The organism is Amycolatopsis sp. NPDC033938 (assembly GCF_055575975.1).
The window spans coordinates 171,163-364,699 of record NZ_JBVIRO010000006.1 but is presented as its reverse complement, the minus strand read 5'-3'; the positions used below and the strand labels follow the sequence as shown (position 1 = coordinate 364,699).

121 protein-coding genes and 2 pseudogenes are annotated in these 193,537 nt (G+C 68.9%); 65 read left to right on the top strand and 58 right to left on the bottom strand.

Annotation, left to right across the window (positions count from 1 at the left end; genetic code table 11):
- Positions 1–213: 213 nt before the first annotated feature.
- Positions 214–684, bottom strand: coding sequence for an Lrp/AsnC family transcriptional regulator (locus ACZ5ZX_RS19340; protein ID WP_465503372.1), 471 nt, complete (start codon positions 682–684; stop codon positions 214–216).
- Positions 685–846: 162 nt separating this feature from the next.
- Between ACZ5ZX_RS19340 and ACZ5ZX_RS19335 the strand changes: the two genes are divergently transcribed.
- Positions 847–4,323: an indolepyruvate ferredoxin oxidoreductase family protein gene (locus ACZ5ZX_RS19335; RefSeq protein WP_465503371.1), complete on the top strand. Its 3,477-nt coding sequence runs from the start codon at positions 847–849 to the stop codon at positions 4,321–4,323.
- Between the two features lie 59 nt (positions 4,324–4,382).
- On the top strand, positions 4,383–4,928 hold the full coding sequence (locus tag ACZ5ZX_RS19330; RefSeq protein ID WP_465503370.1) for a hypothetical protein: 546 nt from the start codon (positions 4,383–4,385) through the stop codon (positions 4,926–4,928).
- A 64-nt stretch (positions 4,929–4,992) separates the two neighbouring features.
- Here ACZ5ZX_RS19330 and ACZ5ZX_RS19325 read toward each other — a convergent pair whose 3' ends face one another.
- Both ACZ5ZX_RS19325 and ACZ5ZX_RS19320 read right to left on the bottom strand, forming a co-directional pair.
- Positions 4,993–5,676 carry a response regulator gene (locus ACZ5ZX_RS19325; protein ID WP_465503369.1) on the bottom strand — a complete coding sequence of 228 codons (684 nt, stop codon included), beginning with the start codon at positions 5,674–5,676 and terminating at the stop codon, positions 4,993–4,995.
- Positions 5,673–6,791: a sensor histidine kinase gene (locus tag ACZ5ZX_RS19320; protein ID WP_465503368.1), complete on the bottom strand. Its 1,119-nt coding sequence runs from the start codon at positions 6,789–6,791 to the stop codon at positions 5,673–5,675. The genes ACZ5ZX_RS19325 and ACZ5ZX_RS19320 overlap by 4 nt, the downstream gene beginning before the upstream one ends.
- Before the next feature lie 186 nt (positions 6,792–6,977).
- On the opposite strand from ACZ5ZX_RS19320, the gene ACZ5ZX_RS19315 reads away from it, so the two are divergent.
- A complete protein-coding gene (locus ACZ5ZX_RS19315; RefSeq protein ID WP_465503367.1) occupies positions 6,978–7,340 on the top strand; it encodes a DUF6223 family protein in 363 nt (120 codons plus the stop codon).
- A gap of 233 nt (positions 7,341–7,573) precedes the next feature.
- On the opposite strand, the gene ACZ5ZX_RS19310 is transcribed toward ACZ5ZX_RS19315, so the two are convergent.
- The gene (locus ACZ5ZX_RS19310; RefSeq protein ID WP_465503366.1) at positions 7,574–8,086 is read right to left on the bottom strand and encodes a MarR family winged helix-turn-helix transcriptional regulator; all 513 of its coding nucleotides are present in this window, start codon (positions 8,084–8,086) and stop codon (positions 7,574–7,576) included.
- A 104-nt stretch (positions 8,087–8,190) separates the two neighbouring features.
- Between ACZ5ZX_RS19310 and ACZ5ZX_RS19305 the strand changes: the two genes are divergently transcribed.
- Positions 8,191–8,973, top strand: coding sequence for an arsenate reductase/protein-tyrosine-phosphatase family protein (locus ACZ5ZX_RS19305; protein WP_465503365.1), 783 nt, complete (start codon positions 8,191–8,193; stop codon positions 8,971–8,973).
- Positions 8,970–9,350 (top strand): VOC family protein, encoded by a 381-nt coding sequence (locus ACZ5ZX_RS19300; protein ID WP_465503364.1) that lies wholly within the window; start codon positions 8,970–8,972, stop codon positions 9,348–9,350. Before ACZ5ZX_RS19305 ends, ACZ5ZX_RS19300 begins: the two co-directional genes overlap by 4 nt.
- A 19-nt stretch (positions 9,351–9,369) precedes the next feature.
- Here ACZ5ZX_RS19300 and ACZ5ZX_RS19295 read toward each other — a convergent pair whose 3' ends face one another.
- The 4 genes from ACZ5ZX_RS19295 to ACZ5ZX_RS19280 form a co-directional block, all read right to left on the bottom strand.
- Positions 9,370–9,969: a TetR/AcrR family transcriptional regulator gene (locus ACZ5ZX_RS19295; RefSeq protein WP_465503363.1), complete on the bottom strand. Its 600-nt coding sequence runs from the start codon at positions 9,967–9,969 to the stop codon at positions 9,370–9,372.
- Between the two features lie 28 nt (positions 9,970–9,997).
- The gene (locus tag ACZ5ZX_RS19290; RefSeq protein WP_465503362.1) at positions 9,998–11,086 is read right to left on the bottom strand and encodes a hypothetical protein; all 1,089 of its coding nucleotides are present in this window, start codon (positions 11,084–11,086) and stop codon (positions 9,998–10,000) included.
- Positions 11,083–12,582, bottom strand: a complete 1,500-nt coding sequence (locus ACZ5ZX_RS19285; RefSeq protein ID WP_465503361.1) for an FAD-dependent oxidoreductase — start codon at positions 12,580–12,582, stop codon at positions 11,083–11,085. The genes ACZ5ZX_RS19290 and ACZ5ZX_RS19285 overlap by 4 nt, the downstream gene beginning before the upstream one ends.
- Positions 12,583–12,645: 63 nt before the next feature.
- The gene (locus tag ACZ5ZX_RS19280) at positions 12,646–13,590 is read right to left on the bottom strand and encodes a LysR family transcriptional regulator (protein ID WP_465503360.1); all 945 of its coding nucleotides are present in this window, start codon (positions 13,588–13,590) and stop codon (positions 12,646–12,648) included.
- Between the two features lie 102 nt (positions 13,591–13,692).
- Between ACZ5ZX_RS19280 and ACZ5ZX_RS19275 the strand changes: the two genes are divergently transcribed.
- From ACZ5ZX_RS19275 to ACZ5ZX_RS19255, 5 genes are all read left to right on the top strand, one after another.
- Positions 13,693–14,982, top strand: a complete 1,290-nt coding sequence (locus ACZ5ZX_RS19275; protein WP_465503359.1) for a CitMHS family transporter — start codon at positions 13,693–13,695, stop codon at positions 14,980–14,982.
- Between the two features lie 8 nt (positions 14,983–14,990).
- A complete protein-coding gene (locus ACZ5ZX_RS19270; RefSeq protein WP_465503358.1) occupies positions 14,991–16,274 on the top strand; it encodes an acyclic terpene utilization AtuA family protein in 1,284 nt (427 codons plus the stop codon).
- Positions 16,274–16,642, top strand: a complete 369-nt coding sequence (locus ACZ5ZX_RS19265) for an AtuA-related protein (RefSeq protein ID WP_465503357.1) — start codon at positions 16,274–16,276, stop codon at positions 16,640–16,642. The genes ACZ5ZX_RS19270 and ACZ5ZX_RS19265 overlap by 1 nt, the downstream gene beginning before the upstream one ends.
- A 57-nt stretch (positions 16,643–16,699) precedes the next feature.
- Positions 16,700–17,242 carry a hypothetical protein gene (locus tag ACZ5ZX_RS19260; RefSeq protein WP_465503356.1) on the top strand — a complete coding sequence of 181 codons (543 nt, stop codon included), beginning with the start codon at positions 16,700–16,702 and terminating at the stop codon, positions 17,240–17,242.
- A gap of 401 nt (positions 17,243–17,643) precedes the next feature.
- Entirely contained in the window at positions 17,644–18,900 is a 1,257-nt protein-coding gene (locus ACZ5ZX_RS19255; protein WP_465503355.1) for an HNH endonuclease signature motif containing protein, read from the top strand.
- Positions 18,901–19,353: 453 nt separating this feature from the next.
- Here ACZ5ZX_RS19255 and ACZ5ZX_RS19250 read toward each other — a convergent pair whose 3' ends face one another.
- Both ACZ5ZX_RS19250 and ACZ5ZX_RS19245 read right to left on the bottom strand, forming a co-directional pair.
- Positions 19,354–20,142 carry a pectate lyase gene (locus ACZ5ZX_RS19250; RefSeq protein ID WP_465503354.1) on the bottom strand — a complete coding sequence of 263 codons (789 nt, stop codon included), beginning with the start codon at positions 20,140–20,142 and terminating at the stop codon, positions 19,354–19,356.
- A 130-nt stretch (positions 20,143–20,272) separates the two neighbouring features.
- Positions 20,273–22,111: a cellulase family glycosylhydrolase gene (locus ACZ5ZX_RS19245; RefSeq protein ID WP_465503353.1), complete on the bottom strand. Its 1,839-nt coding sequence runs from the start codon at positions 22,109–22,111 to the stop codon at positions 20,273–20,275.
- A 175-nt stretch (positions 22,112–22,286) separates the two neighbouring features.
- On the opposite strand from ACZ5ZX_RS19245, the gene ACZ5ZX_RS19240 reads away from it, so the two are divergent.
- Positions 22,287–23,300, top strand: a complete 1,014-nt coding sequence (locus tag ACZ5ZX_RS19240; protein ID WP_465503352.1) for a LacI family DNA-binding transcriptional regulator — start codon at positions 22,287–22,289, stop codon at positions 23,298–23,300.
- A 115-nt stretch (positions 23,301–23,415) separates the two neighbouring features.
- Here ACZ5ZX_RS19240 and ACZ5ZX_RS19235 read toward each other — a convergent pair whose 3' ends face one another.
- Entirely contained in the window at positions 23,416–24,405 is a 990-nt protein-coding gene (locus ACZ5ZX_RS19235; protein WP_465503351.1) for a LacI family DNA-binding transcriptional regulator, read from the bottom strand.
- Positions 24,406–24,598: 193 nt separating this feature from the next.
- Between ACZ5ZX_RS19235 and ACZ5ZX_RS19230 the strand changes: the two genes are divergently transcribed.
- Positions 24,599–25,771, top strand: a complete 1,173-nt coding sequence (locus ACZ5ZX_RS19230) for a Gfo/Idh/MocA family protein (RefSeq protein WP_465503350.1) — start codon at positions 24,599–24,601, stop codon at positions 25,769–25,771.
- Here the strand turns inward: ACZ5ZX_RS19230 and ACZ5ZX_RS19225 are convergent.
- Positions 25,761–26,672: a LacI family DNA-binding transcriptional regulator gene (locus tag ACZ5ZX_RS19225; RefSeq protein ID WP_465503349.1), complete on the bottom strand. Its 912-nt coding sequence runs from the start codon at positions 26,670–26,672 to the stop codon at positions 25,761–25,763. The genes ACZ5ZX_RS19230 and ACZ5ZX_RS19225 overlap by 11 nt on opposite strands.
- Positions 26,673–26,877: 205 nt before the next feature.
- Between ACZ5ZX_RS19225 and ACZ5ZX_RS19220 the strand changes: the two genes are divergently transcribed.
- From ACZ5ZX_RS19220 to ACZ5ZX_RS19190, 7 genes are read left to right on the top strand one after another with little or no spacing between them, the layout of a single operon-like run.
- The gene (locus ACZ5ZX_RS19220; RefSeq protein WP_465503348.1) at positions 26,878–28,158 is read left to right on the top strand and encodes an ABC transporter substrate-binding protein; all 1,281 of its coding nucleotides are present in this window, start codon (positions 26,878–26,880) and stop codon (positions 28,156–28,158) included.
- A gap of 2 nt (positions 28,159–28,160) precedes the next feature.
- Positions 28,161–29,144 carry a carbohydrate ABC transporter permease gene (locus tag ACZ5ZX_RS19215; protein WP_465503347.1) on the top strand — a complete coding sequence of 328 codons (984 nt, stop codon included), beginning with the start codon at positions 28,161–28,163 and terminating at the stop codon, positions 29,142–29,144.
- Entirely contained in the window at positions 29,141–29,977 is an 837-nt protein-coding gene (locus tag ACZ5ZX_RS19210) for a carbohydrate ABC transporter permease (RefSeq protein WP_465465539.1), read from the top strand. The genes ACZ5ZX_RS19215 and ACZ5ZX_RS19210 overlap by 4 nt, the downstream gene beginning before the upstream one ends.
- Positions 29,978–29,982: 5 nt before the next feature.
- On the top strand, positions 29,983–30,531 hold the full coding sequence (locus ACZ5ZX_RS19205) for a DUF624 domain-containing protein (RefSeq protein ID WP_465503346.1): 549 nt from the start codon (positions 29,983–29,985) through the stop codon (positions 30,529–30,531).
- On the top strand, positions 30,528–31,646 hold the full coding sequence (locus ACZ5ZX_RS19200) for a Gfo/Idh/MocA family protein (protein WP_465503345.1): 1,119 nt from the start codon (positions 30,528–30,530) through the stop codon (positions 31,644–31,646). The genes ACZ5ZX_RS19205 and ACZ5ZX_RS19200 overlap by 4 nt, the downstream gene beginning before the upstream one ends.
- Positions 31,634–32,581 (top strand): DUF6807 domain-containing protein, encoded by a 948-nt coding sequence (locus ACZ5ZX_RS19195; protein ID WP_465503344.1) that lies wholly within the window; start codon positions 31,634–31,636, stop codon positions 32,579–32,581. The genes ACZ5ZX_RS19200 and ACZ5ZX_RS19195 overlap by 13 nt, the downstream gene beginning before the upstream one ends.
- Positions 32,578–33,846: a pectate lyase family protein gene (locus tag ACZ5ZX_RS19190; protein ID WP_465503343.1), complete on the top strand. Its 1,269-nt coding sequence runs from the start codon at positions 32,578–32,580 to the stop codon at positions 33,844–33,846. The genes ACZ5ZX_RS19195 and ACZ5ZX_RS19190 overlap by 4 nt, the downstream gene beginning before the upstream one ends.
- Before the next feature lie 357 nt (positions 33,847–34,203).
- Here the strand turns inward: ACZ5ZX_RS19190 and ACZ5ZX_RS19185 are convergent, their stop codons facing one another.
- The gene (locus tag ACZ5ZX_RS19185; RefSeq protein WP_465503342.1) at positions 34,204–35,625 is read right to left on the bottom strand and encodes a BNR repeat-containing protein; all 1,422 of its coding nucleotides are present in this window, start codon (positions 35,623–35,625) and stop codon (positions 34,204–34,206) included.
- Positions 35,626–35,717: 92 nt separating this feature from the next.
- Complete coding sequence (locus ACZ5ZX_RS19180) at positions 35,718–36,656, bottom strand: pectate lyase family protein (protein ID WP_465503341.1); 939 nt, start codon at positions 36,654–36,656, stop codon at positions 35,718–35,720.
- 362 nt (positions 36,657–37,018) lie between these two features.
- Between ACZ5ZX_RS19180 and ACZ5ZX_RS19175 the strand changes: the two genes are divergently transcribed.
- From ACZ5ZX_RS19175 to ACZ5ZX_RS19130, 10 genes are all read left to right on the top strand, one after another.
- Positions 37,019–38,101 carry an SGNH/GDSL hydrolase family protein gene (locus ACZ5ZX_RS19175; protein WP_465503340.1) on the top strand — a complete coding sequence of 361 codons (1,083 nt, stop codon included), beginning with the start codon at positions 37,019–37,021 and terminating at the stop codon, positions 38,099–38,101.
- A 26-nt stretch (positions 38,102–38,127) separates the two neighbouring features.
- On the top strand, positions 38,128–39,924 hold the full coding sequence (locus ACZ5ZX_RS19170; protein ID WP_465503339.1) for a rhamnogalacturonan lyase: 1,797 nt from the start codon (positions 38,128–38,130) through the stop codon (positions 39,922–39,924).
- Positions 39,925–39,942: 18 nt separating this feature from the next.
- Positions 39,943–40,827 carry a GDSL-type esterase/lipase family protein gene (locus ACZ5ZX_RS19165; protein ID WP_465503338.1) on the top strand — a complete coding sequence of 295 codons (885 nt, stop codon included), beginning with the start codon at positions 39,943–39,945 and terminating at the stop codon, positions 40,825–40,827.
- Between the two features lie 14 nt (positions 40,828–40,841).
- Positions 40,842–42,146, top strand: a complete 1,305-nt coding sequence (locus tag ACZ5ZX_RS19160) for a Gfo/Idh/MocA family oxidoreductase (protein ID WP_465503337.1) — start codon at positions 40,842–40,844, stop codon at positions 42,144–42,146.
- A 193-nt stretch (positions 42,147–42,339) separates the two neighbouring features.
- Complete coding sequence (locus ACZ5ZX_RS19155) at positions 42,340–44,412, top strand: glycoside hydrolase family 2 protein (RefSeq protein ID WP_465503336.1); 2,073 nt, start codon at positions 42,340–42,342, stop codon at positions 44,410–44,412.
- 32 nt (positions 44,413–44,444) lie between these two features.
- Positions 44,445–45,722 (top strand): ABC transporter substrate-binding protein, encoded by a 1,278-nt coding sequence (locus ACZ5ZX_RS19150; RefSeq protein WP_465503335.1) that lies wholly within the window; start codon positions 44,445–44,447, stop codon positions 45,720–45,722.
- On the top strand, positions 45,719–46,603 hold the full coding sequence (locus ACZ5ZX_RS19145; protein WP_465503334.1) for a carbohydrate ABC transporter permease: 885 nt from the start codon (positions 45,719–45,721) through the stop codon (positions 46,601–46,603). Before ACZ5ZX_RS19150 ends, ACZ5ZX_RS19145 begins: the two co-directional genes overlap by 4 nt.
- Entirely contained in the window at positions 46,600–47,412 is an 813-nt protein-coding gene (locus ACZ5ZX_RS19140) for a carbohydrate ABC transporter permease (protein WP_465503333.1), read from the top strand. Before ACZ5ZX_RS19145 ends, ACZ5ZX_RS19140 begins: the two co-directional genes overlap by 4 nt.
- Entirely contained in the window at positions 47,409–49,652 is a 2,244-nt protein-coding gene (gene yicI / locus ACZ5ZX_RS19135) for an alpha-xylosidase (RefSeq protein ID WP_465503332.1), read from the top strand. The genes ACZ5ZX_RS19140 and yicI overlap by 4 nt, the downstream gene beginning before the upstream one ends.
- Positions 49,649–52,456 carry a beta-galactosidase gene (locus tag ACZ5ZX_RS19130; protein WP_465503331.1) on the top strand — a complete coding sequence of 936 codons (2,808 nt, stop codon included), beginning with the start codon at positions 49,649–49,651 and terminating at the stop codon, positions 52,454–52,456. Before yicI ends, ACZ5ZX_RS19130 begins: the two co-directional genes overlap by 4 nt.
- A 219-nt stretch (positions 52,457–52,675) precedes the next feature.
- Here the strand turns inward: ACZ5ZX_RS19130 and ACZ5ZX_RS19125 are convergent, their stop codons facing one another.
- Genes ACZ5ZX_RS19125 through ACZ5ZX_RS19115 form a run of 3 tightly spaced genes read right to left on the bottom strand, consistent with a single transcriptional unit; the run spans position 52,676 to position 57,090 of the window.
- Positions 52,676–53,683, bottom strand: a complete 1,008-nt coding sequence (locus ACZ5ZX_RS19125) for a LacI family DNA-binding transcriptional regulator (protein ID WP_465503330.1) — start codon at positions 53,681–53,683, stop codon at positions 52,676–52,678.
- Between the two features lie 49 nt (positions 53,684–53,732).
- Positions 53,733–55,943, bottom strand: a complete 2,211-nt coding sequence (locus ACZ5ZX_RS19120; RefSeq protein WP_465503329.1) for a glycoside hydrolase family 3 C-terminal domain-containing protein — start codon at positions 55,941–55,943, stop codon at positions 53,733–53,735.
- 49 nt (positions 55,944–55,992) lie between these two features.
- Entirely contained in the window at positions 55,993–57,090 is a 1,098-nt protein-coding gene (locus ACZ5ZX_RS19115) for a substrate-binding domain-containing protein (RefSeq protein WP_465503328.1), read from the bottom strand.
- A gap of 147 nt (positions 57,091–57,237) precedes the next feature.
- Between ACZ5ZX_RS19115 and ACZ5ZX_RS19110 the strand changes: the two genes are divergently transcribed.
- On the top strand, positions 57,238–59,250 hold the full coding sequence (locus tag ACZ5ZX_RS19110) for a glycoside hydrolase (RefSeq protein WP_465503327.1): 2,013 nt from the start codon (positions 57,238–57,240) through the stop codon (positions 59,248–59,250).
- A 289-nt stretch (positions 59,251–59,539) separates the two neighbouring features.
- On the opposite strand, the gene ACZ5ZX_RS19105 is transcribed toward ACZ5ZX_RS19110, so the two are convergent.
- On the bottom strand, positions 59,540–60,649 hold the full coding sequence (locus ACZ5ZX_RS19105) for an aldose epimerase family protein (protein WP_465503326.1): 1,110 nt from the start codon (positions 60,647–60,649) through the stop codon (positions 59,540–59,542).
- A 256-nt stretch (positions 60,650–60,905) separates the two neighbouring features.
- Between ACZ5ZX_RS19105 and ACZ5ZX_RS19100 the strand changes: the two genes are divergently transcribed.
- From ACZ5ZX_RS19100 to ACZ5ZX_RS19080, 5 genes are all read left to right on the top strand, one after another.
- Entirely contained in the window at positions 60,906–63,617 is a 2,712-nt protein-coding gene (locus tag ACZ5ZX_RS19100) for an exo-rhamnogalacturonan lyase family protein (protein ID WP_465503325.1), read from the top strand.
- A 308-nt stretch (positions 63,618–63,925) separates the two neighbouring features.
- On the top strand, positions 63,926–66,862 hold the full coding sequence (locus ACZ5ZX_RS19095) for a glycoside hydrolase family 3 C-terminal domain-containing protein (RefSeq protein WP_465503324.1): 2,937 nt from the start codon (positions 63,926–63,928) through the stop codon (positions 66,860–66,862).
- 30 nt (positions 66,863–66,892) lie between these two features.
- Entirely contained in the window at positions 66,893–69,310 is a 2,418-nt protein-coding gene (locus tag ACZ5ZX_RS19090) for a glycoside hydrolase family 95 protein (RefSeq protein ID WP_465503323.1), read from the top strand.
- A gap of 536 nt (positions 69,311–69,846) precedes the next feature.
- Complete coding sequence (locus ACZ5ZX_RS19085; protein ID WP_465503322.1) at positions 69,847–70,542, top strand: glycoside hydrolase family 12 protein; 696 nt, start codon at positions 69,847–69,849, stop codon at positions 70,540–70,542.
- 95 nt (positions 70,543–70,637) lie between these two features.
- Positions 70,638–71,924 carry a GDSL-type esterase/lipase family protein gene (locus ACZ5ZX_RS19080; protein WP_465503321.1) on the top strand — a complete coding sequence of 429 codons (1,287 nt, stop codon included), beginning with the start codon at positions 70,638–70,640 and terminating at the stop codon, positions 71,922–71,924.
- 485 nt (positions 71,925–72,409) lie between these two features.
- On the opposite strand, the gene ACZ5ZX_RS19075 is transcribed toward ACZ5ZX_RS19080, so the two are convergent.
- Positions 72,410–73,768, bottom strand: a complete 1,359-nt coding sequence (locus tag ACZ5ZX_RS19075; RefSeq protein ID WP_465503320.1) for an FAD-dependent oxidoreductase — start codon at positions 73,766–73,768, stop codon at positions 72,410–72,412.
- 104 nt (positions 73,769–73,872) lie between these two features.
- On the opposite strand from ACZ5ZX_RS19075, the gene ACZ5ZX_RS19070 reads away from it, so the two are divergent.
- On the top strand, positions 73,873–74,667 hold the full coding sequence (locus ACZ5ZX_RS19070; protein ID WP_465503319.1) for a helix-turn-helix domain-containing GNAT family N-acetyltransferase: 795 nt from the start codon (positions 73,873–73,875) through the stop codon (positions 74,665–74,667).
- Positions 74,668–74,709: 42 nt separating this feature from the next.
- On the opposite strand, the gene ACZ5ZX_RS19065 is transcribed toward ACZ5ZX_RS19070, so the two are convergent.
- Positions 74,710–75,834, bottom strand: a complete 1,125-nt coding sequence (locus ACZ5ZX_RS19065; protein ID WP_465503318.1) for a S1 family peptidase — start codon at positions 75,832–75,834, stop codon at positions 74,710–74,712.
- A 254-nt stretch (positions 75,835–76,088) separates the two neighbouring features.
- Between ACZ5ZX_RS19065 and ACZ5ZX_RS19060 the strand changes: the two genes are divergently transcribed.
- The gene (locus tag ACZ5ZX_RS19060) at positions 76,089–76,328 is read left to right on the top strand and encodes a hypothetical protein (RefSeq protein WP_465503317.1); all 240 of its coding nucleotides are present in this window, start codon (positions 76,089–76,091) and stop codon (positions 76,326–76,328) included.
- Positions 76,329–76,337: 9 nt separating this feature from the next.
- Here ACZ5ZX_RS19060 and ACZ5ZX_RS19055 read toward each other — a convergent pair whose 3' ends face one another.
- Positions 76,338–76,856, bottom strand: a complete 519-nt coding sequence (locus tag ACZ5ZX_RS19055; protein ID WP_465503316.1) for a glycogen operon protein GlgX — start codon at positions 76,854–76,856, stop codon at positions 76,338–76,340.
- Positions 76,857–76,895: 39 nt separating this feature from the next.
- Here ACZ5ZX_RS19055 and ACZ5ZX_RS19050 point away from each other — a divergent pair, with 39 nt between their 5' ends.
- On the top strand, positions 76,896–77,669 hold the full coding sequence (locus ACZ5ZX_RS19050) for a TetR family transcriptional regulator (protein WP_465503315.1): 774 nt from the start codon (positions 76,896–76,898) through the stop codon (positions 77,667–77,669).
- A gap of 9 nt (positions 77,670–77,678) precedes the next feature.
- On the opposite strand, the gene ACZ5ZX_RS19045 is transcribed toward ACZ5ZX_RS19050, so the two are convergent.
- From ACZ5ZX_RS19045 to ACZ5ZX_RS19030, 4 genes are all read right to left on the bottom strand, one after another.
- Positions 77,679–77,897: a hypothetical protein gene (locus tag ACZ5ZX_RS19045; RefSeq protein ID WP_465503314.1), complete on the bottom strand. Its 219-nt coding sequence runs from the start codon at positions 77,895–77,897 to the stop codon at positions 77,679–77,681.
- Positions 77,898–77,969: 72 nt separating this feature from the next.
- Positions 77,970–78,305 (bottom strand): cupin domain-containing protein, encoded by a 336-nt coding sequence (locus tag ACZ5ZX_RS19040; protein ID WP_465503313.1) that lies wholly within the window; start codon positions 78,303–78,305, stop codon positions 77,970–77,972.
- A gap of 51 nt (positions 78,306–78,356) precedes the next feature.
- The gene (locus ACZ5ZX_RS19035) at positions 78,357–79,370 is read right to left on the bottom strand and encodes a HEAT repeat domain-containing protein (RefSeq protein WP_465503312.1); all 1,014 of its coding nucleotides are present in this window, start codon (positions 79,368–79,370) and stop codon (positions 78,357–78,359) included.
- 9 nt (positions 79,371–79,379) lie between these two features.
- Positions 79,380–80,039: a HEAT repeat domain-containing protein gene (locus ACZ5ZX_RS19030; protein WP_465503311.1), complete on the bottom strand. Its 660-nt coding sequence runs from the start codon at positions 80,037–80,039 to the stop codon at positions 79,380–79,382.
- A 143-nt stretch (positions 80,040–80,182) separates the two neighbouring features.
- Between ACZ5ZX_RS19030 and ACZ5ZX_RS19025 the strand changes: the two genes are divergently transcribed.
- Entirely contained in the window at positions 80,183–80,752 is a 570-nt protein-coding gene (locus tag ACZ5ZX_RS19025; RefSeq protein WP_465503310.1) for a dihydrofolate reductase family protein, read from the top strand.
- 9 nt (positions 80,753–80,761) lie between these two features.
- On the opposite strand, the pseudogene ACZ5ZX_RS19020 reads toward ACZ5ZX_RS19025, so the two are convergent.
- A pseudogene (locus tag ACZ5ZX_RS19020) lies at positions 80,762–81,826 on the bottom strand (transcription termination factor Rho, short form); the annotation flags it as partial.
- Between the two features lie 393 nt (positions 81,827–82,219).
- Between ACZ5ZX_RS19020 and ACZ5ZX_RS19015 the strand changes: the two are divergent.
- Positions 82,220–83,545 (top strand): hypothetical protein, encoded by a 1,326-nt coding sequence (locus ACZ5ZX_RS19015; RefSeq protein ID WP_465503309.1) that lies wholly within the window; start codon positions 82,220–82,222, stop codon positions 83,543–83,545.
- An 80-nt stretch (positions 83,546–83,625) separates the two neighbouring features.
- Positions 83,626–84,216, top strand: coding sequence for a hypothetical protein (locus ACZ5ZX_RS19010; RefSeq protein ID WP_465503308.1), 591 nt, complete (start codon positions 83,626–83,628; stop codon positions 84,214–84,216).
- A gap of 135 nt (positions 84,217–84,351) precedes the next feature.
- Here the strand turns inward: ACZ5ZX_RS19010 and ACZ5ZX_RS19005 are convergent, their stop codons facing one another.
- Together ACZ5ZX_RS19005 and ACZ5ZX_RS19000 are read right to left on the bottom strand one after the other, a co-directional pair.
- Complete coding sequence (locus ACZ5ZX_RS19005) at positions 84,352–84,537, bottom strand: hypothetical protein (protein WP_465503307.1); 186 nt, start codon at positions 84,535–84,537, stop codon at positions 84,352–84,354.
- Complete coding sequence (locus ACZ5ZX_RS19000; protein ID WP_465503306.1) at positions 84,530–84,898, bottom strand: VOC family protein; 369 nt, start codon at positions 84,896–84,898, stop codon at positions 84,530–84,532. The genes ACZ5ZX_RS19005 and ACZ5ZX_RS19000 overlap by 8 nt, the downstream gene beginning before the upstream one ends.
- Before the next feature lie 63 nt (positions 84,899–84,961).
- On the opposite strand from ACZ5ZX_RS19000, the gene ACZ5ZX_RS18995 reads away from it, so the two are divergent.
- Positions 84,962–85,402 (top strand): MarR family winged helix-turn-helix transcriptional regulator, encoded by a 441-nt coding sequence (locus tag ACZ5ZX_RS18995; protein WP_465503305.1) that lies wholly within the window; start codon positions 84,962–84,964, stop codon positions 85,400–85,402.
- On the opposite strand, the gene ACZ5ZX_RS18990 is transcribed toward ACZ5ZX_RS18995, so the two are convergent.
- The 4 genes from ACZ5ZX_RS18990 to ACZ5ZX_RS18975 all read right to left on the bottom strand — a co-directional run bounded on the left by ACZ5ZX_RS18990 (position 85,399) and on the right by ACZ5ZX_RS18975 (position 89,771).
- The gene (locus tag ACZ5ZX_RS18990; protein WP_465503304.1) at positions 85,399–86,328 is read right to left on the bottom strand and encodes a DMT family transporter; all 930 of its coding nucleotides are present in this window, start codon (positions 86,326–86,328) and stop codon (positions 85,399–85,401) included. The genes ACZ5ZX_RS18995 and ACZ5ZX_RS18990 overlap by 4 nt on opposite strands.
- Positions 86,329–86,410: 82 nt before the next feature.
- Positions 86,411–87,145 carry a succinate dehydrogenase/fumarate reductase iron-sulfur subunit gene (locus tag ACZ5ZX_RS18985; protein ID WP_465503303.1) on the bottom strand — a complete coding sequence of 245 codons (735 nt, stop codon included), beginning with the start codon at positions 87,143–87,145 and terminating at the stop codon, positions 86,411–86,413.
- Entirely contained in the window at positions 87,142–89,070 is a 1,929-nt protein-coding gene (locus ACZ5ZX_RS18980) for a fumarate reductase/succinate dehydrogenase flavoprotein subunit (protein WP_465503302.1), read from the bottom strand. Before ACZ5ZX_RS18980 ends, ACZ5ZX_RS18985 begins: the two co-directional genes overlap by 4 nt.
- A gap of 2 nt (positions 89,071–89,072) precedes the next feature.
- Positions 89,073–89,771 carry a succinate dehydrogenase cytochrome b subunit gene (locus ACZ5ZX_RS18975; protein ID WP_465503301.1) on the bottom strand — a complete coding sequence of 233 codons (699 nt, stop codon included), beginning with the start codon at positions 89,769–89,771 and terminating at the stop codon, positions 89,073–89,075.
- Positions 89,772–89,853: 82 nt separating this feature from the next.
- On the opposite strand from ACZ5ZX_RS18975, the gene ACZ5ZX_RS18970 reads away from it, so the two are divergent.
- The 5 genes from ACZ5ZX_RS18970 to ACZ5ZX_RS18950 all read left to right on the top strand — a co-directional run bounded on the left by ACZ5ZX_RS18970 (position 89,854) and on the right by ACZ5ZX_RS18950 (position 94,519).
- On the top strand, positions 89,854–90,780 hold the full coding sequence (locus tag ACZ5ZX_RS18970; protein WP_465503300.1) for a LysR family transcriptional regulator: 927 nt from the start codon (positions 89,854–89,856) through the stop codon (positions 90,778–90,780).
- A gap of 56 nt (positions 90,781–90,836) precedes the next feature.
- Positions 90,837–91,298 carry a VOC family protein gene (locus ACZ5ZX_RS18965; protein ID WP_465503299.1) on the top strand — a complete coding sequence of 154 codons (462 nt, stop codon included), beginning with the start codon at positions 90,837–90,839 and terminating at the stop codon, positions 91,296–91,298.
- A gap of 419 nt (positions 91,299–91,717) precedes the next feature.
- Complete coding sequence (locus ACZ5ZX_RS18960; protein ID WP_465503298.1) at positions 91,718–93,169, top strand: amidase; 1,452 nt, start codon at positions 91,718–91,720, stop codon at positions 93,167–93,169.
- A 154-nt stretch (positions 93,170–93,323) separates the two neighbouring features.
- A complete protein-coding gene (locus ACZ5ZX_RS18955; RefSeq protein WP_465503297.1) occupies positions 93,324–93,875 on the top strand; it encodes a hypothetical protein in 552 nt (183 codons plus the stop codon).
- A gap of 263 nt (positions 93,876–94,138) precedes the next feature.
- Positions 94,139–94,519, top strand: a complete 381-nt coding sequence (locus ACZ5ZX_RS18950) for a CPCC family cysteine-rich protein (protein WP_465503296.1) — start codon at positions 94,139–94,141, stop codon at positions 94,517–94,519.
- Positions 94,520–94,597: 78 nt separating this feature from the next.
- On the opposite strand, the gene ACZ5ZX_RS18945 is transcribed toward ACZ5ZX_RS18950, so the two are convergent.
- Positions 94,598–96,037 (bottom strand): FAD-dependent monooxygenase, encoded by a 1,440-nt coding sequence (locus ACZ5ZX_RS18945; RefSeq protein WP_465503295.1) that lies wholly within the window; start codon positions 96,035–96,037, stop codon positions 94,598–94,600.
- A gap of 115 nt (positions 96,038–96,152) precedes the next feature.
- On the opposite strand from ACZ5ZX_RS18945, the gene ACZ5ZX_RS18940 reads away from it, so the two are divergent.
- The 3 genes from ACZ5ZX_RS18940 to ACZ5ZX_RS18930 all read left to right on the top strand — a co-directional run bounded on the left by ACZ5ZX_RS18940 (position 96,153) and on the right by ACZ5ZX_RS18930 (position 99,116).
- A complete protein-coding gene (locus tag ACZ5ZX_RS18940; RefSeq protein WP_465503294.1) occupies positions 96,153–97,118 on the top strand; it encodes an Lrp/AsnC family transcriptional regulator in 966 nt (321 codons plus the stop codon).
- A 115-nt stretch (positions 97,119–97,233) separates the two neighbouring features.
- Positions 97,234–97,656: a hypothetical protein gene (locus ACZ5ZX_RS18935; RefSeq protein ID WP_465503293.1), complete on the top strand. Its 423-nt coding sequence runs from the start codon at positions 97,234–97,236 to the stop codon at positions 97,654–97,656.
- Between the two features lie 485 nt (positions 97,657–98,141).
- Entirely contained in the window at positions 98,142–99,116 is a 975-nt protein-coding gene (locus tag ACZ5ZX_RS18930; protein ID WP_465503292.1) for a Kelch repeat-containing protein, read from the top strand.
- A 315-nt stretch (positions 99,117–99,431) separates the two neighbouring features.
- Here the strand turns inward: ACZ5ZX_RS18930 and ACZ5ZX_RS18925 are convergent, their stop codons facing one another.
- Complete coding sequence (locus tag ACZ5ZX_RS18925; RefSeq protein WP_465503291.1) at positions 99,432–99,749, bottom strand: hypothetical protein; 318 nt, start codon at positions 99,747–99,749, stop codon at positions 99,432–99,434.
- A 546-nt stretch (positions 99,750–100,295) separates the two neighbouring features.
- Here ACZ5ZX_RS18925 and ACZ5ZX_RS18920 point away from each other — a divergent pair.
- Positions 100,296–100,799, top strand: a complete 504-nt coding sequence (locus ACZ5ZX_RS18920; protein ID WP_465503290.1) for a hypothetical protein — start codon at positions 100,296–100,298, stop codon at positions 100,797–100,799.
- A gap of 34 nt (positions 100,800–100,833) precedes the next feature.
- On the opposite strand, the gene ACZ5ZX_RS18915 is transcribed toward ACZ5ZX_RS18920, so the two are convergent.
- Positions 100,834–101,505: a hypothetical protein gene (locus ACZ5ZX_RS18915; RefSeq protein ID WP_465503289.1), complete on the bottom strand. Its 672-nt coding sequence runs from the start codon at positions 101,503–101,505 to the stop codon at positions 100,834–100,836.
- 96 nt (positions 101,506–101,601) lie between these two features.
- Here ACZ5ZX_RS18915 and ACZ5ZX_RS18910 point away from each other — a divergent pair, with 96 nt between their 5' ends.
- The gene (locus ACZ5ZX_RS18910) at positions 101,602–102,018 is read left to right on the top strand and encodes a DUF6228 family protein (RefSeq protein ID WP_465503288.1); all 417 of its coding nucleotides are present in this window, start codon (positions 101,602–101,604) and stop codon (positions 102,016–102,018) included.
- Positions 102,019–102,527: 509 nt separating this feature from the next.
- Here the strand turns inward: ACZ5ZX_RS18910 and ACZ5ZX_RS18905 are convergent.
- Positions 102,528–102,968: a hypothetical protein gene (locus tag ACZ5ZX_RS18905; protein ID WP_465503287.1), complete on the bottom strand. Its 441-nt coding sequence runs from the start codon at positions 102,966–102,968 to the stop codon at positions 102,528–102,530.
- 175 nt (positions 102,969–103,143) lie between these two features.
- On the opposite strand from ACZ5ZX_RS18905, the gene ACZ5ZX_RS18900 reads away from it, so the two are divergent.
- Positions 103,144–105,303, top strand: coding sequence for a DUF6461 domain-containing protein (locus ACZ5ZX_RS18900; RefSeq protein ID WP_465503286.1), 2,160 nt, complete (start codon positions 103,144–103,146; stop codon positions 105,301–105,303).
- 16 nt (positions 105,304–105,319) lie between these two features.
- On the opposite strand, the gene ACZ5ZX_RS18895 is transcribed toward ACZ5ZX_RS18900, so the two are convergent.
- From ACZ5ZX_RS18895 to ACZ5ZX_RS18885, 3 genes are all read right to left on the bottom strand, one after another.
- Positions 105,320–106,078: an AAA family ATPase gene (locus ACZ5ZX_RS18895; RefSeq protein WP_465503285.1), complete on the bottom strand. Its 759-nt coding sequence runs from the start codon at positions 106,076–106,078 to the stop codon at positions 105,320–105,322.
- Between the two features lie 134 nt (positions 106,079–106,212).
- Positions 106,213–106,476 (bottom strand): hypothetical protein, encoded by a 264-nt coding sequence (locus ACZ5ZX_RS18890; protein ID WP_465503284.1) that lies wholly within the window; start codon positions 106,474–106,476, stop codon positions 106,213–106,215.
- A gap of 67 nt (positions 106,477–106,543) precedes the next feature.
- Positions 106,544–108,850, bottom strand: a complete 2,307-nt coding sequence (locus ACZ5ZX_RS18885; protein WP_465503283.1) for a PQQ-dependent sugar dehydrogenase — start codon at positions 108,848–108,850, stop codon at positions 106,544–106,546.
- Positions 108,851–109,152: 302 nt separating this feature from the next.
- Here ACZ5ZX_RS18885 and ACZ5ZX_RS18880 point away from each other — a divergent pair, with 302 nt between their 5' ends.
- From ACZ5ZX_RS18880 to ACZ5ZX_RS18870, 3 genes are read left to right on the top strand one after another with little or no spacing between them, the layout of a single operon-like run.
- Positions 109,153–109,584, top strand: coding sequence for a hypothetical protein (locus ACZ5ZX_RS18880; RefSeq protein WP_465503282.1), 432 nt, complete (start codon positions 109,153–109,155; stop codon positions 109,582–109,584).
- 1 nt (position 109,585) lies between these two features.
- Positions 109,586–110,545, top strand: coding sequence for a hypothetical protein (locus ACZ5ZX_RS18875; RefSeq protein WP_465503281.1), 960 nt, complete (start codon positions 109,586–109,588; stop codon positions 110,543–110,545).
- The gene (locus tag ACZ5ZX_RS18870) at positions 110,542–114,168 is read left to right on the top strand and encodes an nSTAND1 domain-containing NTPase (protein ID WP_465503280.1); all 3,627 of its coding nucleotides are present in this window, start codon (positions 110,542–110,544) and stop codon (positions 114,166–114,168) included. The genes ACZ5ZX_RS18875 and ACZ5ZX_RS18870 overlap by 4 nt, the downstream gene beginning before the upstream one ends.
- On the opposite strand, the gene ACZ5ZX_RS18865 is transcribed toward ACZ5ZX_RS18870, so the two are convergent.
- The 10 genes from ACZ5ZX_RS18865 to ACZ5ZX_RS18820 all read right to left on the bottom strand — a co-directional run bounded on the left by ACZ5ZX_RS18865 (position 114,151) and on the right by ACZ5ZX_RS18820 (position 135,421).
- Positions 114,151–114,723, bottom strand: a complete 573-nt coding sequence (locus ACZ5ZX_RS18865; RefSeq protein WP_465503279.1) for an HPP family protein — start codon at positions 114,721–114,723, stop codon at positions 114,151–114,153. The two genes, ACZ5ZX_RS18870 and ACZ5ZX_RS18865, sit on opposite strands and share 18 nt — an antisense overlap.
- Complete coding sequence (gene narI / locus ACZ5ZX_RS18860) at positions 114,720–115,445, bottom strand: respiratory nitrate reductase subunit gamma (protein ID WP_465503278.1); 726 nt, start codon at positions 115,443–115,445, stop codon at positions 114,720–114,722. Before narI ends, ACZ5ZX_RS18865 begins: the two co-directional genes overlap by 4 nt.
- The gene (gene narJ, locus ACZ5ZX_RS18855) at positions 115,442–116,053 is read right to left on the bottom strand and encodes a nitrate reductase molybdenum cofactor assembly chaperone (protein ID WP_465503277.1); all 612 of its coding nucleotides are present in this window, start codon (positions 116,051–116,053) and stop codon (positions 115,442–115,444) included. The genes narI and narJ overlap by 4 nt, the downstream gene beginning before the upstream one ends.
- Positions 116,050–117,615, bottom strand: a complete 1,566-nt coding sequence (gene narH, locus ACZ5ZX_RS18850; RefSeq protein WP_465503276.1) for a nitrate reductase subunit beta — start codon at positions 117,613–117,615, stop codon at positions 116,050–116,052. Before narH ends, narJ begins: the two co-directional genes overlap by 4 nt.
- Positions 117,615–121,304, bottom strand: a complete 3,690-nt coding sequence (locus ACZ5ZX_RS18845; RefSeq protein WP_465503275.1) for a nitrate reductase subunit alpha — start codon at positions 121,302–121,304, stop codon at positions 117,615–117,617. Before ACZ5ZX_RS18845 ends, narH begins: the two co-directional genes overlap by 1 nt.
- 241 nt (positions 121,305–121,545) lie before the next feature.
- The gene (locus tag ACZ5ZX_RS18840; protein ID WP_465503274.1) at positions 121,546–121,728 is read right to left on the bottom strand and encodes a hypothetical protein; all 183 of its coding nucleotides are present in this window, start codon (positions 121,726–121,728) and stop codon (positions 121,546–121,548) included.
- Between the two features lie 179 nt (positions 121,729–121,907).
- Positions 121,908–130,124, bottom strand: coding sequence for a SpvB/TcaC N-terminal domain-containing protein (locus ACZ5ZX_RS18835; protein WP_465503273.1), 8,217 nt, complete (start codon positions 130,122–130,124; stop codon positions 121,908–121,910).
- Positions 130,125–130,733: 609 nt separating this feature from the next.
- Positions 130,734–131,420 carry a hypothetical protein gene (locus ACZ5ZX_RS18830; RefSeq protein ID WP_465503272.1) on the bottom strand — a complete coding sequence of 229 codons (687 nt, stop codon included), beginning with the start codon at positions 131,418–131,420 and terminating at the stop codon, positions 130,734–130,736.
- 192 nt (positions 131,421–131,612) lie between these two features.
- Positions 131,613–132,404 carry a hypothetical protein gene (locus ACZ5ZX_RS18825; protein WP_465503271.1) on the bottom strand — a complete coding sequence of 264 codons (792 nt, stop codon included), beginning with the start codon at positions 132,402–132,404 and terminating at the stop codon, positions 131,613–131,615.
- A 203-nt stretch (positions 132,405–132,607) separates the two neighbouring features.
- A complete protein-coding gene (locus tag ACZ5ZX_RS18820; RefSeq protein WP_465503270.1) occupies positions 132,608–135,421 on the bottom strand; it encodes a helix-turn-helix transcriptional regulator in 2,814 nt (937 codons plus the stop codon).
- 360 nt (positions 135,422–135,781) lie between these two features.
- Here ACZ5ZX_RS18820 and ACZ5ZX_RS18815 point away from each other — a divergent pair, with 360 nt between their 5' ends.
- Positions 135,782–136,450 (top strand): O-methyltransferase, encoded by a 669-nt coding sequence (locus ACZ5ZX_RS18815; RefSeq protein ID WP_465503269.1) that lies wholly within the window; start codon positions 135,782–135,784, stop codon positions 136,448–136,450.
- A gap of 144 nt (positions 136,451–136,594) precedes the next feature.
- On the opposite strand, the gene ACZ5ZX_RS18810 is transcribed toward ACZ5ZX_RS18815, so the two are convergent.
- From ACZ5ZX_RS18810 to ACZ5ZX_RS18795, 4 genes are read right to left on the bottom strand one after another with little or no spacing between them, the layout of a single operon-like run.
- Positions 136,595–137,695 carry an HAD-IIIC family phosphatase gene (locus ACZ5ZX_RS18810; RefSeq protein ID WP_465503268.1) on the bottom strand — a complete coding sequence of 367 codons (1,101 nt, stop codon included), beginning with the start codon at positions 137,693–137,695 and terminating at the stop codon, positions 136,595–136,597.
- Positions 137,696–137,719: 24 nt separating this feature from the next.
- A complete protein-coding gene (locus ACZ5ZX_RS18805) occupies positions 137,720–138,832 on the bottom strand; it encodes an acyl-CoA dehydrogenase family protein (protein ID WP_465503267.1) in 1,113 nt (370 codons plus the stop codon).
- Positions 138,825–139,100 (bottom strand): phosphopantetheine-binding protein, encoded by a 276-nt coding sequence (locus ACZ5ZX_RS18800; protein ID WP_465503266.1) that lies wholly within the window; start codon positions 139,098–139,100, stop codon positions 138,825–138,827. The genes ACZ5ZX_RS18805 and ACZ5ZX_RS18800 overlap by 8 nt, the downstream gene beginning before the upstream one ends.
- Positions 139,097–139,969 carry a 3-hydroxyacyl-CoA dehydrogenase family protein gene (locus tag ACZ5ZX_RS18795; protein WP_465503265.1) on the bottom strand — a complete coding sequence of 291 codons (873 nt, stop codon included), beginning with the start codon at positions 139,967–139,969 and terminating at the stop codon, positions 139,097–139,099. Before ACZ5ZX_RS18795 ends, ACZ5ZX_RS18800 begins: the two co-directional genes overlap by 4 nt.
- A 254-nt stretch (positions 139,970–140,223) precedes the next feature.
- Between ACZ5ZX_RS18795 and ACZ5ZX_RS18790 the strand changes: the two genes are divergently transcribed.
- Positions 140,224–141,066, top strand: a complete 843-nt coding sequence (locus ACZ5ZX_RS18790; RefSeq protein ID WP_465503396.1) for an IS701 family transposase — start codon at positions 140,224–140,226, stop codon at positions 141,064–141,066.
- Between the two features lie 48 nt (positions 141,067–141,114).
- On the opposite strand, the gene dpgD is transcribed toward ACZ5ZX_RS18790, so the two are convergent.
- The 5 genes from dpgD to dpgA all read right to left on the bottom strand — a co-directional run bounded on the left by dpgD (position 141,115) and on the right by dpgA (position 146,939).
- Complete coding sequence (dpgD, locus tag ACZ5ZX_RS18785; protein WP_465503264.1) at positions 141,115–141,918, bottom strand: enoyl-CoA-hydratase DpgD; 804 nt, start codon at positions 141,916–141,918, stop codon at positions 141,115–141,117.
- Positions 141,919–142,386: 468 nt separating this feature from the next.
- A complete protein-coding gene (locus ACZ5ZX_RS18780) occupies positions 142,387–143,823 on the bottom strand; it encodes a benzaldehyde dehydrogenase (RefSeq protein WP_465503263.1) in 1,437 nt (478 codons plus the stop codon).
- A complete protein-coding gene (gene dpgC / locus ACZ5ZX_RS18775; protein ID WP_465503262.1) occupies positions 143,820–145,118 on the bottom strand; it encodes a (3,5-dihydroxyphenyl)acetyl-CoA 1,2-dioxygenase DpgC in 1,299 nt (432 codons plus the stop codon). The genes ACZ5ZX_RS18780 and dpgC overlap by 4 nt, the downstream gene beginning before the upstream one ends.
- Positions 145,115–145,786 (bottom strand): enoyl-CoA-hydratase DpgB, encoded by a 672-nt coding sequence (gene dpgB, locus ACZ5ZX_RS18770; protein ID WP_465503261.1) that lies wholly within the window; start codon positions 145,784–145,786, stop codon positions 145,115–145,117. Before dpgB ends, dpgC begins: the two co-directional genes overlap by 4 nt.
- Positions 145,787–145,829: 43 nt before the next feature.
- Entirely contained in the window at positions 145,830–146,939 is a 1,110-nt protein-coding gene (gene dpgA / locus ACZ5ZX_RS18765; RefSeq protein WP_465503260.1) for a 3,5-dihydroxyphenylacetyl-CoA synthase DpgA, read from the bottom strand.
- 528 nt (positions 146,940–147,467) lie between these two features.
- On the opposite strand from dpgA, the gene ACZ5ZX_RS18760 reads away from it, so the two are divergent.
- The 7 genes and pseudogenes from ACZ5ZX_RS18760 to ACZ5ZX_RS18730 all read left to right on the top strand — a co-directional run bounded on the left by ACZ5ZX_RS18760 (position 147,468) and on the right by ACZ5ZX_RS18730 (position 193,447).
- Positions 147,468–165,104: an SDR family NAD(P)-dependent oxidoreductase gene (locus ACZ5ZX_RS18760; protein WP_465503259.1), complete on the top strand. Its 17,637-nt coding sequence runs from the start codon at positions 147,468–147,470 to the stop codon at positions 165,102–165,104.
- Positions 165,105–165,115: 11 nt separating this feature from the next.
- Entirely contained in the window at positions 165,116–170,596 is a 5,481-nt protein-coding gene (locus ACZ5ZX_RS18755; RefSeq protein WP_465503258.1) for a type I polyketide synthase, read from the top strand.
- Positions 170,593–175,863 (top strand): SDR family NAD(P)-dependent oxidoreductase, encoded by a 5,271-nt coding sequence (locus tag ACZ5ZX_RS18750; protein ID WP_465503257.1) that lies wholly within the window; start codon positions 170,593–170,595, stop codon positions 175,861–175,863. The genes ACZ5ZX_RS18755 and ACZ5ZX_RS18750 overlap by 4 nt, the downstream gene beginning before the upstream one ends.
- A gap of 245 nt (positions 175,864–176,108) precedes the next feature.
- Positions 176,109–182,486: a type I polyketide synthase gene (locus tag ACZ5ZX_RS18745; RefSeq protein WP_465503395.1), complete on the top strand. Its 6,378-nt coding sequence runs from the start codon at positions 176,109–176,111 to the stop codon at positions 182,484–182,486.
- 55 nt (positions 182,487–182,541) lie between these two features.
- Positions 182,542–191,310 (top strand): annotated as a pseudogene (locus ACZ5ZX_RS18740) (SDR family NAD(P)-dependent oxidoreductase); the annotation flags it as partial.
- Positions 191,307–192,506: an FAD-dependent oxidoreductase gene (locus ACZ5ZX_RS18735; RefSeq protein WP_465503256.1), complete on the top strand. Its 1,200-nt coding sequence runs from the start codon at positions 191,307–191,309 to the stop codon at positions 192,504–192,506. The pseudogene ACZ5ZX_RS18740 and the gene ACZ5ZX_RS18735, both read left to right, overlap by 4 nt.
- Positions 192,503–193,447, top strand: a complete 945-nt coding sequence (locus ACZ5ZX_RS18730; RefSeq protein ID WP_465503255.1) for a quinone oxidoreductase family protein — start codon at positions 192,503–192,505, stop codon at positions 193,445–193,447. The genes ACZ5ZX_RS18735 and ACZ5ZX_RS18730 overlap by 4 nt, the downstream gene beginning before the upstream one ends.
- The last annotated feature ends 90 nt before the right edge of the window (positions 193,448–193,537 follow it).

Below are 193,537 nucleotides of genomic sequence, written 5' to 3'. Positions count from 1 at the left end.
AGCCCCCCGGTGGTTGTGGGGGGGGGGGTGTTGTGTGCAATGTGGTTTCAGACCCCCCCGCCCCACCCACCACCCCCCGCGGAACCGTGCATAGCGTCGTCAACCGGACACCGAGCCCTCGAAAGGTGTCCCTTGTGGACAGCCGGGGATGCGCCCCGCAGTGGGGAGCGCTTGTCCGCCACCACGGCAGCGGGCCGGTCACACGAGCGACCCTCAGACGTCGTCGGCGTGGGGCCATTGCTGCCCGCGCGTCCAGGAGTCCAGCACCATGAGGGTCTTCGTGCCCGTGACCTGGTGATGCCGCCTGATCTCGTCGATCGTCTGCTGAAGATGGCCCATGTCGCGGACCCGCAGCCAGACGAGCGCGTCGGGATCACCCGCGATGGTGAACACGGCCTGTGCCTCCGGCATCCGGGTGGTCGTACGGACGATCTCGCCGACCTTGGTGGTCCCGGTGAACCGCAGTTCGGTGAACGCCTCGATGCCCCAGCCGAGTTTGGCGTGGTCGATCTGGACGGTGTAACCGACGATGACGCCGTTCTCCTGCATGCGGTCGATCCGGCGTTTGACCGCCGCGGTGGACAGCGTGACCCGCGCCCCGATGTCGCCGAGGGTGCGCCGGGCGTCCTCTCGCAGCAGTTCGAGGATTTCTCGATCGGTCTCGTCGATGAGCTGGTCCGCCATGGTCCGGATGGTACGCAGACGCAACGGATCTCGCCCAGCGCTGGATATGGCCCGGATATTTTGCGTGTGGCGAGGCAATAGGCTGCGCCTTGTTGCGGCAGGCCTCCGACGTCCGGTGTCCTGTCCTGAAATCGCCCGGGGGCGCCGAAGGAGGCAGGTCTGGTGGAGCAGTTCACGTTGGAGGACCGGTATCTGGTCGAAGACGGCACCGTCTACCTCAGCGGGGTGCAGGCGCTGGTCCGGATGCTGTTCGACCGGGTGCGGCACGACCGCGCCACCGGCGCGTCCCCCGCGGTGTTCGTCTCCGGCTACGAGGGTTCGCCGCTGGCCGGCTACGACCTCGAACTCGGCCGCCGGTCCGTCCTGCTCGAAAAGCACAACGTCGTGCACCGCCCCGGCCTGAACGAGGAACTCGCCGCGACGGCGGTGATGGGCAGCCAGCTCACCGCGTCGGTCGGTTCGTCGGCAGGCGGTGTCACCGGGTTCTGGTACGGCAAAGCACCCGGCCTGGACCGGGCGACGGACGCTTTGCGGCACGCCAACCTCGCGGGTACCGACCCGGCGGGCGGCGCGGTGGCGCTGGTCGGCGACGATCCGAACGCCAAGTCCTCCTCGGTGCCCTGCGCCTCCGAACTCGCGCTGGCCGACCTGTCCCTGCCCGTGTTCTTCCCCGCCGATTCCCAGGACGTGCTGGACTTCGGCCTGCACGCCGTCGAACTGTCCAGGGCGAGCGGGCTGTGGTCGTCGATGAAACTCGTGGCGAACGTCGCCGACGCCGCGGGCACCGCGGTGGTCCGGCCACAGTGGACACCGCCAAAGCTGGCTCTGCCCGCCTACCGGCACAAGCCCAGCTCCCGGCTGCTCGGCACCACGCTGATGGCGCTCGAACGCAGCCTCTACACCGAACGCCTGCCGCTGGCCGTCGAGTACGTGCGGGCGAGCGGGGTCAACCGGATCGTCGCGCGAGGACCGGCGGACCGCGTCGGCATCGTCACCGCCGGAAAGTCCTATTTGGACCTGATGCAGGCCTTGCGGCTGCTCGGCCTGGACGCCGAAGCGTTGTCCCGGCACGGGATCCGGATCCTCAAACTCGGTGTCATCCATCCGCTCGAACCGTCGATCATCCGCGAGTTCGCCGACGGTCTCGCCGAGATCGTCGTGGTGGAGGAGAAGCGCTCCTTCGTCGAAGCGGCGATCAAGGAGGTGCTCTACGGCACCGCCGGAGCCCCGGCCGTCCACGGCAAAACCGGTCCGGACGGCCGCACCCTGTGCACCGAACTCGGCGAACTCGACCCGGACGCCATCGCCAGGGCGCTGGCCGGACGGCTGAGTGAGCACCACGAGATCCCGTCGGTGACCGCGTGGCGGCAACGGCGGCGCCGCGAGCGTATCTCGGTGCCGCTGCTGACCCGCACGCCGTACTTCTGCTCCGGCTGCCCGCACAACTCCTCGACCAAGGTGCCGGAGGGAACCGTGGTGGGTGGCGGCATCGGCTGTCACGCCATGGCGTTGTTCATGGAACCGGAACAGGTCGGGGACGTCGTCGGCTTGACCCAGATGGGCGGCGAAGGCGCGCAATGGCTCGGGATGGAGCCGTTCGTCGACGCCTCGCACTTCGTGCAGAACATCGGCGACGGCACGTTCACCCACTCCGGCAGCCTCGCGGTGCGGGCCGCGGTCGCCGCCGGGGTCAACATCACCTACAAGATCCTCTACAACGCGACCGTGGCGATGACCGGCGGACAGGACGCCGTCGGCGGGCTCCCGGTGGAGCGGCTGGCGTCACTGCTGCTGGTCGAAGGCGTCGCGAAGGTGGTCATCACCAGCGACGAGCCGAAGCGGTTCCGCGGTGTCCGCCTCCCCGACGGCGTCGAGGTCCGGCATCGCGACGCATTGCTGAGCACCCAAGAGGAACTGGCCGGGGTGCCCGGGGTGACGGTGCTCATCCACGACCAGGAATGCGCCGCGGAGAAACGCCGCAAACGACGTCGCGGCAAACTGGACACCCCGGCCGCCAAGGTCGTGATCAACGAGCGGGTGTGCGAGGGGTGCGGCGACTGCGGCGAGAAGTCGAACTGCTTGTCGGTACAGCCGGTCACCACCGAGTTCGGCCGTAAGACCGCGATCCACCAGTCTTCGTGCAATGTGGACTATTCGTGCCTCGCGGGGGACTGTCCCTCGTTCATGACCGTGGTCCCCACCGGGCGGAAACAGCGGCGGCAGGCGGGCGAGATCACCGCGGCCGAGCTCCCGGAGCCGGCCACCACGGGCACCGACTTCTCCGTGCGGATCACCGGTGTCGGCGGGACCGGCGTGGTCACCGTCGCGCAGATCCTCGCCACCGCCGCCGTACTCGAAGGCAGGCAGGTCCGGACGCTGGACCAGACCGGGCTCGCGCAGAAGGGCGGCGCCGTCGTCTCGGATCTGAAGATCACCGCCGAGCCGACGGCGCAGGCCCCGAAGCTCGCGGCCGGTGAATGCGACCTCTACCTGGCCTGCGACGTCCTCGTGGGCGCCGACCCGGCGCATCTGTCGGTGGCCGATCCCGGCCGCACCACCGCCGTGGTCTCCACGACCGAGGTGCCGACCGGCCGGATGGTCGTCGACACCACCGTGTCCTTCCCCGACGCCGCCGCCGTACGCGGCGCGATCTCGGAGAACGCGGCGCGCACCGTGGCGCTCGACGCCAGGGCGCTGGCGGAGACGCTGTTCGACGACGACCAGTTCGCCAACATCCTCCAGCTCGGCGCGGCGCACCAGACCGGCGCCATCCCGCTGGCCGCGGCCAGCCTGGAACGCGCGATCGAACTCAACGGGGTCGCCGTCGCGGGCAACCTTCAGGCGTTCCGGCGAGGACGGCAGCTCGTCGCCGATCCCGGCGCCCTGCACGACGCAGTCACGCCTCCCGCCGTCGCCACGACACCGGCTCCGTCGGAGGCGGCTCTCCGCGCTCGCGCGCTCGTGCACGCCGAGCCGGGTTCGGAACTCGCCCGTTTGCTGGACATCCGCGTCCCGGAACTCGTTCGGTACCAAGACGTTCGCTACGCGCGGGAGTACGCCCAGTTCGTCGAGCGCGTCCGGGTCCTGGAAGGGGACTCGACCGCAATCACCGAAGCCGTGGCGCGCAATCTGCACAAACTGATGGCGTACAAGGACGAATACGAGGTCGCTCGGCTTTCCCTCGATCCGGCCGTGCTCGCGGGGATCGAGGCGGAGTTCGGCGTCGGCAGCCGCTACGCCTACCGCCTGCACCCGCCGGTGCTCCGCGCGCTGGGGATGAAGCGGAAGATCGCGCTCGGACCGGGGTTCCGCCCGTTGTTCGTCGCGCTGCGCGCCGCCAGGAAAGTGCGCGGCACGCGCTGGGACCCGTTCGGCAAGGCCAAGGTCCGGAAGATCGAGCGGGAGCTCGTCGGCCAGTACCGGGAGACGATCCTCGCCGCGTTCAGTGCCGGGGACCTCGACCGGGACAAACTGCTCGCCCTGGCTGAGCTGCCTGACCTGATCCGCGGCTACGAGGACGTCAAACTGGCGAACGTCGAGGTCTATCGCCGGGAACAGGCGGCGCTTCTTTCCCGGCCGGAGCCGCCGCTGGGCCGAACGGCACAGGAAAGTGGGGTCGTTGTACCCCAAACGCGCTAGCCGGGGATGACGACTGACCGGGTACAGAAGAAAAATCCTGCTCCCGGAGGTCGTTCTACATGAAGGTCAACCGCAAGATCGCCGTTGTCACCGGAATCGCCGCGAGCGCCGCGCTCATGTTCGGCGGGGTCGCCCAGGCCTACACCCTGGACACGGCCACCGGCACCGGTTTCGTCGGCAAGGGCGAGCTCCAGACCCCCTTCGGCTGGAACAACGCCAAACTGCAGGCCAACGCCGCCGGAGTGACCTTCAGCTACGACGTGACCGACAGCTACTCGGCCGTCTGCACCTGGGTCACCGGCGAAGGCACCAAGGGCGAGAAGATCCACAACGTCGACCACACCACCTCGACCTCCGTCGCCAGCGCCGTCAGCTACGACCCGCGGGTGAAGACCCAGATCACCGGGTTCACCCTCAAGGGCTTCGGCGCCACCACCACGACCGGCGTCGTCCCTGTCGTCGGCGGGTCCTGCCCCGGCAGTTCGGGTACGGACGGAGAGTGGACCAGCGTGACGGAGACCGGCTCCACCGGCGGCCTTTACGCGCACTACGACATCCAGACCACGCTGCTGGTGCCCGCCGTCCCGGCGGTTCCTGCGGTCTAGCCCTCACACGGCGAACTGTCCGTGAAGGCCTCCTTCCCTACTCTCAAGGTAGAGAAGGAGGCCTTCACGGACTTTCGTGTCTTGAGGCCTTCGCCCCGGGGGCGACCAGTCCGGCTTCGTAGGCGAGCACGACGAGTTGGGCGCGGTCACGGGCGTGGAGTTTCGTCATGGCCCGGTTGACGTGGGTCTTCGCGGTCAGCGGGCTGATCACCATCCGAGCGGCGATCTCGTCGTTGGACAGGCCTTGAGCCACCATGACGACGGCCTCGCGTTCGCGGTTGGTCAGCTCCGCGAGTCCGGTGACGGTCCCGGTGGCGGGTGGCAGGGTGAGGTACCGGTCGATCAGCTTGCGGGTGATCGACGGGGCGAGCAGCGCGTCACCGCGCGCGGCGACACGGATGGCGTGCAAGAAGTCGTCCGGCTCGATGTCCTTGACGAGGAATCCGGCGGCTCCGGCCCGCAACGCCTTGAACACGTACTCGTCCAGACCGTAGTTGGTCAGGATGACGACGTGCACGGAAGCCAGCGCCGGATCCGCGGCGATGCGCCGGGTCGCCTCGATGCCGTCGACCAGCGGCATCTGGATGTCGATGAGCGCGATGTCGGGCAGGTGCTTTCTGGCCAGCGTGACCCCTTCACCGCCGTCCGCGGCTTCGGCCACGACCTCGATACCGTCTTCGGCGTCGAGGAGCGCGCGGAATCCGCTGCGGATGAGCGGCTGGTCGTCGACCAGCAGGACCCGGATCACGACGACCGCGCGACGGGGAGTTCGGCCTCGACGGTGAAACCGCCCTCGCCACGTGGCGCGGCCCGGAGACGGCCGCCGAGCGCGGTGACCCGTTCGCGCATGCCGAGCAGCCCGACCCCGGGCGCCGAGCCGGTGCCTGGAACGGCTTTCCCGTCATCGTCGACCTGGATGACGAGTGTGTCCGGGCGGTAGCCGATCCGGATCGAAGCGGAAGCGGCGGCGGCGTGCCGGGTGATATTGGTCAGGGACTCCTGGACGATCCGGTACGCGGCCCGGTCCACCGCGGCCGGTACGTCGGCACGCTCTCCTTCGACGGTCAGTTTCGCGTCCAGTCCGGTCGTTCTGGCCTGTCGTACCAAATCCGGGACGGAGTCGAGGCCACGCGGCGGATGTTCGGCGTCGTCGCGCAGCGCCTCCAGGGTCGCGCGCAGTTCGCCCGCCGCCTCACGACCGGCCTCCCGGATCGCGAGCAACGCCTCCGGGACCTCTTCACCTCGTTTGCGGGCAAGGTGGACGGCGACTTCCGCCTGCACCTTGATGACCGAGATCTGGTGCGTGAGCGAATCGTGCAATTCCCTGGCGATGTGCAGGCGTTCTTCGTCGGCCCGGCGCCGCGCGGCCTCCTCGCGGGTGCGCTCGGCTTCGTCGGCCCGTCGCTCGGCCTGACGCAACGCTTCGCCCGCCGCCGCGGCGGCGATCAGCCAGGCCAGTTGCAGGACTTCGCGGCTGTGCATGAAGGCCTCGCCCAAGGACACCACGCGCGGAGAAGCCAGGATCGCGAACGGAAGCGCGAGCACCATGACCACCGAACCGGCCAGCGTGGCGATCCGGTGCCCGGCCCGCATCGTCGCGTACACCGCGAACAAGTACGCGACGGCCGGTACGTCGAAACCCACGAGCTGGCAGGCCAGCGCGGCCAGCCCTGTCGTGGCGAGCACGGCGACGGGCGCCCGGCGGCTCGCGGCCAGCGCTACGCCTCCGATCACGAAGAACGCGTAGCCGAGTGGCTCGAGATTCGTGTCCGAGGGCAGGCGGGACACCACCGTGACCACGAGGACCGCCAGCACCCCGACGGCGATCGCCCAGTCTCTCGCCCCGATTCGTGCCTTCCGCATCTCCGAACCCTAGCCGGACGGCGGCTCGAAGTGATCCTCCGTGAAGACCACGGCGGACTACCGCGTCCGTGGTAGTTCCCGGGTTTCTGCCGCGGCGATGGCAGTGCCGGATGTCCACCTCCGCGCGACGACGAGTGGTGGGGGCGGCGGACAGGATCGGCGTGTCACCGAGAGAAGGAAGAACTCATGTCCGTTCATGTCTTCGCCCAGCAGACCGCCGACCTCTACACACTGAGCCCGGGGAGGATCGGATCCATCGTGGCCGGGGTGCTCGGCCTGATCGGTGTCGTCGCCGGTGGGCTCGCCCGTGCTCGGTCCGCCGGCCGCTTCGGCAGTGGTTCCGGACGGCGCGGCGCCATCGTGGCCGTGGTGACGGCGGCGGTCGGCATGGTCATGGCGGGGCTGGTCGTCGCCACTTCCGACGGAGGAATCGGGACCGGCAACGGGCTGGCCGGGGCCTTCGTGGCACTGATCATCGGGCTGGTCGCCCTGCTTCTCGGCGGGCTGACCCTGGCTCGCTCCCGGTCCCACAGCGGGTCCTCCCGGTAGGGGCCGGGCTGTGAAGGACCCCTTGATGGACTCGTCTTTGTTTACTCACTGGTGTGGAGCTTTGTGTGGTTTGCCGGTCCACAGGTCGTGAGCGGCACGGGCTTGATCAACGGAGCCTCAGTAGCACCACCAGTCACACCGGCCGCGCGTGAAGGCCCCCTTCCCTCGGCTCAGCCGAGGGAAGGGGGCCTTCACGTCTTTCCCCATACGGAACTCGCGTGCTACGACCCGAATCACTCCCGAGACCGCTCCGCTTGCCCGACCGGACACACCGCGCCGTCGACGCAACTCGCCCTGTCGCACAACCGGCACAACAGATCGGCGTTGCCGACGTCCGCGTAGAGGCGGGTCAGCAGTTTGCCCAGCAGTTCGGCGAACTGGGCCTGCTCCTGCGCGCTGAGCTCTTCGAGCAAGCCGGTCAGTCCCGCGCCGCGCGCCTCCAGGAGGGTGCTCGCCGCCTGTCGCCCCTCCGGGGTGAGTTCGACGGCCACTTCCCGGCCTTGGCGAGGGCGCCGTTCGAGTAACCCGCTCCGCTCCAGTGAGTCCACCATGCGGGCGGCGGCGGATTGGCTCAGACCCACCCGCCGGCCCAGCTCGGACACACTCAACCCCGAAGCGGCCGACGTCACCACCAGTGCCGCCGCGCCACTGGCACTGACCCCGACCTTCCGGTGCGCATCCGCCAGCACCCGGTCGGATACGGCCAGCGCCGCCGCGCCCAGCAGATTCGCCGTCCTTGCTTGCATGACTCATGCATAACCGGTCCAGTATCGGCCCGGCAAGTCGGCCGCTCGAAAAGCCCATCAAATCCCATTGATACATCAAGCTGGTTTGATGTAAAATTCGACGCATGGTGCCCACGGGGCAAGTCGTCGATCCACCGGCCTTCGTCCGGCTGGCGGCCCATCCGCTGCGGTGGCGGTTGCTGGCCGAACTCGCCGACAGTGACTACCGGGTGCGAGAGCTGGTGGCGCGGATCGGCCAGCCGCAGAACCTGGTGTCCTACCACCTGCGGCTGCTGCGTGACGGCGGGCTCGTCGCCGCGACGCGCAGCAGCTTCGACGGCCGGGACAGCTACTACCACCTGGATCTGGACCGCTGCGCCGAGGCGCTGACCGGCAGCGGGGCCGCGCTGCATCCGGCACTGCGTCTGGACACCGCACCACCCGCTCCGCCGGGCGGTCGGCGCTACGGCCAGGTCTCCGTGCTGTTCGTCTGCACCGGAAACAGCGCCCGCTCACCGATCGCCGAAGCCCTGCTGCGCCACCACACCGCGGGTCAGGTGGCCGTGACCAGCGTCGGCAGCCGCCCCAAACCCAGGCTGCACGCCGGCGCCGTCCGGGTGCTGCGCGAGATGTTCGGCATCGATGTATCCGGCCAACGCCCCCGGCACCTGGACACGCTCGCCGCTCGCCGGTTCGACCACGTGATCACCTTGTGCGACAAGGCTCGCGAGGTCTGCCCCGAGCCTGGCCACCATGCGCGCCGGGTCCATTGGAGCATCCGCGACCCGGCCGCTGCCGGTGAAACCGACTATTCCGCCTTCGAACGGGCCGCGGTGGAAATCGACACCCGCGTTCGGCATCTGCTGCCCGTTCTCGCCGCCACCAACGGATCGGAGAAATCGCCGTGACCACACCAGACAGCACCGCCAGCGTCCGTTACCTCGTCGACGACGTCCAAGCCGCCATCGACTTCTACACCACTCGGCTCGGCTTCACGCTCAACACCGATGCCGCGCCCGCCTTCGCCGACGTGGTCCGCGGCCCGCTGCGGCTGCTGCTGTCCGGGCCCGCGAGCTCCGGTGCGCGTGCCACCCCCGACGACGTCAACAGCGCCGGCCGTAACCGCATCCACCTCATCGTCGACGACCTCGACGCCGAGATCGCCCGTCTCGGTGACGCGGGGCAGGCCTTCGTCAGCGACGTCGTCGCCGGTCCGGGCGGCCGCCAGATCCTGCTCGCCGACCCGGCGGGCAATCTCGTCGAGCTGTTCCAACCCGCCCGCTGACCCGGATCGGGCCCAGCGGTCATCCGCCCAAAGCCGGTCCGATCCACCGGCGGACGAGTTTCCGCAGCTCGTCGTCGCTGAGCGTCGCCGCCGAGGGGTAGCGCAGAAAAGACAGGAAGAGCCGCATCAGGATCTCGGCGAGCCCCTGGAGTTCCTCGTCGGTGGTGACACCGACGGCGGCCCAATCGACCGGCACGTTCCGGAGGATCCGCGCGCCGAGGGCGAAGGCCGGGGCGGAGGCGACTTCGACGGTGAAGAAGTCGGTCTCGCCCGCTTCCAGGAGCAGGCCGAGGTAGGGCTCGCCCGGGACCGTCCGGACGGCGAACACCACGGATTCCACGGCCGCCTCGGCGGCGCTGCCGAACGAGGCCAGATGACGCTCCATCCGCCCGGCGAACTCCTCGACGCCCGCCAAGGCGACAGCGCGGAGGATCTCCGCCAGGCTCGGGAAATAGCGGTAGACGGTCTGCCGGGTCACGCCGGCTTCCGCGGCGACGTCGGAGAGGCTGGTCTTGGCGAGCCCGACACGGTCGATGCAGGCCGTCGCCGCCTCGACGATCCGGCGGCGTGCTTCGTCTTCGGTGCCGGGTGGGTTGCCCTGCCATCCATGGTGCCCCATGCGCTCCATCTTCCCCGAGGGGGACGCCTCAGCCAGTGGCAGGTGTCTTCCGGTACACCGCGGCCAGCACCAAACCCGCCCCGAGGAAGCAGATGAGCGCGTAGAGGCCGCTTCCGATCGGGGTGCCGTCCTCGGTGACGCCGTTCTTCGCGGAGAAGTACGCGGGGAGCGCGCTCAGCCAGAACGCGGCCATGCCACCCAGGTAAAGGGCGGGATAGAAGCGGGCGAAGGCGGACAGCGGTTCACTCGGTCCACGATCCGGGGATCGCAGGTGTGACACGAGAATCCACGCGCCCGCCGCCCAGAGCAGGGCGAGCTCGACGCCGAGGACCCACGCCTGCGCGGTCGTGTCGGGTTCGTCCCCGCCGAACAAACTCGACGGGATACCGGCGATCGCCATCGTCGGCGGCGTGAGGACACCGGCCACCAGGATGCGCAGGGCCAGCGATCGCCCGCCTCGCATGCCGCCGGTCAAGCGCACGACCAGGTAGGTCATGGCCCCCATCGAAACGGAGGCGAACAACAGCATGCTGTTCATCGGCACCGACGCCATCGCGGGATGGTTGACGATCCGGTTGTCCCCGTTCCAGGCCCACCATTTCAGTTGCGGGCCAAGGTGATCGAAGACCTCGTAGAACACCTGGCAGGCGAAGGCGACGGCCACCGATCCGGTGAGCGCGCCGCGACGCCGGAAAATCCCGAGTGACCGCACGAGTTCGTACGCGACCTGACTGATCACCGGATAGAACGCCACGATGTAGAGCGGCAGCCGATCCCACATGAACTGCACGGTGAACTGGTTGTGGGCGAAGATGAAGCCGTACTGCCGCTCGAGACCGAACCACTCCGGGAAGTACAGCGGAGGTTCGATCACGAAGAGATAGACGAGCGAAGCGAACCACAGCGCCAAGTTCGTCGAATCGCCTGAACGGTGGCGGCGAATGGCGTGCACCAGAGCGAATACGGCGCCGCCGACGACGAGGATTTCGAGCAGCGGCATCGTCGGCTCGGCGAGATCCCACGGGAAGCGGAGCGAGACCACGGGGGAGACGTCGTGGCAGTCGAAGCCGAGATCGCGGGTGACGGCCTCCGCCTCCGGCCCGCAGACGGCCCTCATCGCGCGGGTACCGACGCCGAGGCGGTGGCCGTGCTGTCCGGCGAGTAGTCGGTGGCGGGCGGTTCGGCCTGCGGATCGAAGCCGAAGGGAACCCGGTGCTTGCCCAGTGCGGCGCGGACGCGGTAGCGCAGAAGCCCGGCCAGCACCCGAGGGTTCCGCAGCATGGCACCCAGCGACTCGTCGAGATTGAACACCTTGGCGAAGTGTTCGTCGACCACCGGATCCTCACGGGCCGCACCGACGATGAGGCTGAACGCCGGACTGGACATGGCCGCGACGACGCGTCGTCGCCACTCGGGCAGCTTCTCGGTCCCCGCCGCGCACTCGTAGCCGCCGTCCCTGGCCATCGCGAGGCTCCACGGGACGCTGAGCAGTTTGCGCTGCGCCGTAAGGAATCTTGAGGAGAACTTCAGGTCGAGGCGATCGGCACGTGCGAGATGTTCGCGCAGCAGCAACGCCGAACCCGCCGCGGAACTGATGCCTTGCGCGTAGAACGGGTTGAACGCGCAGATCGAGTCGCCGACGAACACCAAACCCTTCGGCGGGGTGCGCAAAAGGTCGTAGCGTCGCCATTTGTTGCCGGTCGAGCGGGTCAGGTGCACCTCCGAGGTGGGGGAGCACCGGTCCATCGCCTCGGCGAACAACGGCGTCCGCACCCGGCGGGCCGCTTCGACGAACGTGTCGGTGGTGCGGGGCATCTCGATTCCCCATGAGCCCATGCAGGCGATGGCGCGGTTGCCTTCGATGGGGAAGAAGTTGACCAGGAACTCGTGTTCGGCGGGGTGCTCGCCCTTGTCCGGGGTCGGCATGATCACCAGGTGCCGCCACCACCAGGAGGGAGGCCGCTCCGCCGGCGAGGGCAGGTCGTACCAGCGTGAGGTGTAGGTGACCTTGGCGTCGAGGGTCCGCACTTCGGGCTCGGGCCAGCCCGCGGCCGTCAGCCAGCCGCTGACCGGGGAACCGCGCCCCATCGCGTCCACCACGAAGTCGGCGTCGATCCGCTCGGTGCCGTCGGGAGTGGAGAAATCGACACCCGTGACGGCCCCGTCGGGGGTGCCGCCGTTCCGTACGGTCAGGCCGGTCACCGCGACCCCTTCGCGGATGGTCACGTTCGCCAAGCCCCGCACCTTGTCGCGCAGCACGCGTTCGATGAGGATCCGCGAGCTGTAGATCATCGTCATCGTGCCGCGTTTGCGTGCCGACCAGCCCTCGCCGTCGAGATAGGCGGCGTCCATGGACGGCATCAGATGCAGGCCGCCCGCGGCGATGAGGTCGTCTTCGAAACCGGGGAAGAGCTCCCCGATCGCACGACGGCCCGAGTTCAGCAGGAAATGCGGGTGTTTGCTCTGCGGCACGCCACGCCGGTGTTCGGCTTCCGCCGGGAGCTCGTCGCGTTCCAGCACCAGTACTTCCTCGAAGTGCGGGGCGAGCGCTCCCGCGGTGCACAGACCGGCGGCGCTGCCACCCAGGACGACGGCGGTCTTGCCGAGCCGCATGCGGATCAACTCCCGTCATTCATACAAAGTGACGTCGAATGTATGAATGACGGAAGGCTGGTGTCAAGGCTGGTCGCCGACACTCCACCGGGCCTCCGCAGGTAACCGCGTCGCGGTGTCCCTCGCTTGGAGCAGCGCGGCGAGGAAGTCACCGACAGCGGGGGCTTGCGGCCGGTGCGGGTCGCGCACCACGGCGATGGCTCGTTCCAGCGGCGGGTCGTCGAGGGGCAGAACGCCCAGTCCGGCGAACTCGATCAAGGGCAGGACCAGACCCGGCACCACGGAGACGCCGAGGCCTGCCGCGGCCAGTCCGGCGACAGCGGCGATGTTGCGGGCTTCGATGATCCGGCCGGGTACTGTCCCCGTGTCACGCAATGCCTGGTCGACCAGACCGCGGATACTGCTTTCGACGGCGAAGGTGATGAACGGTTCGTCCGCCAGATCCGTCCATGACAGTGTCCGCTCGGTGGCGAAGCGATGGGACGGCGGGAAGACGCAGCAGAACCTGTCCGAGGCGAGTGCGTGCACCGTCAAGCCCGGCAACGGTTTCGTCACCACGGAGACGGCCAGATCGGCGTCGCCGCCGCGAACCTGATCGAGTACTTCGTCCGACAGCGCGTCCACAATAGACAGTTCGACCCCGGGATGACGTTCCCGGTAGGTCGCGACGACCGGCGGCAGCAGGATCGCGGCGAGCGAGGGCAAGGTCGCGACCCGCACCCTGCCCCTGGTGCCGTCGAGGAATCCGGCGAAATGCCGCATCCCCGTGTCGAACGACGTGACGACGGTGCGCGCGATGCGCACGAACTCTTCGCCCTCGGTGGTGAGCACGAGACTGCGGGTGGTCCGTTCGAACAGGGTCACGCCGACCCGTCGTTCGACCTCGCCTATCGCGCGGCTGAGCGAGGACTGCGCCAGATGCAACCGCTGAGCGGCGGTGGTGAAGCCACCCGAATCGGCCACTTCGACCACGGCCCGGAGCTGGTGGATGGTCAGATCCATGCGCATACCGCATGAGTCTATGCGAAACCCTTGCTTGACCTCGATATACCGGCTGGCTCACAGTCAGCGGGTCAACGATGACCTGTCGTCCGTCGAAAGGCCCGGGAAATGCTTGCTGTGGCGGGTTTCCTGACGATCGCGGTATTCCTCGCCGGGGTACTGTCCCGGCGGGTGTCCGTGCTGCTGGCGCTGACCGTCATCCCGATCCTCGCGGCGTTCGCCGTCGGCGCGGGCGGGCGGATCGGTGAACTGATCGGGAAGGGACTCACCACGGTCGCCCCGGTGGCCATCATGATCACCTTCGCGGTGTTGTACTTCTGCCTCATGATCGACACCGGCCTGTTCGATCCGGCGGTGCGCCGGATCCTGCGCTGGGCCAAGGGCGATCCGCTGAAGATCGCCGTCGGCACGGCGGTGCTGACCCTTCTGGTGGCGCTGGACGGCGACGGCGCGTCCACCTTCTTGATCACGGTTTCGGCGTTGCTGCCGATCTACCGGCGGATCGGGATGCGCCCGCTCGTGCTCGCCGGGGTGGTCGGCCTCGGCGCGGGTGTGATGAACATGATCCCGTGGGGCGGGCCGACCGCGCGGGCGATGGCGGCACTCGACCGCGACAGTGGGTCGATCTTCCTGCCGCTGCTGCCCGCCATGATCGCCGGGATCCTGTGGGTGCTCGTCGCGGCCTGGCTCATCGGCCGCTCGGAGCGCCACCGGCTCGGCGTCGTCACCCTCGAAGCAGGCGACGACGAAAGCCAAGGCTCCGAGCGCGATCGCGAGGACCGGATCCGCTTCTGGTGCAACGTGGTGCTGACCTTGGCGCTGGTCGTGGCGCTGCTCGCGCAGCTGGCGAAACTCGAGGTCCTGTTCATCGTCGCGTTCGTGCTGGCGCTGCTGATCAACCGGCCGAAGTGGACACAGCAGCAGGAGCTTTTCGAGAAGCACGGCCACAACGTCGTCTTGGTGACCACGATGATCTTCGCCGCCGGCGTGTTCACCGGAATCCTTTCTGGCACCGGCATGATCGACGTGATGGCCCGGACACTGGTCGGCGTCATCCCGGGCTGGGCCGACGGTGCCCTTCCGCTCCTCACGGCCATCACCAGCATGCCGCTGAGCCTGGTCTTCACCCCGGACTCCTATTACTTCGGCGTGCTGCCGGTCCTCGCGGAAACCAGTGCCGCGCTCGGCGGTGACCCGGCCGAGGTCGCCAGGGCGGCGCTGCTCGGGCAGATGACGACCGGCTTCCCGCTCAGCCCGCTGACGGCGGCGACGTTCATCCTGCTCGGAATGACCGGGGTGCAGTTCGGCGAGCATCAGCGGTTCATCTTCAAATGGGCGTTCGGCACGACGATCGTGATGACCGTCGTCGCCCTGCTCACCGGTGCGATTTCGTTGTGAGAGGGCAAATGCGGGGAACACGGGTGCGGATCGGCAGCGGAGCGGGCTTCGCGGGCGATCGCTTCGAACCGGCCGAAAGACTGGTACGGGAAAGTGACTTGGCCGATCTGGTCCTCGAATGCCTCGCCGAGCGGACGATCGCTCTCGGCCAGCAGCGCAGGCTCGCCGATCCGGACACCGGCTACGACCCGCGGCTGGTCGCGCGCTTCGAGCGGCTGCTTCCCCTCGCCGCCGAGTACGGAGTGCGGGTGCTGAGCAACATGGGTGCCGCGAACCCGCTGATGGCGGGGCGGGTGACGGCCGGGCTGCCGGGCGCGCGGCGCGTCGCCGTGGTGACCGGTGACGACGTGTTCGCCCGCCTCGACCAGGGAAGCCCGGCCATGGAAGACGGCCGCCCGCTCCACGCGCACGGCGAACTGGTGTCCGCCAATGCCTACCTCGGCGCCGACGCCATCATGCCCGCGCTCGACACCGGCGCGGACGTCGTGCTGACCGGCCGGGTCGCGGATCCGTCGCTGTTCCTCGCCGCGCTCGCGCACCGGCACGGCTGGGATCCGCTGTCGCCGGGCACCGCGGCCGCCGGGACCCTCGTGGGACACCTGCTCGAATGCGCCGGGCAGATCACCGGGGGCTACTTCGCCGACCCCGGGTTCAAGGACGTGCCGGGACTCGGCGAACTCGGCTTCCCGTTCGCCGACGTCGACGCCGACGGCTCGGCGGTGATCGGCAAACCGGCGGGCAGCGGCGGCCTCGTCTCGAAGGCGACGGTCCGCGAGCAGCTGCTCTACGAGATCACCGACCCGACCGGGTACGTCACTCCTGATGTGACGCTGGACCTGCGCGAGGTGATCGTGGACGAGATCGGACCGGACCGGGTCGCGGTCAGGGGCGCCATCGGACGCCCTAGGCCGGACCAGCTGAAGGTCAGTGTCGGTTACCGTGCCGGTTTCCGCGCGGAGGCGGAAATCTCCTACGTGGGCCCGAACGCGCCTCGGCGGGCGCGGCTGGCCGGCGAGATCGTGACCGCACGCCTGTCCGGCAGCGGGGTGCGAACCCGCGTCGACATACTGTCCACTGAGGACTCAGGAGAGTCGCGGCTCCGGGTCGCCGCGCTCGCTCCGGGGACGGAACTCGCGGAGCTGGTCTGTCACGAGGTGGAATCCTTGTACACCAATGGTCCCGCCGGTGGCGGCGGGGTGCGGACCACCACGTCGGAAGTGATCGGCATCGTATCCACGCTCGCCGACCGGGAGATCGCCGAACCGGCCGTGACCGTCTTCGAGGAGCCGTGATGGTGATGTTGCACGAGATCGCCCACTGCCGGGCGGGCGACAAGGGCGACACGTCGATCCTGTCGCTCTTTCCTTATCATGACGAGCTTTTCTCGCAGCTGGTGCGGGAGGTGACCGCCGACCGGGTGCGCGAACACCTGGCCGGGCAAGTGCGTGGCGAGGTCGTGCGGTACGTGCTGCCGAACCTGTGCGCGTTGCAGTTCTGCTGCCGTCAGGCGCTCGACGGTGGGGTCACGACCTCGCTTGCGCTTGATACCCATGGCAAGGGGCTCAGCTTTCGCTTGCTGTCCATGGTGATCGACCTCGGGGAGTTCCGCATTCAGCCGAGATCGCCGGATGAGGTTGACCGCGATGATCATGCCCTCTAGTTTGTCGTCCTTATGGGATTCTGGGGAACGCTTGTCGTGTGTCGGTCGCCTGAGCCGGTGGCCGAGCTGATATCAGCCGGTGAACGTGCCGGTGTCGAATCCATCGATGACTCGCGATGGACCGAGCCATGGCGTGGTTGGCGGGTTTGGGGCGGACTGCCCGACGGCGCCTGCGACACGCTCGCCGAGACCGGTTCCGTCCTTGCTGCCGAGGTCTACGACAGCGACGGCGCACGACTCACGGCGGTCAGCCACTCCTCGGGTCGCTGGATGACCTATCTCAACTTCGAGAGCGTGCTCAGTCACCTGGTGCTGCCGCCCGCCCCGTTCGACGTGGACGGCAACGAGCTGACTGGAAAGGCGCTCGACGAACAAAAGGTCGCCTATCAAAGCGAGGTGGCGCAAGTTCGGCAACGCCTCCTGGCGACGGTTCCGATGGGCCTGGCCGCGGCTCAACGGGCTTCGGCGTGGGCGTACGAGTCGGGCTTGACCCCGGCTTCGGTCGATGAGCTTCAACTGGTCTTCGACGGTACTGAATTGTTCGTGGAAGAGTTGTTCTTCCGGCTTCTGGGCTGCCTCGGTATAGCGCAAGCCGGTTAATTGGCCGACTACGAGTTCCTGGCGAGATGATGTGTTGATCTGCCGATGCGGGGCAGTGAGGAGTCACCGTGGATCGTGTCGGACGGGATGCGGTAGCGCATCGAACCGCTGCCGCCCCGGTCGGCGTGTAACCCCCGGTTGACCGCGCCCGTCCGGCTTCAAGCACCACGTCTTGACCGAGGGCCCCGGCATTCCGCTGTCGATTTCGCTGACCGGCGGCGACCGTCCCAGTCTGGCCACCTGCATCATCGCCTGGCGCCACGTCAAGCGACTTCAAGTGCGATGACTTCGCGAAGTAGCCGACTTGCCTGGCGTTATCACCCTTCAGTGGTCAATGTGCCGATTCATTGTTACGTAAAATTACGAACACCTGTTCGAGCATTGTTTGGTATTATTGAGGGGTGTCCGAGACTTTTCTTCCTGAACTCCCGCAGGAGTTGTGGCGTGCCGGCAGGCTGGAGCTTGCCCATGGCGTGCAGCAGACCCTGCAGGTGATCCGGATCGCCTCCGCCGCGCTGGGGCAGTTTCTGGCGGAGGTCGAGTCCCGGGGCCCGAAAGACTTGTACGGCTACGGTTCGACGGCGTCGTGGCTTGCTGATGTGGCGGGGTTGACCCGGGGTGAGGCGGGCGCGATCGTGCGCCGCGCGATCGCGCTGAACCCGACCCGCGCACTTGATGGCACGGAGATTCCGGCGTTCGCTCCGGCGACCGCGGCGGCGGCTGCTGAGGGTGTGATCGGGGAGCATCGGATCGATCAGATCCTGGAGATTCTGAAGAAGATCCCGGCGGATACGGCCCCAGAGGACCGGGAGTACGCGGAGAAGGTCCTGGCTGATCTTGCCCGCGAGGCAGGGCCGAAACAGCTCGGGAAGGCGGAGGAGAACCTGCTGGGCTGGCTCGACCCCGACGGCAAGGAGCCGAAGGATCCCGAACCGGCCCAGCCCGTGCGGGAAGTCACCCTGGAACGCCGCAAGGACGGCTTCTGGAAGCTGACCGGCCTTCTCGACGATGAACTCGGTGCCCGGACCGCGGCCGTGCTCGATGCCTACGCGAAGCCCCGTCCGGTGGATGAGTTCGGCCAGGCGGATCCCCGCACGAAGGCAGAACGGCAAGGCGATGCGTTCGCGGAGGTCTTGGATTTGGCGATCGCGTGCCCGGACCAGCCCGGCACTTCTGGCTACCGGACCCTGCTCCACGTCACCATCGGGCTTGAAGAGCTGAAGTCTGGGATCGGGACCGCGTGTCTGGATTTCGTCGGCCAGATGACCGCCCGCGAGGCACGACTCGCGGCGTGTGATTGCCTGATGTTGCCGGTGGTGCTGAGCGCTTCCGGGGAACCGTTGGACATGGGGCGGCTGCGACGGTTCGTCACCCCCGGACAACGACGGGCGTTGAACATCCGAGACCGGGGTTGTGCGTTCCCGGGCTGTCATCGGCAGCCGAAGCACTGCCACGCCCACCATATCGATCACTGGGCCGATGGCGGACCCACCGATCTGCGGAATCTCACCCTGCTCTGCGGTTTTCATCACCGGCTGATCCACCACGGCGACTGGGAAGTCCGCATGGCTCCTGACGGGCTACCGGAGTTCAGGCCGCCCCAGTATTTGGACCCCTTGCGAAGACCCCGGCGCAACACCCTGCATCGCGCCGCCTAACCCCCGCATGACCCGAGGAGCCCGCCAGCCACACCGGCGACGGGCCCCTCGGCATGCCCGCAGAACGTGCTCGGGTGCCCGCCCGGCCGCAAACAGGTTGAGTGGTAGCGACGGCTATGGACAGGCAAGGCAAACGTGGCTTAGTGCGATAGCGGCTTCCACCGCGGTCCGATTTCCCCAACGTGGCATTTGGGCAAGCGCAGCGTACCGAGCCTCTGTCGCGAAAGTGTTCTTCGCTGTGGCTTCAAGGAGAGGAAAGCCGCCGTGCGTCCACGCTCGGCTTACCGCTCAAGAGAAACCCGAATCGCCACTCACGCCCAGCACCCCTCAAGCCGGGAAGTCCGTGAAGGCCTCCTTCCCTACCCTCAGAGTAGGGAAGGAGGCCTTCACGGCGTCGCTCGCCGGTGCCCGCACGCCGGGCACGAACGAAAGGGAGACGAGGACACTCAACCCCTATTTGTAGATGATGTCCGAAGCGGAGTAGATGCAGTTCTTCCCATCCGCCCCGGTGCCGACCTTCTTGGACGAACCGTCACCCTTCTTGACGCCGTTGTACTTGTCGCAGATCGAGACCTTCTTGCCGCTGTCCCCGACCAGGGTGACCTTGCTCAGCCGTGCGGTGTCGCCGTAGTTCACGTTGATGCTGACGACGTTCTTCGCCGACATCTCGATCCGTACGTTCTCCACCCGCACGTGCCGGTTCTGCGGGTTGTTGCTGCAGTCGCCGCAGGCACGGTAGAGCTTGCCGATACCCTGTGCGGCGAAATTCCGGATGATCATCGTGCCGGGACCGTTGTGCTGGAAGACCTTGTCGCTCGCGCTCAGCGCGCCGCCTCCATCGATGGTCATCGTCTGCGAGGCCGAGGTGCCTTTGAAGGTGGCGGCGTCCTCGCCGACGTCCTCCCACCACACGTTGCGCAGCGTGCAGGTGCCGAGGCAGTGCACGCCGTCGGCGCCGGGTTTGCCGATGATCACGTTGGAGAGGGTGGCCCCATCGGCGAGTTCGAAGACCGCTTTCTGGCTCTCGCTGCCACCGCCGCCACCCAGCCCCTGCGGGATGATCCGTTTCATCCCGTAGTCCCGCGAGCCGGAGAGTTTGACCGTGCTCGTCACGGTTTCCTCGCCGTTCGCTTTGGGTGGGGTGAGTGCTTGCGCGGGCTGCGCGGCGAGCACGATCGTGCTCGCCGCGAAGGCCACGGCGGCTCCGCTCGACAAGACGCGGCGCCATCCCTTGCTGCTCATGGAAAACCTCCGGTCGTACCTCCTGGTTCGGCTATCCCCGCGGGAAAGCCTCTTCAGCATGCAAGCCGGGCTTGATGGAGAGAGTACGGGTGGGAAAGCGCTTTCCGCAAGGGTCGTGCCGCATGCGGGATCACGGGAATTTCGTTGCCACCCAAGTGGTCAGCTCCGCCTGCGCGGCCCGCAGGTCGGCGGGAGCCACGGCGGATCCGTTGCCGACGAAGGCGAAGTGGACGTGGCCGCTGTCGGCGGAGGAGAGCATCAGCCGGTTCACGCCGGGCTCTCCCGGTTCGGGAGCGATCGAGACCGGTTCGGCGCCGGTGTACGCCGGCAGGCCGGTGCTGGAGCCGAGGTCGCTGACGACGGTGGTCTGCGTGCGGGAGAACGACGACGGCAGATGCAGTTCGGTCGGTGCCTTTCCGCCGTTGGAGCGCCAGACGAGCACCCCGTACTGTCCGGTGCCGGCGACCCGGTTGAGCGCGGGCATCGAATCGGGGATCCGGTTCCAGGACGCGACAGCCCGGTCTTCGTAGGTGAAGGCCTTGGTGTCACCCGCGACGGCGCGGGGGAAGACCCGGTCGACCAGTTTGCCGTCCATCGTCAGTTTCGCGTCGCCACCGTCGGTCCGCACCGCGGAGAAGTGCTCGTCGTTCATGGCGTCGCCCTCGGTGCGGACCTTGTCCGGGTTGTCGTTCATCAGCTCGTGGTGGCGGTTGTAGTAGATGTCCCAATGCCACTGACTGCCGGACAACGGCCGTCCGGAGCCCGCCGCGCCGGACCACCAGTTCGCGCCGGTGACCCGGGAATCCAGCGCCTGATACATGGCCTTCAGTACCGTGGGCGTCTTGTCGGAGGTGAAGCCGGCGACCGGGTGGCCGAACTCGGACACGATCCCGGCCGTGCTCAGCGCCTGGGAACGGTCACGGATCAGGCCGAAGTCCTTGACGTACTCACCGTCCTTGGCCAAGCCGGGTTTGAGCACCCCGGACTGCGCCTTGCCGTCGTAGAAGTGTGAATTGAACACGTAACGGTTGCCGAGGGTGGGTACGCCGGTCAGCCCGCCGGGTTCGGCGACGAGGTCCACGTTCTGGTTCCAGAACATGTGCGGTTCCACGAAAGCCGCCTTGTCACCCCAGCCCGATTGGTCCATCCGGCCGCGGAACTGCTGGTAGAACGGCCAAAGCAGGTCGCGCTCCCAGGTCGGGCCGGTCTGGCCGGAGTCGTAGCGTCCGGCGTAGGGCTCGTTGATCGGGTCGGCGCCGAGGATGAGCCGGAACGCGGCGGGGGAGAGGTTCTCCTTGAGGTAACGCATGGTTTCGCCGGCCTGGTGGACGAACTCGTCCCTGATCCGGATAGGCCCCGCCTCGGTCGCGAGTTCCCGGTTGTGCCAGAAGTCGTACGTCGCGCTGGTGACGGCCTGGTTGTTCTTGACATTCTGTCCCCAGTGGAAACAGATCCCGCAGGATTCCGGCGGGTAGCCGCCGGCGCGGATCAGCCAGGCGGGTGCGCCGTCACCGGTGTACCAGCTCCCGGGGTTGAACAGGTACCTCGAGTACAGGTCCTGGTGGAAATCGAGGTAGACCCGGATGCCTTGGGCGGCGAAGGCGGAGATCTGCTCGGTGACCTTGGCCAGGTACGCCCGGTCGATCTTCCGCGGTTCCGGTTCGATCCACGCCCACGTCACCAGGAATCGCACCGCGTTCGCGCCGGTCAGCCGCCGCATGGCCGCGGCCGAGGTCCGGGCGTCGTCCACCGTCGCGAAGGGCAGGCCCCGGAATTCGGCGAGCTTGGCCTCCCCGGACACGTTGAAGCCGCGTAGGACCACCTCGCGGCCGTGCTCGTCGCGGAACACCTCACCGGAGACTCCGACGGATCCGTTGTCGAACCAGAGTGGCGACTCGGCCGCGGCCGCTCCGGCGGGAATCGGCGCGAGCAGCAGAAGCGCCGACAGGAGAAAGAGAATTCGTTTCATGGCTTCACCTCGGTAGGTAGGACCGCAAACCTGGTCGCTCATCCCGATCCGGAAACGTGAGAAAAAATCGCGTTAGTGCACTGTAGTGGCCGTGGTCGCCACGCGCCAGAGTGTTCCGTGAGGATCGGCCCGGCTTTGGGTATGATGGGAAACCGGTTTCCGGAGCGGGGGCGGCGTGGGTTCGCAGATCACTTTGGCGGATGTCGCCGAGAGGGCCGGCGTTTCGCTGGCCACGGCGTCGAGGGTCGTCAACGGCAGTGAACGTGTTGTGGGCACGCGTTTCCGCGAGCGTGTCCTCGCGGCCGCCGCCGAGCTCGGCTATACCGCCAACGCCTTCGCGCAGGCTGTCGCGCGAGGTCGCAGCGACGTCGTGGGTCTCGTGGTCGCCGACATCCAGGACCCGTATTTCTCGGTGATCGCGGCGGCCGCGCTCACCGTGGTCGAACCACACGGCGAGCTGATGCTGGGTACGACCCTGCACCGGCCGGAGCAGGAACTGCGCTACGTGACGACGATGCGGGCGCGTCAGGTTCGGGGCATCGTGATGGTCGGCAGCCGGACCACAGACAGCGGGCACACCAAGCGGCTGGCCGAGGCGATCGCGGAGTTCGTCTCCGACGGCGGCCGGGTGGCGGTGATCGGCCAGGACAAACTGGGTGCCGACACCGTGCTGCCCCAAAACCGGTCCGGTGCCAGGGAATTGGCGTCGGCGTTGACCGAACTGGGGCATCGCTCCTTCGCCGTTCTCGGCGGCCCCAAGAATCTGCTGACGGCACGGGACCGCGTCGACGGTTTCGTCGACGGACTCGCCAAACGGGGCAGGCGGGCCGAGGTCGTCGTGCCCAGCGAGTTCACCAGGGACGGCGGATACCAGGCGATGAACGAACTCCTCGATCGGACGAGGCGGCCCGGCTGCGTTTTCGCGGTCAACGACGTGATGGCGATCGGGGCGATCGCCGCCGCCCGTGACCGGAACCTCCGCATCCCGGAGGACGTCGCGATCGCGGGTTTCGACGACATCCCGTCCCTGCGGGATCTCGCGCCCACGCTGACCACGGTGCGCCTCCCGCTGGAGGACATGGGCCGGATGGCCGCGTCACTGGTGCTCGACGAGGAGCGGCAGGGCGGTCGCAAGCGAGTGATCCGGGTCAAGGGAGAGGTCGTGCTTCGCGACAGCACCTTGCGCTGAGTCGTTGAGTAGTCACCGTGAACGCGATAGCGTGAACCCCTCTCGTGGTGTTAACGCTAACGTTCGAGGGGGACCGATTCGTGGCGGAGCATGCGCGGGTTCGCCGGCAGCCGGCTCAGTGCTGGCCCGCGGACGGCGGCGCGGTGGTCGCCCGGACGATGAGGTATGTGTCCAGCGATTGGTTGGCCGCCACCCGATGGTCGTCTTCGAGCAGGGCGAGCAGGACATTGACCGCGGCGCGGCCCGCCGCCTCGGCCGGGATGGACACCGTGGTCAACGGAGGAGCCGAGATCGCGGCGAACACGAGATCGTCGAAGCCGACCAGGCTGATCTCGTCCGGTACCGGGACCCCGCGGGCGTTGAGCCTTGCCAGCACACCGAAAGCGACCATGTCGTTGTACGCGACGATCGCGGTCACACCGGCGGCGAGCGCCAGATCCGCGCCCTGCAGCCCGCCTTCGAACCGCGCCGGGAACGGTCCGAACTCCGCGATCTCGATCCCGTGTTCTTCGGCGGCGGGCAGCAGCCCGCGTCTGCGGGCGGCCGAGGACCAGGAATCCTTCGGTCCGCCGATGAACGCGCATTTCCGGTGGCCGAGCGCGGCGAGGTGCTGGACGGCCTGGCGCATCCCGCCAGGGCTGTCCACCACCACCGACGGGATGCCTTCGACCTCCCTGTTCAGCAGGACCATCCAGGTGTGCGCGGCCAGTTCGTGGAGCTGCTCGTCCGACATGCTGGGGCTGCAGAGCACCAGGCCGTCGACCTGTTTGGCCATGCTGCGGGCGAGGTTCTCCTCGACGATGGGGTCCTGGTCGCTCTTGGCGAACAGGACGGCGGTGTCGGCCTGCCTGGCACGGGATTGCGCTCCGTCGAGGACACCCGTGAAGAACTGGTTGTCGAGATCGGAGACGATGATCCCGATCTGGCCGGTGCTCTTCGCCGGTTTGCGAGGTCCGCCGACGGGGGAGTAGCCGAGTTCGCCCGCCGCGGCGAGAATGCGGTTCCGGGTCTCGGCCCTGACCAGATCTGGGGTCGTGAAGGTGCGGGAGACCGTGGAGATGGACACCTTCGCCCGTTGAGCGACGTCGTAGATGGTGACGGTCACGGAACTCCCTTTGCGCAGACTTGCACAACATCATGTAAATGGTCTGCCGCCTTGTCAATTCGCTACCCCCTGCCGCCCTCCCGCCTGCCCATAAAACCGCGTTCTACCTGCGATTTCGTCCTTGACATCGAGAAGATGTCACCCGTACGGTTTGCTCGCAGAAAACGCGCAAACTCGCAGGATCGGAGACCCAATGGCGGGTACCGCACGCCTTGCCGTCGTCGGCACGTCGGGATACGCGGCCACCTACGTCCGCAGAGCCCGTGACCTCCACGACGAAGGCTTGATCGAGTTCGCCGGGCTCTGTGACATCCGCGAGCCGTCTTCCGCCGCACTCGACCTGCTCCCCGACGGCGCCTCCGTGCACCGGGACGTCGACGCGCTGATGCGGATGGTGAGCCCGGATGTCGTGGTGATCGCCTCGCCTCCCCATACGCATCGGGCGGTGGCCGAGTCGGTGCTGCTGGCAGGCGGGGACCTGCTGATCGAGACACCGCCGGTGCTCGACCTCGACGGGTATTTCGCGCTGACCGAACTCGCCGCCCGCTCCGGCCGGATCTGCCAGACGGGGTTCCAGAGTTTCGGGTCGGCCGCGCTGCCGCCGCTGACGGCCGCGATCGCCAGGGGCGAGCTGGGTGAGGTCACCGGGGTCGGCGCGGCGGGCGCGTGGGTCCGCACCGACGCCTACTACGCGCGTAACCCGTGGGCGGGTCGCCGGTGGCTGGACGGCGAAGCGGTGGTGGACGGGGCGTTGACGAACCCGTTCTCGCACGCTGTCGCCACCGCGCTGCTGGTGGCAGGCGTCGGGGAGCAGGATCCGGCGGACATCGCCTTGGAACTGTTCGGCACGCGGGACCTCGAAGCGGACGACACCGCTTGCCTGCGGCTGAAATTCGACCAGGGGCCGGAGATCGTCGTGGCCGCTTCCCTCTGCGCGGAACAGGATCACGAGCCCTACGTCCTGGTGCACGGCACCGGCGGGCGGGCGAAGTTCTGGTACAAGACCCATCGGCTCGAGATCAACGACGAGCGGATCCCCGTCGCGCCCCCGGCGGATCTGCTGCGCAATCTGATCGAACACCGGCGAGATCCGGAACGGATCCCGTTGCTCGCCCCGCTGAGCCGGACCCGTGCGTTCGCTTCGGTGGTGCAGGCGGTGCGGGACGCGCCCGAGCCGGCGCCGATCCCCGACGGCTGGATCCGCAGTGTCGGCGCGGGTCCGGGACGGCATCCGGTGGTGCGGGGGATCGCCGAAGAGGTCGCCGTCGCCGCGGAACGGCTCGCCCTCTTCTCGGAACTCGGGGTGCCGTGGGCGGGGCCGAACCGGTGGTGGCGTGGTGTTCACCGGGTGCCCGTCATTTCGTGACACCGGTGGTCCGCCGGACGACCAGCTCGCTGCCGAGCCGGAGCACCCCGGTCCGCGGCCGGGCGCCGATACCGCAGGCGAGCCGTCCCGCTTCGACACCGGCCTCCTGAAGTGGAAGCCGGACGGTGGTCAAGGGCGGCCGGGTGTCCCGGCAGAATCCGGCGTCCCCGAAGCCCGCGACGGAAAGCCCGCCGGGGACGGCGTACCCCAGTGCGCGGGCGGCGGCCAGCGCACCCCGCGCCATCAGGTCGTTCGCCGCGACGATCGCGGTGACCTCGTTGTGCCGCAACAGTTCCTGGCCTGCCCGCCAGCCCGAATCCAAGGTGAACGCCCCCTCGACCACCAGGCTTGGGTCGTGCTCGCGGGTGGCGGTGCGAAATCCGCGCAGGCGTTCCCTGGTCGCGGTGTCGTGGGGTGGTCCGGTGAGGTAGCCGATCCGGCGGTGACCGAGGCCGGTCAGGAATTCGATCAGCCGGATCGTCCCGCCGATGTTGTCGAAGGTGATGGCCGTCGCCTGCGGGAGCCCGGGGAGCGGCGGTCTGCCGCAGAGGACGACATCGGCGCCGCGGCGGAGAAAGTCCTTCAGCAGTTTGGAAAGTTCGAGCCGGTGCCGCAGGCCACGGACGCTGCCACCGACGAGGATGACGCCGCGGGCACGCAATCGCCGCAGCCGCTCCAGTTGCGCGATCTCGCGAAGCGGGTCGTTGCCGGTGCTGCACACCAAGGCCAGGTGATCGGCGAGGAACATCTGGTGCTGGACGCCGTCGATGATCCGCGCGGAGCACGGGTCGGTCAGGTCGGCGACGAGGACGCCGATCACGCCCGACGCCGTGGCCCGCGGGACACCGACGCCCGGAATGGTGTGGTCGGCGGACGTCGGCCCGCCGAGATCTTGGCGCATGCCGTACTCCTCTCCGCTCCCTTGCAGAAAGAAATGACATGATCGCGCGCTGCGACATCCGTTGTCAATCGGCTGCGTAGCCACCTGTTCGGCCGTTGACAGCGGCTTTGCGTCAGCTTTACGGTTCACGCTCACAGTCACACTTTCTGAAAGTTGTGCAAGTTGCGCGACTGTGTGTGTTGCGTGACTGGGGATGGAGCTGGGTATGAGCTCACGGAGACTCCGGCTGCGGTCGGCGATCCTCGCCCTCGCGGTGTCGCCTCTGCTGGCCGCGTGCGGATCCGGTGCGGACGGCGGGAGTGGCGAGGTGACCATTTCCTTCGCCTGGTGGGGCAGCGACGGGCGGGCGACGATCACGAAGAAGGCCGTCGAGCTGTTCGAACAACGCAACCCGGGCATCAAGGTGAACACCACCTTTTCGGCGTACAACGCCTACTGGGACAAGGTCGCGACGCAGACCGCAGGCGGGAACCCGCCGGACGTGATGACGATGGACACCCGCTACCTGTCCGAGTACGGGGAGCGGAAAGTGTTGCTGGACCTCAACGAGGGCGCGGGCAAGGAGGTGTCGCTCGCCGACATCAACCCGGAGCTGGCCGCGACCGGGACGCTCGGCGGCAAGCGATTCGCCGTCCCGTGGGCGCAGAACGCTTCGTCACTGGTGTACGACCCTGCCGCGTACCAGGCGGCCGGAGCGGATATGACCAAACCGATGACGTGGGAGGACTTCCGCGCGGCCGCCGAGAAGGTCAGTGCCGCCAGCGGGTTCACGAAACGAGGCGTGACCGACTTCGGCCTGCTGGACAGCGCGCTGGAGATCTGGCTGCGGCAGCACGGGAAGTCCTTCTACACCCCGAACGGCGAACTGGGTTTCGGCGCCGAGGATCTGCGTGCCTTCTGGGAACTCGCCGGGAGGTTCCGGACCACGAGGGCGGGATCGCCTGCCGACGTGACCGCGTCCAACAACACCTCGCCCGAGCAGTCACCGCTCGGCAAGAAACTGACCAGCGCGGAATTCGCTTATGACAGCGTGTATCCCGGCTACCAGAAGGCACACGGCAAGGATCTCGCCGTCGCGCCCTACCCGACGGACGATCCAGCCAACACCGGCCAGTACCGGCGTCCGGCGATGTTCCTGTCCGTTTCGGCGAGGGGCAAGGCACAGGAGGCTTCCGCGAAACTGGTGAACTTCCTGATCAACGACCCCGAGGCGGGCAAGATCCTCGGCGCGGAGCGGGGACTGCCGCCGAACCTGAAGATCCGCGCTCAGCTGGCCGCGGAAGCGACCGGGACGAACAAGGTGATCTTCGCCTACGAGGCGGCTATCGAACCGAAGCTCGGCCCCGCACCCGCCGTGCCGCCCAAGGGGGCGGGCGCCATCCAGAAACTGTTGCAGCGCACCTACGAGGAGGTCGCGTTCGAGCGGCTCCCCGTGGACGCCGCCGTCAGCAGGTTCATGGCCGAAGCACAGAAGGACCTGAAGTAGGTATGACCGTCCTTCGTGGAACACCACCGTCCGAGTCGGTGGCGCCGACGGCCCCACGGGATCGCCGCCCCCGTGGGGCCGCACGGCGCCGGGTCGATCACCAGCCGCAGGCGTACGTCTTCCTCACGCCGTGGATCATCGGCGCAGTCGCGCTGACGGTCGGGCCGATGATCGTCTCGCTGTACCTGTCCTTCACCGAATACGACCTGTTCACCGCGCCGAGCTGGGTCGGGCTCGACAACTACGTCCGCATGTTCACCGAGGACGACCGGTACCTGCAGTCGGTCAAGGTGACGCTGCTGTACGTCCTCATCGCGGTCCCGCTGAAACTGCTCGTTTCGCTCCTGATCGCGATGATGCTGAACACGCGCGCCGCGTCGAACGGCTTCTACCGCGCGGCCTTCTACGCTCCCTCGCTGCTGGGGGCGAGTGTGGCCGCCGCGCTGGTATGGCGGGCGATGTTCACCGAGGGCGGGTCGGTGAACGCCCTGCTGGAGGGGCTCGGCTGGGACACCCCCAGCTGGGTCGACGACCCCGGGTACACGCTCTGGTCGATCATCCTCCTGACGATCTGGCAGTTCGGCGCGCCGATGGTGATCTTCCTGGCCGGGCTCAAGCAGATCCCGCGTGAGCTGTACGAAGCGGCCGAAGTGGACGGTGCCGGCGCCGTCCGGAGGTTCTGGCACATCACGTTGCCGATGCTCTCACCGGTCATCTTCTTCAACCTGGTACTGGAAGCCATCCACGCGTTCCAGGTGTTCACCCCGGCCTTCGTGATCGGCGGCGGCCGTGGCGGGCCTGCCGATTCGGCGCTGGTCTACACGTTGTACCTGTATCAGGCGGGATTCGAGGACTTCGAAATGGGCTACGCCTCGGCGATGGCGTGGGTGCTGCTCGCCGTGATCGCGCTCGTCACCGCCGTGATCTTCCGGACCGCCCGCCTCTGGGTCTTCTACGGCGACGAGCGTTCGGGGACCAGGTCATGACCGTCCGGCTGAAAACGATCATCTGGCACCTGCTGTGCGTCGCCGCCGTCATAGTGGTGCTGTATCCGCTGGTGTGGCTGGCTTTCGCGTCGGTCAAGCCGCCGTCCGAAGTCCTGTCCAGTCTCAGCCTGCTGCCCAGCGAGATCGTGCTGGACGGTTACCGGCAGGGCTGGGAGGGCGCGGCGGGCATCGGGTTCGGGACGTTCTTCCTGAACTCCTTCATCGTCGCGTTCGGCTCGGTGCTCGCCAACCTGATCTCGTGCACCTTGGCGGCGTACGCGTTCGCGCGTCTGCGGTTCCGCTTCTCCGGTCCGCTCTTCGTCTTCATGATCGCGACCCTCATGCTGCCGCATCACGCCACGCTGATCCCGCAGTACGTGATCTTCAAGCAGGCCGGGTTCGCCAACACGTTCCTGCCGTTGATCCTGCCGAAACTGCTCGCCACGGAGGCGTTCTTCGTCTTCCTCATCGTGCAGTTCATGCGCGGCATTCCCCGAGAACTCGACGAAGCCGCCACCATCGACGGCTGCGGTGTGTACCGGACCTTCTGGAACGTGGTGCTGCCGCTGGCGAAACCGGCGCTCGTCACGACGTCGATCTTCACGTTCATCTGGACGTGGAACGACTTCTTCACCCAGATGGTGTACCTCAACGACGCGGAGAAGTTCACCGTCCCCTTGGGACTCCGGCTGTTCGTGGACACCAGCAGCCAGTCCAACTTCGGCGCGATGTTCGCGATGTCGGCACTGGCGCTCGTGCCGATCGTCTTGTTCTTCCTGGTGTTCCAGCGGCTGCTCGTCGAAGGCGTGAACACCAGCGGGATGAAGGGGTGAGGTCGATGAGGGCGACGCGGTACGACCGGCTGACGGAGTTCTCCGACTGTCTTCTGCTGGGGATGCTGGTGTGCCTGGGTTCGGTGCCCGTGGTCACCGCCGGACCCGCCTTCGCGGCTGGTTGTGCCGTGGCCCGCCGCTGGCGGGACGGCGACTCGCCACCGCTGGTCCCGGCCTTTCGCGACGCGTTCGTCCGCCACTTGTCCGGGGGCGTCCCGTTCAGCGTCGGTGCCGGTGTGGTGATCGCCGTCCTGTGCGCCGACCTTGCCCTGTTCGGCGCGGGTCTGCCGGGCGGGCGGGCGCTCGCGGTGGTGCTCGTGTTCCTGCTGGCAGCGTCGGTGGTTGTGGCCTTGCGAACCTGCTCCGTGGTGGCTCCCGGCGAGGGGTGGCGTGCGGCGTTGCGGACGGCTTTGCGGCTCAGCCTTGATCCGCGCCGCTCGGCGTTGCTCGCGGCGGCGGCCGGCGTTGCCGGAGTCGTCGTCTGGATGCAGCCGCTGATGTCGCTGGTCGTCGCCGGGCCGCTGGTCCTGGCCGCGGCGGGGACGGCTCCGTGACGGCGCCGAAGGTCGTCGTCTTCGGGACGGCCGGGTACGCGCTGGTGCATCTGCGCCGGGCGCGGGCCCTGCACGACGACGGGGAGATCGTCCTGGCCGGTGCCTGCGACGTGCGGGAACCTTCACCGGAGTCGACGGACCTCCTGCCGGCCGAAGCCGTGATCACCCGGGACATCGGGGAGCTGCTCAGGCAGGTCGCGCCGGACATAGCGGTGATCGCCACCCCTCCGCATACACATCTGGCCGCCGCGCTCCTCGCGGTGGACGCGGGATGCCACGTCCTGCTGGAAAAGCCGCCCGTGCTGGACCTGGCCGCCTTCGACCTCTTGTCGGAGCGGGCCGGTGCCGCGGGTGTCTCCTGCCAGGTCGGTTTCCAAAGCTTCGGATCGGCGGCCTTGACCGTGTTGCGTGACGCGATCGCGGCCGGGGCCGTCGGCGAACCGCGCGGAGTGGGCACCGCCGGGGCGTGGATCCGCCGGGACTCGTACTACGGGCGCAACGGCTGGGCCGGACGGCGTGTCCTCGATGGAATGTCCGTTGTGGACGGATCGCTGACCAATCCCTTCGCCCACGCGGTGGCCACGGCGACCCTCGTGGCGGGCACGGCCGGCCTGCTGCCGCGGCGGATCGACGTCGAACTCCATCGCGCCAGGCCGATCGAGGCCGACGACACCGCCTGCGCGCGGTTGAGCTTCGAGAACGGGGTCGACGTGGTCGCCGCGGCCACACTCTGCGCCGACCAGGTCTTCGAGCCGTATGTGGTGCTGCACGGCACCGAGGGGACCGCGAGATGGTGGTACCGGTCCGACCGGCTGGAGATCAACGGTGAGACCGTGCGTGCCGGACTTCCCGTCGAACTGCTCCGGGATCTCGTCCGGCACGTCGAGGAGAAGACCTCACTGGTGGCACCGCTGGCGCGGACGCGGGCGTTCACCGCCTTCGTCGAAGCGGTGCGTGACCACCCCGGGCCGAAACCCATCCCGCCGGAATGGGTCGATCTCGCCGACGCGGGATCGGAACGCCGCTACCTCGTGCGTGGAGTGGAGAAATCCGTGGAATCCGTGGCCGAGGAGATGGCCCTGTTCTCGGAACTGGGCGTTCCATGGGCGACGTGACCAACGCCGCCGGCCAGTTGAGCCTGTCCGAAGGCGCCGGTCGCGTGCGCGTCGCGGCCGGTGACGTCGACCTGGCGGAGTACGTTTTCGAACCGGACGTCCCGCGCCCGGAATCCCCGAAGCCGTACTTGCATCCGCTCAGGACGACCGCGGGCGACGTGGTGAGCGCGGTCCGGCCGCACGACCACCCCTGGCACAACGGCGTGCAGTTCACCGCGGCCAACCTGTCCGGGCAGAACTTCTGGGGTGGCCGGACGTTCGTCCGCGACCGGGGTTACGTCCCGCTGGACAACAACGGCTCGACGCGTCACGTGCGGTGGCACCACACGGAGTGCGAGGACGGCCGGGTGCGGTTGCGGCATCACCTGGACTGGGAGACCAGCGCGGGGGAGCGCTGGCTGGCCGAGGACCGGACCATCGAGATCAGCGACGTCGACCTCCTCGACGGTTCGTGGCTGCTCACTTGGAAGACCTGCGTGCGGAACACGAGCGGCGTGGGCCTGCGCTGGGGCAGCCCGGTGACCGAAGGAAGGTCGACAGCGGGCTACGGTGGACTGTTCTGGCGCGGGCCGAGGTCTTTCACCGGCGGCGACGTCCTCACGTCGACCGGCATCCGGGACGACGACGCGATGGGGAAGCGCGCGGCGTGGCTCGCCTACACCGGACTGCACGACGTCAGCCTCCGCGCGTCCACTGTGGTCTTCGTGGACTGTCCGGCGAATCCCGTGTACCCGACGCCGTGGTACGTCCGCACGACGCCGTTCCCCGTGGTCAGCTTCGCGGTGACGTTCCACGAGCCGCTGCTGCTCGAACCCGGCGAAGAACTCGGACTGACCCACCACGCCGTCATCGCCGATGGCCGTTGGGAGGAGGACCGCATCGAAGACTATCTCGCTCGGCGAATTCGTCCCCGCTGGCTCGAGGAGAACAGATGATGCTCGCCAAGACCCTACCGCTCGTTCTCGCTCTGGGACTCGTTTCGGCGGCGCCCGCGAGTGCCGACTTCGAGCACCTCGGCCGTCAGGCACTCGGTCCGCGCGACGGCTGGGCCGCCGCCACGACCGGAACCACCGGTGGTTCGGCCGCCGCCCGCGACCATGTGTACACAGTGGACACCCGTTCGGAACTCGTGGCCGCCCTGCGCAACGACGGTCCGAAGATCGTCCAAGTACGCGGCACCATCGAAGGCAATTCCGATGACCTCGACCGCCCTTTGCCGTGCGAGCAGTACGCCGATCCCGGGTACAGCCTGTCCGCTTATCTCCGGCAGTACGACCCCGCCACCTGGGGCAAGGTCGCGCCTTCGGGGCCGATCGAGGAGGCGCGCGCGAGGTCGCAGGCCAACCAGGCGGGCCGGGTCGTGATCGACGTGGGCTCCGACACCACGATCGTCGGTCTCGGAGACGACGCGACCTTCCGCGGACTGACCCTTCGGGCTTCTGGTGTGGACAACGTGATCGTCCGCAATCTCAGGTTCGAGGACGCCCACGACTGCTTCCCGCAGTGGGATCCGCTGGACGGGGAGACCGGCAACTGGAACTCGGAGTACGACAACCTCGTCCTGTCGGGCGCCACCCACGTGTGGATCGACCGGTGTGAATTCAGCGACGGCGGCAACACCGACCGTCCGGTCTACTTTGGACGCCCGTACGAGGTGCACGACGGTCTGCTCGACGTCGTGCGCGGTTCGGATCTGGTGACGGTGTCCTACAACAACTTCCACGACCACGACAAGTCGCTGCTGATCGGCAACACCGACCGGCCGGGCGCCGACGTCGGCAAGCTGCGCGTCACCCTGCATCACAACCTGTTCGAGAACCTCGGTTCGCGCGCTCCGCGAGTCCGGTTCGGGCAGGTGCACGTGTATAACAACCTGTACGTCGTGCCGAAGGCCGCCGAGTACGAGTACTCCTGGGGCGTCGGCTTCGAGTCGAAGCTGTACGCGGAGAACAATTTCTTCGTGACCGGTCGTGGCGTGGAACCGAGTGCCTTCGCGAAATGGTGGAAGGGGACGGCGCTCCACGTCACCGGGACATTGGCGAACGGACGGCCGGTGGATGTGGTCGCGGCGCACAACGCGGCGTTCGATCCGGATCTCGGGACGGACGTCGGCTGGACACCCGTGCTTGTTCCGAGGCTGGATGCCACTGGGAAGGTGCCGGGGGAGGTCCGGAACAAGGCGGGTGTCGGCCGGAATTAGGCGCGGTGAGGGTCGTGAGCGGTGACGTAGCGCAAACTGTGGCGCGGCCCCGGGTCCCCGTTCGGAAGGGAACTTTCGAGACGTTCAACGTCCGAAAGGGAGCCTTCAGGACACCCAGGCCACGAGCCCTCGCCCGGTCCCGGCGGGCACCAACCCGCAATTGAAGCCAGCGAAGAGAGGGCAAACGTGAAGCGTCAGGCTTCGACGCTGGGACATGGTCGGCGGGCGCAGAGGCGTCGGTACAGCTGGTCGTGAGTGGCGTTTCGGGTTAGAACCCGAATCGCCACTCACGACCAACCCAGCCCACCCCTCACTGGAAGCCTTACCCCTCTATAGAGGCAACCACGGCGGGCGCGCTTACCCCAGGCGGAAGTCGGCGACCCGGATCGGCGACGGCGTGGTGCCGCTCGAACGCTGCTGATAGAACATCGACAGCACGCCTTCCGTCGCCACGCGCGAGTAGTCCACGGTCACTTCCCCGAACACGTTCATCGCCGGCCGTTCGAACACCACCGCCCAATCGGTCCACCCGCTGGCCTTCGAGGCGGACACGATCCGGCCGAACGGCATGACGAGGTAGGCGTTGTCGTCGCGGTCGAAGACGATCCGCGTGCGGCCGGTGGCGTTCGGCGGGATCGGGATCTCGCGTTTCGTCCACGAGCCGTCGGCGTTGCGGACCAGGTGGAACGTCCGGCCCCAGCGCGTGCGGTCGGCGGCATAGCTGGTGACGCACTGGGTGAACCGGCCGGGTACGTAGCTGATCACCACGTGCGGGGTGCCGGTCGAATCGATGGCCTGGCTCTCTTGGTTCATCAGCCCGTGGTTGGGATCGAGCGGATCCACGATCAGCTTCGACGAGACGCCCACCGGCGTCCCACCGGTCGTTCCGGCGACGGCGCCGGTGTTGTCGCGCCAGGTCCGGCCGCGGTCGTCGCTGTAGACGTAACCCGTGTCGTGGTTGGTGAGGCCGCCGTCGTCGCACAGTACCTTGGCGTTGCCTTCCCGCCAGGTGAACGCCGCGTAGAGCCTGCCGTTGCGGCCGTAGTTCAGCCCGTGCAGGTACATGTTGCGGGTGGTGCTGGTGACTCCGTTGGGCGCGGTCCACGAGCCGGTCGCCGAGGAGAACTTGCCCAGTTTGCGCCACGAGGTCCCGTCGTATTCGGCGAGCTCGTTGGTGCCGTTGCCCGAACCGCCGGTCCGGTAGCTCAGCTGGAGCCGCCGTTCGGGGGTGAGCACGAACTGCGGATAGGTGATGGCGCCGAGGTCGGTGCCGTCGACCGTCCGCTGCACCGCGCCGAACCGGACGGAGGACCAGGTGCGCGACGCGGGGGACGTCACCAGGCCGGCCTCGGACTTCACGTAGAAGACCTTGGTGTTGTGCGTGTCCATCGCGACGTGCAGGCGCCCGTCGGTGGGGGAGATGCCCAGTGAGATCACGTTGTGCGAGTCGTTCACGCTCAGCTTGTGCGGCAGGACCGCTTTTTCCCAGGTGCCGGCGGGGAGTGCGCGGCGCGCCACCACCACGCTCCGATCGGCCGTGTACCACGTCGCGTACTGGAAACCCGCGTGGCTGACGATGGCGTCCTGCTGGAACGAACCGTTGTTCACCAGGCCGTCGTAGGACACGAAGTAGAGGGCCGACGAGTCGAGCTGGGTGTCACGAAGGAGGGACACGGAGGGTGCGGCGGCCGCTGTATGTCCACTATGGACCATTGGTGCCGCGATGGCGGTCGAAGCGGTCAGGATGGCGCAGGCGATGAGGATGGCTGGCAGTTTCATGGTCGGACTCCCGGATACGGTGGAGTCGCCGAGGTGCGGCGCCCTGAAACTCCAGGGCGCCGCACCTCGGCGACATTGTCTTCTCGATCGGGTCAGAGCTTGCCGGTGCCTGCCCCGTTCCGGACCACCGAAGCGACGTTCGCCGCCGAGTCGAGGGAGTAGGAATAGGGAATGCTCTTCACGCTGCCACCGGCGTCACCGGCGCCGGAGTTGACGAAGTGGTTGCCGCGGGCGACCAGGCTGCCGCCGGGCGAGCTGCCTTCGCCGCGGTGGAACGGGTCCTTCGTGTTCTCGAAGTAGTTCCCTTCGACCAGGACACCGGCCTCCATCGTGGACGCGACGCCGTAGGCGCCGACGCTGGCGTAGTAGTTGTTGTACACGTGGACGGGGTTGCCGAACCGGACCCGCGGGTGGCGCTGGTTCGTGCCGGCGAACCAGTTGTGGTGGTAGGTCACCCGGAGCTTACCGCGATCCTCGCCGCCGTTGTCGTCGCTGTGTCCCAGCAGCATCGTCTTGTCGTGCGAGCTGAACTTGTTCCAGGACACGGTGACGTAGTCCGACGCGCGTTTGACGTCGACGGCGCCGTCGTAGCCGTTCGAGAAGCCGTTGTGATCGATCCAGACCCTGGTCGAATACTGGACGTTGATCGCGTCGTCCGACCAGTTCCGGAAGTTCAGGTTACGGATGATCACGTTGGAGGCGTTGGCGACGTTGAGCCCACCGCCGGTGATTTCGGAGCCCGAGCCGACGCCGACGATCGTCTTGTTGGCCGTGACCTTCTGCATTCCCGAGATGGCGATCGACCCGGAAACCCGGATCACGGCCGGACTCGAGGACTTCATCGCCGAGATCAACGCCGACGACGTCGTGACGGTCACCGGTGCGGCGCTGCCGCCGCCGGTCGTGCCACCTCCTTGTGTCGCCCAGCCGGCGAGGTCGAACGGTGCCGCGATCGCCGGTGGTGAACCGAGTACGGTCGCCGCCGCCAGTACGGTGACGGCGATGGCCGCACGTAGGGTTTTCTTCGTCATGTTGGATCCTCCCGCCCAGGCGGGCCACGATGCCGGCCTGGGTTCGCAGGGATGGGGGAACGCACTTCTCGACAAGTTCGGAAAGCGCTTTCCCGATCGACGGTAAACAGGCTCGGCGGTGACTGTCAACAGGCCGGTCAGGTGGCGTCCGCGAACCGGTCACCAAGAATCGGACGAACGAGCGAACCATTGTCTCGGTGTGTCTCCTCGGTTAGCATCGTCGGGACAACGGTGAAAGCCGGGTCGACGCCGCACTCTCCTGAACCACCGTTGGCGGCGGAGTTTTCACTGTCGCCGCAGTGAATCCCTCGAACATCGTCGAAACGTTCGCATGTAACTCTGCAGGCTCGATGGGGTGCCTTATGAGAACCAGATCGGTATCGCGGTCCGGAGCGAGAAAGCGCTTTCTGAGACTGAGCGCGGACCCTCCGCGGTGGCGGCCGAGGGCCCGTGCGGTCCTCGCCGGGGTACTGGCGGCGGTCGCGATGGCCGCGGCGGCACCACCGGCCGCCGCCGTGACGGGAGACGGCTCGCCCACCGACTCGAACATCAAGTACTTCGGCCGATGGGACACGCGGTCGGCGAGCGCTTATGTCTCCGAGTGGGCCGGTGCCTACGTCGTGGTCGGTTTCACCGGGACCACGGTGAAACTGCGCCAGCGGGGGACGATCGATCTGTTCGCCAGTATCGACGGCGGCCCGTTCGTGTCCTATGTGAACGTCAGCGGCACGGTGAACCTGACGCCGAAGCCGCTCGCGGCGGGGACGCACACCCTGCGGGTGTCCTACCGTCCGGTCGCGGGTTCGTACCACGGCGACGCGGTCTTCCAGGGTGTCACCCTCGACCCGGGTGCGAAGACCGTGGTGCCGACGGTCCCATCGCGGGTCATCGAGTTCATCGGTGACTCGATCACCGTCGGACAGCGTTCCTCCAGGCAGGCCTTGACCGCGTACGGCTGGCTGGTCGGGGAGCGGCTGCGTGCCGGGCACACTCAGATCGCGGTGGGTGGGGCGTGCCTGTATCCGGCTTCCGACGGGTGCATCGGGATGAGCCAGCGATTCCTCCGGACCGGTCTCGCGGCGAACTCGCCGGACTGGAATTTCTCGCGCTACCAGGCCGACACCGTGGTGATCAATCTCGGCACCAACGACGTCGGGCACGGGGTGACCTCGGAGCAGTTCCGCGGCGCGTACGTGACCCTGCTGCGCAATGTCCGGGCGAAGTATCCCAACGCGACCATCCACGCGATGCAGACCTTCCGGAAGCGCTACATCACCGAGACGAAGGCGGCGGTCAAGGCGGTGACCGACGCCGGTGACACGAAGGTCCGCTACATCGACACGACCGGCTGGATCGACGAAGCCACCGATACCGCGGACAACGTCCACCCGAACGACACCGGTCACCGCAAGATCGCCGACCGGCTCGCGCCGCTGCTGGGCTGAACCCAACCACAGAACGGGAGTGATCGATGCGTACGCTCGTAGCCGCCCTCGTCGGCGCGCTGACCGTCGCGCTGGCACCGGCCGCCGTCGCGGCGGCCGCAGCACCGGCACCGGACAAACTCGGCCGGGGTGTCCTCAACGTCCATGGCGCGGAGGGGAACCGGGTCAGCTGGCGCCTCCTCGCCGATGATCCACCAGGGGTCCGGTTCAACGTCTACCGGGACGGCGTGAAGGTCGCCGAGGTCGGCGGGCCGACCACCTACCAGGACAAGGGCGCCCCGGCGAACGCGCGCTATTCGGTGCGGGCGGTCGTCGACGGCGTCGAGCGGACCGCCGCGGCGAGTGCCGAGGAATCGCTGACCTTCGACGCGGGTATCGCGGCCGCCACCAGGGACGTGCCGTTGCAGATCCCGCCGGGCGGCACGACTCCGTCGGGAGAGGCGTACACCTACTCCGCCAACGACGCGAGTGTCGGCGACCTGGACGGGGACGGGCAGTACGAGATCATCCTGAAATGGGATCCCAGCAACGCCAAAGACAACTCGCAATCCGGCTACACCGGGAACGTCTACCTCGACGCGTACAAACTCAACGGTACGCGGATGTGGCGGATCGACCTCGGGCGCAACATCCGCGCGGGCGCCCACTACACGCAGTTCCAGGTGTTCGACTACGACGGTGACAACCGGGCCGAAGTCGCGGTGAAGACCGCGGACGGCACCCGTTCGGGCACCGGGCAGGTGATCGGCAACGCCGGCGCCGATCACCGCAATTCGAGCGGCTACATCCTGTCGGGGCCCGAGTTCCTGACGGTCTTCCGCGGAACCGACGGCGCGATCCTCGATACGGAGAACTACGTTCCGGCGCGCGGGAACGTCGCCGATTGGGGCGACAACTACGGCAACCGGGTCGACCGCTTCCTCGCCGGGACGGCCTATGTGGACGGTTCCCGGCCGAGCATCATCATGGCCCGCGGCTACTACACCCGCTCCGTGGTCTCCGCGTGGGACTTCCGCGACGGGCAGCTCACCCGTCGCTGGACCTACGACTCCGGGAACAGCAACACCGGCGCGTACGGTCAGGGCAACCACAACCTGTCCGTGGCCGACGTCGACGCCGACGGCAAGGACGAGATCGTCTACGGATCGGCGACCATCAACGACAACGGCACGCTGATGTACCGGACCGGGTTCGGCCACGGCGACGCGCTGCACGTCGGTGACCTGGTGCCCAGCCGCGCCGGGCTCGAGGTGTTCACCGTCCACGAGTCCAAGACCGCGCCGTCGATGGACGTGCACGACGCCCGGACCGGCCAGGTCATCTACCGGGCACCGACCTGCGGCTGCGACACCGGACGTGGCGTGGCGGCGGATGTCTGGGCAGGCAGCCCCGGCGCGGAGATCTGGTCGTCGACGGACGGCGGGCTGCGCAGCGCGGCGACCGGGGCGCAGGTGGCGAGCCGTAAACCCGGTTCGATGAACTTCGTGGTCTGGTGGGACGGCGACGCCCAGCGCGAGCTGCTCGACGGCACCCACATCGACAAGTACGGCACCGGCGGCGACACGCGGCTGCTGACCGCCTCCGGGGTCCGCTCCAACAACGGTACGAAGTCGACTCCGGCGCTTTCGGCGGACATCCTCGGTGACTGGCGCGAAGAGGTCATCTGGCCGACGACCGACAACCGGGCGCTCCGCATCTATTCCACGACCGATTCGACGAGTATTTCCCGGCCGTCGTTGATGCAGGACCGCCAGTACCGGGTCGCTGTCGCCTGGCAGAACACCGCCTACAACCAGCCGCCTCACCCGAGTTTCGCGATGTGACCGAGTCAGGAGTGTCCGATGAGGATTCTTTCGAGGAAACGGCTTCTTGCCCTTGTCGTGGGCGCGCTGTTGCCGGTGGCGGTCTGCGGCGGGGCACCCGCCGCCTCGGCCGCCCCGGCGGCGCCGTCCGCTCCGGTCTGTACCCCTGGCGGTGCGAGCCAGGGTGGCGCCGCCGCCCCGGCCGCGGCCAAGATCAAGGTATGGCTGGCGGGTGACTCCACCATGGCGGACCCCAAGACCAGTTGCCCGGTCGGGTGGGGGAACCAGTTCGATCCGCTGTTCACCGGCGACGTCACCGTGGTCAACAACGCGGTGAGCGGCCGGAGCGTGCAGACGTGGCTGTACGAATCGAACGTGAAGAGCACCATGGATTCCAGCGGGGAATGCGTGGTCAGCCCGAAGACCTACGCCCAGCGCTGGACGTCGATGCTCGATCCGGCCAACGGGATGCAGGCGGGGGACTACCTCTTCATCCAGTTCGGGATCAACGACGGGAGCCGCACCTGCCCGCGGCACGTGGGCCCGGCGCGCTATCAGGAACTGCTCGGTGTCATGGTCAAGGCCGCCAAGGACCGCGGGGTCCGGCCGGTCCTGCTGACCCCGGTCGCGGCGATCACCTGCAGTGGGGCGACCGCCGTCGGGAACAGGGGATTCCTCAACGAGACCATGGCCGCGGGCCGCGCCGCTGGTGTGCCGGTGATCGACCTGCACAAGCTCAGCTACACGCTGTACAACTCGCTGAAGCTGTGTCCCAACGACGGGAACTACAGCAAGGGCCCGGTCGGCGCCTTCTTCTGTGACGATCACACGCATTTCGAAGCCGCGGGCGCGCGGCAGATCGCGGGCGTGGTCGCGAAGGCGTTGCGGGATCAGCAGATTCCGCTCGCCTCCTATCTCAAATGAGGAGGTGATCGAGGATGGCGTCCTCGCCACGCCGGTACGCGATCGTCGGGCTCGGGTCGCGCGCGGAGCTGTTCGTCCGCGCGCTGGCCGAGCACGCCGAACTGGCGGCGTTCTGCGACCGGAACCGGACGCGGATGGCCGTGCACAACCGATGGCTGGCGGAGGAGACCGGCCGGGCGCCGGTCCCGTCGTATCCGGCGGAGGAGTTCCTGACCATGCTGGACAAGGAACGAATCGACGTCGTCGTGGTGTGCACCCCGGACCACACGCACGCGCAGCTGATCGCCGACGCGCTCGACGCGGGTCGTGACGTGATCACCGAGAAGCCGATGGCCGTGGACGCGCCGGGATGCCGCCGGATCCTCGAGGCACGGCGGCGGACCGGCGGCAGGGTGATCGTCGGGTTCAACTATCGCTACAACCCGGTACACCGGCGGATCCGCGACCTGCTCGCGGACAGGGTCGTCGGCGACATCGGCTCGGTCCACTTCGAGTGGCTGCTGGACACCCAGCACGGCGCCGACTACTTCCGCCGGTGGCACCGGGACAAGGCGGCCTCCGGCGGGCTGCTCGTGCACAAGGCGAGCCATCACTTCGACCTGGTGAACTGGTGGCTCGACGGCAGGCCGGAGTCGGTCTTCGCGATGGGACGGTTGTTCTTCTACGGCGAGGACAACGGCGATCGCCGCGGTCTGCGCCGGGAGTACGAGCGAGCGACCGGCGAGCGCGAGGCGGACGACGACCCTTTCGCGCTCGACCTGAGCCTGTCGCCCAGGCTGGCCGCGTTGTACCGAGACGCCGAGCGGGAGGATCACTACCTGCGGGATCTGAACGTCTTCGGACCCGGCGTCACCATCGAAGACGACATGACCGTGCTCGCGCGGTACGAGGGCGGGCCCCAGCTGAGCTATCACCTGGTCGCCTACTCGCCGCGTGAGGGCTACCGGGTGGCGTTCACCGGCAGCGAGGGCAGGCTCGAACTCGAAGTATGGGAGAACGACCACGCCCGGCCGGCCGCCCGTGGCAACGTCCCGGTGAGCCGTCCGCCGGGCTCCGACCAGGAGGCCGGAAGCCGGGCGAGGCTGACGGTGCAGCGGCACTGGGAGCCGCCCGAGACGCTCTTCGACGGCCCCGTCGGCGCGGGCCATGGCGGCGGTGACGAGCGCATGCTCGCCGATCTGCTGGACGGAGGGCGGGAGAACGCCGACCACCTGGCGGGGATGTGGTCACTGGTGGTCGGGCTGGCCGCGAACCGGTCGATCGCGACCGGTGCGGCCGTCGACGTCGGGGATCTCTTGACGGAGCTGGGAATGCGGTGATGACGCAGGGGATTCGAAGCCGATCAAAGGTGGCCTGCACGGCCCTCCTGGCCGGGCGATGGGCAAAAGTGCCTCGACACTAGAGGCGCCGCCGTCCCCGGTCAAGACGTTGTGTTGAGCGGCCGCGTGGTCCTATCGTGTCGTCGAAGCGCTTCGACAGTTCGGGTCACCGCAGATGCCGAGGGAGGCCACCATGGCCAACGGACACCGCCGCAAGACGGCGGTTTCGCTCCTCGTCGTGGCTTTCCTCCTGTTGAGTGGCACTGTCGTGACCGCGTCGCCCGCTCCGGCACGAGCGGGCCGTCAGACTGTGGACCTCGACCGGGACTGGCGGTTCTTCCGCGGGGACGTACCCGGTGCGGCGAACGCCGGATTCGACGACTCGGCCTGGGCGCGAGTGACCGTGCCGCACACCTGGAACGCCGAAGACGGACAGGACGGCGGCGGTGACTACTACCGCGGGGTCGGCTGGTACCGCCGGTCGCTCGTGGTGCCGCCGCAGGCCGCGGGCAGGAAGCTCTGGCTGCAGTTCGACGGTGCGAACACCACCGCGGTGGTCTGGGTCAACGGCGTACGGCTCGGCGAGCACAAGGGCGGCTATTCCCGGTTCCGGTTCGACGCGACCTCCGTGCTGCGGCCGGGACGGGACAACCTGATCGCGGTCAGCGTCAGCAACGCGCCGGACGCCGCGGTCGCGCCGCTGTCGGGCGACTTCACCATGGGCGGCGGCCTGTACCGCGACGTCAGCCTGGTCATGACCGACCGGGTGCACGTCGACATGCTCGACTTCGGTGGTCCGGGCGTCTACCTGCGACAGCGTGACGTTTCGGCGCGCGGCGCGGTGATCGACGTGACCACCAAGCTCGCCGGCGGCGACGCGAAGATCCGCACCCGGATCACCGGGGAGCACGGCATTCCCGTCGCACAGGGAACGACCGGAGTGCGTCCGGCGGGGGCCTCGGTCGCGCAGACCCTCGTCATCGACCGGCCCCGGCTCTGGGCGGGACGCACGGACCCGTTCACCTATCAGGTCGTCGTCGACGTGCTCGACCCGAGAACCGGGCGGATCGTGGACACGGTGACCGAGCCGCTCGGCGTCCGCACCGTGACGGTGGATCCGGACGAAGGCTTGCGTCTCAACGGAAACCACCTGCGCGTCCAGGGCGTGAACGTGCACCAGGACCGGATCGGAAAGGGTTTCGCGATTTCGCCGTCGGAACTGGCGGAGGACTTCCGGCTGATGTCCGAAATGGGCGTGAACGCGGTGCGGACCGCGCACTACCAGCACGGGCCGCGGTTCTACGACCTCGCCGACCGGTACGGCTTCCTCGTGTGGACCGAGATCCCGCTGGTCAACCTCACGGGCGCCACCCGGGGCTTCACGACCAACATCGAGCAGCAGACGAGCGAGCTCGTCCGGCAGAACTTCAACCATCCATCGGTGGTGTTCTGGGGACTGGGCAACGAACTGTGGAACGACACTCCCGAGGTCAACGAACTCGTCGCCGCGCTGACCCGGCAGGTCACGGCCGAGCGGCCGGGCGGCATGACCGCGTATGCGAGCTGCTGCGTGTGGGACCGCGGCGTGCTGAACTCGCATACCGAGATCAGCGGCTACAACAAGTACTTCGGCTGGTACACCGACTCGACCGCGGACTTCGGGAAATGGGCCGACGAACTGCACGCCGCCGACCCGTGGCGCAAGATCGGCATGAGCGAGTACGGCGCGGGGGCGAGTGTCCACCAGCACGAGGAGCGCCCGGCCCGGCCGGTGCCGGATTCGGACTGGCATCCCGAGGAGTACCAGGCCACATTCCACGAGGACTACTGGCGCGCCATCGAGAGCCGCCCGTATCTGTGGGGTGGATTCGTCTGGGTGATGTTCGACTTCGCCTCCGACGGTCGCAGCGAAGGGGACACCTACGGCCGCAACGACAAGGGCCTGGTGACCGGCGACCGCCAGATCCGCAAGGACGCCTATTACTGGTACCAGGCGAACTGGACCAAGAGTCCGGTCGTCCACCTCGCGAGCGGCCGCTGGACCACCCGAACCGCTTCGAAGACCGACGTCAAGGTGTACACCAACGCCGACACTGTCACACTGCGCGTCAACGGCAGGCAGATCGGCACCACGCGCAGTGGTGCCGACCGGGCCGTCGTCTGGCCGGAAGTCTCCCTGAACCCCGGGCCCAACGTGGTCACGGTGTCCGGAGTCAAGGACGGCCGTATTCACACCGACCAGGCCACGTGGACCCTCACGGGCTGACGATCACCGATTTTTGTGGAGGAAAACCCCTGATGTCCAAGCGATTACTGGCCGCCGCGATGGCCGCCATGCTGGCCATCGCCGGCTGCGGCTCCGGAGCAGGCAGCGGCGATTCGAAAACGCTGAAGCTGTGGCACTACGAGGCGCCGGACAGTGCGATGGGCGTGGCCTGGGCCGAAGCGATCAAGCAGTTCGAAGCGAGCCACCCCGGGGTCAAGGTCACCTTCGAGGAGAAGGGGTTCGAGCAGATCCAGAAGACGGCGCCGATGGTGCTCAATTCGAGTGACGCGCCGGACGTCCTGGAATACAACAAGGGCAACGCCACCGCGGGACTGCTGTCCAAGCAGGGGCTGCTGACCGACATCAGCGACGAGGTGACCAAACGCGGCTGGGACAAGCAGCTCACCCCGGCGCTGCAGACCACCGCCCGGTACGACGAGAACGGCGTGATGGGGTCCGGGAACTGGTACGGGGTCCCGAACTACGCCGAATACGTGAAGATCTTCTACAACAAGGACATGTTCGCGCAGCAGGGTCTCGAGGCGCCCAAGACCATCGAGCAGCTGACCGCGGCCATGGACAAGTTCGCCGCCGCCGGGGTCACCCCGCTGGCCGTCGGCGGATCGGAGTACCCGGCGCACCAGGTCCTGTACCAGCTCGCGCTGACCAAGGCCGACCGCGCCTGGGTCGACCGCTACCAGCGCTACACCGGCAAGGTGGACTTCCACGACGCCGCGTGGACCTACGGTGCGACGACCTTCGCCGATTGGGTGAAGAAGGGCTACATCAGCAAGGACTCGGCCGGGGTGGACGCCGAGGGCATGGGCACCTCGTTCATGCAGGGCAAGTACCCGATCATGATCAGCGGCAGCTGGTGGTACGGCAGGCTGGTCCAGAGCATCAAGAACTTCCAGTGGGGTTCGGTCCCGTGGCCGGGGATGACCTCCGGGTCCGCCGGCAATATGTGGGTCATCCCCAAGGGGGCGAAGAACCGGGACCTCGCGCTCGACTTCATCGCGATCACCATGTCCCAGCCCATTCAGGACAAGCTGCGTGAGGCCGGTGGTGTCCCGGTGGTGAACAGCCCGACGCCGCCCGCCGACCCGCAGTTGAAGGAACTGGTGGAGGACTTCACCGCACTGTCCACACAGGACAAGCTGGCGTTCTATCCCGATTGGCCCGCTCCCGGGTATTACGACGTCCACGTTTCGGCGACGCAGAAGCTCATCACGTCGAGCGCCTCGCCGTCACAGGCGCTCGACGAGCTCGCCAAGCCCTACGAGGAGAATCTGGCGAACATCGGGAAATGACCAGAGGACGAGGAAGTTATCTGCTCTTCCTGATCCCCGGCGCGCTGCTGCTGATCGCGGTGATCCTGGTGCCGTTCGCGATGAACATCGGCATCAGCTTCACCCAGTGGTCCGGCGCCGGCGATCCGAAGTGGACAGGACTGGAGAACTACCGGCGGTTGTTCGCGGACGACGTCTTCTGGGCGTCGTTCCGCCACAACCTCGGGCTCGTGGTGGCGATGGCCATCGTGCCGACGGTGCTGGGGCTGATCGTGGCGGCCGCGTTGTTCGATTTCGTGGCCAAGCGGTTCGGGACGCGGGCGGCCAGTGTGCTGCGTGCCTGTGTCTATCTGCCGCAGGTGCTGCCGATCGCGGTGGCAGGCGTCGTGTGGAGCTGGATCTTGGCGCCCGAGGGGGCGGTCAACGAACTCCTCTCCGCCGTCGGCCTCGGGTCGCTCGGCCAGAACTGGCTGGGCGACCCGGATGTCGCGCTGTGGAGCGTGATGGGCGTGATGGTGTGGATCCAGGTCGGCTACCCGGTGGTGATCTTCATGGCCGGGATGCAGCGGGCGGATCCGTCACTGAACGAGGCGGCCGAACTGGACGGCGCGTCGTGGTGGGGCCGGTTCTGGCATGTGACCGTGCCGCAGCTGCGGCCCGAGGTCTTCGTGGTCCTGCTGACCTGCACCATCGCCGCGTTGAAGGTGTTCGGGCCGATCTACGTGCTGACCAGGGGAGGTCCAGGAGGTTCGACGAACGTGCCGTCGTACTACTCGTTCCAGAACTTCTTCGAGAAGACCCAGGTCGGCTACGGCGCGGCGATCGCGACCGTGCTCACGGTCCTGATCCTCGTCCTCACCACGATCTTCCTTCGTATCCAGAGGCGGGGTGAGCGCGCGTGAAACGGCATCTGACGCTTTGGTCGTTGATCGTTCTCGCGGTCGTGATGCTCGCGCCGTTCCTGATCGTGGCGGTGAACGCGCTGAAGTCCCCGGCGGAGTACGCCGCGGACGGCCCGCTGTCCTTTCCCGACGGGGTGTACCTGCAGGGATTGATCGACTTCTGGGTACGGGTGGACTTCGGGCAGAAGCTGCTCAACAGCGTCGTGATCAGCGGGTCGGTCGCGGTGCTCGCGGTGGTGATCTCGGTGCTGAACGCCTACGCGCTGGGCATCGGGCGGGTCCGCGGCCGGACGTGGATCCTGGTCGCGTTCCTCATCGCGAACACGCTGCCGCAGGAAGCGCTGGCCTACCCGCTGTACTTCCTCGCCAACGAGACCGGTCTGTACGACACGCAGCTCAGCGTGATCATCATCTTCACGATCATCCAGGCCGCGTTCGGTACCTACCTGCTGTCCTCGACCTACGTCGGGTTCCCGCACGAGCTGCTCGAGGCCGCCTATCTCGACGGCGCGAACAAATGGCAGACCCTGGTGCGGATCGTGGTCCCGATCAGCAAGCCGACCCTCGGCGTGCTGTTCGTGTTCTTCTTCATCTGGACGTGGAACGAGTTCTTCCTGCCGCTGATCCTGCTGATCTCCAACGACACCCAGACCGTCCCGGTCGCACTGGGTGTGCTGCAGGGGCAGCGGATGATGGACGCGACCATGACCAGTGCCTCGGCGTTGCTCGGGGTCATCCCGGCGATCGCCTTCTTCCTGATCTTCCAGCGGACGTTGACACGTGGCATTACGGCAGGGGCGGTCAAATGAAATTCAGCAACGGCTACTGGCTGCTGCGTGACGGAGTGCAGGCGGCGCATCCGGTCGAGGTGTACGACCTCACCGCCGGGGACGGCCGGATCGTGGTGCACGCGCCGACCCATCGCATCCGCCATCGCGGCGACCTGTTGAAGGGTCCGGTGGCGACGGTCGGGTTCTCCTCGCCGATGCCGGACGTGATCGGAGTGAGCGTCACGCACTTCGAGGGCGGATTGCCGCAAGAGCCCAGTTTCGCACTGTCGACCGTCGACGAGGAGGCGAAAGTCTCCGAGGACGGCCACACGCTCACCGCCGGCTCGTTGTCGGTCCGGTTGCACCGCGGCGACGGGTGGAAGGTCGACTTCGTCGCGGGCGACAAGGTGCTCACCACCAGCGGGGCCAAGGGCATGGGCTTCATGAGCCTCGACGGCACACACCATGTCCGTGACCAGCTGGACCTCGGCGTGGGCGCCCAGGTCTACGGGCTCGGCGAGCGGTTCGGGCCACTGGTGCGCAACGGCCAGGTCGTCGACATCTGGAACGCCGACGCGGGCACGAGCAGCGAACAGGCCTACAAGAACGTCCCGTTCTACCTGACCAACGCCGGTTACGGCGTGTTCGTCAACCATCCGGGGAACGTGTCCTTCGAGGTCGCCTCGGAAGCGGTGTCGCGGGTGCAGTTCAGCGTCGAGGGCCAGTCGCTGGAGTACTTCGTCATCTACGGTCCGAGCCCGAAGGAGATCCTGCGCAAGTACACGGCGCTGACCGGAAGGCCGGCGCTCCCGCCCGCGTGGTCGTTCGGACTGTGGCTGTCGACGTCGTTCACCACGTCCTACGACGAAGAGACCGTCTCGAGCTTCGTCGACGGCATGATCGAACGCGACCTGCCGCTGAGCGTGTTCCACTTCGACTGTTTCTGGATGCGCGAGTTCAACTGGTGCGACTTCGAATGGGATCCGCGGACGTTCCCGGACCCCGTCGGCATGCTGGAGCGACTGAAAGCACGGGACCTGCGCATCTCGGTGTGGATCAATCCGTATGTGGCGCAACGGTCGCCGTTGTTCGCCGAGGGGGTCGCCGGCGGTTACCTGCTGCGCAAACCGAACGGTGACGTGTGGCAGTGGGATCTTTGGCAGCCGGGGATGGCGCTGGTCGACTTCACCAACCCCGCCGCGCGCGAGTGGTACGCGGGCAAGCTGGCCGCGCTGCTCGACCAGGGCGTGGACTGCTTCAAGACCGACTTCGGCGAGCGGGTTCCGACGGACGTCGTCTACTTCGACGGATCCGATCCCGAGCGGATGCACAACTACTACACCTACTTGTACAACAAGACCGTCTTCGACGTGCTCCGCGAACACCGCGGCGAAGACGAGGCCGTGGTGTTCGCCCGCTCGGCCACCGCGGGGTCGCAGCAGTTCCCGGTGCACTGGGGCGGCGACTGCGAGTCGACCTACGAGTCGATGGCCGAGAGCCTGCGCGGCGGGCTTTCCCTCGGCCTGTCCGGTTTCGGGTACTGGAGCCACGACATCGGCGGCTTCGAAGGCACTCCGGATCCGGCGCTGTTCAAACGCTGGATCGCGTTCGGGATGCTGTCCTCGCACAGCAGGTTGCACGGCAGTTCGTCCTACCGGGTTCCGTGGTTGTTCGACGAGGAGGCCGTCGACGTCCTGCGGGTTTTCTCGAAGCTCAAGGCGCGGCTGATGCCGTACCTGTGGCACGCGGCGACACAGGCGTCGGCCGAGGGCATCCCGATGATGCGGGCGATGGCGCTGGAGTTCCCGGCCGATCCGGCGTGCGCGCATCTGGAGCGGCAGTACATGCTCGGTGACTCCCTCCTGGTCGCCCCGGTGTTCTCCGACGAAGGCGAAGTGACCTACTACGTTCCGGACGGCGTCTGGACCGACTACTTCACCGGCGAAGAGATCCAAGGGCCCAGGTGGGTGACCACGGTCTGCGACATGCTCACCGTCCCGTTGCTCGTGCGTCCCAACACCGTCCTGCCGCTGGGCGCGGTCGACGACCGGCCGGACTACGACTACGCCGACGGCGTCACACTGCGGCTGTACCAGCTGGAGGACGGCGCCCGGATCACCACCACCGTCGGCGGCTCGACGTTCCACACCCGCCGGGAGGGCGACAGCGTCCACGTCGACGCCGAGTCCGCGCCCCGATCCTGGCAGGTGGCCTTCCCGGAGGGTGAAGATCCGATCGTGGCGACGGGAAACGCCTTGACGATCGAAGGTGTCCAATGAGGATCTTCGCCGCCTTCTTGATGCTGCTGGGTCTCGTCGTCGCGCCCGCTCAGTCGGTGAGCGCGGCGCCGGTCGCGCAGGCGCGTGAACAGCACCAGGTCGGCTACGACAAGTACTCACTCACCGTGGACGGCCGCCGGATCATGCTGTGGTCCGGCGAGTTCCACTACTTCCGGCTGCCCAGTCCGGAGCTGTGGCGGGACGTGCTGGAGAAGATCCGGGCCGCCGGGTTCACCGGCGTCTCGCTGTACTTCCACTGGGGCTACCACTCTCCGGCCCCCGGCGTGTACGACTTCAGCGGCGTGCGGGACGTGGAGCGGCTGCTGAGGATGACCGAAGAGCTCGGGCTGTACGTGATCGCCCGGCCCGGCCCCTACATCAACGCCGAGACCACCGGTGGCGGTTTTCCCGCGTGGCTCAAGACGGTCGACGGGCGCGCGAGGTCGAGCGACCCGGGCTACACCGCCGCCTACCGGGAATGGCTCGGCCGGATCAACCCGATCCTGGCCCGCCACCAGGTCACCCGTGGCGGTTCGGTCATCGCGTACAACGCGGAGAACGAATACGGCGCCAACGTCGACCCGCTCTACATGGAACAGATCCAGCAGAAGGCCAGGGCCGACGGGATCGACGTGCCGATCGTGCACAACAACTGCTGCAACGGCGACCTGCCGAACTGGTCGTCCGGCCAGGGCGCCGTCCAGATCCCCGGTGTCGACGACTATCCGCAGGCGTTCAACTGCCCCGATCCGGATACCTGGGGGACGTGGGGCGAAGGGGTCACCCGGCGGTTGCGCGACGACGCCCCGGTCTACGCCGCCGAGTATCAGGCGGGCGCCATCGACCTGAACAACGCGGGCTACGAGAAGTGCCGGGAACTGACCGGCCCGGACTACATGAAGGTGTACTACAAGTCGAACGTCGTCGGCAGCGGCGCGACGATGTTCGGCTACTACATGCTGTACGGCGGCACGTCCTGGGGCTGGTTGCCGCAACCCAACGACGTCTACACCTCCTACGACTACGGCGCGGCCATCACCGAGTCACGCGGGCTGACCGAGAAGTACGACGAGTTCAAACGTCAGGGCTACTTCATGACCACGGTCGCGCCGTTGCGGAAGACGGACGCGGCCACCGCGCCGAAGTCCGCGGACCCGGCCGTCTTCACCCAGGCGAGGTCCAATCCGGACACCCGTACGCAGTTCGTCCTCGTCCGCCACGCGGATCGGCGCGCGGCCACGGATCTTTCGACCACTTTGGACTGGTCGACCCCGGACGGCGACTACTCGGTGCCGGTCCGGGTCGACGGACGGGACGCCAAGGTCCTGGTCGCCGGATACGATCTCGGCGGGCAGCGGCTGGTGTGGTCGAACTCGGAGATCCTGACCCACGTCACCGCGGACGGCCGCGATGTCGCGATGCTGTACGGGCGGCAAGGTGAGCAGGGGTCGACGGTGCTGCGGTATTCGTCGGCGCCGGACGTGCGCGTGCTCGAAGGTGACGTGCGAAGCTCGTTCGACGGCAAGGATCTGCGCCTCGACTACACCCACTCGGGGCTGGCAAGGGTGCTCGTCTCGGGTGGCGGACGGCCGCCGATGCTGCTCCTGCTCGGCACCGACGAGACCGCCGCCCAGTTCTGGCGGATGGACACCGAGGCCGGGCCGGTGCTGGTCCGGGGCACCTCGGTCGTGCGTGAGGCCAAGATGGCGGGCGACAAGCTCGTGCTCCGGGCCGACACGGACGCACCGGGCGACGTCGAGGTCTTCGCTCCGGCACGACGGCTCGTCGTCGGCGGCAGGCAGGTCGAGACCAGGCGCACGCCGAGTGGTTCACTGCTGGGGGCTCTGCCGGGGCCGCGTGCGGTGACCCTGCCCGCGTTGTCCGGCTGGCAGTACCGGGCCGAAGCGCCCGCCACCGGTGACACGGGCTGGACGGTCGCGGACAAGACCACGGCCGCGAGCCCGATCAAGCCGAAGACCCTGCCGGTCCTCTATTCCGACGAGTACGGCTACCACCACGGCAACGTCTGGTACCGCGGGGACTTCACCGCCGACGGCAGCGAGAAGAAGGTGTCGCTGAACGCCATCACGGGTAAGGGCGGCAGCTATCTGGTGTGGCTCAACGGGCGTTATCTCGGGTCCGCCCTCGGCGGTACGCAAGCCGATTCGGAACCGCCAGTGAATCCCGACCCCGGCCGCGGTGACTTCGCGGTGCCGGAAGGGTTGCTGGCCAAGGGAAAGCCGGCCCGGCTCTCGGTACTCGTGACCAATATGGGCCACAACGACGACTGGACGGCCGACGACACCAGGTTCAAACAGCCTCGCGGCCTCTTCGGGGCGGCGATTGGCGACGCGAAGATCTCCTGGCAGATCCGAGGCGGTCGCACCACCGACGCCGAACGCGGCCCGCTGAACGCCGGCGGTCTGTACGGCGAACGCGAGGGCTGGCATCTCCCCGGCGGTGGTCACGGTCGCTGGGAGCGGCCGCCCGCCACCACGGAGCCGGGGGTTTCCTGGTACCGCACCACGTTCCGGGCCGACACGCCCAAGAACCAGGACGTCTCGGTGGCGCTGCGGTTCGGGGAGCGGGCAGGGAAGTACCGGGTGTTCGTGTTCGTCAACGGCTGGAACATGGGCCAGTACGTCAACGGCGGTCCGCAACGCGACTTCGTGCTGCCGGCCGGGGTGCTCAAGAACGCGAACACCCTTTCGCTGGCGGTGGTCTCGACCGAAGCCGGGGCGGGCGCTCCGGTGCCGGTGAGCCTCGTTCAGCTGGGGAACCACTGGACCGGGGGTTCGCGGTAGGGGGAGCGGTGAGGCGTGGGCTGGGTTGGCGGCACCTTCCCCAGTACATGATGGCCCCCTTCCCTGCGCCTAGCGCAAGGAAGGGGGCCATCATGTACTTTCCGCGAGCAACCCCGCAGGCCACGCATAGGTGCGTAGGAGAGGTCCGTTTTGACCCGAATCGCCACTCACGACCACCTGTACCGACGCCACACCGCCAGGCACTTACGACTCAGGCCGCTAGGAAGCCGCCGGACCGGTGCTGCCCCGTTCGGTCAGCCGGGGTGACAGCAGCCGGACTTCACCCTGGCTTCCGTCGTCCAGATGCCGCATGGCCATCTCGACGGCGAGGCTGCCGAGTTCGGCGGCCGGTATGGCGATCGACGTGAGCTGGACCGACTGTGCCTCGGCCATGTCCTCCGGGCAGACCGCCAGCACCGAGATGTCCTGCGGTACCTGCTTGCCGCGGCGGCTCAGTTCGGACAGCAGCGGGCCGAGGATGGCCTCGTTGTGCACGACCAGCCCGGTGACGCCTGGGTGTTTGGCGAACACGTCGTCGAGGCAGGCCCGGAGCGCGTCGTAAGAAGGAGCGCACGGGAACGAGCCCGCGCGGATCTTGCGTTTCGAGGCGGTCTGGCGGAAGCCACGCAGGAAGCGTCCCGCGTAGCTCGTGCCGCGCTTGTAGACCGCGGGGGAGGGGCCGATCAACACGACCTCGCGATGCCCGAGGTCGGCCAGATGCGTGACGCTCGTGGCGCCGGCGGCGGTGAAGTCGAGATCGACGCAGGTCAGGTCGCCGGGGTCGGCGGGAACGCCGATCAGCACCACCGGCCGGTGCAAGGATCTCAGCACCGGGAGGCGGGGTTCGGAGGTCTCGACGTCCATCACGATCAGCGCGTCCGCGATGGCGGACGCGGCGATCCGGCGCAGGCCGTCCGGGCCTTCGTTCTTGGTCAGCAGCAGCACGTCGTGGTCGTAGGTGCGGGCCTTGGTGACCGTGCCCGCGACGAACTGCATGACCACCGGGACGTTCAGGTCCGTCCGCAGCGGGACGACGAGCGCGAGCACGTTGGTGCGGCTGCTGGCCAGCGCGCGGGCGCCGGCGTTCGGGTGGTACCCCAGTTCGCTGATGCTGTGCTGGACGCGGCGACGGGTGTCCTCGGAGATCGAACGCCTGCCCGAAAGCACGTAGGACACGGTGCTCGGGGAGACCCCGGCCGCTCGGGCGACATCTGCGATGGTGACCATGCTTCGATGATAGTGCGGAGTCGAATCGATTCGACGACCTCGGGCCGTCTCACGCGCCGCCCTTGCTCAGCTCGATCAGTCTCGGCAGGCTTTCGGACGGCAGCTCGACCCCCCGATAGGCCATGAGCTTGCTGAACTGGCGCATGGGCATCGACGCGACCATGCGCATCCAGTCGGCGCTGTCCCGCGCCTGCTTGCTCTGACCGTCGGGCAGGTTCGCGGCGAGCAGCGCGCCGAGTTCCGGGCCGACCAGAGGGTGGCCGAACCACTGCTCGACCGTCGAATCGAGCGACAGAACCGGGACGATGACGTCACCCGCCAGCGTGATCGGCGTTTCGGCGACGATCCGCGCCGCGTCCCGCCCGATTTGGACGGTGTAGTCGCCGGGGGAGACCACCCACCGGCTCAGTTCGATGTCGTACCAGGCGAAAGCGCGGCGATCGAGGGTGAGCTCGACCCGGCGGGTCTCACCCGGTTCGAGGGAGATCTTGGTGAACGCGCGCAGTTCCCGTGCCGGGCTGCGCACCGGAGCCGCGCTGGTGGCGACGTAGACCTGGACGACGTGTTTCCCGGCGCGGGTCCCGGTGTTGGTGACGTTCACCGCGACGGTGGCGGAGTCGTCGCCCGTCGTGGTGACCGTGAGGTCGCCGGTCTCGAAGGTCGTGTAGGACAGGCCGTGGCCGAAGGGGTAGCGGACGGCGACCTCGGCGGTTTCGTAATAGCGGTAGCCGACCATGACCCCTTCGCCGTACCGGACGTGGCCCGATTCGCCGGGGAAGTTGAGGTAGCTGGGGTTGTCCCGCAGCCGCAGGGGGATGCTCTCGGCGAGATGGCCCGACGGGTTGGTGATTCCGAAGAGCAGATCGGCGATCGCGCTTCCGCCCGCCTGGCCGAGCAGCCAGCCGTCCAGAATGGCGTCGACGTCGTCGTGCCACCCCTCCAGCGAAACGACGCCACCGTGGGAGAGGACGACCACGGTGCGCCTGCCCGTCGCCGCGACCGCCTTGATGAGCTCGATTTGTGCCGCCGGGAGGTCGATGGTCTCCCGGTCGAAGCCTTCGGATTCGTCCCGTTCACCCAACCCCGCGAACACCACCGCGACGTCGGCCTGGCGGGCGATTTCGACGGCGTTGTCGGCCAGGCCGCTCGCGTAGGTCACGGAGTTGCTGAGCTCCCGGATCGCGTCGAGCGCGGCGTCGACCCGGGTGGGGTTGACGTGGGAGCTGCCGCCGCCCTGGAAACGCGGGCTCGCGGCGAACTCGCCGATGACCGCCACCGCCGACCGCGTGTTCAACGGCAGCACGTCCCGGTCGTTCTTCAGCAGGACCGCGCAGTCGGCGGCGACCTGTTTCGCCACCTTGTGCTGCTCCTCAGGATCGATGTCGCCTGCCGGGGGCACCGACCGCCCGATGAGGCCGAGAACGCGGCGGACACTCCGGTCGACGACGGCTTCGTCCAGCTCGCCGTTCCGGACCGCCGCCACGATCTCGGCGTCGCCGCTGCCGCCGGTACCCGGCATTTCGAGGTCCAGCCCCGCGGCGAGCGCCGCGACCCGGTCGTTCACCGCGCCCCAGTCCGAGACGACGGTGCCGTCGAAACCCCACTCGTCCCGCAGGATGTCGGTGAGCAGACGGCGGTTCTGTGACGCGTAGACACCGTTCACGCGGTTGTACGAGCACATCACCGTCGCCGGACGCGCCTCTGTCACGACACGCTCGAACGCCGGGAAGTAGATCTCGCGCAGGGTCCGCTCGTCCACGTCCACGCTGACCCGCATCCGGTCGGTTTCCTGGTTGTTGGCCGCGAAATGCTTCACCGACGCGCCGGCGCCCTCCGCCTGCATGGCCCGCACGTAGGCGGTGGCGAGCACCCCGCTCAGGAGCGGATCCTCGGAGTAGTACTCGAAATTGCGGCCGCACAACGGGGAACGCTTGATGTTCACGCCGGGGCCGAGCACCACCGAGACCCCGGCGGCCCGTGCTTCCCGGCCGATGGCCGCGCCGACGCGCGTCGCGACCTCGGGATCCCAGCTGGAACCCACCGCGACCGACGGCGGGAAACAGGTGGACGGCACGCTGTCGTGGACGCCGAGATTGTCGGCCTCGCTGTCCTGCCGTCGCAGGCCGTGCGGGCCGTCGGAGAGCAGGATCGACGGGACACCCGCCTCCTCGATCGCTTCGGTGTGCCAGAAGTCGCGGCCGGACAGCAGCGACGCCTTCTGTTCGAGCGTGAGGTCGGTGGATTCGATCGGCGAGGTCAACGGGTTTCCTTTCCGGCGGTGATCTGTCCACTGTGTACTCGGCTGGTCTTCATGGTGGGGAGCCGCAGGAATCGCGCACCGCGAGGGTCGGCCAGAGCACGACGCGGTGTACCGGCCGGTCGATCGGATCGTCCGCCCTGGCGAGCGCGAGTTCGGCGGCCAGCGCCCCGAGACGGTGCTTCGGTGGCCGGACCGCGGTCAGCGGCGGATCGGCCACGGCGGCCACTTCGTCGTCGTAGGACACGATCGTGAGCTCGTCCGGGATCCGGATACCCCGCTCCTGCGCGCGTTCCACCATGCCGATGGCTTCCCGGTCGGCGTGCACCAGGAGGGCCGTCGTGCCCGTGCTCCGACACCGATCGAGGAGTTCGTCGGCCTCACCCGGCCAGCCCGGGAGACCGTATGGCGGAATGTCCATCGCGGGCACTTCTTCGGTGCCGATTCCGAGCGACTTCAGCGTGGTGCACCAGCCGATCCGGATTTGTTCGCTGTGCGGGCTCTGCCGGGACAGCACCAAACCTATCCGGCGGTGCCCCAACGCCGCCAGATGGCGGACGGCCACTCCCGCGCCGATCACGTGATCGGTGACGACGGCGTCCAGCGCGATCGAAGGCAGTTCGGGCGGCGGGAGGCGTTCGACCAGTACGACGGGTACGGAGAGGCCGCCGAGCCACCGCAGCAGTTCGACGCCCGCCCGGCCGGTGGTGCTCGGCGCGACCAGCAGGGCCTGCACGCCGCGGTCGAGCAGTTCGCCTGCCCGGCGCCGGTCTTCGGCGGGGTCGTAGCTCGACGCCCGCGTGAGGAGCCGCCCGCCCGCCGCGGCGAGAGTGGCCTGAGCACCCCTGATGACCGCGGGCCAGTAGTACTCGACCGACGGGGCCACCATCCCGACGAACGCGGTGGCGACGGCGGGAACGGGACCGGAGTGCGGTCGTGGTCGTTCCGAGTGGCGCGGTGCGCTGATACCGCCGTGTACCCGCACCACGAGCCCGCGATCGGCGAGCACCATGACGTCCCGGCGGACGGTGACCGCGGACACGCCGAGCAGTTCGACGAGGTCGGTGAGCCGGACGGTGCCCTCCGCCCGCACGGCGGCGAGGATGAGGTCACGGCGCTGGGTCGCCAGCTTCGGACTTTTTCCGGCCATCGTTCGATTCCGTTCGAGGTTGAGCGCTTTTGATCGTTTCGTTGACCAGTGACTATGCCAGGCAGTGAGCTGATCCTCACGACTCCACCAGGAGGAACGGCAAAGGAGCCACCTCGATGATCGTGGTCTCCTGGAAAGGAAGTGCCTGTGGCCAGAAGACTCTTGGGCGCGATCGCGCTGGCTCTGACACCAGTGCTGAGCGGAGGCCTCGCCCCGCCGGCGGGCGCCGACGTGCCGGCGAGTTCGGTCACGATCCGGGTGGATCCCTCGTACCGGCAGCAGCCGTTCGAAGGGTGGGGGACGAGCCTGGTCTGGTTCGCCAACGCCACCGGCGGTTACCCCGAGCCGATCCGGCGACGGCTCGTCGACCTGCTGTTCGGCGAGAACGGCCTGAACCTCAACATCGCGCGCTACAACATCGGTGGTGGCAACGCGCCCGACGTCCGCAAGGACTACATGAAGGCGGGCGCGACGATGCCCGGGTTCTGGCAGGCGCCGCCGGGGACCACGCGTGAGAACACGGACTGGTGGGAGCCCGCGAACCCCGCACACTGGAACTGGGACGCCGATGCCGCCCAGCGGTGGTGGGTGGACCAGATCAAGCACAAGGTGACCAAATGGGAGGCGTTCAGCAATTCGCCGCCGTGGTTCCAGACCGTCAGCGGGTACGTGTCCGGCGGTTTCGACTCCAGCGTCGACCAGATCCGCGCCGACCGGGTCGACGACTTCGCCGAGTATCTGGTCCGGGTCACCGAGAAACTGGAACGGGCGCACCACATCAAGTTCGACACCATCGCCCCGCTCAACGAGCCGAACACCCCGTACTGGGGGACACAGCTCGGACCGGACGGGCAGCCGACCGGCGGACGGCAGGAAGGCGCGCACGTCGGACCCGAACTGCAGCAGAAGGTCCTTTTGGCACTGCGTAACGAGCTGAACGGGTCATCGACGCGGGCGAAGGTGTCCGCGATGGACGAAACCAACCCCGGCGTCTTCACCCAGAACTGGAACGCCTACGACGGCGCGGTGCGGGCGGCCGTCGAGCAGCTCAACGTGCACACCTACGGCACCGGCATGCGCACGAGCGCGCGGGACATCGCCAAGGGTGCGGACCGCGAGCTGTGGATGAGCGAGGTCGAAGGCACCTGGGGGACCGGTACCGACTTCACGAGCATGGAGCCCGGACTGGGGATCGCCACCCGGATGGTCGGCGACATGCGGGAACTGGAGCCGTCGGCCTGGGTGTTCTGGCAGCCCATCGAGGACTCGATCCCACAGGCGGCGGCGGGGAAGAACTGGGGAAGCATCCACATCCCGTTCAACTGCACCGCCGCCGACACCCTCGAGACCTGCCTGATCAAGCCCAACACCAAATTCCACACCATCCGCAACTTCACCCACCACATCCGGCCCGGCGACCGGTTCGTCAAGGTCGACGAGCCGTCGAGCGTGGCGGCGGTGAAGTCCCACGGGCTCGGGGCCACCGTGGTGCACGTCAACAACTCCGCGGACACCCGGAAGGTGACCGTGGACCTTTCACGGTTCGGTTTCGCCCTGCCTTGGGCTTCCGTGACGCCCGTGGTGACCAGTGCGGCCGGCGCGCTCGTCAAAGGCGCGCCGGTGCGGGTGACCGGACGATCCGCCACCCTCACCGTGCCGGCGAAGTCGGTGACGACCTTCCTGGTGGACGGTGTCGCCGGAGTCTCCCCGGACGCCGCGGTCGTCCAGCCGGGACAGGTCCAGCGGTTGCAGGGGATCGCGAGCGGCAAAGCACTGGCACCGAACGGCGACGCGTCCGGTGTGGTGATCCGCGCGACGGACGCCGCCGACAAGGCGCAGCGGTGGAAACTGCGGAAGCTGACGCCCGGCGACAGCAACCGGGAACGTTACGCCGTCGTCAATGTGGCCACCGGCAAGGAACTCGCGGTGAACGGGGCCGACGCCGTCCTGCGGCCGCCGTCCGCCGGCCCACCGGACCGGGCCGGGCAGTGGATCATGTCGACCTCCGGTGACGACAGCTGGACGTTCGTCAACGCGGCGACCGGGAGGCTGCTCGACGTGTCCGGGCAGTCCACAGTGGATGGTGCGAAGGTCTCGACGTGGACGCCGACCTCGGGGGCGAATCAGCGGTGGGCGGTGACCGGCGGGGCGGGTAAGTAGCGGGCGGGTCGTGAAAGCCACTTTCCGAGCAAAAGTGCCCGATTTGGGCCGAGTCGGTGGTTTCGCGTGGCTGGATGGATGGCGCGTGTGATCAGACGGAGGACATGTGTGACTGGATGGATTACACGCGGGAGCGGCAGGTTTCGTCGCGTGTTCTCCGTCGGATCACGCGTGCTCTCCGTCGGATCACGCGTGTCGTCCGATGGTGAGTACCTAAGGCACGATTGGCCTTCACGCGAATCGCCACTCACGACCAACCCGACCCATACGGCACCGGCGCCTCACCGCCTCACCGCGTGTTTTCGGTGACGCCGAGTTCGTAAACGGTGGTCTGCCGGTAGGTCTCTCCCGGCCGGAGGACGGTGCTGGGGAAGTCCGGCCGGTTCGGCGAATCGGGGAAATGCTGCGCTTCGAGGGCGAAACCGGCACCGGGGCCGTACGGACGGCCGCCGGTGCCGGTGAGCGCGTCGGTGAGGAAAGTACCCGAATAGAACTGGATGCCGGGTTCGGTCGTCAGCACGGTGAGGACGCGGCCGGACACCGGATCGCAGGCGCGCGCGGCGACGCTGAGCGACGTCGTGTCGCTCCGGTTGAGCACCCAGTTGTGGTCGTATCCGTGTCCGGCGCGCAGTTGGGGGTCGTCCAGGTGGAGACGGGCGCCGATGCGTTCCGGACGGCGGAAGTCGAACGGCGTGCCGTCGACCGGTGCCGGGTCACCGGCCGGGATCAGATCCGGACCGACAGGGGAGAAATGGTCGGCGTTGATGGTCAGCCAGTGGTCGTGGACGTCGCCGGAGCCTTCGCCCGCGAGATTCCAGTAGGTGTGGTTGGTGAGGTTGACGACCGTCGGCGCGTCCGTGGTGGCCTGGTAGCCGATGGTCAGCCGGTTCCGGTTGTCGAGGCTGTAGACGACCTCGGTGGTGAGGGTGCCGGGATAGCCCTGGTCCCCGTCCGGGCTGACGTGGGTGAGCCGGACACCGGCGGCGTCCGCGTCGGCGAGGCCGGTCGCGGCCCAGACCTTGGTGTCGAAGCCTTCGCTGCCGCCGTGCAGGCTGTTCTCGCCGTTGTTCAGCGGGAGCCGGTACTCCTGGCCGTCGAGGGTGAAGCGGCCGCCCGCGACCCGGTTCGCGTACCGCCCGACGATGGCGCCGAGGAAGACCCGCGCGGCATCGGGACGGTTGTTCGCGACGTAACCGGCGAGGTCGCCGAAGCCGAGGACGACGTTGGCACCGTGTCCGTCGCGACCGGGCGCGTGCACCGACTGGACGACCCCGCCGTAGGTGAGGATCCGCACGGTGACGCCGTGGTCGTTGGCGAGGACGTACCGGTGCACGTCCTCGCCGTCGACGGTGCCGAGGTGCTCCTTGCCGACGGTGGGGGCCTTCGTGACCACACCCATTCCCGAGCCTCCGATGTCCGGTTCGCCGGTCTGCGTCCGGCGAGCGCTGTTAACGCTAACACGGGCCGAGTCAGGTTCGGGTGAGTCGCTCGTGGAGCGGTGACCGGCGGCCAATGTCCTCAGTGGACGGTGTGGCGGCCACCTGGGTGACGACGAAGAAATTGCCCCTTGTGCCCACCAGAGGAAAGCGCTTTCCTGTTCTTGCCGGAATTCGGCCGTCCGTGTGCGGACGCCAGAAATCCCTTGGAGGTAAGGCATGTCTCCACTCACTCGACGGACGCTGTTGAAAAGCGGTGTGGTCGCCGGGGCGGGCGCCGCGCTGCCGCTGACGGTCCCCGTTCCGGCCGCGTACGCGGCGGAACCCGGCGAACCGACCGAGATCCGCTGGCTCGACGGTCGCCCTCCGGGGGAGATGGTCGGGGTGACCTGGGGAGTGCCTTGGCCGAAAGGCCGGATACGGCCGGGTTCGCCGTTCGGGCTGCGTACCGAGGACGGTGCCGAGGTGCCGGTGCAAAGCTGGCCGATCGGGTACTGGCCGGACGGCTCGCTCAAGTGGAGCGCCCACGCCGTGCCTGCCGGCGCCCCGGCCGCCGAGCGGTACCGGCTGGCTCCCGGGCCCGCGGCGGCTCCGGCCAAGGCGGTCACGGTCACCAGGCGGAACGGGAAGATCGTGGTGGACACCGGCGTGCTGAGGTGTGTGCTCAACACGGCCGGAAAGGTGCTGATCGACGAGGTGGCTCGCGGGGGCAGACCTGTCGCCAAAGCGGGTGAGCTGGTGTGCTTCCGTCAGAACGGTACCGACGAACTGGACGAAGGCGCGTCCAAACGCGAGCGCTACACCGGTGCCGTGCGTCAGGTGATGGTCGAGCAGAACGGGCCGGTGCGTGCCGTCGTGCGGATCGACGGCGGCCACCGCGCCGAACACGGCGGCCGTGAATGGCTGCCGTTCACGATCCGGCTGTACTTCCACGCCGGCGCCGAGAACTTCCGGATGGTGCACAGCTTCGTCTTCGACGGCGACGCCGACAAGGACTTCATCCGCGGGCTCGGAGTCCGTTTCCGGGTCCCGATGACCGACGAGCCGCACAATCGGCACGTGCGGTTCGCCAGTGCGGACGGTGGCCTGTTCACCGAGGCGATCCGCGGGATCACCGGGCTGCGCCGCGATCCGGGTGCGGCCGTTCGCCAGGCACAGGTCGAGGGCAGGCGCACGCCTGAGGTGTCCACCTGGGACACCCGGGTGAGCAAGCGGCTGGAACTCATCCCCGCGTGGGGTGACTACACGCTCAGCCAGCTGACCGCCGACGGCTACGCCATCCGCAAGCGGACGAAGGCGGGCCGCGGCTGGATCCACGCCGCCGCAGGTGCTCGCGCGGGCGGCTTCGGGTACGTCGGGGGAGTGAGCGGCGGCTTCGCGTTCGGCATGCGGGACTTCTGGCAGCTGCATCCCACTCAACTCGACGTCCGCGGGGCCGCGGGGGACTCGGCCGAGGTCACGCTGTGGCTGTGGTCGCCCGACGCCAAACCCATGGACCTGCGCTTCTACCACGACGGCATGGGTATGGACACCTATCCCGAGCAGCTCGAAGGCCTCGAAATCACCTATGAGGACTACGAGCCGGGGTTCGGCAATCCCTACGGTGTCGCGCGCACCAGCGAGCTGACGTTCTGGGCGCTGGACGCGACGCCGCCGGCCGAGCGGCTCGCCGCACAGGCCGCGGTCGTACGCGCCTCGCCGCTGCTGGTGACCACGCCCCAGCGGATGCGGGAGGCGGGTGTGTTCGGCGACTGGTCGCCGGTCGACCGGTCGACGCCGGCCAAGGCCCAGCTCGAAGACCGGCTCGACTTCCTCTTCGACTTCTATCGGCGTCAGGTCGAGCAGCGCCGGTGGTACGGCTTCTGGAACTACGGCGACGTGATGCACACCTACGACGAAGACCGGCACGAATGGCGCTACGACGTCGGCGGGTACGCCTGGGACAACTCGGAACTGAGCACCGACCTGTGGCTTTGGTACAGCTACCTGCGCACCGGCCGGGCGGAGGTCTTCCGGATGGCCGAGGCGATGACCCGGCACACCGGGGAAGTGGACGTCTACCACATCGGCAAGTACGCGGATCTGGGCACACGGCACGGCGTGCAGCACTGGGCGGACAGCGCCAAGCAGTTGCGGATCAGCACGGCGGCCAACCGCCGGTTCCTCTATTTCCTCACCGCCGACGAGCGGGTGGGTGACCTTCTGCACGACCTCGTCGACGCCGACAAGACGTTCCTGGCGCTCGACCCGCTGCGCAAGATCCGCACCGAGCCGTACGAGCCCGATCCGAAGGCGCTGGCGGTCGGGCTGGGGACGGACTGGGGTGCGCTCGCGGCCGCCTGGTTCACCGAATGGGAGCGCGGCGGCGACCCGATCGCGAAGACGAAACTGCTGAACACCTGTACCGCGATCGGCAAATTGCGGAACGGGTTCATCACCGGGGAAGGCCGGTACGACCTCACCACCGGCACCTTCGCGACCGACACGGTCGCGGTGTCGGTCTCCCACCTCAGCGCGGTGTTCGGGCTGGTCGAGATCTGCGGCGAGATCATCGCCGCCACGAGCCTGCCCGAGTTCGAACGTGCCTGGCTGCAGTACTGCACGTTGTACAACGGCACGGCCGAAGAGCAGATCGCCGCGGTCGGAAAGTCATTCGGCAGTCTCAACCTCAAGCAGGCGCATTCCCGCCTCACCGCCTACGCCGCGGCGAAGAAGAACGACCCGGCGCTGGCGGCGCGGGCCTGGGCCGAGCTGGCCAAGGGGGAGGCCGGATATCCGGCGACGTCACCATGGCGGAGCACCAGGATCACCGGCCCGGCGGTGCTGAATCCGGTCGACGAGGCCACCTGGGTGTCGACCAACGCGACCGCGCAGTACGGGCTGGCCGCGATCCAGTGCCTGGCGCTGGTGGGGGACCGGATTCCCGGGTGACACCCGACGGGAAAGCGGTTTCCCGAACTGGCGGCGGCCGCCCCGTGCGGCCGCCTGCCAGCGCTCGCGGGCCGGAAGACGAGCCATTGTCTCGCCGTGACCCGTCCGCTAACATCGCCGTGACACAGGACCGAATCGTTTCGACAACCCGATTTCCCCTTCCCCTGATCACCGATTGATCACCACGCCCGAAAATCGCCCTGATGGGCCTCAGGCCATTCGTCGAAGCGCTTCGATTTCCCCGCGATGGAGTCCCGATGAGCAGAGCAGCTCTCTTTACCCGCCTACGCAGGACGGGAATGTTCGCTATGGCGGTGGCCCTCACCATAGGCCTCGCCTCACCCGCTGTCGCGGACGAGCTGAACGATTATCCGTTCCGCGATCCCGCACTGCCGTTGAACACCAGGGTGGACGACCTGGTGAAGCGGCTGACACTGGCGGAGAAGGTTTCGTTGCTGCACCAGTTCCAACCGGCGATCCCGCGACTGGGCGTCCCCGAATTCAAAACGGGGACCGAGGCGCTGCACGGCGTCGGCTGGACGACGGAGCGGAAGAACGGCAACGTCGTGACCGCCAACGCCACGGTCTTCCCGCAGGCGATCGGGCTCGCCTCCACCTGGGACCCGGCGTTGATCAAGCAGGTCGGCGCGGTCGTCGGTGACGAGGCGCGGGGCTACCACTCCCAGGACCCGGGGTTCTGGGGTCTCCAGCTGTGGGCGCCGGTGGTCAACCTGCTGCGTGATCCGCGATGGGGGCGCAACGAAGAGGGCTACTCGGAAGACCCCCTGCTGACGGGGGCCATTTCGACGGCGTACGGCAAGGGGATGTCGGGCGATCACCCCCAGTACCTCAAGACCGCGCCGGTACTGAAGCACTACTTGGCCAACAACAACGAGATCCGCCGCGACACCACGTCGTCCAATCTGCGCCCGCGGGTGCTGCGTGAATACGACGAGCAGGCGTTCAAACCGGCGATCGCGGCCGACGCGGCCACGGGCGTGATGGGGTCGTACAACCTCGTGAACGGCCGTCCGGCGACGGTCAACCCCGACCTGAACGACGTCGTGCGGAGCTGGACCGACAAGACGCTCTACAACGTCAGCGACGCGTCCGCGCCGTACAACCTCACCGGCTCCGAGCAGTACTTCAAGACCAACGAAGAAGGCTTCTCGGCCGCCCTCAAAGCCGGTCTCGACGGCTTCACCGTCGACAACCAGAACCCCGCGCCGACCATCGGGATCATCAACTCCGCGCTGGCCAAGGGACTGCTCGCCGAGTCGGACATCGACAAGGCGGTGAAGCACGTCCTGAGCGTCCGCTTCCGGCTCGGTGACTTCGACCCGGACGGCGGTCCGTACGCCAAGATCGGCAAGGACGTGGTGAACAGCCCGGCGCACCGGCAGCTCGCCCGCAAGTCGGCGGCCGAGGCCATGGTGCTGCTGAAGAACGACCGCGGTGCCCTGCCGCTGGACCCGAAGCGCAGCGTCGCGGTCATCGGGCCGCTGGAGAAGACCCTGTACACCGACTGGTACTCCGGCGGGCTGCCGTACAAGGTGACCCCGGTGGACGGGATCAAGGCGCGGCTCGGCGCCGGGGCGAAGGTCAGCGACACCGAGGCAGTCGACCGGATCGCCCTGCGCGAAGCCTCCACCGGCAGGTACCTCAGCGGTGGGACGGGTGACACCGGCGCGGTGCTCAAGGCAGGCGCCACCAGCGTCGGGGCCACCGAGCAGTTCGACGCCTTCAACTGGGGCGAGGGCGTGCTGACCCTGCGCAGTGTCGCCAACGGGAAGTACGTCGAGCGGCAGAACCTCTCCAACGCCACCAGCCCGTTCGTCAACCAGGCTCCGCAGCCGCGCGACTGGTTCGTCCAGCAGCAGTTCAAACTGGAGGACGCGGGTGACGGCACGGTCGTGATCAAGTACGCCGGGTACGAGATCCCGAACGACTGGGACGGGCCGAACAGCTACCTCACCGTCGCCGCCGACGGCACGCTGACCCTGGGCTCGCCGAACGCGGCCGGAGCGACCAAGTTCCGCAAGGAGCAGCTCACCTCGGGGATCGACAGCGCGGTGAACGCGGCGCGATCGGCCGAAACGGCGGTCGTGGTCGTGGGCAGCATGCCGTTCATCAACGGACGGGAAGACCACGACCGCACCACGACGGCGCTGGCGGAGAGCCAGAGCGAGCTGATCAAGGCCGTGCGCAAGGCGAACCCGAACACCGTCGTGGTGGTCGAGAACAGCTATCCCACGACCTTGAACTGGGAGCAGGAGAACGTCCCGGCGATCGTGTGGACCTCGCACGCCGGACAGGAGACCGGCAACGCGCTCGCCGATGTGCTCTACGGCGACGTGAACCCGGCGGGCCGTCTCACCCAGACCTGGTACCGCTCGGATGCCGACCTCCCGGACATCCTCGACTACGACATCATGAAACGCGGCACCACCTACCAGTACTTCAACGGTGACCCGCTCTACTCCTTCGGGCACGGTCTGTCGTACACGAACTTCCGCTACAGCGATCTGCGGCTGGGCAAGCCGGGTCCACAAGGGACGTTCGAGGCGACCGTGAACGTGACCAACACCGGGAAGCGCGCCGGTGACGAGGTGGTCCAGCTCTACACTCGCCAGCTGGTCTCCCGCGACAAGCAGCCGAACCAGCAGCTGCGTGGCTTCGAGCGGGTGAACCTGCAGCCGGGACAGACCAAGACGGTGCGCCTGTCGGTGCCCGACCTCAGGCATTGGGACGTCACCCGGGGCAAGTGGGTGCTGGAGTCCTCCGTCCACGAGGTGATGGTGGGCGCGTCCGCCGCCGACATCCGGCTGCGGTCGGCGCTCCCCGTCCGGGGCGAGCAGATCCCGCCGCGTGATCTGGCCAAGGACACCAGGGCGATCGACTTCGACGACTACTCGGGTGTCGAGCTGGTCGACGAGAGCAAGGCCCGCGGTGAAGCGGTCGGTGTCGGCGCGGGCGACTGGCTGCGCTTCAGCGACGTGGACTTCCGTTCCGGGGCGAAGACGTTCACGGCCAAGACGGCTCGTGTCCAACCGGGAACGTCCACAGTGGAAATCCGGCTCGGGAGCCCGCGCGGACGAGTGGTCGGCACCGCGCAGATCGCCAGCACCGGTGACAAGTACCAGTACTCGACCACCTCCGCGACGGTGTCCGGGCTGAGCGGACGGCAAGACGTCTACCTCGTCTTCACGTCCGATTCGAGAATCAGCACGTTCTCGTTGCGGTAGCGGTCCCGAAGTGAACGAAGGAGGCGTGCCGTGGTGAGAGTCCGGATTCCGCTGCTCGTCGGCGCCTTGCTGGCAGGCGTCCTCGCGCCGCTGCCCGCGCAGGCTCTGCCGGGAGCTCCGGCTTGCGGCACGCCTCCGACCCGGGAACGGCAGATGCTCTGGTACGACCAGCCCGCCAAGGACTGGGAAAGCCAGACCCTGCCCATCGGCAACGGCGCGCTCGGCGCCACCGTCTACGGCGGGATCGCACAGGAGCATCTGCAGTTCAACGAGAAATCGCTGTGGTCCGGCGGTCCCGGCGCCGATCCCGCCTACACGGGCGGCAACTGGGACTCGCCGCGGCCCACCGCACTGGCCGAAGCGCGGAAGGCGATCCTGGAGAACGGACCGCAGCAGCCCGAAGCGATGGCCGCGTTGCTGGGACAGCCCAAACGGGCGTACGGCAGCTATCAGAGCTTCGGCGACGTCTACTTGGACGGAGCCGAACCGGCCGAGGTCAAGGACTACCGCCGGGAGCTGGACATCTCCCGGGCACTGAGCCGCGTCGGTTACGTCGCCGATGGGGTGCGGTACACGCGGGAGTCGTTCGTGAGTCACCCGGACGGCGTGATCGTCGTCCGGGTGAGCGCGGATCGGCCGGGCGTGGTGTCGTTCACCACGAGGCTCACCTCGCCACATCCGAAGTCGACCGTGTCCGTCTCCAACGGCCGGATGACGCTGGCGGGCAAGCTGGCGGACAACGGGATGGCGCTCGAGGCGCAGCTGCTCGTGCGGAACCAGGGCGGGAGCCGGACCGATTCCGCCTCCGGGGTCACGGTGTCCGGTGCCGACTCGGTGACCTTGGTACTGGCCGCGGGCACCGACTACGTCCACCGGTATCCGGACTACGTCGGCGTGCCCCCGCATCGGCGGGTCGGCGCGACGGTCGATTCCGCGGCGCGGAGGTCGTTCGACGATCTGCTCGCCCGGCATGAGCGCGACTATCGCGCGCTGTACGACCGGGTCACACTCGACATCGGCCAGCAGGTGCCGAACGTGCCGACCGACAAGCTCCTCGCCGCCTACACCGGCGGGCCGAGCGCGGCCGACCGGGCGCTGGAGGCGCTGTTCTTCAACTACGGCAGGTATTTGCTGGTCAGCTCGTCGCGACCAGGATCGCTCCCGGCGAATCTGCAGGGCGTCTGGAATCCGTATTCGTCGGCGCCGTGGTCGTCCGACTACCACGTCAACATCAACCTGCAGATGAACTACTGGCCGGCCGAGGTGACCAACCTCGGCGAGACCACGCCGCCGCTGTTCGACTTCATCGACCGGCTTCGGCCGCGTGGCAGGGAAACCGCCAAGACCATGTTCGGCGCCGGTGGTTTCGTACTGCACAACGAAACCAACACCTTCGACTACACGGGCGTCCACGACTGGCCGACCGCGTTCTGGTTCCCCGAGTCCGCGGCCTGGCTGTCGAGGCACCTCTGGGAGCACTACGAGTTCACCCAGGACCGCGCCTTCCTGCGCGAGAAGGCCTACCCGATCCTGCGGGACGCCGCGCGGTTCTGGCTGGACTCGCTCGTGGCCGACCCCCGGGACGGGAAACTCGTCGCGGTTCCGTCCTATTCACCCGAACACGGCCCGTACACCGCCGGAGCGGCGATGTCGCAACAGGTCGTGTGGGACCTCTTCACCAACGTGCTGGAGGCGGGAGAGGCCCTCGGTGGCGATCAGGCCTTCCGTGCCCAGGTCGCCGCGGCACGGGCGAAACTGGATCCAGGCCTGCGCGTGGGATCATGGGGACAGCTGCAGGAATGGAAAGAGGATCTCGACGACCCCGCCGACACGCACCGGCACGTGTCGCATCTCTACGGGTTGCATCCGGGTAGGCAGAGTTCCCCGCTCAGCACGCCGGAACTCGCCGCGGCCGCCGAGAAATCGCTGACCGCGCGTGAAGGAGGCGGAAGCGCTGGGGCACCAGGCTGGAGCCGGGCATGGAAGGCCAATTTCTGGGCCCGGCTGTTGAAGGGCGAATCGGCGTTCGCGGCATTCCGCGACCAGTTACGTTTCCAGACGTTGCCGAATTTGTGGGACAACCATCCGCCTTTCCAGATCGACGGCAATTTCGGCGCCACCGCCGCGGTCGCGGAAATGCTGGTGCAGAGCCAGACCGGAACGGTGCATCTGCTCCCGGCGCTGCCGCCGGCCTGGCCCTCGGGGCAGGTGAACGGACTGCGGGCACGTGGCGCGTTCACCGTGGGCGCCACCTGGCGAGCCGGTCAGGCCGTCGAGCTGAGGCTGTGTTCCGACCGGGGTGGCGCGGTGTCGTTGAAGAACGACCTGCTCAAGAAGTCTTTCCGGGTCCTCGACGCGCATACGGGCAAACCCGTGCGGTGGACACGGACCGGAACCGACACCATTCGGCTGGACACGCGACCGGGCGGTGCCTACCTCGTCTCGTGAGTGTTTGGGTCGTTCTGGCCAAGAGTGATCGGCAGCAGCGGCTTCGGGAGAACGCGCAGTCGGGGGTATCGGTCACGACAACTTTGCCTTACCCCTCAATTAAGTACCCACGGCGGGCGAGCCTGGTAGCGGCCGGGCCTCACCCGTCGCGGACGACCATCACGAGCCTCAGTAGCACCACTCGCCGCAACGGCTGCGCGTGAAGGCCCCCTTCACTCGGCTGAGCCGAGGGAAGGGGTCCTTCACGCGGATCAGCCGAGGAAACTCGACCTTCACGCCTTCCCCAGCACATGATGGCCCCCTTCCTTGCGCCTACCGCAAAAAAAGGGGCCATCATGCACCTCACGCCAGCAAGTCCGCAGGATACGAGTAGGTACCTAAGAGAGGGTTCGCTCTGACGTCCCGGATCACCCGCGACCCCCCAAGCGGCTCTTGACCATTCAGCGTAATTGCTGCTTCACTTTGTCGAAGCGCTTCGATATCCGGCGCCTAATTCACCACTATCCGCGCAATGGTGCACGGAAGGAAACCCGGCCATGCGTAGTTCAGTACGATCCCTGATGAGCAGTGTCGTCATGGCGTTGGTCGCCACCCTGGTGATCGGGGGGACGGCACAGGCCGCCACTTGGAGTTCCTCGGACAAGTGGGCGTCCTGGTCCAACAATGGTTACACCGTCCGCAACAACGTCTGGGGCGGCGGCGCCGGCGCGCAGTCGATCTGGGCGAACTCCTCCAGCAACTTCGGTGTCTGGGCGGACCACCCGAACACCGGCGGCGTGAAGTCGTATCCGCATTCGGCCAAGAACATCGGCCGCCAGCTGAGCGGGCTGCGGAGCCTTTCCAGCAGTTTCAACGTATCCAGGCCGGGAAGCGGCGCGTACGCGACGGCGTACGACATCTGGGCGAACAACAACGCTTACGAGATCATGCTCTGGATGAACAAGCAGGGCGCGGTGGGCGCGATCGGGTCGAAGCAGACCACGGTCTCCGTCGGCGGCCACACCTGGGACGTCTACCGGGGGAGCAATGGCGCCAACGCGGTGTTCTCCTTCCTGCGGACCTCCAACACGAACGCGGGTTCGGTGGACGTGCTGGCCATCATGAACTGGATCAAGAACCGCGGCTGGTACGGCGACGTGACGGTCGGTGAAGTCCAGTTCGGTTTCGAGATCACCTCGTCCAGCGGCGGGATGAACTTCACCTCGAACAGCTATTCCGTTTCCTCGTCCTGATCAGCTCCTGACGGGCATCGGCCGCGCGAAGCGCCGGTGCCCGTCAGGGACCAACCCCGTATCGGTATCGGTATCGTCGGCCTGGGAGTGTCTCCATGCGAATGCGTCGAACGGTCGCTGTTCTCGCCATCGCCGCGTCGGTTCTGACCCCGGCGACGGCGGAAGCCGCGCCGTCGGGTGGTGGCCGGCCGCACGCGGTCACGTTGACCGAGTCCTCCCTGCAAGGGGTGCACGGCACGGCTCCCGACGTCACGGTCCGCAACGTCCTCACCGTCACCGGGAACGGGGCGGCGCTGCGTATCCGGCTGGGCAATCCGTTCGGCGGCACCCCGCTGGTCGTGCGGTCGGCGTGGGTCGGTTTGCAGCCCACGACGCATTCGCCCGCCCTGGTGCCCGGTTCGAATCACCGTGCCACGTTCGGGTTCAGACGGACGGTGACGGTGCCGCCGGGCGGCACTGTCTGGAGTGACCCGCTGCCCATGACCGTGCGGTCCGGCGACCACGTCGCGGTGAGCGTGTACGCGCCGGGGTCGCCGATCAACGACCACACCTTCCCGCCGCCGGAGACCAACACCCCCGGTTCGTTCCTGTCCGCCGGACCCGGTGACGCGGGATCGGACGAGTCGGGGACCGCGTACGGTGCTTTCTCGCCCGGCAACCTGTGGTGGGTGGACGCCGTCAGCGCCGTCTCCGCCGCGCGCGGCACCATCGTGACACTCGGCGATTCGATCACCGACGGCTACAACGCCTTCGGTGGCGGCCCGCGCTGGACCGACGTACTGGCGGCGCGGATCGGGCAGCTGCCGCCGGGTCGACGGCTCTCGGTGGCCAACGCCGGCATCAGCGGGAACACGGTCAGCGTCCAGCCGAACCCGTACGACCCGACCAACCAGTGCTGCGGCCCGCCCGCCCCGTTACGGCTCGACCGTGACGTCCTTTCACTGCCCGGCGTGAGCCACGTACTGCTCTTGGAAGGCACCAACGACCTCGGCGGCGGCGACCACGCGCCGGCCGCGCCCGCGGCACAGGTCATCGACGCCATGCGGACCATCGCGGCGAGGGTGCACGCCGCCGGGCTGAAGATGATCGGTGCCACCGTCCTGCCGATGTGCAACGCTGCAGGCGGCTCGAAGGAGCAGGCCCGCCTCGCGGTCAACGAGTGGATCCGTACGTCCGGGACGTTCGACGCGGTGCTGGACTTCGACGCCGTGATGCGCGATCCCGCCGATCCGACGGTGATCCGTCAGGCCTGGCGGAGCGACTGCTACCACCCGAACGCCGCGGGCGACCGCGTCCTGGGCGAGTCGATCGACCTGTCGGTGTTCGGCCTGCCCCGGTCCGCCGCGCTCGCGCCTGCCGGTGAGCAGCGCCTCGCCGGGTAACCGGTGGCGATGGTGGTGCTCGGCTTCATGCCGGTGACCTGAGCGCGTGTCCTTGAGCAACATCCGAGCCGGCCCTTGTGTCCATGAAGGAATTGGGACACTCAACGTCCCAATTCCTTCATGGACACGCTAGGCGGCCCGCCGAATCGCCGGTGGGGTTTCAACCCCGCGAGCCAGGCCGCAGGCACGAGCAGGTCCGAAGAGAAGGTTCGCTTCAAGCCCTTTGCTACTCACGACCCCCTGCAGAACCGCGCAGAGCGTCATCAATCGGACGCTAAGCCTCGAAGATCAGTAACGCGGCGCACCCCCCTCAGCAGGGAGCTACCTGCCCGCCGCCAGGCAGCGAAGGCCTCCTTGAGGGGCTCGCCTTTGCTTACCCACTGGTGTGGAGCTTGTGCGGGTTGCCGGTGTGGTCGGGTGGGGAAGATTCCGGCCGTTGAGCGTCCGGAATCTTCCCCGCTCGGTCACCGGTCCACCGGTCGTGATCAAGATGCGAGACCGGACGACGATGCCCGCCGCGCTGACGGAGCCGACAGCGTCAGTACCTCCGGCTGCGGAGCCGCGCAGCAGCCGCTGCTCGTCGCCGCTTCGGCCGGTTCGTCGAACAGGCCCGAACCGCCGCAGACGCCGGTCTCGGTCATGCGCAGTTCGACGCGCGCGGCGGCGTCGTGGTCTCCGGCGAGCTGCGCGGCGATGCTGCGCACCTGCTCGTAGCCGGTCATGGCCAGGAACGTCGGTGCCCGGCCGTAACTCTTCATCCCGGCCAGGTAGAAGTCCCTCTCCGGATGGGCGAGTTCCTTCGCGCCGTGCGGGTACACGGTGCCGCAGGAGTGCACGTTCGGGTCGATCAGCGGCGCGAGGGCGACCGGTGCCTCCAGCGTCGCGTCCAGGCCGAGGCGGATCTCGGAAAGCCAGGTCAGATCGGGACGGAACCCGGACAGGGTCACGACTTCGTCCACCTGCTCGATCCGCTGCCCGGAGGACGAGACCAGGGACAGGCGTCCATCGCCGTCGCGTTCGACGACCTCGGTGCGGAACCCGGTCACCACCCTGATCTGCCCCGAGTCCACGGCCGCCTTGGCGCGCAGCCCGAGCGCGCCTCGTGCGGGGAGCTGGTCGGCCTCGCCGCCGCCGAAGGTGTTGCCCACCGCGCCACGTCGCAGGACCCAGCTGATCCGGGTGTCGTCGTTCGCCAGTCCGGACAGCGCCACCAGCGCGGTCAACGCCGAATGGCCGCTTCCCGCGACCACCACGTGTTTGCCCGCGTACCGCGTCCGCACCGTCTCGTCGGCCAGATTCGGGACCCGGTAGGCGATCCGGTCCGACGCGGCACGTTCTCCCACCGCCGGAAGCCCTTCGCCGCCCAGTGGATTCGGGGTCGACCAGGTGCCGGACGCGTCGATCACCGCCCGGGCGGTGACGCGTTCCTCGGAACCGTCGGCGGACCGGACGTGCACCGTGAACGGCTCGTCGTCGCGGCCGCTGTCGACGACCCTGTCCCGTCCCCGGCGCGCCACCCCGATCACCTCGGCGCCGAACCGCACCCGGTCGGCGAGCGCCTCGGCCAGCGGACGCAGATACGAACCGGCCCACTCCGAACCCGTCGGATACCCCTCGCTGCCGGGTCGCGTCCAGCCGGTCTTCTCCAGTAACCGCCCGGCAGCGGGGGCGACGAGTTCGGACCACGGCGAGAACAGCCGCACGTGATTCCACTCCGCCACGTCCGCGCCTGCCCGCGCGCCTCGTTCCAGCACCAGTGGTTCGAGGCCTCGCTCCACCAGTTCGGCGGCCGCCGCCAGCCCTACCGGACCGGCCCCGATCACCACGACAGGCAGCTCGTTCATCCCCATGCACCTTTCATCGATCCATCTCGATTAAGTCGATGCGGGGGACTGTATCGACCGGCGTCGATTGACGCAACCATCGATTCTGGTCGATACTGTGCGGTATGACCTCGGTTGTGCCCGTTCCCCTTGCCGGTCTCCTGCCCGAGCGTGAAGCCGCGACCTACGCGGGGTGGTTCGCCTGCCTCGCCGAACCGACGCGGGTCAAACTCCTGCACGCCGTCGCGACCTCGCGCAGAGGGCTGACCGTCGGTGCGCTGACCGAGATACTCGGGACCAGCCAGTCCACCTGTTCCCACCACGTGCGGAAACTGGCGGAAGTCGGCTTCCTGCACCTGCGCAAAGAGGGCACGGCCACGGTCGTGACGATCAACCAGGCCTGCTGCAGCGGACTCCCGCACGCCGCCGACGCGGTCATGGGCCTGCTCGCGCCGCGTCCGTGCTGCCCGGACAACTTGCCGGAGGACGTCACCATCCGTGCCCTTCGCGACGACGACCGGGATGCGGTTCACCGGCTCCACGGCGAGGGGATCGAGGGGGAAGGGCTGCCCGGACATCGTTGGGTCGCCGAACTCGATGGCGAGGTCGTCGGCTGGACCGCCGCGATTCCGGTCTCGGCGGGCGGGTGCTACCAGGGTGTCGCCGAGACGTCGGTGTACGTCGGCGAAGGTCATCGCGGCCGAGGTGCGGGGAAAGCCTTGCTGTTCAAACAGGTCACCGAAGCCGACGCCGCCGGGCTTTGGACACTTCAGACTTCGGTCCTCACCGACGATCGCGCCGGTATCGCCCTGCACCAAAGTGCCGGCTACCGCACCGTCGGCATCCGCGAACGCGTCGCGCGGCTCGACGGCGTTTGGCATGACGCCGTCTTCCTCGAACGCCGCAGCCCGGTCAACTAGCTCCGGCGTGGACCAGGTCCCGTGGCGGCGGGACCCGGCGCGTTACGCGGTGACGAGCGAGAGGCCGTAGGTCTGCAGGATCTCGTTCACCGGCTGGAACCAGGTTTCCCCGCCGGATCCGCAGTTCCCCCAGCCGCCGGAGGTGACTCCCTGCGCCTGGTCACCGGTGATGAAGGAACCGCCGGAATCGCCGGGTTCCGCGCAGACGTTGGTGCGAGTCATCTGGTAGACGGCGCCCTGCGCGTAGTTGACGGTTTCGTTGTGCCCCAGCACCGTCCCGCAGTGCCAGTGCGTCGTCGAACCCGACCGGCACACCGAAGTGCCGACAGGCGCGACCCAAGATCCTCGGACGAGTGCGTCGCTCACCGTGCCCCAGCCGAGGACGACCGGCGCGGTCCACCAGCCGTTGCCGATCCGGATGAACGAATAATCGTTGCCGGGGAACGACGAACCGGAGAAGCTGCCCATCGCCGAGCCGTCCCAGCCCACGACCGAGCTGCCGGCTCCGCCGCAGTGGCCGGCGCTGACGAAGCCACCGTGGACGGAGAATCCGATCGAGCAGCGGGTGTTCCCGTTGATGTAGTAGGGATCCCCGCCGACGGTGCCCGCCGCGAACGGAGCGGGCGCCGGTGCTGCGACGACGGTGATCGGCCCGGATTTCCTTGCCGTGGCGAGGAAATCGTCGAGGTCGGCACCGTGTGCGCCGGGACGTACGGCGACCACCACGGTGCCGCTGCGGGTGTCGGTGCGCCAGCCGCTGACCGCGGCGGGAGCGGGTTTGGTCTGGACCGACGAGTCGATCGCGGCCTTCGCGGCGTCGAGTTTCGCCGCGCTGACCGCGACAGTGGCCGGTTCGGCACCGGCTCGCCGGACGGCGGAAGCGGCCGCGGGGTCGGTCACCCCGACGACGAGCTTGCCGCGGGCCGGATCGAACCAGGCGCCGCCGAACGCCGCGCCCGCGGCGTCCCGCGCGGCGGGCATGACCCGGGTGGCGGTCATTTCCTGGGCGAGCCGGGTTTCCGCCTGTGCGGCGGTGAGCCCCAGATCCCGCTGCATGGCGGCGATCAGCCCGGGTGACGCCAGTGCGACGGGAGCGAGGACGGCGGCCGTGAGGCTCGCGGTCAAGGCGGCGGCGCCGCCGAGTGCCAGGGCGATTCTTCGACGCATGGAGGACTCCTTCAAGGTCGGGGGAAAGAAACACACTGCTCGCCGAGTGTGCGGCCCTGGTGTGGAGCGAGTCGAGAATTGTCCGGTCTTCTGTCCGGACTTCCGAGATCCCTTGCCGGCCAAGGGAAGAAAGTTCTTCACCGGCTTCGCCGCGACAGTGGCGACAACATTCGCGCCATCCGCCCTGATGCGGCAACGACTTCGGGGTTCGCGGTACCGTATGGCGGTGATGGGGGGAGGAGGGTTCGTTGGTGATGATGATCGTTGACCGCAGAAACCTTTGCCGCCGCCTGAACTGCGAGGACGCGGAGTTCTGGCTGGGGCTGTGCGCCCCGCATTGGGCGCGCTGGCACGACGGGCTCGATGCCCTCGACCAGTCCGACGACGAAAGGCCCGCCCCGCCGCGCAGCGTGTTCACCGCTCCGGTTCAGGCGGGCAGTGTGTCGCGGCGCGCACGGGCCGTGACCGGGATGTCGTACGAAGTCAGCGCCTGACGCGTCGGTTCACCGGCAGGCGTGGATACCGGCGAGGACGGCGCTCAGACTGGGAAGCCACCGCTGCCGCGGGTCGGGCGCCGTCACCCATTCCGGCGAGGAGTCGACTCGCCGGTTCCCGACCGGCAGCGGGAGCAGCGCGCCCCCTGCGAGCACCTCGACGTCCCTCGGCAAGGCGGAGCGAGGGGGAATGAGGCCGTCGGTCTCCGCGAGCATGGCCACGCGCCGCCCCTGTCGTGAGGGGACGACGAAAGCGGGCCCGTCGCAGCCGGTGGCCGCGAGACGGTCGAGGACCGGTCCGGCGCTGAGCTTGGGGAGCGTCGCGGCGCAGATCCCGTTCTCCAGCGCCAGGAACGGCCGGGACCCCAGCCATTTCACCGACCAGCCGAAGAGTTTGCCGTAGTAGGCGTCGAAGTCTTCGGCGGTCGCGTCCCGCAGTGTGGACTCGGTGGGCTGTACCTGCTGGTCGAGGGTCATCGTCGACGCCTTCAGCTCGGCGGAGTGGGGTACCTCCCAGCCTAACGGCACTGAGTGTCACTAGCAAGCCGGACTGTTACCGTTCCGGCCATGACGGATTCGTCGCGTCGCACGCCGGTGACCCGGGTCGGGGCGACCCCCGCCGGACGACGGCAGCTGCGTCGCTCGCTGGCCTCCGCGGCCGTGGACCTGTTCGTGGCACACGGCTACGAGGCCACCACCATCGACGAGATCGCCGCCGCCGCGGGGATCGGGCGCCGCACGTTCTTCCGGTACTTCGACGCCAAGGACGACGTGCTCTTCGCCAACCACGACGAGATCGTGGCGGAGATGGAGGAGGCCTTCGCCGCCGCCGATCCCTCGCGGGACCCGGTTGAGGTGGCCTGCGCCGCGGTCAGCCTGGTCCTCGATTCCTACGCCGCCGACCTCGACGGCTCCCTCAAGCGCTTCACCCTGACCCGTACCGTGCCATCGTTGCGGGACAAGGAGGTCGCGACCGTCGACCGCTACCAGCGCGTCCTCGCGCGCTACCTGCAGCGGCGGTTCGAGGAGCAAGGCGACACGATGGCGGCCTTGCGCGCGGCCGTGGCCGCGGCGGCGATCGCGGCGGCCAACAACCACGTACTCCGCCGATGGTTGCGCAGTGGCGGCCAAGAGGACATCGAGGCCGGTGCCGCCGAAGCGTTCGCGCTGGTCATCGACGCGTTCCGGACCACCCGGCCGTCGACGGGCGGCGGCGACGGAACGGTGGTCGCGGTGATGAGTTCGTCGGCGTCCTTGCCCGAGGTGATCGCGCAGGTCAGCGCGGCGCTGTGCAAACAAGAGAGGGGCCAGGGCGACGGCAAGACGGCCGCCCCGAATTGACACTGAGTGTCATTGGGTGGCCGGAACGCTTCCGAGGCGGTGGACCCGCTTGGCGGGAGTCCGCTCCGGGACCGCGGTCCAGCCGGTCGCGGTCTCGCGCCGGGCAGGACGAGTTCGAGTCCGGCGCTGGTCGTCGCGGGCGGCGCGGAGTCTCGTCGGCACGGTCGCTTCCACGCGTTCCATGGCCAAGGTGAAGGTCATGATCACCATCGGTGTCAGCAGCGCCATCCACATGATCAGAGAGGTACCCGGCCGGCCCCGGATTCAATCGGCGTCCATCGTTCGTGGGGGTTCCGCCGCTCAGCGGAGCGCGACGGTGAGCAGGACGGCGCTGTCGACGAAAGCGGTCAGGCTGTGCCGCTCGGGCGGGACGGCGGTGAGCTGACCGCGGTCGAGGAACCGGTCGTGGTCGTGGGTGCTCAAGCGAACCCGTCCGGTGACGACGTGCAGCGTGGCGGCCGGGGGCGAGTCGTGCTCCGCCAGCTCGGCGCCTTCGGCGAGCGCGATGAGGGTGACTCGCTGGGCGACCCCCGCCACCAGGGTCTTGGCGGCGCGCCGGGAGTGGTGTTCGCGAGCCTTCAGGAGCAGCTCGGCGGCCAGGACTTCGACGTCCGCGACTTCGGGACGGTCGTTCATGGCGTCGAGCGTAGTGGCCGGCCGGCGCGGTCGCAGATCGTCGGCGGGGTTTCAGCCGCCGGCGCGCTCGGCGAGGACGGCCGCGAGTGCCGAGGCGAGCCGGGCGACCGACTGATCGTCGTCGTGGGCCAGCCGCCGCAGGACGTCCCGCGCGGCGCTCGTCGGCATTTCGGCGAGTGCTTGGGTGAGCCGCATCCGCGCGGCGGGCTCCGCGTCGGGCGCGGAGAGTGCGTCGATCAGCGCGCCCATGATCCGGTCCGCGCACCCCGGGGCCGAGGACAGCGTTCCCAGGACCTCGGCCGCCTCGACGTCGTTGGTGCCCTCGACCACCATGCGGACGAGTGACGGCACGGCCGAGGTCTGGCCACGGTTGCCCAGTGCCAGAGCGGCCTGTTTGCGGACCGTCGTGTCCGGGTCCTCGAGCGCGTCCGTGAGCACCTGGGTCGCCTCGGCGTCGGGCAGGTCGGCGATCGCGAGGATCGCGCGCCGCCGGACGTCGACGTTCTCCGAACGCGCTCCGGACACCAAACTCGCCAGACCGTCGGCGCCGGCTCGGGCGAGGGCCCACCGCAGGGCGCCGGCGACGTTCGGATCGGATTCGGTGAGGACCGCCCCGGCCAGCAGCTCGGCGGGAACCGGCACGTCCTCGGCCGGGGCGAGGACGGCCTGCTGACGGCGTGCGGCATCGGGGGAGTTGAGCCCGTGCAGGAGCTGGACGATCCGCAAGACGTCCTGCCAGTCGAAAGGCGCCGAGGCGTCGACAGAGCGGAGCCGTTCGAGCAGCTCCTGCTCCCGCTTCAGCCTGTCCTCTGTCCTCCGGATGAGGTCACCGACCAGCGTGGACGGCGCGAACGCGGGATCCTCCAGCGCGCGTCCGATCTCGCTGAGCGACATGCCGAGGGACCGCAGGCATTCCACGTGGAAGATCCGGCGGATGTCCTCGGCGGAATACTCCCGATAGCCGCCGACGGTGCGACCTGTCGGCCGCACCAGCCCGAGGGTGTCGTAATGCCTGAGCATCCGGGCACTCACCCCCGAGCGGCGCGCCACCTCGCCGATCAGCATGTCGCTCCCTCACTGCCCTTCCGCGCCGAGCGCGACGATCCGTTTCGCCTCGTCGAACCCGGCGTCCGGGTCGCGAAGAAGCCGCTCCGTGGCACGGGCGTGCGCACAGACCGCGAGGTCCTCACTCGCCAGTCCCTTGCGCAGGACGGGCTCGATCACGTCCCCGAGCGCGGTGAGCGCTCGGCTGAGACTCAGTCTCACAGTACGGTCGCCGCGACCGAACTCCGCCGCCAGCTCGACGGCCAGTCCGTCCCGCTCCCCGTCGGGGACGAGGACGACAGCGGCACGCCAGGCGCTTCGGGCCACCTCGTCGTCGGCGTCGTGCAGCAAGGACCGCGTGATCGCGGGCCACACGGCCTTGTCCCCGATCTTGGACAGCGTGTGCAGGGCCTGGCTCCGGGCCTGAGCGAGCTCGGAACGCAGCTCCGCGCGGAGTTTGGGCACCGTGACCGCCGAGGGCAGCCGGGTCAGCGCCCAGGTGAGCATGTCCCGCACGAAGAAATCGGGCTCGATCGCGCACCGTGCCAGCAGGACGTCGGCGAAGCCGGGATCCGGGTGCGTGCCCGCCGCGAGCGCGGCCTTGAGCCGCGTCGACGAGTCGTCCGCGCTCAGCGCGTCGAGTAGCCGCGTGTCCTGTGGGGTCTTGGGTGTCGTGTTGATCGTGACCACCTCCTGCACCCAGTGAAGACGTTGTCACGGTGTCAAGGTCAAGTCCGCGAAAAAAATTCTGTCCGGGATGTCGAGACCGGCGGGACGGCTCCGTCCCCGGGGCGGATGCGGCCGGAGTGGCCGCACGGACAGGGAGGACAGCCATGCGAAAGCTCGTAGTCCAGCAGTGGGTCACCGTCGACAACATCGTGGCGGAGGAGGACGGTGGGCTCGGCTTCGTGACGCCGGAACCGTTCGACGACGAGGTCACCGACAATCCCTTCCAGAACACCTTGATGGGATTCATCGATTCGGTCGACACGCTGATTCTCGGCGCCAACACCTACCACGCGGCCAAGGACGGCTGGGCGAACGCAGAGGGGCAGGGCGAGTACGGCAGGAAACTCAACAACCTCACCAAGTACGTCGCTTCGTCGAAACTCGACGAGGCTCCTTGGGGTGGCTTTCCCGCCGCGACCGTGACGCGCGATCCCGCCGCCACCGTCCGGGAGCTCAGGGAGCAGGACGGCAAGGACATCTGGCTGTGGGGGAGTTTGACACTCATGCGCTCGCTGCTGGACGCCGGTCTCGTCGACGAAGTCCGGATGCTGGTCTGCCCGGTCTCACGCGGCAAGGGGACGCGCCTTTTCGAGGACCGGCGAGACCTGAAGCCGATCGAGGCCACCTTGTTCGAAAACGGACTGACGATTCTGCGCTACGAAATCAAGAAATAACGCAGCGGTCTACGGGCGAGTCAGCTGGGTCAGGAATTCGTGGTTGGTCTCGGTTTTCCGGAGACCACCGAGCAGGGTCTCGATGGCGTCGTCCCGGCCATCGAGGGCCCGGCGAAGAGCGCTGACGGCGGCTGTTTCGCCCGCGGAGACCAGTAGGTCCTCCCGGCGGGTGCTGGATTGCGCGAGGTCGACGGCCGGCCATACGCGTTTGGTCGCCAGCCGCCGGTCCAAGCGCAGTTCCGCGTTGCCGGTGCCCTTGAACTCTTCGAAAATGACGGTATCGCCGGTGGAGCCGGTATCGACCAACGCGGTAGCGAAAATGGTCAGCGAGCCGCCGTTTTCGATATTGCGCGCGGCGCCGAGGAACCGTTTCGGCGGGGTGAGCGCGGTGGAATCCACGCCGCCGGAGAGGATGCGGCCGGAGGCCGGTGCGGCCAGGTTGTAGGCACGGCCGAGCCGGGTCAGCGAGTCCAGGAGGACCACGACGTCCTGGCCCTGTTCGACCAGCCGTTTCGCCCGCTCGATGGCGAGTTCGGCGAGTGCGGTGTGCTCGGCGGGCGGGTGATCGAAGGTGGCGGCGATCACCTCTCCGGGTACCGCGCGCGACAAGTCGGTGACCTCTTCCGGTCGTTCGCCGACCAGCACCAGCATCAGGTGGCATTCCGGGTGGTTCTTGCTGATGCCGTGCGCAATCGCTTGCAGCACCGTGGTTTTCCCGGCTTTCGGCGGTGCGACGATGAGGGCGCGCTGCCCCTTGCCGACCGGCATCACCAGGTCGATCACTCGGGTGGTGAGGGCGTGGGACTCGGTTTCCAGCCGCAGTCTTTCGTTGGGGTAGAGCGGAACGAGGTCGGCGAAGTGGGGTCGGCGCCGCACCGGGTGCGGGTCGCGGCCGTTGACCGCGGTCACCTCGTCGTTGTCGCCGAGGCAGATCAGGTCGCCGCGGCGCAGGCCCAGGGCGCGGACCACTTTCTGCGGGACGGGTACGTCGCCGGGACCGGGCAGGTAGCCGTCCGCCCGGACGTGTGCGCGGTCGCGCACGATATCGAGTATTCCGTTGATGGTCATGATGAAGTTCTTTCTGTACTGGGAGAAACGGCGAAGACACGCCGGAAGAAACCTTCAAGGTGAGAAGGGAACTGAGAGATGCTCTCGCGGGAGGCTCTGCCTGCATCCGCCAAGAGGAACATCGCAACGGTATCCCAGCCGGGAGTCGCCGCGCAACCCGGTAAGCCCGGGCGCGACTGCGCTGGCATTGGGGGGAACCTGTCCACGTATGGGTGGCCGGACGCGATTTTCCTTGCCAGCTCGGGTAAAAGGGCGAAGGGTCGGTCATATCGAGGGTGTTGGTTGATCCGGTGCCCTCAGCCATGCGGCACCGGGCAATGGCCCCAGACTCCGGTCATCACACCACCTCGCAGGTCCGTGGCATCAGTCGCGGACTCCCTCATGGGTGGAAGGTTGATCATGACGTCGACAGCACGTATCAGCACGGCGGGCCGGGCGGGCCGGGCCCTGATCGGTTTGGGTACCGCGGCGGGGTTCGCGCTTCTCGTACCGGCCCAGGCATGGGCACTGCCGCCGGGGTGTACCCAAACCGGCGACAACTTCACCTGCACCGCAGGGGTTCCCTCCGGGCAGGTACTGGACGGCACCTCGGCGAACAACATCATCACCATCACCGGCGGTGCCGTGAACGGCACGGTGAACGGCCTCGGCGGTAACGACACGATCAGAGTCACCGGCGTCGCCGGTGTGGCGGGCGGCAACGGGCCTCCAGGAGCGGCCGGGGACGCCGGCACCCCCGCGGGTTCCGCCGGAGGCAACGGCGGCGCCGGGAGCGTCGGCGGCGCCGGCGTGGGGACCGGCGGTGTCATCGACGGCGGGGCCGGTACGGACAGCATCACCGTCCTCGGCGGTGCCGGAGGTCAGGGAGGCAACGGTGGCGTGGGCGGCGCCGGATTCGCCAGTGGCGCCGGTGGTGCCGGAGGCAGCGGTGGCGTCGGCGGGATCGGCGGTGCCGGGAACGCCGGGAATGTCACCGGTGGTGCGGGCAACGACACCGTCGTCTTCACCGCGGGCAAGGGCGGCAACGGTGGTCTCGGTGGGCTCGGGGCCAACAGCGGCATGGTCGCCGGTGGCGCGGGTGCCGGGGGTATCGGTGGCGCGGGTGCGGCCGGTGGCGTCGGGAACTCCGGAACCTTCACCGGTGATCTCGTCGATGCCGGTCTCGACAACGTGACCGCCAACGGTGGTGCCGGGGGTGTCGGCGCGGCCGGGGGTGTCGGCGGTTGCGGACACGGCGGCGGTGCCGGGGGTGTCGGTGGTGCCGGGGGAGCCGGTGGTGTCGGGAACGCCGGGACCATCAGCGGTGGTGCCGGAGTGGACACGCTCAAGAGCAATGGCGGACTCGGCGGTAACGGTGGCGTGGGTGGCAAGGGCGGCAACGGTTCCGCCGCTGTCCAGCCTGGTGGTGCCGGCGGTGTCGGTGGCGCCGGCGGTGCCGGCGGGATCGGGAATTCCGGCACGCTCACCGGCGGAACCGGTGTCGACAGCATCACCGCCACCGGTGGCAAGGGCGGCAACGGCGCCAACGGTGGTAACGGTGGCACCGGTTGCAGCGGTCCCGGCGGTCCTGGTGGCATCGGCGGCGCCGCGGGCGCGGGCGGTCTCGGGAATTCCGGGACCATCAACGACGGCGCGGACACCATCGCCACTCCGTCCGGTGCGAGCGGTCTCGCGGGCGCCAGTGGCATCGCGGGCGTCAACAACGGCGGCGTCTGCACCTGCTGACGGGTAGACCAGCGGTAACAAACGAGCGGCGGCGACATTTCCGGTACATCGGAGATGTCGCCGCCTTATAGGGTGGCGCGGTGACGAGTTTTCCCGCCGCGGCTCGTCGGGTTCGCGACACCGACCTGGCGCCGCGCGACAGGTTTCTGTCGCTGCGAGAGTGCGTGTTGTGTTTCGCGCCGTACGGCTTCCGCGCCACCTGGCACCACTTGGTCGTCAGCGCGGACGGGCGGGAGGGGGTCGCCGAGGGCCCGCTGCCACTGCTGCGCATGGTGGGCGAACTGGAGGAAGCCCGCTTCGTCTGGCGGGCGCAGGTCGAGGCCTACATCGCGCGCCGCCGCCGGGAGAAGGCCGCCGGGCACCGGACACCTCCCCGTGCCGACCGGTGGCGTAGCTGGGCCGGAACGATCGCCTACTGCCCCGACTTCGAAAGACACCCGACAGACCGGTTGGCCGTCGTGGTCCGGCGGGTGATCGCAGCCTATGACTCCGGGGTCGATCCGGCGGAGACGTGCCGCGCTTGTGGACAGTCGCTGGCCGCGGACTTCCCCTGTCTCGTTTGTGGCGTAGACCCTCGACTTTCCGCGCATCGCCCCGAGTTCCAGACCTTGCTCGCGCACCACCGATGGCGCGAGTTGTGGTTGCGCGGCAGAACACGCGCGGCACTGTGAAGCGGCCGCCGCTCGTGTCCCGAAGGAGAACCCGCATTTGTGTAAGGGGCTTCGCGACACGCTCCGACGTGATCCAGAGGCGCTGATCGGGAGCGGGGACGGCGCGAGCCGATTGGCCCGCGCCGTCCCCGCGGTTCACGCTGCCTTCAGTCCCTCGACGAGGCTTGTCGTCGCCCTGCCGAGGAGCGGGGAGGGATCGTCACCGACCCGGGCGAAAAGCCCGGCGGCGATGGTTTCGTCGAGACTCGCCAGGAACCCTGCCACGTCGCCGTCCAACCCCGAAGCGATGAGCCCGAAAACCAGGATGCTCGCCTCAGCCACGGTCGTGGAGAGTGATCTGGTAGCCGTCGGGGTCGGCGAAGGTGAACGTCCGGCCGAAGGGGCCGTCGATCGGTGCGGAGACGATGGTGTGGCCGTCGGCGACGAGAGCGTCGTGAATGGCCTGGACGTCGGTGGCGTGGAGCCAGATCGCGGCACCGATGCCGGGCTGGGGGACCGAGGCGAGATCGGTGCCGGGAATGACCTCACGGAGAGCGAAGGCGATCGGCTTCGTCTCGAACACCACGGCGTGCGGAGGTCCGGCCTGCGAGCGGACGAGGCCGAGGTACCGCTCGTAGAACGCCTGCGAAGCGTCCAGGTCGCGCGCTTGCAGTGAGAGGAAGTCGGGGCCGGTGGCTGGCAAGATGCTGCTCCTTCTTTTCGTGTCAGGTTCCTGACACGAAGCACTGTATGTCAGAATACTGACATGAGTCAAGACGGGGTCGACCTGGACAAGTCACTGGGCTACCTGCTGAAGGAGGCGTCAAGCGCGTTGCGCGCGGCCATGGAGGAGGTGCTGCGCCCGCTCGGGATGAGCGTGACGCACTACTCCTGCCTCGAACTCTTGGCGCAGCGGCCGGGCTTGTCCAATTCCGAGCTCGCGCGGGGCGCGTTCGTGACCCGGCAGTCGATGAACGTGCTTCTCCAGACCCTGGAGCGAGAGGGCCAGGTGATCAGGCCCGCGGAAGCGCCCGTCGGGAAGGCCCTTCCCGCGCGGCTCACACCTCGCGGCAGGCGGAGTCTGGAGAAGGCGACCGCGGCGGTCCGGTCCGTGGAGGTCAGGATGCTGGCAGGCTTGAGCGAGACCGAGCAGGCAAACGCGTTCCGGATCCTGCGGAGCATGGTCCTTTCCCTGCGCGAAGGCTAACTCGTTCGCCGGGTCACCAGGGCGACGCCGACGGTCGCGAGGCCGAATCCGAGGAGCGCGCCAGGGGTGAGGCGCTGGTCGAGCAGGGGCGCTCCGGCGAGGGCGGTGACAGGTGGGACGAGGAACAGGTAGCTGGTGGCGCTCGCGCCCGGCTGGCGTTCGAGGAGTGAGAACAGCAGCACGAAGGCGGCGATCGAGCCGATGAGGGCGAGCCAAATGACGGTGCCGATGGCGACCGGGGTGAGCGGGAGAGCGAAGCCGCCGGAGACCGCGGTGAGCGGCGTGATGCCGATGGTGGCGGCGGCCAGTTGGAGGAACATGCCGGTGCGCAGGTCCATGTGCTCGCCGAATCGCTTCTGGTAGAGCGTGCCTCCTGCGGATCCGGCGAGACCGCCGACGGCCGCGAGGATGCCGGTGGTCGTGCCGAAGCCGGCGAGGTCGGTGCTCACGGCGGCGGCGACTCCGGCGAAGCCCAGGACGAGTCCGATGATTTGCCAGGGGTGGAGGCGTTCGGCGAACAGAGGGACGGCTGCCGCGGCGACGACCAGTGGTGTGGCGTCGGTGATCAGTGAGGTGATCCCGGCGGACACGCCCAGCTGGAGCGCGAGGAAGACCCCGGCGAATTGGCAGGCCTGCAGGAGGAACCCGGTGACGAACAGGTGGATCCACGCGGCAGGCCTGCGGGGCCACGGTGCTCTGCTGAGAAGGACGATGGCGCCCAAGACGGCCGTGGCGACGAGGAATCGCCAGAACCCGAGGGTGCCGGGGGCGACGGTTCTGGTACCGATGGTGCCGACGATGAACCCGCTGCTCCACACGCAGGTGAACAGGACAGCGAAGCCTGCTTTCCACCACACGCCCGCGGGTGGCGAGGTGCTGGGCCGCACCGCCGTGGCCGGTTCGGCGGGATAGGCCGACGATCCCACGGCTCCGCCTCCCTCGTTCGCCGATGGGTCAGGGGTACCCCGCTCCGCTACGGCGTATGCGACCTCCTCGCCGAGGACAGTGTCAGCGTGAGGCCCGCAGGTACTCCCGGTTCAGCCTGGCGATGCTGTCGAACGGTATTCCCTTCGGGCACGACGCCACGCACTCGCCGGTGTTGGTGCAGCCGCCGAATCCTTCGTCGTCCATCGCGGCGACGAGGTCGAGCACGCGCTGTTCCCGTTCGGGCTGTCCTTGCGGTAACACGTTCAGGTGGGTCACCTTCGCCGAGGTGAACAGCATCGCCGACCCGTTCGGGCAGGCCGCCACGCACGCGCCGCAGCCGATACAGGTGGCGTTGTCGAAGGCCAGCTCGGCGTCCGGTTTGGGGACCGGCGTGGCGTGCGCGTCCGGGGCGCTGCCGGTCGGCGCGGTGACGTAGCCGCCTGCCTGGATGATCCGATCGAAGGCCGATCGGTCGACGACCAGGTCTTTGACCACCGGGAAACCCTTGGCACGCCAAGGTTCCACGTCGATGACAGCGCCGTCGCGGAACGCCCGCATGTGCAACTGGCAGGTCGTCGTCCGCTCCGGACCGTGTGCTTGCCCGTTGATGACCACCCCGCAGGAGCCGCAGATCCCCTCCCGGCAGTCGTGGTCGAACGCCACCGGCGTCTCACCGCTGGTGATCAGGTCTTGGTTGAGGACGTCCAGCATCTCCAGGAACGACATGTCCGGGCTGACATCGTCGACGGCGTAGGAGACCATCCGCCCGCGTTCCTCGGGTCCGGACTGGCGCCAGACGCGCACGGTGATTTTCACGTGTAGCTCCGTTGCGTGGGGTGAACATGGTCGAAGGTCAGTTCTTCCTGGTGCAGCACGGGTTTCTCGCCGTACTCCCAGGCTGCGACGTGGCTGAAGCGGGTGTCGTCCCGCAACGCCTCGCCGTCGGCGGTCTGGTGGTCCTCGCGGAAGTGGCCGCCGCACGACTCCTCACGCACCAAGGCGTCCAGCAGCATGAGCTCGGCCAGTTCGAGGAAGTCCGCGACGCGGTTGGCCTTCTCCAGCTCCTGGTTGAGCTCGGTGGCCGTGCCGGGGACGCGGACCGAACGCCAGAACTCCGCCCGTAGTTCGGGCACGCGGGCCAAGGCTTCGCGTAGTCCCCTCTCGGTGCGGGACATACCGCAGTGGTCCCACATGAGCAGGCCCAGTTCACGGTGGAAATCGTCGACGGTCCTCGTGCCGTTGACCGAGAGCAGCCGGTCCAGCCGGTCCCGGGCTTCGGTTTCGACCACCGTGACCGCCGGATGCGTGGGACTGATGGCGTCGAGCGAGGTGCCGCCGAGATAGTCGTTGATCGTGGTCGGCAGCACGAAGTAGCCGTCCGCCAGGCCCTGCATCAGCGCCGAGGCCCCGAGCCGGTTCGCGCCGTGGTCGGAGAAGTTCGCCTCGCCGATCACGAACAGTCCGGGGATGCTGCTCTGCAGGTCGTAGTCCACCCACAAACCGCCCATCGTGTAGTGGATCGCGGGGTAGATGCGCATCGGGACCTGATACGGATCCTCGGCGGTGATCCGCTGGTACATGTCGAAGAGGTTGCCGTAGCGGGCCTCGATCGCGGGGCGGCCGAGGCGGGCGATCGCGTCGGCGAAGTCCAGATACACGCCCAGCCCGCCCGGCCCGACCCCGAAGCCGTCGTCGCAACGGTTCTTCGCCGCCCTGGACGCGATGTCGCGCGGCACGAGGTTACCGAAGCTCGGATACATCCGTTCCAGGTAGTAGTCCCGCTCGTCTTCCGGGATCTGCCCAGGCGGCCGGTTGTCGTCCCGGCGCTTGGGCACCCAGATCCGGCCGTCGTTGCGCAACGACTCGCTCATCAACGTCAACTTCGACTGGTGCTCGCCGGTGCGGGGGATGCAGGTGGGGTGGATCTGCGTGAAGCACGGATTCGCGAAGTAGGCGCCGCGGCGGTGCGCGCGCCAGATCGCGCTCGCGTTGGAGCCCTTGGCGTTGGTGGACAGATAGAACACGTTGCCGTAGCCGCCGGTCGCCAGCACGACGGCCTCGGCGAGATGCGTCGTGACCGCTCCGGTGATCAGGTTTCTGGCGACGATTCCCCGCGCGCGGCCGTCCACGACGATCAGGTCCAGCATCTCCGTGCGGGCGTGCAGATCGACGCCGCCGGCGTCGATCTGCCTGGACAGCGCCTGGTAGGCCCCGAGCAGCAACTGCTGACCTGTCTGGCCCCGGGCGTAGAACGTGCGCTGGACCTGCACGCCGCCGAACGAGCGCGTGTCGAGCAGGCCGCCGTACTCACGGGCGAACGGCACTCCTTGGGCGACGGCCTGATCGATGATCTGCGTGGAGATCTCCGCCAACCGGTACACATTGGACTCCCGCGATCGGAAGTCACCGCCCTTGACCGTGTCGTAGAACAGCCGATAGACGGAGTCGCCGTCGTTGCGGTAGTTCTTCGCCGCGTTGATCCCGCCCTGCGCGGCCACGGAATGCGCCCGGCGAGGAGAATCCTGGAAGCAGAACTGCGTCACGTGGTAGCCCTGCTCGGCCAGCGTCGCGCCGGCCGACGCGCCCGCGAGCCCGGTGCCGACCACGATCACCCGATGCTTGCGCCGGTTGGCGGGATTCACCAGTTTGGCGGTGAACTTCCTTTCCGCCCAACGCCGCTCGAGGTCGGTGTCCGGTGCTTTGGTGTCGGCGATGGGGGAGCCGACGCTGTGCTCGATCATGGTCAGGCCACCAATCCGGTCATCACGGCGATCGGGACGGCGAGAAAGCCGCCGGTGATCACCACGGCCACGAGAGTGCCGACGGTCTTCATCTCGGGCCTTGCGGAGCCCAGTGTGCGGGCCGCGCTCCAGAAGCCGTGGTTGAGATGCAATCCGAGCATCAGCTGCGCCACGATATAGATCACGTTGACCCACCAGACGCTGAAGTCGGCGACGATGTTGTGATAGGGCTGGCCGTCGACGTAATCCCGGTTGGCCACGCCCACGGTCAGGTCCAGGATGTGCCAGACCACATAGACCGCCAGCGTCGCGCCGCCCCAGCGCATCGTGCTCGTGGCGAAACTCGCCCGTGCCCGCTGCCGGTGTACGTACCGGACCGGTCTCGCCTTGCGGTCCCTGATGGACAGTTGAGCGGCGGCGGTGATGTGCAGGACCACCGCGACGACCAGGCCGACACGCATGATCCACAGGAAGACCCCGTACGGCAGCACGGGCTCGCCGATCGTGCGCAGCCAGGCGGCGTACTCGTTCATCGCGGCGGCGCCGAGGAAGACCTTCAGGTTGCCCAGCATGTGTGCGAACAGATAGGCGACCAGCCCCAGGCCGGTCACCGCCATGACGGTCTTCTTCCCGATCGTCGACGCCCAGAACCGGCCGATCGCCGAGGGTTTTCGTGGTGGGACAGCGAGTTCCGTGGACACCTGACCGACGCTAGGACCACGTTGACCAGAGGGCAAACAGAAGAAAAGTCTCATCACCATAGGCTGTGTCTATGATGGTGTGGTGCAGTTCCATCAACTCGCCTACTTCGTGGCCGTCGCCGACACCCGGCACTTCACCCGGGCCGCCGAGCAGATGCGGGTCGCCCAGCCCTCGCTCTCACAGCAGATCCGCGCGCTCGAACGCGACGTCGGCGCCGAGCTTTTCCACCGGATACGGGGAAATCTCTCGCTGACAGAGGCGGGGGAGACGCTGCTTTCGTACGCCAGGCGCATCCTGGCCGACACCGAATCCGCCTACCAGGCCGTGCGGGAACTCGACGAATTGGGGCGCGGGCGAGTGCGATTGGGGGCCACTCCGAGCCTGTGCACCGGTCTGCTGCCGTCGATGCTCGCGGGCTTCCGTGCCGCCTACCCTGGGATCGAGCTCACACTGCACGAGAGCGGTTCGCGCGACCTGCAGACCGATTTGTCCGAAGGCGCGCTGGATCTCGCGTTGATCGTCGACTCCCGGCTGCGGGACCAGAGCCGGCTGTCGACTCAGCCGCTGCTGATCGAGGAACTGGTCGTGATCTCGGCCAAGGACCGGCCGGCGCCGGTACGCCGCGCGCGGATGCAGATCCTCGATCTCAAGGACAAACCGCTGGTGATGTTCCGCCGCGGCTACGACCTGCGCGACGCGACCATCAACGCCTGTCGTGCCGAGGGATTCGAACCGTCGTTCGCCATCCAGGGCGGTGAGATGGACGCCGTGCTGGAGTTCGTCCAGGCCGGGATGGGGATCGCTGTCGTCCCGAGCACCGTGGTCAGGGACAGGTTCCGCGTGACCCGCTTCGCCGAGCCGGGGCTCAGCCGGGTCGTGCGGCTCGCCGGCCGCGAGGATGTCGAACCGTCCAAGGCCGTACGGGCTCTGCGCGACGCGGTCACCGGCTATCTCGCCAATGCCGCCGCCCTTCCCCGAGGCACCCGGTCTCTCCTGCGACAGGGGTGAGCCTTGGCTATCGCCTGGCGAGGCCCGCGACATCGTGGAGTTGGTAGACAGGACGGGTGAACAACTTCTACCACCTGTGCTTCGTCGTCCGGGATATCGAGCAGGCCACCGACGACCTCACCCGCACCTTGGGCGTGGCCTGGAGCCCAGTCCGGGCGGGCACCCTCGGGGACTGGGACTACCGCATCGTGTTCTCCGTCGAGGGGCCGCCGTTCTTCGAGGTGATCCAAGGCCCCGCGGGCAGTCCGTGGGATGCGACCGACGGTTCCCGATTCGACCACATCGGCTACTGGTCCCAAGACGTCATGACGGACAAACAGCGCCTGGCGGATCGAGGCGCACCGATCGAGTTCGACTCCTGCCCTTACGGTCGCTCCTTCACCTACCACCGTCTCGACAGCATCGGTGCCAGGGTGGAGTTGGTCGACCTCGCGGTCCAGCCCGGATTTCGGAGCACCTGGGCGCCCGACGCGACGGCGATGCCGCCGCTCGACTTCGACGAGCCGGGCCCTGGCTAATGCTCGCGAGCGAGTTCAGTCCGGGCGGTGCGAGCCGGGCGAGCAGGCGGATCATCGGCGCGGTGACCGAGGCTTCTTGGCAAGTTTCGAATACTCGGCATTCGTAATCGCGGCCGAGCTCTTCCTCAGCCGACAGGGCGTCGAGTATCACGGGAGCACGACTGTTCAGCGTCGCGGCTTGGCCTCACCGGTTTCTTCCCGCCTCTGTCGAGTAGTTTCGGCTTCCGGGGAAGAATTGAGACATCCATCCTGTTGTGCGGTGCGTCCTTTCATGGCCTGCGCGGGTGGATCTTACTGTCTTTCAGTGCTTTGACCTGCGGTTTTTCGTCTTCGGTGGCGGCGCGAAGGAATCTGTCCGGTTTTCTGTTGCGGGGGTCGAGGTTTCGTGTCTTCTGAGCCGGCCCGATAGCTTCGAATTCATGGAATGGAGCTTTCAGGCGGCCGAAGAACTTGTCGCCGCGTTGCGGACCGGTGCGGTGACGTCAGTGGAACTGACCGAAGAGGCGATCGCCCGTATCGAACGCGACGACAAAGTGATCAACGCGATCTGTGTGCCGGACTTCGACCGTGCGCGGGCCGCCGCGCACAATGCCGACCAGGCCCGCGCACGTGGTGAGGACCGGCCGCTGCTCGGTGTTCCGGTGACGGTCAAGGAGTCCTACAACGTCGCCGGGCTGCCCACGACCTGGGGCCTGCCGCCGCACCGGGACTACCTGCCGCCCGAGGACGCGGTACAGGTGGCGCGACTCAAAACCGCCGGTGCGGTGATACTCGGCAAGACCAATGTGCCGTTGGGGCTGCAAGACATTCAGAGCTTCAACGAGATCTACGGCACCACCGACAATCCTTGGGCGCACGGCCGCACGGCGGGCGGGTCTTCCGGCGGCTCGGCGGCGGCGCTGGCGTGCGGTTTCGGGGCGCTCTCCATCGGCTCCGATCTGGCCGGTTCGCTGCGCACCCCCGCGCATTTCTGTGGTGTCTACGCGCACAAGCCAACTCTCGGGCTGGTGGCCACGCGCGGTATGGTCCCGCCGTCCGAGCCGGCGTTTCCCACCGACCTCGACCTCGCCGTGGCCGGTCCGATGGCGCGCACCGCCCGCGACCTCGCGCTCCTGCTCGACATCATGGCCGGACCCGACCCGCTGACGCGCGGTGTGGCGCACCGGTTGGCGTTGCCGCCCGCCCGCCACGAGCGACTCGGTGATTTTCGCGTGTTGGTCATCGACGAGCATCCGCTCATTCCCACCGGGGCAGCCGTGCGTGCGGGCGTGGACCGGGTGGCCGCCGCGCTCGTCGACGGCGGTGCTCGCGTCGAACGGCGCAGCCCACTGCTGCCTGATCTGACCGAAGCCGCGACGCTCTACATGCAGTTGTTGATTTCGGGCTCCGTCGCACGTTTCCCCGTCGAATCGGACGAGCAGCTGCGCGCCCGGGTCGCCGGACTGAGCGCGGACGACCAAAGCCTCGAGTCGGTGCGGCTGCGCGCGATGCTGTTCAGCCACCGCGATTGGCTCGAGGCGAACAACCTCCGCGAGCTCCACCGCCACGGCTGGCGGCAGCTGTTCACCGAGTTCGACGCCGTGGTGTGCCCGATCACGCCGACGCCCGCGTTCCCGCACGACCACGACCCCGATCCGCTGGGACGACGTGTCGACATCGACGGCGTCGAATACCCGTACTTCGACCAGCTCGTCTGGGCGGGCCTTGCCACCATGCCCGGTCTGCCCTCGACAGCCATCCCCACGGGCCGCTCGCCCGAGGGTTTGCCGGTCGGCGTGCAGCTCATCGGTCCGATGTTCGAGGACCGCACCCCGCTGCGGCTGGCCGAACTGCTGGAGCGGAAGATCGGCGGCTTCCAGGCACCGAAGTAGGGCGTACTGGCCTGCGTGCTCTGCCCGTTCCGGGAGGCGACCTCGTAGCATCCGCGGGGTGAGCGTGCCGGACCTGGGGGAGTGTGGTGGTCCATCGGGTGGATCAGGAACTTCGTGGCGGCTTCGGCATCGGCGAGGTTTGTAGGCTGAGGTGATGGACGCGGAATTGGCTCGCGAGCTGGAGCGGGTGGGGGCGGTCGCTCTGCGGGCGACGGCGTGCGCCCTGGCCTGGGTGGTCGCGCTGGTGGTCCTGCTGATCTCGCACGGCAGCGACCTCTTGTCTGTCGGTGCGTCTGTGGTGATGGCGGTATCGGTGTGCTTCACGCCGGGGGCGGTGCTGTGGTGGATGCGCTATGAGTCGGTCCGGCGCACCGGCTGGCGAGTTGTGACGGCCCAGGCGGTGATCGTGCACGAACCAGGAGGGTGCCTCGCCGCCGTTGCCGCGCTCGTCGGGTCGGGGGTGGATCCCGGGCGGAAGCTCGACTACGTCGTGCGGTACCGCGACGGTGAGGGTGCTCGGCTGCGAGGTGGAGCCAGCTTGTGGCACCGCCCTCCGCTGCCGGCGTTCGATCGCGCGCAGCCTGGATGGGTCGGTGGCACGGGCCGCTCGTGCGTCGTCCTGTTCGCCGGTGGCGGCTGGGGACCCCGCCGTCCGCGTGCCGTGCCCGCGACGTTCCTCGCCGACCTCCCCGCAGGCGCGCGGTAGGCGGCGGGCACCGAGCTCAGGCGCGGGCCGCTTGTGGTGAAGCAGGCCGTCGCCGCGATCCGGCAACGCCCCAGCACCGTGGTGCCGGCCGGGGAGCGCCTCCGGATGCGGAAGAGCCGGTGTGCGAAAAGCGGCATGAGCGCGTGTCACCGCGGCGAAACTCGATCGCCGTGGCACGTGCGCCGGGTCCGGGGAACTCACGCTTCGGCGGGAGGTGTCGGGGTTCCCGCACCAACGCGCTCATCGGCATGCATCCTTATCGCGTGCCCGATGACCGATCCGAAGATGATCCGTCTCAGCCGGACGAGAAGTCGACCGACCAGCGAACGGCGTGGTTCCAGGCCTACGCGAAACAGCGGAATGTGTTCGCCCCGCCCGGCATCGGGGCATACACCTGTCCCTGCTGTGGCCACATGACTCTCAGCGAGAGAGGCGGATACGAGATCTGCGATGAATGCGGCTGGGAAGATGACGGGCAGGACGACCACGACAGCGCCACCGTCCGCGGCGGGCCGAACGGGCGGCTCAGCCTTGACGCCGCACGATCCCGATACGTCGCCAACGGCGGCGTGCGGCGAACTCACCCGCCCCCCCAACCCACCCACCTGACCCACTTGCCGCTGGGCGTCACGCAAACGCAATGACGACGTTCACGAGGGCGGACACCCGCTTCGCGGCATGGGCAGACGTTCGGCGTCGTCAGATCGATCGGGCGCCGGTGATCAACGCGGCTCGCCGAACCAGTGCCTGAGCGCGGGTTCGAGGGCGTCCGGGTTGCCTGCCCAGCAGACGTAGCCGTCCGGCCGGATGAGCATCGGCTCGGTACCGGCGCCCTGACCCGCGCGGTCCACCCGGTCCTGCCAGGGGGCGGCGACCTCGGCGAACCTGCCCGCCGGGTCGATCAGGACGCCGTGTCCGCGCCGAAGCAGCTCGTGTGACCGGACCGGACCAAGGTCCAGATCGGGCGAGGGAAGGCCGACGAGCGGCTGCTCTTCGGTGCCCGGCATGGGGTAGCGGAGGCCCATCCCGGACAGCATGTCGTCAAGGTGGTACTGCACGTCCCGCAGTTGCGTCAGAGCCACGAACAGTTCCTTGGCGGCCAGCAGATCCGGGTCGCGGGTGCCTTCCTGGTCCATCAGCAGGCTCTGTGCCTGGACGTTGCGCAGTACGGCGGCCGCGACCGGATGACGTTCGGTGTGGTAGGTGTCGAGCAGGTGTTCCGGAGCCCAGCCGTGCACCGCGGCACCCAGTTTCCATCCGAGGTTGAGCGCGTCCTGGATCCCGGTGTTCATGCCCTGCGCGCCGATCGGGAGATGAACGTGGGCGGCGTCGCCGGCGAGGAACACCCGTCCGTGCCGGTAACGCGCGGCTTGCCGGGCCGCGTTGGTGATGCGGCGTGCGTAGCGAACTTCGAGCAGTTTCACCCGGGAGCCGAAGACGGCGCGCAGCCCTTTGCGGATCTCCTCCTCGGTGACCGGGACCTCCCGGGGCAGAGACCGGCCCGGCCCGCCCAGCGAGAGCCGACGCAGTGGCCTGCCCTGCGGGTCGGTGCCGAGCGGGAACACCATCGCCCAATGCCCGTCCTCGCTCCGAGTGTGCGTCATCGCTTGTTCGTCATCGCTCAACCGCACGTCGGCGGCGACGGTGGTCCGTGTGCCCGCTCTGCCGGGGAACTCGGCCCCCAGCAGTGATCGAACTGTGCTGTGGCCGCCGTCCGCGGCGACCAGGTAACGGCAGCGGACGACATCGCTGTTCGCGAAGGTCGCGGTGACCCCGTCCCCGTCCTGGGCGATGCCGGTCAGTTCATGGTCGCGCCGCACATGGATGCCTTGTGCCGCAAGGTGCCGCTCGAGGAACCCCTCGATCACCACCTGCGGGATGGACCGCCACGGATTGCGGTGCCTGTCCCGGGTGAGCGGGAGCGCGATACCGGCGAAGTGGGCGGTGCCTGCCGGGTGATTTCCGAGAGCCAGCAACGGTTCCAGCAAGCCGCGCTGGTCGAATGCCTCCTGTGTGCGGGACTGCACGCCACCCGCCTTCGACAACGTACTGCGCTGCGGCAGCTTGTCGACCAGCACGGCTGACACCGCCGCCAGCCGCAGTTCGTTGGCCAGCGTCAGTCCGGTCGGACCCGCGCCGACGATGAGCACATCGGTGTCCATGAGTTCTCCCCTGTTTGTGTCGATCGGGACGAGAGCAACGCTCCGCCTGCAGGCGCAATCAAGCCAGAAATAAGCTTGATTGCGCCGATACCCGACGCCGATTACGCTTGTTTCGGTGGAATCCGACTACGACGAGCTGGATCGTCGGATCGCGCACGCCTTGCAGATCAACGGCCGGGCCCCGTTCAGCACGATCGCCGAGGTGCTCGGCGTGTCGGATCGCACCATCGCCCGCCGCTACGCCCGGTTGCGGTCGGCTGGGGTGCTGCGCGTGCTCGGCGGGGTCGACCCGACCGCGCTGGGCGCGGTGCTGTGGTTCCTGCGGGTGCGCTGCGCGCCCACCGCGTCGATCCAGGTCGCCGAGGCGCTGGCCCGGCGACCCGACACGTCGTGGGTCAGCCTGACCTCCGGAGGAACGGAGATCACCTGCACGGTCCGCACCGAGAGCGAGACCGACAGCGAGACGCTGCTGCTGGCCAAGCTCCCGCGCACCCCACGTGTGGAGGGAGTGACCGCACACTCCGTGCTGCACGCGTTCTACGGCGGCCCGGACAGTCTGGTCGCCAAGCTCGGATCACTCGACGAGGAGACGATCGCGCGGCTGCGCCCGCCCCCGGTGCCGCACCGACCGGGACCGGTACGGCTCGACGACGGCGACCGGAAACTCCTCGCCACACTCGCCACGGACGGCAGGGCCGAACTCGAGCAGCTGGCCGCGGTGACCGGCTGGTCACCGACGACGGTCCGGCGCAGGATGACCGAACTTCGCGAGCGCGGGGTGCTGTACCTGGACATCGACGTCGACGGAAGCCTGTTCGGCCTCGGCCCCCGAACCCTGCTCTGGCTCTCGGTCGCGCCCGCGCACCTGGAAGAGGCCGGCGCAGCGCTGGCCGGGCACCCCGAGATCGCGTTCGCCGCCGCCACGACCGGGCCGACGAACCTGTACGCGAGCGTGGTGTGCGCGAACCAGCGGGAGCTGTACCGGTACCTGACCACCCGGGTGGCCATGCTCCCCGCCATCACACATATCGAAACCGCACCGGTAATCAGAACCGTCAAGCGGGCGGCGAACCACCCATAGCGACACCAAGCCGCATCAGAGGTGCTGTCAGGGCCGCGGCTGCCTCGGCACTCTGCAGACCGTTGATCTGTGCGGAAGCTGCTCACCGTGCGACGCATGCGACATACTCTGCGACGTGGATATCTTCACCCTCTTCCCGGTCGTGGTCGTGGCCGTCCTTCTCGGCGTGTCGCTACTGGTGGCGTTCACCAGAAAAGGTTCGGTGACCACCATCGCGATGACCGCTCGGCGAATCAAGCTGCATACGGCGGCACCGCCGGAGATGGTCTATACCTGGCTCACCCAGCACTGCCCGACCGGCTACTCGGTCGAAGATCACGATGCCGCCCGCGGCATCGTGATCCTGTCGTCCCGACCGACGGCCTTCACATGGGGCTTCTTCTACCCGGCCGTCATCCGCGCGGAGGGTGCCGGGACTCGCGTGGACCTCGGGATCAAGTCGAAGCTGTTCCAGTACGGGCCGTTGGTAACGCGAGCACACGGGAAACTCGCGTACGCACTGGCCGGCCTGACCCAAGGCCACATCGAAGGCGACTGACCCAAACACGCAGAGTATCGGCGCGCCGGGTCTTTGCGGAGGGGTCGCCGTGGTGGTTGGGGCACGCACAGCGATCGCCAGCGCGGCGCTGCCGATCGACGGCGGCGCCACCGCGCAGTAAGCGCTCGCCGAGGCAACGGGCTGTATGCCGTACGAGGCCCAGCGGTCGACCGAGCAAGGAGCCCGTTGACTTGAGCGTGAGGTGAGCGGCTAGGTGTGCAAGCCTGGACAGCGAAGGCACGCCAAGTCGTTCTGACGTGGCGTGCAGTGAGGGCATGCGCCTTCGCTTTCGCTGAGCTCCAGCTTGTGGGGCTGAAAGTGCTGTCCTCGCCCAGTCCAGCGTGCGGCCTTGAAGTACGTCAGAAACCAACCATCATCACCTTTCGCCGTCGACTTGCCTTACTCCATCAGGGTGGAATTGACAGCAAAATGTGCTGTTAAGCGTGCCTGACGCGACCCATCGAAGAGAGGGAAGAGGGGCAGAAATGACCGAACCTCAGCGCGACACGACCGACCGAGATACAAGTAATGCTCATCAGTGGGTTTCGCGACCTCCGCTGCGGCAAGCCCGCGGAGGATTGGAGGTCGTCACGGTCGACGGCAAAATACTCGCAATGGGTGGGTTCAGAGGCGACGATGTGTTCGCCGATGTCGAGGTCCGCCGAACGACGGGAAACGGCTCGTGGAGCAACCTGCACCCGATGGAAGTCGGCAGAGCCAACTTCGCCGCAGCGGTCGTACGTGGGCTCGTCTACGCGGTCGGCGGCATAGATGTCCACAGCAAGGGCCGGGATGTCGTCGAAGTGTTCGACATCGCAAGGAACCAGTGGAGTACCAGTACACCGCTTCCTCTGCCGAGGGACAGTGCGGGCGCGGCAAGCTTGAACGGCTTGCTCTACGTGGTGGGCGGCTCGGTCACACTCGGCGACGACAATTTCGAAGTCACCGCGTCGACGCTGGTCTTCAACCCGGATGACCGTTCGTGGCGACCTGTCGCCCCGTTATCCGTCCCGCGCCAAAAACTGCGAGTGGTGGCGTCTGGACGTCACCTGTATGCCATCGGGGGGCAGGTACCGACCGGGGAGACAGTCACCACGGTTGAACGCTACGACCCGGACTCCGAAAGCTGGACAACCATGAGTCCGATGCACGAATCTCGCGCACTCCACGGTGTCGTCCAGGCTTCTCTCGGGAATCGACGCGTCCTCGTGGTGGTCGGCGGAAGCGAAGTGACCGCCGGAGCAGCCGCAAGAGACGCACGACGGACCACTGAAGTATTCGACATCGAACACGACAAATGGAGACTTCTCGACGTTCTCCTCCCGACAAAACGTGGCTCGAACGAATGCGCCGTAGAGGAAAGCGGCACAATCGTCACAATTGGCGGCGTTACCGTCCTCGACGGACAGCTGAAGTTCCTGCCGGATGTCGACGCGCTCCACCTCACGCCGCATCCTTGACCCGCCGACTATTCGCTGTCCTGTAGTCCGTTCGATCGACCACAACGCAAGCCCGGTCGCTGCGTATCGACCGCGTCGCGGCATGAGCGGACGTCACTGCTCAGTGCGCAGACACACATGGAGCTTCACCACGACACCAGTCGACGAGCACTGCTGCACCGTTCCGGCTGGTAGGCCTGGTGGGGATTGGAATGGCGGAGCATTAGAGAACCGCCGAACAGGGTCCACATCGAGCGGAAGCCACGCGGCCGGCCCCACCGCAGCAAGGCGGCACGGCTCGGGAAACATGACGTATACGTTCGCACCGAGGCCGCGCTATCGCGGAGGAAGAGCCTCCATTTCGCGCTTCCAATGTTCGTTGAACACCTCGTTGATTCGGATGCCCATCTCTACGAGTTCCCACCCGTTCACCTTCACGACAGTCAGCTTGTAACCGAGACTGGGGCCTTCGAGGACAAGCCACGGCTGAATCTCGCCGCACCAACCATCACCGAAGCAACGGCCCAACTCTTCGAGCGACAGACGCATGACCCGTTGAGACAGCGCGTCTACGAACTCCTCCGAATACCTGTGCTTCTGCTTGGGACTGGGCAGGAGAAGCGTCACATCACTTTCGCGTGCGCTGGGTGGCATCAGGTCCCCTTGCGCGTCAAGACCGTAGGGGCGCCGAAGCTTGCTAAGAAGTCTTCTCAGAACCACGTGAGCACACTTCCTCATGACAGTAGGGACCGGTCCCGAACCTCCGCTCGCCGATCGACTGCGCGTCGGGCCGCGTCGCCCCAGCGTGCCGCACTTTTCCCGAGCCGGCCATGCTCGAGCAGAGGAAGGTGTCGGCCGAACTGTCACGCGCGCCCGGGTTGGGGCCGAGCCGGCTGGGTGACAACTGCATAGTATGCAGGCTCGCGCGATGGGCTCCTGCCACACTGTGCGGTGGCCGGGTGACAGGAGGAGGTGTTTCTGTCCAGGCCGACCATGGCATCCACACGTGGCCACCGCCATGGAGTGCCGACGGCAAGGACCTCTCGTCTTGACCGCCTGCACGAAAGCGAGACGCCGGTCCGCTCATTGGCATGAGCGGATGTACGACGGGGCGCGCCATGCGGCATGAGCGGATGTTCGGGAGGCAGCACGGCTCTCCTGTTTGCGCAGCACGAGTTCTTTCGAGAAGATGTAGCCGCGATGAGCCGATTCGAGACCGCGTCTTTGGCCCTGATGCCTGGCCAGAGGGTCCGCGTGAAGGTCGTCAGTCACCAACGGTGGGGCGTGCTCGCACAGATCGTCGGTCATGAGCAGGTAGGCGCCTCCATTGACATGATCGAGCAGTTCGGCCGGGCGGCTCCTGGCGACGAACTCCTGGCGCTGTATCCCCGGGTCGGCACAGAAATCGACGCCGTCGTGGAAGAGGTTCGGCGTTGGCATCCACCGGCGTGGGTCCGACTCAGCATCCGCCGCGCCGACCTGGAGTCCTTGCAGCGGCCATGCGACTTCTGCGGCCAGCCAACAAATCTCGGCCCGGGAGGCGAGGGCCTGGTGCTCGACGTTCGCAGCAATGAGGGCCCGGGAAGCACCACCGTCCTATCCCATCGCACCTGCCTGGCGGACCGCATCACACCGGAGAACATCGGCGAGCGTGCAAGAACCCTGCGAATCGGCCGAGACACCGACTTCACCCGCCCCGCATAGCGTGCGCTCATCGGCATGAGAGTGCGTTGCAACTCTAGAGGTGACGGTTCCAGCGACGTCCGATGCCTGTTCGTGTCGCGCTGCCGCCGGGTGGCAGGTCGAGGGTGTCGATCAGGCTTTGGTCTTTGTCGATGGCGTGGTGCAGATGCCCGATCTTGCCGGTGGCGCCGTCCGCGTCGGAAGCGCCGATGAGCTGCCATGTGCCGTCATCTGCGTCGTGCTGGACAAGCAGAATCGGCTCGCTGTGCTCGAAGATCTCAAGGGTCTGGATACAGGTGGTGCGCTGAAGCCAGTGCTTCATCCACCAAGCCCGGCGATCGCGCTGCATGATCTGGTCGGCGACCCACCAGATGAACGGCAAGTCCTCGTGGGCGCGTGCTTCGTCCGCGGTGAGGTCCGGGCCGCCCTGCGGCACGCGCTCGAACGGCTCGTCGGTCAGGGAGAACGCATGTCCGTCGTCGTGTTCGAAGATGACGGCATGGAAGGTGCCGCCGCCGGGGTTGCCCGCGCCGATCCCGACCGACAAGTGAGCTACATGCGGGTCTGACCCGGTCGTCCAGCCGAGCGCGTACGACGCCAGCTCACCCTGCGGGCCGACGAACTCCCCGAACGCGCGCCGGTCCATTCCTGTCGCTGTGCCTGTCGGCACCTCGACCAGCGCACCCTCCAGCACCTGGATATCCACCACCGCAAGATAGCCGATCAAGAATCCACCCTCGCGGGTACGCGCACATCGGCATGAGAGTGCGCTGTACGCCAATTTCGGTTGTCGTGTCAGCGGTCGAAACGCCATGATGCGACCGTGACCCAGGCACGGATTGGCTCCGACCACGACTTTCTGCAGCTGACAGCTGATGTCGCAGAGGGCAGCCCGCCAGGGTACTTGCTCGCTGAGCTACAACTCCTCGGCTTGTCCGCGTCAGTTCGGGTCGTGCACCACTATGCGACCGGGTTCGCCGATCTCGCGGAGTTCTTCCAGCAGCACGCGGATGACTGGCGTGGCTGGGACGGGGTCCGGACTTGGGAGTCCCTCGAAAGGGAACTGAAAATCGATGCGTCCCACCAGTACGGCCACGTGCAGTTGCGGGTCACGCTCCAGAGGTTTCAACCCAATTGGGGAAACGAGGGCTGGACCGCGACCGGTGATTTGACGATCGAGCCCGGAGAGCAACTGTCGCAAGTCGCCCAAGAGATCAAGGTGCTGGCGACCGGCTCTTAGCATCCGGAACGAACCCGTCGGGAAGCGCGCGACCGTCCGCACCTCGCTCGATGTACGGCGACGTCAACCCCGCGTCACCGCACGACCACCCGCCGGATCACTCAGGCACTTCTCGGTTAGAGAGCGCTGGGGATGAATGGTGTTCCACTGGGTCGTGGCCGTGCGGGTTAGTGCTCGCCGGGGCCGGTGTCCCCAAGGCCACATTGGAGACCTCGAGCGTCCCCAAGGGGAACCCGCATTTGTGTACCTACGCCTGACCTGGACGAGGGTGGTTCCGAGGCATCGTTGCCCGGCTCGCCCCTTGTGCTCGGTCACGACCGGTGGACCGGCGATCGAGCGGAAAAGATTCCGGACGCTCAACGACCGGAATGTTCCCCACTCGGACCGCCCCGGCAACCCGCACAAGCTCCACACCAGTAGGTAGACGAATACGAGTCCTCAAAGCCACATTGGCGACACCGAACGGGCCAGAGGCGCGCCATATTGCCCCTGTTTCTCGACCATCGGGGTCAGCGGCGCCCGGCGGCCAGGATGACGAGGAACTGGCCGCCACCCGGTTCGATCGTCGCGGTCACCGGGAGCCCTGGTACCAGCCGGGAGAACCGGTCCACCAGCCAATCCGCCGCTTCTTGGGCGTCCTGCTTCGTCGGGCAACGGGCCACCATTTCGCGGCCTCCCTTGCGCTCCAGCCGCCCCGCGACGGTGATCAGCGGAGCGGGTTCGACCACGTGCAGGCGGTCCGGCCAGGCGATGACCACCTTGACCGCGCCCTTGCGGGTGTTGCACCCGCGGTGGGCGAGGCGCTCCGCGATCTTGGCCTTCCGGTCGGCGGTCCGGCTGTCGACACTGGGTCCGCGCGGGTCGTTCACCGACATGTCGGGGTCGACCGGTTCGTCGCACACCCAGCATCGCCAGCCGTCGCGCTCGGCCACATCATCGAGGAGACTCACCCGAGCAAACTAGCCTGCCCGGCCGGAGCCCCGGGCACCGCATCGCACGACTCCGGATGTCGGTCCGGGTACCAGACCTCTGTGGCACCGTGAAAATCCGTCCACTTTGGACCGAACACCGATTTGTCGGTGGCCGCCGCTACCGTGTCCGCGTTGTCGAACCTTGGGGGTTGAGGTGGAGAAGTACACGGAAGTACCGTCCGGCCTGGCGGACGCGCTCGTGCCGGTGGTCACGGAACTGGTCCCGCTGCTGCGCGGGCGGATCCCGCACGGCCCCGCGGCGGCGCTCGGCAGGCTGGGCGCCCCGGACGCGAAGCCGGACGCCTTCGGCCTGGTGGTGGGACGGCCGGTAGCGGGCCCCGGTGAATCGGCGGCGTTGAGCCGGCTGCGTTCGCTCGGAGATCCGGTTTCCGAGAGGTTGCTCGGCGCGCTCGAACTGACCTTGGACGGGCTGGCCGTCGCGGTCCCGGTCGAGGTCGAGGCGGCGGTGCCGGGGCCGGACGCGACACCGCGCTCCTTCGGCTTCGGGATGATCGGTGGGCCGAACGCCGAGACCGTCACCGCGGTGCGCCTGCTCGATCAGCTCCGGCCGGGGATCTCCGGGCTGGTCGTGGCGCTGGTCGAGGAACTGGCCGGGCACGAGGCGGTGGTCCCGCTGCTGGCGGCCCCGCCGGGGCTCACCGGCGAGGAGGAACTGGCGGCCGCGCACGGCGCGGCGCATCTCGCACTGGCCGTCGCGGTCGCCGCGCCGGTGCTGAGGAGGGCAGGCGCTCCGCTCCTCGCCGGGACGTCCGCGGCCGTCGTCGGTGTCGCGCTGGGTGCGGTTTCGGCTTTGTTGAGCGAAAGTCCGATGCCGCCCGCGTATGCGGCCGCGCTGCTGGAGAAACGCCGGGCCGAATACGTGTTGCCGGTCGCGGCGTCGGGTTCGGCCGAGGTGCGCGATCATCGGTTCACCCTGGCCGAGCGTCCCCTTGTCGATGAGGCCGACTTCAGCGGGAACGGCCTGGCCGCCGTGGTTCCTGGCGGGGTCGCCGTCCGGACCGGGCTGGGGGAGGGCCACGTGTCCGTGTCGATACGGATCCTCGAAGGGCCGCCGGAGGAACTGGAACTCGACTGGTGGGACGAGGTCGTCGAGATCTCCTGGCGGGCCGAGCGGGGTGACGCCACGTTGGGCGTTGGTGACTCGCGGCACCTGAGAACACCCCCGTGGCCGGGTGATTTCCGGGTGCGGGTGCACGCGATCGGACGGGACGGCGAGGAGCGCGAGCGCTACGAACTCATGCTCTGGCAGGCACCGCCGGGTCCGGACATCGTGCACAAACGCGGTGACAGGCTCGGTTACGTCGTCCGCGGTGAGCCCGTGCCGGACCTCGTCGCGCCACCGGAGGCCGCCTATCGGTGGATTCGCGAAAGCGTGCTCGGTGAAGCGGCGACGGTCACGGTGGTCAGGGACGCCGCGCCCGCCGAGGTGCTCCGCGCCTTCGGTGCCGATGCGGCCGAACCGGAGTCCGCGCAGGAGTTGGCGCGGGAATTCGATCTTGATCCCTGGGTGGCCGTGCTTCCGGTCGAGGGTGGGGTGCTCGCCGTCGAGTTCAACGGTTTCCAGGGTTCGCACCGGCCGGTACTGGAGCCGTTGTCACGGGAAGGCCGGACGGCGAGCCTGTTCTGGAACATCAACGCGTTGACCCGGCTGTCCTTCGCCGACAACGGGAACGTCCTCGCTTCGTCAGAACTCGGATACGCGGAGGAGGTCGACGATCCTGAGGTGAACCAAGCGCTGGCCGGTCTCGACTTCGGCAGTTATCGCGACAGGCTGGAAAAAGGCCTCCTCGCCGTCGAGCGGTACACCGGATACCGGCTGCGGAAGGAAGACCTCGAGCGGATGGTCGAGGAGGATGTCGCCTACCGCATCCTGCCGCACCTTCCCGAGCTTTATCCCGAGGCGCGTACCGCCGACGGTTCGCGCGCGTTCCCGGGCAGGGGTCCTTTGGGCGCCGAAACCGATCGGCTGGCCTTCGTGCCCGAGGAAACGTTGCTGGACCTGGCCTGGCGGGCGGCATCGGCGGTGGTCGAGCACACCGGTGTCGCCGGAGACCCCGTCATCGCCGCCGTGCTCACGGAGCGCAGATTGAGTCCGGAGGCGGAACTCCTGGCCAGGCGATCGCAGCTACGGGCGTACCGGGAACACGCCTGGGTGTGGCAGGCGCTCCACAAGGCGACCAATCCGGACCCGCTGGCCGCCGCGATCGGCGCACTGTCGGCGGCGCGATCCGAGGCCGGACCGCTCGGGGAGGAGCTGCTGGAGTACGCGCGGCGAGTGGCGCGGGAATCATAGATCGGCCGCCCGCGAATCAGTCGTCGGTGAGGAGGTGGCGCAGATACCGGTCCGGGTGCGCGAGGAAGCCGCGGGTCCGGGTGACCGGCTCGGCCTCGTCGTAGCCGACTCGCTCGATGTCGCCGTCGCCGTCGATCTGCAGGATCCGCGCGCCGGGCACCGCCAGCAGGATCGGTGAGTGGGTGGCCACCACGAACTGACCGCCCTGTGCGGCCAGCTCGACGATCCGGGCTATCAACGCCATACAGCCGCGTGGGGACAGCGCCGCTTCCGGTTCGTCCAGCAGATACAGCCCGCCCGGCCCGAATCGGTGGGTGACGAGGTCCAGAAAGGACTGTCCGTGGGAGCGTTCGTGCGGGGAGACGCCGCCGTAAGCGGGCAGCAGCGGCGACGATCCAGGGGCACGGTCGAGGCGTTCGATCTCGGAGGCGACGTTGTAGTAGGACTCGGCGCGCAGGAAGAACCCGGTACGCGGCTTGCGGACGCCCCAGCGCAGCACCAGCTGGTCACCGAGGCTGGACTCGGTGGCGCGGGTGGCGAACCGGAACGACTGGGATCCTCCTTCGGCGTTGAAGCCCGCCGCCACCGCGATCGCTTCTACGAGCGTGGATTTACCGGTGCCGTTGTCGCCGACCAGGAACGTCACCCCGGGATCGAGGGCCAGCCCACCGGTGCGGGCCAGCTGCCGCACGACGGGCAGGGTGAAGGGATAACGGCCGGTGTCGGAGCCTGGTGCCAGCCGGATCGACTGGACGAACCCGCCACCGCTGCTCACGCGGGGCTCCCGACGGCGGGTTCGAGTGCGACGCACACGTGGAGCGGGTCGTCGGTGATCACCGGTGGGCGCACAGGAACGGTCATGATCCGATTCTCCGGTACCCGTCGCCGTCGGCGGGTACCGGAGATGACTTACCCGGCCGTGCGGAAGACGGTGACGTCGTCCACGGTGACGGTGATCGGCGCGTTGGTGGCGGAGGCGGACAGGTTGGTGAGGAGGCCCGCGTTCCCGGCGCCCTGAAGTGCGGCGGTCTGGTCTGTCGCGGTCGCCTGCCAGCCGGGTTCGGTGGTCCCGTTCGCCCATACCTTGGCACGCAAGGTGGTCGGCCGTGATGTCCTGAAGGACCCCGGTGAGACCTTCAACGTCTCACCGGGGGCCTTCAGGGCACCCCACATTTGAGTTACCTCTCAATAACCTATTCGCCACTCACGACCCCTCGCCGGCGGCCTGCCCCAACTCGGCTCAGCAGGGTTGCAACAGCCAGCAGAGCCGGTAGTCGGCCCGGTAGGTCGTGGACGTGCCCGGCGCGATGATGTTCTGTGTCCTCGGGCCGCCGTGCGCCCAGGCGGTGAAGGCGTACTTCAGGTTGAGCGGTGGCAGGTTCTGCGGGCTGTCCGCGCTGATCGAGTTGGTGGAGCCGGCGATCACCGTCCGGGTGAACGGCGTGCGCTGCCCCGTGCCGCCGACGGTGAGCATCGCCTGGCTGGGGCTGGAGGTGAAGTTCAGCGACACCGTCTTCGGCTGCAGGTCGACGGTCCTGCTGCCGGTGCGGCCACTCGAGTCGGTCGCGGTGAGGGTCAGCTGCAGGTATGACGGGTAGTCGTGATCCGGTGCGACGAACGAGCCGGACGCGACGCCGGGGAAATCCTGGACGTTGTGCGTATGGCAGGTGCCGTTCGCCGCGCAGTGCCGGATCGCGAGCCGCCAGGACAGCGCCGACGCCGGGAGCTGACCGTCCTGGGCGTCGACAGCGCGGCCGGAGAAGGGCACGGTCTGGCCGACCGACCAGGTCAGCGCGCTTGCCGGGCTGTCGATGACCGGCACCGGATCGAGCCCCTCCGGATTTCCGACGGTCACCCGCACCGTGGTGGTCGCGCTCGCGCCGTGGGAGTCCGTCACCCGCAGTCCGGCGTCGACGGCGGCGGCCGCGGTGTAGGTCCAGGTGGGGCTGGAGGCCGACGAGTCGTCGTACGCGCCGTCGGCGTCGAGGTCCCAGGCGTAGGACAGGGTGTCCCCGGCGTCCGGGTCGGTGGAGCCGGTGCCGTCGAACTGGACCGTCAGCGGCGCCGGGCCGCTCGCCGGACTCGCCGTGGCCACCGCGACCGGGGGCCGGTTGGTGCCGCCGGGGTGGCTGACGCGATGGAGTTCACCGCTGCCCAGCGCGACGTAGAACAGGTCACCGCCAGGGCCGGTGAGCACCTGCACCGGTGTGCTGACGCCGGTCACGAACGGCACCAGACGGCTCGCGCTCGGCTGGCCGCCGACGGTCTGCATGGCCCAGATGCAACCCCTGGAGGAGTCGGCGAAGAACAGCGCGCCGGAGTACTCGGCGGGGTAGTTGCTCCCGGACTCGAAGGCGATGCCGCTGATCGAAGAACCGCCGGTGGGGCAAGGATCGGTCGCCACCACCTTGGCCGAGTGGTGGTAGGCGTAGTGCGGCGCCGCCTGCCCGCCGGAGGTGTACAGGGACTCGCATCGGTCGAGGTTCGCGCCGTCGTAACCGGCTTGCCTGGCGTTGCCCTCGAAACAAGGCCAGCCGAAGTTCTCCGCCACGCCGTCGCCGACGTCGGCGACGCGGTTGATCTCCTCCCAGGTGTCCCAGCCGACGTCACCCGCCCACAGCTCACGGGTGCCCGGCCGGAAGCCGAAGCGGAACTGGTTCCGCGCGCCGTAGGCGATCACGCGCCGGGCGTTGGCGTCGGCGCTGCCCGCGAAAGGGCTGCCGGGCAGGCCATCGCCGGTGTCGGGGTCGAGGCGCAGCAACGCGCCGTTGAGCAGTACCGGCTGCCCGGCGGGACGTCGCGGCGATTGCGAACGCAGCGCGCCGCCTTCCGCCGTCGGTGGCGCGAGGTTCGTCCCGGCGGGCGACGGTGGGTCGGCACAAGGGTTCTCGACCTGACCGTAGTCGGTGAAGCCGAAGCTGGCGCCGTCGCCGCCGCCCGCGTACAGGGCACCGTCCGGTCCGAAGGCGAGAGCGCCGACCGAGTGGCTGGGGAACTGCTGGCACCAGCCCGTGACCAGTGGCTTCTCGCTGACGGCGGTGCCGGCCGACCCCATGGTCAGCCGCGAGACGCGGCCCGTGACGACACAGCCCTTGGTGGTGGCGCCCGGCGGAGTCGGACAGGTGTCACCCCACCGCGGCGGGGTGCCGCCGGGTTCCGCGTCGAGGGTGTAGGAGACGTAGACATAGGGCCTGGCGGGGAAAGCGGGGTCGACGGCCAGTCCGAGGAGGCCGCGGTCCCAGAAATCCTGTGTCTGCGGACGGAGATCGGCGAAGACCGTCGCCGTCGTGTCGGCGAGCGAGTCGAAGACCTTGACCAGACCGCTCTTCTCCGCGACGAACACCCGGCCGTCCGGCGCGAACGCGGTGGCGGTCGGTGAACTGAGCCCGCCGATCGCCACCGTGTCGGTGAAACCGGTGGGTACCGCGGCTTCGGCGGGTGCCGCGGTGACGAGCGCGACCGTGAGCGCGCCGACCAGCGGACCGACCACGCCGGCCGCGAGCGTGCGTCTTGATCTTCGTGGGAACAAGGGACGACGAGAACTCATCACACGAACTCCTCCTGCGCAGGGACCGGAAAGAAGTCGACAGCTGCCCGGTATGGCGCGAGAAGACCGAAAGTTGTTACGCGTATGACAGAAATGCGCACAACTCGCTAAAGAGGCCGTGTCGGCGGAGCGCCACCGGCGAGTGGCCCGCCGCGTACTTGGAAAAAGAATCACCACATCAGACAGAATGTTTGCCATTCGGATGTCGTTTCGAAGACGTATTTCCCCGGCTGTAGTGTCCTCCTTGATTGAGTAGGCCGAACGGCGTACGACATAGGCGTCGGTGTTTTCGGGAGGGTGGCATGGACGCGGTATCGGCGGCGGCGATCACGTCGTTTTTGATCAGTTATGGGCGGCATTTGGCCGGAGTCGCGAGCGAGGTCGTCGACGAAGGGGTCACGCGAGGACTTCGCGCGTTGTGGGACAAGGTACGTGGCAGGTTTTCGGCCGACCCGCAGGCGTCGGGAGCGTTGGAACGTCTTGCGGAGCAACCGGAAAATCAGCGGAGGCAAGCCGCTGTCGAAGATCACCTCGACGAGTTCATGGCCGCCGACGCCGAATTCGCGGCCGCGCTTTCGGAACTGGCCGAGCAGCTGAAGACGGCCGGTTATCGCACCATTCAGGTGCGCGACGCCGGAGCGCTGGCCATCGGCGGGAATGTGTCGATCAAGGGGACCCATCAGGTCGCGGGGCGCGACATCACTGTCTCCGGTGAGCCCGCTCCGGGGAAATGACATGGTGAATACACGCAGAGCCGGGAGTCTCGCCGCCGGGCTCCTGCTGGTCGCGGCGCTGACGTCCTGTGGCCGCGATAAGCGGGCCGAGGACCTCGATCCGCCGCAGTTTCCGGAAACCTCCGCCGGCACCACCTCGGCCGAGCCGTCGCCGGATGCGAGTCCGGTACCCGGCGCGTCGACGTCGGCGACGCCGGGTAAGCCCGGCGGGACGGCGGGCAGACCCGGTGGGACGGTGGGGCGGTCGCCGGACCAGCCGGCCCGGCCCGGTGCCGGAACACGGCCCGCCGGTCCGCCCTCGGAACCCGGAGACCCGGCCAACCCCTGCGGGACCCCGCCCGCCGGTCGCGCCGCGGATGGGAGGGCACAGCAGCGGATCGTCTTCCCTGCCCTCGGCACCCATCAATGGCCGGACGACGAGGTGACCATGCGCGCTTGCGCCACGTCGGGACTCCCCGTTTCCTATCAGCTGCCGAACGGCGGCCGCGGTGGCGGTTGCTGGACGTCCCAGATCACCAACGGCACCACCCGCGCGTATTTGGTGCCGGTGACCTGCGCGATCACCGCCACGCAGGCGGGGAACGCCGCCTTCGCGCCGGCTCAGCCCGTCGTCGTCACCTGGAAGGTGGACAGGCTGGCGGTCAAGATCGGCTGGCTGGGTTCGGCGGACACGCTGGTCTATTCGCCGGCCAACCCCGTCGTGACACTGCAGGTGCGAGTGACGGCCATGCATCCCATCCCGAGATTGTCGATCTACGGGTCCGCGAGGGGGGCCTGCACCCTCTCGCAGATACCGAGGAACATCGGTGGGACCGGCGGCGCGGCCATCACCTTCGACGTGCGGGTCGCCCTGGAGGATCCGGGGGCGCAGGGCGGTTCTTGTGACCTGCAGGTGAACGTGGATTCGAACCAGATCGCCAACGGCAGTCACGACGATCGCCACTACGTCGTCAGGAGATGAACCAGGAGGACGAGACCGACCCGGCGGCGACGCTGTCGGTCGAAAACGCGGGTCCGGTCGTTCAGCACGGCGATCTGGCGCTGTCCGGCGGGCTCGTCGCGGGCCGGGACCTCACGGTTCACGGCCCCGTCAACGTTCTCACGGACGACGGAGCCCCGTTCGGCGACCAGGTCACGCGGCCGGGCCGGGCCGCGGATCTCTGCCCGTATCCCGGTCTGGACGCGTTCGACGAACGATCGGCCGGGTATTTCCACGGCAGGGAAAGAGATGTCGACGCCGTACTCGCACTGCTCCGCCGGGCGGCACTGGTGGCGGTGGTCGGGTCGTCCGGCAGCGGTAAGTCGTCGCTGCTGTCAGCCGGTGTGCTTCCGGCCCTCGCCGACGGCGCTGTCGCGGGCTCGGCTGAGTGGACCGCGGTGCCGGTCCGGCCCGGTACCCAGCCGATCGAGCAGCTGGCGGCCGTCCTGGCGAAGTTCACCGGCGCCCGCGCGAACGAGATCGCGGCGGCACTTCGTGCGAAGCCCGCGTGTTTCGGCGAATTCGACGCACAGGTCCGGGTCGCCGTCGGCGGACCGACGATCTGGGTGATCGACCAGCTGGAGGAGGTGTTCGACCCGGCGGTGGATCCCGGCTCACGGGCCGCGTTTCTCGCCGCGATCGCCGGGGACTCGTCCACCGAGACGAAGGTGCTTGTCGCGTTGCGGTCGGACTTCTATCCGCACCTCGATCAAGAACCCGTACTGGCGGCGGCGGTCTCGGCTGCCCAGCACCGGGTGCTCCCCATGGGGCCGCGCGCCATCCGCGAGGTGATCGAGAAACCGGCGGACCAGGTCGGATTGCGCGTGGAGCCCGAACTGGTCGACCGGATGCTCGCCGACACCGACGCCGCCGAAAACGCGTTGCCGCTGTTGTCGTACGCGTTGGCGCAAACCTGGCGACGCCGGCGCAACGGTTGGCTGACCCTCGCCGAATACGCGAAGGCGGGCGCGCTCGACGGCGCGATCGACCACGCCGCCGAACTCGTGTGGGAGTCGCTGAGCCAACGGCAGCAGGCGACGGCTCGCCGCATGATGTTGCGGCTGTCCCATCTCGGCGAGAACACCGTCGCGGTGCGCCGCCGGGCCCGGCTCGAAGATCTGGTGACCGACGCCGACGACGAGTCCGCCGTCCGCGTGGTCGCCGATCGGCTCGCCGCCGCCAGGATCCTCACGATCGATTCGGACCCGGCGACCGGTGCCTCGGTCGTCGACATCACCCACGAGGCGGTGCTGCGTGCCTGGGCCCGGCTGCGGAACTGGCTGACCGAGGACAGGGAGACGAAGCGCGCGCAGGACGACCTCAGCAGTGGCGCGGCGGCGTGGGAGCAGCACGGCGCCGACCCGAGTTATCTGCTGCGGGGCGCGCGGCTCGCCGCCATCGAGGTCGCACGCCGCTCGGGAAGCCTGACGGCGAACGACGTCGAACAGCGGTTCCTCGCGTTGAGCGGTCGTCTTGAGCATCGGCAAAGATGGCGGTCCCGGCTGCTCGGTCTCCTCGCCGCGGCGCTGGCGGCCGCGGTGGCGATCACGCTCGTCGTCGTGGCCCAGCAACGCCGCATCAGCAGGGAAAAGACCGTCGCGGACGCCGTTTCACTCGCCGCGAGGTCGCGTTCAGTGAGCGGTCAGGAACGAGACCTCGCAGCCCTGCTGGCCGTCGCAGGGGCGGAAACCGACGACAACCCCGTCACCCGCGCGGCCGTCATGGACGTGGTCTCCTCGCGCGGTGGCCCGCTCGCCTATCTTTTCCCGGCGGGACGTCGCGCCACGACCGTGGCGGCCAGGTTCACCCGCGACGGGGCCGCGATCGTCGGTGCCGACGATGGTTCGGTCTGTGCCCTTTCGCCGTCCGACGGCCACCGGATCGGCCCCTGTTTCACCGGCCATCGTGCCAACATCAGCGCCGTCACGGCGAACGCCGACCTGGTCGCGGCCGCGGACGCGACCGGTCTGGTGACATTGCACCGGACAGGCGTCGCGGCACCGGTCCTCGACCCGGTCACGGCGACTTCCACCGTGGTCGGCGTGGCACTCGACCCGGCGCACGGCCAACTGTTCGCGGCCACCCGCTTCGGTGCGGTCGAACGCTGGAGCCTGACCGGCCGGACGACGCCGCTGCCGCCGCTGGCACAGAGCACCGATGTCGTGGCGCTCGCCGTCGCCGACAAGACCGACCAGGTCATCGCCCTCACCACCGCGGGGGAGCTGAAGCGCTGGCGCCTCACCGACGGGGCCGAGCTGCCCGGACTCGCCGGACCGGGCACCGTCTCGACCGGCACCACCATGGGCTTGGACGTCGTCGGCGGCACGCGTGTGGTGACGGCCGACGAAAGCCGGATCGGCGTATGGGATCTCCGCGCCGAGCACCCGCCATTGTGGACGGACGCGGCGGGCGGAACCGCGGTCGCGTCCTCCGGTGACGGCGAAACGGTGTTCGTCGGGTCGGATACCGGCACGATCACTTCATGGCGGCTCGCCCCGGAACCCTTGGGTGTCGAACCCACTCGCCCCGGCCTCGTGTCGGCCGTCGTCGCGCTCGGCAGCGGAGACGGGTTCCTGGTCGGGGCGGATCGCGACGGCCGGGTGATCTCGTGGGACCTCAGTGGCAGACGGTCTCCAGCGGGTACGCGGCTCGCCGAGGCGGCCGGCCCCATCCAGGCCGTCGCCAGGAACCCCGGCGGTGCCATCGCGTCCGGGGGTGCGGACGGTGTCGTCCGGGTCACCCGTGACGGGTCCACAGTGGATGTCCGTGCGTTCGAGGGCACCGTCGTCGGTCTCGCCTGGCGACCGGGGGGAACGATCGCGGTGGGCACCGACCACGGAGTCCTGTACGAACTCGACCCGGCCACCGCGGGGACGCGGACGGTGTTCGACCGGCCGGGCACGGCGGTCACCGCTGTCGCAGCCGACGGCAGCGGGAGGGTGGCCGTCGGCTTCACCGACGGCCAGGTGCTCTTTCCCGATTCGCCGGGTACCTCGTTCACCGCCGCGAAAGGCGCCGTGACGGCGCTCGCGCTGAGCGTGGACGGGAACACGGTCGCCGTCGCTTCCGGTGACGGTGTCTCCGCGCCGCCGCAGATCTCTTTCGCCACGAAGAGCGACCGGTTCCGAGACGTCCAGACCCGCACCGGGCACACCCTGCCGATCACGAGCCTCGCGTTCAGCCCCGATGGGCGATCCCTCGCCAGCGGCAGCGACGACAGGACCATCGACATCCGGAGCCTGGCCGACGGCACGGTGAAAAGCACGCTCCGCGGGCACACCGACATGGTCCTGGCCTTGGCCTACTCACCGGATGGCACGACGCTGGCCTCCGGAAGCCAGGACGGCACCCTCCGCCTGTGGGATGTCGCCGGCGGACTCCAGATCGGGCGTCAACTCGAGTCCGGCGCAGGCTACGTCTGGTCGCTCGCTCCCTCGCCGGACGGCGCGAACCTCGTCGCCGCCAACGGATCGACGGTCGTCGAATGGCCGTTGAGCAAGAAGGCCTGGCTGGCCCGTGCTTGTCGGCTGGCCGGGCGCGGCCTGACCGACGACGAGCGGAATCGCTACCTGCCTGGAGGGACGTCTCTACGGCCCTGCGCGTGATCGGTGTACTTCCTGGCTTTCGTCAGTGCTTCGCGGACGAGCCTCCGTCCGCGGCGCCGGTGCGCGCCACCAGGGATAAGGCACCCCGAACAGCTTGTTGATCAGTACGGCGAGCAGCGCGATGAGAAGTACTCCGATCAGCACCGCGAGGACCTGTGACGGGGTGTGCAGGAGGCCCAGCGCGATGATCAGGGTGGTGGCACCGGCAGGCGGATGGGGTGTGCCGAGGGCCGCCATCGCGGCGCAGGTGATGCCCAGCGCCAGCGCCGCCGCCCCGATCCTGGCCCACGATGGATGCGTCAGATCCGGGGCGGCGGTGAGCAGCCCGGTGGCGGCGAGGCCGGTGAGGCCCGCGAGGACACCGGCCAGGTGACCGAGCACCGTGTTGCGCGGGCTCGCGCCGGGGGCGTCCGGACTGGCGAACACCAGGAACGCGGTGGGCCCGAGTGAGGGGAACAGCAGCGGCGCGTCGGTGAGGACCGCGCAGAGGCCGATGAACACGATGCACCCGAACGCGCTCAGTGCCACGTACGCGGTGCGGCGGATCCGGTTCATTCCCAGCCACGGCGCGGGTTCCGGGTCCCGACGGCGCCGGGCGCGCGCCGCCGGTAGACCACGTACGGACGCAGCAGGTACTGCACCGGAGCACTGAACGCGTGCACCAGCCGGGAAAACGGCCACAGCGCGAACAGCAGCATCCCCAGCGCGGTGTGCAGCCGGTAGTCCAGCGGCGCCGACGCCATCAGGTCCGGCTGAGGATCGAGCAGGAGGATGCCGCGGAACCAGGGCCCGACGGTCTCGCGATAGTCGTACCCGCCCCGGACGCCGTTGTCGACCAGCGTGGTCGCCAGCCCGGCGAGCATCACCAGCACGAGCACCACGTACATGTACCGGTCGCTGACCGAAGTCGCGCGGCGGACCGCCGGGACCCGCAGCCGCCGCCACAGCAGGAGCCCGAGGCCGCCGACCGCGACCAGTCCGGCGAGACTGCCCATCCCGAGCGAGATCAGGTGGTAGGCGTGTTCGTCGAGCCCGGCGAATTCGGTGAGGCCCTTGGGGACGAACAGACCGAGCACGTGGCCGCCGATCACCATGAGCAGCCCGACGTGGAAGACCGGGCTCGCCACCCGCAGCATCCTGGACTCGTGGAGCTGGCTCGACCGGCTCGTCCAGCCGAACTTGTCGTACCGGTAGCGCCAGATCGTGCCGAAGACGAGCAGCGCGATCGACGCGTAGGGCGCGGCGCCCCACAGCAGCAGGTCGAGTCCGGAACTCATCGGCCACCTCCGGTCGGGAACGGGTCGAGGCCGACCAGCTCGGCCGGGGGAGCGGCGGGTCGTGGTGCGGGGGCGGCCGGAAGGGTGGCCAGTACCGCGCCGACGACGTCGCGATAGGGAGTGTCCATAGTGGACATGTTGCGGTGTAACAGGTCCAGCGCCGGATGGAACCGGTCGAGTACCTCCGTGGCCGCGGCGGGATCGGCCGCCGCGGCGAACTCCAGTATCACCGGCAGGAAGTCCGGCAGCTCGTTCTCGGCAGGCGCGAACCCGTTGGCACGGTAGAACCGCCGCAGGGCGGCCAGTGTTTCCCCTCGGCGGCGGGTGTCGCCGTCGAGGAACCAGCTCAGATGCAGCGTCCGCCGCGGCTTGCGGTCGAAGACCTCGATGTAGTGCGAAGCCAGCGCGCGAGGATCACCTTGGCTCAGGTAGGTCACGGCGCGCGCGAGTCCGTCGTGGCCGGGACCGCCGGTCTCGCCGAGGCAGGCGCGCAGCAGCGGCAGTTTGCCGAGGACGGCGTCGTCCGGATATTGCAGGCACCAGCCCGCGATCTGGCGCAACGCCGCGTGATGCCGCGTGCCGACGGCGCGGGAACGGGTGAGCCTCACCGGTCCTGCCCGCCCAAGGTGGGGAACAGCGCGTCCGGCCTGCCGCCGTCCGCCCAGCTCACGAGGTCCACTGTGGACTCACCGCCACCCATTCCCGGGCCGCCGTCGACGTCGAGGCTGCAGCGGGTGGCGATGGCCTCCAGATCGTGGGCCTGCCCGACACCCGCGGTGGGGATGACGTAACGCTCGTCGTATTTGGCCAGCGCGAGCAGCCGGTGCATCGCGAAGATCTGCTCGCCGGTGAGGCCGACCGAAGCGGGGATATCCTCGTCGGTCTCCTGCCCGAGGTTCACCGCCCGCATGTAGGACCTCATGGCGGCCAGCCGTCGCAGTGACCGCCGGACGGGACCGGTGTCCCCGGCGGTGAACAGTTCCGCCAGGTACTCGACCGGGATGCGGAGCGCGTCGATGGCGCCGAACAGGTTGTCGCGGTGCTCGCCGTCGTGGCCACTGCCGCTCACCGCGTCGACCACCGGCGACAGCGGCGGGATGTACCAGACCATCGGCATCGTGCGGTACTCCGGATGCAAGGGCAGCGCCAGCCGGTAGTCGTGGATCAGCTGGTACACCGGTGATCGCCGGGCCGCGGTGAGCCAGTCGTGCGGGATACCGGCCGCTTCGGCCGCCCGGATCACCGCGGGGTCGTGCGGGTCGAGCAGCAGATCGAGCTGGGCGGGGTAGAGGTCGTGTTCGTCGGCGACGGACGCCGCTTCGGTGACCTTGTCGGCGTCGTAGAGCAGCACGCCGATGTAGCGCAGCCGTCCGACGCAGGTTTCGGAGCAGACGGTGGGCTGGCCGGCTTCCACCCTCGGGTAGCAGAAGGTGCACTTCTCGGCTTTGCCGGTCTTGTGGTTGAAGTAGACCTTCTTGTAAGGGCAGCCGGTGACGCACATCCGCCAGCCGCGGCACTGGTCCTGGTCGACCAGCACGATCCCGTCCTCCTCGCGTTTGTACATCGCGCCGGAGGGACAACTGGCCACACAGGACGGATTGAGGCAGTGCTCGCAGATCCGCGGCAGGTAGAACATGAAGCTCTGCTCGAACTCGAATTTGATCCGGATCCCGAGTTCCTCGCGCAGCTTTTCGGCGATCGGGTCCTTGACGCCGTGTTCGGTCGAGCCGCCGAGGTCGTCGTCCCAGTTCGGGCCCCAGGAGGGTTGCGTGGGTTCGCCGGTGATCGCCGAGCGGGGCGCGGCGGTGGGCACGTCGTCGCCGAGCGGCGCCTCGATCAGGGTGGCGTAGTCGTAGGTCCACGGCTCGTAATAGTCGGAGATCTCCGGCAGGTCGGGATTCGCGAAGAGCTTCCCGAGCTTGCTCAGCCGCCCGCCCGCGCGTAGCCGGAGGCGGCCCTTCGACGTCCGTTCCCAGCCGCCCTTCCAGCGTTCCTGGTCCTCGTAACGGCGTGGATATCCCTGCCCCGGCCGGGTTTCCACGTTGTTGAACCACGCGTACTCGGTACCTGCCCGGTTGGTCCAGGCCTGTTTGCAGGTCACCGAGCAGGTGTGGCAGCCGATGCATTTGTCCAGGTTCATCACCATGGCCAGTTGCGCCAGTACCCGCATCAGTAACGCACCTCCTGGGAACGGCGGCGGATCACGGTGACCTCGTCGCGCTGGTTGCCGGTGGGGCCCAGGTAGTTGAACCCGAAGGACAATTGGGCGTAGCCGCCGATGAGATGGGTGGGTTTGATGAGCAGCCGTGTCAGCGAGTTGTGCGTGCCGCCGCGTTTCCCGGTGGCCTCGCTGCGCGGCACGTTCACCGCCCGATCCTGCGCGTGGTAGAGGAAAACGGTGCCCGCGGGCATGCGGTGGGAGACGATCGCCCTGGCCACCACGACACCGTTGCGGTTGACCGCCTCGATCCAGTCGTTGTCCTTGGCGCCGATCGCTTCGGCGTCGGACGGGCTCATCCAGATGCCCTGCCCGCCGCGCGACAGGGTGAGCATGTGCAGGTTGTCCTGGTAGGTCGAGTGGATCGACCATTTGCTGTGCGGGGTCAGGTAGCGGACGGTGACCTCCGCGCCGTTCCCCGGTTCGCCGGAGAGGTGGTGCGCGCCCAGTGGCGGCCGGTAGACCGGCAGCGCCTCGCCGAGTTCGTGCATCCAGTCGTGGTCGAGGAAGAAGTGCTGACGCCCGGTGAGCGTATGCCAGGGTTTCCCGTGCTCGACGTTGATCACGAACGCGGAATACCGCCTGCCGCCGCTTTCGCTGCCGGACCACTCCGGACTGGTGATGACCGGAGCGGGCCGGGACCTGGTGTCGGCGAAGGAGATCCGCTTGCCCTCGTGCTCGGCCGAAAGATGCGCCAGTTCGGTGCCGACGCGTTTCTCGAGATCGCGGAAGCCTTGGGTGGCCAGCCGTCCGTTGGTGGTACCGGACAGGGCGAGCACGGCGTCCGCGGCCTTGATGTCGGTGTCGATCAGCGCGTGACCCAGAGCGGCTCCTGTCGTCGCGACGCCGTTCTTCGCGCGCAGCCAGTCCAGTTCCTCGCCGACGTCGTAGGTGATCCCCTTGCTGGTGGCGCCCAGCTTCTCCAGCAGCGGCCCGAGGGTGGCCAGTTTCGCCGCCACGGCGGGGTAGTCGCGTTCGACGACGGTGAGCCGCGGCATCGTGACACCCGGGATGGGTTCGACGTCCCCGTCGCGCCAATCACGTACGACGCCGCCGGGCTGCGCGGTTTCTCCCGGCGTGTCGTGTGTCATCGGGGTGGCGACGAGATCCTTGCGTACGCCCAGATGGCGTTCGGAGAGCTCGCTGAACCGCTTCGCGATCGTGTGGAACGCCTCGAAGTCGGTGCGGGTCTGCCACGGTGGATCGACGGCGGCGTTGAAGGAGTGGATGAACGGATGCATGTCCGTCGACGACAGGTCGTGCTTTTCGTACCAGGTCGCGGCGGGCAGCACGAGATCGGCGAACAACGTGGTGCTGGTCATCCGGTAATCGATTGCCAGCATAAGATCCAATTTGCCGACGGGGGCGGTGTCATGCCATTTCACCGATCGCGGCCGGGCTTCCGGCGGTGCCTCCTCGCCGCGGAGGTTCGCGTCGGTGCCCAGCAGATGACGCAGGAAGTACTCGTGTCCCTTGGCCGAGGAGCCGAGCAGATTCGACCGCCACACCGTGAGCACCCGCGGCCAGTTCCGTGGCTCGTCCGGATCCTCGGCGGCGAAGCCGAGCGTGCCCTCGCGCAGCTTCGCGGTGACGTGGCGGGCCGGGTCGATGCCCGCTTCTTCGGCCTCGTCGACCAGGTCCAGGGGATTACGGTCGAAAGTGGGGAAGGAGGGCATCCAGCCCAGCCGTGCCGACTGCGCGAGGGTGTCGGCGGCGCTGGTCCCGGCGAGCGCGCCGGGAGCCAGCGGTGAGGTCAGTTCGTCGTTGCGCAGCGCGTCGTAGCGCCATTGGCCGGTGTGCAGGTACCAGTAGGCGGTGCCGATCATCTGCCGTGCGGGCCGTGCCCAGTCCATCGCGCCCGCCAGGGTCGCGTGCCCGGTCAGTGGGCGCACCTTCTCCTGTCCGACGTAGTGCGCCCATCCGCCGCCGTTGCGGCCCTGGCAGCCGGTCATCGTCAGCAGCGCCAGGAAGGAGCGGTAGATGGTGTCGGAGTGGAACCAGTGGTTGGTGCCCGCGCCCATCAGGATCATGCAGCGGCCGCGGGAGGCCTCGGCGGTCTCGGCGAACTCCCTGGCGATCCGGGCGACCCGCTCGGCCGGGACCGAGGTGATCTCCTGCTGCCATGCCGGAGTGCACGGTTCTGCCGGGTCGTCGTAGCCGGTCGGCCAGCGGCCGGGGAGGTCGGCGCGGCGCACGCCGTACTGCGCCATCAGCAGGTCGAACACCGTGGTGACCAGCCGCCCGCCCGCTTCCACGGCGGGCACACCCCGGCGCAGCACGCCGTCAACGTCGAACCGCGGCAGCAGCACCTCGACACCCCGGTGGCCGGGATCGTCGAGCAGGCTCAACCGCGGCACGATGTCGCCGAGGTCGAGGTTCCAGCGGCCCTGGTCGTGCTCGTTCCAGCGGAAGCCGACCGAACCGTTCGGCACGACCGGTTCCCCGGTGCGGTCGTCGACCAGCATGGTCTTCCAAGCGGGCTCGGCCGCATCGGTGTCGCCGAGATCCGCCGCGGTGAGGAACTTCGAAGGTACGTAGGCGCCGTCTCGTTCGGTCAGCGTGACCAGGAAGGGGAGGTCGGTGAACCGGCGGACGTAATCGGTGAAGAACGGGACCTGTCGCTCGGCGAAGAACTCGGTGAGGATGACGTGCCCCATGGCCATCGCCAGCGCGGCGTCGGTGCCGGGGTGCGGGGCCAGCCATTCGTCGGCGAACTTGGTGTTGTCGGCGTAGTCGGGGGAGACCACCACGACCTTCTGCCCGCGATAACGCGCTTCGGCCATCCAATGCGCGTCCGGTGTCCTGGTGACGGGGACGTTCGAGCCCCACATCATCAGATACGCCGCGTCCCACCAGTCCGCGGATTCCGGGACGTCGGTCTGGTCGCCGAACACCTGCGGCGAGGCCACCGGCAGATCGGCGTACCAGTCGTAGAACGAGAGCATCGGGGCGCCGATCAGCGCCATGAACCGAGCCCCGATCGCGTGCGAGACCATCGACATCGCCGGAATCGGGGAAAAGCCGGCGACCCTGTCCGGGCCGTAGCGGGAAATGGCGTGCACATGGGCTGCGGCCGCGATTTCCGCTGCCTCGTCCCAGCTCACCCGGACCAATCCGCCTTTTCCGCGGGCACGTTGATAGGACAGCCTCTTCATCGGGTCGTCCATCACCGATGCCCAGGCGACGACCGGGTCTCCGTGCTGCCTCAACGCCTCGCGATACATTTCGACCAGTACGCCTCGCGCATACGGAAAACGTACCCGGGTCGGGGAATAGGAATACCACGAAAAAGAGGCGCCTCGCGGGCAGCCTCGCGGTTCGTACTCGGGCTTGTCCGGTCCGACGGAGGGATAGTCCGGGTCCTGGCTCTCCCAGGTGATGATCCCGTCGGAAACATAGACGTTCCAGCGACAGGAACCGGTGCAGTTCACGCCGTGCGTCGACGGGACCACCTTGTCGTGGCTCCATCGATCCCGGTAGAACGCGTCACCCTCCCGGCCTCCGGTGAGGTGTACCGAGTGCAGGTCCGCCGATCCTTCGGTGCGGGTCAAATAGCGGCCGAGGCGGAGCAGGGCGGAGGTCGCCGCACCTTCGGCGTGGCTATTCACGCTGTTTCCGTTGGTCTTTCGTGGCGAGCGCACGCTCGCGACCTCCCGACTAAAGTCGTGAATGAGGCGGACAGCACGAACAAGACATGCTCAGTCTGTCCGGGAACGCGGCAATGCTAGCCGCACCGGACGTGTGCTGTCCTTTCGCGAAGGTGACCATCGGTTGTGGATCACTCGAAAAGACCAATAAGTAAATGTATTGGTAATGTAGTGGTAATTGCCGCGAGAAACTCGATTATTCCGTTTGGTCGGCCGATCGAAAAAGACCTGTACCTCAGGCGGCGGTCGCGGTCGCGGTGAGCACCGCGGTGGCGATCATCGGGGCGTGCCCGCCGGTCGGTCGGCAGGCGGAATCTCGATCCGGCTGCCGATGGAGCTGCCCGAGGTACGTGACCTGTTCCGGCGGGCCACCCTGCAGGGCGCGCCGTCCGCGCCCCGAGGAAGTCGCGCTGACCAACCGGCGGCGCTGGGAACCCGATGGAACCCGGGTTCCCAGCGCCGCCGGGACCTACTCGGCAAGGTGCCCTGGATCGAGGTCGGCCCCTTCGGCCCCGGGCCCCGCACCGGCACCCTCGATCCCACTCCGGTGGCGGACCACCCGGTGCCCGTGAAAAGTACGGGCCAGGCGAGTCGATTTCAGTTTCCGCATACCCACCTCCGCTGTGAGCAGTCGGGGGGTGGTGCCGTGTATTCGTACCCGCCGTTCGGTCCGAGCATGATCGTGTGTCTGCCGTTGTAACCGCGGGGACTCGTGACCGCGAGCAGGATCGCCTGCTCGAGCTCCGCGTGGGTCGGTGGCCTGCCTAGAGCGTTTTCGAGATCGGTATAGGTATTCCGACCGACGGAATTGTTGTGCAGGTCCATCAACTCGTTATGGCGGTCGTTGCCCAAAAACGCCTCGTGTGCGTCGGTCAACGCCTTCGCGGTGCTCGGGCCGACAATACCCGTCAGCAGGCCGCTCCAGTACGCGTGCTGGAACGCGTTGCCGATCGTCCCGTCCGGCGGGCCACCCTCGTCGTCATCGGTGCCTCCTCCGCCGAAGTGTGCTCTCGCCCGGGCAACGGCGTCCTGCTTCGCGTCGAACAGCTGCCACATGGTGGCTGGGCCCGTGACGGGAGTTGCGAGAATATCGAGGTACAAGACATGTTCCCGGTTGGTCAGCGGCGGGGTTTCTCTTTCGGAGAAAGGAATCGGGCGGTATGTCTTCCTGGGCCCGGTGCCCGGGAATTGGGTCGGGTACTTGGCCTCCAAGTCCCTTTGTTCCACCTCGGTGACCGTTGGCCACTTGCCGGTGGGGTCGGTCAGCCTGACCGGGTTGTTGTGGGCATAGGTGTGGGTGGCGAGGTTGCGGGGGTTGGTGATCCCGCCCGCGGCCTTGGATCCGGACATGAAGTCGGCAACAGCCGGATCCGCGCTCGCCCACAGTTGCGTTCTCGGGTTGTAGTAGCGAGCCCCGTGGTAGTAGAGACCGGTTTCCTCGTCGAGTTCCTTGCCGGTGAACTTGTACGGCGTACCGCTTTGGCCCGTCTTCTCTTCCACCCACGTCTCGCCGAACGGCAGGTACTCGAGGTGCTCGGTGACGTTGCCTTGCCGGTCGGTGACGTAGCCGGAAGAGCCAAGGTGGTCGGCATGGAAGTAGGACTGGGCGTTCTCGGGGCCGTCGGCGGCGACGGTTTTGGTGGTGAGGCGACTGTCGCCGACGAAGATGTGTTTGAAGCCGGTCCCGTTACGTTCGCTGTAGCCACGGTTGGGGTAGAGAGACAGGCCGTCACCCTGTTTGATGACGCGTTCGCCTGCCATGTCGTAGGTGTAGCCGACAGTGGCTCCCTGGCATCCTGCCGGGGTTTGCGGGACCGTCGCCGTGGCGGCGTCCTGGTTACAGGCGAGCCGGTTCTCGTCATCCCACACGTACTGGCGTCGTTTCCCGCTCTCGGCGATGTTCACCGTGTCGGTGAGGTTGCCGTTCGGGTCGTAGGCCTGGGTGATCGGGCCGACCGTGCTCGGCGCGTGCGGTTTTCCACTGCCGTAGTCGTATTTGTAGTCGTAGCTGGTCTCGTCCTGACCTCCGACCGGTTCGATCGGTCCGACCGTCAGCGGGCCTGGCGACGCCGGGCTCCCTCCGCCACCACCGACCGGCGACTCAGGACTCAACCCGCGGTTCAGCGACGCCGCTTGAGCGGTCGTGCCGGTGATCTCGTGATGCTGGGTTTTGGTGGTGGTGTTGTGGATGGAGTCGTAGCTCAGCGCCAGGGTGTATTTGTCCTGCTGGTTGGTCTTGGTCGTGTACTGGCCGCTGGCGGAGGTGAGCTGGTAGAGGTCGTCGTAGCCGAATGTCTGGCTGCTCGGGCCACCGATCGTCGGGTTCTGTGGCGTGTTGTTGGTCAGGGCGGTGACGTTGCCGACCTTGTCGTAGGTGTAGCCGAGGTTCTGGAACTCGGTGGCACCCGGTGTTTTCGACTTCAGGGTGGCGAGCCGGCGGTCGGCCTGGTCGTAGGTGTAGGTGGTGCGCACCCCGTTCCCGGCCTGCTGCAGGACTTTCTGGCCGAACTTGTCGTAGTCGAGGCGGCCGAGGTAGCTGTAGTCGGTGCCGTTCTTGGTCCCCGTGGCGCGGGTGACCTCGCCGCCGGTGTCGTAGTCGTAGCGGAGGATCTCCCCATCGGGGTAGGTCATCTGCAGGACCCGGTTGAACGCGTCGAAGCGCCATCCGGTGGTGTAGCTGCGATCCGCCTGCCCGGCGATCTTGATCGTGCGGGTTTCCCGGATGGTTTCACCCAGCGGTCCGTAACCGCGGGTGAGGGTCCCCGCCGCGTCGCGGATCTCGGTGATCCGCCCGGCGGCGTTGTCCGGCGCACCGGATGCGCCGTGGGTGTAGGTGACGTTGTTGGCCGGGAAGGCCGGATAGCGGACCGCGGTGAGACGGTTGTGGTCGTAGTCGTACTCGACCTGCTTGCCCGTTGCCTTCAGGTTCGCGGTGATCTTCGCCGTCGGGTTCCCGGCCAGGTCGTAGCGCGTCTCGGTGTGGCCCGCGTCGGGGCTTTCCAGGACGGTGCGGCGGCCGAGAGCGTCGTAGCCGGAGCGCGTGGTGTTGGTCTTGTCGTCCACCACGGTGGTGAGCTGACCCAGCGAGTCGTAGTCGTAGCTGGTCCAGATCACCGGCTGGCCACCCGCCGGGTTGAATTCCTTGACCGCGGTGGTCTTTTCCCGCAGGTCGGTGTAGCTGCGCTTCTGTTTGCCGTTGCCGTCGGTCGCGATGGTTTCGAACCGGGTGACTCCGGCGCGGTCGGGGCCGAACCCGTAGGCCATGGTGGTCGTGACCTCATCCGGCAGGACCGTCTTGACCGGCCGGTCCAGTACATCGAACGACACGCGAGTCGGAACCACCGTGTCGAAGGCGGCGTTGAACGCGGCGTTGCCCTTGCCCTTGGGTTCGGTGACCGGGTGGTACTGCTCCACGGCGCGGCCGAGGAAGTCGAACTTGGTGCGGCCGGACACCGTCATGACCTCTTCGGGTGTGTCACCGGGATTGTTCGCGACCGACGCGTCCTTCTTCGTCTGCAGCACGCGTTTGAGACCGTCGGTGAAGGTGACGGTGTCGATGGTGTCCTCACGGACACCGGCGGCGTCGCGGTCGAGGTGCCGGGTCGTGGCATAGGGGACCGCGGCTTCGGGGTGATAGTCGAAGTCGATCGTGACCTTGCCCGACCCGATCTCGTACGGTCCGGTGACCGTGTCCAAGCGTCCGGCACTGTCGTAGCCGCGCAGCACCTGCTGACCGTTCTGATCGGTGGTGCGTTCTGGTTGCCCGTACTTCAGGTTGTGCGTCGCGCCCGACCGCAGTCCGAAGCTGTCCACAATAGACTCGACGTGGACGCCGACGATGGTGTCGTAGCCGTACTCCAGCCGGTAGCGCTGACCGGTCTTGTTGGCCGGTTTGGTGACCGACTTCAGATTCCCGTCAGGGAAGTACTCCAGGTCGGTGTCGGCCGAAACGGTGTCGGTGAGGTACTGGCGGACCTGCCGCACCGCACCCGTCACACAGTCCACCGTGGATTCACTGTGCCTCGACGCGGTGCTGCCGGTGGTGCCGCGCTGGTTGAGCAGATTGGCGGTACCGACCAGGTTGAGCGCCCGGCAAGCCGGGTCGGACGCGGTGTAGCCGTAGGTGGTCTCCACGTCGTCGGAAACACCCTCGTCGGCGGCGTCGAACGAGCGGATCAGGTTGCCGTAGTCGTCATACGACATTTCGGTGTAGGTGGACTTGCCGGGTTTCTCGGCGCCCTCGTAAAAACGTTTGTCCACTCGGGAGAGTCCCACGAACACGCTGCCCGGCGCGACATCGCGTGTCTGATAGGTGTTGACCGTTTCGGCGAAGGGCCGCCCCGTGCCGTCGGTGGTGAGGGTACGGGCGAGCAATCCACGGGTGTGCGGGCTGTCCGTGCGGTACTCATCGGTGGTCGAGCGGTAGAGCGCCTCGGCAGCGCTGGGGTCGCGCTGTTCGGTGACGACCTTGCCGAAGCCGTGGAATTCGCGTTCGAGCCGATCGTATTTGCCCTGTTCGTAACGATAGGTGGTGAGCTGGGAGTCGGCGCCGTCGCCGGGGTGGCCGTCGGACACGGTGGTACGGGACAGGACCCAGTGGGACTCGGGCATCGCCTGAGTGTTGCCGGTACGGGCGTAGTCCAGCTCGACCCGTCCACCCAACGGCCGGTTCACCGCGCGAAGCAGATTGGTACGGCCGGTCTTGTTGACCGCGACCAGCAACTCGTTGTCACGAGTGGATTTGACGTGATCCGCCAGCCCGTCGCCGTTGACGTCACGCAAGCCGATCTCGGCGCGGCCGATGCCGGTGGAAGCGTTGACGCCGGGATTGAACACGAAGGTGCCGATCGGCGTGGGGACAGGGAACGTGAAGTAGACGCCCGCGCCGAGAGTGGCGTTCTTGTCCACGGCGATGTCGGTGAAGCTGCCGCGGAACGGGGTGGGGGCGGTGAAGCCGGTGCCGGTGTTGATGGCCACCTTGATCGGGTTGGCGCCGTCGGTGAAGACGCGGTCGGTGAGCCCGTCACCGTTGACGTCGAGCATGCTGGCGTTGGTGAACGAGGTGCCGAGTTCGGCGGAGAGACCTCCGGCGAAGCCGTAGTTGTCGACGTTGAACCCGAGGTTGACGCCCAGGTTGCGGGTGGAGGCGTCGTTGATCGGGCCCGCCGGCCAGGGTTCCTTGGCCGCGAAGCTGTAGCCGAGGTTGAGTTGGGCGTCGCCGTTGGCGAAGACCTTGTCCGGGAGGCCGTCACCGTTGATGTCGATCAGATCGACGCGGGTGTCGGACTCACCCCCGCCGAGGCTGCCACCGATCCCGAGCGCCGGTTGGACCGGGCCGTTGGTGGCGGTGTTGTTGCTGCTGCCGGCTTCGGGCGCGGCCAGGCCCAGCGCGCTGGCCAGGGTCGCGGCCTCGCTGCCCGCGGAGTACGAGACGTTGCCGGACAGGTTGTCGGTCTCGCGGACGTTGCCGCCGAGAGTTCCCCGCCGGGAGCCGAGCGCGCCGTTCATGTCCGTGAACTGGATCTCCTTGGCGCCGACCACATCCGGGAACCGGTCACCGTTGAGGTCGACGTAGTCAACCGACCCGGCGGTGATGCCACCGACGACGGTGCCCCCGAATGGACCGGCGGACAGCGTGCCGGACACCTGACCGGTCACGCCGCGACGCATCACCGTGCGGTCACCGGCGACATCGGCGTCGGTGACCACGTCGATGGTGTCCGCGCCGAGCCGGGAGCTGGTCGCCATGGTGCCGGTGAACCAGGACGATTCGTCCTGCGCCGCCCAGCCGCCTTTGGCCGGGTTCGGAGCGAAGATCGCCAGCCGGGGCATGGGGATCCGGGGGTTCGCGGCGAACCCCGGGATGTCGGCTTCCTTGGGTTCCCGGGGCAGGGCGTCCTTGAAGCTCTGGTCGATCGCGAGTTCGGCCTGTTTGATCGGTTGGGTGGCGCGGTCGCGGTTGGCCTGGTATCCGATCACACCCCAGCCGCGGTACGGCTGCGGGAACGCGCCCTGCTGCGCGGAGCCGTGTGCCGCGCTCGGCGCCGGGCTGAACGTCGGCCATGGGGACGTGAGGTCGTAGGTGACCTTCGCGGACTGTTCGGCGACCAAACCGAACAAAGTGGAATCCGTTGTGGAGTGGTCGAAATACAGCTCGTCGCCCTCGGTGACCGGGACGACCACGTCCAGGTCCTGGCCGGGCGAGCCGTACTGCCCGTTGACGATGTCGACGACCCGCTTGCCCAGCAGTTGCCCGCCGCGTTTCTTGACGGTGAACGCGATCTTGGTCGCCCCGGGGAAGCCGAAGTTGAGCTTCACGCCCGGCCGGACCCGTAGCTTGCCGGTCTTGGTCACCTTGTAGGTCTGCTGCGGCGCTGTGAGGGTGTCGGCGGGGTACATGTCCACGTCGACCGGCGGGCTGATCACCAGCGTCGGCTGACCCTTGTCGTCGACAAGGGACTCCACCCCCGGCGCGGCCGTGTAGTGCGCCCTCGGTACCCAGGACACCGCGGAAACGTCGATCGGGGAGTCGGTCCTGATGTGCCATGACATCTTCTCGAACTGGCTCACCGGGAGGCTCACGTCGATCGCGGTGGTCCCGGTCGACCCGGCAGGCAGGACCTTGCGGAACACCTCCGCCGGAGCGTGCACCCCGTTGCCCTTCGTGATCACCACGGTCACGTCGTCCGAGGTCACCTTGCTCTTGACCACGTCACCGGTCAGCCGGAGCGTGCCGGTCACCGGCACCATCACCTGCGATGAGCGGCCGCCGAGCGTGAAGTCCGACGACGCGCGGAACACGGTGTTCGCCAGCCCGTTCACGTCCGTGCCTGCCGCCAGGTCGGTGTAGGTGATCGTCGGATCCCACGCCACCGTGTCGTACTTCCCGTCCAGAATGGACTGTGTGCGGAAGTAGAGCGCGTCGCCCTTCTTCACCGCGATCGCCGACACATTGGCCGGGGTGAACTCGGTGTGGTCGTCCGGGCCGATTCGTTGCGCCCAGAGTTCGGTGTCCTTGGCCTGGATGGTGACCCGCACACCGTCGGCCTTGGTGTACGCGGCGCGCGCGGGCGAGGGGTCCACGGTCAGTTGCACCCGGCCGTCGACGCGCACGGTGCCGCTGAACGGCGCGACCCAGCGGCGCACGGAGTCCAGCAGCGGCGAGTTGTCGACCTGCTGGTTGAACTGGGCGGTCTGGTCACCGACGATCTCGCCGGTCACCGCGCCACCGCCGACCGGCACCGGGGTACGGGTGGAATCCGCGCTGTAGGCGGGCTGCCCGTTGGCGTCGAGGTAGCCGAACAACACCCCGCCGTTGTTGACCAGGTCGGTGATGCCGTCACCGTTGACGTCGCTGAAGAACCGGTCCGACGTGGTCGTGGTCCCCACGAAGTCCAGCTGCGCGGCGACAGCGAGGACGAACGCCTCGACACCGATCGTGCCCGACAACGTCCGCTCGGTGGAAATACCCGGCAGGTCACGCAACTTCAGCGGTGTGTCACCGAACTTCGGCGTGCCGCCCGGCGCGGCCAGATTGGGCCGGTAGTACACGTCGTTGTCCTTGCGGAACACCTTGTCCGGCAGGTTGTCGCCGTTCACGTCCACCAACGCCGACAGGCCATCGGATTGGCCGGCGTTGAACCCGACCTTCAGCCCGACGCCACCCTGCTTGACCGGCAACCCCTGCACGTTGTAACCGGCGAACAGGTGCGCACCGAACCCGACGGAGGTGTTCGCCGAGATCGCGCTCGCCTCACCTTCACGGATGTTCACGCCCAGGTCGTCATCCGGGACCGACCAACCGGCGGCATCGGCGAACCCGGTGTAGTTGCCCGCCTGGTCACGCACGTCGTCGAAATAGTCGAACGAGTGGGTGTTGAACAGCTTGTCGTCCTCGCCGAACTGAGACACCGACGCCAGCAGCGTTTTCGCGAACGCGCCGGTCCGATAGTTCAGCTCGTAGGCCCGGATCAGCTGGTCGTCCAGCTTGATCTCGACCCGCCGCAGCAGATCGGCGGTCACCTTCTTGAACCCGCCCCTGGCGTCGATCTGCACATCGCCGCGACGAGGCTCACCGCGGTCCCGGTCACGCAGGAACGTCACCGAGTATTTGCCTTCGACGTCACCGTGGCCGGTGTAGGTGATCCGCTGCGGATACAGGTTGCTGCCCGCCACCGTCGACTTCTCGGTCCCACCGTCGTTCACCCGCGCGTAGCGGTAACGCATGAGATTGTCGTTGGCGTCACGGACCTCGCGCACCGCCCACGTCGCGATGCGGCCCGCGTTGTCGGTCAACGTCGTATCGGCCGCTCCGCCGAACAGCATGCGAGTGCCCGCCTTGTCGGTGACCTCCCACCAGTAACCGGCCGGATTGTCCCCGTGGCGCACGATCCGGTCGAACCGGCTTTCCACGCGTGCGTGGAAAACCTTCTCCGCCGTCCGCTTCTGCAACTCGCCCCGGTGGGCGACGGGGGTGAGCTGCTCACCGTTCAGGAGGTAGGTCTCGGTCTCCAGGGCAGCGTCATACCGCGGTACTCCCCAGCGGGTGTCGACCGTGACCGTCGGCATGGCGACGTCCCACCCGACACCCAGCCAGCCGTTCGCGCCTCCGGAGCTGTACGCCACCGCCAGCTTCGGCTCCAGACCCGCCCGTCCCTTGGGCACCTCGAGCGGGTAGGACATCCGCGCGTCGCCGGAGTTGTTCGCCGACGGTGGCGCGATCAGGTTCACCCCGGTCCCCGGATCGGCCGCTTTGATGTCCTTGATCTGGTTGGGGTTGAACGAGGTTCCCTCCGGATGTTCCGGAGCGGCCACCGCCCCCTCCGCGCCTGATGCCTGCCCTGTCCCGCGCACCGAGGCGGGTGGGACCACCATCGCCACCAACGCCAAGATCAAGGCCACCATCACTGCCTTGTGGTGATGACGAACCGGACGAGCCCACGCGAAGGCAGACATGCCCTCGACCCCCTCTGGATCAATGAATGTGGCTATCAGGCCCGGCGAAGAGCGACAAACGTTGTCGCGCACGGGATCGAGCGGTGATGCGGGCAAAGAAAGGCGATCGATCAAATGGTCGTTGCCGGATTAGTGCATCCGGACGAACATCCCCTTCTGTGCCCAGCCCATTCATCCGCGAGGGCGGGGCATCAATCTCCCGGCCAGACGCTATCGAGGGTCGATTAAATTCCGATGAAATACCTGTCTGCGGAACTGCCGTGCGGCCGATCGGCCTACCTGCGAGGTCAGGTCACTCAGGACCCGTGACACTCGCACGACACCACATCTCTGAACCCTGGCTTGAAAAAGGGGGCCAGGCATGAAAGAGCCCGACGTCACGCCGTCCGAATCTTCGACCTGCGCGGTCGTCGAGTCGAAGTCGTGCCGCCGGGCGCTGTTCAGTCCCCGCCGCGGGCTAGGGCGTTCTCACACGCCGTCCGGCTTCGGGATCGGGACACACGGGAACCGGGTGACGTCGACCTCGATCTCCTTGGTCGGCCCGCAGAGCTGGAGGCCGTCGGTGTTCGTGCCGTCCGCCACGCTGAAGCCGACCACGCCGATCGCGCTCTCGCCCCGATCGAGGTTCTTGCCCATCAGGGAGTCCGCCGACCAGGTGGCTTCGCGCCAGGTCTTGTCCGCGATTTCGGTCCTGAGGTCGCTGGCGGGCCACGCCTCGGTGAAGCAGTACTGGGGGACTTCCTTCGGCTCGTAGGGGTCGCACGATTCCCCGGCCGCGTTGTTGCGACGAAGCTGCAGGTATTTGATCCTGGCTCGCTGCACGCCACGATCGGCGAGTGCTCCGGTGACAGCCACATACACCGCGACGTAGTGCTTTCCCGCCTTCGCCGACACGCCTGCCAGTTCGGGCGTCCACGCGACGTCGATGGCCTTCACCTGGATCGCCTGGTCCAACCCCGGTTCCGTGGTGACGAGGGCCTGACCGGGGAAGTCGGCGAACTGCGAGTACTTCGGGCCGGACTGGGCCGTGGCCGAGTCGTCGGACGGCGAATCACCGGTGGTCGCCGCCGTGTCGGTGCCGCCGCCGTCGCCGGAACACGCGGTGAGCAGCAGAGCGAGTCCCGCGGCGAGCACGGGCAAGAACCGGGTTGACATGTGACGCCCTCCGTCAGAGTGATGTGACACCGTAGCATCGAATGTCACTCTGACGTGGCCGGAGGCGGTCAGGTTCCCCCGGATGTGTTCAACGCGGGCCGAGCGAAGCCGGAGCCCCGCAGGGCAACGTTGCCCCGACCAGACAATCCGCGGTGGCCGGGGTGTCACGACAAGCGTGTCGGCGCTGGGGGACTAACGGCGGAACCAGCGCCGCCGCTTCGGCGGATCTTCCGCGGAGTCGGTCGGCTGTAGTCCCAATCTTCCGGTCAGGAAGAAGGTCCCGGTCACGATGTTGCCGCGCGAGGGTGGCCGCCCAAGGTCGGCGGTCGCGATCGCGACGTCCAGTTCGATCGCGGCGATGGTGCGGACCCGGACCCGATGGAATGCCGTGCCGGTAACGGTGTTCGCAGGCGTATCGACTTCGACGACCTCGCCGGCGAACAGCGCGTGGGCGGAGGGCGTCCGGTCGGACGAGGATTCCGCGAGCGTGAAAGTCCCGGAAGGGATGAAGTGGTCGGCGGCGAACTTCGGCCCGCCGCCGTCCTGCGAGGCGAGGTAGGTCTCGGCGTCGGCGTGCACGGCGACGTCCTCGGCCAGCGCCGACAGCACCAGGGAGCCGGTCTCGAGCCGACCGCCGGAGTGGGCGAGGACCGCTCGGTCTTCCAGTTCCACCGCGATGGGACAGACCATCTCTCCATCGACGCTGTCGAGGAGGTCGAGCATCGCTGTTTCGGCATCGACGAGGTGCACGTCGCGCACCGGCACCGCGGACGTCGTACCGGCCAGGCACGGCAGGAGGAACTCGATCTCGCCGTCCCGAACCTGCGCGACCAGCCGGGCGCCAGAGGGATCGGTCCACACATGTTCGCTGATCTTCTTGTCGATCCGCCGGACGGTGCCCGCGCCGATCAGGGAGAGCACCCTTTCCCCGAACTCGTCCTGGCTGGTGACGCCGATCCCGATCGCCTCGAAGTGGCTGGACACGATGATTCCCCCTGCTTTCACTGTCCACTCGAGACTACTTGCCAGACCGGGCAAGGTCATCCTGATTTAGTGAGGGGTAAGGCAAAGGTGGTGTGTTCTGGCGGGATCCAGGCATGCGAGTTACGCCACCCCGCCACCCTGGCGAACGGGCCGCTCACCATCACGACACATTCGACTTACCCCCCAATAGGGTATGAAGTGGGTTAGCTGGCGACGTTCGTCGGGCGCAGTGAGGTGACCGTCGCGGTGTGGCCGGGCCGTGGTTGCAGGGGCAGTCCCACCGGCAGCTCCGCGCGGCTGTTGACCTGCAGCTTCCGGTAGACCTTGGTGAGATGCTGTTCGACGGTGCTGATGGTGATGCCCAGTTTGCGGCCGATGGCCCGGTTGGAGTTCCCGAGCGCGGCGAGTGAGGCCACCCGCCATTCGGCCTTGCTCAGCGACGACAGCTGGTCGGGCGCCGGCACCGTCTTCTCGTCGACGTCGGTCGTGTCCTGGCAGGCGAGCAGCTGTTGATGCAGGATGTCCGCCTGGCAGTCCTTGGCCAGTTCGATGGCCTGTGTGGAGAATTCGCGCGCTTGGGAGAGTTCGCTCCTGGCACGATGGGCGGCACCCAACTCGGCCAGCGCCGCGGCCAGCTCCAGCCGGTCCCCGGAAGCACGCAGCTGCTCGACGGACTCCCGCAGCCGGGGTAGCCGTTGCTCTTCGTCGCCGGCGGCCGCCAGCAGCCGTAGTGAGATTCCCGTGACGCGGCAGCCGGTTCCTGGCAACGCCAGCTGGTCGGTCAGCAGCTGAGCGGCTTTCGCCCGCCGGTTCTGCAGCAGCAGCGCCTTGGCCATGCCGCCGCGCCACGGGGCCAGCGCCGGATGGTCGATGTCCCAGCGCCGCATCAGTGCCCCGCACTGGTGAAAGTCGTTGAGCGCGACCTCGATCCGGCCTGTGGCAAGGAAGAATTGACCACGGGCGAAGAGGTATTGGGGCCCGAGCCAGGTTTTGAACATGCTTTCCGGCAGCGCGCGCTTGAACAACGTGGCGTCAGTGGTGAAGTCGCCGGAAGCCGCGGCGGCCAGCAGCAGCACCGAGATCGGGCCTCCGACCCAGTCGTCCCAGCTCGGCGGGACCATTTGCCGTAGCGCCGAGCGAGCCAGCTCCGCGGCCTGCAGCGGATCTCCCTGTCGTAGCGCGAGCTCGGCGCGCACCGTGCTCAGCTGCGACTGCCACACCACGGCCCCTCGCCGGATCGCCTCCTCCAGCAGCAGGTCGCACAGCGGAGCCGCCTTGTCGGGACGATCGGCGTACATCAGCGCCTGCAGCGCGCAGAGCAAGGTGTCCAGGGTGTCGTCGGCGAGTGCGCAGGTCTGCAGCACGTGTTCGGCGGCGTCGATCGCGGATTTCACCGGGCCACGGGTGAGCACCGTCGCCAGCGCCGACGCGGCGCGCATCCACGGCTCGCCGGTCACGGGTTCCTCGTCCGTGCCGGGCAGCGCGGCCGACGACTTCGGGAAGGCGAGCGGATGTGAGTAGGAAAGCAGGAAGTAGGTCACCCGCAGGTGGGGCCTGCCGCGGTCGTCCGGCGAATCGGGGCGGCCGAACAGCATGCTCATGGTGTCCGCCGCCTCGTCGGCCCGGCCGTGCCAGAGCAGGTACTTGATCAGCACCAGTGCGTCGCGGTCGTCCAGGTGGCCTTCGCGGGCCGCCGCCTGTAACCGGGAGATCCGCAGACTCGCCGTGGCCGGGCGGAAACGCCACTCCACGAGCGCGAGCTGCGCGGTGAGTGAGGCGCGTCGCCGCTCGTCCTCGCACTCCCGGTGCGCGAGCTCCAGACAGGACACCGCCAGTTCGGTCCGGTCGACGGCGAGCGCTTCCGCGGCGGCCTCGCGCAGCACGTCCACCGCCCAGGGCCCGCGAGCGGAGTTCGCGGCGATCAGGTGCCTGGCGACCGTGGCCGCGGGTCCGCCCTCTTGATGCCGGAGCTCGGCGGCGCTTCGGTGCAGCTTCGCGAACTCGTCGGCGGACAGGCTGCTCAGCACCGCCTTGCGGACAGCCTGGTGGCGGAAGCCGCCGTTCCGAAGCAGTCCGGCCGTGGTCAGTACATGAAGCACCTGGGTCGCGGCGTCCGCGGTCATCCCCAGCAGGCGGCCGAGCAGATGCGGGGGAGCGCCGGAACCGAGCACGGCCAGCCCCTGCGCCACCTGGAGCAACCGGGGTTCCCAGCGGTGCAGACAGGAGAGCACGGCGTGCTCGAACGCGTCGCCGACCACCGGCTCGCCGTGCACACCGGCGGCCGCGGTTTGGCCTGCCGCCAGCAGGTCCTCGAGCAACGCGTGCACCAGCAGGGGATTTCCGCCGCTGGCCTCGTGGCAGGCGGGTGCGAGCTGACGCACCGCCGGGGTGTCGAGATGACGGGACAGCACCTCGGCCACGCCGGTGCGGGACAACGGTGCGAGCCGCAACCTGTTGAAGTACGGCAGACGCGCGACCTCGGCGTGGAAGGGCAGCTGCCGCGGGCGTGGCTGCTGCCATTCGTTGAGCACTATGAACAAGCGGGCCGAACGCATCCGCCTTTGCAGGTACAGCAAGGCTTCCAGCGACCAGGGGTCGACGAACTGGACGTCGTCCACGCCGAGCAGCAGAGGCTGCTGCCGGGTGACCGCCAGCAGCGCGGCGGACAGCTCGTGCAGTACCCCGGCAGCGGCGGGCCCGACCTCGTCGGTGTCCTCGGACGCACGCTGTTCTTCCAGCAGCGGCAACACTTTTCTGATGCTCTCGGGTGGCGGTGCGAGCTGTCCGAACAGTTGCTCCACCACGCCGAGCCGCAGCCTCCGTTCGGCCCGCGAGCCGGTGGCGGTGAGCACGAGCGCGTCCCGTTTCGCGGCGTGGTTCGCGAAGGTGTTGAGCAGTTGAGTCTTCCCACTGGCCACACCACCGGTGATCAGAGCGATCTGGCCCGAACCTCGTAGCGAGGCGGAGAACAGCTCGTCCAGCACTTCCAGTTCTCTCCCCCGTTCCGCCAGTTCCATGCTTGCGTCCTCCAGTTCCGCTCGCTGGGTGTGTTGGGTGGGCCGAGACGACTACTCAGTGTGTCCACGGTGGCCTTGCATTTCCGACAATACGGTTGAATCTACCGTCGATGGTGTGATTTCGCCACGAAATCTTGTTAGGACGATCGGGAGCAGGTTCGGCCGGCGAATGGCGCGGCCGGGTGCCGGTCGCATCAGGCGACCCGGCTCGGTGAAGTGAAGAGATTTCGCGATTGATCCGGTTGTGGATGCTGCGGGAAACTTCTGTCGCGCGGTGCTTTGTTAAGTCGTCGGCGAGTACGGAAAGTAGCCATGTGCGGACGCTCGCTCCCATGGGGGTGCGTACTTTATTCTCGGAGCATGGCTAATCAGATCGACAGTTCTCCTGAGTTGCTGGAATATGTCAGGAAAGTGTCCTTGCGTGACGACGAAATTCTCCGAGAATTGCGAAGGGAGACGGCAGAGCTCCCGATGGGTCAGGCCATGCAGGTGATGGCGGAGGAGGGGCAGCTCCTGGCGCTGCTGGCCGGGCTGGCCGGGGCGGGCACCGTGGTGGAGGTCGGCACGTTCACCGGTTACGGCACGTTGTGCCTGGCCAGGGCGTTGTCGTCGGGTGGACGGGTGATCACCTGTGACATCACCGGCCGCTGGCCCGCGATCGGCGAACCCTACTGGCGTCGCGCCGGAGTGGCGGACCGGATCGAGGTCCGGATCGGGGACGCGGCCGAAACGCTGGTCGAATTGGTCGCGGAACTGGGTGAGGAAAGCGTCGAGATGGTGTTCATCGACGCCGACAAGGCAAGCTATCGTGACTATTATGAATCCGCGTTGAAACTGGTGAAACCGGGCGGGCTCATCGTGTTGGACAATATGCTTTTCTTCGGCAGGGTCATCGATTTCGAAATGCAGGATCCGGACACCGTCGCCGTGCGTGAGCTCAACCTGTTCCTGCGCGACGACGAGAGGGTGGAAATATCGCTGCTCGCCTTCGCGGATGGGGTCACTTTGGCGCGGAAGAAGATTCGCTGACTCGCCGTGAGTTCACCTTCGGAAGGTCGCGAGGTGACATTTCTTTCGCTGTTGTCACAGTGAGTGGGGGATTTTCTCAGGGAAGGTCGCGGCAGCGGCCGTGAAGGTGGCTCCGCCGAAAGACTTCCTTCGGCGGAGCCACCTTCAGGACGACGCGTTCGTCGTGGTGAGATCAGTGGTCAGGTCCGGAGCGGTCAGCCGCATGGTCGCGGGTGCGGGCCGCGGCCCGGGAACCAGATGCAGTCGCTGCACCCCGGCCACTTCGGCGTCGCCGAGCGTGGCCGCGCAGGCGCAGGACTCCGTGTCGTACCCCGCGAACCGGTAGGCGACCTCCATGATGCGGTTCCGTTCGGTGGCCCGGAAATCGGCGACCAGATGCACTCCGGCGCTCGCGGCCTGATCGGTGAGCCAGTTGAGGATCACCGCCCCGGCACCGAAGGAGACCACCCGGCAGGAGGTCGCCAGCAGCTTGAGGTGCCAGACATCGGGTCTCTTCGCCAGCAGCAGTACGCCGATCGCGCCGTGCGGGCCGAACCGGTCGGTGAGCGTGGTCACCAGCACTTCGTGGCCGGGGTCGGACAGCAGGGCTCGCAGATCCGCGTCGGAGTAGTGCACCCCGGTGGCGTTCATCTGACTGGTGCGCAGGGTGAGTTCCTCCACCCGCGACAGTTCCTCCTCGCCTGCCCGCCCGATGCGCATGTCGAGTTCCAGCGACCGCAGGAAGTCCTCATCCGGGCCCGCGAAGGAGGCTTGTTCGGCAGCGCGGCGGAAACCGGCCTGATACATCTGTCTCCGCCGCCGGGAGTCCACAGTGACCGTCGCGGGGCTGAACTCGGGCAGCCCGGTCAGCTCGAGGACCTGCTCGGCGGTGTAGCAGCGCACTTCGGGCAGGTGGAAGGCCACCTCGGCGCGTTCCGACGGCTGATCGTCGACGAAGGCGATGGTGCTGTACTTGAACTTCAGCGTGTCGGCGATGTGCCGGACCGAATCCGACTTCGGCCCCCAGCCGATCTGCGGCAGGACGAAGTATTCGGCCAGCCCGAGCTCGGTCAGTCTCGCCAGCGCCAGGTCCGAGTCGTTCTTGCTGGACACCGACTGCAGGATGCCGCGTGCGTCGAGTTCGGCGATCAGCTCCCGCACCCCGTCGGCGGGCTCGGCCGGGCCGCCTTCCAGCAGGGTGCCCTGCCAAAGGGTGTTGTCGAGATCCCAGACCAGGCACTTCACCAGTGGTGGTTGTTCGGACACGATGCTCCTCCGGTTTCGCGGTGATCAGTCCGAGACGGCGAGGGCGTGCTCGGCCAGCAGCAGCTGGCAGATCTCATTGCTGCCCTCGATGATTTCCATGAGTTTCGCGTCGCGATAGGCACGTGCGGCGACGTGTCCGTCAGTGGCGGCCGCCGAGGCCAGCACCTGGACGGCCGAGGCCGCGCCGCGTGCGGCGTTGACCGCTCCGACGTGTTTGGCCAGCACCGTGGCGATCACCAGATCCGGGGAGCGCGCGTCCCAGCTCCGGCTGGCCCGCTCACAGGCCAGCTCCGCGGTCCGCTCGGCGGTGAGCAGTTCGGCGAGATGACGGGAGATCAGCTGGTGCTCGGCGATCGGTTTGCCGAACTGCACCCGCTTCCTGGCGTGCGCGGCCGCGGCGTTGCGGCAGGCACGCAGAATGCCGACGCAGCCCCAGGCGACCGAGAACCGGCCGTAGGCGAGCGCGGTGGTGAGCAGTAGCCCCGGTGAAAGGCCGCTGCCGCCGAGCAGTGCGCTCGACGGCAGCCGCACCGAGTCCAAGCGTACGTCGGCGTGCCCGGCGGCGCGGCAGCCGAGCGGATCGGCCAGCCTGTCCACCCGGACCCCCGGCGCGCGCGAGGGCACGACCACCGCGGCGGCCGTGCCCTCGTCCTCGTACTTCCCGAAGATCACCAGATGGTCGGCGTAGGCCGCAGCTGTCGTCCAGACCTTGTGGCCGTCGACGACCACGGTGTCGCCGTCACGCCGGATCCGGGTGTCCATCGTGGACAGATCACTGCCGGCACCGGGTTCGCTGAAACCGGCCGCGGCGAGCTCGCCGCCGGTCAGCGCGGCGAGGTAGTGCTCGCGCTGCTCGCGGGTGCCCATCCGCTCGATGGTCCAGGCCGCCATGCCCTGCGAGGTCATCACGCTGCGCAGGGAACTGCACAGACTGCCCACGTGCGCGGTGAATTCGCCGTTGGCGAGGCTCGTCGTCCCGCGTCCGCCGAACCGGCCGGGCACCTGGGCGCAGAGCAACCCGCTCGCTCCGAGCTTGCGCAGCAGCTCCTCGGGCAGCTCGCCGGTGCGATCCCAGCTTTCGGCCTGATCGCCGACGAGGGCGCTCACCAGCGCGCGTTCGTCGTCCAGGTCAGCCATCGGCCGCCTCGCCCCGCAGGCGCAACACCAGCTCGGTCATCCGGTCCACGGTGCGGAAGTTGTCCAGTTTCAGGTCCGGGCCGGTGATGGCGATGTCGTAGTTCTTCTCCAAGTGGACGATCAGTTCCATGGCGAACATGGAGGACACCAGTCCGGAGGCGAACAGTTCCTGATCGGTGGCGATCTCGGTCCTGGTCCTGGTCTCCAGCAGCGCCAGCAGGTCGGTGGCGATCGCGGCGGCGTCCGGCGCCAGTGCTTGTTCGGTCACGTCATGGCCTTTCCGTAGTCGTAGAAACCGCGGCCGGTCTTGCGGCCGAGGTCGCCTGCGCGCACCTTCTCCAGCAGTGGTTCGCTGGGCAGGCAGCTCTCGTCGCCGGTGCGTTCGTAGAGCGCGTTGAGCGAGTCGACGAGGTTGTCGAGGCCGATCAGGTCCGCGGTGCGCAGGGGGCCGGTGGGATGGCCGAGGCAGCCGCACATCAGCGCGTCCACCGATTCGACGGTGGCGGTGCCCGCGCCGACCACGCGGGCCGCCGTGTTGATCATCGGGTGGAGCAGGCGGCTGGTGACGAACCCCGGGGCGTCGGCGACCACCACCGGAGTGCGCCGCAGCGCGGTGAGCATCTCGATGATCGTGGCCATGGCGGCCTCACTCGTGCGCGGTGCGCGAACCACTTCGACCATCTTGATCAGGTAGGTCGGGTTCATGAAGTGGGTACCGGCCAGATCCTCCGGCCGTGCGGCCCACTCCGCCAGCTCGTCGATCGGGATGCCGGAGGTGTTGGAGATCAGCGGGGTACCGGGGGAGACCGCGCCGGAGATTTCGGCCAGCGCCTTGGCTTTCACCTCGGGCAGCTCGGTGACCGCCTCGATCACCACGGCGGCACCCGCGACGTCGCCGATCACCGTGGTGGCGGTCAGCTCCCCGGCAGGCACCTCGGGGAGCGCGCCGAGCAGGCTCGCGTGCCGCAGCTGTTCGCCGATCCGGCGGCGGGCCTGCTCCAGGGTCGCGGAGTCCACATCGATCAGCACGACGTCGACGCCGTGACCGAGCGCGGTGGCGGCGATCCCGCTGCCCATCACACCCGCGCCGACCACGGCGATGCGGGAAAACCTCCGCAAGGGCTTTTCGGTGCTCACGATGAAACCTCCACAGCCGGGCAAGGTGGGGGATGGCGACGCGAAACATGCCGTTGTGAACCCGACATTATTGACCGCGGGTCGCGACGGTCAACCCCTAATTCAAGGGGGTGGTCGCCGGATTTCCACGCTATCGTCGATGGGGTGCCGGAGCGTTCCGATGAACCGGGTGAAGCCGAGGCGTGTTCACTGAGAAAGGGGGCGGAAAGGTGGTCGCGGAAATTGCTTCGGACGCGGCAGGGGATCGCCTGCGGATGTTCGCCGACGAGATGTTCCGTCCGCTGGCGCGGGCCGATCAGCGGGCAAAGGCCGAGCTCTACCTGCGGGGTCTGCTGCTGGACGGCGGCCGCAAGTCGATGCAGCCGATGGCCGCGCGTCTCGGCGTGGATCATCAAGCGCTGCAACAGTTCGTCACCTCTTCCACCTGGGATTTCGCCGCCGTTCGGGCGGTCATGGCCCGGCGGGCGGAGCTGCTCGTCCAGCCGCTGGCCTGGGTGCTCGGCGAGTGCGTCTTCCACAAGGACGGCACCGGTTCCCCCGGCGTGGCCAGGCAATACGCGCACAGCGAGGGGCGAGTGGTGAACTGCCAGCTGGGCGTCACGGTGCAGCTCGTCGGCACGCACACCACCGCCGCGGTCAACTGGCGACTGCTTCTTCCGGAGAGCTGGGACGAAACGATTCCCGGTCAGGGTAGAGAAGTTCTGGCGCGCAGGCGCCGGTGTGGCATCCCCGACCGGGAGCGTCATCGTCCAATGTGGACGGTCGCGCTGGACCTGCTGGACGAGCTGACGCGCTGGGGTCTGCGTCCGCCCGCCGTGCTGGCAGGCTCCGGTCTGGCCGCCGTGCGGGAGTTCCGCACCGCGCTGTGGCGGCGCGGAATTCCTTGTCCGGCGCCCACCTCGGAGTTGTCCGGAAACATTCGCCGTCGCGCGAGAATGAGTCTCACCGAAATGAAGGACGAATTCGGTCTCGACCATTTCGAGGGCCGGTCCTGGACAGGGTGGAACAGGCACACGACACTTTGTTCCGTCGCGTACCTCTATGCCGTTTCCCGGGGCGTGATCCCGCGTAAGAGAATGTGGATCCCTGGATCGTGATGAATGATTCGTCAAACGTCTCCTCGCCGAGTCGGATGGGATGTGCGGCTACGTGCCCGTCCACTTCGGCGGGCGCTTTTCCACGAAGGCGAGCGGTCCCTCCCGTGCGTCCTGACTGTGCATCCGGCGTTCCTCCCAGACGTACCGGGTGGCGAACGCCTGCCGCAGCGGCATGCTCGCCGACGCCTGCGCCGCCTCCTTGATCGCGCGTACGGCGAACGGGGCACAACGCAGAATGTCGGCCACCCAGCCGTCCACGCAGTCGTCGAGCTCCTTGGCCGGTACGACTTCGTTGACCAGGCCGAGTTCCAGCGCGCGGGCGGCGGGGATCTCGCGGCCGGTGAGCAGGTAGCCCATGGCCGTCTTCAGCGGCAGCTGCCTCGCCAGGCGAAACACGCCGCCGGCTCCGGCGATCAGGCCGAGTTTCGCCTCCGGCAGGGCGAAGGTGGCGTGCTCGGCGGCCACGATCACGTCGCAGGCCAGGGCCAGCTCGAACCCTCCGCCCAGCGCGTAGCCGTTGACCTTGGCGATCAGCGGTTTGCTCAGGTCGAACCGCTCGGTCAGCCGGGGCCAGCCCGGCCGGTCGCGGCTGCCGAAGGTGGACGGCGCCTCCCCGGAACGCACCCTGGCGACGAGCTCCTTGAGGTCTTGGCCCACCGAGAACGCCCGCGGCCCGGCTCCGGTGAGCACGCCGGCCCAGACCTCGTCGTCGTGCTCGAAGTCGTCCCAGATCTCGGCGAGTTCTTCGTGCGTCCGCAGATCCATGGCGTTGAGCACCTGGGGACGGTCGAGGGTGATGTAGGCGACGTGTCCGCGCTTGGTGTACGAGACGCGCGGCCGCTGGTCCGGCATGGGTCGCTCCCGGTGGTGAGACGGACAGGGGTCGTGAGTGGTGATGGGCGTTCGCTTGAGGGGTAAGCCAAACGTGGCGTGCTATGCCTTGTGGACAGTCATCAGGTAGTGAAGGCCTCCTTGGGGAACTCGTATTTGTCTACCTACTGGTGTGGAGCTTGTGCGGGTTGCCGACGCGGTCCGGGTGGGGAAGATTTCGGCCGTTGAGCGTCCGGAATCTTCCCCGCTCGGTCTCCGGTCCACCGGTCGTGATCGGGCACGAGCTTGATCAACGGAGGATCAGGGACGTTGAGTGTCCCGGATCTTCCGTTGATCAAGGGGCGAGACCGGGCGACGATGCCCGCGGAACCACCCTTGTGCAGGTCAGGCGTAGGTACACAAATGCGGGTTCCCCTTCGCTACCTTGAGGGTAGGTAAGGGGACCTTCACGGCAGCGGCTCGAACACGCCATGTTCGCTTTATCTCTCTCTAGAAGGGGAACGACGGGGAGGTTTGGCGCGCGGTCAGCCACTGCCAGCGGGTGAATTCGTCCCAGCTGTGCAGTGCGCCGTGGCGGCTGCCGTTGCCGGAGGCCCCTGTGCCGCCGAAGGGCACGTACGCGTTGTCGGCCACTGTCTGGTCGTTGACGTGGACGATGCCGGTGCGCAGCCGGTCGGCCAGGGCGAGGCCGCGTTCGGCCGAGCCGGTCTGGATCGCGGTGACCAGCCCGTATTCGGTCCGGTTCGCCAGCTCCACCGCCTCGTCCTCGTCGGCGGCCACGATCACCGGCGCCACCGGGCCGAAGATCTCCTCGGTGCAGGCGGGCATGTCCGGGGTCACCCCGGTCAACACCGTCGGCCGGTAGAACAGTTCGCGGTCGGGGCCACCGGTGCGCAGCCTCGCGCCCGCGGCCACGGTTCCGCGCACGATTTCGTCCACTCTGGACAGTTGGTGCGCGTTGATCAGCGGTCCCAGCGCCACGTCGCCGGTCCAGGGATCACCGACGACCAGCTTCTCCGCCCGCGCGGTCAGCCGGTCCACGTATTCGTCGGCGACCGATTCCAGCACGATATGCCGTCCGGCGGTCATGCAGATCTGGCCCTGATGCAGGAACGCGCCCCAGGCGCCGGCCGAACTGGCCGTCTCCAGATCGGCGTCGTCGAGCACGATCAGCGCGTTGTTGCCGCCGAGTTCCAGCGAAACCCGTTTGAGCGCGCGCCCGGCGGTCTCGCCGACCCGGCGGCCCACTTCGGTCGATCCGGTGAAGGCGATCATCGCGACGTCGGGATGTGCGGTCAGCGCCGCACCCGGTTCGGCCTCGCCGGGCAGCACCTGGAGCAGACCTGGCGGGAGCCCGGCCGCTTCGAACAGTCGCGCGACGAGGAACCCACCGGAGACCGGAGTGTGCACGTCGGGTTTGAGCACCACGGAGTTCCCGAGCGCCAGTGCCGGTGCCACCGCGCGCATCGCCAGCACCAGCGGGAAGTTCCAGGGGCTGATCACCCCGACCACGCCGAGCGGTACCCGTCGTCCGATGCTGCGCCTGCCGGGATCGGCGGGCAGCAGATGTCCGTGCGGCTGGGTGGGCAGCGCGGCCGCCGCCCATAGTTCGTCCACTGTGGACTGGATCTCGAACTCGGCCTTGGGACGGACGGCGCCGCCCTCACGGATCAGCCAGTGGGTGAACTCCTCGCGGTCGTCCTCCAGCAGCGCCGCCGCCCGGCGGAACACCGAGGCACGGTCCGACGGCGCGAGCCCGGCCCATGCCGGTTGCGCGGCGACCGCGGGTGCCACGGCCGCGTGCACGTCGGCGGCGGTGGCGATCCCGGTACGCGCGAGTGCCGCGCCGGTCGCGGGCTCGATCACCTCGACGAATCCGCCCGAGGTCGCGCTGAACACCGTGTCGCCGATGGAAACGAAGGTCATGCCGACCTCTCCCGATCTGTCGAATACCGTCGCACCTTGTCCAGCACGTCCTCGCCGTAGAGGCGCAGCGCCTGCTCGGCGGCGAACTCGGCCATGTACTCGCGGAAGCGGTCCAGCGGTTCGTCGGCGAGATTGAGCATCCGGCGGTTCGCGGGCACCGCCGCGTTGTCCAGCCGTTCGCAGGCGGACTCGACCGCGGAGTCCATGGCTCGGGGGTCGACGACCTCGTCGAAGAACGCGCGGCCCTCGGGCTCGGCGGCCCAGATCTTGCGTCCGGACAGGATGATCTGCCTGGCCAGCCGGGGGCCTGCGACCGCGCTCAGCCGGAAGTTCGACGCACCGGGCACGATGCCCTCCTGTGCCGCCGGCAGGCTGACGTAGGCGTCGGCCGCCGCGATCACCTGGTCGAACACCAGCAGGAGCTGGGCTCCGCCGCCGATGGCGAAGCCGTCCACCGCGGCGATCCACGGTTTGTCACGGGTACGGCGCGGCCAGGCGGCCGGATCCTCGTCGACGAGCAGCCCGTGCCGGATCTTGGCGATGTAGCCCAGTTCCCGCCGCAGCAGGAAATCGGTGAACGAGATCTGGCCGTCGTGCAGTTTCCGGAGGTTGATCCCGGCGCTGAAGATCCGCCGCCCGAGGTACCGGGGATGGGTCATCTCCCCGCCGCGTACCACGCCGACCCGGACCTGATCGTCGAGCAGCGCCAGGTCGACGGCCGTCTCCATGGCCGCGATCAGCTCGTTGTCCTCGGCATTCAGCGCGGATTCGTTGCATACGGTCAGCTCCGCGGTGCCGCCGCGGCGCACGAGCCGTACGCCGCCGAGATCGGCCCGTCCGGTCCGGCCGAACTCCGGCAGCATCGCCTCGGCTTCCGCCGTCGGCATCAGCATGGTCTCCAGCAGATGGGTGCCCGCGACGGGAAGTTTCAAGATCTCACGGAAGAACAGGCCCTGGTCGATCTCTCGGCCTTCCTTGGCGGCCTGATCGGGCTTGCGCGACTCTTCGGCCAGCTGCTCCTTACCGGGTACCAGCCCAGGGAACTCATCGGCCGCGGCGAAGGCCAGCTCGGTGACGCGCAGCCGCCGGGTCCGATCCTTGGTCAGCCGGTCGTACACCGGCGCGGCGTGCTCACCGAGGAAACGTGCGCGGGCGCGGCGGTTCCTCTCGTGCACCTGGTCGGCGACGGCCTGTTCCGCCGGGTCACGGTCCACTTTGGACGGTAACTCGGCCAGCCGCCGCTCACCGGTCTCGATCTGCCGCCGGAGTGCGGCGGCGTCGCGATCCACGCTCATTTCGCGGCTTCTCGATGGTGCTGCCTCAGTTCCCGGTCGCAGGCTGCCAGGTGCACGCCGAGTGCGTCGTCGAAGGTGGTGGTGGGCGCGTCGAGCAGGAGCCGCCGCCGGATGGCGAACTCCGTGCCTTCCACCTCGACCAGTTCGGCGAGCTTGCCGGCCAGCGCGGCGTGCGGGTCGGTGGTGATCTCGTCGAACAGGCCGAGCTCCACGGCGCGGGCCGCGGTCAGCTCGGTGCCACCGGGCAGCAGACGGCGGGTCGCGGCCACGCCGATCTGGGTGGCCAGCCGATGCAGCGCCATGCCCGGCCAGAGCCCGCCGGGCGGAAGCACCACCGACGCGTCCGGTGTGGCGAGGCGGAAGTCGGTGGTGAGCAACAGTTCCAGAGCCGGCCCGGTACACGGCCCGACGGCGACGGCGACGGTCATCGTGCTCAGCCGCTCGAGCCGCCGGAGGGTGCGCTCCCAGCGGTTGACCAGCCGGATGCTCACCTCGCCCGGCCATGCGGCGCCCGAGATGCCGCCGCCGAGGCGGAGCACGGCGACGCCGCCGTTGTCCTCCAGCCGCCCGCAGAATTCGCTGACCATGGCGACCAGCGCGGAGCTGAGTTCGTTCGCGCCGGTCAGCTCCAGCGGTGCCGGCCCGGTCAGCAGATCACTCGTGGTCATGGGGGTTGCCTCACTTCTGGTCGGGTGACAGGGGAACGGCGCGTCACCACTGGATGAGCGCGGTCTCGATGGTGGAGCCGGGGCCCATGGTCATCAGCACGCCGTGATCGCCCGGCCGCACCACGCCTTCGTCGACCAGGCCGCTGTAGGAGAAGAGGAACGAGCCACTGGACAGGTTCCCGTAGTCCCGTAGCACGCTGGTGGTGTGGCGGACGTCCCGGCGGGTGAGGCCGAGGTTGACCATCACCGAGTCGATGACCTTCTTGCCGCCGGAGTGCACGATCCAGTGCGCGATGTCTCCCCGGCGCAGCCCGGTGTCCTCCAGGAGCCTGCCGATGATGATCTCGGCGTGCGCGCCGACGACGTAGGGCACGTCCTGGTCGAGGTAGAAGCTGAACTTGCTCTCGTGATCGTCCCAGTCGTAGCGCATCGCGTCGATGGCTTCGGGAATGATGCAGCTGGAGAACTTGAGGATCGACGGGCCTTCGTTCCCGATGGTCGACGCGGCGCCCGCGCGCACCGCCACGGCCGAGGAACCGTCTCCGAACAGGCTGTTCACCACGGAGGTGCGCATGGTCCCGTCGAAGACGTAGGCCGCCGAGCACGCTTCGATGCACAGCATCACGGCGAGCTTCCCGGGATGGGCGCGAGCCCAGCCGGAGACCGCGGACAGCCCGTTGAGCCCGGCGTTGCAGCCCATGCCGACCACGTCCAGCCGCGCGGTCTCCTGTGCCAGCCCCAGTTCCCGGATCACCAGCGCGCTGAAGCCGGGGGTGAGGAAACCGGTGGAGGACACGCAACAGAGGTAGGCGACATCGTCGAGTTCGGCTTCCGCCTGTTTGAGACAGGCCTGCAGGGCGCGTGCGCCCATCTCGATGCCGTGCTCACGGTGCTTTCGCAGCAGTTCGCCCTGCGTCTCCATCCGGCGGGTGCCGTCCGGCAGCTTCGGCGGGAGGTTCAGGAACCGGCGCTCGATCGCGCTGTTCAGGAACACCGAGCGCACCTTGGGGTCGGTGATGGAGAAGACCTCCAACAGTTCTTCCTGGGTGTAGGAGAAGGCGGGCACCGCGGTGCCGACCCCGATGATCCTGGCGGCCGCCTGCGTCCCGGTCTCGGCGGGGAGTGCGTGAATCGACTGTGGCGACTTTGTCATGAAGACTCCGCGAGAACTGGTTTCGGATTTGCATGAGCAGACGCGATGGCGGCGTTGTACGTGACGCTGCGAATAGCATCGTGAGTGCGTTTCATGATTCCCCAGTGAAAGCTCATCCCGGCCGATATTAGGTGTAGTACCGGAGAATTAGCAACCTTGACGGAAGGTTCGGCGCAGTGATGGTGCTTTGTCGGATCCAATCGGGACGGGCGCTGTCTTCCGTGGCCTCTATCAGGGAAAAGTCCTTACAGGGGTGGCTATAGGGGGTGCTTTCGGAGGCGGCAGGGGCGGTGCCGGAGGCCGGGGTAGGGGCATACCGGAGAGCTAGTCGGGGTTGAACGTCCGCGCTGTTGATGGTTAATGTTCAACACGGAACCAGGCCACTGGGGGGCCGAATTAGTGCAGGTGCGCATGGCACTTGTACGACTTTTATACATACCTCTGCGATAATGGCCGGTTTCTTTTTTCCCGAGGTTCATCCGTCAGGTCGGCGGCCGTGTATTGATGGCAATTCCAGGAGGCGAGTTCATGGCGCGATCCGAGTTGATCCGGCCGTTGTCCGAGCTGCTGCGTGCGCATGCGGGGCGACGGGGGGACAAGGTCGCCTTCTCGGACGGCCGGCGCGAGGTGACCTACGCCGAGCTCGAGGCGCGGACCGCCCGGCTCGCCGGGCATCTGGTCGCCGGAGGGCTGACCCGCGGCGGGCGGGTGGTGATCTGGCTGGACAACAGCGTGGAGGTGGTCGAGGGCTACCTCACCGCGGTCCGGGCGGGCGGGGTCGGGGTGCCGGTTCATCCACGGTCCTCCGACGCCGAACTGGCGCATATCCTCGCGGACAGCGGCGCCGAGGTGGTGATCACCGGTCCGGCACAGCTGGCCCAGCTGCGCCGGGTGACCGGCGCCGACGGCCCGACCGTGCTCGTCACCGGTTCCGGGTCGCTCGACGGTGTCCGCTCGTTCGAGGAGCTGGCCACCACCGAACCGGCCGAGCCCGCCCGTGACGACACCGGGCTGGACGACGTCGCCTGGATGCTCTACACCTCGGGTACCACCGGAAAGCCCAAGGGAGTGCTGTCCACCCAGGGCGGCTGCCTGTGGTCGGTGGCCGCCTGTTACGTGCCGCTGCTCGGGCTTTCGCCTCGTGACAAGGTCCTCTGGCCGCTGCCGATGTCGCACTCGCTCGCGCACGTCCTCTGCGTGCACGGTGTGGTGGCCTCCGGCGCCACGGCGATGATCGCCGACGGGTTCGCCGGTGAGGACGTCATCCGGCTGATGCAGGAGGACGACTACACCTTCCTGGTCGGCGTGCCGACGATGTACCACGATCTCCTGCGCCAGGCTCGCGGCGAAGGGCTCGACGCCGACTCGTTGCGCGTTTGCATGGTGACCGGTGCGGTCACCTCCGCCTCATTGAGCGAGTCGTTCGAGGACACCTTCGGCGTCCGGCTGGTCGACAGCTACGGCAGCACCGAGACCTGCGGCGCGATCACCATGAGCCGCCCCTCCGGTGCGCTGGTGCCCGGCTCCTGCGGCTCGCCGGTGCCGGGACTCAAGGTGCGGGTGACGGACCAGGAGACCGGTGACGAGGTCGAACGGGGTGCCGAGGGCGAGGTGTGGGTCAGGGGCCCGAACCTGATGGTGGGCTACCACAATCAGCCGGAGGCCACCGCCGCCGCGTTGCGTGCGGGCTGGTACCGCACCGGCGACCTCGCGCGGCAGGACGAACTCGGCTACCTGACGATCACCGGGCGTATCAAGGAACTCATCATCCGCGGTGGCGAGAACATCCACCCCGCCGAGGTGGAGGACGTGATCCGCGCGGTGCCCGGTGTCGTGGACGTCGGGGTGGCCGGACGGCCGGACGAGGCACTCGGCGAGGTCCCGGTCGCCTACGTCGTGCCGGAGACCGCCGGGGTGGTCGATGCCGAGCGGATCATCCAGACCTGCCGCGAGCGCTTGTCGTACTTCAAGGTCCCGGCCGCGGTGTACGAGGTGGCCGCGATTCCGCGTACCGCTTCCGGCAAGGTGACCCGCCGCCGGTTGCTCGACGAACCGGCGCGGCGGCATCACACCGAAGGACGGACCCACGAGGCGCTGTTCCGGCTGGACTGGACTCCGGCCGTGGCGAGCCCGGTGCCGGACACCGATGGCTGGGCCGTGCTCGGCGACGACGATCTCGGTCTTGGCCTGCCCCTCGCGGAGACCGCCGAGGCGCGCACCCTGCTGGTGCCGTGTTTCGACGCCACGGAACCCCTGACCGCGGCGGACCGCGTTCTCGAGCTGGCCGAACGATACCCCGCTACCCGGCTGGTGTTCCTGACCCGCGGCGCGGTGGCCACCACCGCGACCGAGACCGTGACGGATCCGGCGAACGCCCCGGTCTGGGGTGTCGTGCGGTCGGCGCGCACCGCCGACGACCGGCTTTCCGTGGTGGACATCGGCTCGGGCACGCGGGCGGAGATCATCGCGGCGATCGCCACCGGAGCACCGCAGCTGGCGATCCGGGACGGAGTGCCGCGGATACCGCGGCTGGCGCCGGTGCGGGCCGTCGGCGACGCGCTCGACGGTGACGCCGCCGTAGTGGTGGTCGGCGACGCCGACGGGGCGGTATCCGGCCAGGCCGTGCGGAGGGTCGCGTCGGCCGCCGAGCTGTCCACTGTGGACAGGAGTGACCACGTCGCCGTGGTGTACGCGGCGGGCGGTGACCAGCACGCGCGGATCGCCGCGCTGGACTCGGTCGCCGAATACGCCGGGGAGTCCCTGCTCGTGTTGTTCACCGGCGCCGGTTCGGTGCTCGGGGGTGAGATCGACGCGCGGAGCGCGGCGGCCGACGCCTATCTGGCGGCGTTCGCCCAGCGCCGCCGGGCCGAGGGCCTGCCGACGGTGACCATCGCCTGGGATCGCGACCTGTCCATCGAGGACCGCGTCGAGCTGTTCGGCATCGGGGCCGTCGCCGAGGACACGCTGGTGATCGCCGCGAGGCCGGACGCGGAAGTGGTGCGGGAGTTCGGCCACTCCGATACCCGGGGTGCGCGCGCCGTCGGGCCGGTGGCGCTGCGGGACCGGATCGCCACGTTGTCCCGTTCTGCCCAGACCCAGTTCCTGCTGGACCTGGTCCGCACGGAAACCGCTGGGGTACTGGGGTTCCCCGACACCGGCCGGGTACCTGCCCGTCGTTCGTTCAAGGAATTCGGCTTCGACTCGAAGTCCGCCGTCCAGTTGCGGAACCGGCTCGCGGCCGCCACCGGCCTGCCGCTCGGGGCCACCTTGGTCTTCGACCGGCCGACCCCGCTGGAGCTGGCCGAGCATCTGCGCACCGAAGTACTGGGCATCGCCGAGGACACCGAGGACACCGAGGTGACCGGGAATCACCCGGACGAGCCGATCGCGATCGTCGGTATGGCCTGCCGGCTGCCCGGCGGCATCGGGTCCCCGGAAGAACTGTGGGATCTGGTGGCTTCTGGAGGCGAGACGCGCTCAGGATTCCCGGACGACCGTGGCTGGGACCTCGACGGCCTGTTCGACCCCGACCCGGACCACCCCGGCACCTCCTACGTGCGCCACGGCGGTTTTCTCGACGGCGCGGGGGAGTTCGACGCCGGATTCTTCGGCATCAGCCCGCGTGAGGCGCTGGCGATGGACCCGCAGCAGCGTCTGCTGCTGGAGGTCTCCTGGGAGGCGCTGGAACGCGCGGGTATCGACCCCTCCTCGGTACGGGGGAGCCGGACCGGCGTCTTCGCCGGGGTGATGTTCCACGACTACGCCTCGAATCTGGGACGTGTCCCCGACGGTCTCGAGGGATACCTGGGCACCGGCAACGCCGGCAGCGTGGTGTCCGGTCGCATCGCCTACACCCTCGGGCTGGAAGGCCCCGCGATGACCGTCGACACCGCGTGCTCGTCCTCGCTGGTCGCCCTCCATCTCGCGGCGCAGGCGCTGCGCTCGGGGGAGTGCTCGCTCGCGCTGGCCGGTGGTGTCGCGGTGATGGCCACGCCCGAGGTCTTCGTGGAGTTCAGCCGTCAGCGCGGGCTCGCCGCCGACGGCCGGTGCAAGTCCTTCGCCGCGGCCGCCGACGGAACGGCGTGGAGCGAGGGCGTCAGCCTGCTGGTGGTGGAGCGGCTCTCCGACGCCGTGCGCAACGGCCACCAGGTGCTGGCGATCGTCCGCGGTTCGGCGGTCAACTCCGACGGCGCGTCGAACGGGTTGACCGCACCGAACGGGCGTTCGCAGGAACGGGTGATCCGGCAGGCGCTCGGCAGCGCCGGTCTCCGTCCGTCCGAAGTGGACGCGGTGGAGGCGCACGGCACCGGAACCGCGCTCGGCGACCCGATCGAGGCGCGGGCCGTGCTGGCCACCTACGGTCAAAACCGGGAAACCCCGCTGCTCCTCGGTTCGATCAAGTCCAACATCGGCCACGCGCAGGCCGCGGCCGGGGCGACCAGTGTGATCAAGATGGTCATGGCGTTGCGGCACGGGACGCTGCCGCGCACCCTGCACGTGGACCGGCCCACCGAGGAGGTGGACTGGTCCACCGGCGCGGTGGAGCTGCTCACCGACGCCAGGAGCTGGCCGGAGGCCGACCGTCCGCGACGCGCGGCCGTCTCCTCGTTCGGGGTCAGCGGCACCAATGCGCACGTGATCCTCGAACAGGCTCCGCCGGAACCGCACGTGGACGCACCGGCCCGGACGGCGGCACCGGTCACCTGGCTGGTCTCCGGCCGGAGCGAGCAGGCCGTCCGGGCACAAGCCGGGAACCTGCTGGCCCTCGCCGAGGAGCACGAGCCCGCGGATCTCGGCCGGGCACTGGCCGCCACCCGCGCCGCGCTGGAGCACCGTGCGGCGGCGGTCGGCACGAGCAGGGAAAAGCTCGTCGCCGGACTCCGGGCGATCGCTTCCGGTGACGTCTCGCCGACGCGCGCCGACGTCGAGGGACAGCCGGTGTTCGTCTTCCCTGGCCAGGGCTCCCAGTGGAGTGGCATGGCGCTGGACCTGCTTGAAACCTCGCCCGTGTTCGCCGAAGCCTTCGACGACTGCGCCGCCGCTATCGAGTCCTTTGTGGACTGGGACATGGCCGAGGAGCTGCGTGGCGGGCTGGACCGGGTCGACGTGGTGCAGCCGGTGCTGTTCGCGGTGCTGGTCTCGCTGGCGAAACTGTGGCGTCACCACGGCGTGGAACCGGCCGCCGTGGTGGGGCATTCGCAGGGTGAGATCGCCGCGGCCTGCGTGGCGGGCGCCCTGTCACTGGAAGACGCCGCGCGGGTGGTGACCTTGCGGTCCCGGCTGATCGCCGAGGTGCTGGCGGGCCGGGGCGGCATGGTGTCGGTCGCCGAACCGGTGGAAGCGGTGCGTACCCGGATCGAGCGCTGGTCCGGCCGGATCTCGATCGCCGCGGTCAACGGCCCGGCGTCCACCGTGGTCTCCGGCGAGCCGGGGGCGCTGGCCGAGCTGGTCGCCGCCTGCGCCGCCGAGTCCGTGCGCGCCAAGACCATCCCGGTGGACTACGCCTCGCATTCCGCGCAGGTGACCGACATCCGGGAGCGGCTTCTCGACGCGCTGGCGCCGATCACCCCGCTGGCCCCGGAGATCCCGATGCTGTCCACGGTGACCGGGGAGTGGGTCGACCGGCCCGCCTTCGACGCCGAGTACTGGTACACCAACCTCCGCGAGACCGTGCGGTTCGGCGACGCGGTGAAAACCCTGACCACACAGGGATATCAGGCATTCATCGAAGTCAGCCCGCATCCGGTGCTGACGATGGGCATCGAGGAGATCGCCGACGATCGCGCTGTCCTCGGCACCCTGCGCCGGGACGAGCCAGGACGGTTTTCCCGGTCACTCGCCGAGGCGCACAACCATGGGCTGACCGTCGACTGGAGTACGGTCTTCGGCGCGGTCGGTCCCCGGATCGCCCTGCCGACCTACGCGTTCCAGCACGAGCGGTATTGGCTGGAGTCCGGGGCCGGTTCCGGCGGTGGCTCCGTCGAGCATCCGCTGCTGGACTCGGAGGTGCCGCTGGCAGGTGGCGAGGGCCTGGTGCTGACCGGACGGCTGTCCACCCGGAGGCAGTCCTGGCTCGCCGATCACGTGGTGCTGGATTCGGTGATCGCGCCCGGCTCGCTGTTCGTCGAGCTGGCCTTGCGCGCCGGCCGCGAACTCGGCTGCGACCGCCTGGAAGAGCTCGCGCTGGAAGCACCGCTGGTGCTGTCCGGGAACGACGTGCTGGTGCAGGTTCAGGTGACGCCGGACGGGCGCGCCTTCAGCGTCCATTCCCGTGCCCACGACGACGGCCCGTGGGTGCGTCACGCTCGCGGTGAACTGGCGAACGGCACGGACGACGGGACCGGACTGGAGGTCTGGCCGCCCGCCGGGGCGGAACCGGTCGCGGTCGACGGCCTCTACGACGAGCTCGCCGAGTCCGGACTCGGATACGGGCCCGCCTTCCACGGGCTCCGCGCCGCGTGGCGCACCGACGACGAGGTCTTCGCCGAGGTCCACCTGCCCCCAGAGCTGCGTGCCGACGCCGCCCGGTTCGGCCTGCACCCGGCGGTGCTCGACGCGGCTCTGCACGGGGTCGACCTCGGCGTGCTGGCACCGGGGGAACGACGGCTCGCCTTCGCCTGGAGTGGGGTGACCCTGCACGCCACCGGCGCCTCCGTCCTGCGAGTACGGCTGCGGTCCGCCGGAGCGGACGCCGTGTCGCTGATCGCCGCCGACGAGACCGGCGCGCCGGTGCTTTCGGTGGACTCGCTGATGTTCCGCGCCGCCACGGCGGAGAAACTCAGGCCCGCCGCTCCCGGCTCATTGTTCCGAGTGGACTGGATCCCCGCGAAGACGAAGGCGAACGCGGACCGCTGGGCGATGCTCGGCACCGACGAACTTCGTTTGCGCGACTGGGAAAACGCCGCCAACGGCACCGTGGCGGTCTATCCGGCGCTCGACGCGATCGACGAGGTCCCGGAAGCGGTCGTGGTGACCTGCCCAGCGGGGCACGACGACTGGGCGGGTTCCGCCCGTGAGCTGTTGGCCGAGGTCTCCGGTCTGATCCGCGCCTGGCTGGCCGAGGACCGGTTCGCCGGTTCACGGCTGGTGTTCGTCACCCGCGGCGCCATCGACACCACGCCCGGGGTCATGCAGAACCTCGCGCACGCACCGATCTGGGGTCTCGTCCGCACCGCGCAGTCGGAACACCCCGGCCGGTTCGTCCTGCTCGACGTGGACGGTGAGGACGAGTCCTGCTGGCGGCTGCCCGCCGCGCTCGCCGTTCCGGAACCACAGCTCGCGATCCGTTCGGGCCGGGTCTTCGTGGCGCGCCTGACGCAGGTGACCGCGGTCGCCGAGCCGGTGAGCTGGGGCGACGGCACGGTGCTCGTCACCGGCGCCGGCGGCGGACTCGGCAGGCTCGTGGCCCGGCACCTGGTCGAACGCCACGGCGTCGCGGACTTGCTACTGCTGTCCCGAAGCGGGGCCGAGGAACTCGCCGCCGAGCTCACCGAGCTGGGCGCCAACGCCACCCAGGTCGCGTGCGACGTCGCCGACCGGACCGCGCTCGCCGCCGCGCTCGCCGGACATCGTCTGAGCGCCGTGGTGCACACCGCGGGTGTGGTCGACGACGGCGTGGTCGAGGCGCTCACCGATGACCAGTTCGACCGGGTGCTCCGCCCGAAACTGGACGGTGCGCTGAACCTGCACGAGCTGACCGGCGACCTGGACGCCTTCGTGCTGTTCTCCTCCGCCGCGACCACTTTCGGCGCTCCCGGCCAAGGCAACTACGCCGCCGCGAACGCCTTCCTCGACGGCCTCGCCCGGCACCGGCGCGCCCGTGGCCTGCCGGCGGTCTCCCTCGCCTGGGGCCTGTGGGCGGAATCCGGCGGTATGGGCGGGCGGCTCGGCGACACCGACCTCGCCAGGATGGCCAGGGGCGGCACGCTGGCCATGTCCGACCGTGAGGCGCTGGCGATGCTGGACGCCGCCACCGCGCTCGGTGAGCCCAACCTGGTTCCGGTCAAGCTGGACACCGTCGCGCTGGCCAAAGCGGACCCCGTCCCCGAACTGTTCCGCGCGCTGGTGCGGAGCAAGTTGCGACGAGCCGCCGAAGTCACCCGCACCGGCTCGCTGCCGGAGAAGCTGGCAAGCCTCCCGGCCGGTGATCGTGACGGCTTCCTGCTCGAACTCGTCCTCACCAACGCGGCGGCCGTGCTCGGTCACGAGTCGGGCAGCGCACTGGACACCGCGCGCAGTTTCAAGGACCTCGGATTCGATTCGCTCACCGCGGTGGAGTTCCGCAACCGGCTCGGCGCGGCCACCGGCCTGCGGCTGCCGCCGACGCTGATCTTCAACTATCCGACCCCGGAGAGGCTGACCGCCCATCTCGCGGCCGAGTTGCTGGGAACGGAGACGCCTGCCGTCACCGCACCGGCCGTCGTCACCGCCACCGCCGAGCACGACGACCCGATCGCGATCGTGGCGATGAGCTGCCGCTTCCCTGGCGGCATCGATTCGCCGGAGAGCCTGTGGAACGCGGTCGCCGCCGAGGCCGACCTGATCGGCCCGATGCCCGCGGACCGGGGCTGGGACCTCGACCGCCTCTTCGACGCCGACCCCGACGCCCCGGGCAAGAGCTACCTGCTCGAAGGCGGGTTCATCGAGAACATCGGCGATTTCGACGCGGAGTTCTTCGGCGTGAACCCGCGTGAAGCGCTGGCCATGGACCCGCAGCAGCGGCTCCTGCTGGAAACCGCGTGGGAGGTACTCGAACGCGCCGGCATCGATCCGGTTTCGCTGCGAGGCGCGCCCGTCGGGGTCTTCGCCGGGACACACGGCCAGGACTACGGCAGCCTGCTCGCCGGGGCGCCGTCCGATCTGGAGGGATACAAGTCGACCGGGGTCGCGGCCAGCGTGTTCTCCGGGCGGCTCTCCTACACCTTCGGATTCGTGGGGCCGGCGGTCACCGTCGACACCGCCTGCTCGGCCTCGCTCGTCGCGTTGCACCAGGCGGCGAAGGCGTTGCGTGACGGCGACTGCACGATGGCGCTGGTCGGCGCGGCGTCGATCATCTCCACCCCCGAACCGTTCGTGATGTTCAGCCGTCAGCGGGCGCTCTCGGTGGACGGCCGGTGCAAGTCGTTCGCCGCGGAGGCCAACGGCACCGGGATGTCCGAGGGCGTCGGCATGCTCCTGATGGAGCGGCTGTCCGACGCCCGGCGTAACGGCCACCCGGTGCTGGCGATCGTCCGTGGTTCGGCGGTGAACTCCGACGGCGCGAGCAATGGCCTCACCGCCCCGAACGGACCCTCGCAGGAACGCGTGGTGCGCCAGGCGCTGGCGAACGCCGGACTGTCCGGAAAGGACGTCGACGTCGTCGAGGCGCACGGCACGGGCACCGCGCTCGGCGACCCGATCGAGGCGCACGCGCTGCTGGCCACCTACGGCCAGGACCGTGCCGGGGACCGTCCGCTGTGGCTGGGGTCGGTGAAGTCCAACCTCGGTCACACCCAGGCCGCGGCCGGGCTGGCCGGGGTGATCAAGATGGTGGAGGCGATGCGGCACGGCGTGCTGCCGCGCACCCTCCACGTCACCGAGCCCACCCCGAAGGTGGACTGGGATTCCGGCGGTGTCGAGGTGCTGACGGCCGCCCGTGCCTGGCCGGTGGACGGCCGTCCGCGCCGCGCCGGCGTGTCCTCGTTCGGGATCAGCGGTACCAACGCGCACGTCATCCTCGAACAGGCCGAAGGTATCGAGCCGGCCGAGTCCATTGTGGACGAGTGCGAGCTCGTGCCGTGGGTGCTTTCCGCGAAGAGTGAGGCGGCACTGCTCGGACAGGCGGCGCGGCTGCGGGACTTCGTGGACGGCCGTCCCGGGCTGAACCCGGCCGACGCCGGTTTCTCGCTGGCGACCACCAGGGCCGCGCATCCGCGGCGCGCGGCCGTGCTCGGCCGGAACCGCGCCGAACTGCTGGCGGGACTGGCCGCGCTCGCCGAGGGCACCTCCTCTCCGGCGGTCGTCCACGGGACGGCGTCGAGCGGCAAGGTCGTCTTCGTCTTTCCCGGTCAGGGTTCGCAATGGCGGGAGATGGCGCTCGGCCTCCTGGATTCTTCGCCGGTGTTCGCGGACGCGATCGCGCGCTGCGACGAAGCACTGCGGCCGTTCGTCGACTTTTCGGTGCTGGACGTGCTGAAGTGCGCGCCGGCCGCCCCGGGACTCGACCGCCTTTCCGTGGTGCAACCCGTGTTGTTCTCGATGATGGTGTCGCTCGCCGAACTGTGGCGATCCATGGGGGTGCGCCCCGCCGCGGTGATCGGCCATTCACAGGGTGAGGTGGCCGCCGCCCAGGTGGCGGGCGCGTTGTCCCTCGCCGACGCGGCCAGGGTGGTGGCGCTGCGGTCGAGACTGATCGACGAGCTGCTTTCCGGCCGGGGCGGGGTGGTTTCCGTCGCGCTGTCGGCGGCCGAGATCGAACCCCACCTCGCCAAGTGGGGGGACAGGCTTTCCATCGCGGCGGTCAACGGACCCGCGGCGGTCGCCGTCGCGGGGGAACCCGCCGCACTCGACGAACTGATGGGCGAACTGGCGGCCAAGGACGTCCGCGCTCGCCGGATCCGGGGCGCGGACGCCGCCGGGCACACCGCACAGGTCGAGGTCCTTCGTGAGCGGCTGCTGGCCGAACTCGCCCCGGTGGTGCCGAGGGAATCCGAGATCCCGTTCTACTCCACGGTCACCGGCGCTCCGCTCGACACGACCACCATGGACGCCGCGTACTGGTACCGGAACGCCCGCGAACCGGTGCTGTTCGAGAACGCCGTCCGCGCGCTGGCCGCCGACGGGTACACCGCGTTCGTCGAGTCCAGCCCGCATCCGGTGCTGCTGGGCACCATCCAGGAAACCCTCGCTCACGTCGCCGGGATCGGCACCCTGCGCCGGGAGGAAGGCGGGCGGGACCGCTTCATACGCTCCGTGGCCGAAGCCGCCGTGCAGGGCGTGGAGGTGGATTGGACCACCGTCTTCCCCGCGGCCCGCAAGATCGAACTACCGACCTACGCCTTCCAGCGTCAGCGCTTCTGGCTCGACGTCCCGGCCGCGACCGGAGACGTGACCACCGCCGGCCTCACCGCCGCGGACCATCCCTTGCTGAGTGCCGCGGTGGCCGTGCCGAGCACGGGCGGGTTCCTGCTCACCGGCCGTCTGTCCGGTTCGGCCCAGCCCTGGCTGGCCGACCACGTCGTCGGCGACGCGAACCTCGTGCCCGCCGCCGTCTTCGTCGAACTGGCGCTGAGGGCGGGGGAGGAGGCCGGCTGCGACAGGCTCACCGAGTTCACTTCGGACACTCCGCTGGTCCTCCCGGCGCAGGGCGGGGTGGCGATCCAGGTGGTCGTCGGCGGCGCCGACGAGCGCGAACAGCGCCCGGTCACCGTTTACGCCCAGCAAGGCGACAGCTGGACCTTGGCCGCGACGGGAATCCTGACCGCCGCGGACGAGACGGCCGGGGCCGACCTCGCCGAATGGCCTCCGGTGGGAGCCACCTCGGTTCCGGTCGGGAACTTCTACGACGAGTCCGAACACGGTCCGGTCTTCCAGGGGCTGACCGCGGCCTGGCGGCGTGGCGACGAGCTGTTCGCCGAGGTCGACCTTCCGTCCACTGTGGACACGGCGGATTTCGGGCTGCATCCGGCCCTGCTCGAAGCCGCGCTGCGCGGTGCCCGGTTGCTCGGTGCGCCGGAGACCGCGCTGCCCTCGGTATGGCGGGAGATCCGGTTGCATGCCACCGCGGCCAGGAAGCTGCGGGTGCGACTGGGCGTCGACGACGGACGGTTCACGGTGGACGCCGCGGACGAGACCGGCTCGCCGGTGCTGTCGGTGGCCGCCGTCGAACTGCGCCCTGCCGAGGCGCTACGGGTGAACGAAGGGCACGGCGACGCGCTTTTCCGGCTCGACTGGACGGCGGTGTCGGCTGACGGCATCGCTGGGCACGGGGTGGAGCTCGGCGCGGACTTCGAGGATCTGGCCGCGCTGGCGGCGGCGATCGACTCGGGGATGGACGTGCCGCCCTACGTGGTGGTCAGGGCAGGCGGAGCGAACGCCGCGACGGTCGCGGAGGCCGCCCGCGAGAACACCGTCCAAGTCCTCGAACTACTGAAGACGTGGTTGGCCGACGAGCGGTTCGCCCCCGCACGGCTCGTCGTGCTGACCTCGGGTGCGGTGAGCACCGGTCACGGCGACGGCGCGCCGGATCTGACCCAGGCTCCCGTCTGGGGTCTGATGCGCTCGGCCCAGTCCGAGAATCCGGACCGGCTGATCCTGGTGGATCTGCGCGACCAGGCTGACGGGGCGGCCCACAAGGCCGCCGCGGACCTGGTCCCGGCCGCTGTCGCTGCGGGCGAACCGCAGCTGGCCGTGCGGGAGGGCAGGCTGCTGGCCCCTCGCCTCGCCCGCGTGGCGGCGCCGGGGGAAACCCCGCGTTTCCGCCCGCAGGGGACGGTCTTGATCACCGGTGGCGCCGGGGCGCTCGGCGCGTTGTTCGCCGAGCACCTGGTCACCCGGCACGGGGTGCGGCACCTGCTGCTCACCGGCCGCCGCGGCGAGCGCACCCCTGGCGCGGCCGAACTGGGCGCGTATCTCAGCGGGCTCGGCGCTTCGGTCCGGTTCGCCGCCTGCGACGCCGCCGATCGCTCCGCGCTGGCGGGAGTGCTGGCCGGCGTTCCCGCCGAGCACCCGCTCACCGCGGTCATCCACGCCGCCGGGGTGATCGACGACGGCGTGCTCGGTTCGCTGTCGGCCGATCGGCTGGAAACGGTGCTGCGGCCGAAGATCGACGGTGCGCTGAACCTGCACGAACTGACCGGTGACCTGGACGCCTTCGTGGTGTTCTCCTCGGGCGCGGGCATCTTCGGTTCGCCGGGACAGGCGAACTACGCCGCCGCCAACACCTTCCTCGACGCGCTGGCCCACCATCGTCGTGCCGCCGGCCGGCCGGCGGTCTCGCTGGCATGGGGATTGTGGGCCGACCGGAGTGCCTCGGCGGAGGGACTGGGACGGGCCGACCTGACGCGGATCGCCCGCAACGGCACGCTGGAGATGTCGGCGGAACAGGGATTGGCGTTGTTCGACGCCGCCACGGCACTCGACGACGCGTTGCTCGTGCCCACCCGGCTCGATTTCGCCACGCTGCGAGCGCAGGCGAAAACCGGTTCGCTGCCGCCCCTGTTCCGGGGGCTGGTCAGGATTCCGGCCAAGCGGGCCGCCGAGGACGAGCGAACCGGCGCGTCCTCACTCGTGGCCAAGCTGGCCGCCCGTACCGAAGCCGAACGGCTCGAAGCGCTGCTGGAACTGGTCCGCGGCGACGCCGCGACGGTGCTCGGGTACTCCGGGACCGAGAACCTCGGCGCCCGGCGCGCCTTCCGTGACCTCGGTTTCGACTCGCTGACCGCCGTGGAGTTCCGCAACCGCCTGCAGACAGCCGCCGGCATCCGCCTGCCCGCCACCCTGGTCTTCGACCATCCCACCCCGATGGCGGTGGCCGGATACCTGCACGCCGAGCTGTTCGGCCAGACCGCCGTGCGAGTGGCCGAAACCGCTGTCCCGGCGGACGAACCCATCGCGATCGTGGCGATGAGCTGCCGGCTTCCCGGTGATGTGCGGTCGCCCGATGACCTGTGGCGGCTGCTGGAATCCGGTACGGACGCCATCTCCGGGCTGCCGACCGACCGTGGCTGGGATCTCGCGGCGTTGTACGCCGCCGATCCGGACACCCCGGGTAAGAGCTACGTCCGAGAGGGCGGCTTCCTGCGGGACGCCGGGGACTTCGACGCGGGCTTCTTCGGCATCAGCCCGCGGGAGGCCGCCGCGATGGACCCGCAGCAGCGGCTCCTGCTCGAAACCTGCTGGGAGGCCGTGGAACGCGCCGGGATCGATCCGCTGTCCCTGCGCGGCAGCCGGACCGGCATCTTCACCGGTACCAGCGGTCAGGACTACGCCGCTCTCGCCTCGAACGTGCCGGAGGCCGACGAGGGCTATCTCGTCACCAGTACCGGTGCCAGCGTGTTGTCCGGCCGCGTGTCGTACACGCTCGGGCTGGAAGGCCCGGCCATGTCGGTGGACACCGCCTGTTCCTCCTCGCTGGTGGCGCTGCATCTCGCGGCGCAGGCCCTGCGATCCGGGGAGTGCACGCTGGCCCTCGCCGGCGGCGCGACCGTGCTCGCCACCCCGCAGACGTTGATCGCCGCCAGCCGTCAGCGTGGGCTCTCGCCGGATGGAAGGTGCAAGGCGTTCTCCGACGAGGCCGACGGGTTCGGCATGGCCGAAGGCGCGGGAATCCTGCTGCTGGAACGCCTTTCCGACGCCCGGCGCAACGGGCATCCGGTCCTGGCCGTGCTGCGTGGCTCGGCGGTCAACCAGGATGGCGCGTCCAACGGGCTGACCGCGCCGAACGGGCCTTCCCAGCAGCGGGTGATCCGCCAGGCGCTGGCGAACGCCGGACTGGCGGCGTCCGAAGTGGACGTGGTGGAAGCGCACGGCACCGGGACCTCGCTCGGCGACCCGATCGAGGCGCAGGCGCTGCTGGCCACCTACGGGCAGGACAGGCAGGCCCCGCTGCTGCTCGGTTCGGTGAAGTCCAACATCGGGCACACGCTCGGCGCCGCCGGCGTCGCCGGGGTGATCAAGATGGTGCTCGCGCTGCGGCACGGTGTCGTGCCACGCACCCTGCACGCGGAGCGGCCATCGTCCCATGTGGACTGGTCGGCCGGAGCCGTCCGGATCGCGGACCGGACGGTGCCCTGGCCGGAGACCGGCCGCCCGCGCCGGGCAGGAGTGTCGTCGTTCGGTATCAGCGGGACCAACGCCCACGCCATCATCGAGCAGGCGCCCGCGGCCGACGAAGCCGGCCAGACCACCGTGGAATTGCCGCAGGTGCTGGTGCCGGTGTCCGCGCGCAGCGCCGAAGGACTCGCGGCGCAGGCGCGCGGCCTGAAGTCCTTTGTGGAGGAAGACCACGGGGCCGCGCTCGCGGACCTGGCCTTCTCCGCGGCCACCACGCGCGCTTCGCTGGAGCACCGTGCCGTGGTCGTGGCGACCGATCGGGACGAGCTCGTACGCGGTCTGGACGCGCTCGCCGGTGACGCGCTGGCCTCGAATGTCGTGCGCGGTATGCCCCATGAGGACGCCAAATGCGCCTTCCTGTTCTCCGGCCAGGGTTCGCAGCGGCCCGGGATGGGGCGCGAGCTGTACGAGGCTTACCCGGTCTTCGCCGAAGCGTTCGACGAGATCTGCGACCGGCTCGACGTGGAGCTGGCGGGCCACGCCGAACGCGGTGTGCGGGACGTGGCCTTCGCCGGTGACGACCTGCTGGATCAGACCTGCTACACGCAGGCGGCCCTGTTCGCGTTCGAGGTGGCGCTGTTCCGGCTGATCACGGCATGGGGCCTGCGGCCGGACTACGTGCTCGGCCACTCGATCGGCGAACTGAGCGCCGCGCATGTCGCGGGTGTCCTCGACCTCGACGCCGCCGCGACACTGGTCGCCGCGCGGGGCCGGTTGATGCAGGCGCTGCCGTCCGAGGGCTCGGCGATGGTTTCGGTGCGGGCACCCGAAAGCGTGGTGCTGCCGTTGCTGATCGACGGCCGGGTGTCGCTCGCCGCCGTCAACGGTCCCGATGCGACAGTGCTCGCCGGCGACGAGGAAGCCGTGCTGAAGATCGCCGGGGAACTCGCCGCTCGTGGCCACCGGACCAAGCGGTTGCGGGTCAGCCACGCGTTCCACTCGCACCGGATGGATGCCATGCTCGACGAATTCGCCGAGGTGGCCGGGAAACTGACATATCTTGCGCCGGAGATCCCGATCTTCTCCAACGGCACCGGCGAACTCGCCACCGAGCAGATCCGGACCGCCGGGTACTGGGTGCGGCACGTTCGCGACACCGTCCGCTTCGGGGACAGCGTGCGTCGCCTGACCGAACTCGGCGTCGAGGTGTTCCTCGAACTCGGGCCGGACGGCGTGGCCACCGGAATGGCGAGGGACTCGGTCGGCGACAGCGCGACGCTGGCCACGGCGTCCCGCAAGGATCGCTCCGAGGTGCGTTCGCTGCTCACCGCGCTGGCGCGACTCCAGGTCAGCGGGCTCGCCCCGGATTGGGACGCGTTCTTCGGTGGCGCCCGGCGGGTGGACCTGCCGACCTACGCCTTCCAGCGCCGCCGCTACTGGCTCGACGGCCCGGTGCCCGGCGTCCGGCAGGACGACACCGGTTCGTGGCGTTACCGGATGGAGTGGCGGCCGATCGCCGACACCCGTGCGACGACGTTGACCGGCCACTGGCTGGTGGTGCGAGCGGCCGGGCTGTCCGGGGAGTGGTCCCTGCGTTCGCCCGAGCTGCTGGCACGGGCGGGCGCCGAAGTGAGCGTCGTGGATGTCGAACCCGGCGAGGACCGGACCGCGCTGGCCGGACGGCTCCGCGCTGCCGCCGGTGCCGGGCAGGTCAGCGGCGTGCTCTCGCTCGTCGGTCTCGACGAGCGGCCGCATCCGGACTACCCGTCCGCCTCGGCGGGACTCTCCGCCACGGTGACCCTGATCCAGGCGCTCGGCGACGTGGCGATCGACGCTCCACTGTGGTGCGCCACCGAGAACGCGGTGTCCACAGTGGAGGGTGAACCGGTCGCCGGTCTGGTGCAGGGGCAGCTCTGGGGGCTCGGCCGGGTGGCCGCGCTGGAGTATCCGACGCGCTGGGGCGGAATGCTGGACCTGCCCGGCGAATGCACCGGCATCGGCCAGGACCGGATGCTCGGGGTGCTTGCCGCCGAGGCGGGAGAGGATCAGCTCGCCGTCCGCGAGCACGGGGTGCTGGCCCGGCGGCTGACCCCCGCGCCGCTTCCCGCCGATACACCGGACTGGGAACCCCGTGGCACGGTACTGATCACCGGTGGGACCGGCGCGCTCGGCGGGCATGTCGCCCGGTGGCTCGCCGGCGCGGGCGCCGAGCATCTGCTGCTGGCCAGCAGGCGCGGGCCCGCCGCGCCAGGGGCGGCGGAACTGACGGCGGAGCTGGAAGCACTGGGTGCCGCGGTGTCTGTCGTCGCATGCGACGTCGCCGATCGCGACGCCCTCGCGGGCCTGCTCGCCACGGCGGGGGAGCGGTATCCGCTCACCGCCGTGGTGCACACGGCCGGTGTGGTCGCCGACGGCGTACTCGAATCCCTGACCCCGTACCGCATCCAGGAGGTCATGCGGCCCAAGGTCGACGCCGCGCGGAACCTGCACGAGCTGACCAGGCATCTGGAGCTGGACGCGTTCGTCCTGTATTCGGCGATGGCCGGGGCGGTCGGCAGTCCGGGACAGGGCAACTACGCCGCCGCGAACGCCTACCTCGACGCGCTCGCCGAGCACCGCCGGGCCGAGGGGCTGACCGCGCTGTCGGTCTCCTGGGGCTGGTGGGAAGGCGAGGGGATGGCCCAGCTCGAAGGAGTGGATGAAAGCCGCCTGCGCCGCAACGGCGTGCGGCCGATGGCGCCCGAGCGGGCGGTGGCCGAACTGGTCCGAGCCGTTCCCGGCACCGGGCCCACGCTACTGGTGTCCAATGTGGACTGGTCAGGTTTCGTGCCTGCCTTCACCACCACCCGGCCCAGCCCGCTGCTGGACATGCTGGCGGTACCGGGCTGGGCGGCCGGTCCGGAGCGAACCGAGACCGAGACGGGCCCGGCGTTGCCGGAGCAGCTCGCGGCGGCTTCGGCTGCCGAGCGGACGAGGATCCTGCTGGATCTGGTCCGCGCGCATGTCGCGGACGTACTCGGCCACGACTCCCGTGACGCGGTCGAGGTCACCAGGGGCTTCCTGGAACTGGGCTTCGACTCGCTGACCGCGGTGGAGCTGCGCAACCAGCTGGCCGCCCGCACCGGGCTCCGGTTGCCGCCGACGCTGATCTTCGATCACCCCAGCCCGGTCGCGCTCGCGAACTGGCTGCTCACGGAGCTGGCGGGCGAGCAAGGGGAGACCGATCCCCGCGAGGCGCGGGTGCGCGCGCTCCTCGCCGCCATCCCGTTGGAACGACTGGAGGAGGCCGGGCTGCTCAACGATCTGCTCGCACTGGACGGTGGCGGCGTGGCCGTACCGGACGGCGTGGAGCTGATCGACGAAATGGATGTCACGAGCCTGGTGCGCATGGCCCGGGAAACCCTCGACTCTTGACGGAGCGAACTGTGTCGGACAGTACGAACACGTCCCAGGCCGAAGTCGTCGGCGCCTTGCGGGACTCGCTGAAGGAAGTCAGCCGTCTCCGGCGGCAGAACCAGCAGCTGGCCGCCGAGGCCCGCGAGCCGATCGCCATCGTGGGCATGGGGTGCCGGTTCCCCGGCGGCGCGAACTCGCCGGAACAGCTGTGGGAGCTGCTCGCCGAGGGACGGGACGCGTTGTCCGGGTTCCCCGCCGACCGCGGCTGGGATCTGGAGAACCTGTACCACCCCGATCCCGACCACCCTGGCACCTCCTACGTCCGTGACGGCGGTTTCCTGCACGACGCCGGGGAATTCGACGCGGAGTTCTTCGGGATCTCACCGCGGGAGGCCCTCGCGATGGACCCCCAGCACCGTCTGCTGCTGGAGGTCGGCTGGGAGACCATCGAACGCTCCGGCATCGACCCGGCGTCCCTGCGCGGCAGCCGGACCGGGGTGTTCGTCGGCACCAACGGGCGGGACTACCCGATGCTGCTGCTGGACGCACCGGAGGAGCTGGAAGGGCATATCGGCATCGGCAACGCGGCCAGTGTCGCCTCCGGGCGGATCTCCTACGAACTGGGCCTGGAAGGTCCCACGGTCACCGTGGACACCGCGTGTTCGTCCTCGTTGGTCGCCCTGCACCTGGCCACGCAGGCGTTGCGGGGCAAGGAATGCGCACTGGCGCTGGTCACCGGCGTCTCGCTGATGACGACACCGGAGGGGTTCATCGGCTTCAGCCGTCAACGCGGACTGGCCGCCGACGGCCGGTGCAAACCCTTCGCCGCCGCGGCCGACGGCACCGGCTGGGGTGAGGGTGTCGGCGCGGTGGTGGTCGAGCGGCTGTCCGACGCGGTCCGGAACGGCCGCCGGGTGCTGGCCGTCCTGCGTGGATCCGCGGTCAACTCCGACGGCGCCAGCAGTGGCCTGACCGCGCCGAACGGACCTTCTCAGGAGCGAGTGATCCGGCAGGCCCTGGCGAGCGCGCGGCTGTCACCCGCCGAGGTGGACGCCGTCGAGGCACACGGGACCGGCACCACCCTCGGTGACCCGATCGAGGCGCAGGCGCTGCTCGCGACCTACGGCCAGGATCGGGAAACCCCGCTGCTGCTGGGGTCGATCAAGTCGAACATCGGGCACACCCAGGCCGCCGCCGGGATGGCCGGGGTGATCAAAATGGTCGAGGCGATACGGCGCGGGGTGCTGCCGCGCACGCTGCACATCGACGCTCCGACACCCAAGGTGGACTGGGCGGCGGGCTCGGTGGCACTGCTGACCGAGCAGACGTCCTGGCCGGAGCTGGACCGCCCGCGCCGTGCCGGGGTCTCCTCTTTCGGCGTCAGCGGCACGAACGCGCACGTGATTCTCGAAGAGGCGCCGTCCGCGGTGGAACCGCCGCCCGCCTCGGTCACCGGCCCGGTGCCCCTCGCCCTGGCCTGCCGGACCGAGGCCGCGTTGCGGGACCAGGCGCGGCGGTTGCTGGAGCTGGACGAGGACCTGAACCCGGCCGATCTCGGCAGGTCGCTGGTGACCACCCGCACCGCGTTCGAGGAGCGTGCGGTGCTCGTCGGCGAGACCGTGGCCGGACTTCGCGGCGCGCTCCGGTCGTTGGCCGACGGCCTGCCGGACGCGACGGTGGTCAAGGGCCGGGTTTCCCGGGGTGGTCACCGGCCGGTGTTCGTCTTCCCCGGACAGGGTTCGCAGTGGCCGGGTATGGCGCTGGAGCTGATCGAGACCGCGCCGGTCTTCGCCGAGTCGATGGCCGACTGCGCCAAGGCCATCGAATCCTTTGTGGACTGGAAAGTGGCCGATCGGCTGCACGCGGCCGAATTCGACCGGGTCGACGTGGTGCAGCCGTTGTTGTTCGCGGTGCTGGTCTCGTTGGCGAAGCTGTGGCGCCACCACGGTGTCGAACCGGCCGCCGTCGTCGGGCACTCTCAGGGTGAGATCGCCGCGGCCTGTGTGGCGGGCGCGCTGTCGCTGGAGGACGCGGCGCGGGTGGTCACCCTGCGCTCGCGGCTCATCGGCGCCGAGCTCGCCGGCCACGGCGGCATGGTCTCGGTGGCCGCTCCCGCCGAGGACGTCCGTACGCGGATCGCTCGCTGGGAAGGACGGATCTCCATCGCGGCGGTCAACGGCTCGAACTCCACGGTCGTCTCGGGTGAGCCCGCCGCGCTGGCCGAACTGATCGCCGAGGCCAGGGTGGCCAAGGTCCGGGCGAAAGCCGTTCCCGTGGACTACGCCTCGCATTCGGTCCAGGTGGAACGAATCCGGACGTCGCTGATCGAGGTGCTCGCCGGGATCGAGCCGCGCGGGTCGGAGGTCCCCTTCTTCTCCACGGTGACCGGGGACTGGCTGGACACCACCACGATGAACCCCGAGTACTGGTACCGGAACCTGCGGCAGACCGTCGAGTTCGACACCGCGGTGCGGAGCCTGGCCGAAGCGGGCTACGGCACTTTCGTCGAGACCAGTCCGCATCCCGTGCTCACCATGGCCGTGGAGGAGACGATCGGCGAGGGAGTGGTGCTCGGCTCGCTCCGGCGCGACGACGGCGGCCTCCGGCGTTTCCTGCTTTCCCTCGGCGAAGCGTATGTCCATGGGCTTCCGGTCGACTTCTCCTCCGCGTTCGGCGACTCCGCGCGGACACTCGATCTGCCCACCTATCCGTTCCAGCACCGGCGTTTCTGGCCGGAATCCTGGCAAGCGGGCAGCGGCGACCCCGGCGGACTGGGGCTGCGCCCCGCCGCGCATCCCTTGCTGGGCGCGGCGGTCCACCTCGCCGAGGGCACCGGAGCGGTGTTCACCGGACGACTCTCGCTGAGCACCCACCCGTGGCTGGCCGACCACTCCGTGCTCGACACGGTGATCGCGCCGGGTTCGCTGTTCGCGGAACTGGCCCTGTACGCCGGGGCCGAGCTGGGCTCCCACACTCTGGAGGAGCTGACCCTCGAAGCGCCACTGGTGTTCACCGAGGAGTCCGCGTTCCACGTCCAGGTGATCGTCGACGACGGCGACGTCAGCATTCACTCCCGCCCCGCCGACGCGGAGGCGGACGAACCGTGGGTCAGGCACGCCAGCGGGATTCTCAGCTCCGAAAAGGAAACGGCTGCCGGTTTCGCCGCCGAGTGGCCGCCTCCGGGTGCCGAACCGCTGCCCGCAGCCGAGTTGTATCCGCGGCTCGCGGCGTCGGGTATCGACTACGGTCCTTCGTTCCGTTGCCTGAAAGCGGCTTGGCAGCGGGAGAACGAGATCTTCGCCGAGATCCGCTTGCCGGAGGACGTCTCGGCGGAGCGGTTCGGCCTGCATCCCGCGCTGCTGGACGCGGCCCTGCACGGAATGGGACTGGGCTCGGTGTTCGCCGGGCCGGACGAGGATTCCCAGGGTTCGGTCGCCTTCGCCTGGACCGGGGTGACCCTGCGTTCGGCCGGCGCGTCCTCGGTCCGGGTGCGGCTGACCCCGGCCGGGACCGACGCGGTGTCGGTGGAAGTCGCCGACGAAGCGGGCAAGCCGGTCGCTTCGGTGGCGTCGCTGGTGATGCGCCCGGTGACGGCGGCGCAGCTCGGCGACGCCGGAAGGCTGCCCCGCAACTCACTGTTCGCCGTGTCCTGGACGGAACTGCCCGGACTGCCCGCCGACCCGTGGCGTCTCGCGCTGGTCGGCGCGGACGAATGGGGCTGGGGTGACTGGCTCGAACTCGGTGAGCACACCGGAAGCTTCGCGTCGATGCCCGAGCTCTCCCAGGCACTCGAATGGGGTGCTTCACCGCCGGACATCGTGGTGCTGCCCGTTCCCGGGCTGCCGGGGGAGACGACGGCCGCGATGCGCGACGTCCTGGTCGGGGTGCTCGCCGCGCTTCGGCAGTGGCTCACCGACGAGCGGCTGGCCGACACCCGGCTCGCCGTGGTGACCCGCCGGGCGGTGACCACCGGCGGTGACGATCTCGACCTGAGCGCGTCGCCGGTCTGGGGCCTCGTCCGCAGCGCGCAGTCCGAACACCCCGACCGGATCCTCCTGGTGGACGTCGATGACGAGAACACCGCCGTCGGCCTGCTGCCGTCGGTGTTCTCCACCGGTGAACCGCAGGTCGCCGTGCGGGCGGGGAAGCTGCTCGCGCCGAGGCTCGGCAAGGTGAGCCCGCCCGCCAGCCCGGGATTCGGCTTCACCGAGCACGGCACGGTGCTGATCACCGGCGCGTCCGGCGGCCTCGGCGGACTGGTCGCGAAACACCTGGTGGAGCGGCACGGGGTGCGGAACCTGATGCTGCTGTCTCGCCGGGGGATCGAGGCCCCGGGCGCGCCAGAGCAGGCCGCCGAGCTCCGGGCACTGGGCGCGGAGGTCCAGTACCTGGCCTGCGATGTCGCCGACGCCGCCGGGCTCGCCGAAGCGCTGGCCGCCGTTCCCGCGGCGCATCCGCTGACCGGTGTCGTGCACACGGCCGGTGTGGTGGACGACGCCGTGGTGGACCAGCTCAGCGACGCCCAGATCGATCGGGTGCTGGCGCCGAAGGCCCATGGCGCCTGGTTGCTGCACGAGCTGACCAAGGATCTCGACCTGGCGGCGTTCGTGCTCTTCTCCTCCGGTGCGACCACTTTCGGCGGTCCGGGGCAGGGCGGGTACGCGGCGGCCAACGCCTTTCTCGACGCGCTCGCCTCGTATCGGCGTGCGCGGGGTCTCGCCGCGGTCTCCCTCGCCTGGGGAATGTGGGACGAGGACCGCGGCATGGGCAGCAGGCTGGGGGAGGCCGCGCTCGCGCGCATGGCCCGCAACGGGTCACTGCCGCTTTCGGTCGACGACGGTCTCGCGCTGCTCGACGCCACCCACGGTCTCGAACAGGCGAACCTGGTGCCGGTCCGGCTGGATCTGACGGTGCTGCGGGCGCAGGCTGGCACCTTGCCCACCTTGTTCGCCGAGCTGATTCCCTCCGACGTCAAGGACCCGGCCGCCGATGAAGGCTCGCTGGAGCGACGGCTGGCCGGGATGACCGAGCCGGAACGGGAACGCGCGCTCCTGGACCTGGTGCGCTCGCACGCCGCCGCGGTGCTGGGACACTCTTCCGCCGCGGCAGTGGACCCTCAGCGCCCCTTCCTGGAAATGGGGTTCGACTCGCTGACCGCGGTCGAGCTGCGGAACCGGATGGTCCGCGCCAGCGGCGAGAAACTGCGCACCACGCTGGTGTTCGACTTCCCGACCCCGGCACGGCTGGCCGCGCACCTGCGAGAGCGGTTCGCTCTCGCCGAGCCTGTTCCGGTCTCGCCTGCGGACCAGGTGCTGGCCGGACTGAACGAGATCGGTGCGGCGCTGCCCGCCATCGTGTCCGATGTGGACGATCGCGACCGGGTCGCCGCGCTGCTGCGCGCGTTGCTGGCCTCCTGTGGGGGACCTGCCGATGATCTCGATTCCGCGACGGACGAGGAGCTGTTCGCGCTGGTCGATGACGAAAGCGAGCGAGGGGTGGACATCACGTGACCGGGGACGCCAAACTCCGCGAATATCTGAAACGGGCGATCACCGACGCCCGCGACGCCAAGGCGCGGCTGCGCGAGGTGACCGAAGCGGCGCACGAGCCGATCGCCATCGTGGGGATGGCCTGCCGGTTCCCCGGCGGCGTGTCCTCGCCAGAGGACCTTTGGCATATGGTGTCGACCGGACGGGACGGTGTCTCCGGCTTTCCCGCCGACCGCGGCTGGGATGTCGCCGCGTTGTTCGACCCCGACCCCGACAACCCCGGCACCGCGTATGTCACCGAGGGCGGTTTCCTGCACGAGGCGGGCATGTTCGACCCGGCCTTCTTCGGCATCTCGCCGCGTGAGGCGCTGGCGATGGACCCCCAGCAGCGGTTGCTGCTGGAGACCTCGTGGGAGGCGTTCGAGCGGGCCGGGATCGATCCGTCGTCCTTGCCGGGCAGCAGAACCGGGGTGTTCGCCGGGATCAGCGGGATGGACTACGGCGCCGCGCTGGCGAAGACGGCGAAGGGCCGCGACGGCACGCTCGCGATGAGCACCGGGGGCAGCTTGGTGTCCGGGCGGGTCGCCTACACCCTCGGGCTGGAGGGGCCGGCGGTCACCGTCGACACCGCCTGCTCGTCCTCGTTGGTGGCACTGCATCTCGCCGCGCGGGCCCTGCGCGCGGACGAATGTTCGCTCGCGTTGGCGGGCGGTGTCACGGTGATGTCGGTTCCCGACCCGTTCGTCACCTTCAGCCGTCAGCGCGGGCTCGCCGCCGACGGCCGGTGCAAGGCGTTCGCCGCGGCGGCCGACGGTTTCAGCCTCGCCGAAGGGGTCGGCGTACTGGTGGTGGCGCGGCTTTCGGTGGCGCGGGAGCGCGGGTACCGGGTGCTCGCCGTACTACGGGGTTCCGCGGTCAACCAGGACGGGGCGAGCAGCGGGTTCGCCGCTCCCCACGGTCCTTCCCAGGAGAAGGTGATCCTCCAGGCGCTGGCCAGTGCCCGGCTCCGGCCGTCCGAAGTGGACGTCGTGGAGGCGCATGGCACCGGAACCTCGCTGGGTGATCCGATCGAGGCGCACGCGCTGCTGGCCACCTACGGCCAGGATCGGGAGCATCCGCTGCTGCTCGGTTCGGTCAAGTCGAACATCGCCCATACGCAGGCGGCCGCCGGGGTGGCCGGGGTGATCAAGATGGTGGAGGCGATCCGCCACGGTGTGCTGCCGCCGACCCTGCACGTGGACGCGCCCACGCCGAAGGTGGACTGGAGCCTGGGCGCGGTCGAGCTGCTGACCGAGGCGAAGCCGTGGCCGGTGCCGGACCGGCCGCGCCGCGCCGGGGTGTCCTCGTTCGGGATCAGCGGCACCAACGCGCACGTCATCCTCGAACAGGCAACCGACGCGCCGGCGGCCGAGCCGGTGCCTGCCGGAGTGGTGCCATGGGTGCTTTCCGCCAGGTCCGCTGACGCGCTGAGCGCGCAGGCTCGTCGGTTGGTGTCCTATGTGGACGCCCATCCCGAGGCGCGGATCGCCGATGTCGGCGGGTCGCTCGCGGCCCGTACCGCGTTCGAAGAGCGCGCGGTCGTCGTCGGAACCGGGGCGGCGGAGCTGCGGGAAGGGCTCGTCTCGATCGCCGAAGGCGGTACCGCGCCCGGAGTCGTGCGGGGTACCGCGTCCGCCGACGACCGGGTGGTGTTCGTGTTCCCCGGCCAGGGTTCGCAGTGGGCCGGGATGGCCGTCTCGTTGCTGGAAAGCTCGCCGGTGTTCGCCGCCCACTTCGCCGACTGCGCCGCGGCGCTGGAGGCGTATGTGGACTTCTCCGTGACCGGGGTGCTTCGCGGCGAGCCGGGAGCGCCGACCCTGGACCGGGTCGATGTCGTCCAGCCGGTGTTGTTCGCCGTACTGGTCTCACTGGCCGGGCTGTGGCGTTCGCACGGGGTGGAGCCCGCCGCGGTGGTCGGCCATTCGCAGGGTGAGATCGCCGCCGCGTATGTCGCGGGCGCGCTGTCCCTCGCCGACGCCGCGAGTGTGGTCGCACTGCGGTCGAAGCTGATCGCCGAGATGCTCGCCGGACACGGCGGCATGGTCTCGATCGCCCTGCCCGCCGAAAAAGTGGCCGGGCGGATCAAGGATCGGAGCGGCCTGTCGATCGCCGCGGTGAACAGCCCGGACTCCGTCGTGGTGTCCGGTGACCCCGTCGCGCTGGCCGAACTGATGGCCGATTGCGCCGCCGAGGGCGTGCGCGCGAAGAAGATCCCGGTGGACTACGCCTCGCATTCCGCGCAGGTGGAACGCATCAAGGATCGGCTGCTCGCCGCACTCGCCCCTCTCTCGCCGATCCGCGGCGAGATCCCGTTCTTCTCGACGGTGACCGGGGACTGGTTCGACACCTCGGGCCTGGACGCCGGCTACTGGTACACGAACCTCCGCGAGCGGGTGCGCTTCGACATCGCCGTGCGCGGGCTGGCCGCGCACGGCCACGGGATCTTTTTGGAGACCAGCCCGCATCCGGTGCTCACCACGGCCGTCCAGGAGTGCTCGGACACCGCGATCGCGCTCGGCACCCTGCGCCGCGACGAAGGCGGGCTGGACCGTTTCCTGCTTTCCGTCGGTGAACTGCACACGCGCGGGATCTCGCCGGACTGGTCGACCGTATTCCCCGGGCACCTGCCGGTGGAGCTGCCCACCTATGCCTTCCAGCACAAGCGGTACTGGCCCGAACCGGAGCCGGGTGGCGCCGGTGATCTCGGCGCGGTCGGACTCGGTCTCGCCGGGCATCCGTTGCTGGACGCGGTGGTCGAACTGCCGGAAGGCTTCCTGCTGACGGGTCTGCTCTCGTTGCGGACACATCCGTGGCTGGCCGACCACTCGGTGCTGGACACGGTGATCCTGCCCGGAACGGCATTCGTCGAACTGGCCTTGCGGGCGGGTGCCGAAGCAGGCCTCGGCCGGATCGAAGAGCTGACCCTGGAGACCCCGCTGACACTGCCCGAGGACGGGCCGGTGCGGCTGCGGGTGCTGGTCGGCGCCGAGGAAGCGGGACGGCGGGAGGTGACCGTCCACTCGCGACTTGACGACGAGCCGTGGACGCGGCATGCGACCGGCACCCTCACCGAAGCCCCAATGTCCATTATGGACTCCGGTTTCCCGGAGTGGCCGCCCGTCGGCGCGACCCCGCTCGCGGTGGACGAGATCTACCCGCGGCTGGAAGAAGCGGGTATCGGCTACGGCCCGCTGTTCACCGGTCTGCGGTCGGCCTGGCGGACGGAGGACGCCGTGTTCGCCGAAGTCGGGCCGCCCGAGGAAGCCGAAACCGGCCGGTTCGGCATTCATCCGGCGTTGCTCGACTCGGCGTTGCATCCGGCCGACCCGGTCTTGGAACGGGACGGGGACGACGCGCGGTTGCCGTTCAGCTGGAGCGGGGTGACCCTCCACGCGAACGGCGCCTCGACGCTGCGAGTGCGGATCGCCTCCGGTGGTGAGGACACGCTTTCGCTGACCGCGTCCGACGAATCCGGCGCGCCGGTGATCTCGGTGGACTCGCTGGTCCTCCGTCCGGTGTCGCGGAGCCTGTTCTCCGGCCAGCGGCGAAACCCGCTGTACCGGGTGGACTGGACACCGGTCGCCGCGGTGGACACGGTGGCCGGAACCCCCGGCGTCATCGTGGAGTGCCCGGTGGCGGGCTCGGTCGAGGAAACGCTCGGCCAGGTACTCGGTCTCCTTCAGTCCTGGTTGCGGGAGGACGCGCCGCTGGTGCTGGTGACCGACGGCGCGGTCGCGGTCGGCGACGAGCGCGCCCCGAGGAACCTGGCGCAGGCCGCCGTCTGGGGCCTGGTCCGGAGCGCGCAGTCGGAGCATCCCGGCCGGTTCGTCCTTGTCGACACCGCCACCCCGGAGTCGGTGCCGTTCGTGCCGGGCGAACCGCAGCTGGCCGTCCGCGGTGGCCGGGTCTTCGCGCCCCGGCTCGAGAAAACGGAGGTCCCGGCGACCGGGGAGCCGGTGTTCGCGCCCGGCGGGACGGTGCTGATCACCGGTGGTTCCGGCACACTCGCCGGTCTGATCGCCAGGCATCTGGTGACGACGCACGGCGTCGGACGCCTGATACTGGCCAGCCGCAGCGGACGGCTCCCGGAAGCACTGGCCGGAGCGGAGAGCACCGAGAACGCCGAGATCACCGCGGTCGCCTGTGACGTGGCCGACCGGGACGCGCTCGCCGCGGTGCTGGACGCGATCCCCGACGGGCATCCGCTGACCGGAGTGGTGCACACCGCGGGGGTGGTCGACGACGGGGTGATCGAGTCGCTGAGCGCCGACCGGTTCGCCCGGGTGCTCGAGCCGAAACTGGACGGCGCCCGCAACCTGCACGAGCTCACCGCGGGGCTGGACCTGGCCGCCTTCGTGCTCTTTTCCTCCGGTGCGACCACGTTCGGCGCGCCGGGGCAGGGGAATTACGCCGCCGCCAACGCCGCTCTCGACGCGCTGGCGCAGCAACGCAAGGCGGACGGGCTCCCCGCCGTGTCCCTCGCGTGGGGGCTCTGGGCCGAACGCAGCGGGCTCACCGGCGACCTCACCGACAGCGACCTCGCCAGGATGGCACGCAGCGGTTCCGCTCCGATGTCCACAGAGGACGCGCTGGCCTTGTTCGACGGCGCGCTCACCGCCGAGCCCGCCGTACTGGTGCCGATCCGGTTCGACTCCCGCGTACTCCGGAAGCAGGCGGAGGCCGGCACCCTGCCCCCGCTGCTGCGTGGTCTCGTCCGGCTCCCCGCCGCGTCCCGTTCCCAGTCCACAGAGGACATTTCGTGGGCGGAACTCCCGGCCGGCGACCGGGTGCGCAAACTGCTCGACCTCGTCCGGAAGCAGGCCGCCGACGTGCTCGGGCACGACGGTGACCGGGAAGACACGGTCGGCCCGGACCGGGCCTTCAAGGAGCTCGGTTTCGATTCGCTCACCTCGGTCGAGCTGCGGAACCGGCTGAGTGCGGCCACCGGGCTCCGGTTGCGGGCCACCCTCGCCTTCGACCAGCCGACCGCGACCGCGCTGGCCGCGTACCTGTCCGACCAGTTCGCCGCCGACGAGCTCGGGGCCGCCGACGAGGTGCTGACCCAGCTCGACCGGATCGAGCTCCTGCTCACCGGACTGGACGACGGAGACCGGGGCCGGGTCACCGCCCGGCTGCGGGCGCTGGCCGCCAGGAGCGCGAGCGAACGGGACGAGACCGCGGGCGACCGGCTGAGCTCGGCCAGCGACGACGAGATGTTCGCCTTCATCGACCAAGAGCTCGGAATCTGATGCCGCAGCGCCTGTTGGCGGGAGCTGAGGACGGACCCGTAAACCGGACACAACGCGTGAACCCGCCCGGCCGAAGGCCCCGCTATCGCGGTGGCAGGACGCCCTGGACGCCCGTCGGGACGGGTTCTACCAGGTCGCGTCCTGCCGACGTCGATCGCGGCGCGGGTTCACCAACAGACACGCAGCGCGAACCGAAGGGCACTGGAATGTCCACAGAGGACAAGCTTCGCGACTACCTCCGCCGGGTGTCGGCCGATCTGCACGCCACCCGGCAGCGGCTCAGCGACGCCGAGGACCGGCGTCACGAGCCGATCGCCGTGGTCGGGATGAGCTGCCGGTTCCCCGGTGGCGTGCGCGATCCGGAGCAGCTCTGGCGGCTGGTTGCCGACGGGGTCGACGCGGTCACCGAGTTCCCGGCGGATCGCGGCTGGGACGTCGGCGGGCTGTATGACCCGGATCCGGACCACGACGGCACCACCTACGCGAAGGAAGGCGGCTTCCTCGACGAGGCAGGCGAGTTCGACGCCGGGTTCTTCGGCATCTCACCGCGTGAGGCTTTGGCGATGGATCCGCAGCAACGGCTGCTGCTGGAATCGGCATGGGAGGTCTGCGAACACGCCCGCATCGACCCGGCGACCCTGCGCGGAAGCCGCACCGGGGTGTTCGCCGGGGCGATGTATCACGACTACGGCGTCCGGCTCACGCCCGTGCCGAAGGGTACCGGCCGCTACCTGAGCAACGACAGCATCGGCAGTCTCGTCTCCGGCCGGATCGCCTACACGCTGGGCCTGGAGGGACCGGCGGTCACCGTGGACACCGCGTGCTCCTCTTCGCTGGTGGCGCTGCACTTGGCGGTCCGGTCCCTGCGCGAGGGCGAATGCTCGCTCGCGATGGCGGGCGGTGTCGCGGTGATGTCCACGCCATGGCTGTTCGTGGAGCTGAGCCGGCAGCGCGGGCTGGCGAAGGACGGGCGCTGCAAAGCCTTCTCCGCCGCGACCGACGGCGCCGGGTTCTCCGAGGGGGCCGGACTGCTGCTCCTGGAGCGGCTGTCCGACGCCGAACGCCTCGGCCACCGCGTACTGGCCGTCGTACGGGGAACCGCGGTGAACCAGGACGGCGCGAGCAACGGGTTCAGCGCGCCGAACGGCAATTCCCAGGAGAAGGTGATCCGGCAGGCGCTGGAGGACGCACGCCTGACCACCAAGGACATCGACGCGGTGGAAGCACACGGCACCGGGACCTCGCTCGGCGATCCGATCGAGGCGCACGCCTTGCTGGCCACCTACGGCCAGGACCGCCCGCGGCCGTTGTGGCTGGGCAGCATCAAGTCGAATATCGCCCACGCGCAGGCCGCGGCCGGGGTGGCCGGGGTGATCAAGATGGTGCAGGCGATCCGGCACGGTGTACTGCCGCGAACGCTGCACGTCGACCAGCCCTCGCCGCGGATCGACTGGGACGCGGGGAACATCGAGCTGCTGACCGAGCCGCGGGAGTGGCCGGAGACCGGGCAGCCGCGCCGGGCCGGGGTGTCCTCGTTCGGGATCAGCGGCACCAACGCGCACGTCATCCTCGAAGGTGTCGCCGCCACGGCGGAGCCCGGACCGTCCGAAAAGGACAGCGTTCCTTCGCTGGTCGTGCTCTCCGGCAAGGGCCGTGACGCCCTGCGCGGGCAGGCGGCCAAGCTCCTGTCCTTCGTGGACGAAAACCCGGACGCGTCGCGCGCGGACATCGGCTTCTCCCTGGCGACCACCCGGTCCGCGCTGGAACACCGGGCCGCGTTCGTCAGCGAGGACCGGGCCGAACTGTGCGCGTCCTTGTCCGCGCTCGCCGAAGACCGGCCAGGGCCCGGCATCGCACAGGGCATGGCGACGGCCGCCGCGCGCGTGGTGTTCGTGTTCCCGGGACAGGGCACGCACTGGGCGGGGATGGCCGTCGAGCTCCTGGACACCGCGCCCGTGTTCGCCGAGGCACTGCACGCCTGCGCCGAGGCGCTCGCCGAGTTCACCGGCTGGAACCTGCTCGACGTCCTGCGGGAGGCACCCGGAGCGCCGCCACTGGAACGGGTCGACGTGCTCCAGCCTTCGTCCTTCGCGGTGATGGTGTCGCTGGCGAAGCTGTGGCGTTCGCACGGGGTGGAGCCCGCCGCGGTGGTCGGGCATTCCCAGGGCGAGATCGCCGCCGCGTACGTCTCCGGCGCGCTGAGCCTGCGTGACGCCTGCCGGGTGGTGGCGTTGCGCAGCCGCGAACTGCTCGCGCTCGCCGGGCTGGGCGGCATGGTCTCGGTGGAGCGGACCCAGCAGGAAGTGGCCGCCTGGTTGGAACCCTGGGCCGACCGGCTCGCCGTGGCCGCGGTGAACGGGCCGACCTCGGTGGTGGTGTCCGGCGAACGGGACGCGCTCACCGAATTCGGCCGGAAACTCGCCGCGGAGCGGGCTTTGCGCTGGGAGATCCCCGGCGTCGACTTCCCAGCCCATTCCGCGTCGATCGACCGGCTTTCCGACGTGCTGCACGAAGTCCTCGAACCGATCACACCGGGAAAGGCGGAGATCCCGTTCTACTCGGCCACCGATTCGCGGTGGCTCACCGGAACCGAGCTGGACTCGGCGTACTGGTACCGGAACCTGCGGCGCACGGTCCGTTTCGAAGCGGCGACCACGGCCCTGATCGACGAGGGACACACCGTGTTCATCGAGATCAGCGCCCATCCCGTGCTGGCCATGGCGATGGAGGCGACCGCCGAGATGGCCGGGAAGCGGGTCGCAGCCGTCGGCTCCCTGCGCCGGGGCGAAGGCGGTCTCAAGCGGTTCCTGCTCTCGGTCGGTCAGGCCCAGGTGCACGGCGCCACCGTCGACTGGCACGCGGTGTTCCCCGGAGCACGGCGCATCGACCTGCCAACCTACGCCTTCCAGCACGAGCGGTACTGGCACGACGCGACCACCGACGTGGCCGACGCCGCCGGGTTCGGCCTCACCCCGGCCGGACATCCGCTGCTCGGCGCGGCGGCCGATCTGCCGGACACCGACGGGTTCCTGATGACCGGCCTGCTTTCCCGGCACGGCCAGCCATGGCTGGCCGACCATTCGGTGATGGGCGAGGTGATCCTTCCGGGGACCGCGTTCGGAGAGCTCGCCCTGCGCGCCGGGGACGAAGTCGGCTGCCCGGTGGTGGAGGAGCTGACCATCGAAGTGCCGCTGCCGCTGCCCGAACAGGGCGGGGTCGCGGTGCGGGTGCTGGCGGGCCCGGCCGACGAGACCGGCGCCCGTTCGCTGAGCGTGTACGCCCGGCCGGACGGCACGGACGACTGGACCCGCCACGCCGGCGGGATCCTCGCGCCGCCGGGCGACCAGCCGCCGGGCGATCTGGCCGCCTGGCCTCCGGAGGACGCCGAGGAGATCGACCTCGCCGAGTTCTACGACCGGATCAACGAGACCACCCTGTACTACGGGCCCGCGTTCCAGGGACTGCGGGCGGCCTGGCGGCGTGGCCGGGAGATCTACGCCGAGGTCGCCCTGCCGGAGACGCAGCACGCCGACGCCGCCCGGTTCGGGCTGCACCCGGCGTTGCTGGACGCCGCGCTGCACGGAATCGGTCTCGGAACCCTGATCGACACCGGCAAGGACCCGGACCGCGTGCTACTGCCGTTCTCCTGGAACGGCCTGAGCCTGCACGCCTCGGGTGCCACCACGGTGCGGGTCCGGCTCGCGCCCGCCGGGAGCCTGATGTCGGACGGAATATCGGTGCTGGTCACCGACGAAGCGGGCGCACCGGTGGCCACAGTGGACTCACTGGTCGTGCGACCGGTCGCCGCGGAACAACTCCGCGCGGCCCGCAGCGGCGGTTCCCTCTACCGCGTCGACTGGATTCCGGCACCCGCCGTCCGAACCGACGCGGGCCGGGGAGTGTGGCTCGGCTCGCTCGACCTCGGGTCCATTTCGGACCCGGGAGACCACGTGGTGTACTCGTGCCCGGCGGGCTCCGGCGTGCCGGACGAGGAGACCGTTCGCGCTTCGGTGAACGAAACACTCGGGCTTCTCCAGTCCTGGTTGGACGAAGACCGGTTCGCCGACGCCAAGCTGGTCATCGTCACCCGTAACGCGGTCACCGCGACCCCGGAGGACGGCGAACCGGATCTTCTGCACGCTCCACTGTGGGGGCTGCTGCGGTCCGCCCAGTCGGAGAACCCGGACCGGTTCGTCGTGGTGGACGTCGACGACCACGAGTCGTCACAAGCGAAGCTGGCCGAGGCGGTGGCCACCGGAGAACCACAGGTGGCGATCCGCGGCGGCGCGATCCTGCTGCCCAGGCTGGCCGCCGCCGACACCGGCGGAGTGCTCACCCCGCCTGCCGAACCCGCCTGGCGCCTGGACATCCCGACCACCGGCACCTTCGACAACCTGGTGCTCAGCCCCTGCCCCGAGGTGCTGGAACCGCTGGCGGACGGACAGGTCCGGGTGGAGGTCCGCGCGGCCGGGTTGAACTTCCGCGACGTCCTTTACGGACTCGGCCTTTCCCTGGGGGAGGGCTCGTTCGGCGGCGAGGCCGCGGGTGTGGTGCTCGACGTCGGCCCCGGTGTGACGAATGTGGCCCCCGGCGACCGGGTGATGGGCGCGCTCGCCGGTGCCTTCGGCCCGATCGCGGTCGCGGACCACCGCATGATGACGAAGATCCCGGCCGGGCTCACCTTCGCCGAAGCCGCCACCGTGCCGATCGCCTTCCTCACCGCGTACTACGGCCTGGTGGACCTCGCCGGTCTGCGCCGGGGGGAGACGCTGCTGGTGCACGCCGCCGCCGGCGGTGTCGGCATGGCGGCCGTGCAGATCGCCCGCCATCTCGGTGCGGAGATCTACGGCACGGCGAGTGAAGGGAAATGGGACGCGCTGCGGGCCACCGGGTTCACCGACGACCGCATCGGCTCCTCGCGCTCTCTCGACTTCGCGCCGAAATTCCTGGCGACCACCGGCGGGCGCGGCGTGGACGTGGTGCTCAACTCGCTGGCCCGCGAGTACGTCGACACCTCGCTCGGTCTGCTGCCGCGCGGTGGCCGGTTCCTGGAAATGGGCAAGACCGACAAGCGGATTCCCGACCAGGTCGCGGCCGGCCACCCCGGCGTCCGGTATCAGGCGTACGACCTGCAGGAAGCCGGTCTGGACCGGATCCAGTCCATGCTCGTGGAGCTGGCCGGGCTGTTCGAGCAGGGGCTGCTCCGGCCGCTGCCGCTGCGGGCCTGGGATGTGCGCCGCGCCCCGCAGGCGTTCCGCCATCTCAGCCAGGCGAAGCACATCGGCAAGGTGGTGCTCACCTGCCGGCCGTCCCAACGTCCACAAGGGACGGTCCTGGTCACCGGTGGCTCCGGCACGCTCGGCGGCCTCGTCGCCAGGCATCTGGTCCGGGAGTACGGCGCCCGCGACGTGATCCTGGCGAGCCGCAGCGGCCGGGGCTCGGCGGAACTGGCCGCCGAAATGGCGGAGCTGGGCGCCAGGGTCCGGTTCGCCGCCTGCGACGTCGCCGACCGTGCGGCGCTGGCGGATCTGCTCGCCGGAATCCCGGCGGACCGGCCACTGACCGGCGTCGTGCACACCGCGGGTGTGCTCGCCGACGCCGTACTCGGCCAGCTCACTCCGGAGCAGGTCGAGCAGGTGCTGCGGCCCAAGGTCAAGGGCGCGCTCAATCTGCACGAGCTGACGCGGGACCTCGACCTGTCCCTGTTCGTGCTGTTCTCTTCGGGGGCGGCCACTTTCGGCTCGCCAGGTCAGGGCAATTACGCCGCGGCGAACGCGTTCCTCGACGCGCTGGCGGCGCACCGGCGCGGCAGCGGGCTTCCGGCGATCTCGCTGGCCTGGGGCCTGTGGGCCGAGCGCAGCGCGCTGACCGCGAAGCTGGACGAGGCCGATCTCTCCCGGATGACCCGCGGCGGCGCCGTCGCACTGTCCACTGAGGACGCCCTGGCGCTGTTCGACACCGCGCTGGCCACGGACGAACCGATGCTGGTGCCGGTCCGGATGGACCTCGCCGTCCTGCGCGGACAGGGTGAGCGGCTTCCGGCGCTGTTCCGCGGCCTGGTCCGCACCCGGTCCCGCCGGATGGCCGGGGCCGACGCCACCGGAGCCCGGTCACTGCGCACCGAGCTGCCGGGAATGCCGCAGGAGGAACGCGACCGCGCGGTGCTGGACCTGGTGCGCTCCCACGCCGCCGCGGTGCTCGGCCACCACTCGGCAGACGGCGTCGAACCGGAACGGGCCTTCAAGGACCTCGGGTTCGACTCGCTGACCTCGCTCGAACTCCGCAACCGGCTCACTGCGGCCACCGGGCTGAAACTGCGGGCCACGCTGATCTTCGACCATCCGACCCCGGTCGAGCTGGCGCGCCGGCTGCTGGCCGACCTCACTCCCGACGCTCCGGCGGAGCCGGTGGCGGCGGACGAAACAGGGGACGCGGAGATCGAACGGCTGCTGTCGACCATCCCGGCGAGCCGGGTGCGGGAGGCCGGGTTGCTCGACGCCCTGCTGCGCCTGGCAACCGGCGGCAAACCCGGCACCCCCGCGGCGCCCGTGCCGGAGGGCGAGATCGACGACATGGACGTGCAGGGCCTGCTGCGCAAGGCGAGCCAGAGCCTCGGCTTCTGAACCACGGAATGGGAGACCAGTCATGGAGGCACCGGCCGAGCAGGTGGTCGCCGCGCTGCGGGATTCGCTCAAGGAGATCGACCGGCTCCGCGCGCGGAACCAGCAGCTCTCGGACGCGTGGGCCGAGCCCATCGCGATCGTCGGGATGAGCTGCCGGTTCCCCGGCGGCGTCGGCTCGCCCGAGGAACTGTGGCGGCTGGTCGCCGACGAGGTCGACGCGGTCGGGGAGTTCCCCGCCGACCGCGGCTGGCCCGAGCAGGGCAGCGGTGGGTTCCTGCCCGACGCAGGGGAGTTCGACGCCGCGTTCTTCGGCATCAGCCCGCGTGAGGCGCTGGCGATGGACCCGCAGCAGCGTCTGCTGCTGGAAGCGTCCTGGGAGGTACTCGAACGCGCCGGGATCGATCCGGCGACCCTGCGGGGCAGCCGGACCGGCGTGTTCGTCGGCACCCACGGACAGGACTATCTCGGCTTGCTGACCAGTGCCGCGCAGAGCGACGGCTATCTCGCCACCAGTACCAGCGCGAGCGTCATGTCCGGCCGCGTCGCCTACACCTTCGGTCTCGAGGGGCCCGCGGTCACGGTGGACACCGCGTGCTCTTCTTCGCTGGTGGCACTGCATCTCGCGGCGCAGGCGCTGCGGGCGGAGGAATGCTTCCTGGCGCTCGTCGGCGGGGTTTCCGTGGTGTGCATGCCGGATGGGCTGGCCGCCTTCCGGAAACAGGGCGGTATGGCCCCGGACTTCCGCTGCAAGGCGTTCGCTTCGGCGGCGAACGGTACGGGCTTCGCCGAAGGCGTCGGCATGCTCGTGGTGGAGCGCCTGTCGGCGGCCCGGCGCAACGGCCACCGCGTGCTCGCGGTGGTGCGGGGCAGCGCGGTCAACTCCGACGGCGCGTCGAACGGCATGACCGCGCCCAACGGGCGGTCGCAGGAGGCGGTGATCCGGCAGGCGCTGGCGAACGCGCGGCTTTCCGCGGCCGAAGTGGACGCGGTGGAGGCGCACGGCACGGGGACCTCGCTCGGTGACCCCATCGAAGCCCACGCGCTGCTGGCCACCTACGGCCAGGACCGCGAACGCCCGCTGCTGCTGGGTTCGCTGAAGTCGAACATCGGGCACGCGCAGGCCGCCGCCGGAGTGGCAGGCGTGATCAAAACCGTGATGGCGCTCCGTAACGGTGTTCTGCCGCGCACCTTGCACGTGGACGAGCCTTCGCGGCACATCGACTGGGATTCGGGCTCGGTCGAACTGCTCACCGAGGCGCGGGACTGGCCGGAGACCGGACGACCGCGCCGCGCCGGGGTGTCCTCGTTCGGGATCAGTGGCACCAACGCCCACGTGATCCTCGAACAGGTGCCGGAGCCGTCGGCGGAATCCTCGCCGGAGCCCGGCGGCGTGGTGCCGTGGGTGCTGTCCGCGCGCGGCGCCAAGGCGCTCGCCGCCCAAGCGGGACGGCTGCTCGACGCCGACGGACATTCCACTGTGGACATCGCGCGCTCGCTGCTGACCACCCGAGCCGAACTGGATCATCGCGCGGTGGTCGTCGGCCGGAGCCGTGACGAGCTGCGCCGGGGTCTCGCCGCACTGGCCTCGGGCGAGCCGGACGCGGCCGTGGTCCGTGGTTCGACCGGTTCCGGAAAGCTGGCGTTCCTCTTCTCGGGCCAGGGTTCCCAGCGGCTGGGCATGGGACGTGAGCTGGCCGGGGAGTACCCGGTCTTCGCCGCCGCCTTCGACGAGGTCCGTGCCGAGCTGGACCGGCATCTCGACCAGCCGCTGGCCACGGTGTGGGATTCGGACGCGGTGCACCGCACGGAGTTCACTCAGGCCGCGTTGTTCGCCTTCGAGGTGGCGCTGTTCCGGCTCGTGGAGCACTGGGGCCTCCGCCCGGATTTCGTCGCCGGACATTCGATCGGCGAGCTGAGCGCCGCGCACGTCGCCGGGGTGCTCTCCCTCCCCGACGCGGCACGGCTCGTCGCCGCCCGCGGCAGGCTGATGCAGGCGTTGCCGGATGCGGGAGGGATGCTGGCGGTGGAGGCGTCCGAAGCGGAAGTGCTGCCGCTGCTGGACGACGAGGTGTCGATCGCCGCGCTGAACGGCCCCCGGTCCACTGTGGTCTCCGGCGCGGTCGCGGCGATCGAGCGGATCGCCGCGCACTGGACCGGTGAAGGCCGCAAGTGCAAGCGCCTCACCGTCTCCCACGCGTTCCACTCGCCGCTGATGGAACCGATGCTGGACGACTTCCGCCGGATCGCCGAGGGGATTTCCTACCAGCGGCCCCGGTTCCCCGTGGTGTCCAACCTGACCGGCGAGCCGGTGAACGCGTTCTCCGCCGGGCACTGGGTGCGGCATGTTCGAGCGGCCGTGCGGTTCCACGACGGCGTCGACTGGCTGCGTGCCCACGGTGTCGTCCGGTTCCTGGAGATCGGGCCGGACGCGGTGCTGACGGCCATGGCGCGTGACTGCGTCGTCGAGCCCGAAGGCGGGCGGAGGGCGGTGCTGGCGGCGACCTGCCGCAAGGACCGGTCCGAACCGCTCACGCTGCTGAGGGCGCTCGGGCTGCTGTATGCCGACGGAGTGAAGGTCGACTGGCTCGCCGTGCTCGGCGACGCGGGCCGCACGGTCGATCTCCCGACGTACGCCTTCCAGCGCAAGCGTTATTGGCCGGTGGCGGACTTCGGTTCCCGCGAGCCGATCGTGCCCGCCGGGCCGGCACCCGAGCCTCAGGAGACGGCGCCACCACGTGAGCTTCCCGAGCTGCTGGCCCTGGTGCGCCGGAGCGCGGCCACCGTGCTCGGCCATGATTCGCCGGACGAGATCGACCCGGCGGGGCCGTTCGCCGACCTCGGTTTCGACTCGATGACCGCGGTCGAGTTCCGCACCCTGCTCGCCGACACCGCCGGTGTCGCGCTGCCCGCCACGCTGGTGTTCGACCATCCCACCCCCGAGGTGCTCGCCCGTCATCTCCGCGCGGTGCTCGCGGGCGAGACCGGCGAGATCACCGTGACCACCACCGGTACCGCCGAGAACGAGCCGATCGCCATCATCGGCATGAGCTGCCGTTATCCCGGTGGGGTGGCCACCCCGGAGGACCTGTGGCGGCTGGTCGACTCCGGCACCGACGCGATCTCCGGCTTTCCGGCCGACCGCGGCTGGGATCTGGCCGGGTCGTTCGATCCGGATCCGGACAAGGCAGGCAAGAGCTACACCGAACATGGCGGATTCGTGCTGGACGCGGCCGACTTCGACAGCGGATTCTTCGGTATCGGCCCGCGTGAGGCGCTGGCGATGGACCCGCAGCAGCGATTGCTGCTCGAAGCCGCCTGGGAGGCGGTGGAGCGCTCCGGTATCGACCCGGTCTCCCTGCGAGGCAGCCGGACCGGGGTGTTCGCCGGCGTCGTGTCCCACGACTACGCCAGCCGTCTGCGGGTGGTGCCGGACGAGCTCGCGGGCTACCTCGGCAACGGCAGCGCGGCGAGTGTCCTTTCCGGGCGGGTCTCGTACCTCTTCGGTTTCGAGGGGCCGACCATGACGGTCGACACCGCCTGCTCGTCGTCCTTGGTGGCGTTGCACCTGGCCGCGCAGGCGTTGCGCGCGGGGGAGTGTTCGCTCGCGCTGGCCGGTGGGGTGACGATCATGTCCACCCCGGCCGCGTTCATCGAGTTCAGCCGCCAGCGTGGGCTCGCCGTGGACGGCCGCTGCAAATCCTTCGCCGCCGCCGCCGACGGCACGAGCTGGGGCGAGGGCGTCGGCGTGGTGATGGTCGAGCGGCTCTCCGACGCGCTGCGCAACGGCAGGGAGATCCTCGCGGTGATGCGGGGCTCTGCGGTGAACTCCGATGGCGCGTCGAACGGCCTGACCGCGCCGAACGGGCCCTCACAGCAGCGGGTGATCCGCCAGGCACTGGCCGCCGCGAACCTCGAACCGCGGGACATCGACCTGGTGGAGGCGCATGGCACGGGCACGAAGCTCGGCGATCCGATCGAGGCCCAAGCCCTGCTCGCCACCTATGGCCGTCACCGCGACGAGCCCGTCGGGCTCGGCTCGCTGAAGTCCAATATCGGGCACACACTCGGCGCCGCCGGGGTCGGCGGGGTGATCAAGACGGTCCTCGCACTGCGACACGGTGTCTGGCCGAAGACGCTGCACGTGGACGAGCCCTCACCGGAGATCGACTGGTCGGCGGGCGCGGTGAAGCTGCTGACCGAGTCGGAGCCCTGGCCGGAGACGGGCCGTCCGCGGCGGGCGGCGGTGTCGTCGTTCGGCGTCAGCGGCACCAACGCCCACGTGATACTGGAGCAGGCGCCGGACCGGGACGAGTCGGTGACCGCGGCGAACCTGCCCGCGGTGCCCTGGCTGCTCTCGGCCAAGTCGGAGGCGGCGCTGCGGGCGCAGGCCGACCGGCTGCGGTCCGTCGTGGCCGGGCTGAATCCCGCGGATGTCGCGTTCTCACTGGCGACCACCAGATCCCAGTTCGCTCATCGCGCGGCCGTCGTGGGGAACGGGGAGAGCCTGCTGGCCGGCCTGGACGCGCTCGCCTCCGGCGCCGCCCTGCCGGAAACCGTCGGCGGGAGAACCGCGTTCCTGTTCTCCGGCCAGGGTTCGCAGCGGCCGGGGATGGGACGGGAACTGTACGACACCTTCCCCCTCTTCGCTCAGGCCTTCGACGAGGTCTGTGAACGGCTCGAAGCTCACCTCGGCGCTTCCGTACACGACGTGGTCTTCGGCGAGGACGCCGACCAGCTGGCCGAAACGGCCTTCACGCAAGCGGGCTTGTTCGCCTTCGAGGTCGCGTTGTTCCGTCTGCTGGAAAGCTGGGGCGTCCATCCCGACTACGTGCTCGGCCATTCCATCGGCGAGCTGGCCGCCGCCCACGCCGCCGGAGTGCTCGGCCTCGACGACGCGGCGAAGCTGGTCGCCGCTCGCGGACGGCTGATGCAGGAACTCCCGCGTGGCGGGGCGATGGTTTCCGTGCAGGCGTCCGAAGCCGAGGTGCTGCCCCTGCTCGGGGACGGCGTGGCGATCGCGGCGATCAACGGGCCCGCCGCCACGGTGCTCTCCGGTGAGGAGGCCGCCGTGCTGGCCGTCGCGGAGGCGATGGCGAAGCGAGGCCGTCGCACCAAACGGCTCAAGGTGAGCCACGCGTTCCATTCGCCGCTGATGAACGGCGTGCTCGAGGAGTTCGGCCAGGTCGCCGAATCCCTGGCGTACGCCGAACCGAAGCTTCCGCTCGTGTCCACTATGGATGGTGAGCCGGTGCGGATCGATGCCGGTCACTGGGTCCGGCACGTGTCGAGGGGAGTCCATTTCCAGCGGGGTGTGGACCGGCTGCGACGCGACGGCGTGCGGCGCTTCGTCGAGCTGGGCCCCGACGGGATCCTGACCGCGATGGCACTGGACTGCTCGGCGGAACTCGCCATCGCCACCGCGCGCCGGGACCGTCCGGAGGTGGAGACACTGTTCGGCGCGGTGAGCCGGTTGCATGTGGACGGTGCCTTCGTCGACTGGGCGGCCGTGTTCGCCGGGACCGGTGCGCGTCGTGTCGACCTGCCGACCTACGCGTTCCAACGGCAGCGTTACTGGCTGGAGGACAGCGAGCCGGAGGCCGCCGACGCGGACGGACTGGGACTGACCTCGACCGAACACCCCCTGTTGGCGGCGGCGGTCGGATTCGCCGAAGGTGACGGGGTCATGCTGACCGGACGGACGGCGTCCGCGTTGAGCGCCTCCGCACTGGTGGAACTGGTGTTCCGCGCCGGGCAGGAGGCCGGGCTCGACCGCATCGAGACGCTGACCGTGGACAGCCCGATCACCGGCGAGAATCGTCGGCTCCAGGTACTGCTGGGAGCCGACGAGGCGGGCAGGCGGGCGGTGAGCGTCCATTCCCGGGCGGACGGCGACGGGGCATGGACCAGGCACGCCACCGGATTCCTGACCGCCGGGACCCCCGCGTCGCCGGAGCTGATCGAGTGGCCCCCCGCCGGATCCAGGGAACTCTGGCTCGACGGTGCCACCGCCGCTTGGCAACGCGATGGCGAGATCTTCGCGGAAGTGTCCATTGAGGACGGCACCGGTGAATTCGGCATCCATCCGGAGTTGCTGGACATCCTGGTGGGAGCCGAAGGCAAGATGCCGGGGAACTGGCGGGACGTGCGCTTGCACGCGACCGGCGCGACCACCGTCCGCGCCCGGATCACCGAGCCAGAACCCGGCGTCCTGGCGCTGCTGCTCGCCGACGAGAACGGTGCCCCCGTGCTCACGGCCGCGGCCGTCTCGCTGCGGGACCTGCCCGCCGATCAGCGGGTCGCGCGGTCGGCGCTCAGTCTGGAGTGGACGGTCCGGGCCGGTTCGGAGACGCCGGACTCCTTTGCCGTGCTGGGGTTCGACGAGCTGAAACTGGGAGCCGGGCTGGCAAGCTTGGGCAGCACGGTTCACCCGGTGGCCGAGTTGACCGAGCTGCCGGATCCCGTGCCCGAGTTCGTGCTGGTGCCCTGCGGGCCGTGGTCCGGCGACATCGGCACGAACGTGCGGGAAGCCATGGCGACCGTGCTCGACCTGCTCCGGCAGTGGGCCGGTGAGGAGCGTTTCCAGCACTCGCGCCTCGTCTTCGTCACCAGGGATGCCCTCATGGACCTCGTGGCCGCACCGATCTGGGGTCTGCTGCGATCCGCGCAGCTGGAGCACCCGGACCGGTTCGTGCTCGCCGATGTCGACGGGGACGACTGGTCGCCGACGGCGCTCGCGCAAGCCTGCGGTCTCGGCGAGCCCCAGGTTTCGGTACGGGGCGAGGAGATCAGGGTGCCCCGGTTCGCCAAGGTGACCGTCGCCGAGGAGAGCGGCAGGGAAGAGCCGGTGTTCGACCCGTCCGGCACGGTGCTGGTCACCGGGGCGACGGGCGGGCTCGGCCGCCTGCTCACCCGGCATCTGGCCGAGCGGCACGGGGTGCGTCACCTCGTGCTGCTCTCCCGCAGCGCGGACCCCGCGCTCTCGACCGAGGACGTCCGGCAGGTGGCCGGAGACGTCGCCGACCGCTCGACCGTGGCCAGGGTGCTGGCGGAGATCCCCGCCGACCGGCCGCTGACCGGCGTGGTGCATTTGGCCGGAGTGGTCGACGACGGCCTGATCGGCTCGCTGACCAGCGCGAAGTTCGACCGGGTACTGCGCCCGAAGGTGGACGGCGCGCTGGTGCTGCACGAGCTGACCCGCGACCTGGACCTCTCGGCGTTCGTGATGTTCTCCTCCGCCGGGGCCACCGTCGGCAGCCCGGGGCAGGGTAACTACGCGGCGGCCAACGCCTTCCTGGACGGGCTGGCCCGCCTCCGCCGGGCGGAGGGGCTGCCCGGCACGTCGCTCGCCTGGGCGCCATGGCTGGAACCCGGCGGCATCACCGGCCGGCTGGCCGAGAAGGACCGTGCCCGGATCATCAGGGGCGGCGCGATCCCGTGGGAGACCGCCGAAGCGCTGGAGCAGTTCGACCTGGCTTGCCGGGGCGCGGATCCGGCCCCCGCGCTGATGCGGGTGGACTTGACCGTCCTGGCCGAGCAGGCTCGCGCCGGCTCGCTGCCTCCGGTCCTCAGTGGACTGGTGAACACGCGTCGGGCCGCACGCACGAAAGCCGCTGGCGAGACCGCGGCCTCCGCGGTCGAGGGGATGGCGGCACTGTCCGAAGAGGACCGGGTGGCCGCGATGCTGAAGCTGGTGCGCACGCACGCCGCCACCGCGCTCGGGCACGCGTCCGCCGAAGCGGTCGAACCGCGAGTGGCCTTCCTGGAACAGGGTTTCGACTCACTCAGCGCGATGGAGCTGCGCAACCACATCGCCACCGCGACGGAGCTGAACCTGCCTGCCACCCTGGTCTTCGACTTCGCCGATCCCGCCACACTGGCGGCGCATCTGGCGGCCGAGGTGCGGCGTGCCGCGGCCCCGGCGGCCACGTCGGCCACGTCGGCCACGGTCACGCTCGACTCCGACGCCGCCGGTCCGCTGGCCGCCTTGTACTGGCAGGCAACGGAACTGGGCAAGGTCGAAGAGTCGGTGAAGCTGCTGGAGGCCGCCTCCCGGCTGCGTCCCGCGTTCACCGTCGCGGAACTGGACGAGGCTCCGCCCACGGTGCGGCTCGCCCGTGGCGCGGCGGACCCGCTGCTGATCTGCTTCCCGTCCTTCGCGCCGGTCGCCGGCCCGCACGAGTTCGCCCGGTTCGCCGGGGCCTTCACCGAGCCCCGTGAGGTCTGGGCGATTCCCCAGCCGGGGTTCATGAAGGGACAGCGGCTACCGGACACCATCGAGGCGCTGGCGCTGATGCACGCCGAAGCGGTGGTGGACCGCGCCGATGGCCGTCCGTTCGTCCTCGTCGGACGGTCCGCCAGCGGCTGGCTCGCCCAGGAGATCGCCTATCAGCTCGAAAAGCGCGGGCTCCCGGCCGGGGCGGTGGTGCTGATGGACAGCTCGTCGCCGGAGCATATGGCGAAAACCGGGGTCGCCAACGCGATGGGCGGTGCGATGGCCGACCGGGAGAGCGGATTCGATCTGCTCAGCGACATCCGGCTGGCGGCGATGGGCGGCTACTCGCGGATCTTCGACGGCTGGCGGCCGAAACCCATCGACGCGCCGACCCTGCTGCTCAGCGCGCTCGACCCGTTCTCCCCGGCCCTGCTGGACGAGGACAACCCGCACAAGAACGACTGGCGGTCCTTCTGGGAGTTGCCGCACACCGCCGTGGACGTTCCTGGCGACCATTTCACGATTCTGGAGAAGCACGCCGATTCCACGGCTCACGCCGTCGACCAGTGGCTCCAAGAGAATCCGGTTCGAATTGGAGGTTCCCCCGCATGAAAATCGTCATCATCGGCGCCGGGTTCGGCGGTATGGCCTGTGCCATCTGGCTGTCCGAGGCCGGGCACGAGGTCGAACTGTACGAGCAGGCCCCGCAGCTGCGCACCAGCGGCAACGGGGTGCTGTTGCTGCCCAACGGCACCGGCCTGCTGAGCGAGCTCGGCGTGGAGCTGGACGGGCTCGGCGCGCGGATGGACTCCGTGGACGGGCTCTATCACGACGGTTCGCTGTCGCTGAGGGTGGACCTCGCGAAGATCTCCGCCAAGTTCGGTTCGCCGGTGCTCGTGGGTTCTCGTGGCCTGATCGTCGAGCGGATGGCCGCGTGCCTGCTCGACGGCTCGTTGCGGTTGAACATGCGCTGCACCGGGATCGAGCAGAACGGCGACGGCCCCGTGCGCGTCACCTTCGCCGACGGATCCGAGGTCAAGGCCGATCTCGTGATCGGCGCGGACGGGCAACGCTCGGTGGTCCGCACCAAGCTGTTCGGCGAGGACCCGGCGGTCTATCTCGGTGACGCCACCTGGCACGGGATCACCGAACTTCCCGGCGCCTTCGCCGATGGGCACGCGGTGCACAGCATCTTCGGCAACGAGGGCATCTGCGTCATGCATCCCGTCGGCGACGGCAAGGTCTACTGGGCTTTCGAGCTCCCGTTCGACGACGGCGACATCCTGCCGCCCGGCGCCCCCGGCGACACCGCCTCGCTCAAGGAGCCCGGTTCGGCGGTGGCCAATCTGCGTGCCAGGTTCGGCCACTGGACCGCACCCGGCCTGAGGAATCTGCTCGACGCGATGAAAGACGACGACGTCAGCGTCTTCCCGCACATCATCCACCGGGAGCTTCCGCAGTGGGGCGAAGGTCCGATCACCCTGGTCGGAGACGCCGCGCATGTGGTGCCGCCGCGGGTGGGCATGGGGCTGAGCCAGGCATTGGAGGACGCGTGGGTGCTCAGCCGCGCGCTCGCCGGTGGCGGACGGGACCCCATCGCCAGGGTCCGGGCCTACGAGCAGGTCCGGATCAAGCGGGTGCGCGGCATGCAGAAGGCGGCGAGGGCGTTGGGCCGCAAGACCGTGCCTGCACCGCCGTGGCTGCTCCGGGCGTTCGGCAGGCTGCTGCCGGTCACCAAGCTCAACATGGCGCAGGTCAAGGGATCGAGCAACTACCTGAACAACGACCTGCCCGAGGAGGCCGCGTGATGCACGCGGCGGTGCTGCGCGAATTCGGCGCCGTGCCGCGCTACGAGAAGTTCGCCAAACCGGTCCCCGGCGACGGTGAGGTGCTGGTCCGGGTCAAGGCCGCCGCGCTGACCCAGCTGTCCCGCTGGGTGACGAAGGATCGCGACTACGCCAGGGGCCGCGAGGTGCCGTTCGTCTGCGGCACCGAGGGAATCGGCGAACTGGAGAACGGCACCAGGGTCTCCTTCGGCGTTCCGCGTGGGCCGTACGGCGCGATGGCGGAGTACGCCGTGGCGCCGGAAAAGATGTGCACACCGCTTCCCGGCGAGATCGACGACATCGCCGCCGCGGCGCTGATGAACCCGGGACTCTCCGGGTGGAGCGCGTTGTCCTGGGGCGCGAAACTGCGGCCGGGGGAGACGGTGCTGGTGCTCGGCGCGACCGGCGTGGCAGGCCGGACCGCTGTGCAGATCGCGAAACTGCTCGGCGCCGGCCGCGTGGTCGCCGCCGGGCGTAACGAAAGCGTGCTCCGCGAAACCGGCGCCGACGCGACGATCCCGTTAGGACAGTCGGACGCGGCACTGGCGGAGGCGTTCCGTGACCAGGCCGGAGAGGACGGCTACCACGTGGTGCTGGACTACCTTTGGGGCCGCCCCGCGCAGGTGCTGCTGGACTCCATCCCGCGTACCTTCCTGGCACGCAAGGAGATCAGGTACCTGCAGCTGGGAAGCAGCGCCGGCACCGAGGTCTCGGTACACGCCAACGTGCTCCGCCGCGCGGGCGTCACCCTCGGCGCGGGCAGCCCGCCATCGATCGAGTTCCTCCGCGGGCTGCACTCCACCGTCATGACCCACGCGGTACGCGGCGAGTTGCGGGTGGAGACCGAAACCGTGGCACTGGCCGATATCGGCGAGGCGTGGCGGCGCGAATCGCCCGGCCGCCGCCTGGTCCTCGTCCCCTAAGCCCTCGCGCGGGTCGTGGGGGGGGGGAAGGGGGTATAAAAAAAAAACCCAAAAAAAAACCCCCCCGCCCCCCCCCAACAAACCGGGAAA

What these genes read in the sequence shown, in the direction of transcription:
- ACZ5ZX_RS19340 (WP_465503372.1), bottom strand. Translation starts at nt 684, where the DNA reads ATGGCGGACCAGCTCATCGACGAGACCGATCGAGAAATCCTCGAACTG.
- ACZ5ZX_RS19330 (WP_465503370.1), top strand. Translation starts at nt 4,383, where the DNA reads ATGAAGGTCAACCGCAAGATCGCCGTTGTCACCGGAATCGCCGCGAGC.
- ACZ5ZX_RS19320 (WP_465503368.1), bottom strand. Translation starts at nt 6,791, where the DNA reads ATGCGGAAGGCACGAATCGGGGCGAGAGACTGGGCGATCGCCGTCGGG.
- ACZ5ZX_RS19315 (WP_465503367.1), top strand. Translation starts at nt 6,978, where the DNA reads ATGTCCGTTCATGTCTTCGCCCAGCAGACCGCCGACCTCTACACACTG.
- ACZ5ZX_RS19310 (WP_465503366.1), bottom strand. Translation starts at nt 8,086, where the DNA reads ATGCAAGCAAGGACGGCGAATCTGCTGGGCGCGGCGGCGCTGGCCGTA.
- ACZ5ZX_RS19305 (WP_465503365.1), top strand. Translation starts at nt 8,191, where the DNA reads ATGGTGCCCACGGGGCAAGTCGTCGATCCACCGGCCTTCGTCCGGCTG.
- ACZ5ZX_RS19295 (WP_465503363.1), bottom strand. Translation starts at nt 9,969, where the DNA reads ATGGGGCACCATGGATGGCAGGGCAACCCACCCGGCACCGAAGACGAA.
- ACZ5ZX_RS19290 (WP_465503362.1), bottom strand. Translation starts at nt 11,086, where the DNA reads ATGAGGGCCGTCTGCGGGCCGGAGGCGGAGGCCGTCACCCGCGATCTC.
- ACZ5ZX_RS19285 (WP_465503361.1), bottom strand. Translation starts at nt 12,582, where the DNA reads ATGCGGCTCGGCAAGACCGCCGTCGTCCTGGGTGGCAGCGCCGCCGGT.
- ACZ5ZX_RS19280 (WP_465503360.1), bottom strand. Translation starts at nt 13,590, where the DNA reads ATGCGCATGGATCTGACCATCCACCAGCTCCGGGCCGTGGTCGAAGTG.
- ACZ5ZX_RS19275 (WP_465503359.1), top strand. Translation starts at nt 13,693, where the DNA reads ATGCTTGCTGTGGCGGGTTTCCTGACGATCGCGGTATTCCTCGCCGGG.
- ACZ5ZX_RS19270 (WP_465503358.1), top strand. Translation starts at nt 14,991, where the DNA reads ATGCGGGGAACACGGGTGCGGATCGGCAGCGGAGCGGGCTTCGCGGGC.
- ACZ5ZX_RS19265 (WP_465503357.1), top strand. Translation starts at nt 16,274, where the DNA reads ATGGTGATGTTGCACGAGATCGCCCACTGCCGGGCGGGCGACAAGGGC.
- ACZ5ZX_RS19250 (WP_465503354.1), bottom strand. Translation starts at nt 20,142, where the DNA reads ATGAGCAGCAAGGGATGGCGCCGCGTCTTGTCGAGCGGAGCCGCCGTG.
- ACZ5ZX_RS19245 (WP_465503353.1), bottom strand. Translation starts at nt 22,111, where the DNA reads ATGAAACGAATTCTCTTTCTCCTGTCGGCGCTTCTGCTGCTCGCGCCG.
- ACZ5ZX_RS19230 (WP_465503350.1), top strand. Translation starts at nt 24,599, where the DNA reads ATGGCGGGTACCGCACGCCTTGCCGTCGTCGGCACGTCGGGATACGCG.
- ACZ5ZX_RS19225 (WP_465503349.1), bottom strand. Translation starts at nt 26,672, where the DNA reads ATGCGCCAAGATCTCGGCGGGCCGACGTCCGCCGACCACACCATTCCG.
- ACZ5ZX_RS19220 (WP_465503348.1), top strand. Translation starts at nt 26,878, where the DNA reads ATGAGCTCACGGAGACTCCGGCTGCGGTCGGCGATCCTCGCCCTCGCG.
- ACZ5ZX_RS19215 (WP_465503347.1), top strand. Translation starts at nt 28,161, where the DNA reads ATGACCGTCCTTCGTGGAACACCACCGTCCGAGTCGGTGGCGCCGACG.
- ACZ5ZX_RS19210 (WP_465465539.1), top strand. Translation starts at nt 29,141, where the DNA reads ATGACCGTCCGGCTGAAAACGATCATCTGGCACCTGCTGTGCGTCGCC.
- ACZ5ZX_RS19205 (WP_465503346.1), top strand. Translation starts at nt 29,983, where the DNA reads ATGAGGGCGACGCGGTACGACCGGCTGACGGAGTTCTCCGACTGTCTT.
- ACZ5ZX_RS19195 (WP_465503344.1), top strand. Translation starts at nt 31,634, where the DNA reads ATGGGCGACGTGACCAACGCCGCCGGCCAGTTGAGCCTGTCCGAAGGC.
- ACZ5ZX_RS19190 (WP_465503343.1), top strand. Translation starts at nt 32,578, where the DNA reads ATGATGCTCGCCAAGACCCTACCGCTCGTTCTCGCTCTGGGACTCGTT.
- ACZ5ZX_RS19185 (WP_465503342.1), bottom strand. Translation starts at nt 35,625, where the DNA reads ATGAAACTGCCAGCCATCCTCATCGCCTGCGCCATCCTGACCGCTTCG.
- ACZ5ZX_RS19180 (WP_465503341.1), bottom strand. Translation starts at nt 36,656, where the DNA reads ATGACGAAGAAAACCCTACGTGCGGCCATCGCCGTCACCGTACTGGCG.
- ACZ5ZX_RS19175 (WP_465503340.1), top strand. Translation starts at nt 37,019, where the DNA reads ATGAGAACCAGATCGGTATCGCGGTCCGGAGCGAGAAAGCGCTTTCTG.
- ACZ5ZX_RS19170 (WP_465503339.1), top strand. Translation starts at nt 38,128, where the DNA reads ATGCGTACGCTCGTAGCCGCCCTCGTCGGCGCGCTGACCGTCGCGCTG.
- ACZ5ZX_RS19165 (WP_465503338.1), top strand. Translation starts at nt 39,943, where the DNA reads ATGAGGATTCTTTCGAGGAAACGGCTTCTTGCCCTTGTCGTGGGCGCG.
- ACZ5ZX_RS19160 (WP_465503337.1), top strand. Translation starts at nt 40,842, where the DNA reads ATGGCGTCCTCGCCACGCCGGTACGCGATCGTCGGGCTCGGGTCGCGC.
- ACZ5ZX_RS19155 (WP_465503336.1), top strand. Translation starts at nt 42,340, where the DNA reads ATGGCCAACGGACACCGCCGCAAGACGGCGGTTTCGCTCCTCGTCGTG.
- ACZ5ZX_RS19150 (WP_465503335.1), top strand. Translation starts at nt 44,445, where the DNA reads ATGTCCAAGCGATTACTGGCCGCCGCGATGGCCGCCATGCTGGCCATC.
- ACZ5ZX_RS19145 (WP_465503334.1), top strand. Translation starts at nt 45,719, where the DNA reads ATGACCAGAGGACGAGGAAGTTATCTGCTCTTCCTGATCCCCGGCGCG.
- yicI (WP_465503332.1), top strand. Translation starts at nt 47,409, where the DNA reads ATGAAATTCAGCAACGGCTACTGGCTGCTGCGTGACGGAGTGCAGGCG.
- ACZ5ZX_RS19130 (WP_465503331.1), top strand. Translation starts at nt 49,649, where the DNA reads ATGAGGATCTTCGCCGCCTTCTTGATGCTGCTGGGTCTCGTCGTCGCG.
- ACZ5ZX_RS19125 (WP_465503330.1), bottom strand. Translation starts at nt 53,683, where the DNA reads ATGGTCACCATCGCAGATGTCGCCCGAGCGGCCGGGGTCTCCCCGAGC.
- ACZ5ZX_RS19115 (WP_465503328.1), bottom strand. Translation starts at nt 57,090, where the DNA reads ATGGCCGGAAAAAGTCCGAAGCTGGCGACCCAGCGCCGTGACCTCATC.
- ACZ5ZX_RS19105 (WP_465503326.1), bottom strand. Translation starts at nt 60,649, where the DNA reads ATGGGTGTGGTCACGAAGGCCCCCACCGTCGGCAAGGAGCACCTCGGC.
- ACZ5ZX_RS19100 (WP_465503325.1), top strand. Translation starts at nt 60,906, where the DNA reads ATGTCTCCACTCACTCGACGGACGCTGTTGAAAAGCGGTGTGGTCGCC.
- ACZ5ZX_RS19095 (WP_465503324.1), top strand. Translation starts at nt 63,926, where the DNA reads ATGGCGGTGGCCCTCACCATAGGCCTCGCCTCACCCGCTGTCGCGGAC.
- ACZ5ZX_RS19085 (WP_465503322.1), top strand. Translation starts at nt 69,847, where the DNA reads ATGCGTAGTTCAGTACGATCCCTGATGAGCAGTGTCGTCATGGCGTTG.
- ACZ5ZX_RS19080 (WP_465503321.1), top strand. Translation starts at nt 70,638, where the DNA reads ATGCGAATGCGTCGAACGGTCGCTGTTCTCGCCATCGCCGCGTCGGTT.
- ACZ5ZX_RS19075 (WP_465503320.1), bottom strand. Translation starts at nt 73,768, where the DNA reads ATGAACGAGCTGCCTGTCGTGGTGATCGGGGCCGGTCCGGTAGGGCTG.
- ACZ5ZX_RS19070 (WP_465503319.1), top strand. Translation starts at nt 73,873, where the DNA reads ATGACCTCGGTTGTGCCCGTTCCCCTTGCCGGTCTCCTGCCCGAGCGT.
- ACZ5ZX_RS19065 (WP_465503318.1), bottom strand. Translation starts at nt 75,834, where the DNA reads ATGCGTCGAAGAATCGCCCTGGCACTCGGCGGCGCCGCCGCCTTGACC.
- ACZ5ZX_RS19060 (WP_465503317.1), top strand. Translation starts at nt 76,089, where the DNA reads ATGATGATCGTTGACCGCAGAAACCTTTGCCGCCGCCTGAACTGCGAG.
- ACZ5ZX_RS19050 (WP_465503315.1), top strand. Translation starts at nt 76,896, where the DNA reads ATGACGGATTCGTCGCGTCGCACGCCGGTGACCCGGGTCGGGGCGACC.
- ACZ5ZX_RS19045 (WP_465503314.1), bottom strand. Translation starts at nt 77,897, where the DNA reads ATGGCGCTGCTGACACCGATGGTGATCATGACCTTCACCTTGGCCATG.
- ACZ5ZX_RS19040 (WP_465503313.1), bottom strand. Translation starts at nt 78,305, where the DNA reads ATGAACGACCGTCCCGAAGTCGCGGACGTCGAAGTCCTGGCCGCCGAG.
- ACZ5ZX_RS19035 (WP_465503312.1), bottom strand. Translation starts at nt 79,370, where the DNA reads ATGCTGATCGGCGAGGTGGCGCGCCGCTCGGGGGTGAGTGCCCGGATG.
- ACZ5ZX_RS19025 (WP_465503310.1), top strand. Translation starts at nt 80,183, where the DNA reads ATGCGAAAGCTCGTAGTCCAGCAGTGGGTCACCGTCGACAACATCGTG.
- ACZ5ZX_RS19015 (WP_465503309.1), top strand. Translation starts at nt 82,220, where the DNA reads ATGACGTCGACAGCACGTATCAGCACGGCGGGCCGGGCGGGCCGGGCC.
- ACZ5ZX_RS18995 (WP_465503305.1), top strand. Translation starts at nt 84,962, where the DNA reads ATGAGTCAAGACGGGGTCGACCTGGACAAGTCACTGGGCTACCTGCTG.
- ACZ5ZX_RS18980 (WP_465503302.1), bottom strand. Translation starts at nt 89,070, where the DNA reads ATGATCGAGCACAGCGTCGGCTCCCCCATCGCCGACACCAAAGCACCG.
- ACZ5ZX_RS18960 (WP_465503298.1), top strand. Translation starts at nt 91,718, where the DNA reads ATGGAATGGAGCTTTCAGGCGGCCGAAGAACTTGTCGCCGCGTTGCGG.
- ACZ5ZX_RS18955 (WP_465503297.1), top strand. Translation starts at nt 93,324, where the DNA reads ATGGACGCGGAATTGGCTCGCGAGCTGGAGCGGGTGGGGGCGGTCGCT.
- ACZ5ZX_RS18945 (WP_465503295.1), bottom strand. Translation starts at nt 96,037, where the DNA reads ATGGACACCGATGTGCTCATCGTCGGCGCGGGTCCGACCGGACTGACG.
- ACZ5ZX_RS18930 (WP_465503292.1), top strand. Translation starts at nt 98,142, where the DNA reads ATGACCGAACCTCAGCGCGACACGACCGACCGAGATACAAGTAATGCT.
- ACZ5ZX_RS18925 (WP_465503291.1), bottom strand. Translation starts at nt 99,749, where the DNA reads ATGCCACCCAGCGCACGCGAAAGTGATGTGACGCTTCTCCTGCCCAGT.
- ACZ5ZX_RS18920 (WP_465503290.1), top strand. Translation starts at nt 100,296, where the DNA reads ATGAGCCGATTCGAGACCGCGTCTTTGGCCCTGATGCCTGGCCAGAGG.
- ACZ5ZX_RS18890 (WP_465503284.1), bottom strand. Translation starts at nt 106,476, where the DNA reads ATGTGGGGTGCCCTGAAGGCCCCCGGTGAGACGTTGAAGGTCTCACCG.
- ACZ5ZX_RS18885 (WP_465503283.1), bottom strand. Translation starts at nt 108,850, where the DNA reads ATGAGTTCTCGTCGTCCCTTGTTCCCACGAAGATCAAGACGCACGCTC.
- ACZ5ZX_RS18880 (WP_465503282.1), top strand. Translation starts at nt 109,153, where the DNA reads ATGGACGCGGTATCGGCGGCGGCGATCACGTCGTTTTTGATCAGTTAT.
- ACZ5ZX_RS18875 (WP_465503281.1), top strand. Translation starts at nt 109,586, where the DNA reads ATGGTGAATACACGCAGAGCCGGGAGTCTCGCCGCCGGGCTCCTGCTG.
- ACZ5ZX_RS18870 (WP_465503280.1), top strand. Translation starts at nt 110,542, where the DNA reads ATGAACCAGGAGGACGAGACCGACCCGGCGGCGACGCTGTCGGTCGAA.
- ACZ5ZX_RS18865 (WP_465503279.1), bottom strand. Translation starts at nt 114,723, where the DNA reads ATGAACCGGATCCGCCGCACCGCGTACGTGGCACTGAGCGCGTTCGGG.
- narI (WP_465503278.1), bottom strand. Translation starts at nt 115,445, where the DNA reads ATGAGTTCCGGACTCGACCTGCTGCTGTGGGGCGCCGCGCCCTACGCG.
- narH (WP_465503276.1), bottom strand. Translation starts at nt 117,615, where the DNA reads ATGCGGGTACTGGCGCAACTGGCCATGGTGATGAACCTGGACAAATGC.
- ACZ5ZX_RS18830 (WP_465503272.1), bottom strand. Translation starts at nt 131,420, where the DNA reads ATGTCAACCCGGTTCTTGCCCGTGCTCGCCGCGGGACTCGCTCTGCTG.
- ACZ5ZX_RS18820 (WP_465503270.1), bottom strand. Translation starts at nt 135,421, where the DNA reads ATGGAACTGGCGGAACGGGGGAGAGAACTGGAAGTGCTGGACGAGCTG.
- ACZ5ZX_RS18815 (WP_465503269.1), top strand. Translation starts at nt 135,782, where the DNA reads ATGGCTAATCAGATCGACAGTTCTCCTGAGTTGCTGGAATATGTCAGG.
- ACZ5ZX_RS18805 (WP_465503267.1), bottom strand. Translation starts at nt 138,832, where the DNA reads ATGGCTGACCTGGACGACGAACGCGCGCTGGTGAGCGCCCTCGTCGGC.
- ACZ5ZX_RS18790 (WP_465503396.1), top strand. Translation starts at nt 140,224, where the DNA reads ATGTTCGCCGACGAGATGTTCCGTCCGCTGGCGCGGGCCGATCAGCGG.
- dpgD (WP_465503264.1), bottom strand. Translation starts at nt 141,918, where the DNA reads ATGCCGGACCAGCGGCCGCGCGTCTCGTACACCAAGCGCGGACACGTC.
- ACZ5ZX_RS18780 (WP_465503263.1), bottom strand. Translation starts at nt 143,823, where the DNA reads ATGACCTTCGTTTCCATCGGCGACACGGTGTTCAGCGCGACCTCGGGC.
- dpgC (WP_465503262.1), bottom strand. Translation starts at nt 145,118, where the DNA reads ATGAGCGTGGATCGCGACGCCGCCGCACTCCGGCGGCAGATCGAGACC.
- dpgB (WP_465503261.1), bottom strand. Translation starts at nt 145,786, where the DNA reads ATGACCACGAGTGATCTGCTGACCGGGCCGGCACCGCTGGAGCTGACC.
- dpgA (WP_465503260.1), bottom strand. Translation starts at nt 146,939, where the DNA reads ATGACAAAGTCGCCACAGTCGATTCACGCACTCCCCGCCGAGACCGGG.
- ACZ5ZX_RS18760 (WP_465503259.1), top strand. Translation starts at nt 147,468, where the DNA reads ATGGCGCGATCCGAGTTGATCCGGCCGTTGTCCGAGCTGCTGCGTGCG.
- ACZ5ZX_RS18735 (WP_465503256.1), top strand. Translation starts at nt 191,307, where the DNA reads ATGAAAATCGTCATCATCGGCGCCGGGTTCGGCGGTATGGCCTGTGCC.